Genomic DNA, 219,881 nt, shown 5'->3' on the forward strand with positions numbered 1-219,881 from the left:
ACGCCCCGCCTCCCGCGGACGGTGAGGATATCTGACCCGGTCAAGCGGTGGGATTACCGGGCTGAGTCCGAGGACCGGCCGTCTTGTCCACCGCCTTATTCGCGCATACCGGCGGCCGCCTTTTCCCGCTGCCGCTTGCGGCGCGCCAGCATGTTGAGCGCCTCGACAAGGGCCGAAAAGCCCATGGCGGCGTAGATGTAGCCCTTCGGCACATGGAAGCCGAAGCCGTCGGCGATCAGCGTCGTGCCGATCATCAACAAGAAGCCGAGCGCCAGCATGACGATGGTCGGGTTCTTGGCGATGAAGCGCGACAGCGGCTCGGCGGCGATCAGCATCACCGCCACCGCGCAGATGACGGCGATATACATGATCGCGATCTCGTCGGTCATGCCGACGGCGGTGATGATCGAATCGATCGAAAACACCAGGTCGAGCAGCAGGATCTGGAAGATCGCCGCGCCGACGCCGAGCGTGGCGGCGCGGCCGACAATATCGTCCTTGGGGTCTTCGGGGTCGACGGAATGATGGATTTCCTTGGTCGCCTTCCAGACCAGGAACAGGCCGCCCGCAATCAGGATCAGGTCACGCCAGGAAAAGCCGTGATCGAAGGCGGTGAAGACAGGTGCGGTGAGTTGGACGATGAAGGAGATCGTCGCCAACAGCAGCAGCCGCAACACCAGGGCCGCGCCGATACCGATCCGGCGTGCGTTTTTCTGATGCTCGACCGGCAGCTTATTGGTCAGGATCGAGATGAAGATCAGATTGTCGATGCCAAGAACGACCTCGAGCACGATCAGCGTGGCGAGCGCGACCCAGCCGGTCGGGTCCCCGAGCCAGACAAAATGCGGCGCCAGAAAATCGATCAGTGCCATACGAGTATCCCTCGGCGGTTCGGTTGAAAATCGTCGGCGTTGCGGCTGGGATCAGATAACGAGCCGATCCACGGCGTCAACCTCCGCTCCAGAAAGCGGGAACCGTCTCTTCCAGGCGCGGCCCAAGCCTGAGCGGTGCAATCTTCTCGGCCAGACCGGTGCGATCGGAGATTTCGACGCCCAGCCCGCAGATCGTCGCCGGCCCGGCCGCAGCCTCGAACCGGCCCTTGGGAACCTTGTAAAGGAACCGGTTGAGCGGCTCCTCCTTGTCCATGCCGAGCGAGGAATCGTAGTCGCCGCACATGCCCGCATCCGACATGAACCCGGTGCCGCCATTGAGGATCTGGTGGTCGGCTGTCGGATGATGGGTGTGGGTGCCCACGACGAGGCTTGCCCGCCCGTCGACGAAATGGGCAAAGCACATCTTTTCGCTGGTCGCCTCGGCGTGAAAGTCGATGACGATCGCGTCCGCCTGCTCGCCCAACGGACAGGCGGCGATCTCGCGCTCGGCCGCATGGAACGGGTCGTCGAGTTCGGGATGCATGAAAACCCGGCCCATGATGTTGGCGACCATCACCCGCGCGCCATTCCTGGCGACGAAAACGCCGGAACCGCGCCCCGGCGTGCCGCCGGGGAAGTTGGCCGGACGCAGGAAGCGTTCCTCGCGCGGCGCGAATTCCAGCGCCTCGCGCTGATCCCACACATGATTGCCGGTGGTCACGACATCGGCGCCGGCCTCGAGCGTCGTCTTGAAGATGTCCTCGGTAATGCCGAAGCCGCCGGCGGCGTTTTCGCCGTTGACGATCACGAAATCGAGCCGGAAATCGGAAATCAGGCCAGGCAGACGCTGCCACACCGCCGTGCGCCCGGTCCGCCCCACCATATCGCCAAGAAAAAGAAGCCTCATTAGGCCGGATACCTGCTTGCACCGCACGGTGCCGGCGGTGGTTGAAAACCCGACCGCCGACGATGAACGGCCATCTAGCGAGCAGGACCCATCGTGTGCAAGCCGGTTTCGGTCAGGATGTCGGGGATGACGACATCGTGAGGATCATCCAGTACGGTCTCGACCTTCTGGCAATCGAAGGCGATTGCGACCAGGCGCGGCGCGCCGCCGCGCGCCCGCAACCGGGCGATCGCCCGATCGTAGTGGCCTGCGCCATAGCCGATCCGCTGGCCGCGGCGATCGAAGGCGGCAAGCGGAACGAGCACGATGGTGGGTTCCAGAACCGCCGCCTCGGCAGTTGGACCGACCATACCGCCCGCCGTCTCGACGAGCGGAACGCCGCGCAGCAACTCGCGAAATACGATCGTGGTCGCGTCCACCACCACCGGCAGGCAAAGCCGTGCGTGTCTTTCACGCAAGCCGAACATCAACGGCCGCACGTCGACTTCCGAGTGCATCGGCCAGTAGCCGGCGACGACATCGTCGGCCGAGACCGGGATCGCCCTGCAAAAATCGGCAATGCGCAGCGAGGCCTCGACGCGATAGACCGGATCGAGCGCGTCGCGCCGCGCAAGCGCGGCCGATCGAAGAGCCAGCTTGTGTTCGTGCAGCGAAGCCATGCGCGTCCACCTCCCGCACAGCCAAACCGACTGCACGCCGGCGGTCAAGACCGCACGGGCGTGTCGCAATAGCCGGGACGTGTCGGGAAGGGCCGGCGGATTTTCACCGCAAACCGCCGGACCTTGCCGGCAGGGTTCGGGCATCGCGACGATCCACACACACCGGTGGAGAGGTTGATCCCGGGTGCCTACAAAGTAGGTGGGCGCCGTATGAAAGGACCCACGGGTCCAACCAGGGACAGCTCCCTTGGGATCAATAAGGCCCCGGGGAATGTTACTCCTGCCGCGAGGCGCAGACCGTCACGGGCGAATATAGGCTGCGGTCCCCTGTTCCGCCAGAGCCGCTGCGCGGCATTTCGATCATTGGCGGACCTTGCGCCAAAACCCATGTCTCCGTACGGTTTGCGCCAAAGCTGAACAATCATCCGGGAAGACACTATGCGTTTCGAAGGCACGTCGGCCTATGTCGCCGACAAGGATCTGATGGTGGCCGTCAACGCGGCGATAGCGCTCGAGCGGCCGTTGCTCGTCAAGGGCGAGCCGGGTACCGGCAAGACCGAGCTGGCGCGCCAGATGGCCGCCGCGCTCGGCCTCGACCTGATCGAGTGGCACGTCAAATCGACCACCAAGGCACAGCAGGGCCTTTACGAATACGACGCCGTCTCGCGCCTGCGCGACAGCCAGCTCGGCGATGCGCGCTTCAACGACATCGCCAACTACATCAAGCGCGGCAAGTTGTGGGAGGCCTTCGCCGCCGACAAGAAGGTCGTGCTGTTGATCGACGAAGTCGACAAGGCCGATATCGAGTTTCCGAACGACCTTCTGCAGGAACTCGATCGCATGGAGTTCTTCGTCTACGAGACCGGCGAAACCGTGCGCGCCAGGCATCGGCCGATCGTCGTCATCACCTCCAACAACGAGAAGGAGCTGCCCGACGCCTTTCTGCGCCGCTGCTTTTTCCACTATATCCGCTTCCCCGAGGCCGAGACGCTCGCCCGCATCGTCGACGTGCACTATCCCGGCATCAAGCAGAACCTGGTACGCGCCGCGCTCAATCAGTTCTACGAGATCCGCGACGTGCCCGGCCTGAAGAAAAAACCGTCGACGTCCGAGGCGCTCGACTGGATCCGGCTGCTGGTCGCCGACGACGTCGACCCGGCCGACCTGCGCGCCGATCCGAAAAACGCGCTGCCGAAGCTGCACGGCGCCCTGCTGAAGAACGAGCAGGACGTGCACCTGTTCGAACGCCTGGCCTTCATGGCGCGCCGGCAGGGTTAGGCCCGGGCGCATAGATGCAAGCATCGCCGCGATGGTGGCCCTTTCCCGCCCCGGCCGGTGACGCGAGACTGCCGCGAGACGGGCGGGGGAGAGAATTAGCCGTGACAGACATTGCCATCCGCCCGTTGCAACAATCCGACCACGCCGACTGGCGGCGTCTTTGGACCGCCTATCTCGCCTTCTACGAAACCACGGTGCCAGAGACCGTCTATGCCGCGACCTGGACGCGGCTGTTCGATCCCGGCGCCTTCGAACCCAACGGCCTGCTTGCGCTTTGCGACGGCAAACCGGTCGGGCTGGTCCATTTCATCTTCCACCGCACCTGCTGGTCCGACAGGAACAATTGCTACCTGCAGGATCTCTTCGCCGACCCGAGCATGCGCGGCAAAGGCGTCGGCCGGGCGCTGATCGAGGCGGTCTATGACGAGGCCGACAGGCGCGACGCCGCCGCCGTCTACTGGATGACGCAGGATTTCAACGAGACGGCACGCAAACTCTACGATCGCATCGCCAGGCAGACCCCGTTCATAAAATATCAGCGCTGAAACCAGCGGCCCTAATTGATCGCATCCTTCCGATCCTTGCCGGGCACGAATTTGGCAACGCTGCGAAGCTCAACCTCGACGACATCCCCGGTCTTGGGGTCGCGCCTCGTCTCAACGCCGCGGTGCGAAACGCGAAGATTGCCAAACCCCTGCAGCGTCACCGCTCCGCTGTGAGCCAGCGTGGCGGCGATCTCGCCCAGCACGGCTTCCACGGCGGCCTGGGCTTCGGCGGAGGTCAGTCGCGCGGCTTCCGCAACGGCCTTGGCGAGTTGCGCGCGTCTGACAACCTTTTGGTCGTGATCGGCACTCGAAGGCCCCGTGGAGGAGGTCGGCGTTTGCGGGAAGTCGGCCAGAAGCCGCAACACCAATTTTCCGGCATTGGACGGTTTGCGCCTGCCCTGTTCCCAGTTGCGCAGCGTTCCGATCGGCATCTTGAGCATATCGGCCATCTTGCGCTGCGTGAGGCCGAGGCTGCGGCGGATACCGCCAATGTCGGGGTCGTCGACAATTTCGACGCCTCCGCCCGCAGGACGCGCCCGCCGCCCGGTCTCGACATCCATCATTTGGCGGATCGCACGCTCGAGCCGCGCGTCACCTGCACCCGGCAGACTACCGGGCGGCTGCGGAGGCTTCGCCCTATCCTTCGTCATCCTCGTCTCCGGGAAAATCGCCACGTTTGATGCGCAGAATCCAGCCCGCGCCCTTCAACGCCGTTCTGCTCCATCGGCTGAGCCTCGACGGCGGTTCACCGACGGGGCGCACATTCAACAGCCAGATGACGGCTTCGCCCTTTTCGACACCCGGCGTCAAAACCGCATAATCCACGACATGCTGCCTGAACCGGTATCGCCGAATCGTCGGATCTGCTTTCGACGCCGTTCCAACAACCGGGTTTCGGGCAATGTTGCGTTTCAGCAGGGCAAGGGCGTCTTCCGTCAATCCATAATCGACCCATGCAAGCTGGAAGGCGTCCGCCGGTTCGAATCTGACTTTGAACGCCATGTCCTGCCACGTCATAAATATACGCCATTGGCGTAGTTTTTCAAGCCAACCCACCGGACGGTACGGGTGAAGCGCAACGCAAACAACCCTGACCTGCAGGGCCGCGCCCAGTCCACAACGGCGGCAACCGCTTGTTTTTGGCTGACAACCGGGCGAAGGCGAATTAACGTCGGCCCATGTTCATTCCCTTCTTCCTCGAACTGAAAGCCGCGCGCGTGCCGGTCTCGCTGCGCGAATATCTGACCCTTCTGGAAGGGCTGGACGCCGACCTCGTCAGCTATGACGTCGAGGGTTTTTATTATCTCGCCCGCGCCGCGCTGGTGAAGGACGAGCGCCATATAGACCGCTTCGACCAAGTGTTTTCGCATATCTTCAAGGGCGTCGAGGCGGTGTCGGGCGAAGGCGCGGTCGATGTCGCCAACATCCCGGAGGAATGGCTGCGCCGGCTTGCCGAAAAGCATCTGAGCGAGAAGGAAAAAAATCTGGTCGAGGCGATGGGCGGTTTCGACAAGCTGATGGAGACGCTGAAAAAGCGGCTGGAGGAGCAGAAGGGCCGCCATCAGGGCGGCTCGAAATGGATCGGCACCGCCGGCACCTCGCCCTTCGGCGCCTACGGATACAATCCCGAAGGTGTGAGGATCGGCCAGCACGAATCGCGCCATCGCCGCGCGGTCAAGGTCTGGGACAAGCGCGAATTCAAGAATTTCGACGACTCCGTCGAGATCGGCACACGCAACATCAAAGTGGCGCTCAAGCGGCTCAGGCGCTGGGTGCGCGAGGGCGCGCACGAGGAACTCGACCTTCCCGGCACGATCCACGCAACCGCCGAGCACGGCTATCTCGACGTCCAGACGAGGCCGGAACGCCGCAACGCGGTCAAGCTGTTGATGTTCTTCGACGCCGGCGGGTCGATGGACGATCACGTCCAGGTGGTCGAGGAGCTATTTTCGGCGGCGCGCGCCGAATTCCGCCAGCTCGAATATTTCTACTTCCACAACTGTCTTTACGAGGGCGTGTGGAAAGACAATCGCCGCCGCCACTCCCAAGTGCTGCCGACCTACGACGTGCTCAACAAATACGGCCACGACTACAAGGTGATCTTCGTCGGCGACGCCTCGATGAGTCCTTATGAAATCGCCTATCCGGGCGGCTCGGTCGAACACTGGAACGAGGAGGCCGGCATCGTGTGGCTTCAGCGCGTGCTCGCCCAGTGGCCGAACGCGGTCTGGATAAACCCTGTCACACAAAAGCACTGGGACTACACGCACTCGATCCAGATGATCCGCGAGATCTTTTCCGAGCGCATGTATCCGCTGACGCTCGCCGGGCTGGAAGCCGCGACGCGGGAACTCTCACGCAAGCATTGAGCCCCCGCCAGCCGAGGCCGCCGTGGGCTTGAGCCCCGCCCCGGCGCTCAAGCCGGTTTCTTGGCGTCGACGCTGCGCGGCATGTCCCCGCGCCCTTCGATGGTGCGGTAGAAATCGGCAAGCTGTTTGCCGCGCTCGGCCTTGAAGGTACGCCCGCTCGCCGTCAGGCTCGCGATCCGATCGATACGAAAAGCCCTGAAATCGCCGCGCATCTCGCACCAGGCGACGAGCGTCCACACCTTGCCCCAGAACCACAGGCCGAGCGGGCGCACGTCGCGCATGGTGCCGCGGCCGGCCTCGTCGCGATAATCGAGCCTCAGCACCGAACGCGCCTCGATCGCGCGCTCGACCGCGTCGATCGACTCGCGATCGCTCTGGCTCACCACGTAAAGCGGAGCGTGAATTTCCGTGCGCGCGATACGTTCGCGCTCGCTGTCGGGCAGCACCGCGCCGATCTTGACCAGCGCCTCCTCGGCCGAACGCGCCATGGCCGCGCCGCCGAAGGCACGCACCATACGCGCGCCGGCGACAAGCGCCACGATCTCGTCGCGCGTGAACATCAGCGGCGGCAATTCGTAGCCCGACCGCATGATGTAGCCGACGCCGGCTTCGCCATCGATCGGCACCCCGGTCGACTGCAGGTCGGCGATATCGCGGTAGATCGTTCGTTCGGAGACTTCAAGCCACTCTCCCAGCATGCGCGCGGTGACGAGCCGGCCTCCGCGCAAATGTTGAACGATCTGGAACAGGCGGTCGGCACGTCTCATAGGGGCAGGCCCTCTTGGCTACGCCGTCCTCCGGTGCGATCGCCCCCTAAGCAGGGCCGCCTCGCCGCGAACGGCTTCATCTCGATTACGCGCCATAACGGCGCGACCTCACCGATCGGAGCCCCCCGTTCCGGCGCGGCATGCGCGATCCCGGCAACGGCAAGCCGATGATAGCCGGGATCGGCCGGACCTGTCACCTGCGCGCCGGATGCCGGCACCGTTTGCACGGACATGGTCTCGATCCTCTTTCCCGGCCCGTCGAGACGACCTGCCCGCCGGTACGCCAGCTGGCTCTTCTCGATGGCTAGGCGCAGAAAATGCCGATGCTGTTGCCGTCGGGATCGAGACAATAGGCGAACCGGCCGGCCGGAATCTCGATAACCGGCGACACCACCGTACCGCCATTGTCGGTGACACGCTTCAGCGCGTCTTCTAGCGGTGCTGCCACCGCCAGGTGGATCGTGTTTCCGCTGCCCTGGCTGGCCGGCTTGCCGGGATAAAGATGACCGGACACGGCCTCACGCTCCTTACAGGCGAACACCGCCATCGGGTTGGGTCCGTCATTCTGGTCGGCCGGCGCATTATCCAGCACCGCACCGTAAAAGGCCTTGGCGCGCTCCATGTCGCTGACCGGGATTTCGGCCCACACCACGGCGTTTTCGGGAACGAAGCTTGTCATGAACTTTCCTTTCGGTTGGGGAAGAATGCCACGCCCCTCCTGACAACATCCTGTCAGGAGGCGAGGCCGGATGATCGTTGCAGGGCGGAGCGTGTACGCCGGCCGGTTTGGCCTGGCCTCAGGACCGGGACGGCCCCTCGCCGTCGCGGCGGACAAACTCGGAAAGTGGGGTATCCGGCCAGCCGATATCCTTGCGGATATGGGGTGGCAAGGCATCGATCAGGCGTCGGATGCGGGCACTAGCGCGCATGATGCGCCAACGGTCCGCATAATGGCCGACGCGATCGACGAACAGATGGGAAAAGGACATCGCGGCCTCCGTCGAATCGTCACTGGAGGCATGGTCGCACAGCGCTGCTGACAGCCTCGCGTCAGGAACCCGAGGCGAACGCGGCGACGGCTCAGTCCGGGGCGACCGGCACCGTATAGTTGAGCGGCAGTCGCCCGCCATCGGCGTAGAGCGTCTGGCCGGTGATGTAACTGGCATCGTCGGAGACGAGGAAGGCGGCCACCGAGGCGATCTCGGACGGTTCGCCGATACGGCCGAGAGGCGTGCGCGACAGGATCCTGTTCCTGGCCGCAGGATCGGCGTTCACACTGGAAAGCAGGTCGGTCATGATCGAGCCCGGCCCGATTGCGTTGACACGGATGCCGTAGGGGGCAAGCGACAGCGCCATCACCTTGGTAAGCTGGTTCACACCGCCCTTGGACACCGAATAAGGCACCTGGTTGGCGATCGCGAACACCGCGTTCACCGACGACATGTTGACGATCGCGCCGGGCGTCCCGCCGCTCTTGACCTTGTCGACCATATAGCGCGCGACGGCCTGTCCGACCAGGAAGGTGCCCTTCAGATTGACGTCGAGGACGCGATCGAAGTCCTCTTCGTTGAGGTCGAGGAAATCGGCGCCGTGGACGATACCGGCATTGTTGACCAGAATGTCGATATCGCCGAAGCCGTCGATCGCCGCGGCGATCAGATTGTGCACGTCGAGCCGCTTGCCGACATCCGATTTCACGAAACGAACCTCGCCAAGCGGCGACAGGTCCTTTTCCGCCTTCTCGCCCTTTTCGGGATCGATGTCGGCGATGATCACTTTCGCCTTCTCGCGCAGGAAACGCTCGGCGATGGCATAACCGATCCCGCCGGCGGCGCCGGTCACGATCGCGATTTTTCCGTCAAGCGGCATGACGCGCTCCTTGCAACTCACCAGCCGGCCTTATAGCCGTCGGCGCCGGGCCCGACCAGAGGGCCCGCGCGGCCTGAAACCGTCGATCAGACGCCAATACCGTGCTCGTTGAGCGCGGCGGTGATTTCGTCCAGGATCGCGGGATCGTCGATCGTGGCCGGCATCGCCCAAGCCTGCCTGTCGGCGATCTTCTGCATCGTGCCGCGCAGGATCTTGCCCGAACGCGTCTTCGGCAACCGCTTGACCACCACCACCGACTTGAACGCGGCGACCGGACCGATCCTGTCGCGCACCAGGCTGACGACCTCGCTTTCGACATCGCCCGCACCGCGCGCGGCACCGGCGTTGAGCACCACGAAACCGCACGGCACCTGGCCCTTCATCGCATCCGCGATGCCGATCACCGCGCATTCGGCAACGTCGGGATGCTCCGCCACCACCTCCTCCATGCCGCCTGTCGACAGCCGATGACCGGCGACATTGATGATGTCGTCGGTGCGCGCCATGATGAACAGATAGCCGTCCTCGTCGATATAACCGGCATCGGCCGTCTTGTAGTAGCCGGGAAACTCGTCGAGATAGGCGCTGCGGAACCGGTCGTCCGCGTTCCACAGCGTTGGCAGGCAACCGGGCGGCAACGGCAGCTTGACCACCACATTGCCGAGCGTGCCGGTTTCCACCTCGTGTCCGGCATCGTCGAGCACGCGCATGTCGTAGCCCGGCATCGGCACGGCCGGCGAGCCGTACTTGACCGGCAATTGCCCCAGACCGACCGGATTGTTGGAGATCGGCGCCCCGGTCTCCGTCTGCCACCAATGATCGATCACCGGAACGCCAAGCTTCTGTTCGGCCCATTTGATTGTTTCGGGATCGGCCCGTTCGCCGGCCAGGAACAGGGTGCGGAATCGGGACAGGTCGTATTTGCTGACATGTTCGCCCTTCGGATCCTGCCCCTTGATCGCCCTGAAGGCCGTCGGCGCGGTAAACAGCGCCACGACGCCGTGCTCGGCGATCACGCGCCAGAACGTTCCCGCATCCGGCGTGCCGACGGGCTTGCCCTCGAACAGGACCGTGGTGCAGCCATGCAGGAGCGGCGCGTAGACGATGTAGGAATGTCCGACCACCCAGCCGACATCCGAGGCCGCCCAGAACACTTCCCCCGGTTCGATGCCGTATTCATGGCCCATCGACCATTCCAGCATGACCATGTGGCCGCCATTGTCGCGCACCACCCCCTTGGGCTGCCCGGTCGTGCCGGACGTGTAGAGCACGTAAAGCGGATCGGTGGCCGCCAGTTCGACGCAGGGCACCGTTCGTCCCGCTGCCTTGGCCGCGGCAACCGCGTCGGCGAAATCGACATCGCGCCCTTCGACAAGCTCGCAACCCCGCTCGGATCGCTGCAGCACGATACAGCGCTCGACCTTGTGGCGCGCCATCGCGATCGCGCCGTCGAGCAGCGGCTTGTAGGCGACGATGCGCCCCGGCTCGATGCCGCACGAAGCCGAAACGATCAGCCTCGGCTTCGAATCCTCGATGCGGGTCGCCAGTTCCTTGGCCGCGAAGCCGCCGAACACCACGGAATGGACGGCGCCCAGCCGCGCGCAGGCGAGCATGGCGAAAACCGCTTCGGGGACCATCGGCATGTAGATGATGACTCGATCGCCCTTGCCCACGCCCTGGTCGGCGATGACGGCGGCAAGCGCCTCCACCTCGGTCTTCAGTTCGCCATAGGTGAAGGTTTTTTTCCGGCCCGTGATCGGGCTATCGTAGATCAGCGCCGCCTGGTCGGCGCGCCCGCCCGCGACATGTCGGTCGACGGCGTTGTAGCACGTGTTGCAGGTGGCGTCCGGGAACCACTGGCCGTAGACGCCGGCCTCGGCGTCGAAAATTCTGTCCGGCGGCGAAAACCAGTCGATCGCCGCGGCCGCCGCCGCCCAGAACCCCTCAGGGTCCCGTTGCCACGATTCGTAGACCGCCTGATAGCGCGATGCCATTGTTCACCTCCCGATCGAGCCACGCCCGTTTGCCGTCTTTTAGCCGCCCCTCGCCGCGCGCGTCCATTTGACTATGATCTAACAACGTACGGTAGCGCCACGATGGCGCGGGCTTTGACATGCTGCCTTGATGCTGGTCAAAGGTCGAGACGCGCGCCGCACCGCCAGCGCGTCGCGGAGGTCCGATGACGAAAATCCTGTCGCTGATGATCGTCTTGATGATGGTGGTTCAGCTCATCAAGCCGCTGGGCCTGCCCGGCCTGCGCCATCGCCGCGATTTCTGGAAACTGGCGCTACTGGCATTGGCCGCCATCTCGCTCACCGTCGCTCTGAGCCATGGCCGCTGAGGCCGCGGCTCCGGCCTCGTCGAGCGCGATCAGGGGCAGGAGATGGTCGGCCCAGGCCCGATATCCGGCCACCGAGGCATGAAACCCGTCATGCGAGAATCCGGCGGCCGGATCGACGACCGGCAGCCGCGCGGCCGGCAGCGCGCCGCGCTCCAGGCAAAGCCCCGTTCCCATGCGGTTGATCGCGCCGGCCCGGACTTCCAGGATACGCCCGAGCAAGGCCGGCAAGGCGGGCACCCGCGTCATGTCGATTACCGGCGACCAGACGATCCGCGCCCGCGGCCATTTCGCCCTGACGGCGTAGAGAAGTCCGCCGAACTCTTTCTTGAAGCGCGAGACGGAATGAAAATTCTTGGTATCGTTGGTGCCCACCGAGAGCACGATATGGGTCCACGGCTCGGCCGCCATATTGGGCACGACATGGTCGCGCAACTGGCCCGATGTGGCGGAATTGAAGCCGGCCGCGCGCCAGGCGACCGGTCGGCCGGTGTCGCGGTTGAGCGCGTGGGCCAGTCGCGCCGCCAGCCCCTGTTCGCTGTCGACGATGCCGACCGAAGCGGCCGAGGAATCCCCCAGCACCAGAAGCCGTACCGGCTCGCCGTGCCCGGTCAAGGTATGCAGCACGGGCCCCTCGGGCGGCAGAAGGCGGGGCGTGCGCCGCCTGACCGCCAGCCCCTGCCAGACATAGACCGGGAAGGCGAGCCAGGACAGAAGCGGAAGAAGATTTGACATGGCGCGGGCCCGATGGATCTCGCACCCCGAATAGTGCGCCGCGGCCAAAAGAAAAAGCCCGCACATCGCCGTCCGGGCTTTTGGGGCCTTTGCCCTGGGTGTCGGGAGCCTGAGACGGTTGCCCGTCGCGCCGACGGGCAAATGCCCTCGTCGAACGTCAGGCGCTGCGCGACGCCTCGAAGATACTGTCGATCGCCGAAGCCAAGGCGGCGTCGAATTCGGCGTCGCTCTGGCGCGCGGAAAGCCCCTCGGTCAGGGCGCGCGAGAAACTGGCGATCATGCCGGTATTCTGCGCCAGCTTTTCATTCGCCTCCTCGCGCGAATACCCGCCGGACAGCGCCACCACGCGCATGACGCGCGGGTCGTCGATCAGCGGCTTGTAGAGGTTCGCCTTCGTCGGCAGCGTCAGCTTGAGCATGACCTGCTTGCCCGCCTGCACGCCGTCGAGATGCTTTTGGATTTCCGACAGCAAAATCTCTTCCGCTTGCGCCTTGTCCGAGATCGAGATTGTGACCTCAGGCTCGATGATCGGCACCAGCCCGTGGTCGAGGATCTGCCTGGCGATCTCGAACTGCTGGGCGACGATCGCCGCGATACCCTTGGCATTGGCCGCGTCGATCACCGACCGCATCTTGGTGCCGAAGACGCCCTTGGCGACAGCGCGTTCCAAAAGCGCGTCGAGATCCGGCATCGGCTTCATCAGCTTGACGCCGTCCTGCGTGTCGGCAAGGCCCTTGTCGACCTTCAGGAACGGCACGACGCCGCGCTTTTCCCAGAGATATTGAGCGGTCGGCGTGCCGTCGATGTCGCGGTCCATCGTCTGTTCGAACAGGATCGCGCCCATCACCTTGTCGCCGGTGAAGGCGGGCGACTTGATGATTCTGGCGCGCATCTGGTGAATGAGGTCGAACATTTCCGCCTCGTTCGACCAAGCCCCCTCATCGATGCCGTAGAGCTTGAGCGCCTTCGGCGTGGAGCCGCCCGACTGATCAAGTGCCGCGATGAAGCCGTCCTTGTTCTCGGCCTGCGCGGCCATCGCCTTCACGTTGTCTTGGGGACGCTCACTCATTATCCGGCCTCATCCTGTCTCTTCAACTGGATTGGCGCTCTATCAGAGCGGGCGCGGAAACGGAACTGCGGCGCCAGCGCTTTGAATCGATTGAAAGAATTTCAATCGGTTTAGCCCACCGGCATTTTGCCTCAGCCTTAACGCGCCGTCGAACCGGCCGCCGCGCCCGCCCTGGCGGCGGGTCAACCGCTCTTCTTGAGCGCGTCCACCCCCGGCAGTGCTTTGCCTTCCATCCATTCCAGGAAAGCCCCGCCGGCGGTCGACACATAGGTGAAGGCGTCGGTCACGCCGGCATGGTTGAGGGCCGCGACCGTATCGCCGCCGCCGGCCACCGAGATCAGCCGACCGTCGACGGTTTGCGCCGCGGCAAACTTGGCGGCCGCCACCGTGGCGGCATCGAACGGCGCGATCTCGAACGCGCCCAGCGGCCCGTTCCAGACCAGCGTCGCGGCGCGGTCGATGCGTTCGGTCACGGTCTTGACGGTCTTCGGGCCGACATCGAGGATCATCGCGTCGGCCGGAACCGCATCGACATTGACGGTCTCGTTGTCCGCGCCCGCCTTGAACTCGCGCGCCACGACCGCGTCGACCGGCAGCACGATCGCACAGCCCGCCGAAGCCGCTTCGGTCATGATCTGCTTGGCCGTATGGGCAAGGTCGTGTTCGCACAAGGATTTGCCGACCTGCGTGCCGCGCGCGGCCAAAAACGTGTTGGCCATGCCGCCGCCGATCACCAGCACGTCGACCTTGCCGACCAGATTCATCAACAGGTCGATCTTGGTCGAGACCTTGGCCCCGCCGACGATCGCCACCACCGGCCGGGCGGGATCGCCGAGGCCCTTTTCCAGCGCCACCAGTTCGGCCTGCATGGTTCGCCCGGCATAGGCCGGCAGCATATGCGCGAGCCCTTCCGTGGAAGCGTGGGCGCGGTGCGCGGCGGAAAAGGCATCGTTGACGAAAAGATCGCCGTTTTCGGCCAACGCCGCGACAAAACCGGCCTCGTTGGCCTCCTCGCCCTTGTGGAAGCGGGTGTTCTCCAGAACCAGGATGTCGCCGGCAGCCATCGCCTTCACCGCGTCCGCGGCGAGCGGACCGATGCAGTCGGCGGCGAAATGGACCCGTCGGTCCAGCACCGCCTCGGTGGCGGCCGCGATCGGGGCGAGCGACAGGGCCGGGTCCGGACCATGTTTGGGCCGGCCGAAATGCGCCAGCAAAATCACTTTCGCGCCCCGGTCCGACAGTTCCACGATCGTCGGCGCGACGCGTTCGATGCGCGTAACGTCGCCAACCTTGCCGTCCTTCATCGGTACGTTGAGGTCGACGCGCACAAGCACCCGCTTGCCTGAAACGTCGCCGATATCATCGAGTGTCCTGAAAGCCGGCATCGCCGCAAATCTCCCGTACAGAAATCGCGCCGGACCATAACGATTGCCGGCCCGCGCGCAAGCCGCCCCCCGCCTTATTGCGGCAAAACCATTTGCGGCGGATCGTCATCCTTGTCGGACTTGTCCTGCAGCGGCTTGTCGGCGGCCCGCAGCCGCCTTTCGCGTCGCCGTTCACGCCACGAGCGCAGCGCCTCCAGCACGCGGTCGCGAATCTCGCCCGCGCTCAGGAAGACCGGGATTTTCGGCGCCTCCAGATGCGGCTCGAAGGAAAGCCCGACCTCGGCGATCCGTCCCTTGTCGTCGACATCGCGCACGATCAGTTCGACCGGACCGATCGTGACCCGGTCGGCATATTCGGCCTTGCCGCCGAGGCGTTCCGTCATCAACTCCACGATCGGCTTTGCCGCGTCGGATTCCGACAGGCCGAGCCCGTAGGCGGCGTCGAGATCGGCGGCGGGCCGCGTCGCGTCGATGGCGAAGGCACCGAAGAAGTCCGCGTCCTCAGGATCGAGTTCCGCCCGGCTCGCAAACAGCCTGTCGAGCAGCCGCGGATAACGGTCGGAGACGAAGATGTAGACGTGATCCTCGGCCTCCAGCCTGCCGGCATATTGATAGGTCATCGAGCGCCCGTCGCGCACCACCAGCGACGGCCGCGCCCAGCGCGGTATGCGCACCCCGGTCGCCACCGGGCTGCCGGCGACGACGCGATAGGCGAGCAGTTCGTGATGGGCCGCGCCCGGCAGTTCGAGCTCGACCTTGTCGAGCGGCCCGATACGCGGCGGCACCACGAGGCCGAGCCGGCGCGCCAGGGGCCCGATCGTCCAGCCCTGCACGATCAGCGACACCAACACGATGATGAAGGCGGCATTGAAGATCATGCCGCCGACGGCGAGATTCTGCAGCAGCGGCGTCAGCGCGAGCAGGATCGAGACCGCGCCGCGCAGGCCCACCCAGGACACGAAGGCCGTCTCCGCGCGGGTGAAACGGAACGGCACCAGGCACAGCCAGACCGCGATCGGGCGTGCCACGAAGATCAGGAACAGGCCGAGCGCAACCGCAGGCAGCGCGATGGCGGGGAACTGCGACGGCGTCGCGAACAGCCCGAGCACCAAAAACATGATGATCTGCGCCAGCCAGGTCAGCCCGTCCTGGAATTGCTTGAGATGCGCGGCCGAACGCACGCCGGAATTGCCGGCGATCAACCCGGCGACATAGACCGCCAGGAACCCCGAACCGCCGATCGCGCCGGCAAGACCGAACAGAAGCAGCGACAAGGTGATGGTGAAGATCGGCAGCAGGCCGCGATCGAGTTTCAGCCACTCCACCAGCCGCGCGATCAAAAAACCGCCGCTGACGCCGGCGGCAAGGCCGAGCCCCATCTGGACGGCGAACCCGGTCAAAATGTCGACCAACAGCACCTCGGCCTTCGGATCGCTGCCGGTGGCAACCAGCGAGACGAAGGTGATGGTCAGGAAGATGGCGATCGGGTCGTTCGAGCCCGATTCGACCTCCAGCGTCGAGCGGACCCGGTCGCGGATGTTGAGGTTGCCGGCCCTGAGCAGGAAGAATACGGCGGCCGCGTCGGTCGAGGCCACGGCCGCGCCGAGCAGGAAGGATTCCATCCAGCCGAGCCCGGTGAGATAGCGCGCCGCGACGCCGAAAAGCGCCATCGTCAGCGCCACGCCGAGCGTGGCCAGCGACAGGGCCGGGCCGGCGGCTTGGCGAAACGAAGCCAGCCGGGTGCCGAAACCCGAATCGAACAGGATCACCGCCAGCGCCAGCGAGCCGACGAAATAGGCGACCGGAGCGTTGTTGAAGGCGATTCCGAGACCGTCAACGCCGGCGACGAGACCGATGCCCAGGAACAAAAGCAGCAGCGGGGCACCGAAACGGAAGGCGATGAGGCTGGAAAAGGCGGCGGCGAGGATCAGCGCCGTACCGACCAGAACCACCAGATAAACGCCTTCCATACGCCCGCTCCGCTCGACCTCCCGGATAGCCTCGACGCACAGAGTGCGGCGAAGGCGGACAAGGACGCAAGCCGCAAGTCGTTTTTTTAGAGGCGCACAAACGAATTACGCAAAAAAAACGCCCGGGCAAGCCCGGGCGCCGATCGGAATGTCCGGTGCGACGATCCGCGCTCAGGCCATCGTTTTGGCCAGTGCCACGGTGGTGTCCGCCATGCGGTTGGAGAAGCCCCATTCATTGTCGTACCACGACATCACCCGCACCAGATTGCCCTCGATGACCTTGGTCTGATCGAGCGCGAAGGTGGAAGACGCCGGATCGTGGTTGAGGTCGACCGAGACCAGCGGCTCCTTGGTGTAGGCGAGAATGCCCTTCAGCGGACCGTCGGCGGCCGCGACCAGCGCCTGGTTGACCTCGTCGACGGTGACATCGCGCTTGGGAACGAACTTGAAGTCGATCACCGACACATTAGGCGTCGGCACGCGGATCGACACACCGTCGAGCTTGCCCTTGAGCTCGGGCAGCACCAGACCCACCGCCTTGGCCGCGCCGGTCGATGTCGGAATCATCGACACTGCCGCGGCGCGCGCGCGATAGAGATCCTTGTGCATCGTGTCGAGCGTCGGCTGATCGCCGGTATAGGCGTGCACCGTGGTCATGAAGCCCTTTTCGATGCCGAAGGCGTCGTTGAGCACCTTGGCCACCGGTGCCAGACAGTTGGTCGTGCACGAGGCATTGGAGATGACGATGTGGTCCTTGGTCAGCTTGTCGTGGTTGACGCCGTAGACCACGGTCAGGTCGGCGCCATCGGCGGGCGCCGAGACCACGACCCGTTTGGCACCGGCCGTCAGATGCGCCGAAGCCTTCTCCTTTGTCGCGAAGATACCGGTGCATTCGAGCACGATGTCGACACCGAGTTCCTTCCACGGCAGTTTCGAGGGATCGCGTTCCGACGTCACCTTGAAGCTGTCGCTGCCGACCGAGATCGTGTCGCCGGACACCGTCACCTCGGAGGGAAAACGTCCGTGCACGCTGTCGTAGCGCAAAAGATGGGCATTGGTCTCCACCGGACCGAGGTCGTTCACGGCCACGACGTCAATGTCCTTGCGGCCCGATTCGTAGATGGCCCGGACGATGTTCCGGCCGATGCGGCCAAATCCGTTGATGGCGACTTTTGCGGTCATCGATATTTCCTTCAGGAGCTCTTGCGCGGAGGCACGCCGGTGATCGTTCGAACGCCGCCGGCCCGGCCTGCTGGCAGCGATCGCACCCAAGGCCCGCGGACGAGGCGCTTCATAGCGGCGGTAGGGCAAAGAATCCAGCCGCAACCACGCCTGGACCGGTGGATTCGTCGATCCTGACGCGCCGACGCGGCCATCTCCGCCGCCTGCGGCTCAGTTCCGGTCGGCCAATCGCGCTTCCACGGCCTGCACCACCGCTTCGGCGGTGATGCCGAAATGGCTGTAGAGCTCCTCGTAGGGAGCGCTGGCACCGAAACCGTCCATGCCGATGAAGATGCCGTCGGGGCCGATCATCCGGTCCCAGCTCTGGCGCACGCCGGCCTCGATCGCCACCTTCACCGCCGCCGATCCGACGATCGCGGCGTGATATTCCGCGCTCTGCATGGCAAAACGCTCCATCGACGGCACCGACACGACCCGCGCGGGATGCCCCTTCGCCTCAAGCAGGCGCCGCGCCGCCAGCGCGATCTCGACTTCCGATCCGGTGGCGAACAATGTCACGACCTCGTCGTCGCTGGCCGGTGCGAGATCGTACGCACCGAAGCGGCATAGATTTTCTTCCGTGTGGTCGGTGCGCACCGCCGGCAGGTTCTGGCGCGTCAGTGCCAGAACGGAAGGCGCCTTGCCGTCCTCGAGCGCCAATTGCCAGCATTCGGCGGTTTCGATTGCGTCGGCCGGCCGATAGACGCGCAGATTGGGGATCGCCCTCAAGGCCGACAGGTGCTCGACGGGCTGATGGGTCGGCCCGTCTTCACCCAGACCGATCGAATCGTGCGTCATCACGTAGATGACGCGCTGGCCCATCAGCGCCGACAGCCGGATCGAAGGCCGGCAATAATCGGTGAACACGAGGAAGGTGCCGCCATAGGGAATGATGCCGCCATGCAGCGCCATGCCGTTCATCGCCGCCGCCATGCCATGTTCGCGGATGCCGTAATAGATATAGCGGCCCGTATAATCGCCGGGCGCGATCGGCCCGGTCTGGCTGGTCTTGGTGTTGTTCGACCCGGTCAGGTCGGCCGAGCCGCCGATCGTTTCCGGCAACGCCGCATTGATGACCTCGAGCGCCATCTCGGAGGATTTCCGGGTCGCCACCTTCGGTTTGTCCTTGGCGAGCGCCATCTTGTAATCGGCGATCGCCGCCTCGAACCCGCCCGGCAGCTCGCCGCGCATGCGGCGCTCGAACTCGCTGCGGATCTCGGCCTCGGTCTCGGCCAGCCGGCCTTCCCACTCCTTGCGCTCCTTGACCGAACGCAGGCCGGCCAGACGCCACATGTCGAGAATGTCGGACGGCACCTCGAAGGGCGCGGCGTCCCATCCAAGCGCGGCGCGCGCGCCGGCGATCTCCTCGTCGCCAAGCGGCGAGCCGTGCGCCTTGCTGGTACCGGCCCGGTTCGGCGCGCCGAAGCCGATCGTCGTCTTGCAGGCGATCATGCTGGGCCGGTCGGAGGCACGCGCCGCCTCGATCGCCTCGGCGATCGCGTCCGGATCATGGCCGTCGCAACGCTGCGTGTGCCAGCCCGACGCCTCGAAGCGGGCGCATTGATCGGTCGAATCCGAAAGCGACACCGCACCGTCGATCGAAATGCCGTTATCGTCGAAAAAGACGATCAGCTTGCCGAGCTCGAGATGGCCGGCCAGCGAGATCGCCTCCTGGCTGATGCCTTCCATCAGACAGCCGTCGCCGGCTAGCACATAGGTATGGTGGTCGACCAGCGCATCGCCGAAGCGCGCATTGAGGATGCGTTCGGCCAGCGCCATGCCGACCGCATTGGCCAACCCCTGGCCGAGCGGACCGGTTGTGGTCTCGATGCCGGCGGCATGGCCGAACTCGGGATGTCCCGCCGTCCTGGACCCGAGCTGGCGGAAATTCTTGATCTCGTCGATGGTGATGTCTTCGTAGCCGGTCAGATAGAGCAGCGAATAAAGCAACATCGAGCCATGGCCGGCCGACAGCACGAAGCGGTCGCGGTCGGGCCAGTCGGGACGATGCGGGTCGTGCTTGAGAAACTTCTTGTATAGGACCGTCGCGATATCGGCCGCGCCCATCGGCAGGCCCGGATGACCGGATTTCGCTTTCTCGACCGCATCGGCGGACAGGAACCGGATCGCGTTCGCCATACGGTCGTGTTTATCGCGTGAAGACATGTTTGCTCTCTAGGTCGTGAAGCCGCCGTGCAGTGGAGCGGAAAAAATCCCCGAAAACCGCCCCTCGTGAAAGGCAGGCTCCACATAGCAGGTGGCGACCGGGAGTCAACAAACCCGCCGGCGGCCCCTCGGCGAAACCGGATTCGACACTGTTGCGACCAATAGCTGGGGAGGCCGGGCGCTGCGTGTTGACGCACCATTCACGCGCCGTCTAATCTTTCGCCGATAAGGCGTTAGGAATGCGCCTTGATTCGGGATTACCCCAAGGGAATGACCGGCGAAGCCACATTAAAAGAGGTTCTGGCGCGTCTCGCGAAGGCGATGGACGCGCTCGAAAACGCTGCCGCGGCCCGCCTTGAACAGGACCAGGACTATGCCGAGGCCGAAGCCGAGGTTCAGCGCATGAATGCCGACCGCGCGCGCCTGGCCCAGGAGCTGGACGCGTCCGAAGCGCGCGCCGAGCGCCTGGCGGACGCCAACAAGGAGGTGTCGCGGCGCCTCGTCACGGCGATGGAAACGATCCGCGCCGTGCTTGACCGATAATGGATGGCGAAAGATGGCGCAGGTCACCGTCACGATCGATGGAAAATCCTACCGGATGGCCTGCGACGAAGGCCAGGAGGAGCACCTTGTCGAACTCGCCGGCCGCTTCGATCGCTATATCGGCCATCTCAGGGGCTCGTTCGGCGAAATCGGCGATCACCGGCTCGCCGTCATGGCCGGCATCATGGTGATGGACGAGCTGTCCGAGCTGCAGCGCCGCATGAAAGGGCTGGAAAGCGAGGTCGGCACCTTGCGCAAGACGCGTGACGACGCCCTGGTCAAGGCCGACAAGAATGACGCCGCACTGATCGGAACGCTCGCCGAGATGGCCGAACGTATCGAGGCGCTGGCGGCGCGGCTATCCGTCAAGACCAAGGCCGAGGGCTAACGCCCATCCTGCTTTGAACGGCCGGTCATGACCTCGGGGTTTTCGCGATGCCCGCGCGATACCGGTTTCGCGGGCGGTGTGGCGGCAGTGTCGCGACAGACTGCTTGACCCGCGTCCCGGGCTGGGGCATCCACGCGCCCGACCCGTGCCGGCATCCCGACCGGCACGTTTGCGAATCGTTGCGGAGATCGACATGGCCGACGACATCACCGAGCCCACCACCGAAACCGTCGCAGCCGGCCAGTTGCGGGCCTTCATCGAGCGCATCGAGCGCCTGGAGGAGGAAAAGAAGACGATCGCCGACGATATCAAGGAAGTCTATGCCGAGATGAAGGGCACGGGGTTCGATACCAAGGCGGTGCGCACGCTGGTGCGGCTGCGCAAGCAGGATCAGGCCGAGCGTCAGGAGGCCGAGGCGATCCTCGATCTCTACAAGGCCGCTCTCGGCATGGCCTGAGGCGCCGGCCCGCTCACATCCAAAACGTCGCCGCTGACTGGGCGGCGACGGCCCTTGAACCGGCCATCCGCATCGTGACGGCGTTTCGTCGAAGCACCGTCACCGATGTTCGGTGGATCGCGGTCCGATATTTTCCGAAAACCGGGTTTCCCGTTCGAGATCGTGCGCTATTCGACGTCGAGCACGATCTTGCCGATGTGCTGGCCCTCCTCCATCCGCTCATGCGCGCGCCAGGCATCGCGCAGCGGAAAAATCATGTCCATGACCGGCGCGACCCGCCTTTCGGCCAGAAGCGGCCAAACCTGGCGTTCCAGCGCCGCCGCGATCGCGCCTTTGAAGTCGGCCGTTCTCGGCCGCAGGGTCGATCCGGTATGAACCAGGCGCTTGAGCATCAGCTTGGAGAAATCCGCGCTGGCGACCGCGCCGTTCAGGAAGGCGATCTGGACGATGCGGCCGTCGACCGCTGCCGCCTGGTAGTTGCGCCCGATATAGTCGCCGCCGACCATGTCGAGAATCACATCGACCCCCCTGGTCTGCGTCGCCTCGGCGACGACGGCGACGAAATCCTCGTTGCGATAATTGACGGCGCGGTCGGCGCCCAGTTCCAGGCAGGCTGCGCATTTTTCGTCCGACCCGGCCGTGGTGATGACATAGGCGCCGAAGGCCGAGGCGAGCTGGATCGCGGTGGTGCCGATTCCCGACGAGCCGCCATGGACAAGAAACCGTTCGCCCTCCTTCAACCCGCCGCGCTCGAAGACGTTGTGCCAGACGGTAAAGAAGGTTTCCGGCAGGGCCGCCGCTTCTGTCAGCGTGAAGCCGTGCGGCACCGGCAAGGCATTGCTGGCCGGTACGACGCAATATTGCGCATAGCCGCCGCCGGGCGCCAGCGCGCAGACCGGATCGCCCACCGACCAGCGGCGCGCGCCCTCGCCGAGCGCGACGACCTCGCCGGCGATTTCCAGCCCCGGCAGATCGGACGCGCCGGGCGGCGGCGGATAAGCGCCTTTGCGTTGCAGCACGTCGGGCCGGTTGACGCCGGCAGCGCGGACCCTGACCAGGATCTCGCCGGCGCCGGGCAGCGGCACGGCGCGTTTTTCCGGTTTCAGCACCATCGGCCCGCCGGGCTCGGTGATGGCGATCGCCGTCATGGATTCGGGAATTTTAACCGTCATATCCGATTTCGCCTCCTGCCAGCATGCGCGGCACGAATTGATTCTCCAGCGCCCGCGAATGTATCCTTCAATCGCCGCCCGGCCAATCAGGAGGGGACGATGATCTTCGCGGACGACCAACCGAAAAAGGCACGCGCACACGAGATCGGGCAGGATGTGTCGCTGCTGTCGGAGCACGAACTGGCCGAGCGTGTGGAGATGTTGCGTGCCGAAATCGCCCGGCTCGAAGCCGAGATGGCGGCACGGGGCACGACCAAGGCGGCGGCCGAGGCGCTTTTTCGGCGCGGCTGAGGCCGGCTGAACCCAAACCTGCGCGGGAGCGCAAAGACCGCCGAGGCGGGCCGCGCGGCACCTGGGCTCCAGGTCGCAAATCCGCCGCAATCATCGGTGCTCAAGCGGCACCCGCCATCCCGTCGTGGAGCCCGCCATGTTTGCCAGTTTCGGACCGATCCTCGCCCTGCTCGGCGGCACCGCCTTTCTGCTGATCGGCTCGGGCTTGCACGGCCTGCTTCTGCCGCTGCGCGGCCAGATGGAGGGGTTTTCAACCGCATCGCTCGGCCTGCTCGGCACCGCCTGGGCGGGGGGCTTCGTCGCCGGCTGCATCATTGCCCCGCATCTGGTGCGCCGTGTCGGCCATGTGCGCTCCTTCGGCGCCTTCGCCGCCACCGGCGCCATCATCGCGCTTCTGACCGGATTGGTGGTGCAGGAATATTTCTGGATTTTCCTGCGCATCTTCACCGGTTTTGCGATGGCCGGCGCCTTCATGGTCATCGAAAGCTGGCTCAACGAGCGCGCCACCAACGAAAATCGTGGCACGGTGTTCGGCCTTTACATGATGGTCACATACGCCTCGCTGATGGCCGGCCAGATGATGCTGGCGAGCGGAACCGTCGCCACGCCGACCTTTTTCATGATCACCGGCATCTTTTTCTGCCTCGCCCTGATCCCCACGACCGTGTCGGCACAGGCAAGCCCGCGCCCCCTGCACAATGTCTCGCTCGACCTGAAAGGGCTCTATCGCAATTCGCCGGTCGCCTTCGCCGGCTGCCTGCTGATCGGCGTCGCCAACGGCGCCTGGGGCACGCTCGGCGCGGTCTACGGCGCGCGCATCGGCATCTCCACCGCCGAGATCGCACTGATGATGAGCATCGCCGTGATCGCCGGCGCCGTCCTTCAGATGCCCGCCGGTCGCCTGTCGGACCGCACCGACCGTCGCTTCGTGCTGGCCGGCGCCGCCGGCGGAGCGGCCGTGATCGGCCTCATGATCTTTCTCTTGGCCGCACGGGCCGGCACCGCCGTGATCGCGCTCACCGCCGCCTACGGCGCGCTCGCCTACACGCTCTATTCGATCGCCGTCGCTCACGCCAACGACCACGCCGACCCCGAGGATTTCGTCAAGGTCTCCGGAGGCTTGCTGCTTCTATACGGCTTCGGCACCATGATCGGCCCGCTGCTGGGCGCCGTTTTGATGGCCGCTTGGCGACCCGAAAGCCTGTTTCTGGCAACCGGGCTCGCCCATCTGGCGCTCGCCGGCTATACGATGCTGCGCGTCAGCCGCCGCGCGCCGGTCCCCGTCGAGGAGCGCGAAACCTTCACGTCGCATCCCTCCGAGCGCGCGCTGACCCCGGAAGGCCTGCATCTCGATCCGCGCAGCGAGGCGGTCGCGGAAGCGGAAGCGACCCAGGAACCGGCGCGCGTGTCAAACCCATAGGCCCGGCACGCCAAATCGCGGTGCGGACCGTAACGCGCTTCGGCGCGCCGCCGTTCCTCCGCCCGTTCGGCCGAAAACCGGTTCCCACTTTTTTGCCGGATGCTCTACCATGGCAGCGATGAGCACGCCCGATGCCTTTGCCGCAATCGCCGACCCAAATCGGCGCCATCTGCTGGAAGAGCTGCGCCGCGGCCCCAGAACGGTCGGCGAACTGGCCGCCGGGCTGCCGATCTCACGTCCCGCCGTTTCGCAGCATCTGAAAATCCTGCTCGACGCCGGGCTGGTCGTTGCCCGGGCGGCAGGAACCAAGCGCCTTTACGCCGTCGACAATGACGGCTTCCTCGGGCTGAACCTGTGGCTCGATCAGTTCTGGGAAGGATAGAAAGGCCCGCAAGGGGCCACGGGCTCTGGCCTATGCCGGCCCGTGGCGCCTTGATCAGTGCCTGGTCGGCGGGGATTCCATCTTTTCGATTTCGTCCTTCAGCGCCAGTTTCCTGCGCTTCAGCCGATTGATTTCAAGGTCGTCGACCGACGGATGGGCCAGGGCCTCGTCGATCTCGCGTTCGAGTTCTCCATGCTTGCGCCGCAATTCCTCAAGATGGGATGCTAGAGACATGTGTGTCGTTCCCTTTCATCTGGTCCTCGAAGCGTGTGCCGAGCCGCGTTTTTAGCGACTCGTGACACTGCCATGACAGTGTGCCACCTGTTTGCCGACAAGTCGAACGCCGGGTAGTAGCATTTTCCGGACGGGCGAAATGTGCTATGGCCGAAAGGCGATGCGGCGCCCGTCGGGCTCGCCGGAAAGGCGGGAATTCAGCGCCGGGGAATCTTTGATGCAAGACCAGGAACAAGCCGAAATTCGTCTCGAATTTGCGCGCTTGAAGCAAGAACATGCGGATTTCGACGCCGCCATCCAGGCCATGATCTCCACGGGCTGCGATCCCCTGCAGGTGCAGCGCATGAAGAAGAAGAAGCTGGCGCTCAAGGACCGCCTGCGCGAGCTCGAAGACAGCATCATTCCCGACATCATCGCCTGATCCGCACGCACGAACGGCCCGCGCCGCGCCGGCGGCCCGTCGCTTGCGACAACGGGTGGTTTCGGCTAAGGCGCCTGTTGCCTCCTTCACATGGGATCAGCCCTTGCAAAGCCCTGCTCGCGACGTCGCCATCATCATGGGAAGCCAATCGGACTGGCCGACCATGCGCCATGCCGCCGACACATTGGCAAAGCTCGATATCGGCCACGACGCGCTGATCGTCTCGGCGCACCGCACGCCGGAACGGCTTTACGAATTCGCCCGCACGGCGCGCGACAAGGGCTACCGTGTCATCATCGCCGGCGCCGGCGGCGCGGCCCATCTGCCCGGTATGACGGCATCGATGACGCCGCTGCCGGTTTTTGGCGTACCGATCGAATCCAAGGCGCTTTCGGGCCAGGATTCGCTGCTGTCGATTGTCCAGATGCCGGCCGGCATCCCGGTCGGCACGCTGGCGATCGGTCGCGCCGGCGCCGTCAACGCGGCGCTGCTGGCGGCTGCCGTGCTGGCGCTTGGCGATGCCGACCTCGCGACCAGGCTCGACCATTACCGCGAACGCCAAAGCGAGCAGGTGGCGGCACGTCCCGCCGACGACGCATGACGGCGCCGCTTTGCCCGGGCGCGACCATCGGCATTATCGGGGGCGGCCAACTCGGCCGCATGCTTGCCGGCGCCGCCGCCCGACTGGGTTACAAGACGGTGATCCTCGACCCGCAACCCGACTGCCCGGCCGCACAACTGGCATCAAGCCAGATCGTCGGTGCCTATGACGACCCCACCGCCCTCGCCACCCTCGCCGGCAGCGCCGACGTCGTGACCTACGAGTTCGAAAACGTCCCCGTCGCGGCCGCGAGGTCGCTCGCCGAGCGGCTTGGCGTATTGCCGCCACCCAAGGCACTCGACATCGCCCAGGATCGCCTGACGGAAAAAACCTTTCTCAACGACGCCGGCATATCCACAGCCCGCCATTTCGCTGTGGACAGCGACGCCGACCTCGCCGCCGCGCTCGACGCGCTTGGCGGAAGCGGCGTGCTCAAGACGCGCCGTCTCGGTTATGACGGCAAGGGCCAGCGGGTGCTGCGCGGCCTCGCCGCTGGCGCGTGCCGGGGCGTGGTCGCGGCTATGGGCGACGTTCCTCTGATCCTCGAGGAACTCGTCGATTTCAGTTTTGAATTTTCCGTCATCGCGGCGCGCGCCGCCGACGGAACGGTGCAGGCATACGACCCCGCCCGCAACGAACATCGCGAGGGCATTCTGCGCCGCTCCCTGGTGCCGGCCGGCATCGAGCCGGCAACTCTTGCTGGCGCGCGTGCAAGCACTTTTGCACTTATGGAGGCTCTCGGCTACGTCGGCGTCATCGGCGTCGAGTTCTTTGCGCTCGCCGACGGCGGCTTCCTCGTCAACGAATTTGCGCCGCGCGTTCACAATTCCGGCCACTGGACAGACGCCGCCTGTGCGGTCTCGCAATTCGAACAACACATCCGCGCCGTTGCCGGCCTGCCGCTCGGCGATCCCCGGCGCCATTCAAACGCGGTGATGGAAAACCTGATCGGAGCCGAGATCGACGAGGCTGCCGACCTCATGCGCCAGCCGGACACGGTATTGACGCTCTACGGCAAGGCCGAAACGCGGCCCGGCCGCAAGATGGGCCATGTCACGCGGATCGCGCCGCTTTCGGCGAAAGGTTGACACCCCGCCGCCGGATCGTTTAAGGACCGCGCGAGCTTACGGCGCGCCTCCCCGGCGCGCCTTTCACGTTGGGCCCTTTCGGGTCGGCATGACGGACCGGAACAATGAAGATCAAGAATTCGCTTAAGGCGTTGAAATCCCGTCACCGCGACAACCGGATGGTTCGCCGCAAGGGCCGGATTTACATCATCAACAAGGCCAATCCGCGCTTCAAGGCCCGCCAGGGCTGAAGCTGGAAATCGCACCGAAAGGCGCGAGCCGGCTTTCCCACGACTGCCGATCGCACCATGCCGACTCGGCATGCGGCGCGCCGAGCATCGATCACGGTTTTTTCAGTTTGACGTTCCGCGGACGGGGACTAGATTCCCGGCCATGCGGAGCGTTTTGCGATTCTCTAGATTAGTTTCTTGCGTCCTGGGCATTGCGCTCCTGTCCGTCGGTGCGGCCGTGGCTGCTGAGCCCGCGGCGCGTGAGGAAGCCGAAACTTCACGCCTGGACACGCTGTTCATGGACCTGAAGCGCGAACGCAACGAAAAGGCGGCCGAACGCATCGCCCAGCGCATCTGGGACGAATGGATGAAATCAGGCAGCGCCACGATCGACCTCCTGCTGCAATGGTCGAGTGAGGCGACGCGCAAGAAGGAATTCGCCGTCGCGCTCGATTTCCTCGACCAGATCGTCATGCTCGAGCCCGACTACGCCGAAGGCTGGAACCGGCGCGCGACCGTCCATTACATGATGGACAGCTATTCCAAGTCCATGGCCGACATCGAACGCACGCTCAATCTGGAGCCGCGCCATTTCGGCGCCCTGTCCGGCATGGGCGCGATCCTCAAGGCGACCGGGCGCAAGGAACTGGCCTTACGCGCCTATGAACGCGTGCTGGCGATCTACCCGATGATGCGCAACGCCCAGAACGAGGTCGTTACCTTGACCGAAGAGCTGGCTGGCGAAGGCATTTGAGCGAAACCCGATCTCACACGGTCTCAACGACAGTCCGTCCGATCCACGTCACCGGCAAGCCACTCCCGCGATGAATCTCGTCTACGCATTCTGCGCTTTCCTGCTTGCCCTGATCCTGGTCGCCGCCGGCGTCACCCGCGTCGGCGTATGGATGGCGGAGAGAAAAAACCCGCCATCGGGAAGCTTCGCCACCGTCAACGACACCCGCATGCATTTCGTGCGCGTGCCGGCGGCCGCCGACGCGCCGCTTCCCCCGATCGTCTTCATCCACGGCGCCAGCGGCAATCTGCGCGATGCGATGCTGCCGCTGCGCAAAACCCTGGAAGGGCGCGCCGACATGCTGTTCGTCGACCGTCCCGGTCACGGATGGTCGGCGCGCGGCCCGGCCGACAACGCCACGCCGGCCGGCCAGGCAAAAACCATCGCCGCGTTGATGGATCATCTCGAGATTGGCCCGGCAATCGTGGTCGGTCATTCCTTCGGCGGTGCCATTGCCGCCACCTTCGCCCTCGATCACCCGCAAAAGACCGCCGGCCTGGTTTTCCTGGCGGCCGTATCGCACCCGTGGCCGGGCGCCGGCACCGCCTGGTATTATGAACTGACCGCCACCCCGCTGATCGGACGATTGTTTTCCGAAACGCTCGCGCTTCCGGGCGGCGCCCTGCGCATGGCGGCCGCGACCGCCTGCGTCTTCGCCCCCAACCGCCTTCCGGAGGGTTATGCCCAAGAGGCCGGTATCGGGCTTGTTTTGCGGCCCGGAACCTTTCGCGCCAATGCGCAGGACGTCACCGGCCTCTACGACTATGTCACCCAGGTGGCCCCCCGCTACGGTGAAATCGACACCCCGACCGTGGTGATCTCGGGCAGGCGCGACACCGTGGTCTACGAGGAGATCCATTCGACCGGGCTTGCGCGCGACATTCCCGGCGCGCGCGCGGTATGGATCGACAATCTCGGCCACAAGCCGGACTGGACCGCGCCCGATCTCACCGTGGCGGCGATCGAAACGGTCGCCGGCCTCGACCGTGATCTTGCCGCCGCCGCGCGCGAGGTCGAAGTCCGGATCGCCGACGATGCGTTCGGTCCGATCGAGAATTGCCCCGACGAGAAGCCGCCTTTAAACGCTGCATCCCGGTAGCACGCGAACCGCCTTGCCCCGTGCGGGTCAGATGCCGCTCAGCCCGTCCGAGCCAATATAGGCGATCCTGAGCATGTTGGTGGCGCCAGGCGTCCTGAGCGGCACGCCCGCCGTCACGATGATACGGTCGCCGGGGCGGCAGAAGCCTTCGGAAAAGGCGATACGGCAAGCCCGATCGACCATATCGTCGAGATCGGTCGCATCCGGCGTGACCACGCAGTGCGTGCCCCACACGAGCGACAGGCGACGCGCCGTCTCAACCACCGGCGACAAGGCGATGATCGGCACTTGCGGCCGCTCGCGCGCCGCGCGCAGACCCGTCGTACCCGATGAGGTGTAGCACACGATCGCCGACAGCTTCAGCGTCTCGGCGATCTGGCGCGCGGCCAGCGAGATCGCATCCGCGCCGGTCGCTTCAGGCTCGGCGCGCTGGGCATGGACGATGCCGGCATAGGTCGGATCCTTTTCGACCTGCTCGGCGATCGCGTTCATCATCCCCACCGCCTCGACCGGATAGTCGCCGGCCGCCGATTCGGCCGACAGCATGATGGCGTCCGCGCCCTCGAAAACCGCAGTGGCAACGTCCGACACCTCCGCCCGGGTCGGCGCCGGGGCGGAGATCATCGATTCCAGCATCTGCGTGGCGACCACCACCGGCTTGCCGGCGCGCCGCGCGGCGCGGGTAAGCTGTTTCTGGATGCCCGGAACGGCCTCGATCGGCATTTCCACCCCGAGATCGCCGCGCGCCACCATCAACGCGTCCGAAAGCTCGATGATTTCGGCAAGCCGCGCCACCGCCTGGGGTTTTTCGATCTTCGACATCAGCGCCGCGCGTCCCCGCGCCACCTTGCGCACCTCGGCGAGATCCTCGGGCCGCTGGATGAAGGACAGCGCGATCCAGTCGACGCCCGCCTGCAGCACCGCGTCGAGGTCGCGGCGATCCTTGTCGGTCAGCGCCCCGACGGGCAGGTCGGTGTCGGGCAGGCTCACGCCCTTGCGATCGGATATTGTCGTGCCCGCGACAACTTCGGCCTCGATCGCGGTTCCCGTCGTCCCGACGGCCTTGAGCTGCAACCGGCCGTCATCGATCAGCAGCCGGTCGCCCTTCTTGACCGAACGCAGGATTTCGGGATGCGGCAACTCGACACGGCTCGAATCGCCCGGTTCCGGATTGTCGTCGAAGGTGAAGGTCTGGCCGACCTCCAGTTCGACCGCGCCGTCGGCGAACTTGCCGACCCGCAATTTCGGTCCCTGCAGATCCGCCAGAATGCCGATCGGCCGACCGACGGCCTTTTCGACCTTGCGGATACGCTCGACAAGCGTACGCATCAGCGGATGGTCGGCATGGCTCATATTGATGCGGAAGACGTCCGCGCCGGCTTCGTAGAGCCTGCGGATCATGGCCTCCTCGGACGAGGCCGGCCCGAGTGTCGCCAGGATCCGGACCTTGCGGCTGCGTTTCATTGATTTCCCGTTCCCGTGACGGCGGCGGTCCCGTCGGTTGCCGGCTCGTCCGTGAGCTGGACCATCCAGCTCGCCTGCTGACCGGTATCATATTCCTGGAACCCGGCTCGCTGGAAGCCGCGCGGGATGCAGTCGCGCACGCCGACGATTTTGAATTCCTTGTCGGCGATGCACATGTTGATCGGCCCGTCCCAGCGTCCGCCCCGTTCGGCATCTTCCGCATAAAGATAATAGTAGCGTGACGACAGCCGTCCCTCGATCAAGGTTTTGCAGGTCGAGCCCTCGATATGCCACCACCCCTCGGTAATCCAGCCCGCGCTGGCGCGATAGCCGATGGCCACGCCGACGAGGTTCTGCGTGGCGTTGCAAACGCGGAAATCGGCCCTCGCCGATTGCGTGGTGCCTGCGAGAACGAGGAAAACCAGAACGGGAAGCGACACGCCGACGCAGCGGACTGCAGATCGAACGCCTGCAAAATCCATAACGCTGTCCCTCACCCGTGAACGAAACATGGTCCGTTCCTCCTTTTCGGAAAACTGCAGGCCCGTGTCAACGCGGCCTCGCCGCCATTGCCCGACCCGTGGCGGCACGATCGCCTTTGGCATCTGCCACAACAGTGTCGAAACAACGGCATTGCCATCCGCCATCGGTCGTGAAAGGACATGCACCGCCTCTTCCATTCGGTCAATCGGACAGGTTCCCGCTTTTCGGTTTGCTACGCTTATGACCCGCACCGCCCTCTTTTCACCCGTCGAGATCGTGGACGGCGCCCGCGAGCGCGGTATCGTCCTGATCGGCGACCATGCCCGCAACGCCGTGCCTGACGAATACGGCGATCTCGGTATTCCGGCCGCCGAGTTCGACCGCCACATCGCCTACGATATCGGCGTGGAATGGGTGGTGCGGCGCCTTGCCGCCCTGATCGGCGCTCCGGCCGTTCTGGCCGGCTTCTCGCGGCTGCTGATCGACCCCAATCGCGGCGAGGACGACCCGACACTGATTCGCCAGCTCTATGACGGCACGGTCGTAAGCGGCAACTATCCGATCACCGCACATGAACGCGAGCGCCGGCTCGACCGGTTCTACCGTCCCTACCACGACGCCGTCGCGGCCATGACCGCCTCGGTCGCCGCGGCGAGCCGGCGCGCGCCCTTCATCGTTTCGATCCACTCCTTCACCCCCGCCATGCAGGGTCGGCGCCGGCCCTGGCATGTCGGCATTCTGTGGGACAGCGACGACCGCGCGGTGAAGCCGGTGCTGGAGGCGCTGCGCGCAGATCCCGACCTCGTGGTGGGCGACAACGAACCCTATGACGGCGCGTTGCGCGGCGACACGATGTTCCGCCATGCCACCGTCAACGGCTACCCGCATCTATTGATCGAGCTGCGCCAGGACCTGATCGCGACCGAAGCCGGCGCAACGCGCTGGGCCCAGCGGCTGGCACCGATCCTTGACGCGGTCGACCGCCGGGACGATATGCATCGGGTGGAGCAGTTCGGTTCGCGAACCGGCCCGGTCTGACAGGGAGCGATCGCATGACGAAATTGACGCCAGAACAGCAGCGCGACTTCGAGGCTGCCGCATTCCGCGCCTTGCGCGATCATCTGCGGGCGCGGCCCGACGTACAGAATATCGACCTGATGAACCTGGCCGGCTTTTGCCGCAACTGCCTGTCCAACTGGTACCGCGACGCGGCCGAGGCCGAAGGCGTCACGCTGTCGAAGGAGGACGCACGCGAGATCGTCTACGGCATGCCCTACGAGGAATGGCGCGCAAGGCACCAGACCGAGGCCTCAGCCGACCAGAAGGCCGCTTTCGAGAAAAGCCATCCGCGGCACGATTAGAGATCGAGCACCAGGCGCGGCAGGAACCGGCCGGGGATAGAGCCGGAGGGCGACTGGCCATCGTCCCGCGCGCCGTATTTGCGGTAAAAGGCCACCGCATCGGGGTCGGCCTCGATGATCATGCGCCGGGCGCCGCCTTGCCGGCACGCCGCCACCGCCCATGTGAACAGCATGCCTCCCACACCGCAGCCCATCGCCTCGGGAGCGACAAACAGTTTTTCCAGATCCGCCTCGTCATCGGCAAGCGCGATCTCGGCAACGCCGACGATCGCGCCGTCGCGCAGGGCAACCTGCAGCCGGGCCCGGTCGAGTTCGGGCTCCGTCAACGTGAGTTCCTCGCGGCAGGCCTCCATGAACGCCCGGTCATAACCCCAATGGGCCTTGGATTGCAGGCACACGGCCGTCAGCAAGCCGGCTTCGCCCGGTCGCGGCGGCCGCAATGTCACGGCAGAGGCCGTCCCGCGCACCGGCCCTACCCTTGCTCGACCGTCTCGCGCAGCATCTCCAGTTCCAGCCATTCCTCCTCCATGGCGGCCAGTTCCATCTTCTTATCGTCGAGCTTTGCGGCAATCTTCGCAAATCCTTCCGGATCGCGCACGTAAAACTCCGGATCGGCGAGCCGGACTTCCAGTTTTTCGATCTCGCCTTCAGCCTGATCGATCTTGCCCGGCAAGGTCTCGAGCGCGAATTTTTGCTTGTAGGACAGTTTCCGGGCCGGCTGTCTGGCCGGTTGCGGTCGCGCGGCCGATGACGACAGGGCGCCGTCCGGCTTGGCCCCGCCTTTCTTGTCGCCGCCGCCAAGCGCAAAGCGCGCGCTGCCGCGCTGGGCAAGCATGTCGCTATAGCCTCCGGCATAGTCGACCCAACGGCCGCCTCCCTCCGGGGCGATCGTGCTGGTCACCGTGCGGTCGAGGAAGTCGCGATCGTGGGAGACCAGGATCACCGTGCCGGAAAAGCCGGCGACGAGTTCCTGCAACAGGTCGAGCGTTTCCATGTCGAGATCATTGGTGGGCTCGTCGAGCACCAGAAGATTGGCCGGCCGCGCCAGAAGCCGGGCCAGGATCAGCCGCGCCTTCTCGCCGCCCGACAATTCCCGTACCGGCGTACGCGCCTGCTCCGGCTTGAACAGGAAATCCTTCATATAGGAGACGACGTGGCGTTCCTCGCCATTGACGGAGACCGTCTCGCCGCGGCCATCGGTCAGGAAATGCGCCAGGGTCTCGTCAGGGTCGAGTGCGTCTCGCCGCTGGTCGAGCGTGGCGATCTCAAGGTTCACGCCGAGCCGAACCGTGCCGCTGTCCGGCTCAAGCGCGCCGATAAGCATTTTCAAAAGCGTGGTCTTGCCGGCTCCGTTCGGGCCGACAAGACCGACCCGGTCGCCGCGCTGGATACGGATCGAGAAATTGTCGACCACCGGCGGACCGTCGAAGCGTTTGGCGATCGCCTTGGCCTCGATGACGAGCTTGCCCGAGTCCGTCGCGTCGCTTGCCACCAGTTTCGCCGCGCCCTCCGCGCCGCGATGATTGCGAAACCGCTCGCGCAGCGTGGTCAATTCGCCGAGACGGCGCACATTGCGCTTGCGCCGCGCGGTCACCCCATAGCGCAGCCAGTGCTCCTCGCGCGCGATCTGGCGGCCGAGTTTGTGCTGTTCGCGCTCCTCTTCCTCCAGAAGCGTGTCGCGCCAGGCCTCGAAATGGGCGAACCCCTTGTCGAGACGCCGCGCCACGCCACGGTCGAGCCACACCGTCGCGCGTGTCACGGTCTCCAGGAACCGCCGGTCGTGCGAGATCACCACCACGGCGGAGGCGGTACGCGAAAGCTCGTCCTCCAGCCATTCGATCGTCGAAAGGTCAAGATGGTTGGTCGGCTCGTCGAGCAGCAGGATGTCCGGTGCGGGCGCGAGAACCCGGGCAAGCGCGGCCCGGCGCGCCTCGCCGCCCGAAAGCAGCTGCGGATCCGCGCCGGCCTCGAGCCCCAGGCTTTCGATCAGATAAGCCGCGCGATACGGATCGTCCGCCGGGCCGAGCCCAGCCTCGACATAGTCCTCGACAGTGGAAAACCCTTCGAAATCCGGCGCCTGCGGCAGATAGCGAACCGTCACGGCGGGGTGACGAAACACCTCGCCATCCTGCGGTTCGACCAGCCCGGCCGCGATCTTCAGCAAGGTCGACTTGCCCGAACCGTTGCGCCCGACAAGAGCGATCTTTTCGCCCGGCGCGACCGAAAGCGTTACCTCATCGAGCAGCGGCGTGCCGCCGAAGGTGAGCCGGATGGCGTCGAGGCGCAGAAGCGGTGGAGCCATGGTCGGTCAGCCCGCCTTTTTCGGTTGCGGATGGGCAAGCAGCACGGCGCGGCCCGTCTCGAGGGAAAGGTGCAGCGGACCGGCCACTTCGTTCGACAGGGTGAGCGAGGATCCGAAAGCGATCTCGACATTGTCGAGCGGCCATTTCGCGCCCTTGACGCTCAGGCCCGACAGTGCCGAAAAGGCAAGAATGCTGAACAGCGTGCCCGGCGCATAGTCGTATCCTGCCTCCGTCCCGGCCAGGAGCGGATGGCCCTCCTCCACGCCGCTTGAAAGCATGGTCGCCACACCGCGTTCGGCCAGTCTGATCGCCACAGACATATGCAAAAAGGCGTGGTCGGCGCGCGGACCGCCGAACGCGCCCACCAGAACGAGCCCGCTCGCCCCCCTGGCCAAGGCCGCGTCGATGGCGAGTTCGCCGTCGGTCTGGTCCTTGTCCGGCGGAAAGACCTCGCGCGCGACCGCGCCGTGGCGGGCGATCTCGGATTGCGAGACCGAATCGAAATCGCCGACCCACAATTCCGGCGCGATCCCGAGCGAGGCCGCGTGGCGCATGCCGGAATCGGCCGCGATTACCCGCGTGCCGGCGAGCATGGCGTCGAGGCGCGGCGTGCGCACCACGTCGCCGCCGAGAAGAATGGCAAATCTGCTCATGCCGAGCCCAGTATCAAGGACCGGTGCCGAGAGGAAGCCCACCCGGGCCGGCCAGGTCGTTCGCCAGGCCACATTCGACGGCACGGTGTCGTCGACCGGCTTGCATGGGCCCGCGCGACGTCCTATGAAACCGGTGCTCTAACGGGGTGCCACGGCAGCTTTGCCGCGGCTGAGAGGCATTCGGGTCCGTCCCGGCCAACCCGCCGAACCTGATCCGGTTTGTACCGGCGGAGGGATTAGACGCTCCTTGCAAAGCGCCTGATTTCCCTTTCAACACGAACGAGAGGAGCCGCTCATGCGCGCACGGGGACCAACGACGATTTTAACGACCGGCCTGGCGGCCATGCTGCTCGTGCAGCCGGCGGCCGCACAAGACGCCAAGGACAAGGTCACCGTCTACACTTATGACAGCTTCACCGCCGAATGGGGTCCCGGCCCGTTGGTGGAAAAGGCTTTCGAGGCTGAATGCGCCTGCGATCTCGAATTCGTCTCGGTCGCCGATGGCGTTGCGCTTCTCAACCGACTGCGCCTGGAAGGCGATGCCGGCAAGGCCGACATCGTGCTCGGCCTCGACACCAATCTCGTCGTCGACGCCAAGCAGACCGGCCTGTTCGCCCCGCACGGGATCGACACCGGCGACGTCTCGGTTCCCGGCGGCTGGGACGACGAGTTTTTCGTGCCGTATGATTACGGTTACTTCGCCGTCGTCTACGACGGCGAAGCGATCCAGGATCCGCCCGCCAGCCTAAAGGCCCTGGTCGAGGGCGACAGCGAGGACAAGATCGTCATCCAGGACCCGCGTACCTCCACGCCTGGCCTCGGCCTGCTGTTATGGGTGAAATCGGTCTATGGCGAGGACGCCGCCGCCGCCTGGGAAAAACTTGCCGAGCGCGTTCTGACCGTGACGCCGGGCTGGAGCGAGGCCTATGGCTTGTTCACCAGCGGCGAAGCGCCGATGGTATTGTCCTACACGACCTCGCCCGCCTATCACATGATCGCCGAGGACACCGACCGCTACCGGGCGGCGGCGTTCGCGGAAGGCCATTATCTGCAGATCGAGATCGCCGGCCTGACCCAGAAGGGGGCCGAAAACCCGCTCGCGCGCGCGTTTCTTTCCTTCATGACCGGGCCGGCCTTCCAGGATGTGATCCCGGAGACCAACTGGATGTTTCCGGCCGGAAAAACCGATAAACCGCTCGATCCGGCCTTCGACAAGCTGGTTCAGCCGCAAGAAAGCCTGCTGTTCAGCCCCGAGGAGGTCGCCGAAAACCGCGACGCGTGGGTCGATGAGTGGCTGGCCGTCATGAGCCGCTGATGAGCGCCGGCCCTCCGCGGGCCGGCTTCGCCGCGCTCGCCTGCATCGCGCTGCTCGTGGCGGGTGCGGGCGCCGGCCTGCTTTTGGAAGCCATGCGTGCGCCGCAGGCGCTGCTCGCCGCGCCCGATGCCTATCTGCTGCGCATCGTGCGCTTCACGCTGTGGCAAGCCATGGTGTCGACCGTATTGTCGGTCGTGCCGGCGATCTTCGTGGCGCGTGCGCTGGCGAGTCATCCGACCTTTCCCGGGCGGGCGCTGGTGCTGCGGCTGTTTGCACTGCCGCTCGCCCTGCCGCCACTGGTCGCCGCTCTCGGCATTCTCGCGCTGCTCGGCCGGTCGGGCCTGATCGCCGATCTGTATGCCGCGCTGGGCGGCGGCCGCTGGCCGGGCATCTACGGCCTGGCCGGGATCCTGGTCGCCCACACCTTCTTCAACCTGCCGCTCGCCACACGTTTCCTGTTGCAGGCGCTCGACACCGTGCCGGCCGATCAGTGGCGCCTGGCCAGCCAGCTCGGCATGAACGCCCGCGCCCGGTTCCGCTTCGTCGAATGGCCGGCGATCCGTGCCAGCCTCGGCGGCGTCGCCGGCATCGTCTTCATGCTGTGCGTCACCTCCTTCACGATCGTCCTCGTGCTCGGCGGCGGGCCGGCCGCGACCACGCTCGAAGTGGCGATCTACCAGGCGCTGCGCTTCGATTTCGATCCCGCGCGCGCGCTGGTCCTGACCGCGTTGCAACTCGTCCTGACCGGATTTGCCCTCTATTTGCTTTTTCGCCTCGGCGCGGACCTGACCGCCGAGGCCAATCCCTCCGTGTCGGCGCGGCGCTTTTCGGCGCCCGGAACCGGCGAACGCCTTGCCAATCTATGCCTGATCGCGCTCGCCGCCACCTATGTCGCCGCGCCGCTGGCGGCGGTTCTGATCGCCGGGCTGCAGGCCGACTTGCCGCGCCTGGCCGGCGAGGCCGCCGTTCATCGCGCCGCCGCGACCAGCCTCGTCCTGGCGGTCTGCGCGGCAACCTTGTGCCTGATGCTGACCTACGCGCTCGTCAGGACGCGCCACGCGCTGGCGCGCGCGCGCGGGGCACGGCCGGCCTCGCCCGCCGAACGCGCCATGGACCAAGGCGCCAGCCTGGTGCTCGTCGTGCCGCCGATCGTTCTGGGCGCGGGCTGGTTCATCCTGTTGCGCCATTTCGCCGACGCCTTCGCCATTGCGCCGATCATGGTGATCACCGTCAATGCGGTGATGGCGATGCCGTTTGCGCTCAGGGCGCTGCGCCCGGCCCACGATGCGGCGGCCGAGCGCCACGACCGCCTCTGCGCCAGTCTCGGCATCACCGGCTTCACCCGGTTGCGGCTGATCGATTGGCCGGCGCTCAGGCGTCCTTTTCTAACCGCCTTCGCCTTCGCCATGGCCCTGTCGCTCGGCGATCTCGGCGTGATCGCGCTGTTCGGCAGCGACCAGGTGCAGACATTGCCCTATCTGCTGTTCGCGCGGCTCGGCAGTTACCGCACCGCCGACGCGGCCGGCCTCGCGCTGGTGCTGGCAGTCTTGTGTTTTGCTCTGATGCTGCTGGCCGACCAGCGCGGAAGGACCTCGTCATGACCGGCTCCGCCACCGGACCGTCCGCCGACATCGTTCTCGACCGGGTCGGGTTCGCCTATCCCGGCGGTAGCGAGATGATGTTCGATCTGACCGTGCCCGCCGGGCAGGTTTTGGCCCTGATGGGCCCCAGCGGATCGGGCAAATCGACGCTTTTGTCGCTGATTGCCGGCTTCGAGACGCCGCGATCGGGCCGCATCCTGATCGGCGGCCGCGATGTAACGGCATTGTCGCCGGCCGCGCGGCCGGTCACGATGGTGTTTCAGGAAAACAACCTGTTCGCCCATCTCGACGTCGCCGCGAATGTCGGACTCGGTCGCGCGCCCAATCTGCGCCTTACCGCATCCGACCGCGCCGACGTGGCCGCCGCCCTGGCCCTGGTTGGCCTCGCCGGCAAGGAAAAGCGCCTGCCGCGCGAATTGTCGGGCGGCGAACGGCAGCGCGTCGCGCTCGCCCGGGTATTCGTGCGCAATCGCCCGGTGCTGCTGCTCGACGAGCCCTTCGCGTCGCTGGGGCCGGCCCTGCGTCAGGACATGCTGGCCATCGTGGCCGATCTTCAGCAAAAAACCGGCATGACGGTGGTCATGGTAACCCACAATCCCGACGATGCGCGTGCCATCGCACCGCACCTCGCCTTCCTCGAAAATGGACAGGTGGTTGAAACCGGAGCGACGGACCACATGTTTTCTCGGAAAGGCGGCGCCGCGCTGGGCCGATATCTCGGCGACGCACGGTCATAGCCGGCGAATTTCGGCCCCGGTAACGGAAAGTTGCCCGCAAGCCGCCAAAATTGTACGCCACATTTATGGCGTTGCAATAAAAGCGTGCGTGATATCGTTCATCATGGCGCATGGCCAAACAGGTGGCGATCGGACGCGCCGCACCTCGCCAGGCCAGGAAAGGAAACGTTCTGTCCACGACAAGCCAGCCAACCCTTGCGGGGCACGAATCGGTGTTTCCCGCCCGCGTGGCGCGCCGCCTTGCCGGCGTGCTTGCGCTCGCGCTGTGGGTTGGCGCGTGCCAGAGCCTGGACGGCGCCATAAGCGAACAGGCCTTCGTGCCGTCCACCAATCCGGTGACCGTCGACACGGTGACGCGCAACGACCGCATGGTCGAACTGGCGCGCGCCCAGCATCCGCGCATCCTGGCAACCTATGGCGGCGAATATTCCGATCCCAAGCTGGAGCGCATGGTCGCCAAGGTGGTCGGCAGCCTCACTCTGGTGTCCGACAGTCCCGAGCAGACCTACCAGATCACCATCCTGAATTCGCCCAACGTCAATGCCTTCGCCCTGCCCGGAGGGTTCCTTTACGTGACCCGTGGCCTGCTGGCGCTCGCCAATGATTCAGCCGAGCTGGCCGCCGTCATCGCCCACGAGATGGGTCACGTCACCGCCAATCACGGCCTCCAGCGCCAGCAAAAGGAAGCCGAGGAACTGCTGGCATCCAAGGTGGTCAGCGACGTACTCGGCGGCAGCCAGGTGGCCAAGGCCGCGCTGGTGCGCGGCAAGCTGCGCCTGGCGCAATTTTCGCGCAACCAGGAATTGGAGGCGGACAAGATCGGCATCGGCATGATCGCGGAGGCCGGTTACGACCCTTACGCGGCCGCGCGCTTTCTGCAGTCGATGGCCTCTTATGCCGATTTCCGCAGCATAAGCGGCGCCACGGACGCCAGCCTCGACTTCCTCGCCTCGCACCCCAACGCGCCCCAGCGGATCGACCTGGCACGCGGCCATGCGCAGCGCCACGCACAGGCCGGCGCCGACGGCCGCGATCGCGATTCCTTCCTCGACGGGATCGACGGCATGCTGTTCGGCGACACGCCCGAAGAAGGCTTCGTGCGCGGCAACAATTTCCTGCACCCGCGGCTCGGCATCGCCTTCGCCGTTCCCGATGGATTCGTGATCGACAATTCGGCCACCGCCGTCACCGCCGCCGGCCCCGGCGACGTCGCCATCCGTTTCGACGGCGTCGCGCTCAAGCGCAATGTTTCGCTGGAAGACTATCTGCAATCGGGCTGGGTTACCGGCCTCGATCCCAACAGCATTCGCACGACCACAATCAATGGTAGCCAGGCTGCGACCGCGCTGGCGCGCGCCGAGGGCTGGCAGTTCCACATCGCCGTGTTCCGCGCCGGCGGCCAGGCCTACCGACTGCTGACCGCCGCGCCGCAGGCAAGCAACGCGCTCATGCCGACGGCAAACACCGTCGCCGGCAGTTTCCGGATACTCAGTGAGTCCGAACGGCGCAACCTCAAGCCGCTACGCGTGCGCGTGGTGACGGTCAAGCCCGGCGAAACGGCGGGCACGCTGGCCGCGCGCATGAGCGGCGTAGGTCGGGCCTTGGAAATGTTCAGGCTGTTGAACGCCATGCCGCCCGGCGCCGGCGTTTCGGCCGGCGAACGGGTCAAGATCGTCACCGATCGCTGAGCCCTGCCGTACCAGCCCCGGAGCAGACCGCGCGCCGCCGCGCTTAGGTCACGAACGGCGATGCATCCGGATGGCGCTCAAGCAGCACGGTTCTCAGCTTCGCCAGGGCCCGGTTTTCGATCTGGCGCACACGCTCCTTGGATACGCCGAGACTGTCGCCCAGGCTTTCCAGCGTCGCGCCGCTCTCGCGCAGGCGGCGCCGTTCGATGATCTCGCGCTCGCGCGGATCCAGAGCCTCCATCGCCTCGCGCAGCCAGCGGCTGCGGCGCTCGCCGTCGATCATGCCGCCGACCGTCTGATCCTGCAAAGGCGCGTCCGAAACCAGAAGGTCCTGGCGTCCCGCGCCCGGCCCGTCCTCCCGGTCGCCAATCGGGGCGTTGAGCGACTGATCCGGTGCCGAAAGCCGCGCGTCCATCAGCGCGACATCCGCCGCAGAAACCCCGATCGTGCTGGCGATCCGGTCGAACAGAACCCCGTCGGGCACGCCCGGATGCGCCCGCGCGAGCTTGGCACGCAATCGCCTGAGACCGAAGAAAAGGGCTTTCTGCGAGGAACTGGTGCCGCCGCGCACGATCGACCAGTTGCGCAGGATGTAATCCTGGATCGAGGCGCGGATCCACCACGCGGCATAGGTCGAAAAGCGCACGCCGCGCTCGGGATCGAACCGTGCGGCCGCCTCGAGCAGCCCGACATGGCCTTCCTGAACGAGTTCGTTCACCGGCAAGCCGTAGCGGCGGAACTTGGCGGCCATCGAGACGGCCAGACGCATATGCGCCAGGACAACCTGGTGCAGAGCCTCTTGATCCTGCCGTTCCTTCCAGCGCACGGTAAGGGCGTGTTCCTGGTCGCGCTGGAGGTAGGGCGCCTTCATCGCCGCCCGCATCATGCTGTCACTCGCGGTCTGTCTGCTCATGCGGCCCTCTGCTTGCGATGGCATGCACCACGTTCTACGCTTCGGCGACCGGTCTGGATCAGCCGAACGCGGTGCGTCGGAGACATTCCTTTGTGGGGATGGGCCGATCGGTTGAAGGCGAAACGCAAAATGACGGCATTCGTTGCATGATCACCATCGACCGGGCCGATCTCGCCTTTCAACTGCACGACCTGCTCGACACCGCGCGGCTTGCCGAATATCCGCGTTTCGCCGACTATGACGCCGCCGCGATCGACGGCGTCCTCGACACGGCCGAGCGGATCGCCCTCGACCATTTCCTGCCGCATGCGGCCCTGCTCGACGAAAACGAACCCGCCTTTGTCGACGGCAAGGTGGTGATGGACGAGGCCGTCGGCGAAGCGTTGCGGCATTATCGCGAGGCCGGCTTCTTCGGCGCCGCCTTCGACAACGAATGGGGCGGCATGCAGATGCCGGAAACGGTCCGGCAGGCGGCAGCGTTCATGTTCATGATGGCCAATGTCGGCACGTCGGGCTATCCCTTCCTGACCGCCGGCGCCGCCAATCTTGTCGCCAGTTTCGGTAGCCCAACGCACAAGGAACTGTTCCTGCGCCCGCTGGTCGAGGGCCGCTTCTTCGGCACGATGTGCCTGTCCGAACCGCAGGCCGGCTCCTCGCTCAGCGATATCACCACCAGTGCTGTGCCGGCGGGCGACGGCGAGTACCGAATTAGCGGCCGCAAGATGTGGATTTCGGGCGGCGACCACGAGCTCTCCGACAATATCGTCCACATGGTCCTGGCTCGCATCAAGGGCGCGCCGCCCGGCGTTAAAGGCATATCCTTGTTCATCGTGCCCAAATACCGTCTCGGCCCCGACGGCGCGCCCGGAGAGCGCAACGGCGTGGTCTTGGCCGGTTTGAACCACAAGATGGGGTATCGCGGCACCACCAACACGCTGCTTCATTTCGGCGAAGACGAGCCCGCGATCGGCCAACTTCTCGGCGAGCCGCATCGCGGCCTCGCCTATATGTTCCAGATGATGAACGAGGCGCGCATCGGCGTCGGCCTCGGTGCGGTGGCCTTGGCTGCGGCGGGATACCGGGCCTCGCTCGCCTACGCCCGCGAGCGCCCGCAGGGACGCCATCCCGACAGCAAGGATCCGGCGAGCCCGCCGGTGGCCATCATCGAGCACGCCGACGTCAAGCGCCTGCTTCTGGCCCAGAAAGCGGCCGTCGAAGGGGCGCTCGCGCTGGTGCTTTATGCCGCCGACCTCGTCGACCGTATCCGCGTGGCCGAGGACAGCCAGGCCCGTCGCGACGACGAACTGCTGCTCGACCTGTTGACGCCGCTGGTAAAATCCTGGCCGTCCGAATACTGCCTGGAGGCCAACAAGCATGCCATCCAGGTGCTGGGCGGCTATGGCTATACCCGCGACTATCCTGTCGAGCGGCTTTATCGCGACAATCGGCTCAACCCGATCCATGAGGGCACCCACGGCATCCAGGGCATGGATCTGCTCGGCCGCAAGGTTTCGCAAGCCGGCGGTGCCGGCGTCAGGACGCTGGCCGAACGCATTATGGAAGACGTCAAGGCCGCGCACGGGCTGGATGGGCTCGCCGGTTTCGCCGAAACGCTCGCGACCCATCTTTCCGAGACGGTCACAACCACCGGCACACTTGCGCGAACGGTCGCGGAAAACCCGCGTCTTGGGCTCGCCAACGCAACGATCTATCTCGACATGCTCGGCCATGTCGTGATCGCCTGGATGTGGTTGAGGCAGGCGATGACCGCGGCAAGCCAACGCGCGAACGGCGACGGCGATCCGGACTTCCTCGACGGCAAGCTCGCCGCCTGCCGCTATTTCTTCGTGCATGAGCTGCCGGTCGCGCGCGTCAAGCGCGAACTGCTCGACAGTCTCGACGATGCGACGCTGACGATGCGACCCGCCTGGTTCTGAGCGGGCCGGCGGGACGCCCGCAATTGCCTGAGCCCTCTCGGCGTCATGCCCGGCGCGGGAAATCCACAACGAACCGAGCGCCGCCGCCCTGCGGGGTTTCGAGCCGGACGCTTGCGCCATGGTGATGGGCGATCTGGCGCACCAGCGACAAGCCGAGCCCCCAACCGCCCGCCGTCTCGCTGCGCCCGGCCGGCCGGTAGAACGGCTCGAACACCCGCTCGCTTTCACCCTCGGGAACGCCCTTGCCGCGGTCCTCGACGCTCAATCGGACGAAATCGGGCGTCAGCGCCACGTTGGCCCTCATCGGCTCGGCGCCGTGGCGCAGCGCGTTCTGCATCAGATTGCGCACCAGCCGGGTGATCAGCCGCGGATCGCCCGTGATCTGTGCCGGCATACCGCTAACCGGAATTTTCAGGCGCGCGCCCTCTTCCGTAACGAGCGCGAGGAGATCGAGCGTCTGGGGATTGTCGAGTCGCTCGAGATGGTCGAGCCGGCTTGCCAGCAGGATCTCGTCGACCAGTTCGTTGATCTCGGCCAGATTGCGGACGATTTCCCGCTTGGTCGCCTCCGCCGGCGCACGCTCGTAGAGGTCGATCGCCATGCGCAGCCGGGCAAGCGGCGAGCGCAGTTCGTGACTGGCATTGGCCAGCAGGCTGCGGTGGGCGGTAATCAGATGCTCGATCTGGGCTGCGGCCCGATTGAAGCTCTTCGCCACCGCCGCCACCTCGTCGCGACCGCGATCGTCGACGCGCGTCACCAGCGCGCCTTCGCCCCAGGCGTCGACCCCGCGCCGCAGCCGTTCCAGGCGCCGCGTCAACTGCCGCACCACCGGATAGGCGGCCAGGCCGATAACACCGGCGATCAGCGCCAGATAGGCGATCGGATTGCGGCCGGGAGGCCCGAACGGCCGCTCCCTGCGCGCGGCCAGCGCGCGTCCGTCGGGAAGCCGCATGACGAAGACATGCCCGCCGCCGTTTCGCGCGTGCCGCCCGGAACGCCCCAGCACAGCGGCATCGATCGGCGCGCCGGCGCGCGCCAGCACAAGACCGTCCCGGTCGAACAGGGTGAGATCGGTGTCGAACGTCTCGGACAGGCGCGTCAGGGTCGCCGCGATTTCCGCCGGCCTGCCGTCGGCCGGCAGGATCGCCGCCACGAACAGATCGCGCTGGGCGCGCCAGCCGGTGTCGCGCTCGTCCAAGCCGATACGCACGACAACGGCGCCGACGAGCGCGACCACGGCGAGACTGGCCAGCAGAGTCAGATACATCTTGAGAAAAAGACTGCCGCGCATGAGCCGGTCCCGGTCCAGACAAGGAGAAAGCTAGAGATCGTCCTGGTAGCGCGCGAACACATAGCCCGCGCCACGCACCGTGATCAGCCGCCGCGGATGTTTCGGGTCGGTCTCGATCGCAGCGCGGATGCGCGAAACATGCACGTCGATCGATCGGTCGAACGCCTCGAGTTCCTCGCCGCGCGTCATGTCCATGAGCTGGTCGCGCGACAGGGTCCGTCCGGCATTCCTGGCCAGCGCCAGAAGAAGGTCGAACTGATGACTGGTCAGCCTGCACTCGGTCCCGTCGAGCCGCGCCGCGCGCGAGCCCGGATCGATCTCCAGCCGCCCGAAGCGCAACACACGCTCGCCGCCCGTGCCGCGACGCCGGCGCAGGATCGCCTTGAGCCGGGCGAGCAATTCGCGCGGGTTGAACGGTTTCGGCAAATAATCGTCCGCGCCGAGTTCGAGCCCGACGATGCGGTCGGTCTCTTCTCCCTTCGCCGTCAACATCAGCACCGGAACGTCGGAGACCGCGCGGATGCGCCGGCAGGTCTCGAACCCGTCAATATCCGGCAGCATGATGTCGAGAATGACGGCGTCCGGCGCCTGCTTCTGCAATTCCGACAACCCGTCCGCCGCGCTCGCCGCGCTTCGCACGGCAAATCCGTTCCCCGTCAGATAGTCGGCCAGCATGGCGGACAGGCGGGTATCGTCGTCGACGATCAGCACCTGTTCCGCCATGCCCAGCCTCCTTTCATGACCACCGGCCCGAAAGCCGTTTGTCAGCGGCGATGATGCCTGCCGCGCTTTCCGATATGCTCGGCGAGCTTGGCGCGCTGCTCCGGCGTCAGCACCTCGGCCGCGTCGAGCAGCGCCTCCGTCATCTTGCGCGAGACCTCGTCCATTGCCTGCACCCGCTCGCCCCGCAGCTTTTCGGCCGCCTCGCGGTCGACGGTCGGTGCGCTGATGATATTGACGATATCCTTGCGCGTGTCACGGAATTCGCGGATCATCGGCCGCATTTCGGCGCGCGCGGCATCGATGATTTCCCACAATTTGTCCTGCTGCTCGTCCGTGGCGCCAATCTCGTCCAGCATATGGCCCATCCGCCGCTCCATCATGAAACCGCCCATGCCGCCCATGCGAGCCTTAAGGAACTGGCCGCCCATATGTGCGTCTGCCCCCCCGAAGCCGCCGCCGGCCGCAGCCACAAGGCCGGTTCCGGCGATCGCCGCCAGGGCCAGCCCGCCCACGACCGCACCGCGCATCCAGCCGCGCGAGCGCGACGACCCGGTGTTGATCGAATCGTCGAAATGATGCTTGTCGTCCTGCATGGTCTTGATCCTCTGTTCGGCAGCACCGTCGCTGCGATGGGATCACACTAAGCGGCCAACGTTTCCCGCCTTACCGGTCAATGTAAAGAAGTGTGAAGCGGTATCGGACCCAAGCGACACCGCGCCTGCGCACGAAAAAAGCCCGGTCGGTGTCCGACCGGGCGTCCTTTCGTCGACCGGAGTTCGGTCGAACTACATATGGATCGGTTTGGCGAAAGTGGCGAGCGCCGCTTCCTTGACCGATTCCGACATGGTCGGATGACCGTGACATGTGCGGGCCAGATCCTCGGACGAGCCGCCGAACTCCATCAGAACCGCGACTTCCTGGATCAGTTCGCCGGCTCCGAAGCCAACAATATGCGCACCGAGCACGCGGTCGGTCTTCTTGTCGGCGAGGATCTTGACGAATCCGTCGGTTTTCAGCATCGCGCGCGCACGCCCATTGGCGGAGAACGGGAACTTTCCGGCCCGGTAGTCGACGCCGGCCTTTTTCAGCTCTTCCTCGGTCTTGCCGATCGAAGCGACTTCGGGACTGGTGTAGACGACGCTCGGAATGACGTCGTAATTCACGTGGCCGGCCTGGCCGGCGATGATCTCGGCAACCGCAACGCCTTCGTCCTCGGCCTTGTGCGCCAGCATCGGGCCGGCGATCACGTCACCGATCGCGTAGATACCCGGGATCGAGGTGCGGAAATGACTGTCCGTGCGCACCCGTCCGCGCTCGTCGAGCACGATGCCGGCCTGTTCGCAACCGAGACCCTCGATGAACGGCTTGCGCCCGGTCGCCACCAGCACGACATCGGCGTCGAGCGTTTCGGCCTCGCCGCCCCTGACGGGCTCGAAGCTGACGGTCGCTCCCTTCTTGGCCTTTTTCACCCCGGTCACCTTCTGGCCGAGCTTGAAATCGAAGCCCTGCTTGCCGAGCATGCGCTGGAACTGCTTGGCGACCTCGCCGTCCATGCCGCCGAGAATCGTGTCGAGAAACTCCACCACCGTGACCTTTGCGCCGAGGCGCGCCCAAACCGAACCCAGCTCGAGCCCGATCACGCCGCCGCCGACCACCACCATCGAGGACGGCACCTTTTCCAGCGCCAGCGCACCCGTCGACGACACGACCGTCTTTTCGTCGAACTCCAGCTCGACACCGGGAATGCCGGCGACGTCGGAACCGGTGGCGATCACGATGTTCTTGGCCTCAACCTCCTTGGTCGCGCCATCGGCGTCGGTCACTTCCAGCTTGCCTTCGCCGATGATCCGGCCGGTGCCGCGCAAGCCGTCGATCTTGTTCTTCTTGAACAGGAAATCGAGACCCTTGGTGTTCTGGTCCACCGTTTGGGTCTTGTGCGCCATCATCGCCTTGAGATTGAGCTTCGGCTTGCCGACCTCGACGCCCAGCGCCTCCAGGCCGTGCCCGGCCTCCATGAAGGCTTCAGAGGCGTGCAGCAACGCCTTGGAGGGAATGCAACCGACATTGACGCAGGTCCCGCCATAGGTCGGGCGCTTTTCCACCACCGCCGTCTTCAGCCCCAGCTGTGCGGCCTTGATGGCGCAGACATATCCGCCCGGCCCGCCCCCGATCACGACAACGTCATATGTCATGGCTGCTTCCTTTCATTCGGTTCTTTCAGCGGCCGCCGCCCAGTTTTGGGATCGCGCCCGTGGTATAGGACGCCTCGTCGGACAAATGCCAGAGCGCGGCCGATGCAATTTCGTCTGGTCTGCCTTCCCGCTTCATCACCACGGTGCAGCCCAGGCGTCCGGGGCAGAGTTCTCGGTTGCCGCGCCGCCGGAACTGACGGGCTGGGCACAAGCACGCTGCCGTCGCTCATTCCTGGCACCCACTGAGCGCGAACACGTCCCACGGAAGCACGCTGACGCCGTCGGCGCCGTAAATGCGCGAATGGCGGACCGCCGCGCCGAAACCGGGTAGAAGCAACTGTGCGGCCGCCGGCTTGCCGCGCTCCGGCATCGTCGTGACAGTGCCGCCGGCGTCGATGCCGTAGATCGGCCCTTCCCAGATCGTGCAGGCCGCCAGCTCCTCGCCGGTGACGTCGCCGTCCGGACATTGGTGCATCGCCAGACCGTAAGGTCGCGCGCCCGGATCGGTTTGCATCACGATGCCGTCGAGCACGACGCCGTTCTGCGCGAAGGCCAGCTTGAATTCGATCGCGTGCAGAGCCGCGCCCGGCAGCGCAGGACGAAAATCGATCCCCGTCGACCCTTCACGTTCGGAATAGACGGCCAGTTCCTGCGGACAAGCCGCGCGGGCCTCGGCGTACGGAAAGGCCAGCACCGCGAGCGCGGCGACAGCCGCGCGCACCCCGTACCCGTATCGGCCGCGCGCGGGAGCGGGCCGGGCCTGCGCGGCACCCTTCATCGCTACCCGCCTTGTTCCAGTGGCGCGTTGAACGACCACACATGGCCGAACGGATCGCGGATCTTGCCGTAGCGGGCGCCCCAGAACTGGTCGTCGACCGGCAAAACGACCTGCGCGCCCGCCGCCACGGCACGCGCGACAGCGGCGTCGACTTCATCCGGCTTGGCGAGGTTGATGTTGACGGTCGCGCTCGCCCCGCCGCGCGAGGTCGGCCCCAGCACATCCTTGGAGATTTCGGGAAACTCGTCCTGCAGCATGACTTCCGAGCCGAACATCGACAGGTTGGCATGCAGCACGCGTTCCCCGTCTTCGGCCATCTGCTCGAACGTCTCCACGGCGCCGAACGCCGCCTCGTAGAAGGCGATCGCTGCCTTGCCGTCCTTGACGCATAAATGAACCTGGATCGGGGGAATCTCCGGCTCGAAGCCCATATCAGTTCAGTCCTGTTTGTTGGTCAGCGCCTGCCCCGGACACGCCGGCATCCCGTCCTAGCGCTGCGCGAGCGCAAGCCGCAGGCCGAACCCCGCGAAAGCCAGGGCAACCGTACGCCGCATCCAGCGCAGCGCCGTTTCACTCGTCAGCAGCCTCGCGCCGATCATCGCCGCGAAACTGCCATAGATGACGAAGACTGCGAAGGTCATCGCCATGAACACCACGCCCAACCCCAGCATTCGGCCGACGGGTGCGGCCGCCGCCGGATCGATAAACTGCGGCAGGAAGGCGAGAAAAAACACCGACAATTTCGGGTTGAGGATGTTGATCACAAACCCCGTGCGTACCGTCGCCAGCAGGCCCGGGGCCGGCCGGCGGCCGCCGTCGAGCCGCATCGGACCGCTTTCCTGGAGCGTGCGCCAGGCCAAATAGAGGAGATAGGCGGCGCCGGCATATTTGAGCACCTGGAACAAAACCGCGCTGGTGTGCAGGACCGCGGCCAGACCGAGCACCGAGGCGAGGATGGCGGGAACGATGCCGAGCGTGCAGCCGAAGGCGGCGGCGATACTGGCCCGCCGCCCGGCCGAAAGCCCGGTCGCGATCGTATAGACCACGCCGGTGCCCGGCACGAGAATGACGATCAGCGCGGTGATCAGGTACTCGATGCTCATCGCCACACCTCCCGGCGTTTAGAGGTCCAGCACCAGCCTTTCCGGATCTTCCAGGCTTTCCTTGACCCGGACCAGGAAGGTGACCGCCTCCTTGCCGTCGACGATACGATGATCGTAGGACAGCGCAAGATACATCATCGGCCGAATCTTGATTTCGCCGCCCACCACCATCGGCCGTTCCTGGATCTTGTGCATGCCCAGAATGCCCGATTGCGGCGCGTTGAGGATCGGCGTCGACATCAGCGATCCGTAGACGCCGCCGTTGGAAATAGTGAAGGTACCGCCCTGCATGTCGGCGAGCGCCAGCTTGCCGTCCCGGGCCGCCGCGCCCAGCCGGCCGATCTCCTTCTCGACCTCGGCAATTCCCATCTGGTCGGCATCGCGCACCACCGGCACCACAAGCCCCTTGTCGGTGCCGACGGCGACGCCGACGTGACAGAAATTCTTGTAGATGATGTCGGTGCCGTCGATCTCGGCATTCACGGCCGGGATTTCCTTCAGCGCGTGACAGACCGCCTTGGTGAAGAAACCCATGAAGCCGAGCTTCACGCCATGCTTCTTTTCGAACAAATCCTTGTAGCGCTTGCGCAGCTCCATCACCGCGCCCAGATCGACCTCGTTGAAGGTCGTCAGCATGGCCGCGGTATCCTGCGCTTCCTTCAGGCGCCGCGCGATCGTCTGGCGCAGGCGCGTCATCTTCACGCGTTCCTCGCGCGGTTCATCGGCGTCCGAGGACGGCGCGCGCGCCACTTTCGGCGTCTCCGTTGCCGCGCTCGCCGCCCCGCGGGCCGGTTCGCCGGCACCCTTGGTGGCCGCGCCGGCGTCCTTGCCGCGCTCAAGCGCCGCCAAAACGTCGGATTTCAGGATCTGGCCTTCCTTGCCCGATCCGGCGATGTCGCCGGCCTCGAGCTTGTTTTCTTCCATCAGCTTCTGGGCGGCCGGCGCCGGCGGGCGCGAAGATTCCGTGCCGCCACCGCCGTGGCGCGCATCGCGCGCCGCCGTCGATGCGGACTCGCCGGTCGTCGCCGCGGCGCCTGCCTCGATGCGCGCCAGCAATGCCCCCACCTCGACCTCGTCGCCCTTTTTGACCGCGAGTTCGCGCAGCACCCCGTCGACCGGCGCCATCACTTCCTGGGCCGCCTTGTCGGTCTCCAGCTCCAGGATCGGCTCATCCGCTTTCACCGCATCGCCGACGGCCTTGTAGACCTCGCCGACCTGGGCCTCGGTTACGGATTCGCCGGCCGACGGCACGTTGACGTCGACCAGCTTGCCGCTGCTCGGCGAGGGGGCCGCCTCGCCCCCGCCCTCAGCCGCCTTCGGGCTCTGCTTCTTGTCGTCGTTCTTGGCCGCGGCCGATGCGCCCGCCTCGCCGAGCGTGCCCAAAAGCGCGCCCACCTCGACGGTCTCGCCTTCCTGAACGGCGATTTCGCTAAGCGTGCCGGCGGCGGGAGCCGGCACCTCCAGGGTCACCTTGTCGGTCTCCAGTTCAACGATCGGCTCGTCGGCGGCGACTGATTCGCCCACCTTCTTGAACCAGCGGCCGACGGTGGCTTCGGTGACCGATTCACCGAGCGTGGGAACGCGAATTTCGCTTGCCATGATATATGCTTCCGTTGCCTTCAATTGGACCCGGACGGGTTCATTCGCCGAGCGCGTCTTCGAGGAACGCCTCGAGCTGCGCAAGATGTTTGGACATCAGCCCGGTCGCCGGCGAGGCCGCGGCCGGACGGCCGGCATAACGCACGCGCTGATGTTTGGCGTCGATATGGGCAAGCACCCATTCCAGATAGGGATCGATGAACGACCAGGCACCCATATTCTTGGGCTCCTCCTGACACCACACCATTTCCGCGTTGCGGAACCGTGACAGCTCGTTGATCAGCGCCTTGGCCGGGAACGGGTAGAGTTGCTCGACCCTGAGCAGGTAGACATCGTCGATGCCGCGATTCTCTCGGTCCTCGTAGAGATCGTAATAGACCTTGCCCGAGCACAAAACGACACGCCGGATCTTGGAATCCTTGACCAGCTTGATCTTCTGGTCCGGCAACATCTGCGCGTCGTCCCACAACAGCCTGTGAAACGTGCTTTCGCCCGCCATTTCCGCCAGCGTCGACACCGCGCGCTTGTGGCGCAGCAGCGATTTCGGCGTCATCAGGATCAGCGGTTTGCGGAAATCGCGTTTCAGCTGCCGCCGCAGGATGTGGAAATAGTTGGCCGGCGTGGTGACGTTGGCGACCTGCATATTGTCCTCGGCGCACAATTGCAGGAATCGTTCCAGCCGCGCGGACGAATGCTCGGGGCCCTGGCCCTCGTAGCCGTGCGGCAACAGGCAGACCAGCCCGGACATGCGCAGCCATTTGCGCTCGCCCGACGAGATGAACTGGTCGAACACCACCTGGGCGCCGTTGACGAAATCGCCGAACTGGGCCTCCCACAGCACCAAGGCCCGCGGATCGGCCAGCGAATAGCCGTATTCGAAGCCGAGCACGGCCTCTTCCGACAGCATCGAGTTGATGACCTCGTAATGGGCCTGCGCAGGACCAAGATTGTTGAGCGGGATGAAGCGTCGCTCGTCCCTTTGGTCGTAGAGCACGGAGTGCCGCTGCGAAAAGGTGCCGCGCTCCGAATCCTGCCCCGACAAGCGCACCGGCGTGCCGTCCTGAAGGATCGCGCCGAACGCCAGCGCTTCCGCCAGCGCCCAGTCGATGCCCTCGCCGGCGTCCAGTGCCTTGCGGCGGTTTTCCAGGAAGCGGTTGATCGTGCGGTGCGCCTCGAAATCCTTGGGCACCTCGGTCAGCTTCTTGCCGATCTCCTTCAGCGTCTTCAGCGGCACAGCCGTCTTGCCGCGACGCTGTTCGTCCTGATTGTCGGCCGTCCTCAGCCCCGACCAGGCGCCGTCCAGCCAGTCCGCCTTGTTGGGCTTGTAGGTTTGGCCGGCCTCGAACTCCTCTTCCAGCCGGGCGCGCCAGTCCGCCTTGAGCTTTTCGAACTCGCCCTCGGTGATCAGGCCTTCCGCGATCAGCTTCTTGCCGTAGATCTGGGCGGTCGTGGGATGCGTCCGGATCTTCTTGTACATCATCGGCTGGGTGAAGGCCGGCTCGTCGCCCTCGTTATGGCCGAAGCGCCGGTAGCAGAACATGTCGATGACCACCGGCTTGTGAAACTTCATCCGGAACTCGGTCGCCACCTTGGCGGCGTAGACCACGGCCTCGGGATCGTCGCCGTTGACGTGGAAGATCGGCGCCTCGATCATCTTGGCGACGTCGGACGGATAGGGCGAGGAGCGCGAGAAGCGTGGATTCGTGGTAAAGCCGATCTGGTTGTTGATGATGAAGTGAAGCGTTCCCGCCACGCGGTGCCCGCGCAGGCCCGACAGGCCCAGACACTCCGCGACCACGCCCTGGCCGGCAAAGGCGGCATCGCCGTGCAGGAGCAACGGCAGCACCTTCACGCGTTCGGGCAGCGGCACGATCTCCTCGCGCTTACGCCCGAAAATCTGGTCCTGCTTGGCGCGCGCCTTACCCATCACCACCGGATTGACGATTTCCAGATGGGACGGGTTGGCGGTCAGCGACAGATGCACCGTGTTGCCGTCGAATTCGCGGTCCGACGAGGCACCGAGATGGTACTTGACATCGCCAGACCCTTCGACGTCGTCGGGCGCGAAGGAGCCGCCCTTGAATTCGTGGAAGATCGCCCGGTGCGGCTTGCCCATCACCTGCGACAGCACGTTGAGCCGGCCGCGATGAGCCATGCCAAGCACGACTTCCTTCATCCCGAGCGCACCGCCGCGCTTCAATATCTGTTCCAGCGCCGGTATCAAAGCCTCGGCGCCGTCGAGGCCGAACCGCTTTGTGCCCTTGTACTTGACGTCGATGAACTGTTCGAAGCCTTCCGATTCGACGAGCTTCTGCAGGATGGCCAGCTTGCCGTTGGTGGTGAAGGCAATACCCTTGTCCGGGCCTTCGATCCGCTCCTGGATCCACGCTTTCTCCTCCGGATTGGAGATGTGCATGAACTCCACGCCGAGCGTCGAGCAGTAGGTGCGCCTGAGAATGTCGAGCATTTCGCGGATGGTCGCGAATTCCAGCCCCAGCACATGATCGATGAAGATCGGCTTGTCGTAGTCGGCCTCGGTGAAGCCATAGGCTTCCGGCGACAGTTCGTTATAGTCCTCGAGCGGATTTGCCAGGCCGAGCGGATCGAGATTGGCATGCAGATGGCCGCGCATGCGATAGGCGCGGATCATCATGATCGCGCGCACGGAATTGCGCGTCGAGCGCAGCATTTCCTCGTCGCTGAGCGTAACACCGCCCTTGGCGGCCTTCTCCTTTATCTTGCCGGAGAGGCGGGTTTCGACCTGTGCCCAGTCGCCGTCGAAAGCCGACACCAGTTCGCCATTGGCCGTGATCGGCCAGTTCGCACGCTCCCAGGAGGCCCCCTGCGCGTTCTTGCGCACATCGTCGGCGTCGTCCTTGAGTTGAGCGAAATAATCGCGCCAATCCGCATCGACGGACGCCGGATCGTCCTGATAGGCGGCGTAGAGCTCCTCGATATAGTGGGCGTTGCCGCCGTAGAGGAAGGAGGTGATCGAGAACCGGTCGTTGGCCTGATCCTGCCGTGACATTACCCTGTCGGAGCCTGTGCGCCCCGTCCCTAGTTTTAAGTCCGCCCGCCGCCGCGCGGTCGAGCATTGTTCTTGTTCGTCAGCCCCATGCGTCGCCATCGTGGCCAACACATGGCAGCGATCAGCCCTTGATCGCTTCGAGCAGTGTCTGGCCCAGCCGCGCCGGCGACGGCGACACCTTGATGCCGGCTGCCTCCATCGCCGCGATCTTGTCTTCCGCGCCGCCCTTGCCGCCGGAGATCACCGCGCCGGCATGGCCCATGGTGCGTCCGGGAGGCGCCGTGCGCCCGGCGATGAAGCCGGCCATCGGCTTGCTACGGCCCTTCCTGGCCTCGTCTCGGAGGAACTGCGCGGCGTCCTCTTCGGCCGAGCCGCCGATCTCGCCGATCATGATGATGGATTCGGTTTCCGGATCGGCCAGGAACATCTCCAGGACGTCGATGAACTCGGTGCCTTTGACCGGATCGCCGCCAATGCCGACCGCCGTCGTCTGGCCGAGCCCGGCATTGGTGGTCTGGAACACCGCCTCGTAGGTGAGCGTGCCCGAGCGCGAGACGACGCCGACCGAACCCTTCTTGAAGATATTGCCCGGCATGATGCCGATCTTGCATTCGTTCGGCGTCAACACGCCCGGGCAGTTCGGGCCGATCAGACGCGAATTCGACCGGTCGAGCCTGGCCTTGACCTTGACCATGTCCATGACCGGAATGCCTTCGGTGATGCACACGATCAGCGGGATCTCTGCCTCGATCGCCTCGATGATGGCGGCCGCCGCGCCCGCCGGCGGCACATAGACCACCGAGGCGTTGGCGCCGGTCTTCTCCTTGCCCTCGGCGACCGTGGCGAAGATCGGCAATTGCGCGCCGCTTTCGACCGAACCCCAGGTCTCGCCGCCCTTCTTCGGGTGGACGCCGCCGACCATCTTGGTGCCGTGATAGGCCAGCGCCTGCTCGGTGTGGAAGGTGCCGGTCTTGCCGGTCAGACCCTGGACGAGAACTTTGGTGTCTTTGTTGACGAGAATGGACATGCGAACGGTAACTCCAGAGCCTGTCAGGGTTCGAATGGGAAAGCCGCGCCGGCGCGTGCGGCCGGCAGGGTAATGGGGGCGGAAACGCAGGCAGCGTTGAAACGGATCACTTCCCGTCCTCCCGCGGCTGCGAGGTCGAGAATTTCAGCATTTGGCCGTCGAAGCCGGCCTGCTCGGCATAGGGGCTGCCGGGCGGAATGAAGGTCAGATAGGTGTCGAGGGTGCGCGGCATCGACGGCGGCGGTCCCCACAGATGGGAAACCACGGTCTCGTCGCTGTGCGACTGCGCCGGCTTGCTGCCCAGAATATCGGACACCGCCGCGGCCGCGACGGGCTCCGTCGCCTCGAAATCATAGAGATAGCAGCCGATCGCATCGAGAGGCTCCGACACTGTCAGCGACACGACGAGATGCAGCACGCGCTCTTCGACGTCCCGCGCGAAAGTCTGCGCGCGAAACGACATGCCGGGCATGTCGGTTTTGGCCTCCTCAAGCGCGGCCGCCGACTTCGCCATCAGCGCGCCGAACTCGCTCTGGCCGGCGGGCGTGAAAACCTCCCAGCCCGCCTCCCTGGCCTGAGCGAGCGTGCCCTCGTAGCTCAGGCGCTGCGGCACGCAGCTTTCTTGGAAGGTTGTCGCAAAACGCGTCGACCAGTCCTCGCCCGCCTGAACGCCTGACGGCGCCGACAGCGCCGCCACGAGCACGACAATGGATGCGGCGCGTCGCACGCGACTAACCCTCTTTCACCGCCTCGACGATCTTGCGGGCGGCATCATCGAGATCGTCGGCCGCGATCACGTTGAGGCCGCTCTCATTGATGATTTTCTTGCCGAGTTCGACATTGGTGCCTTCCAGGCGTACGACCAGCGGAACCTTCAGACCGACCTCCTTGACCGCGGCGACCACGCCTTCCGCGATCACGTCGCAGCGCATGATACCGCCGAAAATATTGACCAGAATGCCCTTCACGGCCGGATCGGCGGTGATGATCTTGAAGGCGGCCGTAACCTTTTCCTTCGAGGCGCCGCCGCCGACGTCGAGAAAGTTGGCCGGTTCGGCGCCGTAGAGCTTAATGATGTCCATCGTCGCCATGGCGAGGCCGGCGCCGTTGACCATGCAGCCGATATTGCCGTCGAGGGCGACATAGGCGAGATCGTGCTTGGAGGCCTCGATTTCCTTTTCGTCCTCCTCGGTCTCGTCGCGCAGCTCGACAATGTCGGGATGGCGGTAGAGCGCGTTGGTGTCGAACGACACCTTGGCGTCGAGCACGCGCAGTCTTCCGTTGGTCATGACGATCAGCGGATTGACCTCGAGCAGGCTCATGTCCTTCTCGACGAAAGCCTTGTAGAGGATCGGAAACAGCGTCTCGCCGTCCGTCGCCGCATCGCCCGAAAGCTCCAGCGCCGCATTCAGCCTGGCGATGTCGGCCGCCGTCACGCCGGCCTCGGGGTCGATCGCCACGGTGATGATCTTGTCGGGCGTTTCCTCGGCCACGGCCTCGATGTCCATGCCGCCCTCGGTCGAAACCACAAAGGCGACCCGGCCGACGGTGCGGTCGACCAGGATCGACAGATAGAGCTCGCGGTCGATGTCGGCGCCATCCTCGATATAGAGCCGGTTGACCTGCTTGCCGCCCGGTCCGGTCTGCTTGGTGACCAGCGTGTTGCCGAGCATCTCGCCGACATTGGCAACCACGTCCTCGACCGATTTCGCCAGCCGGACCCCGCCTTTGGCGTCGGCGCCGAGTTCCTTGAACTTGCCCTTGCCGCGGCCGCCGGCGTGGATCTGGCTCTTGACCACGTAGAGCGGCCCGGGAAGCGATTTCACCGCCTTTTCCGCCTCGGCGGCCGACAGGATCGCCACGCCCTCGGCGACCGGCGCGCCGAAGCCTTTCAGGACCTTTTTGGCCTGATATTCATGAATGTTCATTGGCCGCGCTCGCTTATTTCTTCAGGTTCGGGGCGATGGTCATGCAGGCTTCGCACAGGCCGGTGACGGCAGCCACCGACTTGTCGAACATCTTCTGCTCGGCCTTGTTCAGGCTGATCTCGATGACCCGCTCGATGCCGCCCGAGCCGATCACGGTCGGCACGCCGACATAAAGGTCCTTGACCCCGTACTGGCCGGACAGGTGGGCGGCGCAGGGCAGGACGCGCTTCTTGTCCTTGAGATAACTCTCCGCCATCGCCACCGCCGAGGCGGCCGGGGCATAATAGGCCGAGCCGGACTTCAGCAGCCCGACGATCTCCGCGCCGCCGTCCCGCGTGCGCTGGACGATTTCGTCGAGCTTTTCCTTGGAGGTCCAGCCCATCTTGACGAGATCGGGCAGCGGAATGCCGGCCACCGTCGAATAGCGCGTCAGCGGCACCATCGTGTCGCCATGGCCGCCGAGCACGAAAGCGGTGACGTCCTCGATCGAAACCTTGAATTCCTCGGCGAGAAAATAGCGGAACCGCGAGGAATCGAGCACGCCGGCCATGCCGACCACGTGCGTCTTCGGCAGGCCGGAGAATTTCTGCAGCGCCCACACCATCGCGTCGAGCGGATTGGTGATGCAGATCACGAACGCCTTGGGGGCGTATTTCTTGATGCCGGCGCCGACCTGCTCCATCACCTTCAGATTGATGCCGAGCAGATCGTCGCGGCTCATGCCCGGCTTGCGCGGCACGCCGGCGGTGACGATGCACACATCCGCGTCCTTGATCGCGGAATAGTCGTTGGCACCCGAGAAACTGGCATCGAAGCCCTCGACCGGCGAGGATTGCGCGATATCGAGGCCCTTGCCCTGGGGGATGCCTTCGGCAATGTCGAACAGGACGACGTCGCCAAGTTCCTTCAGGCCGATCAGATGGGCGAGCGTTCCGCCAATCATGCCGGAACCGATAAGCGCGATCTTTCTGCGTGCCATTTCGAGAGCTACCCCCGCAATGTGTGGGCTACCATGGCCCAGTCAGGTTGAGATTGAAAGGCATCGGCTGGTGTTCAATGCCGTTAGACGAGGCGAAATTCGGGCGTGGCCTTAGACTCGCCCGCAGAAAAAAACAACCGATTCCTCGAGCATAAATAAATTCAATCGTTTAGAAATAAGCGGAATTACGTAAACGTCAAAATTATTGCGTCGTTTTACATCCACACAATCCCGTGACATGCCAAATGAACGGGCCCGCGGCGCTCAGGCCTGGCCGGCGGCGCTGGCCGGTTCGGCCGCCCCCTCGCCGGGCCAGTCGCGGCTTTGCATTTCGATCAGCCGCGAGGCGGTCCGATCGAATTCGAAGGATTCCGTCGTGCCGGTTCGGCCGCGATAAAGCCCCTGAGGCTGCGCAGCCGCGCTGGCGACGAGACGCAGCCGCTTGTCGTAGAGGGTGTCGACCAGCAGGATGAAGCGTTTGGCCTCGTTGCGGCTGCGGTCGTCGAAAACCGGGATGCCCTCGACGAACAGGGTCTTGAAGCGGGCCGCGATCGCCAGATAGTCGCGCGCGCCGAGCGGGCGGGCGCATAAATCCTCGAAGGTGAAGCGGGCGGCATCGCGCACGCAACGCTCGGCATGGATGGTCCGGCCCTTGACCTTGATGGTCTCGGCCTCCTCGCCCGCCCCGTCGGCATAGTTCGACCACGCCGTCTCGAACGCGGCCCGGCTGTCGGCGTCGAGCGGGGTCAGATAGACCGGCAGACGATTCAGCTTTTCCAGCCGATAATCGGTGTCGCTGTCGAGACTCATGACGTCGGCATGGCGCTCGAGGATGGCGATGAAGGGTTCGAACAGCGGCCGGTTCAGGCCATCGCGATAAAGGTCCCGCGGCGCCACGTTCGAGGTCGCCACAAGCACGACTCCCTCGTCGAACAGGGCCGAAAACAGCCGCGACAGGATCATCGCATCGGCGATGTCGGTGACGGCGAATTCGTCGAAACACAGCACCCAGGCTTCGTTGGCCAGCGCCCGCGCCACCGGCGGAATCGGGTCGTCGCCCTTGACCTCGCCGGTCTTGACGGCGGTGCGGTGGCGTCCGATCCGGTCGTGCACGTCGGCCATGAAATCGTTGAAATGAACCCGTCTTTTGCGGTTGACCGGCGCCAGATCGTAAAACAGATCCATCAGCATGGTCTTGCCGCGGCCGACGGCACCATGAATGTAGAGCCCCTTGACCGGCGCCTTCGGCTCGCGCCGGCGCGCAAAAAGCCAGCCGAGCGCGCTCGACTTGGCGGCAAGCCGCTTGGTCGCCAGGTCCTCGATCAGGCGGTCGAACCGGTCGGCGATCTTTTCCTGCGCGCGATCGCGCGTCACCGCGCCGCGCTCGATCAGGCGGCCATAGGCCTGCCGCACCGAGGCGAAGGGCTTGAGTCCGTCGCGCAAAGACATGGGCCGGCCCCGGTACCGCGATCAGCCAGGAAGACGCAAGGCCGCGCTCACCGCGACAGCGAGATCGGCTGACCGGATGTCATCTGGCCGTCGAAACGCTCGGCGCCGGACGAGTAGAGACGGGCGAGCACGCCGCCGCTGGCGTCATAGAGCGAGAGCTGCTTGCCGGCGACGTTCCAGGATTTCACACCGTCGAGCGGCGGCGGGCAGCGCAGCGGTCCCGCGCGAAAGCCTTGGCCGAACTTGGTCTGCGGCGTCGCGACCCGGCAGGACTGGCCCGACACGGACGCGTTCCAGACGCCGGCCACGCTGCCCACGGTCAACTCGGTCGCGGTCGCCGGCGCTCCCGGCAGTTCGACCGGCGCGTTGGGGTCGAGCGCGGCAACGTCCGTCTCGCCGGTTTCGGTCGCGGTGACGGGCGGTTTTGGAAAGCTCGACGGATCCGTCGGCCCGGTCGGGGCGGGCGGCGGCAACTGCCCTGCCGTCACCGTGCCGGCCGGGGCCGGATTGAGCGGTTCGGGCCGGCCGCCGAGCGAACCGAGCCGGGAACTCTGGCATCCGGCGAGCGCGACCGCGAACAGCGTCAGCACCAGCGGGCCGGAAATCGAAAAACGCATCATAGTCCTCCGTGGGAACTCACGACGGGGCGCACCCCGCAGTCGCGAGTTGAATCGCGACAATCATGGCAATGTTGGGGTTAATTGCACGATGGCATGGTTAAATTTGGGTTTCCGCCGCCGAATCTTCTCGCGATATAGCCCGGCTGGGGACGAATATATAGCCCGAAGGTCCGACGATGTGGCATTCGCGCAGACCGTGCGGCTTGTCGAGCGCGCCCGACAGGACGGTCGATCCCGCGCTGCGGGCGCGGTGCTCGATACGATCGGGATCGACGCCGTAGAGCCGGATTTCCATGCCCACGCCACGCAATTCGGCATCGGCCACGACCCCGGCCATCTCGTGATCGGCATAGGTGTGATCGGCATGCAGCATCAAAACCGACCCGGCGATTTCGATGACCGCGAAATCTTCGTCCGCATAGACCGTGTTGGCGCCGATCACCTCGCGGCAGAACCGTTCCATCGGTTCGATCTCGGGCACCAGAAGGTTTATCCCGATCCCGCGCGGCAGCGACCGGCCGAAATCGTCCGCCGGCATCCACGGCTCCTTGCTGCGTTTCTTCAAGGTCGCCTCCCCTGCGCCGTGCCGGCCCACAACTGCCGCGAGCGCATCGCCAAGCCCATATCCCGTTTGCCGTCAAACGTCGAGCCTGGCACGAGCGGCCGCACGCGGTGCGGGGTCGCGCGTTGGCGCGGCTTGACGATACCGATTGCCGATAGCGTAAGATGGGGCGGAGTATTCGCGGGGGGATTGGACAATGCGCGGTTTACGGGCGATCTTGATACTCATGACAACAGCAGCATTTTGCGGAGCCGTTGCCGCCGGCTCGATTGCCGAAAAAGGCGCTGAGGCCGAAAACCAGGTCGCCGCCGGCGATCCGGCCGCCGCGATCGAAACCCTCGACGCCGCCATCGCCGAGATCTGGGACGCCATGCCGCTGACGATCCGCAAGGCGGTGCCCGTCGACAGCGCCACCGGCTACGGTGTCTACGCCCAGCGCGACAATACGCTCTACAAGAGCGGCGAGAAGGTTCTCGTTTATGTCGAACCGATCGGCTTCGCCTACGGGCGCGGCCCGCTCGGCGACCGGCTGATCTCGCTCGGCGTCGATCTCGCCATCCTCGATGCCAACGGCGACAAGGTCTTCGGCAAGGAAGACCTGATGCGGCTCGAACTGCCGGTGCGCTACCGCAACCGCGAGTTCTACCTCACGCTCAACATCAATCTGGAAACCCCGCCACCCGGCAAATATACCGGCCGGTTCCTGCTCAAGGACAACCACTCCGACAAGACCGCCGAATTCGAGATCCCCTTCGAGGTCGCGGGCTGATCCGCGGTGATTTCGGTTCCGTGACGGGAACGCGACGCGGTCTGCCGCGTTTTCTCTGGTGTTGCCTTCGGGGTCGATCCCGCGGGCCAAGCCGGAGAAGACCAAATGCTCAAATGGATTGTCATCCTTCTCGTCGTCGCGGCCGTCGCGGGCCTGCTCGGCATGAACTCGCTCGCCGGCGCCGCCATGACCGGCGCGAAGGTGCTGATCGCGATCGTGCTGATCCTGTTCCTGCTGGTGCTGTTCGGTCTGGTGGCGATCGCCTGACGCGTCCATCGCTTCCCTGCCGGCCGCGCGTCTGGTAATTGCGGCCCCGTTCCGCCATATAGGGGCCGGATCGACAGGCATGACCGGCATGGACGAACGCCCACCCTTTGCGAAGATGAACGGGCTCGGCAACGAGATCATCGTGGCCGACATGCGCGGGCGCGCCGATCGGGTCGCCCCGGCCGCCGCACGCGCTCTGGCCGCCGATCCGGCGACCCGCTTCGACCAGATCATGGCGGTCCACGACGCAAAAACGCCGGGCACGGCGAATTTTGTCGAGATCCTCAATGCCGACGGCTCGTCGGCCCAGGCCTGCGGCAACGGCATGCGCTGCGTGGTCCAGGCGCTGGCGGCCGAAACCGGCATACGCCGCTTCACCTTCGAGACCGTCGCCGGCATCCTCAATGCCGAAGAGCACCCCGACGGGTCGATTTCCGTCGACATGGGCCGACCGCGCTTCGACTGGCGGGAAATTCCGCTCGCCGAAGAGTTCCGCGACACGCGTATGATCGAGTTGCAGATCGGCCCGATCGACGCACCCGTGCTGCATTCGCCCTCCGTGGCCTCGATGGGCAATCCGCACGCGATCTTCTGGGTCGACGAGGATGTGTGGCGCTACGACCTCGAACGGTTCGGGCCGCTCCTGGAAAACCACCCAATCTTCCCCGAGCGCGCCAACATCACCATCGCGAGAGTGACCGCGCCCGACGCCATCACGATCCGCACCTGGGAGCGTGGCGCCGGCCTGACGCGCGCCTGCGGTTCGGCCGCCTGCGCGACCGCGGTCTCGGCCGCCCGCACGCGCCGGACCGGCCGCTTCGTCACGGTGACGGTTCCGGGCGGGCCGCTGGCGATCGAATGGCGCGACGACGACCACGTCATCATGACCGGCCCGGCCGAATGGGAATTTTCCGGCCGGTTCGACCCCGCGACCGGGGCCTGGAGCCGCGACGTGGAGGACGTGATCTGATGGCGGTCGACATCGTCACGTTCGGATGCCGCCTCAACACCTATGAATCGGAGGTCATGCGCCGCGAGGCCGACACCGCCGGCCTCGGCGCGCTCGAGGGCGGCGCGGTCGTCTTCAACACCTGCGCCGTCACCGGCGAGGCGGTGCGCCAGGCCCGGCAGGCGATCCGCAAGGCCCGGCGCGAGAACCCGCGGGCGCGCATTGTCGTTACCGGCTGCGCCGCCCAGACCGACCCCGACGCGTTCGCGGCGATGGACGAGGTCGACCTGGTGCTCGGCAACGAGGAAAAGTTGCACAGCCACAGCTACCGCGCCCTGCCCGATTTCGGCGTCAACGACACCGAGAAGCTGCGCGTCAACGACATCATGTCGGTCACCGAGACCGCCGCCCACATGGTCGACGCCATCGACGGCCGCGCCCGCGCCTTCGTCCAGGTGCAGAACGGCTGCGACCACCGCTGCACCTTCTGCATCATCCCCTATGGCCGCGGCAATTCGCGCTCCGTGCCGATGGGCGCCGTCGTCGAACAGGTGAAGCGGCTGGCCGGCAACGGCTATCGCGAAGTCGTCGTCACCGGCGTCGATATCACCAGCTACGGCGCCGACCTGCCGGGCGCGCCCCGGCTTGGCCGGCTGGTGCGCACCGTGCTGAAACAGGTACCCGACCTGGAACGTCTGCGACTGTCCTCGATCGATTCGATCGAGGCCGACGACGATCTGATGGAGGCGCTCGCCACCGAGCCCCGGCTGATGCCGCATTTGCATCTGTCGCTGCAATCGGGCGACGACATGATCCTCAAGCGCATGAAGCGACGCCATTTGCGCGACCATTCGATCCGCTTCTGCCACGAGGTCCGCGCTCTGCGTCCCGACGCCGTCTTCGGCGCCGACCTTATCGCCGGCTTCCCCACCGAGACCGAAGCGATGTTCGACAACTCGCTGAAGATCGTCGCCGAATGCGGCCTGACCCATTTGCACGTCTTCCCCTTCAGTCCGCGCGAGGGTACGCCGGCCGCCCGCATGCCGCAGCTCGACCGCCGCACCGTCAAGGACCGCGCCGCCAGGCTGCGCGCGGCGGGCGAGACCGCCTATCGCGCCCATCTCGATTCACTCGTGGGCTCCACGCAGAAGCTTTTGATCGAACGCGACGGGATCGGTCGCACGGAAGGCTTCGCCCTCGCCGCGATCGCCGCCGGCGCGCCGGGCGCGATCGTCCCGGCGCGCATCACCGGCCACGACGGCGCTCTGCTGAAGGCCCAATTCCTGGCCGAGGCGGCCTGACGGACGAAAGCATGGCATTCGGATTCATCAAGAAGGTCTTTTCCTTCGGCCGCAAGAAGGTCGAGGACCGCGACGAGGACGGTGCGCCGCTGCCCGAGACGGCGCCGCCGGACGATGCGGCAATTGCGGCCCAAGACGCCGCGGTCACGCCGGCCGGGACGACCGAAAGCCGAGCGCCGGCAGCCCCCGAACCCACGCATGAAGAGCCAGTCCGGCCCGAGCCGGCCGACGAAGCAGGAACCGCGCACCGCCGGGACGATGGGCCGGAGGCCCGACCGTCGGACATCGAGAGAATCACGGCCAGGACGTCGGATCAGGACGGCGAAAAACCCGATGCTCCCTCATCGGCACCGGAACACCCGCACGCCAAGCCGGCCGCCCCGCGCGCGCCGCAGACCCCGGAAGTCGAACTCGCCGAAGAGACCGTTGAAGCGGAGCCGCTGCCCCCCACGACCGCCGACGACACGAGCGATACGCGGGAGACGACCGCACCCTCGCAAAGCGACGGCTCCGAACCGATTGCCCCGCAACCGGCGACCACCGCGCCAGCAAGGCCCACGGCCTCGACCAAGCAGGCTGACCGGCCCGTCTCGACCGAAAAGCCGCAAGACGACCCCTTCGCTCCCCGACCGGCCGAGCGGCTGGCCGGCGACCAGCCCGTCACGCCATCCGAGCCGGAGCCTGCGGCGGCCGCCCCGGAGGCGACGACGCCACCGGAACCGGTTACGCCCGACATCGCGCCTGACGCGTCGCCCGGCCAGCCCGAGCCGACGCAAACCGAGCCGGATGCCGATCAACCGGCCGCGCCGCAATCCCCGCCGAGCCCCAAACCTGCCGCGCCGGCTGGCAAGGTCACGGTAGCGAAATCTGTCGAGGCCAAGCGCGCGGACGAACCGGCGGCGCCCGAGGCGACGGCGCGGCAGAGCTGGTTCCAGCGTCTGCGCCAGGGGCTGGCGCGATCCTCGCGCGAACTCACCGGCAACATCGCCGGCGTCTTCACCAAGCGCAAGCTCGACGAGGACGCGCTGCAGGATCTCGAGGACGTGCTGATCCAGGCCGATCTCGGCATGGAAACGGCGATCCGCATTACCGATACGCTGGCTTCGGGCCGGTACGGACGCGACATTTCGGAGGAGGAGGTGCGCGCGGTGATGGCGAGCGAGATCGAAAGTGTGCTCGCCCCGGTGGCGCTGCCGCTCGAACTCGACCTGTCGCACAAGCCGCATGTGGTGCTGGTCGTCGGGGTCAACGGCACCGGCAAGACGACCACGATCGGCAAGCTCGCCGCCAAGCTGACCGCCGGCGGGCTCGACGTGATGCTGGCGGCCGGCGACACGTTCCGCGCCGCCGCGATCGAGCAGCTCAAGATCTGGGGCGAGCGCACCCATTCGCCGGTCGTCGCCTCCAGGCTTGGCGCCGACGCGGCCGGGCTGGCTTACGAGGCCTTCGAGAAGGCCAAGGAGGCCGGCTCCGACGTGCTGATCATCGACACGGCTGGCCGGTTGCAGAACAAGGCCGAGCTGATGGCCGAGCTGGAAAAGATCGTGCGCGTGCTCGGCAAGCTCGATCCCGACGCCCCGCATACCGTGCTTCAGACCGTCGACGCGACCACCGGCCAGAACGCGCTCAACCAGGTCGAGATCTTTCGCAATATCGCCGGGGTCAACGGTCTGGTGATGACCAAGCTCGACGGCACGGCACGCGGCGGTATCCTGGTCGGCATCGCGGCAAAGCACAAATTGCCGGTCTATTTCATCGGCGTCGGCGAACAGGTCGACGACCTCGAACCCTTCTCGGCCGGTGATTTCGCCAAGGCGATCGCGGGCGTGGCGTGAGCGACATGAACCAGCAAATCTTCGAACGCGAACCCGACGATCCCAAGCGCAAGCCGATGAACCCGCTTTTGAAGCTGCTGCTGGAACTGGGTCCGCTGGTGGTGTTTTTCTTCGCCAATGCACGCGGCGAATGGCTGGCCGAGCTCTTTCCGGCCCTGGTCGCGTTCGGCGGACCGATCTTCATCGCCACCGGGCTTTTCATGGTGGCCACGGCATTGTCTCTGGGCGTGTCCTGGCTTCTGGTGCGCACGCTGCCGATCATGCCGCTGATCTCGGGCGTGATCGTGTTCGTGTTCGGCGCGTTGACGCTGTGGCTGCAGGACGAAACCTTCATCAAGATGAAGCCGACCATCGTCAATTCGCTGTTCGCCGCCGTCCTGCTCGGCGGTTTGCTGTTCGGTCGTTCCCTGCTCGGTTATGTCTTCGATCAGGCCTTCAAGCTCGATGCGGAGGGCTGGCGCAAGCTCACCTTCCGCTGGGGCCTGTTTTTCGTCTTCCTGGCCCTTGTCAACGAGATCGTCTGGCGGTCCTTTTCCACCGACATATGGGTGGCCTTCAAGGTCTGGGGCATCATGCCGATCACGCTGGTCTTCACATTCAGCCAGATGCCGCTGATCATGCGCCACTCGCTCGACGACCAGTTCCGCAAGGAGTAGGCGATGCGTTTCATCGAAAGCCGCGAAGAACTGCGCGACCACTACAAGGCGCCGGGCGAGCGAGCGGTCCGCAAGGAGCTGGGCGCGCTCGACAAGCATTGCCGCGCCTTCATAGAAAAAAGCCCGTTCGTGCTGATCGGCTCGTCCGACGGGGCAGGCAACGGCGACGTCACGCCCAAGGGCGACCGGCCGGGTTTCGTCGCCGTCCTCGACGACACCACACTTGCCATTCCCGACCGCCCCGGCAACAACCGGCTCGACACGCTGGAAAACGTGATCGCCAACCCCGCCGTCGGCCTGCTGTTTTTGATTCCCGGCATGAACGAGACGTTGCGGGTCAACGGCAGCGCGCGTGTCACCGCCGACGAGGCGCTTCGAGAGCGGCTAGCCGTCGACGGCAAGAAGCCGGCCACGGCGATGATCGTATCGGTCAGGGCCTGTTACATGCATTGCGCCAAGGCGTTCTTGCGCTCCGCGCTATGGGACCCGCAATCCTGGCCCGCACGCAGCGCCATGCCGACGCTCGGCCAGATCCTGACGGATCAGCTCGCCATGGCCACGCCGGCCGACCATACCGACCGGGCCCTGGAGGAGGGTTACCGCAAGTCGATGTGGTAAGCTGCGGCCGGCGCGTTCACAGCCATTCGATCCAGCGGCCATGATAATCGCAATGGGCGAGATGGCGCGTCTCGCCGCCCGGCCAGACCGTCAGGCTCAGCGTCGCGTGCGGATCGCTGGTCTCGATCGGCTCCATCGCCACCCGGGCGATCGGTGTGTCGGGCCCGGCTTCGGCGCCCGCCGCCGCCAGCGCGGCCTCGATCGTCGTCTTGGTCGCGACCGGCAGATATTGCCACATGATGGTGTGAAACAGCATCAGCGCCGTTCCCGGTTCCCGCGCTGCGAGCTGGCGCCGCACGAAATCGGCCGCGTCGACCCGCTCCATCGAAAACGGCGTTGTTTCGGCAAGACCGATCGCCGCATCGAGGCGTTGCAGCCGCGCCTGCTGGTCGGGCCATAAATACGAGCGCAGCCGCAGCCTTTGCAGCGGATCGCGCCAGTCGATCGGGCGGATGTCATTGCCGGTGCGCGCCACGATCTCGAGCGCCGCATCGAGCCGCGGCACCTCGCCGCGCACCTCCGGCACGAGCCTCACGGGCGACGTCGGCTCGCCCCAGCGCGCGGCGCCGTAGTCGTAGTGGAATCGGTCGAACAGCAGATTGAGCCCGGCACTGGCGCCGATCTCGATCAGGGCGACCGGGCGGTCGAGTTCCCGCGCTGCAGCCAGAAGACCCGGGAGGATCATGCCGGCGCGCGCGATCTCGTTGGTCTGCGGAGCGGTATCGAGCGCACGCACCAGCGCCTCGTCATTGCGCCGGATCGCGGCGTCGAGCTCGGCGCGGAATGTCGACTCGGCCACCTGCGCCGGCGGGTACAGCCCCGCCAGCACGTCGTCCTCGCCTGCCAGAACCAGTGCGTGCAGCCCGCCGCACAGCCTGAGCGCGAGCGCGTCCGCGCGCGGATCGCCATCCCATTCCAGAACCGCCAGACCGGTCACGCTGGAGCGATCGAGGATTGCGGCCAGGGCCCGGCACAGCCGCGCGGTAAACGGCGAGCCGAGCGCAGAGCATCCCGCCGCCTGGCGTTCGAAAGCGGCTCGGATATCGTTGTTTGTCATTGTCCGCTCCCCCGCTCCGGGCCCGATAAAAGTCACGCGTCGCCGGGATTGGAAAACGGCGCGCCGCCGGCGCCGTCCTGCACCTGCCGTTCGTGCGCCAGCATCCAGTGCACGCTCGGAAACGCAATGTCGTCCCAGGGAATCTCGTCCCAGGAGAAAAGCCCGACCTCCAGGCTCTCCTCGCCGGCCGAAAAGCCCGGCCGGGCAAGACGTGCCCGGTAGATGAGCTGCACCTGCGACAGCCTCGGCACGGAATAGATCGCCAGCAGGCTCTCGATCGAAAGCCGGGCATTGGCTTCTTCCAGCGCCTCGCGGCGCGCACCGTCCTCGGGCGTCTCGTGCAGTTCCAGGAAGCCGGCCGGCACGGTCCAGAAACCGCGGCGCGGCTCGATCGCCCTTCGGCACAACAACAGCTTGCCGTCGTGGCGGACCACCGAGCCGACGACGATCTTCGGGTTTTCGTAATTGACGAAGCCGCAAGTCTCGCAAACGGCGCGCTCATGCGTGTCACCGTCGGGTACGGTGCGGGTGAAAACGGGCGACAGCGGATAGGTCATGCCGACAGGCTAAAACCTTTCCAGTCCGGATTGAAGCAAATCCGTTCCGTCCTCCCAGGCAAAGCGCGATGCGAACGCTCTTGAAGCGCACACGCCTTGCGTGCCGACACCCTGACGTTAAACTGCCCCCGAACCGGCCGCGACGGCCGGGACGCTGCCCCCAGGAGCTCCAGATGTCGAAAATGCTGTCAACGTTCGCGGCGCTTGCCGCCCTCGTCTTCGTCCCGCTTGCCGCCCAGGCGCAGGACGTGCCCGATCTCGGCGGCCGCACGGTCGTGGTGGTGACGGAAAATGCCTACCCGCCGCTGCAATTCATCGATCCAAAGACCGGCGAGCAGATCGGCTGGGAATATGACGCCATGGCCGAGATGGCCAAGCGGCTGAATGTTTCGGTCGAGTATCAGAACACGAGCTGGGACGCGATGATCCAGGCCGTGTCCGACAGCCAGTACGATCTCGGCATGACCGGCATCACGATCCGCGACGACCGCAAGGAGAAGGTCGATTTCTCTGCCCCCTACATGCATTCGGAAATGCGCATGTTGGTGCGTGCCGACGAGGAGCGGTTCGCCGACGAGAAGGAATTCGCGGCCAAGGACGACCTCTTGATCGCCGCCCAGCCAGGCACCACGCCGTTTTACGTCTCCGTCTACGACGTTCTCGACGGCGACGAGGCCAATCCGCGCATCAAGCTGTTCGAGACGTTCGGCGCGACCGTGCAGGCGCTGCGCGCCGGCGATGTCGACCTCGTGCTCACCGACGGCGTCGCCGCCAACGGCTATGTTGCCGCGTCGGACGGCAAGCTGAAGGTGATCGGCGGCCCGCTCGGCTCGGAGGATTTCGGCTTCATCTTCCCCAAAGGGTCCGATCTGGTCGAGCCGTTCAACGCCGCGATCGCGGCGATGAAGGCCGACGGCACGATCGACGCGCTCAACAAGAAATGGTTCCTCGACTACAAGCTGGGACAGTAATGTCCAGCCACGGCCGCCGCCAGGGCGGCCGTGGCCGCTTGCCCGAAAGCACCAGAGCCCGATGAACCATCCCTCCGCTTCGCCCACCAGGGAGTTTCCCTGGTGGCTGGTCGCCGCCGCCGCGATCGCCGCGACGATCGCCGTCCTCATCGCCGCCAGCGACCTCTACTCCCAGGTCTTTGCCACCGTGTCGAAGGGCGTCGCGATCACCGTTTTCGTAACCGGTGTCGCCTTCGCGCTCGCCTCGCTGATCGGGCTCGGCACGGCGCTGATGGCGCTGTCCGGCTCCGTGGTTTTGCGCCAGATCGCCCGCTTCTATGTCGAGATCATTCGCGGCGTGCCGGTGCTGGTGCTCTTGTTCTGGATCGCCTTCGCCGGCGTGCCCGCCTTCGTGGGGTTGTGGAACCTGGCGACCGCGCCGCTGCAGGATGCGGGCATGCTGGAACCGCTTCTGGTGCGCGACGTCTCGCTGTTGTGGCGCGCCATCATCGCGCTCACCATCGGCTATTCCGCCTTCATCTCGGAAGTGTTCCGCGCCGGTATCCAGTCCGTCGACGGTGGCCAGATCGAGGCGGCCAAGGCGCTGGGCCTGTCGCGCTTCCAGCGCTTTCGGCTGATCATCCTGCCGCAGGCGATCCGCATCATCCTGCCGCCGCTCGGCAACGATTTCGTCGCCATGGTCAAGGATTCCTCGCTGGTCTCGGTGCTCGGCGTCGCCGACATCACCCAGATGGGCAAGATCTACGCCTCCGGCTCGTTCCGCTTTTTCGAGACCTATTCGATCGTCGCCTATATCTATCTGATCCTAACCGTCAGCCTGTCACTGGCGCTGCGCGCACTGGAAAAACGCCTGCGCCAAGGCGAGACGCAGCGATCGCGCTGACGCGCACCACACGACGGCATCGGTCAAAGACCGGTTTCGATCGCCCTGGACGCGCCACGCCGCCGACGAGGCACGCCTGGCATCGAGTCGCGCATGACGCTACCATAGTGTCATGTCCGAACGTTCCGCCTCCGCCCCGCGCCCGCTCGACCAGGTCTATGCGGCCACGACCGAAACCGAACTCGCCGACGCCTACGCGGCCTGGGCGGCCGGCTACGATCGCGAGACGGCCGAGCTCGGCTATTGCCTGCCCTTCCTGATCACCAGCTGGCTTGCTCGCCACGTTCCGGCCGGCGAAGGGCCGATCCTCGACGCCGGCTGCGGCACCGGTCTGTCCGGCCCGTTTTTGAAGGCGCTCGGCTACGATCGACTGGAGGGCCTCGACCTGTCCGACGAGATGCTGGCGATCGCCAGGTCGCGGCAGGTCTACGGCACGCTGAAAAAGGCCGCGCTCGGCGAGGCCCTACCGTGGCCGGACGGCCATTTCCGCGCGGTGATCGCCGCCGGCGTCTTCACCGCCGGTCACGCGCCGGCAAGCGGGCTGGACGAGATGGCCCGCATCACGAAGTCCGGCGGGCATATTATGTTCACCGTGCGCGACAGGCTGATCGCCGAGGCCGGTTTCCAGGAGCGCTTCGACCGGCTCGAACAGGCCGGCATCTGGCATCCGGTCGAGGAGAGCCCGCCCTTCCGCGCCTTCGCGGTGGCCGAGCCGGACGTATTCGTCAAGACCTTCGTCTTCCAGTGCGCCTGAGCCCGGCGTGCGCGCCGGCAACCTTTCCACGGGCCACGCGTTTCCCGCACGAGGCACGCCATGGAACCCTTCTTTTCCGATTTCGGCCGCGCGAGCTGGCTGCCCTTCGAGGTGATCGCCGCCCGGCTGCTGCTGGCCGCTGTGCTCGGCGGCATCGTCGGCTTCGAGCGCGAATGGCGCGAGCGGCAAGCCGGTTTGCGCACCCACATCCTGGTCTGCCTGTCAGCGGCGACCATCGCCATCCTCACCATCGAGATCACCCACCTGCCCGCCTTCGAGGACGACGCCATCCGCATCGACCCCATCAGGCTGGTTGAGGCCGTCACGGCCGGCGTCGCCTTCCTCGCCGCCGGGCTGATCGTGTTCGCCCGCGGCGAGGTCCATGGCCTGACGACGGGCGCCGGCATGTGGCTGGCCGGCGCCGTCGGCCTCGCCTGCGGCCTCGGCTTCTGGCAGATCGCGCTTGTCGCGACCTTGCTCGCCGTCATCGTCCTGGCCGCGCTGCGGCTTGTGGAGCGGCGCGCGAAAACCGACACCGGCGGCGGCGAATGACCGGCGGCCTGCCTCCCCGCTGCGCCGACTGCCACCTCACTCCTTGCGCATGATGACGCCCGGCTGCGAGAGGTCGCCGGATGCGACGTCGTAGACCCCGGTCACACACAGAAGCGGCGCCTCGCCGCTCTCGTTGACGGTCAATTCGGACGTCACCGCGTCGAACGAGACAGCTTCGCCCTCGACGACCGGCACGGTGATCTCCACCCGCTTGCCATCGAGCCGCGGCGACATGCCTGGACTGTCGAGAGCGAGCGGCAACATCGGCGCGGTTGCCGGCAACACGTCGACGCCGGGCGAGACGTCGCGCACCTTCAGCCCCGCGCCGCAGGCCTTGTCCTCGGCGAGCACCACCCAATGCGAATGCCAGTCCGCGCCGTCGTTTGCGGGATCGCCGTCGCCATTTTCGTCAAACAAAGGCGTGTCGTCGAAATCGGGATGCGCGGTGACGGCAAGAGCAAGAAGACCTGACCCGGCCGCGAAACCGACAAGGGCGGGGTCGAGGCCGGTCGGCCACACATAGGCGGCAACCTTGGCGCCCTTCAATTGTCCGATCGCCTCGGGTTTTTGCGACCCCGCCTCGCCGGCGAGTTCCATCATGAAGGTCGCCAGCCGGCCGTCGGTGGTGGCCGACGACACAACGATGTCGAAAGCGGGTGGCACCGCGTTGTCGACCGGGCTTTTGATGTCATGCGCAAGGGCTGGCAGGGCCGTGCCAGCCGCAAGCAGGGCCGCGCAAACGAACTTGGTCATCTGATCCTCCTAATTAGTATCGTAACGATACCAATAAATCGCTAGCACGGCTTTGGCCGGCTTGCAATAGTGGTTTCGTTACGATACCATTTAACGATGACAGAACCGCATCGCGCCCTGGAACTGATGGAACGGCTCGTCCGGCTGGTCGGCCAGACCGGCCATGCGCACGGCATGAAACCGGCGCAATGGGATGGCCTGCGTTATCTCGCCAGGGCCAACCGTTTCTCGCGCACGCCGGGCGCGCTGACCGCCTATCTCGGCGCGACCAAGGGCACGGTCTCGCAGACCGTGATCGCGCTCGAGCGTGCCGGCCTGGTTGAAAAATCGCCGCATCCCGGCGATCGGCGTTCGGTGCGGCTGGAGCTGACACCGGCCGGCCGCGCCATGCTGAAGGACGACCGGATCGAGGCCGTGCGCCGCGCGCTCGCCCGTCTGACGCCCGCGCGCGCGGCGGCGCTCGAGGACGGCCTCCAGGCTCTGCTTTCCGGCCTGATCGTCGAAGGCGGCGGGCGCCCCTTCGGGCTTTGTCGCGCCTGTCGCCATTTCGGCAAGGACGCGCACGGACCCGGTCGCCATCTGTGCCGCTTGCTCGGCGAACCCCTGACGGATGCCGAATCCGACCAGATTTGCGTCGAACAGGAAGCGGCCTGATACCGGAGCCCGGCGCAGGTTAAACGCCGCCGCGCCAAGCCCCGATGTTGCGCCGCAGCACGCCACGGTCTAGGAAAGGGCATTCATTCGGACCCGGTGCAATCCCGGGTGGCTCTTCCGGCCGCCGATCCGCCGGACAACTTGCATCCATGCCGTCTTTCTTTGCGGTCCTGCCCCGTTGGGCCGCGGTTTGGTTTTGACTTCCTGGACCCCGATGCCATCACTTTATGCCTATCGCGCGCAATGGTTTTCCAACATCCGCGCCGACCTTCTCGCCGGTCTCGTCGTTGCGCTGGCGTTGATCCCCGAAGCCATCGCCTTCTCCATCATCGCCGGCGTCGATCCCAAAATCGGCCTCTACGCCTCGTTCTCGATCGCGGTTCTGATCGCGTTCGTTGGCGGTCGGCCGGGCATGATATCGGCCGCGACCGCCGCGACCGCTGTGTTGATGGTCACGCTGGTGCGCGACCACGGCCTGCAATATCTGCTCGCCGCGACAGTGCTTGCCGGACTGCTGCAGATCGGCGCCGGACTGTTGAAGCTCGGCCAGGTCATGCGCTTCGTCTCGCGCTCGGTGATGACCGGCTTCGTCAACGCGCTCGCCATTTTGATCTTCATGGCCCAGCTCCCCGAACTGATCGGGGTTCCCTGGCTGACCTATGTGATGGTCGCCGCCGGTCTCGCCATCATCTACCTGTTTCCCTATCTCACCAGGGCCGTGCCCTCGCCGTTGGTCTGCATCGTCGTCCTGACGACGATCGCGATCGTCTTCGGCCTCGACGTACGCACGGTCGGCGACATGGGCGAACTGCCGTCGACCCTGCCGGTCTTCCTGATTCCCGACATCCCGCTCACTCTCGAGACGCTGTTGATCATCCTGCCCTATTCGGCCGCGGTCGCGGTGGTCGGGCTTCTGGAATCGCTGATGACGGCGCAGATCGTCGACGATCTGACCGACACCACCTCGAATCGCGACCAGGAATGCATCGGCCAGGGCATCGCCAACACCGCCACCGGCTTCATCGGCGGCATGGCCGGCTGCGCCATGATCGGCCAGTCGATCATCAACGTGAAGTCGGGTGGACGCGGCAGGCTGTCCACCTTCGCCGCCGGCGTGTTGTTGCTGTTCATGATCCTGGTGCTTGGCGACCTCGTCAGCCGGATCCCGATGCCGGCGCTGGTCGCGATCATGATCATGGTGTCGATCGGCACGTTCTCGTGGTCGTCGGTGAAGAACCTCAGGGACCATCCGCGCTCGTCCTCGATCGTCATGCTGGCGACGGTGATCTGCGTGGTGTTCACCCACAATCTCGCGATCGGCGTGCTGGTCGGCGTGCTGTTGTCGGGCATCTTCTTTGCCTGGAAGATCGCCCAGCTCTTCCGCGTATCCTCGACCTTGAGCACGGACGGCCGCCACCGCACCTATGTGGTGGAAGGCCAGCTCTTCTTCGCCTCGGCCGAGGATTTCATGGCCGCCTTCGACTTCAAGGAAACGCTGGAAAAGGTAACGATCGACGTATCGCGCGCCCATATCTGGGACATTTCCAGCGTCGGCGCCCTCGACATGGCCGTGCTGAAATTCCGCCGCGACGGCGCCGATGTCGAGATCGTCGGCATGAACGAGGCCAGCGAGACGCTGGTCGACCGCCTCGCCGTCCACGACAAGCCGGGCGGGCTTGACAAACTCATGGCGCATTAGCCCCGACTGCGGCTAGGTTTTGGTCAGGAGAGAATAATGACGACGAGAATCATCGCGCTCATCGACGGCTCGACCTACTCGAAAAGCGTATGCGAAAACGCCGCCTGGATCGCCGGGCGCACCGGCGCGACGGTGGAACTGGTCCATGTGCTCGGCCGGCGCGAAACCGCCTCATCCGACCTTTCGGGCACGATCGCGCTCGGAGCCCGGTCGAGCCTTCTGGCCGAACTCAGCAGCCTCGACGAGGAGCGTGCCCGGCTGGCCCAGAAGCGCGGCCGCGCCATACTCGAGGACGCGCAGACGATGCTGGTTGAGGCGGGCGTCGAGGCGAGCATGCGCCTGCGCAACGGCGACCTTCTGGAAACGGTGGCCGAGGCCGAAAAACAGGCCGACCTGATCGTGATCGGCAAGCGCGGCGAGGGCGCCGACTTCGCCAAGCTGCATCTCGGGTCCAACCTGGAACGCATCGTCCGCTCCGCCACGCGTCCGGTCTATGTCGCCGCGCGCGCCTGGCGTCCGGTCGAAAAGGTGCTGATCGCCCACGACGGCGGGCCCAGCATCGGCCGCGCGGTGGATCATATCGCCCGCTCGGCGCTGTTTTCGGCGCTCGACATCCGCCTCCTCGCCGTCGGCGCCGACACCGCAGAACATCGCCGTAGGCTTGCCGACGCCGAGGCCGTGCTGAAAGCAGGCGGCCACCGGGCCGCCTCCCGGTTGGTCCAGGGCCAGCCGGACAAGGCGATCGCCGAGGCGGTCGAAAAAGACGGCATCGATCTTCTGGTGATGGGCGCCTACGGCCATTCGCGCATCCGCTCGATGATCATCGGCTCGACCACCACGGAAATGATCCGCGCCTGCAAGATCCCGATCCTGTTGTTCCGGTAGGCAACCAAAACGACAGTATGCCGGCCGGTATCCAGCGGCAAGAACTCGGCGCGGACGCGCGCCGGGGCGTCGTTTCGTTCGCCAGATTGCCGCCCCGCGTCTTTGCTGGTATGAGCCACGCCATGGAAGAATTGTTCGGCAATCCGGCCTATAAGCGCTTTGCGCTGCAGGACAGAAAGCGCCTGCCGGCGCGCTTTTTTGCGCGGATTTCGGGCGCCAAGGCGACCCGGCTCGCCTGAATGCCGCCCGCCCGGCACGCCGCCGGCCCATCCAGCTCCCTTATCGACGGACGCAAGACAATGACCGCTCCCCGCACCCTCTACGACAAGATCTTCGACGACCATCTGGTCGACCGTCAGGACGACGGCACCTGCCTGCTCTATATCGACCGCCATCTCGTTCACGAGGTCACCAGCCCGCAGGCATTCGAGGGCCTCAGACTGGCCGGGCGCCAGGTACGCCATCCCGAAAAGACGCTCGCCGTGGTCGATCACAACGTGCCGACCACCGACCGCTCGCGCGGCATCGCCAATCCCGAAAGCCGCATCCAGGTCGAGGCGCTGGCCAAGAACGCCGCCGATTTCGGGATCGATTATTACAACGAGGTCGACCTGCGCCAGGGCATCGTCCACATCGTCGGCCCCGAACAGGGTTTCACCCTGCCCGGCATGACGATCGTGTGCGGCGACAGCCACACCTCCACCCACGGCGCATTTGGCGCCTTGGCGCACGGCATCGGCACCTCCGAGGTCGAGCACGTGCTCGCAACCCAGACGCTGATCCAGAACAAGGCCAAGAACATGCTGGTGCGCGTCGACGGGCAGTTGCCCGAAGGCGTCACCGCCAAGGACATCATTTTGGCCATTATCGGCGAGATCGGCACGGCCGGCGGCACCGGTCATGTCATCGAATATGCCGGCGAGGCGATCCGCGCGCTGTCGATGGAAGGCCGCATGACGGTCTGCAACATGTCGATCGAGGGCGGCGCCCGCGCCGGCCTGATCGCGCCCGACGAGACCACGTTCGCCTATGTCAAGGACAAGCCGCGTGCGCCGAAGGGCAAGGCCTGGGACATGGCCATGGAATACTGGAAAACGCTGCGCTCCGACGAGGGCGCCCATTTTGACCAGACCGTGGTGCTCGACGCGGCCAATCTGCCGCCGATCGTAACCTGGGGCTCCTCGCCCGAAGACGTCGTCTCCGTCACCGGGATCGTGCCCGACCCCGACGCGATCGCCGACGAGAACAAGCGCAATTCCAAGAAGCGCGCGCTCGATTATATGGGCCTGACGCCGGGTACCCGCATCACCGATATCGCGCTCGACCGCGTCTTCATCGGCTCGTGTACCAATGGCCGCATCGAGGACCTGCGTGCCGTGGCCAAGGTGGTCGAGGGCCGCACGGTCAGCGAGCGCGTCGACGCCATGATCGTGCCGGGCTCCGGCCTGGTCAAGGCGCAGGCCGAGGCCGAGGGTCTGGACGCGATCTTCAAGGCCGCCGGCTTCGACTGGCGCGAGCCGGGCTGTTCGATGTGCCTGGCCATGAACGAGGACCGCCTCAAACCGCAGGAGCGCTGCGCCTCGACCTCGAACCGCAATTTCGAGGGCCGGCAGGGTTTCAAGGGCCGCACCCATCTGGTCTCGCCGGCCATGGCGGCGGCGGCGGCGATCGCCGGCCATTTCGTCGACATCCGCGACTGGCGCTGAACGCCCAAACGACCGATCGCGAGGTCGCCCGCCTCATCAGGCGGCCTCGCAGAGCGTGATCGCCGTCATGCCGACCGGCCCGTAGGGTTTCGTTATTCTCGCCGCGGTCTCGTGAATCTGGCTCCTGTTTGACGCATTCGGACAGGGCGAGCCGCAAGCTGATAGGCTGAATTGATTGCGCATATGAAGCGGCCGTGAACGGCGGCGTCAGGCTCGTTCCAGGCGCGTCCCTCCATCATCACTGCATTCCGGCGCGCAAACAGCCGGTTTTTGTGGAGGAACCGCCATGCTCGTCAAAACCGCGGCAACCGCCCTCACCGCGATCCTGCTCGCGACATCGGTCGCTCCGTCCTTCGCGGAAATGAAGATCAAGAAACTGAAGCCGCCCGCGAGCAGGTCCGCACAGCCTGCGAAAAGAACGACGACAATATCGGCTACGGCGCCCACGCCAAGAAGGGCGGTTATGGCTGCGTGACCGACAACGGCTTCATCGACTGCAAGGAAAACGGCGCGTGCACCGGAGGCATTGCCGAGCGCCGCACGGCGCGCCATCTGCCGCGCCTGACCGGCTCGGGCAAGCTCGTCCGCCGCTGATTCTTTGGCGGCTCATCAGCCGGGTCGCTCGGGCGCCTATTGTCTCACCTGCCCGTCTCCTCGGTGCCAGCCGCATCCCAGAATGCAGCGGGCGCCGTCACGTCTGGATGCCGGCTTTTACACCGCCCACATTAACCTCTTTTTCGAACCCTTGCGCTAATGTCGCCCGGCACGCGAACAGGAGCCGGATATGAGCGCTGCCGGATATATTCTGGCGATCAACCTCCTTGTTGCCGGCCTGTTCGCCGGCGCATTCGCATGGGTCAGCATTTACAGCAAGGTCCGCGTTCCTGCACGCTGGATCGCCGCGAGTTTCGTTCTCGGAATGGCGAATTTCGGCGTGGAATGGATGATTTCCGCTGTCGAAAATCCGCGTTTCGTCGTGTTTTCGGCCTTTGTCGTCTCGATTGCGGCCCAGATCGCCTTCAATATCGGCGTGCTGAAAAAATACGACATCCGCATCCCCTGGCGGTTTCTTGCACTGCTGGTGTTTGTCTCGCTGCCGCTCAATGTCGCCATCTACGACATGCCGCGCGATTCGTTCACGCGCGTCCTGCTCTACCAACTGCCCTATTTTGTCATACAGGCCACCGCCGTGCTGCTTCTGATACGCGCGCCGGGCAAGCGTTATCTCGATATCGCGCTGACCGGCGTGCTGGGCGCGGGCGCGGTTCACTTCCTGGCAAAGCCTTTCTTTGCCGCCGCCTTCGGGCCCGGCGACCGGCCCCAGACCTATGTCGACAGCATCTATGCGCTGATCTCGCAATCCATGGGCTCAGTGCTGATCGTGGCGACCGGCCTTTTGGTGGCGGTGGTCCTGGTGCGCGACCTGTTGACCGACGCCACCACCAAATCCGAAACCGATTCCCTGACCGGCCTGCTCAACCGCCGCGGTTTCGAGGAGCGCGTGCCGCAGGTCACCCGCCTCCTTGCCGAAACCCGGGTTCCGGCCTCGATCGTCATCTGCGACCTCGATCATTTCAAGGCGGTGAACGACAGTTATGGGCACCCCGGCGGCGATCTCGTCATCCGCGCCTTCGCCACGCAGCTGATCGAGGCGAAGGCCAACGACCACGTCGTCGGCAGGATCGGCGGCGAGGAATTCGCCATCCTGCTGCCGGGCGCAAACGCGGCGGCCGCGCGCCTGTTTGCCGAGGCGATCCGCAGCGCCTTCGCCGGGCTCGAGATCCAGGGCATGCCCGAAACCGCCCGCTTCACCGCCAGTTTCGGCGTCGCCGAATTGAAGGCCGGCGACACGCTCTCCGATATGCTGCGGCGCGCCGATCTGGCGCTCTACGAGGCCAAAAACAGCGGCCGCAACTGCGTGCGCGTCGCGCCGCTGATCGTGCACGACAACAGCGATCGCCGCACCCATCGCGCCGCACGCTGACAAAGAAGCCGGATTTATTGCGCGGCGATCGGCCCTGTGCCGGTCGCGAGACGATAGCCGCGCATCTCGTCCATGCTGAGATAATAGAGCGCGCGCGGCGGAGTATCGAGCGCGTGCAGCCACAAGGCCGGATCCACGCCCATTTCGCTCAGATGGCGCGAGATGCGGGCCGTGGTCGCCTGCGCGTCCGACATCGCCTGGGCCGGTTCGACGGGCATGTCGCCGACGGCGTAGAACTGGTGCAGCCCGATCGCCGATTTGGCCCCGACCGAGCGGGTCACCCCACCGGCCAGCATCAGCGGGCAGGACGAGGCGCAAAAGGCGCCATCCACGACCCCCGTTGCCAGGCCGCGCGCACGGATCTGGCGGGCGATCGCGATCGCGTCGTCGAGCGAGCCGCCCGATGAATTGAACAGCACCGCGCGGACATATTCGCCACGCATTTCAATCTCGGTGGCGAAACGCGCGGCCGCGCCGATGTCGACAAAGCCCTCCGCCGCCAGAATGCCGCCGGGCTTGAGCGTGAAGCCGATCGGCCGACGCAGTCTGTCCTCATCGACGGTGACCTGATCGCGCGGATCGACCGTGGCCGCGCCGCCTTCGCCGTCCCGCGTCGCCACCGCCGGCGGCAGGACGGGGGTGGCGATGTCGGCGGGCGGCGACACGGCGGGGCGCCTGGCCTCGATCAGATCGTGCAGATCCATCGCCAGCACGCCGACGGCGCCGATCAGCAGCCCGCGAAACGCCCAGCGGATCACCTCGCCCTCGTCGAAACGGGCAAAATAACGCGCGATCGCCGCCCGCGCACCACCACGCCCGCGCCCGGCCTGGCCGCGCGCAGGCAAAACATCGCCGGCGCGACTCACGGGTCGCTCCTCTTGCGTTCCGACAGAGAGAGCGGCGTCACGTTTTCGGCCGCCGGTGCTTCATGGCCCCGGTGGTGTTCGTCGTCCGCTTGCTCCGGCCCGTCCGCCTCACGCGTTTCCGCCGCGTCCGGCTCCTCCGAGGCGCCACCCGCGGCCGCGACGCGACGCGCCAGCAGAGCGTCGTGGATTTCCAGCGAGCGCAGCAAATCGGCCGCGGTGATGCGATCCGTGTCGGCCATCTGTTCCTCGCCGCGTCGCACCGCCGCCTGCACCACCGCCATGATCGCCACCAGCACGCCGGGAAGCAGGTCGATCGAGATCGCGCCCGCCCAGCTCGGAACGAAGTCGCCGCCGTAAAGCAGCACCGCTTCGGCCGACGACAGCGGCACGTAGCGCCGGTCGGGCACCCTGGGCTGGGCGAGGATCTGTTGGGCGGCCTTGGAAAGCGCCTTCGACTGCGCCTCGACGGAGGAACGGATCGTGGCCATGACGACGTCCTGCCGCCCGGCGAGGTCGGCGGTCGACCCGTCGGCCACCGGCGCGATGAAGCCGACCGAGAGGTCCTCCGCCGCGCGCATCACCGAGGGCGCGACCGAGGTCTGCTCGAGTGCGGCGATCACGCCGGCGAGCGCGACGGCCTGTTCGGCGAACCGGTCCGAGCGCGGCGCAATCGGACCCGATCCGGAAACCAGCCCGCGCATCGCCGCCAGATGGGTCTGTCCCTCCTCGAAAAGGGTCGCAACTGTCTCCCGCGAAGCGAGGATATTGGCCTCGAGCTCGCGCATCTGCGCGGCCATCTGGGTCAGAAGCTGCACCACGCTGCCCGAACCCGACGTGCCCGTCAGCGCGCCCGAATCGCGCTCGTCGTCGGCCAGCCTGGCAAACCGCTCTCCGGCGCGCTGGATATCGGGCAGCAGCGACAGCGCCCCGAGCGCATTGGTGTTGGCTTGGTCGAGGTCGCCGGTATAGTCCTCCAGCGTCTCGGCCAGGTGCTGCTCGACCGCGGCCGAGCCGGCGAGTGCGGCCGCGTTGAGCCAGGACGACATCGCCACGATCATCACAGACCCGACCGCCATGACGGCGACCAGCACCAGCCGCGAGGCACCGTCGCGCATTTCGGGCAGGAACCGCAGCAGATAGGTCCAGAAGCCGTAAATGCCGACCGACACGGCGGCCGAATAGATGATGGCGGCGAAAAACACGATCGTCGCAGAGCCGTCGAGAAGGCTACGCACGCCGAGATAGGTGTAAACGCCCGAGGCCAGCGCCAGCGTGGCGAGCACGAACCGCGTCATCGTCGTCAGCGACGCGGCGTGATCCTTCAGTCTGCGGGCCGTCGCGGCTTCGCTCATCTCATCTCCCGTCCCGTCACGGCACCGCCATGCTCCGGCGTCGGAGCCGAAGCTGGCGGTGCAAACGTGACCAAATCAGGGCCGCCGGGCTCGTTTCGGACGAAACGCTCAGCGGCAGGGCCCGACCAGCACCGGCACGGTGTTGTCCGGCAGGCCGTACATATAGCTGCGTCCCTTGAGCAGCACGCCGTGGCGCCGGCAATCGCGCCGCACCCGCACCGCCTCGTCGGAATAGACGATTTCGGGGCCTGCGCCGGCGCGGCTGTATTCGCCCAGCTCTTCGGCCAGATGCCCCTGGCCGACGACGATGCGTTTATAGCCAGATGGGCTGCGGATAACGAGATTGCCGAAACTGTCGGCATAGACCCTGTCATAAAGGCCGCCCGCCGTCGCCGGCGCGGCGGCAAGCACGAAAAGCGGAGCGGCGAGCGCGGCCGTCGCGCATGCTCCCACCCAGGATTTCCAGTTCAGGCGCATGGTGCGTCCTTTCGTTGAGGTCGAAGCCTCCTCGCCCTCGACTTTAACGGTTTCTTAACCTCTGTCACCCGGGACGGGGAAATCCGCACCCGGCAATTGACAGACATGGTTAATATCTCCGATGGAGAGAACATGACCGACCAGCCCGCAATCGACATCGCCCTGCTTCGCCTCAAGGACGCGCCCGACCTGGCGCCCCTGCTTGCCGCCTACGCCCAGGCGCTCAAGCGCGGCGCGCCGCGCCGGCCCGACCAATATTACGCCGAAGCACTGCTGCAGGACCGCACCGCCGAGGTGCTGGGCGCGCGCATCGACGGCAGGCTGGTCGGATTCGCGATCTTCGCCGATCTGCCGGAGCCGGTTTCCGGCATGCGCTGCGGCGCCTGCGATCACATTTTTGTTCATCACGAACACCGTTCGAAGGGCATCGCCAAGGCGATGGTCGACGTGCTCGCCGACCGGGCCGAGGAGCGCGGCTGGACCAAGCTGATGCTGAACGCGCCGCGCCAGCCCGAGGACGGCAAAAAGCTCTACGAACAGATCGCCGGCCCCGCCGACTGGTCGAGCTACGTCATCCGGTTCGACGGAAAATAGTCCGCGCCCGCGCCCGACTTGATCTCCCGTGGCCAAAATTTGTAATTTTCGCGCGGCCCGTCCGCGAATCGCGAGGAACAGCCCTGAAAAACCGCCTGATCCTGTTGCCGGTCATTCTTCTCGCCGCGTGCGTGGCGGACGGACCGGGCGCCGAGCCCGGCGTCGCTTCGGCGCCGCGCGGCAAGACCACCTATCGCTGCGACGACGGCGCCCGCATGGTGGTCGAAAACCGCGGCGCCAGCGTGATCCTGACCCTCGACGACAACGCGCCGGTCACCTTGCCCGCTTCGCCTGCCGATTCGCGCATCCGCTACGGTGCGCCGCCCTATGCGCTGCTTCTGGATCGCAACGAGGCCCTGCTGATGAAGTCCGGCGCCGCACCCAATACCTGCCGCCGCTGACGGCGGGATGCCTGTGCCGGCACCCGGTTCGGCTTTAATCGATTGAAGCGGGACGCCGCCGCGATGCCGTCCAAGCCACGACCCTAAATGCCCGGCGCGGCGTCTTTTTCCGACTTTGACGCGGTGCAAAAAGACCATTAGAAACGGGCAACCGGACCCGGCCGGCAACCGTTGCGCCGCATCCGGAGCCTTCATCTGGGGGAGCCATGAGCAATTCCACAGCCACCCGACCTGGCATGAGACAAAGACCGCTTTCACCGCATCTTCAGGTCTACCGCCTGATCCCCACCATGGTGATGTCGATCGTGCACCGCATCACCGGCGCAGCACTTTATGTCGGCACGCTGCTGGTCGCCTGGTGGCTGATCGCGGCGGCCACGTCGGAGAGCTATTTCGAGTTCGTCAACGGGCTCTACGGCTCCTGGTTCGGACGGCTGGTTCTGTTCGGTTACACCTGGGCGCTGCTGCACCACATGCTGGGCGGTCTGCGCCATCTGGTCTGGGACACGGGCGCGGCGATGGACAAACACACCGCCACCAAGCTGGCCTGGGCGACGATCGCCGGCTCGATCACGCTGACCGTGCTGGTGTGGATAGCCGGCTACATGGCACGCGGAGGCTGACGATGACCGACATGCGCACCCCGCTCGGCAAGGTCCGCGGCCTCGGCTCGGCCAAGGACGGCACCGACACCTTTTGGCGCCAGCGCCTGACGGCGATCGCCAACATCCCGCTGCTCTTGTTTTTCGTCGGCCTGCTGGTCGCGCTCAATGGCGCCGGCTACGACGAGGTCCGCGCCACGCTGGGCAACCCCTTCGTGACGCTTGTCCTGATCCTCGTGCTGGTTTCCGGCCTCGTGCACATGCGCATCGGCATGAAGGAAATCATCGAGGACTATATCCATGACGAGGGCGTCAAGATCGCCCTTGTCGTGCTCAATACGTTCTTCGTGTTCACGATAGGCGCGGCCTGCGTGTTCGCGCTGTTGAAGATCGCGTTCGGAGGGTAATGGCGCCGATGGCTGAGGCAAGCAAGGCAGGCGGCAAAGCCTACGAGTTCGTCGATCACAAATTCGACGTGGTGGTGGTGGGCGCCGGCGGCGCCGGCCTGCGGGCCACGCTCGGCATGGCCGAGCAGGGTCTCAGGACCGCCTGCATCACCAAAGTGTTTCCGACCCGGTCCCACACCGTGGCGGCCCAGGGCGGCATCGCCGCCTCGCTGCAGAACATGGGCCCCGACAACTGGCAGTGGCATCTCTACGACACGGTCAAGGGATCCGACTGGCTCGGCGATGTCGACGCGATGGAGTATCTCGCCCGCGAGGCGCCGGCCGCCGTCTACGAGCTCGAGCATTACGGCGTGCCGTTCTCGCGCACCGAGGAAGGCAAGATCTATCAGCGCCCGTTCGGCGGCCACATGCAGAATTTCGGCGAAGGCCCGCCCGTGCAGCGCACCTGCGCGGCCGCCGACCGCACCGGCCACGCCATCCTGCACACGCTCTACGGCCAGTCGGTCAGGAACAACGCCCAGTTCTTCATCGAGTATTTCGCCCTCGACCTGATCATGGACGACGACGGCACCTGCACCGGCGTCGTCGCCTGGAATCTCGACGACGGCACCATCCACCGCTTCGCCGCCAAGATGGTGGTGCTGGCCACCGGCGGCTACGGCCGCGCCTATCTGTCGGCGACCTCGGCGCATACCTGCACCGGCGACGGCAACGGCATGATCGCGCGCGCCGGCCTGCCGCTGCAGGACATGGAGTTCGTGCAGTTCCACCCGACCGGCATTTACGGCGCCGGCTGCCTGATCACCGAGGGCGCGCGCGGCGAAGGCGGTTACCTGGTCAATTCCGAGGGTGAGCGTTTCATGGAGCGCTACGCGCCTTCGGCCAAGGATCTGGCCTCGCGCGACGTGGTTTCGCGCTGCATGACGATGGAAATCCGCGAGGGTCGCGGCGTCGGCAAGGAAAAGGATCACATTTTCCTGCATCTCGACCATCTCGACCCGGCCGTGCTCGCCGAGCGCCTGCCCGGCATTTCCGAGTCGGCCAAGATCTTCGCCGGCGTCGACGTCACCCGCGAGCCGATCCCGGTGCTGCCGACCGTGCACTACAATATGGGCGGCATCCCCACCAATTATTGGGGCGAGGTGCTGAACCCGACCAAGGACGATCCGGACCGTGTCACGCCCGGCCTGATGGCGGTCGGCGAGGCCGGCTGCGCGTCCGTGCACGGCGCCAACCGGCTCGGCTCCAACTCGCTGATCGACCTCGTCGTCTTCGGCCGCGCCGCCGCGATCCGCGCCGGCGAGGTGATCGACCGGGCGGCCGCGATCCCGGCGATCAACGAAAAGGCGGTCGACAAGATCATGGACCGCTTCGACCGCACCCGCCACGCCGACGGCGCCAGCCCGACCGCCGCCCTGCGCGACAAGATGCAGCGCGCCATGCAGGAGGACGCGGCGGTGTTTCGCACCCAGGAATCGCTGGGACAGGGCTGCAAGCGGATTTCGGCGATCTGGGACGAGCTTCCCGACATCAAGGTGTTCGACCGCTCGATGATCTGGAATTCCGATCTGGTCGAGACGCTGGAACTGCAAAACCTGATGGCCTGTGCCATCACCACCGTCCACGGCGCCGAGGCGCGCAAGGAAAGCCGCGGCGCGCACGCCCGCGAGGATTTTTCCGAGCGCGACGACAAGAACTGGCGCCAGCACACGCTCGCCCGGCTGAACGACAAGGGCAAGGTGACGCTCTCCTATCGCCCGGTCCACACCGAGCCGCTGCTGGAGGAAAAGGACGGCGGCATCGCGCTGAAAAAGATCGCGCCCAAGGCGCGGGTGTATTGACGATGGACATTGCCGGGAGAGGCCGGGCCCGCGGCCGTCCGACCATGATGCGGGCCACGCGAAAGGATTGCCGAGACGATGGTTGAACTCGCTCTTCCCAAGAACTCGAAGATCAACGAAGGCAAGACCTGGCCGAAGCCGGACGGCGCGACCAACATCCGCGAATTCCGCATCTATCGCTGGTCGCCGGACGATGACGACAATCCCCGCGTCGACACCTATTACGTCGACATGGACGATTGCGGGCCGATGGTGCTCGACGCGCTGTTGTGGATCAAGAACCGGGTCGACCCGACGCTGACGTTGCGTCGCTCCTGCCGCGAGGGCATCTGCGGCTCCTGCGCCATGAATATCGACGGCACCAACACGCTCGCCTGCACCAAGGGCATGGACGAGATCGACGGCGGGGTGAAGGTCTACCCGCTGCCGCATATGCCGGTGGTCAAGGATCTGGTACCCGACCTGACCGTGCCCTACGCCCAGCTCTCCTCGATCGAGCCCTGGCTCAAGACAGTCTCGCCCGAGCCCGCCAAGGAATGGCGCCAGAGCCACGACGACCGCACCAAGCTCGACGGGCTCTACGAGTGCATCCTGTGCTTCTGCTGCCAGACCTCGTGCCCGTCTTATTGGTGGAACGGCGATCGCTATCTCGGCCCGGCGGTGCTGCTGCAGGCCTATCGCTGGCTGATCGACAGCCGCGATGAGGCGACCGGCGAGCGGCTCGACAATCTGGAAGACCCGTTCCGTCTCTATCGTTGCCACACGATCATGAACTGTACCCAGGCCTGCCCCAAGGGCCTCAACCCGGCCAAGGCGATTGCCGAGATCAAGAAGATGATGGTGGAACGGCGGGTCTAGTAGAGATATTGGAACGAACTCAGTGAAAAGGTCGGATATTGTCACGCTGGCTTCGGAGGCAATATTCGGCAAATCATTGATTATGAACGTCTATCGATCGATCGTCGTTGAAGCGATCATCTCAAGAGCGCTGCCAGATTGGACCTGGTGCTCATCAGACTACGCATCGCATGATTTCGAAAGAAACGGCATCCGCCTTGAAGTCAAACAGACTGCCATTCGCCAAACTTGGTCGACCACGCGTCTTTCGCGGCCTTCCTGGGATATTGCGCCGAGAAAGGGATATTGGCTCGACGGCAAGACGTGGATCCCCTCACCGGGGCGAAACGCAGAACTATATCTGCTCGGACTTCATCCGATTGCTGACGATACCGCTGACCATCGTGATCCTGAGCAATGGCGGTTTTTCGTGATCGCTACGGTTGACCTTCCGCCAACCAACCGGATTGGACTTCGAAAGGTAGAGCAGCTTGCATCCTTCAGTTCCGTGAAGGGCTTGGCGGCAAAGATCGATGAGATTCTTTCGCAACAACGTGTCACTCCGACACGAGAGCCCTTTTGAAGACAGTCGCACCATGTCCACCACCAACCTCCCCCTTCTCAACCCGCTCGAGACGCGCGTTCTCGGCTGTCTGGCCGAAAAGAAAACGCTGACGCCCGATGTCTATCCGATGAGCCTCAACGGCGTGCACGGCGCGGCCAACCAGAAGACGGCGCGCGATCCGGTCATGACACCGGAAATCGTCGAGGTGCGCCGGGCCCTTGCCCAGTTGCAGGACAAGGGCCTGGTGCGCCAGGCCTTCGCCTCGCGCGTGGAGCGCTACGAGCACCTGATGGCGCAGCGCTTTTCGCTGACCCAGGGCCAGACCGCGCTGATCGCGCTGATGATGTTGCGCGGCCCGCAGACCGCGCGCGAGCTCCTGACCCGCTCCGAGCGCATGGCAAGCTACGCCGCGCTCGACGACCTGCACGCCGATCTCGACCTTCTGATCGGCCGCAAGCCGGCCCTGGTTCAGCTCGTCGAGCGCGGCCCCGGACAGCGCGAGGACCGTTACATGCATCTTCTGTCCGGGCCAGTGGCGGCGGTCGCCCATAGCTCGCGTGCCCAGCCGCTGCCGGCACCGACGCCGAGCGCGCTGGAAAACCGCGTCGCGGCTCTCGAGCAGGAGTTGGCGGCGCTGCGCGCCGAAATCGCCGCCCTGCTCGCCGACCGCACCCCGTAGAGCCGGACGACCGTCTCCCCTCACGCAGTCGTGTTGCGCCGTGAGTTGCTCCCGAACGACCGGGGCCTAGCTTGAGGAAGGTTCGTGCCACGGAGATCGTCATGGTTCGTATTCTGACCGCCCTCGCCCTTCTTGCCGCATCGGCGTCGACGCCGCTGGCCGCGCAGGAGACCCAGACCGCGATCTTCGCCGGCGGCTGCTTCTGGTGCGTGGAATCGGATTTCGATCGTGTCCCGGGCGTGACGGCGACGGTCTCGGGTTATTCGGGTGGCGAACTGGAAAACCCGACCTACCGCAACCATACCGGCCATCGCGAAGTGGTCAGGATCGAGTTCGATCCGTCGAAGACCAGCTATCGTGCACTGGTCGACATCTTCTTCCGCTCCGTCGACCCGACCGACGCCGGCGGGCAGTTCTGCGACCGGGGCCATGCCTACACCACCGCCGTCTACGCCCTTGACGACCAACAGAAGACCGCCGCCGAAAACGCGAAAGCCGACGCCCAGGCCGAACTCGGCAGGCCGATCGTCACCCCGGTGGAGCCGGCCGGCGCGTTCTGGGAGGCGGAAGCCTACCACCAGGATTATTACCGCAAGAATCCGCTGCGCTATAAATATTACCGCTATGCGTGCGGTCGCGACGACCGCATCGAAGAATTGTGGGGCAAGGCCGCCCATCGCGGCATCCCGGCGCATTAGGTCCAATCGACATTCAGGATTCAGTTTGCCGTTGATGTGTGCTTCATGGGGTTCCAGATACGCCGATCTGGAGCCTGATGATGTCGAGACCGAAGCGCTACGAACTGACGCCTGAGCAGTGGAACAAGATCAAGGACGTGTTGCCCGGCAAACTCGGCGATCCTGGCCGTTCCGGGACTGACAACCTCGCCTCGTCAACGGTGTGCTTTGGGTCTTGCGCTCGGGTGCGCACTGGCACGACTTGCCCGGGCGCTATGGCAAGTGGAAGACGATCCACAAGCGCTTCACCCGCTGGGCGAAGGCCGGGGTCTGGGAACGCGTCTTCGAGCACCTGATCCATGACCCGGACAATGACTATGTCAGCATCGATTCCAGCCTTGTGCGCGCCCACCAGCAGGCCGCTACCGGCAAGGGTGGTGGCCAAAAAGGGGGGAGCAGGCTCTGGGGCGCTCCCGAGGAGGATTGACGACCAAGATCCACATGGCCGTGGATGCGCTCGGCCGCCCGCTGAAGATGATCCTCACACCCGGCCAGCGTGGCGACGCACCGTTGGCCCCAGCTCTGCTCAATGGCCTTACGCCGCGTCGGGTACTTGCCGACAAGGCCTATGACTCCAATGCCTTGCGCGACCTGATCGCGACCATGGGAGCCGAAGCGGTCATCCCGTGCAATCCGACCCGCAAGAAGCCGATCCCCTATGATTTCGCAGCCTACAAAGTCCGAAATACCGTCGAGCGCTGCTTCAAAAAGCTCAAACACTTCAGGCGCATAGCAACACGATATGACAGGCGCGCTGCCTACTTCCTCGCATTCTTACAAATCGCTGCCGCTCTCATATGGATGCGATGAATGTCGATTCTGCCTAGCACCGAAACTCAAGCCGGTTTCTGAAATTCGCGCGCGGCGCCGCGGCCGGCCAGACCGGCGCCGGGCTCGGGCTCGCCATCAGCCGGCAGATCGTGACCGGTTTCGGCGGCACGCTGACGGTGGCCGAGAGCCCCCAGGGCGGCGCCGNAGCGTTTACAGGCGAAATGGAAGCCGGTTCGCCGTTCGCAAACGCGTTAAAACAATGAGTTGGAGCCGGTCTGCCAATCCGAGAAAAGCAGAACGGTCCTTGCATAGTTCGCCCCGCTCCTCCGCGAAAGGATATCGTGATCGCGTCCTGGAACACGGGGCCGGGGCGTTTGGGGCGGCGCTTGGCCTATCGGGCGGTCTTCGTCCGCCGTGCCTTTTTCGCCCGCGCGCTTTCGATATGTTCGAGCGCAATCGTTTCGGCAACCGCGTCGGTGGTGCGGCCCTCCGCCTCCGCGCGCCGGAAGATCGCGGCGAGCGTGCGCGGGATCACCCCCACCCGTTTGATCGCCGCCTCCGCATCGTAGCCCGGCGGCGTCAGTTCCTCGGCAACGTTGATCAGCCCGCCCGCATTGATGACGTAGTCGGGCGCGTAGAGGATGCCCCGCGCGCGCAGTCTTTCGGCATCCTGCGGGGTGGCAAGCTGGTTGTTGGCCGAGCCGGCGACGATGCCGGCCTTCAGGAGCGGAATTGTCGTTTCGGACAGCACCGCGCCCAGAGCGCAGGGCGCGAAGACGTCGACATCGGCCGTCACGATCGCATCGCCTTCCAGGGCGACAGCGTCGAGATGCGCGACCGCCTTCTCGGCCCGGGCGGGGTCGATATCGCTCACGAAGAGCCGCGCCCCTTCGTTTCGCAGCCGTTTGGCCAGCGACCAGCCGACCGCGCCCAGCCCCTGCACCGCAACACGCACGCCGTCGAGCTTTTCCGAGCCGGTCTTATGTTTCAGGGCCGCTTTGATGCCCAAAAAAACGCCTTGCGCGGTGACCGGCGAGGGATTGCCGCTTCCGCCGCGTGTCGTTCCGCTCACGTTCGGCGCGCGCGCCCGCAGATAATCGGCATCGGCCAGCGACAGGCCGACATCCTCGGCGGTGATGTACTGGCCCTCGAGCGCGGCCAGCATTTCGGCATAGGCGTCGAGAAGCTCGGGCGTCTTGTCCGCCTTGGCATCGGCCACGATCACCGCCTTGCCGCCGCCGAGCGCCAGGCCCGCCACCGCCGCCTTCAGCGTCATGCCGTGCGACAGTCTGAGCGCGTCGGTGAGCGCCGCCTCGAAACTCTCGTGCGGCCATACGCGCGTGCCGCCGAGGGCGGGCCCGAGCGTGGTGTCGTGCACGGCGACGATGGCGGTCAGCCCGCGCGCCTCGTCGCGCCCGAGCCAGACCTGTTCGTGATCGGCGAAATCCGCGAGCCGGCTGGCTTCTTCGGTAATGTCGCTGAGTTTCAGGCTCGATTTTCCGCCCGGCACCTTGACCGTGCGCGGCTCAGCCGCATGCAGCATGACGTCTCCTCCCGCTTCGAGGCCGCGAAACCATCGCTGACGGGTATCGGGCGGCCTTTGATGCATTATAGGCCGGTCGGGGCGACTTTTGGTTACGAACTGCCGGCCTTCGGCGATCCGACCTTGCGCGGCGACCGCCGAAACCGGTCACAATCGTTCGGCAGCCCGGCTGGCGAACACGCTGGCCCGCCGGCTTGGCTCAGATCGCCTCGCCGCGCAGAAGCCGCGGCGCCTCGCCGGCCAGGCCCGCCGCCTGACGGATGAAGAACTCCTTCAGCCGCGGCATCCGGTCGACCATGCCGAGCCCGAGATCGCGCACCGCGCGCAAGGGTCCGAAATCGTCGGAGAACATGCGGTTGAGCACATCGGTGGTAATGCCCATCTGCACCGTGTCGAAGCGGCGCCAGCGCGCGTAGCGCTCCAGCACGTCGAGCGCGCCGATATCCTCGCCGAGCCGATCGGCCTCCACCACCACTTCGGCCAGAGCGGCGGCATCCTTGAAGCCGAGATTGAGCCCCTGGCCGGCGATCGGATGAATCCCGTGTGCCGCATCGCCCGCCAGTGCGAAGCGAGGCGCGACGAATTCGCGCGCCAATGTCAGTCCGAGAGGCCAGGCCCGGCGCGGCCCCTCGACACTGATCTCGCCGAGCTTCAGCCCGAAGCGGAGCTCCAGTTCCGTCTCGAAGACGATATCGTCCTCGGCGACGAGACGCTCGGCCTCCTCGGTGCGTTCCGTCCACACGATCGACGAACGGTTTCCCGTCAGCGGCAGCGTCGCGAACGGACCGGCCGGCAGAAAATGCTCCTCCGCGCGGCCGTTGTGCGGGCGTTCGTGCTTGACCGTGCACACGATACCCGATTGGCCGTAATCCCAATGCACCGTCTTGATGCCGGCCATGTCGCGCAGGCGCGACTTCACCCCGTCGGCGGCAACCAGCAGAGACGCCTCGATCGCAGCCCCATCGGCCAGCGCGACGGTGACGCCTGCCGGTCCGACGTCGAAGCGCTCGACCGCCACCCCTTCCAGGAGATCAATGCCGAGTTCGGCCGCACGCCGCCGCAAGGCGCCATTCAACACCTTGTTGGGCGTCATGTGCGCGAACGGCTCGCCGGCCGAGACCTCGCCGTCGAACGTCAAGAACACCGGGCGCACCGGGTCGGACGTGCGCGAATCGGTGACGACCATATCGGTGATCGCCTGCGCCTGCGGCGCGATCTCGTCCCAGCAGCCGAGCTGCGACAGCATCCGGCAGGCTGCCGCCGCGATCGCCGAGGCCCGGCCGTCGCGTTGCCACACGCCCGCGGGCGCGGCGTCGACCACCACGATCTTCAGTGCGGGCCGCGCCTGCGCGATCGATACCGCCGTCGCCAGTCCGACATATCCCGCACCCGCGATCACGACGTCGACACGTCCGCGTTTTGCCATTTTCGCCATCACCAACTCCTCTGTGTGCAGGCCGGATCGTCGCGCACAGCCCCTCGATCCGGTTGACTTCGCCCTTGCCTTTCTGCTCGAAAACCCGCCAAGTCTGAACAATCGGACATGTCGACGAAAGCGGGGCCGTGACGATGTCGCCAGCCATGCAGGAACTTCTGGCCATTCTCGACCTCGAGCGGCTGGAACACAATCTGTTTCGTGGTCGCAGCCCGCAAACGGCCTGGCAACGCGTGTTCGGCGGCCAGACCATCGGTCAGGCCCTCGTCGCCGCCCAGCGCACCGTCGACGCCGACCGGCAGGTGCATTCGCTCCACGGCTATTTCATGCGTCCCGGCGACACCAAGGTGCCGATCGTCTACGAGGTCGACCGCATCCGCGACGGCGGCTCCTTCACCACGCGCCGGGTTGTCGCCGTCCAGCATGGCAAGGCGATCTTTTCGCTCGAGGCCTCCTTCCAGCTCGCCGAACCGGGGCTCGATCATCAATTCCCCATGCCGCTCGACGTGCCGCCGCCCGAAAAACTCAAAACCCAGCGCGAACTGCTCGAGCATATGGACAACGTGCCCGACACGATTCGCCGCTTCTGGGCCCGTGAACGGCCGCTGGAGATCAAACCGGTCAATCTCGAGCACTACACGAGCCGCGACAAGCTGCCGCCGCGCCAGAATATCTGGCTGCGGACCACCGGCCCGGTGCCCGACCAATGGCCGTTGCGCGCCGCGGTCCTTGCCTATCTCTCCGACATGACCCTTCTCGACACCTCGACCTTCGCGCATGGGCGTGCCGTTTTCGATCCCGACCTCCAGGTCGCCAGCCTCGACCATGCGATGTGGTTCCACCGTGAGCACCCGCTCGACGACTGGTTGCTCTACACCCAGGACAGCCCCTCCACCTCTGGCGCCCGCGGCTTCACCCGCGGTGCCATCTATGGCCGCGACGGGGTGCTGATCGCTTCGGTCGCCCAGGAAGGGCTGATTCGGCTCCGCAGCGAGCCCAGGGTCAAAGCCTAAATTTTAGGCACAGATTCCGTTCTGCACGATATTTTTGCAGAAACGCCATTCGCAAATGCCGGGCTGCGCGACGCCCGATCCGATTTCCCGAAACATTTCAGGCTATTGTTCGTAGGCCATCGAAACTGGCACGGAGCTTGAATCACCCTTGTCACGCTCCGGTCGCCCGCGGGCCGCCGGCGGTGTGATGGAACGCGGGACCCCGCACAAACAAGGGTGAAGCCTGATGAAAATCGTGATGGCTATCATAAAGCCGTTCAAGCTCGACGAGGTCAGGGAGGCGCTGACCGCCGTCGGCATCCAGGGCCTGACCGTCACCGAGGTGAAGGGATACGGGCGCCAGAAGGGACATACCGAAATCTATCGCGGCGCCGAATACGCCGTCAGCTTCCTGCCGAAGGTCAAGATCGAGATCGTCGTCGCAGACGATCTCGCCGACCGGGCCGTCGAGGCGATCGGCGCGGCCGCCCGCACCGGACAGATCGGCGACGGCAAGATCTTCGTCCACGGGATCGATCAGGCGGTGCGCATTCGCACCGGAGAAACCGACGTCGATGCGATCTGACCGTCATTCCGATTTCAAGGAGACCAAGATGACCATTCCAACGCTTATCCGGCGCGGCCTTCGGCCCGCCCTGGCCGGCGGCCTGAGCGCCGGTGCTCTTGCCCCTTTCGCCGCCTATGCTCAGGACACGGCCGAGGCGGCCGCACCCATCATGGACAAGGGCGACACCGCGTTCATGATGATCGCCACCGTGCTGGTGCTGTTCATGATCCTGCCGGGCCTGGCGCTGTTTTACGGCGGGCTGGTTCGCGCCAAGAACATGCTGTCGGTGCTGATGCAATGCACGATGATCACCGCCGTCGTCATCGTGATCTGGACCGTGTGGGGCTATTCCTTCGCCTTCGGCGGCAGCACCAGCCCGTTCTGGGGCGGGTTCGGCAAGCTGTTCCTGTCCGGCGTGACGATGGACAGCACCGCGGCGACCTTCACCGACGGGGTCGTCATTCCCGAACTGGTCTTCATCTGCTTTCAGATGACCTTCGCCTGCATCACGCCGGCGCTGATCGTCGGCGCCTTCGCCGAACGGGTGAAGTTTTCGGCCGTGGTGCTGTTCGTCGTCCTGTGGGTCACCTTCGTCTATTTCCCAATCGCTCACATGGTCTGGGACGGCAGCGGGCTGCTGTTCGGCTGGGGCGCGCTCGACTTCGCCGGCGGCACCGTGGTGCATATCAATGCCGGCATCGCCGGTCTCGTCGGGTGCATGATGATCGGCAAGCGCATCGGCTACGGCAAGGACAACATGGCCCCGCATTCCATGACCCTGACCATGGTCGGCGCCTCGATGCTGTGGGTGGGCTGGTTCGGCTTCAATGCCGGCTCCAATCTCGAGGCGACCGGCGGCGCGGCACTTGCCATGATCAACACCTTCACCGCGACCGCCGGCGCGATCATCGCCTGGGTAGTGATCGAGGCGCTTGCGCGCGGCAAGGCCTCCATGCTGGGCGCGGCTTCCGGCGTCATCGCCGGCCTGGTCGCGGTGACGCCGGCCGCCGGGCTGGTCGGCCCGGTCGGCGCCATCGTGCTCGGCGCCATCGCCAGCGCGGTGTGTTATTATTTCGTCGCCGTCGTGAAGATCAAACTCGGTTACGACGATTCGCTGGACGTGTTCGGCATTCACGGCATTGGCGGCATCGTCGGCGCGATCGGCACCGGCATCTTCGCCTCCTCCGCGCTGGGCGGCGTCGGCTATGCCGAGGGCGTGTCGATGGCCGGGCAGGTCTGGACGCAGATCCTGGCCGTCCTCGTCACCATCGTGTGGTGCGGCATCGGCTCGGCGATCTTCTACAAGCTCACCGATGTGTTGATCGGACTCAGGCCGGCCGAGGACGCCGAACGTCAAGGCCTCGACCTGACCTCGCACGGCGAGGCCGCCTACCACTCGTAAACGCCAATTCCGGCCGGCAGCCTCCTGCCGGCCGGAACGTTCAGAGCGCCTGCTGACAAAAAAGGACCCGGTTCCGCGGTTCCGCTTATACGAAGCGAGACTTGAATCGGGCTCCATTCTCTCCTCATATCCTAGTCGCCGCGTGGGGGCGCCGGGGGAGGGGAGAGCATTGTCTCTGGAAGATCAATATCGCATCGTCCAAGCGATCAGCCGTCAGTTCGAAATCGAACAGGGCCTGATCGCCAGCCGGCTCAACTGGAACCTGACTTTTCAGGGCTTTATGATCGCCAGCTATGCGCTGGTCGCGACGGCCACGACGTCCGATCCAGCGCGCTTTTGGATACACGGCGTGATCACCCTGGTCGGGATCCTCGTTGCCGCCTCGACCTGGGCGGGCATCGAGGCATCGTCGCGCCGAACCAGCGCGCTGCGCAAACACTGGTTCAGGGTCGTGGGCGACGACTCGCCATTCCCCCGTCCGTTTTCGGAACGCGCCGGATCGCTGATGGGCAGGCTGCCACCGCGCTTCATATGCGGATCGCTCATTTTGATGTGGACAGCGCTGGGCGCCGTGGGTTCGGGTCTGTCCTTCTAGCAGGCTACCGGAGCCACCATCCCGTTTTTAAAAACGCGATATCCCCTGGCTCGCAAATACGCATGGTTAATGGGGCTTTAACCCTCGCTTTCTAGGGTGGGTCGCGGCCTGCCGTCCGGATCGATCGGCTGGACGGCGGCACGCGTACGAGGAAGGCGAGATGAGATCAGGCAATTCGGCGGCACTGGCCCTGGGTGGAATCGGACAGGGAATCCAGAGTTTCGTGCAGCGGCTGCTGGCCCGCGCGCTCGGGCTGGCGCTGCTGGCGTTCGGCGCCTTCGCCATCGCCGCGCTCGCGACCTGGAACGTCGCCGACCCCAGCTTCAGCCATGCCACCGGCAACACGCTCACCAACGCGATGGGATATCCCGGCGCGGTCGTTGCCGATCTCGCCATGCAGTTCCTGGGGCTCGCCTCCGTCGCCGCGCTGGTGCCGGTTTTCGCATGGAGCCTGTTCCTGCTCGCCGGCCGGACACCGGATCGCCTGCCGCGCCGCGGCGCCGCCTGGGCCGGCGCCGCCCTGCTGAGCGCGGCCGTGGCCGGCTGCATCGCCGCGCCGCCGACCTGGCCGCTGCCGTCCGGCCTCGGCGGAGTGTTCGGCGACATGGTGCTCAAACTGCCCGCCTTGTTGTCGGGCGGCTATCCGCAAGGCTTGCTGGCGGCAGTGCTGATGCTGCTGTTCGGCCTGCCCGGCCTGTGGCTGATGCTGTTCGCCACCGGTCTGATCGGCCGCAGCGCTCTGCCCGTCGACGAGTTCGCGGCCGCCGGCGACGACGAGGACGACGATCGCGATTTTGACGAGGCCGACGACGATGACGGCGTTCCAGCGCTCGGCGCGCTGGTCCATTGGTGGCTGTCGGCCCGCGCCTTCGTACGCCGGCTTTCGGGGCCGCGCGATGCCGGCATCGACTATGACGAAGTGCCGGACGAGGCCGACGAGGTCTCGCAGATGCGGCCCGGACGGGCCGACCGGCTGCGCGTCGAGCCCGAATTCGAAAGCCTCGACGGTCTGGTGCCCGAACCGGTCGAAGGCTCGGCTTTCGACGATGCCGGTTTCGAGGATACGGGCGATTTCGAGCCGGCGCCCCGGCAGAACGCGCCCCAGCCCGTGCGGGCGGCCGCGCGGGTTGAAAACCCGGCGCCCAAACCCAGGCCCGGCGCCCGGGTCCAGCGCGAGGCGCAAACCTCCTTCATCGACGCCAGCGACTTCGAGATGCCGACGCTGCACTTCCTGGCCGAACCGAAAAATGTCGCGCGCGACCCCAGCCTGTCGACGGACGCGCTGGAACAGAACGCGCGCCTGCTCGAGGGCGTCCTGGAGGATTTCGGCGTCAAGGGCGAAATCATCCATGTCCGCCCCGGCCCGGTCGTCACCCTTTACGAGCTCGAGCCCGCACCCGGCATCAAGTCGTCTCGGGTCATCGGCCTTGCCGACGACATCGCCCGCTCGATGAGCGCGATCGCCTGCCGCGTCGCCGTGGTGCCGGGCCGCAACGCCATCGGCATCGAGCTTCCCAATGCGCGCCGCGAAACGGTTTTCCTGCGCGAGATCCTGGCCTCGCGCGACTACGAGCAGACCAAGGCGAAGCTCGGCCTGGCGCTCGGCAAGACCATCAATGGCGAGGTGGTGATCGCTGATCTCGCCAAGATGCCGCACGTGCTCGTCGCCGGCACGACCGGCTCGGGCAAGTCGGTCGCCATCAACACCATGATCCTGTCGATCCTCTATCGCATGCGGCCCGAACAATGTCGGCTGATCATGATCGACCCGAAAATGCTCGAACTGTCGGTCTATGACGGCATCCCGCATCTTCTGACCCCCGTCGTCACCGACCCGAAAAAGGCCGTGGTCGCGCTGAAATGGACCGTGCGCGAGATGGAGGACCGCTATCGCAAGATGTCCAAGGTCGGCGTGCGCAACATTGACGGCTTCAACCAGCGCGTCACCCAGGCCACCAAGAAGGGCGAGGCGATCTCGCGCACCGTCCAGACCGGCTTCGACCGCGAAACCGGCGAGGCGATCTACGAGACCGAGACGCTCGACCTGGCGCCGCTGCCTTACATCGTCGTCATCATCGACGAAATGGCCGATCTGATGATGGTCGCCGGCAAGGACATCGAGGGCGCGGTGCAGCGCCTGGCGCAGATGGCGCGCGCGGCCGGCATCCATGTCATCATGGCCACCCAGCGTCCGTCCGTCGACGTCATCACCGGCACCATCAAGGCCAATTTCCCGACCCGGATCTCCTTCCAGGTCACCTCCAAGATCGATAGCCGCACCATTCTGGGCGAACAGGGCGCCGAACAGCTTCTCGGCATGGGCGACATGCTCTACATGGCCGGCGGCGGGCGCATCCAGCGCGTCCACGGCCCGTTTGTCTCCGACGACGAGGTGGAGAAGGTCGTTGCCCATCTCAAGCTCCAGGGCGTGCCGGAATATCTCGACGCCATCACCGAGGACGACGAGGACGACGACGCCTCCGGCCCGTCGGGTTCCGGCGGCGGCAATGTCGATAATTCCGACGACCCCTACGACCAGGCCGTCGCCGTGGTCTTGCGGGACGGCAAAGCCTCCACCAGCTATATCCAGAGACGCCTGGGCATCGGCTACAATCGCGCCGCCTCGATCATCGAGCGCATGGAGCAGGAAGGCGTCGTCGGCCCAGCCAACCACGCCGGCAAGCGCGAGATCCTGGTGCCGACCGAGGACGAGACTTTTTGACCGGTCGGCCGCATGAGAGCCAAACTAATGCCGCACTCGGTGCCTAGACCTCTCGCAACGCTTAGGAGAGCTGCCATCATGAATTCTTCCCCGCACATGGCAGGACGATTGTCGCGCCGCGCCGCGCTCGCCGGCTTCGCCGCGCTCGGCGCGACCTGTCTCATGCCGCTTGCGCCTGCCACGGCGGCGGCCGCGGCCAGCCCCGAAGCGCAGAAAATCGCCAATCATTTCACCCAGATCCGCACCATGATGGGCGAGTTCGTGCAATTCGGTCCGCGCGGCGAACAGACCGGCGGCAAATTCTACATCGAACGGCCCGGCAAGATCCGCTTCAATTACGAGGCCCCGGCCGGCGTACAGGTGATCGCCGACGGCAAGTCGGTCGTCATCAACAACAAGAAGCTGAAGACGTGGGATCTCTACCCGCTGTCGAAGACGCCGCTGAAGCTGCTGCTCGACGACAGCATCGATCTGTCGGCCGAAAAGGTCAGCCAGGTCAGCCAGGAAAAGGACCTGACCACGATCAGGCTGCAGGACCGCTCGGTTTTCGGCGACGCCACCATCACCATGATGTTCGACCCCGAATCCTACGAATTGCGACAGTGGACCATCACCGATTCGCAGGGCAAGGACACGACGGTGATGATCTTCAACGTCAAGCAGGGCGTGACCTTCGATCCGAGCGTGTTCGCGATCGATTATCAGTATATCTCCCGGCACGGCGCGCGCGGTCGCGGACCAACGCGGTAGCCCGTTCGCCCTGCGCCCGCAATCAGCGCCCGTTGCCTGCCGCGGCCGCGTCGTTCCGTTGGCGCCCCCTTCCCCGCCAATCGCCTGTGGATGAAGCCCATCAGCCGGCTCCGGCGCCGGCCTGCGCTTGCCACCACCGCCCGCGGCTGGCAGTTTCGCGCCCTCACGCCAGCCGGAACCGACCATGCCCTTCACCCTCGCCACCTGGAACATCAATTCCGTTCGCCTGCGCCTGCCGCTGGTGGAGCAGTTCTTGAAGGACTACGCGCCCGACGTCCTGTGTCTGCAGGAAACGAAATGTCCCGACGACCTGTTTCCGGCCGCCGCCTTCGAGGCGCTCGGCTACGGCCACATCGCGATCAGCGGCCAGAAGGGCTATCATGGCGTCGCCACGCTATCGCGGCGTCCGCTCGACATCGTCGAAAAACGCGATTTCTGCGGCATGGGCGACCGGCGACATGTTTCGACACGGCTTTCGGCCGGCGGCCGGTCGCTGCTGCTGCACAATTTCTACGTCCCGGCCGGCGGCGACGAGCCCGACCCCGAGATCAACCCGAAATTCCGCCACAAGCTCGATTTCATCGAGGAAATGCGCTCGGTGCGCGCCGGTTTCGACGGCGAATCGGCTGCGATCCTGGTCGGCGACCTGAACATCGCGCCGCTCGAGACCGATGTCTGGTCGCACAAGCAGCTTCTTAAAGTCGTCAGCCACACTCCGATCGAGACCGAAGGGCTGGAATCGATGCGCACCGAAGGCGGCTGGGTCGACCTGATGCGCGCCCATATCCCGCCGCATGAGCGGCTTTACACGTGGTGGAGCTATCGCAACCGCGACTGGGCCGCCTCCGATCGCGGCCGCAGGCTCGACCATGTGTGGACCTCGCCGAACCTCGTCGACGACATGCGTGAGGTGGAGGTTCTGCGCGACGCCCGCGGCTGGGAACGCCCGTCCGACCACGTCCCGGTCATCACGCGTTTCGGGTTCGACTGAAGCGTTTCCAGGCGAAGTGGAAGCCGGTTCGCCGTTCGCAAACGCGTTAAAACAAGAAGGTGGAGCCGGTCTGCGAATCCGTGAAAAGCAGAGCGGCTCTGGTAAAGTCCGGCAAACCCGCCTCGATCGTGGGCGCGGTCCGCTCCCGCGACGGGCATCGCCCCATCGACATCGCTAGGAAAACTTCGGCGCCAGGCGCTCGATCCGTTCCAGCATGCCGGTGAGATCGGCCGACAGCCGCCGGTGCAGCTTGGCGGCCGCGTCGGGATATTCGACCAGGATGCGCTGGAAAAGGCTCCGATTGAGCCGCATCAGTTCGACTTCGGTCTCGGCCAGCGCCCCGGTCAGCCGGTATCCGCTGGAAATCAACGCCAGTTCGCCCATCACCGAGCCCGGCCCCAGCCGGCCGACAATCGCACGCTCGCCCTCGCGCTCGCGAAAAAGCGCGACCGTGCCCTCGACCACGACGAAGGCGCAGTCGGCCGCCGCCCCTTCGCGATAGATCTCTTTGCCGGCGGGCCGGCGCAGGCGCTCCGTCCCGAACGCGAGAAGACGAAGCTGGTCCTGCGTGAATTCGCGAAATATGCCCACGCCGGCGAGAATGCCGATATCGTCGTCAAGCGCCATGAAGGTGTCCCGGCCTTCCAGCCCGGCCCAACCGGTGCCTTTCGACTCAGGGGACGAGCTTGTAACCCCCGCTTTCTGTCACAAGAATTTCCGCATTGGAAGGATCACGCTCGATCTTCTGGCGCAAGCGGTAGACGTGGGTCTCGAGCGTATGGGTGGTGACGCCGGAATTGTAGCCCCACACTTCCTCCAGAAGCACGTCGCGCGTGATCACCTTCTGGCCGGCCCGGTAGAGATATTTGATGATCGAGGCTTCCTTCTCGGTCAGCCGCACCTTGCCGCCGCGCTGGTCGATCAAAAGCTTCTGACTCGGCTTGAACGTATAGGGTCCGACGACGAAGGTGGCGTCCTCGCTCTGCTCGTGCTGGCGCAACTGCGCTCGCAGCCGTGCCAGCAGAACGGCGAAGCGGAACGGCTTGGTCACGTAATCGTTGGCGCCCGCCTCCAGGCCCAAAATCGTGTCGGAATCGGTATCGTGGCCGGTCAGCATGATGATCGGCGCCTTGAAGCCGCCCTTGCGCAGCAATTTCACCGCCTCGCGCCCATCCATGTCCGGCAGTCCGACATCCATGATCAAAAGATCGATCAGCCCGCCGCGCGCGGTCTGGATGCCCTTGCCGGCCGTGGGTTCCTGGATGACCCTGAATTCCTCGTAGAGCGACAGCTGCTCGACCAGCGTGGTGCGCAGATCGTCATCGTCGTCGACAATCAATATGGTGCGTGAAGTCATGTTTCGTTCCATAAGCAATCGTGAAAGGGTCGATGATTCCACATCTATGGGGCACGCGCGAATCGTGAAAGACGCTCACCGTGATTTGTAAAGCCGCGTCATCATACTCCAAAAATCGTGAGCGCAATGCGGCAGGCGGCAATTCCGGTCCGCCGCGGCTGGTGGTGCGGGCGCGGCCCGGACGCCCGACGCAAGGCCTGCTGCAGTGCGGGCACCATGTATTTTGCTGCGCACTCGGCCGCGCCGGCATCACAACGCGCAAGCGCGAAGGCGACGGCGCCACGCCGCGCGGCCGGCTCACGCTGCTATGGGGCTATCGACGCGCCGACCGGGGCCGCGTCGACCCCACGCGCCTGCCGCTGCGGCCGACCCCGCCCCGGCTCGGCTGGTGCGACGCGCCCGGCGACCGCAACTACAACCGTCCGGTGCACCTCCCCTACCCGGCCAGCCACGAGACCATGCGTCGCGCCGACCATCTCTACGATGTCGTGATCGTGCTCGACTGGAACATGCGCCCCGCCGTGCGGGGACGCGGCAGCGCGATCTTCCTGCATCTGGCGCGGCCTGGCTATACGCCGACCGAGGGCTGCGTGGCCGTCTCGCGCCGTACGATGCTGCGGCTCCTGCCGATCCTGCGGCGCGGTTCGGTGATCGAGGTCGTCGGCTGACTCAGACACCCCACCAGCCGATAATCCCGCCCATGATCAGCGCCACGCCAAGCCAGTGGCCGGCATCGATCAGCGTCAGGTCCCAGCCAAACCCCTGATAGCGCTGGTTGACGGCGGTGATTGTCGCCATGAAGCCGAGCCAGAGGAAGAAACCCGAGACGACGCCGTTCCACAGCGTTACCTGGCCGGCGCCGAGATGGCCGATCACGCCGGCCATCACCCAGGCCATCACCAGTTCGCACCCGAAACTGGTCGCGAACAGCATCGGCTCCATACGGGCGTCTTCCGGCTTGATTTTCGCCGCCTTCATCCAGGGCTTGCCGAGCCCGCCATAATAGACGGCGCCGAACAGGAAAGCCGCGACCGCGGCGACCGGCACCGCCAGATAGTTCACGCCTCCGAAATCCATGCCACCCCCTCTTGCACGCGAAAAAGCCCCGGTCGCATAGAACGCCGCTGCTGAGAGTTCGTCAATCGAACCGCCACACCGTGGTGTGCTTGACCTCCGCGTCCTCCAGCGCCCGCGTCACCGGCACCTGGTAGGTAGCGATTTCCGTGAGCAGTGCGCGCGGCAGATAGGATCGGCCGGGATCGCCGACTAGCACGAGCGCACCGCGCGCCGAAAGACGGCCGAGCCAGCCCGAAAGTCGCTCGGCGAGCGCGCGATCGTAAAAGACGTCGCCGGCGAGCACGACCTGCCAGCCTTCGTCATGGCCGATCAGATCGCGGCCGTCGAAGGCGATCTCGACATCGTTCGCCGTGGCGTTGAGCGCCACCGCTGCTGGGCAGAACGGATCGGTATCGGCCGCGATCACCGTGGCCGCTCCCGCCTTGCGCGCGGCGATCGCGACCAGGCCGGATCCGGTCGCGAAATCCAAGACCGTCTTACCGGCGACGATCTCTGGATGGTCGAGGATATGGCGCGCCAGCCCCTGTCCGCCCGCCCAGGCAAACGCCCAGAAGGGCGGCGGCAGTCCGATCGCCTCCAGTTCCGCCTCGGTCCTGAGCCACAACGCATGTGCCTCGTCGGCGAGATGCAACACGATCTCGGGCACGTGCGGCGGCGCGATCAACCCGGTATTGGCCGTGACGAAGGCGCTGGCCTCGCCCGACGAAAGCGTCTTTGCGGACGTGCCGACCACCGGCAGGACGTCAGGTCGACGCGGGATCGAGCCCGCCCATGCGGCAGATTTCGGCCCATTCCTCGTCGCGGACCGGTTGCACGGACAGCCGCGAGTTCTTCACCAGCACCATCTCTGCCAGAGCCGGATTGGCCTTGATGTCGGTGAGGCTGACCGGCTTCGGCATGTCGCGCACCGCGCGGATATCGACGCATTCCCAGCGCGGATCGTCTGAGGTGCTGTCTGGATGGGCGGGCGCGCTCACCTCCACGATCCCGACGATCTCCAGCCCCTCCTGAGAGTGGTAGAAAAAACCCTTATCGCCGACCGTCATCGCCCGCATATTGTTGCGGGCCTGGTAGTTGCGCACGCCGTCCCATTGCTCGCCCGCCTTGCCCTTGGCCTTCTGCTTGTCCCACGACCAGGTCGAGGGTTCCGATTTGAACAGCCAATATGCCATCTAGGCCTCCTGCGGCGGGTTGAAGACCCAGTTCCAGGCCTTGACCTCGACGGCCGCAAACAAGCCGGCACGCGCGTAGGGATCGGCCTCGGCGATCAGCTCTGCCGCCGCCCGGTCAGCCGCCTCCACGACCACCAGGCTGCCGGTCGGCTTGCCGGTGTCGTCGAGAAACGGGCCGGCAAATTTCAGCGTACCGCCGGCGTTCAGCCCCTCCAGATAGGTGACATGATCAGGCCTCGTATCCAGCCGCACCTGGAGATGGTCGGGCTTGTCGGTGCAAATCAGGGCAAACAGCATCGGTCCTCCACTTGCCTGTCGGGTCAGACTTCGCTTTTCAGCGGCCGCGACAGCAGCGCCGTCATGGCTTCGCGCACGGTGATCGCGCGGTCAAGCAAAAGCGCGACATTTCTGGTGATCGGCGCGTCGATACCGCCTTCGCGCGCGAGACGGTCGGCGATCGCGGCCGTGGCCACGCCTTCCGCCAGCGGCAGGCCGTCGAGCGGGTCGCCGCGCCCCAGCGCCAGCCCATAGGTGAAGTTGCGCGACTTGCCGGATCCACAGGTGAGGAAGAGATCGCCGAAACCCGAAAGCCCCATCAGCGTTTCGCTGCGGGCGCCGAAAAACCCGGCGATGCGCCGTAATTCCACGAACCCACGCGTGACCGTGGCCGCCTGCGCGCTCGCGCCCAGCCCGGCACCGGCCACCGCGCCAGCCGCGATCGCCATCACGTTTTTCAGCGCTCCGCCCGCTTCGACGCCTGCAAGATCGTCGCTGGAATAGCACCGCAGCGCCGGTGTCGACAAAAGCGTCGACAGGACGCCGGCAAGTTCCGCGTCATCGGCTGCGATCGTCACCGCCGTCGGCAGGCCGGCCGCGACATCGACGGCGAAGCTCGGACCCGACAGCGCCGCGATCGGATTCCGCGGCAGGTTGCGCGCCGCGACGGCCGACAAAAGCGTGCCGGAAGCCGCGTCGATCCCCTTTGCGCACAACACGACCGGAACGCCCGGGACCAGCACTTGGGCAAGCATGCGGCTCACCGGCGCCATCGTTTGCGCCGGCGTTACCAGGAGCACCGAAGCCGCGCCGGCGACCGCATCGGCCAGATCGGCGGTGGCGCGAATACGCCGGTCGAGCGTGATATCGGACAGGAAACGCGGGTTGCGGCGCGCGCCGTTGATGGTTTCCACGGTTGCCGGATCGCGCGCCCAAAGCCGGACCTCATGACCGGCGAGCGCCTCGGCCTGGGCAAGCGCCGTGCCCCATGCGCCGCCGCCGAGCACGGCGATCGCGGCCGCCTTCGCCTCGGGCGCGCTCACGCTTTGGCCCCCCGCTTGCCGGCCCCGATCAGCGGGGCGGCGGACATGTCGAGCGGCCAGCGCGAGCGGGGCGCCTGGATCATCGCATCGTCCTGCGGCGGCAATCCTGCCCGCAGGCGCTCAATGCCCGCCCAGGCGATCATCGCCGCGTTGTCGGTGCACAACTCGGCCGGCGGCGCCAGAAATCCGAACCCGTGATCGCGACACAGCCTTTCCAGCGCGGCGCGGATCGCCCGGTTGGCGGCCACCCCGCCGGCCACCACCAGCACCGGCGCCGCCAGGTCGGCAAAATCGGCGCGAAAACGCAAAAGGCTGCGCGCAACGCGGTCCTCCAGCGTCTCCACGATCGCGCTTTGGAAGGAGGCGGCGATGTCGGCGATGTCCTGCCGGCTCAGCGGTGCGATCGCGCCAGCCGCCTGGCGCACGGCCGTCTTCAGCCCGGAGAAGGAAAAATCGAGCCGCGCCTCGCCTTTGAGCGGGCGCGGCAGATCGAAGCGGGCGGGATCGCCGCCTGCGGCGACACGTTCCACGCTCGGTCCGCCCGGATAGGGCAGGCCCAACAGCTTCGCCGTCTTGTCGAACGCCTCGCCGAGCGCGTCGTCGATGGTCGAGGCCCATCGCTCGTAGGATCCCGGCCCCTTGACCAGCACGATCTGGGTGTGGCCGCCCGAAACCAGCAACATTAGATAGGGAAAGGCGACCGGCGCCATCAGCCGCGCCGACAGCGCATGCCCCTCCAGATGGTTGATGGCGATCAGCGGCTTGCTTGTCGCAGCCGCCAGCGCCTTGGCCGTCATCAGCCCGACCAGAAGCCCGCCGATCAGGCCAGGTCCGGCGGTCACCGCGATCGCGTCGACGTCCGACAGGCGCGTATCAGCTTCGGCAAGCGCCGCCGCAACAACACCGTCTAGTCCCTCGACATGGGCGCGCGCCGCGATCTCGGGCACCACGCCGCCGAACGCGGCATGTTCGGCGATCTGGCTGAGTACGACGTTCGAGCAAATCCGGGGCGGCCGCCCCGGCTGCGATTCCACCACCGCCGCCGCCGTTTCGTCGCAACTTGTCTCGATGCCGAGAACGCGAATGTCGGCGTGATCGGGCCGCATGATTGCCGTATGGTCCTTTCCTCGGGTAGGAAGGCCGCCAATCACAACCCTCCGTCACGGGCGGGGGTTAGCACGGACTTTGAGACATGCAAACTGGCCAGATCAGGATCGGAACTCGGGGAAGCGCGCTCGCCTTGGCGCAGGCGCGCGAGACACGCGCCCGGCTGATGGCCGCGCACGGCCTTCCCGAGGACGCCTTCGCCATCGAGGTGATCACCACCAGCGGCGACCGCATCCAGGATCGGCCGTTGTCGGAAGCCGGCGGCAAGGGGCTGTTCACCAAGGAAATCGAGCAAGCGCTGCTGAACGGCGCCATCGATCTGGCCGTGCATTCGTCCAAGGACATGCCCACCCTGCTGCCCGATGGCCTGATTCTCGGCGCGTTCCTGGAACGCGAGGATGTGCGCGATGCCCTGATCGGCGGCACCGCGCCGACCCTCGAAGCGTTGAGCGACGGCGCGACGGTCGGCTCGTCCTCGCTGCGGCGCCAGGCGCTGATCCGCAGGTTGCGGCCCGACATTTCCGTCGTGATGTTTCGCGGCAACGTCCAGACCCGGCTGAAGAAACTCGCCGACGGCCAGGTCGACGCCACCCTGCTCGCCTATGCCGGCCTGCGCCGGCTCGGCATGGCCGATATCGTCACCGAGCTGTTGCCGGTCGACAGGTTTCCGCCCGCACCGGGTCAGGGCGCAATCTGCATAGAACACCGTCAGGACGACCGGCGCATCGAGGCCCTGCTGCAGCCGATCCATCATCAGGAAACCGGCCAGGCGCTCACCTGCGAACGCGCTTTCCTGGCCGCGCTCGACGGTTCCTGCCGCACACCGATCGCCGGTCACGCCGTGATCGAAGCCGGCGCGGTGCGGTTTCACGGGCTCATTCTGACGCCGGACGGCACCGAAGCCCACGAGGTTTCCGGCGCCGGTCCGCTCGCGCGGGCTGCCGATATCGGTCGCGACGCCGGCGAACGGGTGCGCGCCCGCGCCGGCACGCGCTTTTTCGAAAGCTGGAGCTGACCCAATGGCCCGCGTGCTGGTGACGCGGCCCGAGCCGGACGCAAGCACGACTGCCGCCACCCTTCGTCGGCGCGGCCATGTGCCGCTCGTCCTGCCGCTGAGCGCGGTTGGCGGGATCGAGGCCGACTGGCCCCAGGCCGACACTGTCGACGTGGTCGCCGTGACCAGCGCCAACGCGTTGCGCCACGCATCCCCGGCCCGGCTCGAAGCGCTGCTCGACCTGCCGTGCCATTGCGTCGGCGAACGCACGGCCGCGGCCGCGCGCCGGGCCGGGTTTTCGCATGTCGACACCGCCAACGGCTACGGGCAAAACATGGCCCGGCGCATGGCCGCGCGATACGTATCCGGCACGCGGGTGCTTTATCTGTGCGGCCGGGTCCGCCATGGCGCCTTCGAACAGGGGCTCGCCGCCGCCGGCCTGGAATGCACGCCCGTGGAGACCTATGAGACGGTTTTTCCGGCACCCGACACGGCCGCTGTGCAAAGAGTCTGCGCCGACGGCCCACCCGACGTCGCGCTCGCCTATTCCGCGCGCGGCGCCGATACGCTCGCCGCCCTGGCGGAACGGCCCGGGATAGCGCCTTTGTTGAGCGCCATGCGGGTGGCGTGCCTGTCGCCGGCGGTAGCCGAGCGGCTGGCCGGCAAAGGCGCCTGGCCGATCCTCGTCAGCCCCACGCCCGAGGAAGCGAGCCTGCTGGACCTGCTGGACAGCCTGCCCTAGGTCCGATCGACGCAAAAGGACTACACAAGGTCATGCTGCACGTGCGAATGTAGCGGATGATCACGGTCAACCCGACCGGAAACGCAAAGCTTGCGGAGCAAGGAATGGTGAAACCGCCCAAAATCCGGCATTCGAAGGGGCGTCGCGATCCCGTGACAATCGACCTGGAGCCGGACGACGTGAAGCGCGACGGCCAGGGCGCGGCCAAGGACACCAAGGCCGGTGCGACGGCGTCAGCCGGAAAAACCGCCGCCGACAAAACCGGCAACGACGCCGCGTCGAAGGGCGCCGCGACGCCCGTGGGGAGCGAAAGCGCCAAAACCGCCGATGACAAGACCGCCCCTCTCAAGCCCGACGACGCCAGCAAGAGCGCCGCACAGGAAAAGACGGCCGCCAAAAGCGGCGAGGGCGTAACGCGCGACTCTAAATCCATCACGCCCGACAAGGGCGCAGCCGGTGCCACGTCCGCCGGCAAGACCGACGAGGCACGCGCGTTCGGCCGCGACGGCACCGCCACGGCGAAACCGGCATCGAACGGCGATGCGAAGCCCCCGCCATCGAAATCCGGCGAGAAATCGAAAGGGCGCGGCAGCCTGTCCCTGATCGCCGCCGGGCTGATCGGCGGTGTGGTCGTCCTCGCCGGCGCCGGCGGCCTGCAATATGCCGGCTTGCTGCCGGCACCGGGCGCGGCCCAGCCCGAAGATGGCGGCCTCGACACGATCCGCGCCGAGCTCGCAGCCTTGCGGGAAAAGGTCGAAGCCGGCACCGGGCAAGATCAGGGCGCGTCCGCCGAAGCGGTCGCAGCGGCCGAAGCGCGGATCGATGAGCTTTCCGGACGGTTGCAGACACTTGGCGAACAGGTCGCCACCATCCAGTCCTCGATCGCCGCAGGCGGCGCCGGCGAGGAGGCCGCCCTGCAGACGCTCGACACGCGGCTGAAGGCGCTGGAGGAAACCGTGGCCGGCTTGGCGCAAGGGGCCGGCACGGACCAACCGCCGCAACTCGATGCGCTGAACGATCGGATCGCGGCCCTCGATGCCGCATTGGCGAAAGCGAACGAGGCCGTGGCCAGCGCGGCGGCGGGCGGAGTCGCGAACGCCGAAAAGCTCGCCGCCATCGAAACCGAGATCGCGGCGCTAGCGGAACAGGTCGACGCGCAGGCGGCCAACCCGAAGATCGCGCTGGCGATCGCCGCTGCCGGGCTCAAATCGGCCATCGACCGCGGCGTGCCGTTCATGACCGAATTGGAAACCTACGCCGCCATCGCCCCCGACACACCCGAAATCGCCGCGCTGCGCGCGCTGGCCGCCACCGGCGTGCCGACGCGCGCCCAGATCGAGCGGGAACTGGGCGACGCCGCCAATCGCATGGTCGCGGCCGCCGCGCCGGCCGATGCCGATGCGGGGTTTTTCGAGCGGCTTCTGGCGAGCCTGCAATCGCTGGTCAAGGTACGGCCGATCGGCGAGGTTGAAGGCGAGGGCGCCGGCCCGACGGTCGCGCGCCTGGAAAGCGCGATCCGTGCCGGCGACTATGAAAAGGCGCTCGCCGAATTCGCCACCCTGCCCGATCCGGTCAAGGCCGCGGGCGCGGACTTCATCGCCAAGGTCGAAGCGCGGCAGACCGCCGACACCTTGGTCGAAAAGGCGCTGTCGGGCGCGCTCAGGGCCTGAGCGGAGGCATAGTCGATGATCCGTATTCTCCTCTTCCTGCTCGTCGTCTTCGCGCTCGGCCTCGGCTTCTCGTGGCTGGCCGAGCGTCCCGGCGAGCTTGTGGTGACATTCGCCGGTTATCAATATGAAGTCTCGCTGATGGTCGCCGCGATCATCGTCACCGCGCTGGTGGCCGCGGTGATGATCCTGTGGTGGCTCCTGAAGGCAATCTGGACCAGCCCGCAGACGGTGGCGCGCTATTTTCGCGTCCGGCGCCGCGACCGCGGCTATCAGGCCCTGTCGACCGGCATGATCGCCGCCGGCGCGGGCGATGCCGGGCTGGCGCGCACGAAGAAGCGCGAGGCGATGAAACTGATCAGCGCCGACCAGGAGCCGCTGATACACCTGCTCGACGCCCAGGCCTCGCTGCTGGAAGGCAATCACGAGGATGCGCGCCGCAAGTTCGAGGCCATGCTGGACGATCCCGAGATGCGCATACTCGGTTTGCGCGGGCTTTATCTGGAGGCGCAGCGGCTCGGCGACCGGGAGGCCGCGAAGCATTATGCCGGCCGCGCGGCCGAGATCGCTCCGCAGCTCGGCTGGGCTTCCAATGCCGCGCTCGAGGCGCGCACGGCGGCCGGCGACTGGGACGGCGCGCTGGGGATCCTGGAAGCGCGCCGGTCGACGAAGCAGATCGAGGCCGACGAGGCCAAGCGTAAACGCGCCGTGCTTTTGACCGCCAAGGCAATGGACGTGCTCGACCGCGACCCGCTCGCGGCCAAGAACGCCGCCCTCGAGGCCAACCGGCTCGCGCCCGACCTGGTGCCGGCGGCCGTCATCGCCGCCAAGGCGCTGTTTCGCCAGGACGATCTGCGCAAGGGCTCCAAGGTGCTGGAAACCGCTTGGCGCAAAACCGCCCATCCCGACATCGCCGCGACCTATGTCTACGCCCGACACGGCGATTCGGTCATGGACCGGCTCGTGCGGGCCAAGAAACTGCGTTCACAGCGCCAGAACAATGCCGAATCCTCTCTGACCGTCGCCCGCGCCGCCCTGGAGGCGGGCGAACTCGACCTCGCCCGAGAGACGGCCGAGGAAGCCATGCGCATCGAACCGCGCGAGGCCGTGTTCCTGCTGCTCGCCGATATCGAGGAAGCCCAGACCGGCGACGAGGGCCGTATTCGCCAATGGCTGGCGCGCGCGGTGCGTGCGCCGCGCGATCCCGCCTGGGTGGCCGACGGGGTGGTCTCGGAACGCTGGGCGCCGGTTTCGCCGGTCACCGGAAAGCTCGACATGTTCGAATGGCGGCCGCCGGTGGAAAAGACCTCCGACCTGCTGGAACAGGAAAGACAGGCCGAAGACGAGCTACGCAAGCCTTTGTTGACCGCCCCGGTCGCGCCGGCGCCGGTCGCGGAACCAGAAAACGCCGCCGCCGGGAATGGCGAGGCGATCGAGGAGGCTGAGCTGGTGGCCGCGACACCGGCAAGCGAAGCGCCGCCACGGGCCGACAAGACCGACAACGAGGCCGACGAAACCGCGAAAGCCGACCCGTCCGAAGTAGCACCCGCGCCGCCCCCGCCGCACGCCGCCGCCAATGACGACGCCTGGTCGCAGGAACCCGACGGCGACGGCAGGCCGCAGCCCGACGACCCCGGCGTCGATCCCGAGGACGCCGACGAGGATGCGCGCTCGAAGCGGTTCAAGCTGTTTTGACCGTGCCCGATCGAAACGTCTCGACCGCCGTCGCGGCAAGGCCGCCACGTCTTTTGGCCCCGCATCGCGGACGCCTGCGCCAAGCGGGAGCTGCGGTCGGCCGGGCCGGCGCGGCTTGTGCCGCACCCACCCTGTTCGCGAACCGGAGATTTATATGTTCGACCGGCTGATTTCATTTCTGCAGCAATTGCCCGGTGCGACCGCGGACGAGACCGATGCGGATCGCGACGATCCGCGTATGGCCGCGACCGCGCTCCTCATTCACCTGATGGATGCCGACGGGGTGCGTCTCGATGCCGAACGCGCCAAGCTCTCCGAGGCGCTGAACCGGGCCTACGGCCTCACCGGTCGCGACCGCGACGCCTTCATCGCCCGTGCGGAAAAGGTCGAGCGCGAATCGGTCGACCTCTACGCCTTCACCAGCGTCTTGAAACGCAATCTGGACGAACAGGCCCGCATCGAATTCATCGGCATCATGTGGGAGATGGTGTTCGCCGACGGCGAACTCAGCGAACTGGAGGACAATATCGTCTGGCGCGTCGCCGAGCTGATCGGCGTCGAGCGCCGTGACCGGATCGCGATGCGCCAGCGCGCCGATCCGCAAAAATCCGTGGATCAGGCCGACAATGACTGACGGCACGGCGCGACACCGGCGCACGGACGCGGACAGGCCAAGAATCCTGATCGTGATGCATCAGGAAATGTCGAGCCCGGGCCGTGTCGGCCACCTGCTTCTGGAAGCCGGTTTCGAGCTCGACGAGCGCCGTCCTCCGCTTGGCGATCCGCTGCCCGAAACGCTCGCCGATCATGCCGGCGCGGTGATATTCGGCGGACCGATGAGCGCCAACGATACCGACGAGTTCGTGCGCCGCGAGACCGAGTGGCTGAAAGTGCCGCTGAAGGAGAACAAGCCGTTTCTCGGCATCTGTCTCGGGGCGCAGATGCTGGTCAACCATCTCGGCGGTCGGGTCGAGGGCCACCAGGCGGGACTGGTCGAGATCGGCTGGTATCCGCTGCAGCCCACCGAGGCCGGCCGCGAACTGATGGCGTGGCCGGAGATGGTCTATCAGTTTCACCGCGAGGGGTTTTCGCTGCCGCGCGACGCGACCCTGCTGGCGACGGCCGAAACCTACCCCAACCAGGCCTTTCGCTATGGCGAAAACGCCTGGGGCGTCCAGTTCCACGCCGAACTGACCCGCATCATGATGCAGCGCTGGGTGGTGCGCGGCGCGCATCGGTTTTCCCTGCCCGGTGCCCAGCAGGGCCGCGACCATCTCGGCGGCCGGCTGATCTGGGACATGCATCTCAAGCGTTGGCTGATCGAGTTCCTTGATCTGATCTTCCACAGTCCACGACTCCATCCCAACGATCGGCTCGACTGAAGCGCGGCACCGTCCCGATGGACCTGATGCCCACCACGGCACCCCGCGCGCCGGCGGAAACCTGATCGATCATTGCGGATTCGGGAAAAATTCGCCGCTGGTGGAGCTGAGGGGAATCGAACCCCTGACCTCGTCATTGCGAACGACGCGCTCTCCCATCTGAGCTACAGCCCCGTCCAGCGGATGGCGGCATTTACTGGCCATGGACCGGCGCTGTCAAGCAGCACGAGGGGCGGGCTTGCCCGATCGCGCCGGCATCGCGGAAAAGGCCTTGCCCCGCGCCACACCATCGGCGGACTTGCCGCCGGGCCGGTCAATGGCTACATCTCGCGAAACCGATTGGAGACCGGCATGCTCGCGCTTATCCAGACCATCGTGCTCGCCATCGACATCTACTGGTGGCTGATCATCGCGTCGGCGATCTTTTCCTGGCTGTTCGCCTTCAACGTGATCAACGGGCGCAACCAGTTCGTCGCGACCATCGGCGATTTCCTCTACCGGGTCACCGAACCCGCGCTGCGACCGATCCGACGCGTCATGCCCGATCTCGGCGGCATCGACATTTCGCCGATCATCCTGCTTCTGGCGCTGTTTTTCCTGCGCCAGTTCATCCTCACCACCATAGCACCGGCGCTGATCTAACCCGGTGGCCCCGGACTTTTTCCGCGCGAGCGGCGAAACGATCGAGCTTGTTGTCCGGCTGACGCCGCGCGGCGGCATGGATGCGCTCGACGGTATCGGCCGCGACGACGCCGGCCGCGCTTTCCTGAAGGCGCGCGTCCGTGCCGTGCCGGAAAAGGGTGCCGCCAACGCGGCGCTGGAAAGACTGCTCGCCAAACGGCTCGGTGTCGCGCCCAGCCGCATCGACATCGTCGCAGGCGCGACCGCGCGGCTGAAGACCGTGCGTATCGCCGGAGCTGGCGCCGACCTGCTTGACGCGCTGCGCGCCCTCGGCTGAGCGTCGGGGCACGGCTTGGCGAAAGCCGGTTTTGCTTCCGCGGCAATATGTTTAGATTGCTTCACCACAGGCGGAGGAACCAAGAATGCGCCTACCCGCAAGCCCCCTATTATTGCCGGCGGTCGCCAGCGCGGCCTTGGCGATCGCCTCGCAGGCCGGCGCGCAGGACATAACCAGCGCCTATACCGACCTTGCCGCCGACAAGACCTGCACGACCTACGCCGCCGCCGATCCGAACGAAGGCGGCGACTGGGCCAATCTGGTCTGCGACGGTTATCGCGGCTACCCGGTTTTCCTGTTTTACGGCGACGCGCGCGAATCGCTGTTTTACGGTTTTCCGCCGGCCGGCGACCTGGCGCCGGTCTGGGAAAGTTTTGGCCCCTTCAATTCCACCGGGCCGAAGATCGAATGGCGGCTGGAGCGCAAGGGCGAACGCACCGTGCCGTTCGCCACCATTCATCGCTGGTTTGTCAGCGATCCCTATGACGAGACCCAGAACATCGAGGTGCTGGTGGTCGAGAAGGTCGGCCAGCCGCATGAGCGCGACGGCTGCGCCGTGGGTTACGTCGTGGCGAGCGGCAATCCAAATGCCAACGAAAAGGCGCGCACCATCGCCGACATGCAGGCGCGGGAGTTCGCCTGCGGCGCCGACCAGCCGGTTATCGACCAGGGCAGCGTCCCGGTACCGCCCTTCCGCCGGGCGGAGAACTGAGCGGTCGCAGGAGACGAGTTTATAGCGTTTCCAGGCGGAGTGGAAGCCGGTTCGCCGCTCAAAAACGCGTTAAAACAATAAGTTAGAGCCGGTCTGCGAATCCGTGAAAAGCAGAACGGCTCTAGACTTTTTGCGAACGGTCAACCGCGCGCCCGCTCGATCGCTTCCATGATCATCTTCTTGGCGAATGCCGCATCGTGCCAGCCGCCGATCTTGACCCATTTGCCGGGTTCCAGATCCTTGTAGTGCTCGAAGAAATGCTCGACCTGCTTCAGCGTGATGTCCGGCAGGTCGGTATAGTCGGTCACGTCTTCGTAACGGCGCGTCAGGTGCGGCGAAGGCACCGCGATCACCTTTTCGTCGAGGCCGGCATTGTCTTCCATGATCAGGACGCCGATCGGGCGCACATTGATCAGGCAGCCGGGGATGAGCTGGCGCGTGTTGCAAACCAAGACGTCGATCGGGTCGCCGTCGCCCGACAGCGTATGCGGCACGAAGCCGTAATTGCCCGGATAGGTCATTGGCGTGTAGAGGAATCGGTCGACGACGAGCGTGCCGGCCTCCTTGTCGAGCTCGTATTTGATCGGCTGGCCGCCGACGGGGACCTCGATCACGACATTCACGTCGTCGGGTGGGTTGTTTCCAATCGAGATGGCATCGATACGCATAAGGCGGCTCCTTCAAGTCGCCGATGCGCATAAACACTTGTGCACTGCAACACAAGCCGCCCGGTCGACGAAACGGCCATCGACCGGCGTCCGCGACGAAACGCAGCGCCGTCGCCTACTCCCACACGAAAGCGATCTTGCGAATTGCCTTCTGGTCGAACACCTCGACGCCTTCGGCAACGTCGCGACCGCCGGCCCCACGATAAAAGGACATGGCGTTGTGATTTTCTTCGAGCGCCCAAACCACCAGCCCGTCCAGACCGTGATCGGCCAGTTTTTCACGCGCCGCCACAAACAACCGCGAACCGAGGCCGATGCCCTGATATTCAGGCCTCAAATAAAGTTCGTAGATTTCACCCTGCTGCGGCAGTTCCTGCGCCCGGTTGCGCCCCATCGTCGCATAACCGGCGATCGCGCCGCCGCATTCCACCACCAGCACGCAGGCCGAGCGGCGAATCGCGCTTTGCCACCAGCGGCAATCGCGCCGATTGATCATCTTGGCCAGGGCGCGATGGGGAATGATGCCCGCATAGGCGCCCTGCCAGGCGTCCATATGCACGGCGGCAATCGCCAGGGCATCGTTTTCCTGGGCACGGCGGATGTCGATGGTAAGCGCGGTCTTCATGATTTGTTAACCTTAACGCCACCGCCGGGTCTCCGGCAAGGTGTCGCTGAACTTGTCCGCAGCACGATTGGGCTGGACGATCAGAGTTCGACCAGATGGTCGTCGAGCTCGTTGGGGTTGTCGGCACCCTTCGGGAAATGGTGCGCCAGGAGATCGGCGGCCTGCTCGACGGCGTCCACGAACCCGTCTGCGATGCGCGCCTCGGCCGCGCATGCGGTCAGCTGCGCGACGGCGTCGTCCCAGTTTTTCTGCGCGACCTTGTTGGCGATGCCGGCATCGGCGACGATCTCGCCATAACGTTCGGCGAGCGACAGAAACACCAGCACGCCCGTGCGTCCTTCCGTGCGATGGACGTTGTGGGCCAGGAACTGCTTGACGGCATTGTCGTGCGCGCGCCGGTAGCGCAGCCCGCGCGGCACCAGGTGCAGGCGCAGTGCCGGGAACAGCCAGATCACCGCCAGCGCGGCCGCAAACGCCGTCGCCTGCGACAACGCCAAGGCCGCCAGGCCGATATCGATCCAAAGCCGTTCCAGCGCCACGGCGGCGAGCACGCCGGTGATCAGGATACCGGTCGCCAACATGAAGGCCGCGGGGAAGAAATAGTCGTCGCTGCGGCGCGCGAGCACGCAGAAGATTTCGCCCGAGGTGCGCGCCTCCGCCGCGGCGATCGCCTGGTGGACGCGCTGGCGTTCGATTGGCGAGAGAACCGGCTTTTCCATCATCGTCTCCTACCAGCTCCCCGAGGCGCCGCCGCCGCCGGACGAGCCGCCACCGCCGGAAAATCCGCCGCTGCTTCCCGACGACCAGCCCGAACCGGACGAGCCGCTGCCGGAGCGTCCGGAGGAACCGTAGGTGATGTCCATGCCCAGCCAGCGATAGCGCCCCGGGCCGATTTTCTTGCCGAACAGCCGTGCAAACAGCGCGAATCCGAAGGCGCCGAAGAACAGAACGAACCACACCAGGACGAAAAGATGCTCGAAACCCAGCCCCGAGCCCGAAGGCTGGTTGCGCTCCGCCCGCGCCTCCAACTCCGCCCCATTGCCCTCCAGTACCAGGATGATGTCGTCGACGGCCCGGCTGATGCCGCCGGAAAAATCGCCGGCCCGGAACGCCGGTACCATGGTGTTTTCGATGATCAGCTTGGCGTGCAGGTCGGTCAGCGTGCCTTCCAGCCCGTAGCCGACCTCGATGCGCATGCGCCGGTCGGCCTTGGCGACCAGCAACAGGATGCCGTTGTCCTCGCCCGCCTGCCCCAGTCCCCAGGCGCGGAACAGTCGGTTGGCGAACGGTTCGATCGCCTCGCCATCGAGACTGTCGATGGTCGCGACCACGATCTGGTCCGACGATTTTTGCTCGAAATCGGCAAGCCGGACCACGAGCGCGGCTTCGGTTTCGGCATCGAGCAGGCCGGCATTGTCGACGACGCGGCCGGTAAGCGCCGGCAGTTCGGCCGCCCCGGCCGCCGGCGACAGGCAAAGCGCGGCCAGGTTCCAGAAAGCCAGGGCGACTGCAAGGCGCACCATCGGCGCGACTGGACCGGATACATGCCGCAGGACGTTCACAGCCTCCTCCCCGGCACGGTCAGTCGGCTTGCCCGGCTCCGAAATCGACCTTCGGCACGTCGATCTTGTCTTCGGCCACTGAGAAATTCTCGTAGGGTTCGTTGCCGGTGAACCACAGCCAGGCCCAGATCATCGAGGGCAGGGTCTTCAGCGCGGTGTTGTAGACGCGTACGGCCTCGATATAGTCGCGCCGCGCCACCGCGATCCGGTTTTCCGTGCCCTCGAGCTGCGCCTGGAGGGCGAGGAAATTCTGGCTGGCTTTCAGGTCGGGATAGTTTTCCACCACGGCCAGCAGCCGCGACAGCGCGCCGGTCAGGGCGGACTGGCCTTCCTGGAAGGCCTTGAATGCCTCGGGGTCGGTGAGCGCGTCCGCCGACACGCTGACCTGGGTCGCCTTGGCACGCGCCTCCACCACCGCTTCCAGCACCTCGCGCTCGTGCGCGGCATAGGCCTTCACCGTCTCGACCAGATTGGGGATCAGGTCGGCGCGGCGCTGATACTGGTTCAAAACCTCGCTCCAAGCCGCCTTGGCCCGCTCCTCGGCCGTCGGTATGGTGTTGAAGCCGCAAGCCGACAGCAACGGCGCCAACAAGAAAATGACCGCGAGAACGCGCGCGCGGCGCATTCCGCTGGCCGGTTCGAGATCAAAAGCCGCCATGAACCCTCTCCACTGCCGATCGCGCCTAAACTAGCCACCCGCCGCCGACTTGCAAGCGGGACGATACCGCACGTCCCCCCTGTGATGCGCCAGCCAAATCCGCTAGCATTCCGGTCCGGAGACGAACATCATGGCCGAGCCCAACAATCACGGCGATCGCGAAGCGCAGCGGATCCTGAATCGCGTCCAGCAAGAATCGGACCCGTCCGGCTCGCTTGCCGCGCGCGCGACCAAGAAAATGCGCGATCACGTCGCCGCCGGGGACGCCGACCAGGGCGACTGGATCGAACTGTGGGGCACGCGAATCGGCCGCGTTCTGGGGCTGGGTTTGCTGGTCATCTTACTGGTATCGCTGGCGCGGCTTTTTATCGGCGCATGACCGTGTCGCCTGCCGATCCGTCCGCCAAACCGGCCGTCATCGTCATTTCCAGCCATGTCGCCCGCGGCTCGGTCGGCAATCGCGCCGCCGTGTTTGCGCTGGAAAGCCTAGGTTACCCGGTCTGGGCGGTACCGACGGTGATTTTGCCGTGGCATCCGGGCCACGGGCCGGCCACCCGTATCGTACCGGACGACGAGGCCTTTACGGCGCTGCTGCGCGACCTTGCCGGCTCGCCCTGGCTCGGTGAGGTGGACGCGGTGCTGTCTGGCTATCTCGCAAGCCCGGCCCAGACACGGGCCGTGGCCGCCCTGGTCGAGACCGCCAGGCAACGCAATCCGGGCCTGCTTTATGTCTGCGATCCGGTGATGGGCGATTTCGGCGGCCTTTATGTCGCCGAGGCGCTGGCCGGCGCCATTCGCGACCGGCTGATCCCGCTTGCCGACATCGCCACACCCAACCGTTACGAACTGGAATGGATGGCGCAAAGGCCCTTCAACGATATCGCAGCGGTGGTGGACGCGGCGCGCGCACTCGGCCCCGCGACTGTGCTCGTGACTTCGGCGCAGGCGCGCGAAGCGGGCGCGACGGCCAATCTTCTGGTGCGCGAGGGCGCAACCCTGCTTGCCGAACACGGTCTGATCGACAACCCGCCCAACGGGCTCGGCGACCTGACGGCGGCGGTGTTTCTGGCCCGCGTGCTTGCCGGCGCGAGCGCGGCGGACGCGCTCGAAAGCACCACGGCGTCGGTCTACGCGATCCTGGCCGGCACGGCCGCGCGCGGCGGCGACGAGCTCGAGATCGAAACCGACGCCCACCATCTCGTCGATCCGGCAGTGTCGGTGCGCATACAGGCCGTCAGCGCGGACGAACGCGGCGGCACGCGGTGAGCCTGGTCCTGCCGGCCGGGCGCACGGTCGCCGGCGTGGACGGCTGCAAGGCGGGCTGGATTGCAATCGTCCAGTCCGGGCGGCAGCGACCGGCCGTCGCCGTGTTTTCCCGTTTCGCGGCGCTGGCCCAGAGCCTGCCCGGCGACGCGGTGATCGCCGTGGACATGCCGATCGGCCTGCCGGAGCGCGTTGGTCGGGCTGGGCGCGGGCCGGAAAAGCTGGTGCGTGCCGAGCTCGGCGAGCGGCAATCGGCAGTGTTTTCGATCCCCGCCCGCGCCGCCGTCTATGCCGAAACCGAGCCCTTCACCACGCTTGAGGCCTGGTATGCCGCCCATCGCCGCGCCAGCGCGGTGGCACGCGCGACCTCCGATCCGCCGCGCGCCGTCTCCATCCAGGCTTTTGCCCTGTTCGCCAAGATCCGCGAGCTGGACATGCTGCTGCGCAGCGATCCCGGCCTTGCCGAACGGGTGATCGAATCCCACCCCGAGGCCGCGTTCTGGCGGCTCGCCGGAGGCTCGCCGATGCGCTTGCCGAAAAAGATCAAGGGGCGCGTGAACCCGGCAGGCATGGCCGAGCGCCGAGCCCTTCTCGCCCGCCACGGCCTGCCGGTCGCGATCCTGGAGGCCGCGCCGCCGGCGGGAGCGGGCGCGGACGATCTGCTCGACGCCGCCGCGGTGCTGATCGTTGCGGCGCGTTTCGCGCGCGGCGAGGCGGTGCCGTTTCCCGATCCGCCGGCCCGCGACCGCTACGGGCTGCCGATCGCCATCTGGACCTGAACGTCGCTTTACAATTGACCCGGACCAAAGACTGTGGCTATCGAACATCCATGAACGATTTGCCCGATCGCCTTCTCGCCGGATACCGGCAATTCATGGGCGGCCGCTACGCCGCCGAAACCGCACGCTATCGCGACCTTGCCGCCAAGGGCCAGTCGCCGGAGACGATGGTGATCGCGTGTTGCGATTCGCGCGCCGCGCCCGAGACCATTTTCGATTCCGGCCCGGGCGAGCTTTTCGTCGTGCGCAACGTCGCCAATCTGGTCCCGCCCTACGAGCCCGACGACCGCCATCACTCGACCTCGGCGGCGCTGGAATTCGCGGTCCAGAGCCTCAAGGTCAAGCACATCGTCGTGCTCGGCCACGGCCGCTGCGGCGGCATCCGCGCCGCCCTCGACCCGTCCGCCGAACCCTTGTCCCCGGGCGATTTCATCGGCCGCTGGATGGGGCTGGTCGCGCCGGCAGCCGAAGCCGTGAGCGGCAACAGCTTGATGACCGCGGGCGAACGCCAGACCGCGCTCGAGCGCATCTCGATCCGCTATTCGATCGCCAATCTGCGCTCGTTTCCCTGCGTCAAGATTCTCGAGGACAAGGGACGGCTTTCCCTGCACGGCGCCTGGTTCGACATCGGCTCGGGGGAACTGTGGGTGATGAACCGCAAAACCGGCGATTTCTTCAGGCCCGATAGCGAGTGAGCTGCCGGGCCGGACCGCGCCCGCGGTCTCAGCTTACCGGACCGCCATGGCGCGGCGGCGTCGCCGTCATCGGCGGCGGCTCCGGCAGCAGGCGCCAGATCGCCCAACTCGCAATCGCGATCAGGCCGAGCGCCGGCACCACGATCGCCAGCGCCGTCACCGGTTCGCCGATCAACGCGGCCACCAGCCCGCCGACCAGCCCGGTCCCCATCTGCAGGAAACCGGTCATCGACGAGGCCGAACCGGCAATGCGCGGAAAGGGCGCCATGGCGGCGACCGACATGGCGGGCATGACGAAGGCGATGCCGAACGCGTAAAGACTGACCGGCGCCATCACGATCAGAAAGGTCGGCTCCCACACGCGCAGAAAGACCGCCATCGCCAGGCTTCCGGCGGCGACGAAGGCCAGACCGATCGGCACGAGCCGCGCCGGTGCCAATATGCGCAACGTCCACCGCGCGACGAGCGATCCCGCAAAGAACAGGCCCGACTGCATCAGCATGCCGACGCCGAACTGCGCCGGCGTCAGCCCGACGCGGTCCATCAGGATGAAGGGAAGCACGGTGGCCTGGGCGTAAATGGCGCCCATCGTGCCTGCGATCACCAGGCTCGACAGCATGAAATATCCGTTGCCGAGCAAGGTCGCGTAGGCGCGGATCAGCGCGGCCGGCCGGATGCGCGACAGGTCCCGCGTCACGGTCTCGCGCAGGCACAGGATCGTCACGAAAACGACCACGACGCTCATCAACGCCATCAGCACGAAGACCGAATGCCAGCCGGCAAGCTCGATCGCGATTCCGCCGAGCGTCGGCGAGATCGCCGGTCCGAGCGCGAGGATAATGCCGATCAGATTGGTGATCCGCACCGCGCGTTCGTCGTTGAACAGGTCCCGCACGACCGCGCGCGCGATGGCGATCCCGACGGCGGCCCCGATCCCCTGCAGCAACCGCGCCACGATCAGCACCTCGATCGTCGGCGCGAACATGGCCAGGACGCTGGCGGCGAAAAAGATGCCCATGAAGCCGATGGTCACAGGCTTGCGGCCAAACCCGTCCGACAGCGGCCCACAGACGAGCTGCGCCAGGGCGAAGCCGGCGAAATAGAGCGAAAGCGTGAGTTTTACCGCCGCTTCGGTGGTGTCGTAGACCCGCACCAATTCTGGCATTGCCGGGGTGAACAATGCCAGCGAGATCGGCCCCACCGCCGCCAGCAGCGCGCCGATCACGCCCACACGCCGTTCCGACATGCGCGCGGCTGCGGCCGGACCGGGCGCGACGACGTTCATGCCGGCCTGTCGCCAGCCTGGCTGCGCATGGCGGCCAGATCGGCGCGGATCTGCTTCAATTCCTCGAGGAGTTGGCCCCAGCGGGCCTGCGGCATGCCGCGCGACAAGTCGGCGCGCAATTGTTCGCTGATGCGCCGGACATGATCGAGAACCGCGTCGGCGGCCGGTGTCAGGTCCACCAGCTTGGCGCGACGATCCGCCGGGTCGGGTTTTCGGCTGACGAGCCCACGCGCCTCCAGCCGGTCGAGATAGGTCGACAGGGTCATGGCTTCGAGCCCCATCCGTTCGGCAAGCACGTTCTGGCGCACGCAGCCGATGCGCGCGATATTGGCGAGCGTGCGCCCTTCGGCCGGCGTGACCGACAGGCCGGCCTGCGCGATGCGGCGCTCCATTTCCGCGCGCATCAACCGCGAAAGGTCGCCGATGATGAACCCGAACGTATCGGGGTCCAGATGACGTGGCAATTTACTAAGCATCCCTTATAGTAAGGTATACTTATGATTTCGCTTGTTGCGAGTCAAGCCGTTGCAAGCCGGCCTTGGCGGGCCTAAATCCAGACGGCCCAACAATCGGAAATACCATGCCCGACACAAACGCCGCCTTCGCGCTCGAGACCCATCCGTTGGTCGATTGGACCGCACCGTGCGGCCTGCCGGATTTCGCCCGCATCCGCGACGAGGACTTCGCCGAGGCCTTCGATGCCGCGCTCCTGGCCCATCGCCGCGAGATCGACGCGATCGCCGCCAATCCGGAGTCCGCGACGATCGACAACACGCTGGCCGCGCTCGAACTCGCCGGCCAGCCCTTGTCGCGCATCGCCGCCATCTTCTGGTGCAAGGCCGGCGCCCATACCAACGACGTGCTCCAGGCGCTCGAACGTGAAATCGCGCCCGCCATGGCGCGTCATTTCTCGGCCATTGCGATGAACGCGGCGCTGTTTGCCCGTATCGACGATCTGTATCGACGCCGCGACGCACTCGGCCTCGATCCCGAAACGGCCCACGTGCTGGAAAAGACCTGGAAGGGGTTTGTTCGTTCCGGCGCACGACTCGGCGAGGCCGACAAGGCGCGCCTTGCCGAAATCAACGAGGAACTGGCCGGGCTCGGGGCGCAATTCGGCCAGAACGTGCTCGCCGATGAAAGCGACTGGGCGCTGTTTCTCGACGAGGCCGATCTCGACGGCCTGCCCGAGCCGCTGCGCGCGGCGATGGCCGAAGCAGCCGACGGGCGCGGCCGGAAGGGGTGTTTCGCCGTGACGCTGTCGCGGTCGATCATCGAACCGTTTCTCGCCCATGCCGAACGTCGCGACCTGCGCGAAGCGGCGTTCAAGGCCTTCGTCGGCCGTGGCGACAATCGCGGCAAGACCGACAACGCGCCGATCGTGGCGCGCACGCTCGCCCTGCGCGCCGAAAAGGCCCGGCTTCTCGGTTATGCCTCCTACGCGGCGCTGAAGCTCGACGACACCATGGCGAAAACGCCCGAAGCGGTGTTCGGCCTGCTCGATCCGGTCTGGCGGGAAGCCAAGCGCAAGGCGGCGGAGGACCAGGCCGAACTACAGCGGCTCGCCGCCGCCGAGGGTCTGAACGCACCGATCGCCGCCTGGGACTGGCGCTACTTTCAGGAAAAGCTGCGCCAGGAGAAGTTCGCCTTCGACGACGGCGCGCTCAAACCCTTTTTCCGGCTGGAAAACGTCATCGCCGCCTGTTTCGATGTCGCCGGGCGCCTGTTCGGCCTGATCTTCGAGGAGAAGAAGGAACTTGCCACCTGGCATCGGGATGTGCGCGTGTTCGAGGTGAAAAACGCCGACGGCGCGCACCGCGCCATGTTCTTAGCCGACTATTTCAACCGCCCATCGAAGCGGTCGGGCGCGTGGATGAGCCGGCTGCAGGCGGCCTGGTCGCTTGGCGAAGGCGCGACGCCGATCGTCTTCAACGTGATGAATTTCGCCAAGCCGCCGGCCGGGAAACCGGCGCTGCTGTCGCTCGACGAGGCCCGCACGCTGTTTCATGAATTTGGCCATGCGCTGCATGGCATGCTGAGCGAGGTGACCTGGCCGTCCGTCTCCGGCACTTCGGTCGCGCGCGATTTCGTCGAGCTGCCCTCGCAGCTATACGAACACTGGCTGACCGTGCCGCAAATTCTGGAAAAACACGCCCGCCACTACGAGACCGGCGCGCCGATGCCGGCCGAGCTGGCCGCGCGCATGGAGGCGGCGCGTAATTTCGACGCCGGCTTCGCCACTGTCGAGTTTGCCGCCTCCGCGCTTGTCGACATGGCCTTTCATGCCCGCTCGGAAGCGCCTGAGGATCCGCTTCGTTTCGAAGCCGAAACGCTTTCTGGCCTCGGCATGCCGGACGCGATCGCCATGCGCCACCGCACACCGCATTTCCTGCACGTGTTTTCCGGGGACGGCTATTCGGCCGGTTATTATTCCTACATGTGGTCGGAAGTGCTCGACGCCGACGCGTTCAGCGCCTTCGAGGAGAGCGGCGACCCGTTCGACCCGGCGCTGGCGGAGAAACTGCGCCGCCACATCTACGCCGCCGGCGGCACGGCCGACCCGGAAGCGCTTTATCAAGCCTTCCGCGGCCAGATGCCTTCGCCCGAGGCGATGATGAAAAAGCGCGGCCTCGCCTGATTGTCTACCGCCCGCTACGCGTAGGGATCCTTGGGCGCGCGATCGTCCGACAGCGAGGGCCGGGCGCGCTCTACCAGCGCCTCGATCGCGTCGGCAAGATGCACGGCGGCGATGTTGTAGTTGCCGCGCGCGACCCGGATTTCATGCGCGGCCATCAGCACGTCGGCATGGCAGAAACCCTGCGGCGGCTCGAAGCGATAGCAGGCCAGTTCGATCAACAGGCCGAGTGGGTCCTTGAAATAGATCGAGTCCATGAAGCCGCGATCCTTGACCCCGCTATGGTCGATCTTGCGTTCGTCGAGCCGATCCACCGCTTGCAGAAAGGTGGCGCGCGACACCGAAAAGGCGATGTGGTGCACGCAGCCGGGCTCGGTCGGCGTGCGCGCGGGGTCGGGTTTGCGGCTCTCGTCGGTAAAGATGGTGATCAGCCGGCCGTCGCCCGGATCGAAATAGAGATGGCTCTCGCTCGCCCTGTCGAGATTCGGCTGCTCGAAAACGAACGGCATGCCGAGCACGCCCTCCCAAAAGTCGATCGAGGTTTGCCGGTCCGCACCCACCAGCGTGATGTGGTGCACGCCCTGCGACTGGAGTTTCTGCATCCGCGCCTCCCTTTCCGGTCATCGCCCTGCGGCGTTCTTGCGGGCACAGACGCTGCCCCACGCCGCTTCTCGCCGCGTCCCTAACACAGCCGGCGAACCGTGCCGGACTGTCGCACAGGATATAAAAACCGGTCTATATTGAGCACGCGCCCCGTCAGGCCACAACCACCGCAGGAGCACCCCATGCAATGGTCCTTCCCGATCGGCCGGCTGGCCGGCAGCGAGATTCGAATCCACCTCACCTTCTTCCTGCTGCTTTTGTGGATCGGGATTGCGCATTTCCAGCACGGAGGCTCGGCCGCCGCCGTGGAGGGCATCGCCTTCGTGATCGCGATCTTCGCCTGCGTGGTTCTGCACGAGCTCGGCCACGCGGTCGCGGCGCGGCGCTACGGCATCGCGACGCCGCGCATCACCCTGTTGCCGATCGGCGGCGTTGCCGAACTGGAGCGGATGCCGGAAAAGCCGTCTGAAGAGATCGTCGTGGCGCTCGCCGGACCGCTGGTCAACGTTGTGATCGCGGCAGTCCTGTTCCTCATACTCGGCGCCCAGGTCGATACCGGCACGCTGACGGCGATGGAAGACCCCGCCGGCGGCTTCGTGGCGAGACTGGCGGCGGTCAATGTCGTGCTTGTGCTGTTCAACCTGATTCCCGCCTTCCCGATGGATGGCGGCCGGGTGCTGCGGGCCTTGCTGGCCACGCGCTATCCGCGTGTGCGCGCCACCCAGATCGCGGGCACGGTCGGCCAGTTCGCGGCCTTCGCCTTCGGTTTTCTCGGGCTTGTCGGGGGCAATCCGCTTTTGATCTTCGTCGCGATCTTCGTCTATCTCGCCGCGACTGCGGAAACCCAGGTCGTTGGATTGCAGGACGCCGCGCGCTCGGTCGCGATCCGCGACGCCATGATCACCTCATACGAGGCACTCGGTCCGACCTCGACCCTATCGCATGCCGCAGATCTGCTGTTGCACACCACCCAGCACGAATTCCCGGTCGTGGACGGCGGCGGCAGGCTGCGCGGCGTGCTCACCCGCGCCGGGCTGGTCGAGGGCATGCGCGAAAACGGCGCCGACGCCCCGGCGGTCGAGGCGATGGTGCACGACATCCCCTCCGTCCGCGAGCAGGACGGGCTCGACGATGCCCTCGCGGCCCTGCAGAAAAGCGGGGCGCCGGCTGTGGCGATCGTCGACGGCGACGATCGTTTCCTCGGCTATGTCACGATGGAGAATATCGGCGAACTGATGATGCTGCGCGCCGCGACGGCGTAGACGGAGGTCGACGACATCGCTCAGTCGGGAAAACACGCTTTCGGAATGTCGGGCCACACCGCCTCGTCACAACCCAATGCCGCGCGGCGACGCTTAAACTCGTCGGAAATCGGCCCGGTGACGACCGGATCGACCCAGGCGACCGACGCCTCCATCTCCTCCGGCAGAACGCCTTGCCGGTCCGGCGCGCTCACGCCGTCCCGCTCGTGCGGGGCCGGCGGACTGGCTACCAGCATGCCCGGAACGCCGAGCGCGACGGCCAGCGCCGTCATCATGGCCACGGTCCACCGCCTTCCGGCGCGAGTTTGCACGGCTGGTTGGTCATTCATGCAGGCATGACGCGCGAAATTCGTAAATGTTCCGTAAATTTCTCCGCCTGCCCGCCACGACCGGCATTTGGCCGCCGGGCGGAAGCCGATGCGGGAAGCCCCTTTCGCAGATGCGAAAAAGCCTGTAAGAGCGCCGCACTGAAACGGGCGCGGCAAAAGGAAGCGCCCCCGAAGCTTCCGAGAGACACATGAACCTCCGCAATATCGCGATCATCGCGCACGTCGACCATGGCAAGACCACGCTGGTCGACGCGTTGTTGAAACAGTCCGGCGCCGTGCGCGAACATCAACGCGTGAGCGAACGCGTGATGGACTCCAACGATCTGGAGAAGGAGCGCGGCATCACCATTCTCGCCAAGGCGACGTCGGTGGAGTGGAAGGACACGCGCATCAACATCGTCGACACACCCGGCCACGCCGATTTCGGCGGCGAGGTGGAGCGCATCCTGTCGATGGTCGACGGCGCCATCGTGCTCGTCGATGCGGCCGAGGGGCCGATGCCGCAGACCAAATTCGTGGTGGGCAAGGCGCTGAAGGTCGGGCTGCGCCCAATCGTGGCCGTCAACAAGATCGACCGGCCGGATGCGCGCGCCGACGAGGTCATCAACGAGGTATTCGATCTGTTCGCCGCGCTGGACGCCACCGACGAGCAGCTCGATTTTCCAATTCTCTACGGCTCCGGCCGCGACGGCTGGATGGCCGAACAGCCCGAAGGTCCCAAACAGGACGGGCTGGCACCGTTGTTCGATCTGGTGCTGAACCACGTGCCCGCGCCGACCGTCGCCGAGGGCCCGTTCCGCATGATCGGCACGATCCTGGAAGCCAACCCGTTTCTCGGCCGCATCATCACCGGGCGCATCGAGGCCGGGTCGCTGAAGCCGAATCAGGCCGTCAAGGTTCTGCATCACGACGGCTCGCTGCTGGAAACCGGCCGCGTGTCGAAAATTCTCGCCTTTCGCGGCCTCGAGCGCCAGCCGATCGAGGCCGCGCAGGCCGGCGACATCGTCGCCATTGCCGGATTGTCGAAGGGCACCGTCGCCGACACGTTCTGCGATCCGGCCCTGGCCGAGCCGATGCCGGCCCAGCCGATCGATCCGCCGACCGTGACCATGTCCTTCATCGTCAACGATTCCCCGCTCGCCGGCACCGAGGGCGACAAGGTCACGAGCCGCGTCATCCGCGACCGGCTCTTGCGCGAGGCCGAGGGCAATGTCGCGCTGAAGATCGAGGAATCGAACGACAAGGACTCCTTCTACGTCTCCGGTCGCGGCGAGTTGCAGCTCGCCGTTCTGATCGAGACCATGCGCCGCGAGGGTTTCGAGCTTGCCGTCTCGCGCCCGCGCGTGGTCATGCAAAAGGACGAGACCGGCCAATTGCTCGAGCCGGTCGAGGAGGTCGTGATCGACGTCGACGAGGAGCATTCCGGCGTCGTCGTGCAGAAGATGTCGGAGCGCAAGGCCGAGATGATCGAACTCAAGCCGTCGGGCGGCGCCCGCCAGCGGCTGGTTTTCCACGCGCCCACACGCGGCCTGATCGGCTATCAGTCGGAACTGCTGACCGACACGCGGGGGACCGCGGTGATGAACCGGCTGTTTTACGAATACCAGCCCTACAAGGGCGAATTGCCCGGCCGCACCAACGGCGTCCTGATCGCCAACGAACCGGGCGAGGCCGTCGCTTATGCGCTGTGGAACCTCGAGGATCGCGGCCCGATGGTCATCGATCCGGGCGTCAAGGTCTATCAGGGCATGATCATCGGCATCCATTCCCGCGACAACGACCTCGAGGTCAACGTCCTCAAGGGCAAGAAACTCACCAATGTGCGCGCCGCCGGCAAGGACGACGCCGTCAAGCTGACGCCGCCGGTGCGCATGACGCTTGAGCGCGCGCTGGCCTGGATCGAGGACGACGAGCTGGTCGAGGTGACGCCGAAATCGATCCGGTTGAGAAAGCTCTATCTCGATCCGCACGAGCGCAAACGCTTCGAAAAGCAGAAGGCGGCCGGAGCGGCCTGACCATCGTCAGACGAACAGCGCCCGCGCCTTTTCGACCTCCGCGCCGATAAAGGCCGACACCGTCTGCACCCGTTTCAGCGGCCGGACGGTCTCGTGGTAGACCAGCCAGTAGGCGCGGCGGATCGGCGGGACTGCCGGCACAGGAACCAGCTCGGCGTGGCTGCGGGCGATGAAGGTGTGCAAAATGCCGATGCCGGCTCCGGCGCGCACCGCCTCCGCCTGGCCGAGCGCCGAGGAGATCTGGAACCGCGCCTGCCAGCCCGGCGAGAACTCGGCCGCATAGTCGAGGCTCGGACTGATGGCGAGATCCGCGACATAACCGACCAGCCGGTGCGCGGCCAGTTGCTGCGGGGTCTGCGGCAAGCCGTATTGCGCGGCATAGGCGCGCGAGGCGTAAAGACCGAGCGTGTAGTCGACCAGCTTGGCCGCGACCAGCCGTCCCTCGCTGGGGCGTTCGACGGTGATGGCGATATCGGCCTCGCGCCTGGACAGCGAAAACGAGCGCGGCACCGGCACGAGCTGGACCGACAGATCCGGGTGTCGCGCCGTCAGCGTGCCGAGTCGCGGCGCCAGAAAGGCGACACCGAAACCGTCCGGCGCGCCGATCCGGACCGTGCCGGCGATCTCGTCGCCTTCGCCGGCGATCTCCGCCCGCGCCGCGATCATGTCCGCCTCGATGCGCTCGGCGACGGCGAGAAACCGCTCGCCGGCTTCCGTCATGTCGCTGCCGGAGGTGGTGCGACGAAACAGGCGCGCCTTCAGGCTGGCCTCGAGCGCGGCGATGCGCCTGGAGACCGTGGCATGGTTGAGCCCGAGCCGGCGTGCGGCGCCCAGGATCTGTCCGGCGCGCGCAACCGCCAGGAATATCCGAACATCGTCCCAGTTCACCACCTTGCCCGCACAGCCGCCTTGTTTGCAAGGAATAATGAACCGATCATGTCCGTTCGTCAAATTTTGCACAACGGGTGCGTCGCCGCTCGCGTTGCTTTCCGCGTGGGGAAGCGGGACAATGTTGCCGACATCCGATCCAAGGGAGCGAAACGATGCAGGAACTCGGACATTTTATCGGTGGTGAGCACGTCGCCGCAACGGGCGGCCGCAGCCAGGATGTGATGCAGCCCATGGACGGCTCGGTGCGCGGCAAGGTCGCGCTCGGCTCCAAGGACGATCTGCGCAAGGCGGTCGAAAACGCCAAGGCGGCGCAGCCGGCCTGGGCCGCGACCAACCCGCAGCGGCGCGTGCGCGTGCTGATGAAGTTCCTCGACCTGGTCCAGCAGGAAATGGAGTCTTTGGCCGAACTGCTCGCCCGCGAGCATGGCAAGACGATTCCCGACGCCAAGGGCGACATCCAGCGCGGCCTCGAGGTCGTCGAAGTCTCCATCGGCGCGCCGCACATGATGAAGGGCGAGTTCACCGACGGCGCCGGCCCCGGCATCGATGTCTATTCCATGCGCCAGCCGCTCGGCGTCGTCGCCGGCATCACGCCCTTCAACTTTCCCGCCATGATCCCGTTGTGGAAGATCGGCCCGGCGATCGCGGCCGGCAACGCCTTCATCCTCAAGCCGTCCGAGCGCGATCCGGGCGTGCCGATGCGCCTCGCCGAACTGTTCATCGAGGCCGGTCTGCCGAAGGGCATCTTGAACGTCGTCAACGGCGACAAGGAGGTGGTCGACGCCATCCTCGACGATCCGGACATCAAGGCCGTCGGTTTCGTCGGCTCGACGCCGATCGCGCAGTATATTTACGGCCGCGCCACCGCCAACGGCAAGCGCGCCCAGTGCTTCGGCGGCGCCAAGAACCACATGATCATCATGCCCGACGCCGACATGGACCAGACCGTCGACGCGCTGATCGGCGCCGGTTACGGATCGGCCGGCGAACGCTGCATGGCGGTCTCGGTCGCCGTGCCGGTCGGCAAGGAGACCGCCGACCGCCTGGTCGAACGGCTGATTCCGCGCGTGGAGGGGCTCAAGGTCGGCCCGTCGACCGACGTCTCGGCCGATTTCGGCCCGCTGGTCACCAAGCAGGCGCTGGAGCGCGTCAAGGGTTACGTCGATCTCGGCATCGAGGAAGGCGCCAAGCTCGTCGTCGACGGCCGCGGCTTCACCATGCAGGGTTACGAGGACGGCTATTACATGGGCGGCTGCCTGTTCGACCACGTCACCTCCGACATGCGCATCTACAAGGAGGAGATCTTTGGGCCCGTCCTGTCGGTGGTTCGCGCCAACACCTATGAAGAAGCGTTGAAGCTGCCCAACGAGCATGAATACGGCAACGGCGTCGCCATCTTCACCCGCGACGGCGACGCCGCGCGCGATTTCGCCGCCCGCGTCGAGGTCGGCATGGTCGGCGTCAACGTGCCGATCCCGGTGCCGATCGCCTACTATACGTTCGGCGGCTGGAAGGGTTCTGCCTTCGGCGACCTGAACCAGCACGGCCCGGACGCGTTCCGCTTCTACACCAAGACCAAGACCGTCACCTCGCGCTGGCCGTCCGGCGTCAAGGACGGCGCGGAATTCGTCATCCCGACCATGAACTGATCGTCGCGGACCGCTTCGATCGGCAAGCTGCGGCCCCAGCGCCGCAGCGTCGCCCCACCGACAAGCCCCGTCGATTTCCGGCGGGGTTTTGTCATTTGGCTGGCGCGCTGAAGTTCCCGACTGCTGGCAGTCGGTTCGCCGTTCGCACACGCGTTAAAACAAGAAGCTGGAGCCGGTCTGCGAATCCGTGAAAAGCAGAACGGCCCTAACGGCGCGCCGCCGCGTCGGCGTGGGCGTACAAAAGATCCATCAGTCGCCCGGCCTCGGCCGCAGCGGCCGCCTCGTCGCGGTCGAGAATGGCACGGATCAGGGCGACATGGTGCTCTGCCGCCTCGGTCAGGCCGGTATCGCTTTTGTAGCGAAACCAGAAGCGGCGGCTATGCGTCTGCAACGGCGCCGCCAGACGCGAGGCGAACGGGTTTTCGGCCGCCAGCGCCATCGCCTCGTCGAGCGCCTTGTCCGCCTCGAGAAAGAAGATCACGTTGCCGGAGATCACCGCCCGCTGCATCGCCATGGCGGCATCGCGGAACTGGCTGCTGGCGGCGTTGGCAACGTTGCGCGCCGCCTCGCGGGCAAGCACGATCTCGACGCCGCGACGCGCGTCGATCACCTTGCGCCAATCGCCGGCGTGAAGCGCGGCAATGGCGATCCCCGCCCGGGGCCGAATTTCGAGAAGACCTTCCCAGGCGAGCCGCTGGATCGCCTCGCGCACCGGCGTGCGTCCGAGCCCGACCTGGTCGATCAGTCCAGCCTCGGTCGTAACGCTGGACGGCGCCAGTTCCAGCGTCACGATCATCCGTTCGAGCGCGTGATAGGCGCGCGCCGCCGCCGGCTCGGCTGGTTTTGTTTCCGTCACACGGGCTCTCCTTGATATATCGTTGATATATCATAAGGCGTCGCCGCTTGACAAACGCTGCTGTAGTCAGATATATCATAGATATATCAGAATGGGAGCCGGAACGATGTGGGCAGGCGTCTACCCTGCGGTCACGACCAAATTCACCGAGGACGACCGCCTCGACCATGCAGAGATGGAGCGCTGCTTCGGGCTGCAGATGGACGCCGGCTGCGACGGGCTGATCGTTGCCGGATCGTTGGGCGAAGGGCCGATGCTGTCGACGGCCGAAAAGCTCGAAGTGCTGGCGACCGCGCGCGCGGCCGCCGCCGGCAAACCCGTCCTGCTGACCATCAACGAGCCCGGCACCCGCGAGGCCTGCGCTACGGCCAGGGCCGCGGCCAAGGCCGGCGCCGACGGCCTGATGGTTGTGCCGAGCCCGATCTACCACACCGACCCGCGCGAGACCGCCGACGCGCTCAAGGCGGTCGCGGCCGCCGGCGATCTGCCGGTGATGATCTATTCCAACCGGGTCGCCTATCGCGTCGACGTCACCGTGCCGGTCATGCAGGAACTGGCGGACGATGAGCGTTTCGTCGCCGTCAAGGAATCCTCCGACGACATCCGCCGTTCGACCGAGATCATCAACGCCTTTGGCACACGGTTCGACCTGTTCACCGGCGTCGACAATCTTGTCTTCGAGGCGCTCGCCGTCGGCGCCGTCGGATGGGTCGCCGGCATCGTCGTCGCCTTCCCGCGCGAGTCGGTGGCGATCTATCGGCTGATGAAGCAGGGCCGCCGCGACGAGGCGCTGGCGATCTATCGCTGGCTGCGTCCGCTGGCCGATCTCGATGTCTCGACCTATCTGGTCCAAAACCTCAAACTGGCCGAGGCGCTGGCGATCGGGTCCAACGACCGCGTGCGCATGCCGCGCCAGCCGCTCGCCGGCACCCGCCGCGCCGAGGTCGAAAAGATCGTCCGCGACGCGATTGCCGTCCGGCCCGATATCCCGGCCTTTTGACCGCCCCGATGGCCGCTCCGTCGCAAAGCCCGGTCGATGTCGCCATTATCGGCGGCGGCATTATCGGCATCTGCGCGGCCGCGGCACTGGCCGCTGCCGGCCGCAAGCCGCTGGTCATCGACCGTACCGGCATCTGCGAGGAAACCAGCGCCGGCAATGCCGGCGCGCTCGCCTTTTCCGACGTTTTGCCGCTCGCCCAGAAAGGCATGCTGCGCAACCTGCCCAAATGGCTTACCGATCCGCTCGGCCCGCTTTCGGTTCCCCCCGCCTACGCGCCGCGGCTGTTGCCGTGGTTTTTGCGCTTTCTGGCCGCCGCGCGCCCCGCACGCTACGGCAATGCGCTCGCCGCGCAGGCGGCGATGATGGGCCTCGCCGAAATCGAATGGGCCGCGCTCATGGCGCGTACGGGTACCGAACCGATGCTGCGCGAGGACGGCTCGCTCGAGCTTTACCAGAACGACGCCGAATTTCAGGCCTCGCTCGACGGCTGGCGCGCGCGCGAGCGCTTCAACATCGCATTCCGTCACCTCGACCGCGCCGGCATCGAGGCGCTGCAGCCTGGCCTGGCGCCGCAGTTTTCGCGGGCCACCTTCGTGCCGGGCTGGAAGACGGTGTCCGACCCGCAGCATCTCGGCAAGGCGATCTGGCGCAGGGCCGAAACCGATGGCGCCGCCTGGATGCACAGCGAGGTGGTGGTGATGACCCCGGCCGAAAAACGCGTCGCGATCCAGTTGCGCGAGGGGCGCACCATCCTCGCGCGCAGCCTGGTCGTCGCCGCCGGCGCCTGGTCGCACCGCTTCACCCGCGCCTTCGGCGATGCCGTGCCGCTCGAAACAGAACGCGGCTACAACACCACCTTGCCGGCCGACGCGTTCGATCTCAGGCGTCAGCTCATCTTCTCCGCGCACGGATTTGTCGTCACCCCGCTTGAAACCGGCATTCGTGTCGGCGGCGCCGTCGAGCTCGGTGGACTGAAGCGTCCGCCAGACTACCGTCGCGCCAGGGCGATGCTCGAAAAGGCCAGGCGCTTCATGCCCGCGCTTCAAACCGGCAATGGACGCGAATGGATGGGCTACCGGCCTTCATTGCCCGATTCGCTGCCGGTGATCGGCCGCGCGCGCACTGCCGAAAACGTCTATTATGCCTTCGGCCACGGCCATCTCGGCCTCACCCAGGCCGCGGCGACCGGGCGCCTGATCCGCGATCTGGTTTCGGGCGAGGCCCCGCCGATCGATCTTGCCCCTTTCAGCCCGCAGCGATTTTGAACGAAAGCCCGACCATGGCCCGCCATTCCTTTCACTGCATCGACGGACATACATGCGGCAATCCGGTGCGGCTTGTGGCTGGCGGCGGACCGCTTCTCGACGGTGCCACGATGATGGAAAGGCGGGCGCATTTCCTGGCGGAATTCGACTGGATCCGAACCGGACTGATGTTCGAACCGCGCGGCCACGACATGATGTCGGGCTCGATCCTCTACCCGCCGACGCGCGCGGATTGCGATATCGGCATTCTTTTCATCGAGACCTCGGGCTGCCTGCCGATGTGCGGCCACGGCACCATCGGCACGGTCACCTTCGCCCTCGAAAACGGGCTGGTGCGCCCAAAGACACCGGGCATGCTGCGCCTCGACACGCCGGCGGGACGCGTTGTCGCCACCTATGAGGAAAAGGACGGGCGGGTGGAGGAAGTGCGCATCACCAACGTCGCCTCATATCTGCATGCGCGCGATCTCGCCGTCGACTGCCCGGAGTTGGGACCGCTGACCGTCGACGTCGCCTATGGCGGCAATTTCTACGCCATCGTCGAGCCGCAGCGAAACTATCGCGACATGGCCGATTTCTCCGCCAACCAGCTGATCGCCTGGAGCCCCGTTCTGCGCGAGCGTCTCAACCGGGCATACCGCTTCGAACACCCGCAAGACCCCTCGATCAGCGGCCTGTCTCATATTTTGTGGACCGGTGCGCCGACAGTCGACGGCGCCCATGCCCGCAACGCCGTCTTTTACGGCGACAAGGCCATCGACCGGTCGCCCTGCGGAACCGGAACCTCGGCGCGCATGGCGCAACTCGCCGCCCGGGGCAGGCTGCGGCCCGGCGACGATTTCGTGCATCAATCGATCATCGGCTCGCTGTTTCGCGGGCGGGTCGAGGAAGAAACCACGCTGGCCGATCGCCCCGCCATCATTCCCTCGGTCGGCGGCTGGGCGCTTATGACCGGCTACAACACCATCTTTATCGATGATCGCGACCCGTTCGCGCATGGATTCGTCGTGCGCTGACAGGCCCGTGCCAGACATATCAGCCGAAACGAACGGTCGGCTGCAAATACACGGAATATGCGATTATTCACGCTTGAATGCAAAATTCGAGCAAAAATACCCGCAAAACGGGAAGACAAGGCAAGGACATTGCGTTGGCCCAGTGCTAGCTTCCGCGCTGGTCCAGGCACTCGAAGCCCCCACAGACAAAGAAGGGGGGCGGGGTCTTGGATGCGGCTGCCACGCACAATTTTGTCGTTGCAATCCCGTTTTGAAGGACTACGACTAGGGGAAATACAATAAGGGGTGCGCCGGCCTTGGCGACATTCCGCGGGGGGAGCCGCAGGCATGCTCGAATATTTCGTTCAGCAGCTCATTAACGGGCTGACTCTTGGATCGATCTACGGCCTGATCGCGATTGGCTATACGATGGTCTATGGGATCATCGGCATGATCAATTTCGCCCATGGCGACATCTTCATGGTCGGGTCGTTCATCGCCCTGGCGACGTTTTTGATCCTGACATCGGTGTTCGGCTTCGTCTTCCTACCGGTGGTCCTATTGATCGTGCTGATCATCGCCATGCTGTTCACCTCGGCCTGGGGCTGGACGGTCGAGCGGTTCGCCTACCGGCCGCTGCGCGGTTCGTTCCGGCTCGCTCCGCTGATCACCGCCATCGGCATGTCGATCGTGCTGCAGAACTTCGTCCAGGTCACGCAGGGCGCGCGCGTCAAGCCGCTGCCGCCGCAGATCCAGGGCGGCGTCACGCTGATGGAAGGGTCGACCGAAAACGGCACCATCCTCGTCCAGCTTTCCTACATGCAGATGATCATCATCTTCACGACCCTGGTCCTGATGGCCGGCTTCACGCTCTTGATCTCGCGCACCTCGCTGGGGCGCGCCCAGCGGGCTTGCGAGCAGGACCGCAAGATGGCGGCGCTGCTTGGCGTCAATGTCGACCGCACCATATCGCTGACCTTCGTCATGGGCGCCGCGCTGGCCGCCGTCGCCGGTCTGATGTTCTTGCTGCTCTACGGTGTGATCGACTTCTATATCGGCTTTCTGGCCGGGGTTAAGGCCTTCACCGCCGCCGTGCTCGGCGGCATCGGCTCACTGCCCGGCGCGATGCTCGGCGGCCTGGCGATCGGCCTGATCGAGGTTTTCTGGTCCGCCTATTTCACGGTCGAATACAAGGACGTCGCCGCGTTCTCGATCCTTGCCATCGTGCTGATCTTCCTGCCTTCGGGCCTGCTCGGCAAGCCGGAAGTGGAGAAGGTCTGATGGCCACCCGTTCCGTGCCGCTTTCGTCCGCCAGGGACGACGACCGCCTCGCCAATTCGCTGCGCGACGCTGCGATCGCAGCCCTCATGGTCTTCGCGCTCGGCTTCTTCTTTCTCGGCGTGCGCACCGACATCGCGCCCGGCGGGCTGGCGCTGACCTTTCGCTGGGGCCTGCTGTTTTCGGCCGTGGCGATCGTGTTTGCCGGCCGCCTACTGCTCAACCTGTTCGTGTTCAAGACATCGACGCCCGTCACTTCCCGCCTTGCCGATACGTTCTCGGGAACCGGAAGCAGTTTTGCCGGCCTCGGCAAATGGCTCGCCCGGGCGCTTTTGATATTCGCGATCGTGCTGCCCTTCTTCTTCACCTATTTCTTCCCCAGCAAGGACCGGCAATATATCGATCTCGCCATCCTGATCATGACCTACATCATGCTCGGCTGGGGCCTGAACATCGTCGTCGGCCTCGCCGGGCTGCTGGATCTGGGTTATGTCGCCTTTTATGCGGTGGGCGCCTATTCCTTCGCCCTGCTCGCCCAGAATTTCGGCTTCGGCTTCTGGATGGCCCTGCCGCTGGCTGGCCTTCTGGCCGCCTTCTGGGGCGTGATCCTGGGCTTTCCGGTGCTGCGTCTGCGCGGCGACTATCTCGCCATCGTCACGCTCGCCTTCGGCGAGATCATCCGCGTCGTGCTGCTCAACTGGTACGAATTCACCAACGGCCCGGACGGCATTTCCGGCATCCCGCGGCCGACCCTGTTCGGCCTCGAATTCTCGCGCGGCGAAGGCGGGTTCGCCGATTTCTTCGGCATTCCCTACGACAGCATCCACCGTTTCATCTATCTCTATTACATCATCTTCGTGCTGGCGATCATCACCAACCTGGTCACCATCCGGCTGCGCAAACTGCCGGTCGGACGGGCCTGGGAGGCTCTGCGCGAGGACGAGATCGCCTGCCGTTCGCTCGGCATCAACACCACCAACACCAAGCTCACCGCCTTTTCGATCGGGGCCATGTTCGGCGGCTTCGCCGGTTCCTTCTTCGCCACGCGTCAGGGTTTCATATCGCCGGAAAGCTTCACCTTCCTGGAATCGGCGATCATCCTCGCCATCGTCGTTCTCGGCGGCCTCGGATCGCAGATCGGCGTCGTCATCGCCTCCGTCGTCATGATCGGCGGCATCGAGATGCTGCGTAATCTGGGCTTCCTGCAGCATGTCTTCGGCGACGGGTTCGACCCGACCCAATACCGCATGCTGATCTTCGGCCTTGCCATGGTGCTGATCATGGTGTGGCGGCCGCGCGGCCTCATCACCACCCGCGAGCCGACGGCGGTGCTGAAGGAAAAGAAGCGCATCGGCGCCGACATGGTCGCACAGGGTGAAGGTCACTGATGGGGTCCGTGGTGCAAAACGAAATCGAAAGCGCCGCCCCGGCGCGCTGGGACCAGACCCCGATTCTGTCGGTCGAGCATCTGACCATGCGCTTCGGCGGCCTGGTCGCGGTCAATGATCTGTCCTTCAATGTCGGCCGCGGCGACATCACCGCGCTGATCGGCCCCAACGGCGCCGGCAAGACCACCGTGTTCAATTGCGTCACCGGTTTCTACAAACCCACCGAGGGCCGCACCGCGATGCGGCACGGCGCCGGATTGCAGGCCGGCGCCATCGAGGAGGTCACCCGTTCCGACCTGCGCTACAAGGAATCGTCGCAAGGCAGCGTCTATCTGCTCGAGCGCATGCCCGATTTCGAGATCTCGCAGCGCGCCAAGGTCGCCCGCACCTTCCAGAACATCCGCCTTTTCGGTGGCATGACCGCGCTGGAAAACCTGCTGGTGGCCCAGCACAATCCGCTGATGATCGCCTCGCTGTTCACCATTGGCGGCATTTTCGGGGTCCCCGGTTACAAGAAGGCGGAAAAACAGGCGATCGAAAAAGCCAAATACTGGCTGGAGCAGGTGCGCCTGACCGACCGTGCCGACGACCCGGCCGCCGACCTGCCCTACGGCGCCCAGCGCCGGCTGGAGATCGCCCGCGCGATGTGCACCGACCCGCTGCTGTTGTGCCTGGACGAACCCGCCGCCGGCCTCAATCCGCGCGAATCCCATGAACTCAACGAGCTTCTGCAATTCATCCGTGAGACGCACGGAACCTCGATCCTACTGATCGAGCACGATATGGGCGTGGTGATGGAGATTTCCGATCATGTCATCGTTCTCGACTACGGCGTGAAAATCTCCGACGGCGACGCACTGCATGTCAAAAGCGATCCGCGCGTCATCGCCGCCTATCTCGGCGTCGACGACGAGGCCGAGATCGACGTGCCGGAAATCAAGCACGATCTGGAAGAGGTGGTCGAGGAAGCCGAGGAACTGGCCGCGGCCGACAGGCCCAAGGCAAAGCCGAAAAAGACACGGCCGGCCGCCAAGGCGAGCGCCGACAAGCCGGTCGCCAAAAAGGCGGAGGCGCCGGCGGCCAGCGAGATCAAGATCAAGAACGCCGCCGATTTTCCCGGCCGCCAGCCGCACGGCACCAAGAAACCCGGCCCGGCCGGCCCGGACAGCCTCACCCGCATCAAGGGCATCGGACCGGCCAACGAAAAGAAACTCAACACCCTCGGCATCTGGCGGTTCGACCAGATCGCGGCCTGGAAGGCTCCGGAGGTCGACTGGGTCGGCGCCTGGCTCGCCTTTCCCGGCCGGATTCAGCGCGAGCAATGGGTGAAACAGGCCAAGACGCTGGCCAAGGGTCGCGAGACCGCCTTTTCCAAACGCGTCGACAAAGGCGAGGTCCCAACCAGCAAGACACGAATACCCCGCTCGGGCGGCAAGGGAGGCAAGCCATGAGCGAGGCCGGGCAACCCCTTTTGCGCATTCGCAATGTCGAGACCTATTACGGAAAGATCATCGCCTTGCGCGGTGTCGACGTCGATGTGTTTCCCGGCGAGATCGTCACCCTGATCGGCGCCAATGGCGCCGGCAAGTCGACGCTGATGATGACGATCTGCGGCAGCCCGCAGGCGCGCACCGGCGAGATCGTCTATGACGGCAACGACATCACCCAGGCTCCGACCCACGAGATCATGCGCCGCGGCATTGCCCAGTCGCCCGAGGGCCGGCGCATCTTCCCGCGCATGACGGTGATGGAAAACCTGCAAATGGGCGCGCTGCTCGTCGACGACGAGCATTTCGACGGCGATCTGGAGCGGATCTTCACCCTGTTCCCGCGCCTTAAGGAACGCGCCTCGCAGCGTGGCGGCACCTTGTCGGGCGGCGAGCAGCAGATGCTGGCGATCGCCCGCGCGCTGATGGGCCGGCCGAAGCTGCTCTTGCTGGACGAGCCCTCGCTTGGACTTGCACCGCTGATCGTCAAGCAGATCTTCGAGGTGATCGGCGAACTCAACAAGCGCGACGGTCTCACCGTCTTCCTGGTCGAACAGAACGCCTTTCATGCGCTCAAGCTGGCGCATCGCGGCTATGTCATGGTCAACGGCAAGATCACCATGAGCGGATCGGGCGCGGACCTGCTCAAGCGCGAGGAGGTTCGCGCAGCCTATCTCGAAGGCGGACGACACTGATGTGCCGACACCGGAGCCCGTCTGCGCGCTCGTCGCGCGCCGCGCGGATTGCCCGGCTGGCCGGTACGGAAAAAGCGCGGCCGTCTCGCCTGCGAAACCGGGACCGGACAACCCCTGACGGAAGCGGGAGATAGGAGCGGTTTCCCGGGTTCGGGGAGCCGAACCGCTCCCCCATCAATCGCCGCGGAGGCTTGGAAAGCGATATGGAAAACGAGAATTCGCTGCTTTGGGAAGTGACCTTCTGGGAATTCCTTTTCGTCACCGTCCTGTTGGCCGGGAGCGCGGCCTATCTGACCGGGCGCGCGGCCGCGCGCAGCTGGCTGCCGAAAGCGCAGCTTGCCTTTTACGTCCTGCTTTTGACGGCGGCGACCCGCTTCATCCATTTCGCCCTGTTCAACGGCACCCTTTTGTCCCTGCACTATTTCGTCGTCGACCTGATCGTGCTTATGGCGATCGCCTTCGCCGGCATGCGCATCACCCGCGCCTACCAGATGTCGACGCAATACAGCTTCGCCTTCCTGCGCTCCGGCCCGTTCGGTTGGAAGCCGCGGTGAAGCGGGGACATGGCGGTCCCGACCGCCGACCAGGCACGGCGGAAAGCCTTTATTTCCCCGCGAAATTGGGCTTTTATGTCGAGAGGCGGGAAGGGAACCCCGCATGCAACCGGACCGGAGAAAAAACACCATCGCCGCCGGTTTTTCCAATTGTCAGGTGTTTAAGGGAGTCACCATGAAAAAGGCATTATTGGCGAGCGTTGCGCTGACCTTCGCAATGTCGACCGCAGCGTATGCGGACATCGTAATCGCGACCGCCGGCCCGATGACCGGCCAGTATGCGTCCTTCGGTGCGCAGATGAAAGCCGGCGCCGAGCAGGCCGTGGAAGACATCAACGCTGCCGGTGGCGTCAACGGCGAAATGCTGAAGCTGGAAGTCGGCGACGACGCCTGCGATCCTAAGCAGGCCGTGGCGGTTGCCAACCAGTTCGCCGGCTCGGGTGTCGTCTTCGTGGCCGGGCATTTCTGCTCGGGATCGTCGATCCCGGCCTCGTCGGTCTATGCCGATGAGGGCATCGTGCAGATTTCGCCGGCCTCGACCAATCCGAAATTCACCGACGAGCGTCCGGGCGAAGGCGTGTTCCGCGTCTGCGGCCGCGACGATCAGCAGGGCGACGTCGCCGGCGCCTATCTGGCCGAGAACTTCGCCGACAAGAAGGTTGCCTTCGTTCACGACAAGACCGCCTATGGCAAGGGTCTCGCGGACGCCACCATGTCGGCCTACGAAAAGGCGGGCGGCAAGCCGGCCCTCTACGAGGCCTATACCGCCGGTGAAAAGGACTACACCGCGCTGGTCTCGAAGCTGAAGCAGGAAGGCGTCGGCGTGCTTTATGTCGGCGGCTATCACACCGAAGCCGGACTGATGGCGCGTCAGATGCGCGAACAGGGCATGGATACGATCCTGGTATCGGGCGACGCGCTCGTCACCGACGAGTATTGGGCCATTACCGGCGACGCCGGTGAGGGCACGCTGATGACCTTCTCGCCGGATCCGCGCAAGAATCCCGACGCAGCTCCGCTGGTCGAGAAATTCCGCGCCAAGGGCATCGAGCCGGAAGGCTACGTGCTTTACACCTATGCCGCGATCCAGGCCTGGGCCAACGCGGTCGAGGCAGGTGGGTCCACCGATTTCGAACCGGTGGTCAAGGCGCTGAACGAAGGCAAGTTCAACACCGTTCTGGGCGAACTCGAATTCAACGAGACCGGCGACGTGACGCTGCCCGGCTACGTCTTCTACGAGTGGAAGGACGGCAAGTACGACTATCTCTGATCCCGGCACCGGCCAGGATCCTGTCGGACACAAAGAGCCCGGGCGCGTTCCGGGCCTGCCAACGGAAACCCCCGTCGATCGTCGGCGGGGGTTTCGCATGTGTGGAGCCCTGGTTTTTTCAGCCTGCCGGCCGTCGACGCCGGAACGGGAGCCGGCCTCTGTGCGCTGTCGAGAGTGGTCCAAAAAAAAGCGCGCGGGTAAGTTAAGTAAAAGCCTGTCGCCCCGTTACCGCTGCGTCACGGGCAATCCCCGAAAGTCCGCACCGGCTGCGGCGCGCGTCACACAAACGGCCCGTTTTCGCGCCGAGCGCCCTTTCGCCGGGTCCCCGCAATTCGACCTCGCAAATACCGGCGATCCGACGCAGCAAAAAGCCCGATCGGAGACCGACCGGGCTTTTTCGCCAATGCTGAAGCAGAAGGGCTTATGCGGCCTCTTCCTGCTCGGAATCCTCGTTGTCGGCCTTGGCGCCGCGACGCGGACCCTTGGCTAGGTTCGCCTCGATCAGGCGCACCGACTCGGTTTCCGACATCTTGTTGACGGCCGCGATCTCGCGCGCCATGCGGTCGAGAGCCGCCTCGTAGAGCTGGCGTTCCGAATAGGACTGTTCCGGCTGGTTCTCGGCGCGATAGAGGTCGCGCACCACTTCCGAAATCGAGATCAGATCGCCGGAATTGATCTTGGCGTCATATTCCTGCGCGCGGCGCGACCACATGGTGCGCTTCACCCGGGCGCGGCCCTGCACCACCTTCAGCGCGCGTTCGACATAATCGGTTTCGGCGAGCTTGCGCATGCCAACCGACGTGGCCTTGGCGACCGGCACTTTCAGCCGCATCTTGTCCTTCTGAAAGTCGATCACGAACAGTTCCAGCTTGTGTCCGGCAACTTCCTGCTCCTCGATCGCGACAATCTGTCCCACGCCGTGCGCGGGATAGACGATGAATTCCGCGGTCTTGAAGCCCTGGCGGGTTGCGTTTTTCTTCTGCTGGGATGCCATACGCCCTAAACTCCTTGTTTGCGGCTCCGGCTTTTGTGCCGGATTCCTGCTTCGAACGACGAAATGACGTCCGAAACCCTGGTAGGGGCGCAAAACGAACCGTTTCCGGCACACGGGCATTTGCTGGCGCGCAGGCAATGAACCTGGCCAAGTCGCCTCGGACCGGAAACTGTAAGCACCTTTCGATGATTAAGGTTTTTGCGCCATCAAAAGACGAGGTAACGCCTAAAGGATGATCATTTCTATCACAATTATGCGAAAGAATCAACAACTTGCCGCAACAGCGAACGGCTCCGCGGGCTTATGCTTAAGGCCGCGAAACGTTAAGTCGGCAAATTCGTCGCCCCGGCAGCCGCGGGCTCAGTCGCCCTCGCCGGGTTCTGGAGAAAAATACTTCTCGAATTTATTGTCGACGCCGTCGAACTCCTTGCCGTCGGCCGGTGGCTCCTTCTTGGCGGTGATGTTGGGCCATTTCTCGGCATAGTCGGCATTGATCTTCAGCCAGGAATCGAGACCCGGCTCGGTATCCGGCTTGATCGCGTCGGCCGGGCACTCGGGTTCACACACGCCACAGTCGATGCACTCGTCAGGATGGATGACGAGCATGTTTTCGCCTTCGTAGAAACAATCGACGGGACAGACCTCGATACAGTCCATGTATTTGCACTTGATGCAATTGTCGATGACGACATAGGTCATGAAGGCACTCCGGGCACATGCGGCCTGCAACGTTTTCCGGTGAGGTAGCGCCTTTGCAATAGGCGTGCAAGAGGTGCTTTGTCGCCGGTCGGGGGGCATGGGGAATGGTTTTTCGCCGGCGGCCGAGGCTAGGGTTCGCCGCGCCACTTGTCCATGACGCGCCGCTCCTTCTTGGTCGGCCGACCGGCGCCGGCGTCGCGAAGACCAACCACGACGGACTTTTCGGCCGCCACGGGTTTTGGCGTCAGGTCCTCGTAAAGGGTGCGGGCTTCCACGGCCGGGCCCCGCCGCGTACCCGTGTCGAGGATCCGGTAGACCAGCACGTCACGGGCGCGCGCGATGGTCAACACGTCGTCGACGCGCACCTGATACGCCGCCTGGGCGATCTTCTCGCGATTGACCCGGACACTGCCCGCCTGCACCAGCTTGGCTGCCAGGGAGCGCGACTTGGCCACACGCGCGTAGAACAGCCATTTGTCGATGCGTTGGCGCTCGGGCCCGGCCATGGTCTATTTCTTGAGTTGCTCCTTGAGGGCGGCCAGCTTGGCGAACGGCGAATCGGGATCGATGCGGTCCCGCTTCTCCTCGCGCCGGGGGGCGAATTGCGGCTTGTCCTTGCCGCCCCCGCGCCGATTGCCGCCGCCCTTGAAGCGGCCGGCCTTGGCCTGTTCGCCCTTGTCCCTGCCGTCCCCGTCCTTGCCGCTCTTGCCATGCTTGTCGAAACGCGGCTTGCCGCCTTCCTCGCCCGCCGCGCGGCGCGGCCTGCGCCCGGCGCCGTCGCGGCCGGAGCGGTTGCGATTGCCGCCCATGCGGCCGGGACGCCAGAGGGTGACCAGTTTCGGTTCGCCCGCCTCCGCGTCGGCCTCCGGCTGGGCGGCCGGGGCGCCTTCGTCGCCAACCGTTTTCTCGACGGCCTCGGCGGCTGCCGTGGTTTGCCCCTCGCCTGCCGCAATCTCGTCTGAAGCGGGCTGCCCGGCCGGATCGTCCTTGGCCGGAACCGGGCTTTCGCCGGCAGCGGCTTTTGCCTCATCCGGCGCGACCGGGAGGGCGCTCGCAGCCGGCTCGGCGTCGCCCGCAGCCGTAGACGCCGCATCCGCGGTCCCGGCATCCGTCTCGCTTGCGGTAACGGGGGCTGCCTCTGGCGTATCGGCGCCGGCGGCCGCATCCGACCTGCCTTCGCCGGCAACGGCGCCGGCCTCCATGGCGCCCGCATCGGGCGCCGGCACGGCCTGCGCTTCGTCTTTTGCCGCAGCGGCCTGGGCGGCCGCGGCCGCCTTCGCGGCGGCTTCGGCATCGAGCGCGTCGAGCCGCCCCTTGATCTCTTCGGCCGGCTTGGGTTCGCCGCGATAGCCCAGGCCCTTGAGGATTTCATCCATGTCCTCGGCGGTCGCGCCGAGGATCGACATCATCGCCGGCGTGACCAAAAAGCCATTGCCGTCGAAGGCGCCGTCGGGCCGCGATCCGCTGCCCGGTCGCCATGCCAGCGCGGGGCGGATCAGGTCGGCCAGCCGCTCGAGAATGTCGATGCGTACCGCGCGCCGTCCGAGCCGGCGAAAACCGGCAAGGCGATAGAATTCCTTTTCGAATTCCGGCTCGATCACCAGCGAGGTGCGGCCGGAGGCGAGCCCGTGAACGACATCGCCGAAACCGGGCTTGTCCTTGCCGTCGTTCTGCAGCGCCCACAACAAGGTCACCAGTCCCGCCGGGCCGGGCTTCAGCAGCGCCGGAACGAAGATGTGGTAGGCGCCGAAGCGCACGCCGAGCCGCCGCAGCGCGCCGCGCGCCTCCTGATCGAGCCCGCGCACTTCGTCGGCCACCTCGCGGCGACCGATCATGCCGAGATTTTCCACCAGCCGGAAAGCGATGCCGCGGGCGATGCCGGAAAGCTGTTCGGCGTCACGCAGATCGGCCAGCGGCTTGAGCAGGCTGTCGATCTGGAAGGCGACGAAACGCTCGATGCGCGCCGCGACCTTGTCGCGCGCCGGCCCGGTCACCTGTTCGTCGGCAAGCAGCACCGCGCGCGGACGCAGAAGGTCCTCGCTCGCTACCAGCGTGGCCACCGGCGCGCCGATCCAGCGCACGACACCGTCCGACCCGAGCGCGAGGTCGCCGTTGCCGGTCGCAGCGAAGCGCTCGGCTCGGGCCTCGAACTCCTGCGCCAGCGCCTTTTGCGCGGCCGTTTTCACCGCGCGCGCATCCTCGCCGCCTGCCGACTGGTCGGCGGTAAAGCGGAACCCCTGCAATTCGCCGACATGATGTCCTTCCACGAGGACCTGTCCGGACGGATTGATTTCAGCGTCAAGCATCGTGTTTTCTCTCAGCCGCTTCATGAGCACGGAAGTCCTGCGGTCAACGAAGCGTTTCGTCAACCGCTCATGTAACGCATCGGACAGCCGGTCCTCGATCTCGCGCGTTTTTTCCTGCCAGTGTGCCGGATCGGCAAGCCAGCCCGGACGGTGGGAGACGAAGGTCCAGGTGCGGATCTGCGCGATGCGCTGCGACAGCGCGTCGATTTCGCCCTGGGTGGTGTCGGCGCGACGCACCTGCTCGGCCATGTAGTTTTCGTCGACATGACCGCGGCGCACGAGGTCGGTATAGATGGCGCCGATCAGATCGGCGTGCTGGGCCGGCGCGATCCGTCGATAGTCCGGCAGCGCGCACACATCCCACAAGGTCGCCACCCGCTCCCGCGTCGTCGCCAGATCGCGTATGTCGGCGTCGCGGATCACCGTCTCCAGCGCTTGCTGGTCGACCGCCGGCGGCGCCCGGGTCAGCCCCTCGACCGGCGCCGGGGTTTCGATCGACCGGCGCAACGCGTCCAGACTGCCAAAGTCGAATTCGGCCGTGCGCCATTGCAGCACCCGCACCGGCTCGAAATCGTGCGCTTCGATCTTTTCGACGAGCTCGTCGTCGAACGGATCGACCTGGCCGGTGACCCCGAACGTGCCATCGCGCATGTGCCGGCCGGCGCGGCCGGCGATCTGGCCGAGTTCGGCGGCGGTGAGCTGGCGGTACTGATAGCCGTCGAACTTGCGGTTCTGCGCAAACGCGACGTGGTCGACATCGAGATTCAGCCCCATGCCGATCGCATCGGTGGCGACCAGATAGTCGACGTCGCCCGACTGGTAGAGCGCGACCTGGGCATTGCGGGTGCGCGGACTGAGCGCGCCGAGCACCACGGCAGCACCGCCGCGCTGACGACGGATCAGCTCGGCGATCGCGTAGACCTCGTCGGCCGAGAACGCGACGATCGCCGTGCGCGGCGGCAGGCGCGTGATCTTCTTGGAGCCCGAATAGGCAAGATGCGACATGCGTGGCCGGGTGACGACCGACAGGCCCTTGAGCAGCCGTTCCAGGATGCCGCGCATCGTCGCCGCACCGAGAAGCAAAGTCTCCTGCCGGCCGCGCAGATGCAGGATACGGTCGGTGAAGATGTGGCCGCGCTCCAGGTCGCCGGCGAGCTGGACCTCGTCAATCGCCACGAAGGCGGCATCTGTCTGGCGCGGCATCGCCTCCACGGTGCAGACCGAAAACCGAGCGCCCGGCGGCTGGATCTTCTCCTCGCCGGTGATCAGCGCGACATTGTCGGCGCCCACCTTGTCGGCGACCCGACCGTAGACCTCGCGCGCCAGAAGCCGCAGCGGCAGGCCGATCACGCCGGTTTCGTGCGCGACCATGCGTTCGATGGCGAGATGGGTCTTGCCGGTATTGGTCGGCCCGAGAATCGCGGTCACGTCGCGCCCGGACAGAATCAGCGGCCCCTGCTGTTTCGGCTGAATATTCATGGAATGGCAATCAGGCCCTTTGCGCCAATGCCCTTTTGTCGCCGTCTGATCGTTCCGGCGCTAGGCGCTGAGGGCGAAGTGAGGGCGGATTTCGCCAGGAAGACATAGGAGCTTTCCCGCCCGAACACAATCGGCAAGCGCCGCCGGGCGGGCTGGCGCCGCAATTGGAACGGGACTGGAACGAATCGGCGACGAATCGCTGACTCGGCCTGATTCAGGGTTTGTTCCATGCGCCTATCTGGTGTTCGTCCGGGCGCGGGACACCAGATGGTGAATCGGCATATGTGGTCGGCAACACCCACCGGCAGCCGCGAGACTTGGCCTCAGGGCGCGGCCGGTGCAGGATACACCCTGTCGGCCAAAAGGCTGCGGCGCGGATGCGGGGTGGAACCGGGAATGCGCGGGCATCGTCTTGAAACGGCAATATCTGGCATCCGGCGATGGCTGTTGGCGGCGGCCTTGCTTTTGGGCGCAGTGCTACCGAGTCAAGGCTGGGCCGACGAGGGCACCGAGATCACCCGGCGTTATTATGCCATCAGCGGCCGCTCCCGCGCCGAACTGCTCGCCTCCGTGCGGCGCAATGCACCCCGCGCCGGGTCGGCCTACGGTATCGGTTTCATCGATTTTCATCCGCGCTACACGCTCGCGCCGATCGCCGAGGGCTGCCGCGTCGACACGGCCACGGTCGGCTTGCGGATCGTGTTGCGCCTGCCGCGCTGGAACGGAGCCAAGGACGCGCCGCGGGCGGTAAAGCGGCTCGCCGCCCGTTTCGAGCGCGCGATCACAGCGCATGAAATGCAACATGTGCGCATCGCCAAACACCATGCACGGCGCATGGCGCGCCAGATCGCGCGTCTCAAACCGGCCGAGAACTGCTGGAGGTTGCGGCGTGCGGCCCAAGCCGTGATCGCACGACACAAAAAGGCCCATCGCGCGAGCCAAGCCGCCTTCGATCGGCGCACCCGCAAGGCCATCAAGCGGCTCTTGTGAAGGCGCCGCGGCCGCGCCGGATTTCATCCGTCAGGTGAAATATTGCCCGCCATTGGCCGTGATCGTCGAGCCGGTGATGAAGCCGGCGTCGTCGGAGGCGAGAAAGACCACGCAGCGCGCGATCTCGTCCGCTTCGCCGAGACGGCCGACCGGAATCTGGGCGATGATCGCCTCGCGCACTTTCTCCGGCACGGCCATGACCATGTCGGTTCCGATATAGCCCGGGCAGATCGCGTTGACGGTGATGCCGTTGCGCGCGCCCTCCTGGGCCAGCGCCTTGGTGAAGCCGAGATCGCCGGCCTTCGACGCGGAATAGTTGGCCTGGGCAAACTGTCCCTTCTGACCGTTGATGGAGGAGATGGTGATGACCCGGCCGAACTTGCGCTCGCGCATGCCATTCCAGACCGGATGGGTCATGTTGAAGACGCCGTTGAGATTGGTGTTGATGACGTCGGTCCACTGTTCCCTGGTCATCTTGTGAAAGGGGGCGTCGCGGGTGATGCCGGCATTGTTGACCAGAATATCGACCGGTCCGAGATCGGCTTCGACCTGGGCGATGCCGCCGGCGCAGGCGTCGTAATCGGCCACGGACCATTTGTAGACCGGAATGCCGGTTTCGGCGTTGAAGCCCTGCGCCGCCTCGTCATTGCCGGCATAGTTGGCCGCTACGTTGCAGCCCGCCTGTTTGAGCGCGACGGCGATTGCCGCCCCGATGCCGCGCGTTCCCCCGGTGACGATCGCGGTTCTGGCCATTTGGTTCTCCTCCCTGTCTGCGGAGAGGCTGACGGTTCACGACGGCTGGCGAAGTGCGGGGTCGGAAGCCGCTTCGCTCTTTTTCCGCCGCTCCCGCGCGCCGCCCCCCTCTTTTCTGCCGTTTGCTCAGTTCATCGCTTCCACGCACATGGCGACCCCCATGCCGCCGCCGATGCACAAGGTGGCAAGGCCCTTCTTCGCACCGCGCCGCTGCATCTCGTGCACCAGCGTGTTGAAGATGCGCGCGCCCGAGGCGCCGATCGGATGGCCGATCGCGATCGCGCCGCCGTTGACGTTCACGATGTCCGGATCCCAGCCCATATCCTTGTTAACCGCGCAGGCCTGTGCGGCGAAGGCCTCGTTGGCCTCGACCAGGTCGAGATCCGCTGCCTTCCAGCCGGCCCGTTCGAGCGCCTTGCGCGAGGCCGGGATCGGTCCCGTCCCCATCACCTTGGGATCGACGCCGGCGGTCGCCCACGACACGATGCGCGCCAGCGGCTTGACGCCGCGGCGGGTCGCCTCGTCCTCGCTCATCAGCAGCGCCGCGGCTGCGCCGTCGTTGATACCCGACGCGTTCGCGGCCGTCACGGAGCCCTCCTTGTCGAAGGCCGGCCGCAGCTTCTGCATGGCCTCGATGGTCGCGCCGTGGCGAATATATTCGTCGGCGTCGACCACGATGTCGCCCTTGCGCGTCTTGATCGTCACGGCGACGATCTCGTCCTTGAACTTGCCGGCCTTTTGGGCGGCTTCCGCCTTGTTTTGCGAGGCGAGCGCGAACTGGTCCTGGTCGTCGCGGGAAATCTGGAACTGGCGCGCCACGTTCTCCGCCGTCACGCCCATGTGATAGCCGTTGAACGCATCCCACAACCCGTCCCGGATCATGGTGTCGATCATGGCGTAGTCGCCCATCTTCACGCCGGCGCGCAGATGCTGGCAATGCGGCGACAGCGACATCGATTCCTGGCCGCCCGCCACGATGATCCGGGCATCGCCGCTGGCGATCTGCTGCATGCCCACGGCAATCGCCCGCAGACCCGATCCACACACCTGGTTGAGCCCCCAGGCGCTGGTTTCCTTGGGCATGCCGGCCGCCATCGAGGCCTGGCGCGCGGGGTTCTGGCCCTGGCCGGCCGTAAGCACCTGCCCCAGGATCACCTCGTCGACTTCGGCCGGCTCGACACCGGCCCGCGCCAGCACTTCCTTGAGCACGACCGCGCCCAGATCGTGCGCGGGCGTGGTGGCGAACGCGCCGTTGAAGGAACCGACCGCGGTGCGCGCGGCACTGGCGATGACGATGGAGGGCGAAGCGGACATCCTGGTCTCCCTGTGTGCGGGCATATCGCAACTTTGTTGCCCGTAGCTTGGCGCGAGTCAAATTCGAAATGCGCGGCACGGCGCCTCGCCCTGGCGAAAGCCCGGGCTGGCCGCGCGCTCTTTCCTGCGGTGCACAAATCGCTTTTCATTGATGCGGCTTTGCGCATATCCTGAAATATGCGACATGTCGTAACCGCTGACGAAGCATCGTTTCGGCAATCTGGGAGGTTCGCGTGCCTGGCAAGGACGATCCGGTGATCATCAAGAAATACGCCAACCGCCGCCTCTACAATACGGGCACGTCCACCTATGTAACGCTCGAGGACCTGGCCGAAATGGTCAAGCGCGGCGAGGATTTCACCGTCCAGGACGCCAAGTCCGGCGAGGATATCACCCATCCCGTGCTGACACAGATCATTTTCGAACTGGAAAACAAGGACGGGCAGAACATGCTGCCCGTGTCCTTCCTGCGGCAGCTGATCTCGTTCTACGGCGACCAGATGCAGATGATCGTGCCCAGTTTTCTCGAACAGTCGATGTACGCCTTCGCCAAGGAGCAGGAGCGCTTTCGCGAGCAGATGAAGGATGCCATCGGCAAGACCCCGATGGACATGATGGGCATGTCGACGCCGATGAAGGCGATCGAGGAGCAGACCCGCCGCAACATGGAAATCTTCCAGAACGCGATGCGCATGTTCACGCCCTTTCCCACGGGCATGTCGCCGGAGGCTGGCGAAACCGTCGAGCAGACATCGCCCGAAACCGAGGGAACGTCCGACGATCTGCGCGATTTGAAGGAGCAGATCGCCGCCATGCAGCGCAAGATCGATTCGATGGACAAAAGCTGAGCCGCGCCGCCCGCCACGACGACGATATCCGGGCGATCATCGCCAATCCCGGCACCATCCCCTTCCGATCGGTGAAACTATTTCGACCGAACGCGCCGTATGGAAGCGGCTGCGGGTCGAATAGACCGGTCGACGTGGAAACGGGAGAATCCGATGAGCGACCTCAGACTTGAAACCGCCAACACCGTCATCGCGACCGCCTTTGCCAAGGGCGCCGAAAACGGCCTGAAACCGCTCGCGGTCGCCGTGCTCGACGCCGGCGGGCACCTCGTCGCCTTCCAGCGTCAGGATCTCTCCTCGCTGATGCGTTTCCAGATCGCGTTCGGCAAGGCCTGGGGCGCGCTTGCGCTCGGCATGGGGTCGCGCGGCATCGACGCCATGGCGCGCGAACGCCCTCATTTCATGGCCGCACTGTCGGACGCTGCCGGTGGCCGCCTCGTTCCGGTACCCGGCGGCGTTCTGATGCGCGACGCGGCCGGCCGCGTGCTCGGCGCCGTGGGCGTTACCGGCGATACGTCCGACAATGACGAAGCCGCCGCGATCGTCGGCATCGAGGCCGCCGGCCTCGTCGCGGACGGCGGCTGAGAGGTCTGGTCGCCGGCCATTGGAAAGCCGTGGCAGCGCGCGTATCGCCCACCGCCACGGCAGGCCAGCTTCGATGGACTGCGGCGAAATCGTGCCGTGATCGCGGCCTTCGCCGGAGACTGGCGTGCGCCTCCGGGCAAATCGCGACCGGCCGCCAAACTGTAACAAAATGTCCGCGAGGCCGTCTCCTTAACCGAGGCGGGACGATTTCGGACGGCCGCGAATGGCGAAGCCGCTGCCGAAGATCCGCCGTGCAAACCGACAAACCGGAGCAAGACACGGAGGCTGCCAGATGCAAACGCTCCAGGATGAACGCACAAATCGTCAAATCATCACGATCTACGCGCCGATCTTCATGGAGAAGCTGGAAAGGCTCGAAAGACGCGGACAAGGCCATTGCCTGGAAGCGGTCGAGCTTCGAAAAACCCTCGCGCTGATAGACCGCGCGCAGGCCCGATCCCACCTTGAACACGACGCCCGCCGTTTCTCGTCGCAACGTGACGGGGGCGCACCGACCCGACCAAGTTGACGATGGCGAGCGCTCCATGTCGGTGAACCGCGAAATCGAATTGAAAGGGGCGATCCGATCCGAGTATCTCGACCGGGTCGAGACCCTTCCGGCAATCGAGCGACGCACGGTCGGGCGGACGACAACGAGAAAGCTCGTAACCGTCTATTTCGACACGCCAAATTATGCGCTGCGTCGGCTGGGTCTGTCGCTGCGGGTGCGCAAGGTCGGGCGCGCCTATGTGCAGTGCGTCAAGCAGGCGCACAAGAAACTGGGTGGCATTCTGGTGCGGACGGAGTGGGAAGGCCCGGTCCCGAGCCAGGCCCCTGCCATTTCGGTTATCGAGAACAAGGGCCTTCGGCGCCGGATAAAGCGCGTCGGAATCGAGCATTTGCAGCCCGTCTTTCGCACGGACGTTCTGCGCCGCTCGCGAACCCTCAAATTCGAAGACGGCAGCACGGCCTCGATCGATATCGACGTTGGCGACATCCTGGCTGGCGACGCCTCCGAACCGATCGGCGAATTCGAGTTGGAGCTCGAAACCGGTGCCCCCGAACGGATATTCGAACTCGCTTCCGAAATCGGCAAGGCGATCCCCTTTCGGCTTGCGGCGCCGAGCAAAGCCTCGCGCGGCTACGCGCTTTTGACCGGGGACGGGCCTCGACCGCGCAAATATGTCAAGGTCAAACTCGCCAGGGATGCGACCGTCGAGCAGGTCCTGACCGAGCTGGTTCAGCACTGCCTCGATCATTTGCAGGCCAACGAAGCCGCCACGCTGGCTACCGACGACACCGAGGGCGTACACCAGATGCGTGTTGCGCTCAGGCGGATGCGCGCCGCGCTGCGGCTTTTCAAATCTACCCTTCCGGAGGATCAGTATGGCTGGGCCGCCCGCGAAGCGAAGTGGCTGACGGGCGAACTGTCTGAGGCGCGTGCCTGGGATGTCTTCAGCAATGAATTCCTGGCGCCCGTGGCGCGGCTTTACGGTGCGGAATGCGGCTTCGATACGCTGACGGCGGCCGTCGAGCAGGCAAGGCGGCGCAGCCGCCGGCGCGCGCGCGATGCCATCGGAACCGAGAGGTACACCGAGTTCTTGTTGCACCTCAGCGCCTGGCTCTCCGGCCAGGCCTGGCGCGACCAGCCGGTTACGGAACGCACGACGCGCCTTCTCGATCCGATCGGCGCCCATTGCGTGCAACTGCTGCAGAAGCGGGACCGGAGCGTGCGAAGGCGGGGGCGGGATATCGCAAACCTATCCGGCGCCGCGCTTCACGAACTGCGCCTCGCGGTCAAGAAACTGCGCTATGCGGTGGACTTTTTCGAGGGTCTCTATTCGAAAAAGCAGGTGAAGGCCTATCGCAAGCATCTTGCCGGCCTCCAGGACGGGCTTGGATATCTGAACGATGTCGCGGCTGCGGACACGCTCCTTCGCGACCTGGCTCTCACCGGCGGCGATCGAACGCCTCCGGCCTGGGTTCACGCAGGCGGCCTGACCGTCGGCTGGCATCGCCATGCCGCGATCGCGGCCAAGGAACGCCTGGTCGAGACCATGACGGGCTTCCTGCGCACCGAACCGTTCTGGCATGGCGGATGAGGGCGTGAAGATGGTCGGTCGAGGCACAGCATTCCAGGCTTACGCGAAAAAACCGCTCGCCGACCGATGAGCGCGGTCGTGGCCCTGATGATCGTCGGCGTGCTTATCGTGCTCGTGTACGACTATACGAACGGTTTGCAGGACGCCGCCAACATGTTGGCGACAATCGTGGCGTCGCGGGCCACAACGCCCATCCAGGCGGCGATACTCGTCTGCGCGTTCACCTTTCTCGGACCCCTCCTCGGCGGCACGGCCGTCGCCAACACAATCGGCAATTTCGTCGACGTGACCGACCTGGAGACCGCCGCCTCGCTGACGGTCGTGCTTGCCGGGCTTGCGGGCGCCGTCGCGTGGAACCTGGTCACCTGGTGGTTCGGCCTGCCGGCATCGTCGTCGCAGGCGCTCGTCGGCGGTCTCGTCGGCGCCGTCGTCGTCGCGGCCGGGCCGGACTACGTCGTCTGGGGGTTTTCCGCCATGGCGCGCGGGCAACTGACCGGTGTCACCAAGGTTTTGGGCGCCCTCCTCGTCTCGCCGGTCCTCGGCTTCCTCCTTGGCTGGGTGACCCATTGGATCATGAGTTTCGCCTTGCGCGGCGCGCGCCCTGGCGTCAACCGGTTTCTCCGTGGCATTCAATGGCTGACCACGGCCGCGCTGGCCTTTTCCCACGGCACCAACGACGCGCAAAAAGGCATGGGCATCATCGCCATGCTGCTGGTGCTCGGCGGCGTCAATGCCGAATTCCGCGTGCCTTTGTGGGTTATCCTGGTCAGCGCGACGGCGATCGCGCTGGGCACGCTCGCGGGGGGATGGCGGATCGTGCGCACGCTGGGTTTCGGCATCTACAAGGTGCGGCCGATCCATGCGCTCGATGCCCAGCTGGCGTCGAGCGGCGTGATCCTGGCCGCTTCCGCCATCGGCGGGCCGGTATCGACCACGCAGGTGGTCAGCACCGCCATCATGGGCATCGGCGTCTCGGAACGGCCGAAATCCGTACGCTGGGGCACGGCCCAGCACATCGTCGGCACTTGGCTTGTCACCATGCCGGGGGCGGCCGCCGTATCGATCGGATTCTACGTCCTGATCCAGTTTTTCGCGCGAAATTTCTAGAAAAACGAAGCCGCGCATGGCCTGGAGAGGCAAAATTTGATGGAAAATGACACAAAAGCGAAGCCCGCCACATCGACATCGCGATTTTCGCGGCTCTTGAACGCGATGTTTCCCCGCATGCCAGATTTTTACGGTCTGCTCGATGATCAGTCCGCTCTCGCCGTGCGCGCAACCGCCGAGCTCGTCGCCTTCATGGAGACCGGCGACGAGGTCAGGGCGACAGAAGTGCGCCGGCTCGAGCACGAAGGCGACAAACTCAAGGCACGAAACATCGACGTGCTTCATCGTTCCTTTTCGACCCCGTTCGACCGTGAGGATATCCACCGGGCGATCACCGCCATCGACGACGGGCTCAACTACGCCAAGACCACGGTGCGCGAGATGGAGATCCTCGGGATCGAGCCGGACGCGCGCATGCTCGAGATGGCGCGGTTTCTGCACCAGGGCGCCACGGCGTTGCAATCGGGATTCGGCAGGTTGAAATCGCGCCCCTCCGAGGCGGAACGCGACGCCGACGCCGTCCGAAAGACCGAACGCCGGGCCGAAAAAATCTATCGCAGGGCCATCGCCGAACTGTTCGATCCGCAACAATATGCGCGAGAACTGGCGGAACGGCGCAAGCAACCGGGAGAAGACTTGGGGCTTTTGCTCGAACCGATGGATCGGGTGGCGTGCGGCGCGGTCGTCCAGGGACTGTCCTTTGTCTTGGAAGCGTTGAAGCGTCGCGAGGTCTACCGGCACCTCTCCAACGCGTCCGACCACATGGCGCATGCCGGCGATGTCTTGCACGACATCGTCGTCAAGTCAGGCTGAGAGACGCGGCGCAGCTACATAGCAAGGGGTTCGACGGATGAGCGAGAAAGCCAGGAAAAACGAAAATCCCGACGCCGGCCGCTACAAGGAGACCCTGAGACGGCTTCAGGTCGAACTGGTCAAGCTGCAGCGACATCTGATCAAGAACGACCTTCAGATCCTCATCTTGTTCGAGGGTCGCGATGCGGCAGGCAAGGACGGCGTCATCAAGCGCATCACCCAGCATCTAAGCCCGCGGGAAACACGGGTCGTTGCGCTCGGCAAGCCGTCCGACCGAGACCGCCATTCCTGGTACTTCCAGCGCTACGTGCCGCATTTGCCGTCAACCCAGGAAATGGTGCTGATGAACCGCAGCTGGTACAACCGCGCCGGCGTCGAGCGCGTCATGGGCTATTGCAGCGACGACCAGGTTCAGGATTTCCTGAAATCCGTACTGCCCTTCGAGCAGATGCTGGTGGATGACGGCGTCCAGCTGTTCAAATATTACCTGGATATCTCAAAAAAGGAGCAGAAGCGCCGGCTCAGGGACCGTCGCGTCGATCCACTCAAGCAGTGGAAGATCAGTCCGATCGACAAAGTCGCGATCAAGCACTGGGACGATTACAGCGCCGCCCGCGACGAGATGTTCGAGCGCACCCACAACGAGATCACGCCCTGGTATGTGGTGCAGGCCGATGACAAGAAACGCGCACGCCTCAATGTGATCCGTCATCTCATGTCGCTGGCCGAATGTCCCGACCGGGACGAGCACGCAGCCAGACCGGATCCGGAAATCGTCTTCGCCTATGACGCAAGGCACCTCCAAAGCGGCGCGATTGCCCGGTAATGATCGAGGCCGTACCGACCCTCGGTGTTCGCTGAAACAGCGACGCATGCCGTGCGCGGCAAACGCAAGCCGATTGGCCGGCGTGCCGCTATAGCGTTCCCAGGCGAAGTGGAAGCCGGTTCGCCGTTCAAAAACGCGTTGGGACAATAAGGTGGAGCCGGTCTGCGTATCCGCGAAAAGCAGAACGGATCTAGTGAAAGCTGACGTCGCGGCCGGCCGAGCGGATCGACACCGAAAACCCGGCGATCAGATCGACCAGCGTAATCACCATCAGGATGAAGAACACCGAGTGCGCGGCGCCGCGCACCAGCAGGAATTCGACCAGAAAGGCGACGAAGACGAAGGTGGACAAGAGATGGTCGACCACCGACGCGTTCGAGGTGCGGGTCGACTTCATGATCTCCAGGAACAAGAACACCAAGCCGATCACGATCATCAGGTCGCCGAGCGTCATGGCAAAGACGCCGCCCGACATCATGGCGAGCGAGAAGATTTCCTGCGCCCAGGGATCGGCGCCGCCGCCGAACATGCCGGCAAGGCCGAGATTGTAGAGAATGAAGGGAATGATCAGCAGGGGGACGATGCCCAGCATGGCGCGGCTCCGTTGCGGCAAGGAACTTCTGGTTTCACCAAGAAGCGCGCCACGTCAAGACGATGGTGCCGCAACGTTACCCGCCTGCACCCGCATAAACGCAAAAAGACCGGCCGGAGCCGGTCTTCGACATGCGGTGCGAAAGAAAAGCCTCAGCTTTCCTTGGGCTCCAGCACCTGACGACCGCGATACATGCCGGTCTTCAGGTCGATATGATGCGGGCGCCGCAGTTCGCCGGAATTGCGATCCTCGACATAGGTCGGCGCCTTGAGCGCGTCGGCGGCGCGACGCATGCCGCGCTTCGACGGCGACGTTTTTCGTTTCGGTACAGCCATGGACCTGCTCCATCACTCAAATCAATGCCCGCCGCGCCCTTCAGGAAAGGACCGTGTCTCGACAGGTCAACATCTGGAAAGTCGCGTGCCTATACACGCTGCCGGGGCGTTTGACCAGTCGAGACTGTCACTTTTTTTCACGCCCGGCGTCACGACCCGCCCGCGCCCTAGCGCACGCATCCGACATAATCGCCGGCGCCGGCCGCACGCTTTTCGATGATCCCGGCGAGTCGGTTCAGCCCCTTGCCGGGCTTGGCTGGGTTCCGCTTGGCCGGATTGGGCAGGGTGACGGCGAGAAGGGCCGACTGTCGACGCGTCAGCGTGGCGGCCGAGCGGTTGAAATGGTGTTGGGCGGCCGCCTCGGCGCCGTAGATGCCCGGGCCCCATTCGACGATGTTGAGATAGATCTCCATGATGCGCTTCTTCGGCACGATGGCATCAAAGACCAGCGCCAGCGGCGCCTCGATCGCCTTTCTCAGCAGTGAGCGTCCGTGCCACAAGAACAGGTTCTTCACCGTCTGCATGGGGATCGTGGACGCCCCGCGCGTCGGTTCGCCCGACAAGGCATCGTCGATGACCACGTTGAGTTCGCCCCAGTCGATACCCCGATGCGAGCAGAACTGCCCGTCCTCCGACATCATCACCGAGTGGACCAGAACCGGTGCCATCTCGCCGATCCGCACCCAGCGCCGCTGATAGGGTGTGCCCGTCACCAGGTCCCGCACCATCAGGGTCGAAACCGGATGGACGGCGGGCCAGACATAAAACACCGACAGCGCCAGCGGCAGCAGCGCGACCGCCACACAGGCCGCGACCACGCGCCGCAGCCACTTCGCCCCTCCCGATTTGCGCCTTTTGCGCCGTGTCATGCGCGTCTCCGCCAGCGGCCGCTTGCCCGGATACGGGCCGGACCCATGTTCTCTAGCGCACATAAATCGGCGCTACCATCCATGCAACGCGTGTCCGCCGGCCGGGTTGCCACGGCCGGCGGACTTGACCGCAGGCGAAATTGTCGCCATCGCAACACCATGACGACCGAGCTTTCCGCCCTTTTCGAACAGACGCTGGCCATGCGTGCCGAGACCGTCGAGGCTGTCTTGCGCGGGCTTTTCGACGATCGTGTCCGCACCGGCGAAATCGTGCGGCCGCCACGGCTGATGGCCGCGATCCGGCACGGCGTCTTCAATGGCGGCAAGCGCCTGCGCCCCTTTCTGGTCATGGAAAGCGCGGCCCTGTTCGGCGCCGCGCCAGAGGCGGCAAGCCATGTCGGCGCCGCGCTCGAATGCGTGCACTGCTATTCGCTGATCCACGACGACCTGCCGGCGATGGACGACGACGATCTGCGGCGGGGCCAACCGACCGTGCATCGGGCTTTTGACGAAGCGACCGCCATCCTGGCCGGCGACGCGCTGCTGACAGTTGCCTTCGACATTCTGGCAAGCGGCGATTTCGCGCTGGCTCCTCCGGCGCGCCTGGCTCTGGTGCAGGGGCTGGCCCGGGCCGCCGGCATAGGCGGCATGGTCGGCGGACAGATGCTCGACCTGGCCGCCGCCGCCAACCCGCCCGACGAGCAAGGGGTAATCACGCTGCAGGCGATGAAGACCGGCGCGCTGCTGCGTTATGCCTGCGAGGCGGGCGCCGTCGTTGCCGGCGCGAGTGCAACCGAGCGCGAGCGCCTGTCCGAGTTCGGCGCGGCCATCGGCCTCGCCTTCCAGCTCGCCGACGACCTGCTCGATCTGACCTCCGACGCGGCAACCTTGGGCAAGGCCGCCGGCAAGGACGCCGGCGCCGGCAAGGCGACGCTTGTCGGCCTCAACGGGCCGGCCTGGGCGCGCCGCCAGCTCGACGGGTTGATCGCGCAGGCCGAGGCGCTGCTGGAGCCGTTCGGCGCCGACGCCGCGATGCTGAAGGCGGCCGCGCGCTTCGTCGCCGAGCGCACATCCTAGTCCGCCTCCGGCAAAGACGGTTCGCACGGTCCGGCGCAGCAAGCCGATGACGCCAGCCGCAGTCGTCCACATGTCCACCCGGGGTTGCAGTGGCCCTGCGGCACAGCGTTAAGCTGAATTTAATTCAACGCATTCAATTTGACACATCTGTTCGAGTACGAGGTTGGATGCGTCAATGTCCTCGATGATAACGCGCGCCTATATGCGCGGGCGCCTCTATATGGTCTTGATCAGCTTCGTCCTGGCAGTTGCAACCGGGACCGGCTTCATCTTGTGGAAGCTCGAAAACGCCAAGATCGACGTCAAGTTCGGCGCCGTGATCAGCTATATGGCCGAAGCGACCAGCGACGTCATCTACCAGTCGCTGCGTCTGGAACATCTGAGCGCCAATCAGCGGTCGCAGACGGCCGATCGCGCCACCGCCTCCACGACATCCCTCGCCGGCCCGGCACCGCTCGGGGCGGCCGGACCGGCCGACGTCAACGCCGTTCATGCCGAGTTGACGGCGGCCCTCGCGCGGCTCGAGCAGGCCTACGACACCTTGGAAAAATCGTCCGGCGCCGAGCGCGGGATGCTCGAAAGCCGGCGCATCGCCATCGCCGAAGGCGACGGCGCGGACCAGGTGGCACTGGAACACATCAACACCGTGTTCGACGCGATTTCGGGCCTGCGGGCTCCGCTGGCCGTGCGCCAGGTCTGGGACGACAGGGGCACCGGCATCTCATTGAAAGCGGAAATCCGCCAGGTGCTGACGTTGGCCAACCGTCTGGAGATTTTCGCCGACTACACGACACCGAGCGCGCAGCGCGTCTTCCGCGAGCTGCAGCAACTCGCCAATCGCACCATCAAGCCGCATCTGGCGCTGATCCAGGACGATCTGAGCGAGGATATGGCCTACAGCTACACCACCTTGCAGTGGTTCATGGTGCTGGTCGGGCTCACCATCGTTCTGGCGAGCGCGCTGGTCGGCCTTCGCGTGCTCGATCCGATGATGCTCAAGGTGGCCACCACGCACGAAAATCTGCAAGAAGCCCACGAATCGATTGAGGCCGCGCTCGAACGGGCCGAATCCGCCGACCGGGCCAAGTCCGAATTCCTGGCCAATATGAGTCACGAGATCCGCACGCCGATGAACGGCGTGCTGGGCATGGCGGAACTGTTGTCGCGCTCGGAACTCGACAAGCGCCAGGCGATGTTCGTCGACGTGATCTTGAAATCGGGCGGCGCGCTTCTGACGATCATCAACGACATCCTCGATTTCTCCAAGATCGACGCGGGCCAGCTCGAGCTCGACCCGGCGCCCTTCCGCCTCGGCGAGGCGATCGAGGACGTCGCCACGCTGGTTTCGGCCCGGGTCGCGGAAAAGGATCTCGAATTGATCGTGCGGGTCGATCCGCATTTGCCGGCCTCCGTCACCGGCGATGTCGGCCGCTTCCGCCAGATCGTCACCAATCTCGTCGGCAACGCGGTGAAATTCACCGAAAAGGGCCACGTGCTGATCGACGTGTCGGGTACCGTCGAAAAGGGGATCGCGACGGTCACCGTGCGCGTGGAGGATACCGGTATCGGCATTCCCGAGGCCAAGCTCGCCAGCGTCTTCGACAAATTCGCCCAGGTCGACGCCTCCTCGACGCGCAAGCACGAGGGCACCGGCCTCGGCCTCGCAATCGCCTCGCGCCTCGTCGAGCTGATGGATGGCGACATCGCGGCCGAAAGCGTGCTCGGCAAGGGATCGGTCTTCCGCTTCACCGTCCACCTGCCGGTCGACGAGACCGACACCGGCAGCAAACCCGTGCCCTACGACGTCTCGGGAGCTCGTGTCCTGATCGTCGACGACAACCCGATCAATCGGGACATTCTGTCCGAGCAGATGCACAGTTGGGGTTTCGAATGCGCGGCCGTCGAAAACGGCGAAACCGGACTCGTCTTCCTCAAGCGGGCGGCGGAACTCGGCGCGCGGGTCGACTGCGTTGTCCTCGACTACCAGATGCCGGGCATGAACGGCGTCGAGACCGCGCGCGCGGTCTCGGCCGATCCGGCCACCGCCGCGATCCCGATGCTGCTCCTGACCTCGGTCGATCAGTCCGATGTCAGCCGACTCGCCACCGAATGCGGCATCGCCGCGCAATTGCCGAAGCCGGCCCGCTCCTCCGCGCTGCTGGAAGCGATCGTGGCCGTGCTGCAATCCGCACGCGCGGCCGCCGCCGCATCCGATCACGCGCCGGACGCGCCGACCTCTCGCGAACGCGCCGCGCCCGGGCAGACGCTCGAACGCCGCATCTCGGCGGCCTCGTTGCGCAAACCTCCGCATCTGGACGTGCTGGTGGCCGAGGACAACGAAGTCAACCAGCTGGTTTTCCGGCAGATACTCGACGGTCTCGACCTGTCCTACCGCATCGCCTCCAATGGTCGAATGGCCGTCGAGATGCACCGGTCGTTGCGGCCCAGGATCGTGCTGATGGACGTCTCGATGCCGGAGGTGAACGGCCTGGAGGCGACGCGAACCATTCGCAGGGCCGAGGCCGAAACGGGAGAGCATACGCCGATCATCGGCATCACCGCCCATGCGCTGAAGGGCGATCGCGACAAATGCCTGGATGCCGGCATGGACGATTATCTGTCCAAGCCGGTGTCGCCGAACAAGCTTTCGATCAAGATCGAGACCTGGCTGCGCGGCGGCGACATGGCCCGCACCGCCTGACGCGACGGGCCGGTCGCCTCATTCGGCCGCGTCCGCGCCGGCGCGCCCGAACCGGCGTTCGACATAGTCGGCGACCATCTTTTCGAACTCGGCCGCGATCGCCGGGCCGCGCAGGGTCGCCGCCTTGCGGCCGTCGATGAACACGGGCGCCGCCGGCATCTCGCCCGTCCCCGGAAGCGAGATGCCGATATCGGCGTGTTTGGACTCGCCGGGTCCGTTGACGATGCATCCCATCACCGCCACCTTCAGCTCTTCGACGCCGGGATATTTGTCGCGCCACACCGGCATGTTGCGGCGCAGGTCGCCCTCGATCTTCTGCGCCAGTTCCTGAAACACGGTCGACGTCGTGCGGCCGCAGCCCGGACAGGCCGCCACCACCGGCACGAACTGCCTGAAGCCCATCGTCTGCAGGAGTTCCTGCGCCACCTGAACCTCGCGCGTGCGGTCGCCGCCCGGCTCCGGGGTCAGCGAAATGCGGATCGTGTCGCCGATCCCCTGCTGCAAAAGCAGGCCCATGGCGGCCGACGAGGCCACCACTCCCTTGGTGCCCATGCCGGCCTCGGTCAGGCCCAGATGCAGCGCGTGGTCCGAGCGCCGCGCCAGCTCCGCGTAGACGGCGACGAGATCCTGGACCTGGCTCACCTTGGCGGACAGAATGATCCTGTCGCGCCCGAGCCCGATCTCCTCGGCCAGTTCGGCCGACAGCAGCGCCGACTGCACGATGGCCTCGCGCGTGACTTCGGCCGCCGTCCGCGGCGAGCCGGCTTGCTGGTTTTCGTCCATCAGCCGGGTCAGCAATTCCTGGTCCAGCGAGCCCCAATTGACGCCGATCCGCACCGGCTTGTCGAACCGGATCGCCATTTCGACGATATCGGCGAACTGGCGGTCCCGCTTCTCCTTGAAGCCGACATTGCCGGGATTGATGCGGTACTTCGCCAGCGCCTCGGCGCAGCCCGGATGATCCGCGAGCAGCTTGTGGCCGATATAGTGGAAGTCGCCGATCAGCGGCACCTCGATGCCCAGGCGCGCGAGCCGGTCGCGGATTTTCGGGACCGCGGCAGCACTTTCGTCGCGGTCGACGGTGATGCGCACCAGCTCCGAACCGGCGCGGTGCAGCGCGGCCACCTGGGCGACGGTCGCGTCGACGTCGGCGGTGTCTGTATTGGTCATCGACTGGACCACGACCGGCGCCTCGCCGCCGACCAGGACGGATCCGACCGTGACGCCGACCGATCGGCGGCGCGGCAGCGGGGCGGAAAGATAGCCGGTCATGGCCGGGCTCCCATGTGGAATTACCGTTGGTGCCGAGTTGGCGAAGCGGCACGGCGATGTCAACCGCGTCCTCAAAACATCCTTATCACGAAAATCGTGATGCCTGGCGACTGGAAATGCCATCGGAAGCTTGCCATTTGTGCATTGCACAAAGTTTGCTAATGCATCGCAGCATGACGCACGAGAAGATGATCTCGATCGAGCACGCAAGGAGATTTCGCCCATGAGCCAGCGCAAGACCGCCCTCGTCACCGGCTCCACGTCCGGCATCGGCCTCGCCATCGCCGAACGGTTCGCCGCCGACGGCCTCAACGTGGTGCTGAATTCCTACACCGACGACAGTCGCGATCACGCACTCGCCGCCGAGCTGTCGCAAAACCATGCGGGCGAGGTGGTGTACATCCAGGCCGACATGTCGAAGCCGGACCGGTGCCGGGCGCTGATCGCGGCCGCCGCCGAGCGCTTCGGCACGGTCGACGTCCTCGTCAACAATGCCGGCATCCAGCATGTGGCTCCGGTCGAGGATTTCGCGCCGGAAAAATGGGACGCGATCATCGCCATCAACCTGTCCTCGGCCTTCCACACCATCGCCGCCGCCGTGCCGCTGATGAAGAGGGCCGGCACCGGGCGCATCGTCAATATCGCCTCCGCGCACGGCCTCGTCGCCTCGCCCTTCAAATCGGCCTATGTGTCGGCCAAGCACGGGATCATGGGCCTGACCAAGACGGTGGCGCTCGAACTCGCCACGCACAAGATCACCTGCAACGCGATCTGTCCCGGCTATGTTCTGACCCCGCTGGTCGAGGCGCAGATTCCCGATCAGATGAAGGCGCACGCCATGGACCGCGAGACCGTCGTGCGCGAGGTCATGCTCGACAGGCAGCCGACCAAGGAATTCGCCACGGTCGAGCAGATCGCCGCGACCGCCGCCTTCCTCGCCTCCGACGCCGCGGCCCAGATTACCGGCACGCATATTTCGGTCGACGGCGGCTGGACGGCCGCGTGAGGCCGGCCCTGCGCTGGCGCTAACGAGAGTTGCAATGATGGCTGGAAAAGGCGGCGGAGCAAACCGCAAGACGGTCAATGTCGCGCTTCAGGGCGGCGGCTCGCACGGCGCGTTCAGCTGGGGCGTGCTCGACTGCCTGCTCGAAGACGGCCGGCTCGACATCGCCGCGATCTCCGGTACCAGCGCGGGCGCGATGAACGCCGTCGCGCTCGCCGACGGTTGGGTCAGGGGCGGTGCCGACGGCGCGCGCGCCAAGCTGCACGACTTTTGGCGTTCGGTCGCCCGCAAGGGCCGCTTCAGCCCTGTCCAGCGCATGCCCTGGGACGTGGCGCTCGGCAATTGGTCGGTGGAAAACACGCCCGGCTATCTCTGGTTCGAAGCCATGTCGCGCACCCTGTCGCCCTATGCCGCCAACCCGCTCAACATCAACCCGCTGCGCGACGTGGTCGAACACGAAATCGATTTCGACCGCGTGCGCGCCTGCGACGCGATTCAACTCTTCGTATCCGCCACCAATGTCCATACCGGCAAGCTGAAAGTGTTTTCCACCGCCGATCTGTCACTCGACGTGGTGATGGCCTCGGCCTGCCTGCCGCAGATGTTCCAGGCGGTGACCATCGACGGCACACCCTATTGGGACGGCGGTTACGGCGGCAATCCGGCCCTTTATCCCTTCTTCGAGGCGAATCGGGTCGAAGACCTGCTTCTTGTTCAGATCAATCCGGTCGCCCGCGAGACCACCCCCGTCACCGCGACCGAAATCCAGAACCGGATCGACGAGATTACCTTCAATGCCGCGCTGTTGAGCGAGTTCCGCGCGATCGCGTTCGTCAAAAAGCTGATCGCCGCCGGCAGGCTCGGCCATGGCGACTATCGCGACATCCGCATGCACCGCATCGACGCCGACGAGGCGCTGAAGGGCCTGACGGCCGCCTCCAAGGTCAATGCCGAATGGGCGTTCCTGGAATATCTACGCGATCTCGGCCGCTCCGCCGCCCAGGACTGGCTGGACGAGAATTTCGACGCCGTCGGCGTGCGCCAGACCCTGCCGATCGAGGAGGAACTCGACAAGCGGCCGCACGGGCGCCCACACGCCCTCGGCCGGCGGGTCCGCGAGTTTCTGGCCGGACGCCCGAAACCGGCGACCATGCGCGATCAGGGCTGAAGGGCGAGACCGACCAGCCGCACCAGCCGGCGCGCCGCCGGTTCCCATTCCTGCGGCCCCGCCGCGCGCGCCTTCATGCCTTCGATCCCATCGAGAAGGAGCGCGGCCAGCGTCTCCGGCGAAAAGCCGCGCGCGCCGAGATCGACCGCGCGCGCGGCCGCCTCCGCGGCAAGCGCAGCGGCCACGATGGCGAGGAAGCGGTCGCGCCATGCGGCCATTTCATCGGCTGCCAGACTGTTCTTGGCGTCGAGGATTTCCGCACCGTGCGGCGCTTCGAAAAACACCCGCATCATCGAAAACAGGCTCTTGTCCAGACCGTCCATCAGCCTGGCCTCGATATCGCCGCCGCCGGCCAGAGCCTGTTCCAGCGCGCGGGTCGATTCGGCGAATTTGCGCGCGGCGATCGCCCGGTAGATGTCGCCCTTGTTCTTGAAGTCGAGATAAAGCGCCGGCCGCGACAGATCCGCCGCGCGCGCGATGTCGTCCATGGTGGTGCGCTGGAAACCATAGGCCAGAAACACCTTGATCGCGCCCTCGACGATACGGTCGCGACGCGCCTCGTCCGCCCCCGGCGCGACGGTCTTCAAATCCTGCTTCACGGCAATGCTCAAAAGCCCCTGCATTCAAGTTGATTGACAAAATAACAGAAAATGTCAGTATGTCCAACGACGGCCTCGCCCCGGCGAGACCCGAAAGGCACTGGATGACAACGAAGGGTATCCCCATGCGCCTCACCGTCAACGGAAACCCGATCGATATCGACGCCGACCCGGACATGCCGCTGCTGTGGGCGTTGCGCGACCTCGCCGGTATCACGGGCCCTAAATTCGGCTGCGGCATCGCCGCCTGCGGCGCCTGCACCGTGCTTGTCGACGGCACGCCGGTGCGTTCCTGCGCGCTGCCGGTCGGCATGGTGGAAGGCGACGTGGTGACGATCGAGGGGCTGGCCGGAGCGGACGGGCTTTCCGTCGTGCAACAGGCATGGCTCGACGAACAGGTGCCGCAATGCGGTTATTGTCAGGCCGGGCAAATCGTCAGCGCCCATGCGCTTCTGGAGGAGATACCGGACCCGACCGACGACGACATCGACAACGCGATGGCCGGCAATCTGTGCCGGTGCGGCACCTATCCGCGCATTCGTGCCGCGATCAAGCGCGCGGCCGCCGAAAAAGCCAGAACGGGAGCCTGAGCCATGGCCTCTCTCGGAAAGATCGCCCGGCGCACCTTCCTGATCGGCGCGGCCGCCGTCGCCGGCGGGGTGGCCGTCGGGTATTATGTCTATCGCCGCCCCTATCCCAACCCGCTGGAGGACGAACTCGCCGAAGGCGAGACAACGTTCAATCCCTATGTGATGATCGGCGCCGACAATGCCATCACGGTGATCGCGCCGCGCGCCGAGATGGGCCAGGGCGTGGCCACGACGCTGGCCGCTTTGGTGGCCGAAGAGCTCGACGTCGATCTCGACGCCGTCACCGTCGAACACGGCCCGGCCTCTTACGCCTATTACAATTCCGAGATGCTGGCCGAGGGCGGACCGTTTCCGTTTTTCGAAGAGGGCGTGGTCGCCGAGCTGATGCGCGGCGGCATGGGTGCATTCGGCAAGTTTCTCGGCCTCCAGGGCACTGGAGGCTCGACGTCGGTGCGCGACGGGTTCGACAAAATGCGCACCGCCGGCGCCGCCGCCCGGCAGATGCTGCTGGCCGCCGCCGCCGCGAGGCTGGACGTGGAAATCGGCACGCTTGCGACCGCCGATGCCACGATCACCCACGAGGCGACGGGCCGCACGCTTTCCTATGGCGAGGTCGCGGCCGATGCCGCGCGCCTGGACCCGCCTTCCGATGTGCGCCTCAAACAGCCGGCCGACTGGCGCCTGCTCGGCAAGGCGCAGCAACGCACCGACATGCGCGCCAAGGTAACCGGCGCGCCGATCTTCGGCGTCGATGTCAGCCTGCCCGACATGCTCTACGGCACGGTCAGGATGAGCCCGCGTTTCTGGGCCGAGCCGGCCAAGGCCGATTTTTCCGAGGCCGAAAAAATGCCCGGAATCGTCAAGATCGTGCCGATCGACACCAGCTACGGCCATGGTTTCGGCGTCATCGCCGAAAACACCTGGGCCGCCTTCCGCGCCGCCGAGGCGATCGAGGTCGAATGGGGCGAAGCCGACTATCCGCAAGACAGCGCCGCGATGTCGGCCTTTCTGCGCGAGGCGCTGGCGGCCGAGGCCGGCGATGCGCTGCGCGACGACGGCGATGTCGACACCGCCTTTGCCGATGCGCCCCAGGACAGGGTGGTGGAGGCCGAATACGAGGTGCCCTTCCTGGCCCATGCCTGCATGGAGCCGATGAACGCGACCGCGCGGCTGAAGGACGGGTTGCTGGAGGTCTGGTCGCCGAACCAGATGCCGACCCTTACCCGCCAGCTCTGCGCCGCCATGGCCGGCGTCGACACCGAAAACACCCGCGTCCACACCACCTTCATGGGCGGTGGCTTCGGCAGGCGCGGCGAGATGGACTATTCCATGTTCGCCGCCCTGCTCGCCAAGGAAACCGGCGGCCGGCCGGTCAAGGTCATCTGGACGCGCGAGGAGGACATCCGCCACGACACCTACCGCCCGGCGGCGATGGGACGGTTCCGCGCCCGCCTCGGCGCCGACGGCCTGCCCGAAGCGGTCGACATGAAGATCGCCTCGCCGTCGACGATCGCCAGCACTTTGCGACGGACCTTCCCCTCGCTCTCGCCGCTCGGACCGGACAAGACGATCGCCGAAGGCGCGTTCGACCAGCCCTACACCATCCCCGACTACCGGGTGGCGGCGGTCAAGGCCGATACCGGCGTGCCGGTCGGTTTCTGGCGTTCGGTCGGCAATTCCTTCAACGGCTATTTCCACGAATCCTTCCTCGACGAGCTGGCGGCTGCCGGCGGGCTCGACCCGGTCGAGATGCGGCTGAAGCTGATGGCCGACCATCCGGCCGCCGTCAAAGTGGTCGAGAAGGCGGCAGAGCTGTCCAAGTGGAGCGAAACGCTTCCCGCCGGTCGCGCCAAGGGTTTCGCCTTCACGCTTTCCTTCGGCAGTTGGGTGGCGGAGGTCGTCGAGGTCGCGGAAACCGACGCCGGCATCCGCATCGAAAAGGTTTGGATCGTCGCCGATGTCGGCACCGCGCTCGATCCCGGCATCATCGAGGCGCAATTGACCTCCGGCGCGATCTTCGGCCTATCCTCGGCGATCGGCCAGGAAATCACCTTTGCCGACGGCATGGCCGAACAGTCGAATTTTCACGATTACGACGCCATGCGCATCCACCAGTGCCCGGCTTTCGAGGTCGCGATCCTGCAGAATTACCACAAGATGGGCGGCGTCGGCGAAATCGGCACGCCGCCGGCCGTGCCGGCGCTCGCCAACGCCGTCTTCGCCCTGACCGGCAAGCGCATTCGCTCGCTGCCGCTTTCCCGCGAGGTCGATTTCGCATGACCGTTTTGGCGAGATTGCTGACAGCAGCTGTCATCGCGGTGCTGGCGGCAAGCCCCGTCCACGCGCAGGATGCGCCGGCCGTCGACGACGATGCGATCGCCGTCGATCGCGAAAAGGGCCTGGCCGAATGGGACGGGATCGTCGCCGTCCTGTCGCATCCGCGCTGCGCCAATTGCCATGTCGAGGATGCCTATCCGCGCTGGTCCGGTCCGCATTACGGCGCCACCCGCCTCCACGCCTTCAACATCACGCGAGGCGAGGACGGCTCCGGTTTCGGCAATGCCGCCCTGCGCTGCAACTCGTGTCATTTCTCAAGCAATTCCAGCAAGTTGCATGGGCCACCCGGCGCACCCCTATGGCCTCTCGCGCCGGCGGAGATGGCCTGGTGGCAAAAATCCTCGGCCGAGATCTGCGCCCAGATCAAGGATCCCGAGCGCAATGGCGCACGCACGCTCGAGGACATTGCGGCCCATGTTCGCGACGACCCGCTGGTCGGCTGGGGCTGGAACCCGGGACCGGGGCGCGAACCGGCGCCGGGGTCGGCCGAAGACACGTTCAGGGCCATCGAACGCTGGGCGGCGGCCGGCGCGCCCTGCCCGGCCGGGTGACCGGCCATACCCGCCTGTGGCCGGACCTGACGACAAAGTGTCTTTTTTCGAGGGAACAATTGCGGTACACAACCGCCGCCGGGAGAAGGTGGATATCCCTCGCCGATTGAACCTGGCCGCTTCAAGGACCACATGAGCCCAGCGCCACAACGCCCGGCGCGCCAATGGCGGAACGTTTGCGCGGGAACCACGCATGCCGAGAATTAAATACCACAAGCTGGCTGCTGTCATCGTGCTCGCCGCGACGGCGGGCTGGATTCTGACGGGTGAATTCAGCTCGGTCGGCAGCGCGATCCCCGAACGCGAGAGCCAGCCGGCCGAGGACAACAAGCCCGCCGTCGAGACGCCTTTGCGCACGGTGGCCGTTGTCGTGCCGCCACGCACCATGCACGCCCGCACCATCCGCGTCTCCGGAACGACGGAAGCCAACAAGCGCACAAGGCTCGCCGCCCGCGTCGGCGGCATCGTTTCCGAACTGCCGGTCGAAAAGGGCAGTCCCGTCGACGCGGGCGACCTGATCATGCGTCTCGACGCCGAGGGCAAGGTCGCCGCCGTCGACATGGCCAAGGCCATGCTTGCCCAGCGCGAGGCCGAGGCCGAGGCCGCCGAGCGGCTGGCCAAGTCCGGCAACATGGCAAAGCTCCGTCTCGACGGCGCGCAAACCGCGTTGGCGCAGGCCCGCTCGCAATTGGAAGGGGCGGAAGCCGAACTCGCCCGCAATACGGTCCGCGCCCCGTTCGCCGGCCTTGTCGACCGCGTCGCGGTGGAAAAGGGCAGCGCCATCCTGCAGGGGGCTGAGATCGCGACCGTGCTCAGCCTCGATCCGATCCTGGCCGTCGGCCAAGTCAGCGAACACGACCTCGCCGAACTCGAGATCGGCAACACCGCCACGGTGAGGCTGGTCAACGGCCGGAGCCTGGAAGGCACGCTGCGCTATATCAGCCGCGAGGCCTCGCCCCAGACGCGCACCTTTCGCGTCGAGATCGCGATCGCCAACCCGCAATTGGAGATTCCGGCCGGCATGACCGCCGAGATCAGCCTGCGCGCCGACAAGGTGCAATCGGTGTTCCTGCCGCGCTCCGTCGTCACCCTGTCGGAAACCGGCGATCTCGGCGTGCGCACCGTCACGCCGCAGAATATCGTCGATTTCGTGCCGATCGATCTGATCGACGACACGCCGCAGGGCCTGGTTCTGGGCGGCATTCCCGACGACGCGCGCATCATCGTCGCCGGTCAGGATCTGGTGAAGACGGGCGACGAGGTCAACGCCGTCGAAGCCGACGCCGAAACGGTCAAGCGCCTGGTCGGCCAGCTGGCCGGCTCGGTCAACTGACGGCTGCGCCATGGGCATCGTCGACTACGCCATCCGCAATGCGCGACTGACGATATCGATCCTGCTGTTCTTCCTGGTGGCCGGCACCATGGCCTATCAGGCCATTCCCAAGGAAGCCGAGCCGGACGTCCAGATCCCGATCATCTATGTCAGCATGACCTACCAGGGCATCTCGCCGGAGGATGCCGAACGCCTGCTTTTGCGCCCCGTGGAAACGCGGCTGAAATCGATCAGCGGCATCAAGGAGATGCGGTCCAGCGCCTATCAGGGCGGCGGCAATGTGGTGGTCGAGTTTCAGGCCGGCGCCGACCTCGACAAGGCGCTCGAGGACGTGCGCAACAAGGTCTCCGACGCCGAACAGGACCTGCCGCAGGGGGTCGACGAACCGAGCGTCAACGAGGTCAACGTCTCCGAGTTTCCCGTCCTCGTCGTGACCTTGTCGGGCGACGTGCCCGAACGGGCGCTGACGGCGGCCGCGCGCGAACTGCGCGACCGCATTGAGGAAGTCACCGGCGTGCTCGACGCGGCCTTGCGCGGCGCGCGCGACGATTTGGTCGAGGTCATCATCGACCCGGTCAAGCTGTCGTCCTACGGGCTGCGGCTCGACCAGCTGATCGCCGCCGTCAACGCCAACAACTCGCTGGTCGCCGCCGGTGCGCTGCAGGGCGACGAGGGCCGATACGCCGTCAAGGTGCCGTCGCTGATCGAGACGGTGGAGGATGTGGCCAATCTGCCGATCGTCGCCGATCGCGATGCGGTCGTGCGCGCCCGCGATCTCGCCACCATCCGCTCCACCTTCAAGGACGCCGAGACGATCACCCGGCTCGACGGGCGCCCGGCGATCGCCATCGAGGTGTCCAAGCGCACCGGCGCCAATCTGGTCGAGACGGTCGACAAGGTTAAGGCGGTCGCCACCCAGTTCCAGGAGATCCTGCCCGAAGGCGCGACGGTGTCCTTCAGCCAGGACAAATCGACCGTCATCCGCCAGCTTCTCGGCGACCTCGAAAACAGCGTCCTGACCGCCGTCATCCTGGTCTTCGTGGTCATATTGTACGCGCTGTCGGGCCGCGCCTCGATGCTGATCGGCCTGGCCATCCCGGCCTCCTTCCTGATGGGCATCATGTGGCTGTCGCTGGCCGGCTACACCGTCAACATCGTCGTGCTGTTCTCGCTGATCCTGGCCGTCGGCATGCTGGTCGACGACGCCATCATCGTGACCGAGTTCGCCGAGCGGCGCATGACCGAGGGCATGCCCAAGACCGAGGCGTTCTCGCTCGCCGCCAAGCGCATGGCCGGCCCGGTCGTGGCGGCGACGTCGACGCGCGTGGCCGCCTTCTCGCCGCTTTTGTTCTGGCCCGGCATCGTCGGCGAATTCATGAAATTCATGCCGATCACGCTGATCGTCACGCTGTCGTCGTCGCTGATCTACGCGCTGGTCTTCACGCCCGCGCTCGGCGCGCTGTTCGCCAAGCCGGTGATCGAGGAGGAGCATCGCGACGGCTGGTACATGCGCTTCGTGCGGCGTGCCGTGCGCCACCCGTTCATCGTCACCTTCGTCTCGCTCGCCGCGCTGGTCGCCGTGCCCTACGCCTACGCCACCTATGGCAAGGGGGTCGAGTTCTTCCCCAATGTCGAACCGGAATACGGCCTTCTCTACGTGCATGCACGCGGCAATCTCTCGCTCGAGGAGCAGGACGCGCTGGTGCGCCAGGCCGAGGAGCGCATCCTCGGCTGGCCCGGCATCGAGACCGTCTATACCCGTGTCGGCAGCGTGCGCGGCGGCGGTGCGGAGATCGACGAGGACGTGGTCGGCGTCATCCAGTATGAATTCCTCGACTGGCGCGAGCGCAAGCCGGCAAGCGCCATCCTGGAAGATTTGCGCGTCGCCATGACCGGCATACCCGGCGCCGAGATCGAGGTCTCCGTGCCCGACGCCGGACCGCCGACCGGCAAGGCGATCCAGATCCAGCTTTCCGCCAACGATCCCTCCGGGCTCGACGAGGTCGCGCGCGAGACGGCCGCCATGCTGACGACCGTGCCCGACGTGATCGACATCGGCGACGGCTTGCCGCCGCCGGGCATCGACTGGGAGATTCAGGTCGACCGCACCAAGGCGGCGCAATACGGCATCGGTCCGGGCTCGGTCGGCACCGTGGTCCAGCTCGTCACCACCGGCTTGAAATTGTCGGACTACCGGCCGGCCGGCGCCGACGATGCCGTCGACATCCGCCTGAGGCTGCCGGAGGACCGGCGCACGCTCGCCACGCTCGACCAGTTGCGGGTGGAGACAGCCCAGGGCTCGGTCCCGATCTCCAATTTCGTCAAACGCGAGCCGGCATTGCGCACCGGCATCCTGACCCGCATCGACGGCGTGCGCACCGCCATCGTCGACGCCGGCATCCGCGAGGGCGTTCAGGCCGACGCCGTGCGCCAGAAAGTGATCGCCAATCTCGAGGCGGCCGATCTCGAAGCCAGCGGCATCCGCTGGAAACTCGCCGGCGAGGACGAGGAGCAGAAGGCGGCCGGCGAATTCCTGTCGAAGGCGTTCGGCGCCGCCGTGTTCCTGATCTTCGTGGTGCTGCTGGCGCTGCTCAACAAATTCACCTCCGTCGGCCTGGTTCTGTCGGCGGTAGTGATGTCGACCATCGGCGTTCTGCTCGGGCTTTTGATCATGGGCCAGCCCTTCGGCGTGGTCATGACCGGCATCGGCATCATCGCGCTCGCCGGTGTGGTGGTGAACAACAACATCGTTTTGATCGACACTTATGACCGCCTGCGCCACGAGGGCTGGGACAAGCTCGACGCGGTGCTGCAGACCTGCCGCGAACGCGCGCGGCCGGTCGTGCTGACGGCGGTGACGGCGATCCTCGGCGTGCTGCCGATCGCCTTCGGCGTCAATCTGGAACTGATGAACCACGAGACCACCTACGGCGCGCCGTCGACGCAATGGTGGATCGCGCTGTCGAGTTCGATCGTCTTCGGCCTCGCCTTTTCCACCGTGCTGACGCTGGTGGTCACCCCGTCGCTGCTGATGATCTTCACCCGCAGCAACGAGTCCCGGGTCTCGGCTTTCCTCAACCGGCTCTTCCGCCGCCGTGGAAACGGCAAGGATACGCAGACGGCCGAAAAGCCCGATGTCGACCTGTCGTCGGGCTATCCCAAGGCGGCGGAATAGGCGCCACGACCGGCTGCGGCAGCGCAGCCGGCTCCGAACTAAAGGGGGGCGGTCTCCGCCTGCCGTGCCGCCTGCTCGTAGAGCCCGGACAAGACCCGCAACATGTCGGCCATCTCGCCCAGATCGAGATCCTTGCCGGCGAAGCGCGACAGGGTCCGGACGAGGCAGCGATCTCGGATGCGTCCGTACTCGTCGACCAGACCCTTGCCCGTTGCCGTGCAGGAAAAGAACGTATCTTTGCCGACCTTGCGGCTGACGACCAGATCGGCCTTGGTCAGCTTCTTCAGTGCGTAGGAGACGAGGTGCGTGTCCTCGATTTTCAGCGCAAAACAGATATCGGCAATGCGCTTCGTCCCGTTGCCGTAATTGATCATGTGCAGGACGAGCAGTTCGAGCGATGAAAAGCCGGCCGCGCCGGCGGCCACGCCACAACGTGAAACCCATTGCTGGAACGCGTTGTGGGTAACGATCAAGCTGATCTCAAGCTGAGTTAGGGCCGGCGAAAAATCCTCCGCCAGTTTCTTCAGTTCCATGTCCGTGGACGGCGCTGCCAAGCGAAAACCTCACATTCTGTTGGCGCCCGCTCGACGAGCGGCACACGGGATAGCTACCACCGGCACCCATGTCTCACAACAAAAATAGGGGTATCGGGAATTTCTTAGAACCAAATTGCCGACAGATTATCGTAAGATTATCGTTGATACGCTGGCAAAAGAATGTCAGTTTCCATCTTCAACGCGCTGGCCCTGCTGAGGGAAGGTGCCTGCAACCAGGAGATGGATATGAATTTTTCCCCGAATGCCGACGCCTTGAGAGCGCTGCCGAAGTTGGCGGGACTCGACGCCGTAATCGCGATGAGCCCTGAAAACTTCACCTATGCATCCGGTGCCTACATTCTCACGGTGAAGCAGATCCGCCCGCGCCAGGCCTATGCCGTTCTGCCCGCTGCCTCGAACCCCTTCGCCGTGGTGTGCAGCATCGAGGAAAGCCTGACCCGCTCCGAATCTTGGATCGAGGACATCCGCACCTATACCGAGTTTGTTGACGAGCCGATCGACGCGCTGGTCGACGCGCTCAAGCAGGCAGGTCTGGCCAAGGGGCGCATCGGCATCGATCTCGACTATCTTCCGGTAACCTCGCACGCGCGCCTGACCGCCGCCCTGCCCGACGTCACGTTCGTCAACAGCTCGCACCTGGTCGGCGCGATCCGGGTGGTCAAGGGCGAGAGCGAGATAGCGCTGCTGGAAAGGACGACCAAGCAGACGCATCGCGCAGTTCTGGACGCGATGGAGGCCAGCAAGCTCGGCGACACCGAACATATGATGGCGAACAAGATCGCCAACAACATCATCAATTACGGCGCCGACGGCACCTTGTTCATCTGCTTCGCCAGCGGCGAACGGACGCCGCATCCGCACGCGATCGCGCGCGAGGACATCGTGCCCAGGCCGGGAGATCTGATCCGGTTCGACGTCGGCGGCACCTATGGCGCTTTCGCGAGCGATTTCGCCCGGACCTATTCGGCCGGCGACCCATCCGAGATGCAGAAGCAGGTCTATGCGGCGCTGATCGCGTGTGAGACCGCCGCCATCAACGCCGTGGCGCCCGGCGTCCTGGCCGAAGACCTGTTCTATCTGTGCAAGGAAGAGTTCGCCAAGCAGGGCCTGCCCTTCCACATGCCGCATATCGGCCACAGCTTCGGCGTCGAGCTCCACGAAAACCCGATGCTGCGCCCAGGCGACAAGACGCCGCTGAAGCCCGGTATGGTTCTCAATATCGAGCCAGGGGTCAAGGACGAGGTCGGTTCGCTCTACCACAGCGAAGACCTGGTCGTCGTCACCGAAACCGGTTTCCGCCTGCTGACGCTCGGCATCGCTCCCAGCGAACTGCCGGTCATCGGCCAGCGGGTCGCCTAAACATAAGCGTCCGCCGTTCCGCTTCTTCAAGCAAAAAGGATCTGACCCATGCGCATATCCAAAATACTATCGCTCGCCGGCGCCGCGTTGGTGACCCTGGGATTGTGGGCTTCCGCGGCACAAGCCGAGACCCTGCGCTTTGCCCACCACCACGCCGTCGGCGGAACGGTCGACAAGGCCGCCAACCGTTTTGCCCAGTTGGTCAAGGAAAAATCCGACGGACGCATCAACGTGCTCGTCTTTCCAGGGGGCCAGCTCGGACAGGAACGGGAAGCCTATGATCTCGTCAATCAGGGTGGGATCGACATTTCCCTAACCTCGACCCCGTTGCTGAGCGGTGCGTATCCACCCATGGCCGTCACCTCGCTGCCTTTTGCCTTCAAGGGCTGGGACCACGCACGAGAACTCTATCAGGGCGAGTTCGGCCAGAAGCTTGCCGAGGGCATCGCCGACAACAGCAAGACGGTCGTCCTTGCCTATATGCATCTCGGCTTCCGCGACCTGCTTTTCGTCGACGAAGCGCCAACCACCCTGGCCGGGATCAACGGCATGCGGATGCGCTCCCCGGAAAACATCGTCTGGATACGCATGTTCGAGTTGTTGGGAACCAACCCCACGCCGGTAACCTGGGGCGAGGTCTACTCTGCCATGCAGACAGGCATTGCACAGGGCCTCGACAGCCCGCCCGCCACGGCGCTGGATATGAAGTTCAACGAAATCTCGAAATCGCTGCTCAAGACCAACCACATGTTCGGCACGATGGTTTTTGCCATGAACCAGGATCGCTTGGCAGCCTTCTCCGCCGATGACCGGACCCTTTTGCGCGAAGCGGCGGTCGAGGCGGGCGATTGGTCCGACAGGGAAGTCGCAATCCCGGAAGAAAAGGCCGCCTACGACCGTTTGCTTGCGTTGGGCGTCTCGATTGTCGAGCCCGCCGATCCGCAGGAATGGCGTGATGCCATGGCGCCGCTGAACGGCGAGATCGCCGAGCGCTATGAGGATGCGCAGCAGTTCATCGACATGGTGACTGCCGAGGACTAGGAACCGAAGCTGATACCACGCCGGGCGGGGGGGGCAATGAGCGATACTGCCAACGATAATCGTCAACAGACTGGATCGAGACTGTTTTTCTTTCTGGTCAAGCTCTCCGCCCTGCTGGTGTTCCTGGCCATCTTTCTCACCTTCCTGCAGGTCACGCTGCGCTATTTCTTCAACGCACCGCTAGCCTGGATCGAAGAGGTGTCACGATACCTGTTCGTGTGGATTGTGATGCTGGGCGCGGCGATCGCCTTCAGGCTCGACGCGCATATCCGCGTCGACCTGATCGACAATCTTCTCGGCAGCGGTTCGGCGCGCCTGATCGCCATCATACGCAACCTGCTATCGCTCCTTGCGACCGGCCTGATCCTGTACTCCGGGCTTCTCGTGGCCTGGCGCAACAGATCCGCTGCTGCCTTTACCCTTCCGGATTTCCCAGCCGTCGTCTTCTACGCCTCAGTCCCCGTCGGGGCGGCGTTGATGAGTTTTTTCATCGTCCGGACCCTGCTGCGCAGCCGGCACTAACAGGCAAGGTTCCCTTTCATCCTCCCACCGAGCGGAGACGGTCACCGTGGAAACGATTGTTCTTTTCTCCTTGCTTGTGGGCATCCTGCTTTTGGGAGCCCCGGTCTCCGTGGCGATGATCCTGTCTTCCGCCGCCTCGCTCGCACTCTCCAATCTGCCGATCAACGTCCTCGCCGAGCGCCTTCTCGGCGCCATCAACTCCTATACGCTGATGGCTGTCCCCTTCTTCATCGCCGCAGCCGTCATCATGAACCGAAGCGGCGTGACACGTCACATTCTGGACTTTGCCGCCTGCCTGATCGGCCATCGCCGGGGCGGGACCGCGCAGGTAAACGTGCTGGCAAGCCTGTTCTTTTCCGGCATGTCCGGCTCGGCAACGGCCGACGTTGCCTCGCAGGGCCGCATGTTGATCCCCCGCATGAAGCAGGAAGGCTACGACGCCCCCTTTGCCGCCGGAGTGACCGCCGCCGCCTCGATAATCAGCTCGATCGTACCGCCTTCGATCATCATGATCATCTATGGCTCGGTCACAAACACCTCGATCGGCGGCCTGTTCTTTGGCGGCATCATTCCCGGCATTATCCTGTTCGTCTTTCTGATCGTGATCGTTCACGTCCTGTCCGTACGGCGCGGCTATCCGAAGGGCGAACGGCAAAGTTGGAAACAGACACTGCCGGTGATGCTGCGCGCCCTGCCTGCCCTGTTCGCGCCCGTCCTCATCCTCGGCGGCATCCGGTTCGGCATGGTGACGCCAACCGAAGCGGGCGTCATCGCCTGTGTTTACGGGCTTTTCCTCGGAACGGTCGTTTATCGTGAGATCACGCCGCGAAGCTTCGTTTCCATCATGGAGGAATCCGTCGTGGCGACCGCCGTCCCGATGTTCATCATCGCGTCCAGCGCCTCCTTCGGTTTCGCCCTGACCGTCACGGGTTTCGGCTTCATGATGAACGAAATCATGACCGGCATGACGGAAAACCCGGTACTTTTCATGATCATCACGTTGCTGGCCCTGTTCGCGGTAGGACTGTTTCTGGAAAGCACCTCCGCGCTTCTGATCTTCGTGCCGCTATTCGCGCCTCTGGCGCAAAGTTACGGCATTCCCGACATCCAGTACGGGCTGCTGATGATCGTCGCGCTGATGCTCGGCACGTTGACGCCGCCGGTGGGCCTGCAATCCTTCATCGCTTCTGATATCGCCGACATCAGCATCGTGAAGATCGACATCTGGTACTTCATCGCAGCGATCCTGGCGGTCGGTCTGCTGATCGCGCTGTTTCCCTTGCTCACCATGTTTTTGCCGTCGACCTTCATCTGACGATCCCACGCCTCGATGGGAACCGCAGCGGCCTCTCGCGCATTGATGGGGATCAGTCACGCATTGGAGGGAGCGTCATGACGCTCGGCACACTTCTCATCATCATCCTGATTCTGATCCTGATCGGCGCCGTCCCCGCCTGGCCGCATTCGCGCGCCTGGGGTTACGGCCCGTCCGGGCTCGTCGGCGCGATCCTGCTCGTGATCCTGATCCTGGCCCTGCTCGGCCGGATCTGACCGGGCCGACCGGGCTGGCCGACCGCCCCGCGGCTCAGGCGGCCCGCCGCCGCGGGGCATCGAGGCCGAGATCGGCGATCGCCTGGCCGATCGCCGTGGCCGGATCGGTGGTCGGCTCCGGCCCGATCTGGCGGGCGAACCGCCCGCCATCCAGCGAATGCGGCGTGCGCCACAGGTAGGACATCGCCGCCACCTCGCGCAAAAGCGGCACGACGAGCCCGCCGGCGCGCAGCAGGGTCCACGGCACGCCGCGTCGCGTCAGCGGACGTCCGAGCGCCTGTTCCGTCGCCGCCTTGAACTGGGTGCCGGTCAGCGTATGGCCGGCAAAATGAAACCGCTCGAAGGTCGCCAGACCGCCGCGGTTTTCCGCCACCATGACAAAGGCCCGCGCCAGATCCGGCAGGTAAGCAAAAGCATGCGGCACATCCATCGGGCCCGGCCAGGTGAAGATATTCTTGCGCAGCTTGGCGAGGATGAAGATGTCGAGCCAGCTTTCAGGCTTCTGTCCGCCGTAGAAATCGCCGGCGCGCAGCACGATCGTGCGCACGCCGCGCTCGCGCGCCCGCGCCGCGAACAGCTCTTCCATGGCAATCCGGATGCGCGCCTTCGATGTCGAGGCGACCTGGGGCGCGTCCTCCGTCGTGTCGAGCCCGATCCCGTAGCCGAAATTATAGACATTGCCCGGCACCATGTGCGTCGCGCCGGCCCGTTCCGCGGCGAAGATGACGTTTTCGGCCATCGGCAACACCTTTTCCTGCCACTGCGTATAGGCCGGATTGAGCGCGTTGAGGACAATGTCGGCGCCAAGACAGGCCGCCGCCAGCGCCTCGCGGTCGAACGCATCCGCCTGCACGGCTTCGACGCCCGGCGCCAGCGCCGCCGCCTTGGCAGCCCGTGCCACGCCCTTGACCCGCCAGCCCGCATCCAGGAAAGCGCGCGCGGCCGCATCGCCGATACGTCCCGCCGCGCCGAGAATGATGATTGTGTGCATGTGAAGCTCCCTTGCCATGTCGGGAGCACGATGCTTTATTCCTCCTTGAATTGAAATTGCTGCTACATGCAGGTTTGATATTCAAAATCGAATAGTAGCGTGGCCGGATGGTCGACGATCTCGACTGGAACCTGATCAAGAGTTTCGTGGCGGTGGCCGAGGCCGGCAGCCTGTCGGCGGCCGCCCGCACCCTGCGGGCCAGCCAGCCCACGCTCGGCCGGCACGTGGCGGAACTGGAGCGCGCGCTCGGCGTGACGCTGTTCCGGCGCGGCCGTGGCGGTTATGTGCTGAGCGAGGATGGTGCCGCGCTCCTCGACCGGGCCCGCGTCGTTCGCGAGCACGCCGCGGCCTTGTCCCGGCTCGCGCTGGGCACGAGCGAACAGGTCTCGGGAACGGTGCGGATCGCCGCCAGCGAGGTGATGGCCGCCTACGCCCTGCCGCCGCTCGCCGCCGCGCTGGCGCTCGAGGAGCCCGGCATCGAGATCGAGATCGTCGCCTCGAACCAGGTCGAAAACCTGCTGCGCCGCGACGCCGATATCGCGATCCGCATGGTCAAACCCGCCCAGCTCGACCTGGTCGCGCGCAAGATCGCCGACATCCCGCTCGTCGCCTGCGCCGCCACGGCCTATCTGGAGCGTCGCGGCCGGCCGCGACAACCCGACGAGCTCGTCGCCCACGACCTTGTCGGCTTCGACCGCGACGCAAGCATTATCGAGGGTTTTGCCCGTTTCGGCGTCGAGGCCGACCGTCATGCCTTCCGCTTCCGCTGCGACAGCCAGATCGTCTATTGGCAGGCGATCCGCGCCGGCAACGGCGTCGGGTTCTTTCAACGCCCGCTGATCGTCCGCGACGACAGCGTCGAGACGCTGTTGCCCGAAATGCGCTTACCCGTCCTGCCGATGTGGCTGGCCATGCATGGTGACGTGCGCACGAGCCCGCGCATCCGCCGGGTCGCCGATTTTCTGCATGAAGGGCTCACGCGCTATGCGGCCGAGTGAGACGGTCCGCCGCGCGCGAATTCGGCCTTTCTGGCCAAGCCCGCCATCAGTACGACGAGCACCAGCAGTCCCGACAGCACCGCAAAGATCGGCGCAAAGCCGGTGTGCTCGCCGATGAAGCCGATCAACGACGGCGCCACCAGCAGCCCGGCATATCCCATGCTCGTCACCGTGCTCAGCCCGGCGCCGGCGGAGATGTCGTCCTGATTGCCGGCGGCGGAAAAGGCGATAGGCACCATATTGGCGATACCCAGTCCGGACAGGGCAAAGGCGACGATCGCCAGCGCGGGATCGGGCGACCAGGCCGCCACCATCATGCCGGCGGCGGCGACCAGGCCGGAAACCCGCAAGGTCGTCACCGCGCCGAGCCGGTCGCGCACCGCATCGCCGGCAAAGCGCATCAGCGCCATCGTTCCCGAGAAACCGGCAAAGGCGAGCCCGGCCGTGGCAAGGTCCGCGCCGCGTTCCTGGCGCAGATAAAGCGCGGCCCAGTCGAGCACCGCGCCCTCCGGCACCATGGAAAACAGCGCGATCACCCCGACCAGGTAGACCAGCGGGTTGCGCGGCAATGAAAAGCGCCGGCCGGGCACCGCGGCCGGCACGGGTTCGCCCGACAGATGGCGGGTCGCCAGCACCGTTGCCAAAAGCGCGATCGCAGTCACGGCGAGGCCGTGGCCCACGGCGCCAAGCGCCACGATGGCGAAACCGCCGAGCCCGCCGCCGACAAAGCCGCCGAGGCTCCAAAATCCGTGCGAGGACGACATGATGGCGCGCCCGAGCCGGCGTTCCACCCCCACCGCGTTGGCGTTCATCGACACGTCCGTGCCGCCGATCAGCCCGCCGAATACCACCAGCGCCAGCGCCACGCTGGCAATTCCGGGCGCCAGTACCACACCTAACAGGCCGAACGAACAGGCAAGCGCCAGCACGCGCACCACCGGCGCCGAGCCGTGCCGGGCGATCAGGTAGCCGGCCGTCGGCATGGCGATCAGCGCGCCGGCGCCGAAGCCCAGGATCAGGAGGCCGAGCGTGAATTCGCTGATCTGCAGGCGGTCGAGCGTGACCGGGATCTGCGGCGCCCAGGATCCGACCAGAAACCCGTTGACAAGGAAGATCGCGGCGACGGCCCAGCGCCCGCGCTTCAGCTCCGTGGATGACGTTCCGGTTGCCGGCACCGCCAGGCCTCCTGTTGCGCGATGTCTTCTAAATCGATTTAGAAAAACGTGAACCGACACGGCCCGCCAATGGTTGCGCCAGACCCGGCCAGGGCGGCGCGCGCGGCGATCGCCGCGCGCGCTTTGCGTTACCGTTGCCGGTCGCGCGCCGCCAGCGTGCGCAAACGCAGCGCGTTGAGGCGGATGAAGCCTTCGGCGTCCTTCTGGTCGTAGGCGCCGCGGTCGTCCTCGAACGTGACCAGCGCGTCGGAATAGAGCGATTTCGGCGAGCGCCGGCCGGTGACGATGACATTGCCCTTGTAGAGCTTCAGCCGCACCTCGCCCTCGACGTCTTCCTGGCTCTTGTCGATCAACGCCTGCAGCATCTCGCGCTCCGGCGAGAACCAGAAACCGTTATAGATCAGCTCGGCGTAGCGCGGCATCAACTCGTCCTTCAGATGCGCCGCGTCGCGGTCGAGCGTCAGCGATTCCATCGCCCGGTGCGCCGCAAGCAGGATCGTACCGCCCGGCGTTTCGTAGACGCCGCGCGATTTCATGCCGACGAAGCGGTTTTCCACCAGGTCGATGCGGCCGATGCCGTTGTCGCGGCCGAGATCGTTGAGCGCCGTCAGGATGGCGGCCGGCGACATCGCCTTGCCGTCGATGGCGACGGCGTCGCCCTTGACGAAGGAAATCGTGATCTCGGTTGCCGTGTCGGGCGCCTCCATCGGCGAGATGGTGCGCTGATAGACATATTCGGGCGCCTCCGACCACGGGTCTTCCAGCACCTTGCCCTCCGAGGAGGAGTGCAGAAGATTGGCGTCGACCGAGAACGGCGCCTCGCCCTGCTTGTCCTTGGCGATCGGGATCTGGTGGGCCTGGGCGAAATCCAGCAGCGCCGTGCGCGACTTGAACTCCCAGTCGCGCCACGGCGCGATCACCTTGATGTCGGGATTGAGCGCGTAGGCCGACAACTCGAAGCGCACCTGATCGTTGCCCTTGCCGGTCGCGCCATGCGCGATCGCGTCCGCGCCGGTCTCCTCGGCGATCTCGACCAGCCGCTTGGAGATCAGCGGCCTGGCGATCGAGGTGCCGAGCAGATAGACGCCCTCGTAGAGCGCGTTGGCCCGGAACATCGGAAAGACGAAATCCGAAACGAACTCTTCGCGCAGGTCCTCGACATAGATCTGCCGGATACCCAGCATCTCGGCCTTCTGGCGCGCAGGCTCCAATTCGCCGCCCTGGCCGAGATCGGCCGTGAAGGTCACCACCTCGGCGCCGAGCTCGGTCTGCAGCCACTTCAGGATGATGGAAGTATCGAGACCGCCGGAATAGGCGAGCACGACCTTCTTGACGTCGTTCCACTTGCTCATGGGATATCTCGTCTTTCGATTTGCCGGCGCCGGGCGCGCCCTTGAAGTCGCTGCCCTTTTATCAGGAAAGCACGGCCGGGCAAGGCTGTCGCCGCGCCTCCGATCGACGTCTCGGGCGCGTCGAAAAGGCCGGCTCGACCGCTTGCCGCGGCCCGGTTTGCGCCCCTTTCGCGATCGGCTAATCTGCCGGGGGGCTCGAATCGGGAAGCGGGGACGAAACCTTGCCATCACGTCACACGCACGCCACGCGGCGCGGCCGTATTGGCGGCCTTGCGGCCTCCGGTGCCGCGCTTTTCGCCCTGTTGGCGCTCGCCGGCCCGGTATCGGCCGCCGAACGCTGGACGGTCGCGCCTTTCGGCGCCATCGCATACGCCCCGCCGCCGGTCGCCGCCCGCGGCGTCGAGGCCGTGCAGCTCGACTGCCGCGAACAGCGCTGGACGCTGCTCCTGCGCGTCGCCGCCGACACCGACGCCCAGGCCCTGCCCGACACCGCCCGGTTGCGGATCGACCGGTCCGATTTCGAACTTGAACGCGTCTCCAGCGGGAGAGGCGTGGCGCTGAAGGTGCCGCGCGAATTGCTCGATCCGCTGAAGAGCGGCGGCGAAATGTCGGTTGAACTCGCAGAAGGCGCGGCCGCCGTGCGGGCGCGCCTGTCGCTGCGCGGCTCGCGCAAGGCCATCGAAGCGGTCGCGCCGAAATGCTCGCCGCGCGACATGTCCGCCTACGAGACGATCGCGCTCGAAGAGATCGGCGAGGCCGTCGACACCGCGACAAAGCTGCTTGCCGACGAGATCGCGCGTTTCCGCGCCGCCGCCGGCTTTGCCCCCCAGGTCCAGGCGCGGCGCGTCGATCTCGATGCGCAGCGCGCGCTTTTGATCGCCAGCCTGTGTGGGGCGAGCTCCTATTTCGGCGATACCGGCTGCAACGTCACCGTTCACGCCCGCCTGAACGCCGCGGCCGACTGGCACGAGGTGTTCAACAGCGAGGGCATGGCGCTGCATTGGGATCCGGGCGCGGCAACCGACGGCTGGCCCGACCTGGTGGCGCTGCCGCCGGGCGAGGACGACGAATTCGTCTGGTTCTGGGACGGCGGCGGTTATTCGTTGCGCGTTCCCGCCAGCCAGTCCGCGCGCGACTGACCAGCGCCCTGTCCTATCGGTTGCCGCGAAACAGCGAGCGCCACATGTCGTAACCGGCCAGCCCGAGGCCGATCAGACAGGCGACGTAGAGGTCGACCCGATGGACCTTGACGGCGATGATGCCGAGAAACCCGGCCAGAAGCGCAAAGGCCAGCAGGGCGAACAGGCGGTCAACGAGCATGGTGGGACCTCTCCGAAATGCGGTCGATCGCGTGCCTGACCATCATCACCGCCCGTAGAACAGCTTCGGCAGCGCGTGCACGATGTCGGGCAGCACGTAAAGCACGACCATGGTGATGAACACCATGAAGACATAGGGCAGCGAGCCGGCGAAGATCTGCGTCAGGCGCACATGCGGCGGCGCGATCCCCTTGAGATAATAGGCCGACATCGCCATTGGCGGCGTTAGGAAGGACGTCTGCAGGTTCAGCGCGATCAGAATGCCGAAAAACAGCGGATCGATGTCGAAAAGCGGCAGCAAGGGCAGGAAGATCGGCACGAAGATGATGATGATTTCCGACCATTCCAGCGGCCAGCCGAGCAGGAAGATGATGATCTGAGCCAGGATCAGGAACTGCAGCGGCGTCAGATCCATGCCGACCACGAATTCGCGCACGACCTGCTCGCCGCCGAGATAGGAAAACACCGAGGCGAACGTCCACGAGCCGACGAACAGCCAGCACACCATGGCGGTCGTGCGTACCGTTAGATAGACCGACTCGCGCAACCTGTCCCAGGTCAGCGCGCGATAGGCGGCGGCCAGCACGAGCCCGCCGATCGCCCCGATCGCCGCCGCCTCCGAGGGTGTGGCCAGACCGAACAGGATCGCGCCGAGCACCGACAGGATGAGGATCGCCAGCGGAAAGAACGACGTCAGCAACATCACTATCAGCCGCGCCGTCGGTATCGGATCGTCGGATTTGTCCGGGCGCGGAGCGAGCGAAGGCTGCAGCGTGGCACGACCGACGATGTAGATCAGATACATGCCGGCCAGCAGGAAACCCGGCAGCAGCGCCCCGGCATAAAGCCGTACGATCGACACGCCCGAAGCCGCGGCATAGACGATCAGCATGATCGAGGGCGGGATCAGGATGCCCAGCGTCCCGCCGGCGCAGATCACGCCCGACGCGAAACGCTCGTCGTAGCGCGCCCTGAGCATGGCCGGAAAGGCAAGCAGCCCCATCAGCGTCACGACGGCGCCGACAATGCCGGTGGCGGTGGCGAACAGCGCGCAGGTGATCAGCGCCGCGACCGCCATCGACCCTGGCAACCGGCGGCTCGCCACGCTCAGGGTCTCGAACAGCCGGTCGACGATATTGGCCCGCTCGACGATGTAGCCCATGAACAAAAATAGCGGGATCGCGGTCAGCACGTCGTTGGCCATCACCGAATAGGTCTGGTTGACGAACAGATCGAAGATGCGATTGTCGAACAGGGTGCGCATGCGCTCCGCGTCGAAATAGGCGTAATAGCCGAAGCCGATACCCATCGCCATCAGGGTGAAGGCGATCGGGAAGCCGAGCATGATGACGAAAATGAACAGGCCCAGCATCAGGATCGCGATTTGCGGATCGGTCATGGACGCCTTTCCTTCGGGGTGACGATGTCGATCGCTTCGGAGCCGTGCGCCAGCACCGAACGGCCGGCCTTCTGCAGCCTCGTCTCGAGCTCCTCGACGTCTTCTTCGGGAAGCGGCCACGCGCCGGTGCGGATCGTGAGCACGCAACGGAAAACCTGGGCCACGCCCTGGAAGACCAGCAGGATGCCGGCGGCGATGATCACCGATTTGAACTGGAAGATCGGCACGTTGGCCGGGCTCATGCTGGAGACTTCGAAATAGCGCCAGGAGCGTCCGGCGTATTTCCAGCCGGAAATGACCAGCGCCAGCACGCCGGGAAAGAAAAACAGCAGATACAGGATGAGCTCGACCTTGGCCTGCGTCGCCGGCTTCCAGAGCCGGTAGACGAAGTCGCCGCGCACATGACCGTCGCGGGACAAGGTATAGGCGCCCGCCATCATGAACATCGTCCCGTACATCATGTAGGACAGGTCGAACGCCCACGGCGTCGGCGCGTTGAGCGCGTAACGCACGAAAACCTCGTAACCGACCCCCAGGGTCATCACGAGCACGCACCACGCGAACACCTTGCCGAACCAGGCCGACAATTTGTCGGCAAACCTTATATAGCTTCGCATCACCCTTTGCCCCCGCATTGTCTCGACCAGGCTCAACCGCAAGCCGTGAGCGGGGGACGCGGCCGCCTATCGGCCGCATCCCGCCACGCCAGGGCCGGTCGTCGTCCGGAGTGCGCGCGGCGCACGGCGGGTCTCGGGTCCGAAACCCGCCGCTTGCGACTATACCACGCCTCCGGAGCCGGACGCAGATCGGCCCTGGCTGGGCCCTGCGAGACGATCAGAGCTTGCCCGGATAATAGTGCTGATAGGCCAGACGGTAGTCCGGTGCGTTCTGCAGGCTGTAGAACACCACCCGCTCGCACCATTCCTTCTGGCTTTCCACCACCTTGGCGAAGAACGGATCCTCCATCAGCGGCGGCAGGATCTCGTCCCAGGCGTCGAGCTGGGTCTTCAGGACGTCGTCGGGCGTGCGCTTGACGTTGACGCCGGCCTCCGTCTGCAGCTTTTCCAGATCGGCCGAATATTGATGGAGCGCCAGCGCCGTATTGGCCAGATGCACGGCCTCCACGCCGTATTTCAGGATCGCCTGCAGATCGGGCGGCAGGCTTTCATACTTGTCCTTGTTGAAGATGAACTCAAACGATTCGGAGGCTTGGTGATAGGAGGCCAGCATGTAGTTCTTGGCAACGTCCTGCGCCCCGAAGCGGCTGTCGGAGGTCGGGTTGTTGAACTCGAACGCATCGATCACGCCCCGCTCCATCGCCGGCACGATCTCGCCGCCGGGAAGCTGTGCCACCGCCGCTCCCATCGCCTGGAACAGGTCGGCCGCCAGGCCGACCGTGCGGTATTTCAGGCCTGCTACCTGGTCGGCGCTGGTGATTTCGTCCTTGAACCATCCGAAGGGCTGCGCCGGCATGCCGAAGGCGAAGAAGCCGACGATGTTCAGGCCCAGAACGTCCTGGGTCAGTTCGCGGTAAAGCTCGTTGCCGCCGCCGTGATACATCCACGCGATCATCTCGGTCGCATTGGCGCCGAAGACGGGGCCGGTGCCGAAGAGCGACGCGGCCTTGTTCTTGCCGTACCAGTAGACCGGAACCGTGTGCGCGGCATCGATGATGCCGTCGTGACAGGCATCCTGCACCTGGAAGGCGCCGACGACGGCGCCGGCCGGCAACAGGTCGATTTTCAGCCGACCGCCGGCCATCTCCTCGACGCGTTCGACATATTGCTGCGCCATTTCCTGGAAGACGTCCGAGGACGGCCAGGACGATTGCATTTTCAACGTGATCGGGGCCTGCGCGAGAACCGCCGGCGTCGCCAGCGTGGTCGTCGCCACCGCGCCGGCCCCGGCGATCGAGCTGTTTTTCAGAAAGTGTCGCCGCGAAATTTTATCGGTCGTCATTTTTTCCTCCCTGATATGCCTATCGCGTGTTTCAGCACATCAAGAATAATCTATACGAACATTTGTGCAATCCGGTGATTGGCAAGGGTTTTGCTGCAGCCGCTTCTAATACGAAAGTTTTATTTCTCATGTTGTTCGTAATCAAACCATAAATTCTATATTGAATTTATATCTTTTGCATTCTTGTTCATATTTGCACTGCAGCAAAATTTGTGATTTTGAGAATATTACTTAGAATCAAACACTTGTATCTGAATGATCCGACACGGCTCGAATTTCTGCGAAGCGTCATCGGCAAACGCTACCAGCTTGGACCTTCGCCTTGGCGCGCAGTCTGGCGGGGATGGCTCGGCGGCGAGCTTTTCGCAGTGCCGTCGATGCTGTAAAGCGAAGCCTCGACACTGCAACAATGGTCCGGTGCCAGGTTCCCATGTTCGTACCCGAATTTTCAGTCCTTTTGCAGTTCGCCGTCGCGACCTTCATCATCGCCATCACGCCGGGCCCCGACATGACCCTGTTCGTGGGACGCGCCCTGTCGGAAGGGCGCGCGGCGGGGCTTGCCTGCATGGTGGGCGCCATGACCGGTATCGTCATCCACACCTGCATGGTGGCGCTTGGGCTCTCGGCGCTGATCGTCGCCTCGCCGCAGGCCTTTCTGGCGCTGAAAATCGCCGGCGCCGGCTATCTGGTCTGGCTTGCCTGGCAGGCGATCCGAAACGGCTCGGCCTTTTCGCCGGAAACCCGCGCCGGCAAATCGCGGTCGCTTTACCGCAACTGGGCGACGGGGCTGGGGATCAACCTGCTCAATCCGAAGATCATTTTGTTCTTCATGACCTTCCTGCCGCAGTTCGTCTCGGTTTCCGACCCGCACGCGTCGGGGAAGTTGTTCTTTCTCGGCCTGCTGTTCATCCCGCTCTCTTTGCCGCTGACCATCCCGATGGTGCTCGCGGCGGACGGTTTTGCCGGGTTCTTGAAGAAAAGTCCGCGGGTGACGCGCCTGATCGACTATCTGTTCGCGGGCGTGTTTTCCGCCTTCGCGATCAAGATCCTGACCGCTCAGGCGCGTTGAGTTCGGCCCGGTCGCGCCAGCGTCCGGCGCTGCGGCCGCAAACGGCCCAATAGACGACGCCGCCCACGATGCCGGCCCCCAGCAGCGGCAGGATCGGCCTGTCGGCCGGCGACGCCGCCGCGCCTTGGTCGACGCCGTAGAGCAGGGCGGCGACCGCGGCCGCGATCGCCCCGCCGCAGACGGCATAGTAGAGCCATTCCCGTCTGCGCGAGAATTCGCCGAACAAGATCGCAGCAATCGATGGAATGAAGGCGTAGTAGGAAACCAAGAGCGCCACGAACAGCGTCGAGACCGTCCAGGCACCGAGACCGTCGGGGCCCGATCCCAATTCGGCCTGGGCCCTGCCAAGCAGGATGGCGTGCAGAAACCCGCTCGCCGCCAGCGCGGCGGCCGCATATCCGACGATGATGATTGCGAAGCGGACCAGAAGAACGAGAAGCTGGGTCAAGCCTCGCCGTGCCCGGCGATCATCATCGCCTCGAGCGCAAGCCGTTCGGATTTCTTCAGCCGCTCGGATTCCGATTTGAGCTGGCCGCAGGCCGCCAGAATATCGCGCCCGCGCGGCGTGCGGATCGGCGAAGCGTAGCCGGCCTGATTGACATAATCGGCGAAGGTCTCGATCGTTTCCCAGTCCGAGCACTGATAGTTGGAACCGGGCCAGGGATTGAACGGGATCAGGTTGATCTTGGCCGGAATGCCCCGGAGCAGCCGAACCAATTCCTTGGCGTCGGCAAGCGAATCGTTGACGTCGCGCAGCATGACATATTCGAAGGTGATGCGCCGGGCGTTGGAAAGGCCCGGATAGCGCCGGCACGCCTCCAGAAGCTCCTTCAGCGGATATTTTTTATTGATCGGCACCAGCATGTCGCGCAGGTCGTCGCGCACCGCGTGCAGCGAGATCGCCAGCATGACGCCGATTTCCTCGCCGGTGCGGTAGATTTCCGGCACCACGCCCGATGTCGACAGGGTGATGCGGCGCTTCGACAAGGACAATCCGTCGCCGTCCGAGGCGATCAACAGCGCCTTCTTCACGTGGTCGAAATTGTAGAGCGGTTCGCCCATGCCCATCATGACGATGTTGGAGACCTTGCGCCCCTCGGCCGGAACGATCGCCCCCATCGGCGTTTCCCGCTGCGGGAAATCGCCGAGCCGGTCGCGTGCGGTCAAGAGCTGCGACAGGATCTCTTCCGCCGTCAGATTGCGCACCAGCTTCTGGGTGCCGGTATGGCAGAACGAGCAGGTCAGCGTGCAGCCGACCTGCGAGGAGATGCAGAGCGTGCCGCGCCCCTCCTCGGGAATGTAGACGGTTTCGACCTCGACGGGACGCCCGGCGCCGCGCGGCGGAAAGCGGAACAACCATTTGCGGGTGCCGTCGGCCGAGATCTGCTCCTCGACGATTTGCGGCCGCGCCACGGTGAAATGACGGTCGAGCGCGCCGCGCAGGTCACGCGAAATATTGGACATCGCGTCGAAGTCGGACACGCCGCGCACATAAAGCCAGTGCCAGAGCTGCTGCGCGCGCATTCTGGCCTGGCGTTCGGGCACGAGCCCGCTTTCCACCAGGGCGACGGCAAGCTCCTCCCGGGTCAGGCCGATCAGGGTCGGCTTGTCCGGTTTCGCGGTTTTGGCGGCGAGAGCGCTGCGGCTCTCGGCGGAAGTCAGATCGATCGTCAGGGCCATGGGCTTCGAAATATGGTCGGCCGCAGCCGGTTTCCAGTTTCAGCGGCTTTACCAGAACCGAGCGCCTGCGTCATCCGCCTTGCGACCATTCAAAAATGAAAATTGATGAATATCATATTTTATTATAAAATCATCTGGTATGAATTGAGCGATCCTCGCTGGCGTTGGAGAGATGCGATGAAATGGCTGATACCGCCCATCCTGCTTGTGCTGACCGCCGTTGCCATGATCGCGGCCTATCGCGGCCTGCCCGGCGGCGGAATGATACCGCCGCCGGTCAATTATTATCTCGGCTTGCCCCTGGTCGCTCTGGGTCTGGCGCTGGCCTTTGCCGGTGCGCGGCGGTTTCGTCATGCCGGGACGAATATCCACACCTTTCACCGGCCGGATAGGCTGATAACCGACGGACTTTATTCCATGAGCCGAAATCCGATGTATCTCGGTTTCGCGCTGGCGTTGTTGGGCTTTGCGATCAAGCTGAACACGCCGATCAATTTCGCGCTGGTGGCCGCCTTCGTTCTCGTCACCGACCTCTGGTATATCCGTTACGAAGAACGGATCGCCCAGTCGGTCTTCGGCGAGGCCTATCGCGATTACCGGCGTCGGACCCGCAGATGGATCTGATATTTGCCGAGACCGAAAACCGACATCGCCGCCGTCCGAAAAAAACTGCTCGAGGCAGCCGAGCATCACATCAGGGCGCACGGACCGAAAAAGCTCACCGTGTCGGATATCGCCGCCGAATGCGGCATGTCGCAATCCAATGCCTACCGCTTCTTTCGTAGCAAGCGCGATCTGCTCGAAGCCGTCGGCGAGCGCTGGTTCGCGGAAATCGAGCGGGAACTCGCCGACATCGCCGCCTCGCGGCAGCCGCCGGCCGAGCAGTTGCTGCGCTTCATCGTACGCCAATACGAGTTGAAGCGCGCCCGCTATGCCGAGGACCCGGACCTGTTTCGCGCCTATCTCGCGCTCGGCAAGGCCAATATGTCGATCGTCGAGCGCCATTTGAACCGCATGCACGCCCAGCTTGAGGCGATTATGCAGCGTTGTGGCGAAAACGGGCTTTTGGGCGGCCGCGAACCGGGCGAAGCGGCAAATCTCGTCGAGGCGATGACGGCGCGCTTTCGCGATCCCGGCCAGATCATGCGGTTTTACGATACCGACACGCCCGGCCGCGTCGCCGAGATCGCCGGGTTGATCCTGGCCGGCATGGCCCATCTGCACAGGAAGGCCGACTGAATCGTCGCGCCGTGGTCCGGACCGGTCGAAGCGATCCGTTTCACGAGAACCCGCGTTCGAGCGACGCCCTTATTTGCAGCTCGAGATCGATTGCAGCGCCGCGGTGATACCGCGCAGCGAAAAGGCGTAATTGGTGTCGTTTCCGCGTCCGGACACCGCCTGCACCGACATTTCGGCACCGGCCTTCATCGCGGCCACGAGCTGCGGTTCTTCCGCGGCGTTTTCCAGCCAGGCCGACTTGCCCTTGGTGAACAGCGAGAAGGAGCGGTCGCCCACCTTCACCAACACTTTCGAGTTTTCCTTGAAATTATAGGACGCGATGAATTGCGGTTCGTAGGCGATGTTCTGCCCCGGCTTCTGGCTCACGAAAAAGAAGATGTCGCCATGATCGAGCGAGGAGGGCTGCTTGTCGGTCGGCACGGACAGCACATAGCAGACCTTTCCGCTTCCCGACTGGTAGGAGTAGGTCCCCCAGGCATTGTGCTGTCCCACCTTCGTCGCGGTCTGCGCTCCGGCCGGTCCTGCCACCATCACAATGGCGGCTGCTCCCGCGAGGAACGAAATCAGTGCACGCATGTCGATACCATTTTCCTGTGTTTGGCCTGTTCAACCCGTTGCCGGGCGCCCTTTCCGGGCCGCACTCGCCTTAATTTTAATTAATCGGAGTTACCAAAGAGTGAATCCGACCGACGATAATGCGTCCGCTTCCGCCGGTTCCGGCACAGCCGCGCTCACGGCATATTTTGCGCCGAAACACTATGATTGAGGCAAAGAGCGCAGGAAAACGGCAACAGTTTGTCAGCCAGCAGCGTCCGCCGGGGCGCATCCCGCAACACGCGCCCAAGGCCGTATTGCGCCGCAGCAGCCGCGCCCGTAGGGTCATGGCGGGCGGCCGTCGCCCGAAGGGCGTAAACGGGGAGCAGCTTGCGCGAAAACCAACCTGCGCCGCAATTACGGCATGCGCACCTGATGGCGCGCGTGGTGTCCGGCCGCGACCGGGACGCCTTCGCGGCCCTGTTCGATCATTTTGCTCCGCGCATCAACGGCTTTTTGCAAAAACAGGGCATGGAAGCCGGCGCCGCCGAGGACCTGACCCAGGAAGTGATGGCGGTGATGTGGCACAAGGCGCATCTTTTCGATCCGGCCAAATCGTCGCTGGCGACCTGGCTGTTTCGCGTCGCCCGCAATCGCCGCATCGACGGGCTGCGCCGCGACCGCTCACACCTGATCGACCCGCACGACCCGTTCTTCTGGCCCGACGCCGCCGAGGCGCCCGATGACGGGCTCGACGCGCGCCAGCGCGACGAGCGCGTCCGCCTCGCTTTGGCCGACCTGCCCGACGAGCAGGCCGACCTGGTCAGGCTGGCGTTTTTCAACGGGCTCACCCACAGCCAGATCGCCGACAGTACCGGGCTTCCGCTCGGCACGGTGAAATCGCGCATCCGTCTGGCTTTCGCGCGCTTGCGACGGGCGCTGGAAGCAGATCCGAGGGTCGACGCCGACGGCTGAAAAGCCGACCGGTCAGTCCTGTTCGTCGAGAAAGTCCCGTGCCGCCTTGCGGTGGGCCGGCGTGATATGGCCGCGGATCGCCGTCAACGCGGCCGTCAGCACAGCGATATCATCGGTAAAGCCGAACCCGACCAGGAAATCGGGGATCGTGTCGAGCGGCAGCACGAAATAGGCGAGCGCGGCAAGAAGCACCCCGCGCACGCGTGTCGGGGTCTTGTCGTCGAGCGCGCAATAATAGGCCGCGATCACCTCGTCCATGAACGGGATCTGTCGGGCTGCGCGCCGCACGGTGCGGCGCAGATTGTCGCGCACGCGCTGCCTGCGCCTGGCGTTCTCGGCCTCGCTCACGGGGTCCAGCACTTCGGCGATGCGGTCGTCGTCCATCATCTTGTCCATGGTCGCAAATGTGGTGCCGTTCGCGTTCCCATGCAAGTCGGCCCGCTGTCCGGAAACCGGCCAACCGCCTGCACGATGATGATTTCAGGCGCGTTTGCCCGCGCAGGCCTCGATCGCCTTGGCAAGCGCCACGTCGAGCGCGGTCAGCCCGCCCGCATCGTGCGTCGACAGCGCGATATCGACCGTCTTGTAGACGTTCGACCAGTCGGGATGGTGGTCCATCTTTTCCGCCGCCAGCGCGACCCGCGCCATGAAGCCGAAGGCTTCGTTGAAATTCCCGAACACGAAGCGTTTGGTGATCGCCTCTCGGTCCGCGGCCCGTTGCCAGCCGTCCAGGCCGGCAAGCGCCTCGGCCACGGCCGTCTCGTCGAGTTTTTCACGCTTCATCGCCAAATCCCATTCTCCAGGCCGCCGGTTTTCATGATAACGCACATGTCATGACTTCGCAGCCCCGCCAGTCCGTCCTCTTCGTCTGTCTCGGCAATATCTGCCGTTCGCCGCTGGCCGAAGGCGTCTTCCGCCATGTGCTTCAAAACCGCGGGGCGGCCGGGCGTTTTCTGGTCGATTCGGCCGGCACGGGCGGCTGGCATGCCGGTTCGCCGCCCGATCCGCGCTCGGTCGAGATCGCCGCGCGGCACGGCATCGACCTGACGGCGCAGCGCGCCCGGCGGATCGCGGACGGGGATTTCGCACGCTTCGACCTTGTGCTTGCCATGGACCGGAGCAACCGGGCCGAGCTGAAGGCGCGGGCGGGTGGCGGCCGGTTAGACCGGATCCACCTTTTGATGGACTTCGCGCTCGGCGAGGCCCGCGACGTGCCCGATCCCTATTACGGCGGCGCCGACGGTTTCGAAACGGTCTACCGCATGATCCGCGCGGCATCCGAGGCCCTGGCCGAAAAGCTCGCCGCCCCCTGGGATGGGCCGGACAGGGGCCAGGCCTCCTCCACCAGATAAGGCCCCCCGCCGACCGAATCGCGCGACGACATCAGCACGAAACGGGCGACCCTGAACGGTGCGGTGGCGAAGTTCCCGCGCCCCGAAAGATAGGCCGCAAGTTCGTGCGGGGCCGCGTTGCGCAGCCGCGCCAGTGTCACGTGCGGGGTGAATTTGCGCGGATCGGGCGCTGCCCCGTGGCGCAGGCATATGCGATCGATCTCCGACTGTAGCGCGAAAAGTTCGGGCGAGGGCGCCACGCCGGCCCACAACGCGTGCGGTTTCTTCGAGCCGAACGTCCCCACGCCGGATAGGTTGATCTGGAATCCCGGCCGCCGTACCCGGTCGAGGCCGTTGACGATGTCGTCCGCGACCCGTCCAGGCACGTCGCCGATGAAGCGCAGGGTGATGTGGTAGTTTTCGACGTCGATCCAGCGCGCGCCGGGCAGGCCGCCGCGCAGCAGGGAGAGCGACAGGCTCGCATCGCGCGGTATCTCGAGGGCGGTGAAAAGTCGCGGCATGGCTACCTCCTCGAATCGCTCTTCGACCCTCAGCGAATCATCGTTTTGCCGCGCCGGCAAGCCCCGCGCCGGCGCAGGACCGATTTCGCGTCAGTCGTGATCGGCAGCGCCGGCCTTCAGCGTGCCGAGCGTCTCCTCGACCACCGGCAGGGCGTTTTCCACCATCCGCTCCACCCCTTCGGCGTTGGGGTGCATGCCGTCGGCCAAAAGCAGCCCGCCATCAGCCGCCACCCCGTCCATGAAGAACGGGATCAGCGCGATGTCGTGCTTTTCGGCCAGACGGGGAAAGATGGCGTTGAACGCGTCGGAGAAGTCCGCCCCCAGATTGGGCGCGGCCAGCATGCCGGCCAGCACGACCTCGACGCCGCGCTCCTTGAGGCGGGCGATCATCGTGTCGAGATTGTCCTCGGTGGTGGCCGGCGGCAGGCCGCGCAGCATGTCGTTTGCGCCGAGCTCGAGAACCACCAGATCGGTGTCGTCGGGAACCGACCAGTCGAGCCGCGCCAGGCCGCCGCTGGTCGTGTCGCCGGAAACCCCGGCATTCGTCACCGCTACATTGTAACCCTTTTCGCGGAGCGCGGCTTCGAGCCGTTCGGGAAAGGATTCTCCCGGCGCCAGCTCATAGCCCGCCATCAGGCTATCGCCGAGGCCGACAATGCTTGTGGAGGCCGCCGCAACGCCAAACTGGACAAGCACGGCCAATCCACCGAACATGAATGCGCGTAAGCTTGCTTTGAAACCCATACCGTATTTCCCATATGAGCCGGACGCGACCTGTCGGGCGCGCCTTGGGATTTCACCTCGTCGCTTCACCATATAGGATGGTTTTTCCGTGACCAAAGCGGTTATCGAACTGAAGAACGTGTCGCTCACGCTGGGGCGCGGCGCGTCGTCCGTTCACGTGCTCAAGGGCGTGGACCTGGAGATCGCGGCCGGCGAGCGCGCCGGCATCGTCGGGCCGTCGGGGTCGGGCAAGTCGACCCTTTTGATGGTCATCGCCGGGCTCGAAAGCGTCGATGCGGGCGCCGTCACGATCGCCGGCGAAGCGCTGGTAGGCCGCAGCGAGGACGATATCGCCGCCTTTCGCGGCCGCAATATCGGCATCGTCTTCCAGTCCTTTCACCTGATCCCCAACATGACCGCGCTCGAAAACGTCGCCGTGCCGCTCGAACTTGCCGGCCATGACGACCCGTTCGACCGCGCCGCGGCGGAACTCGAAGCGGTCGGACTGAAGGACCGCGTTACGCATTATCCGGGCGAATTGTCGGGCGGCGAACAGCAGCGCGTGGCGATCGCCCGCGCCCTGGCGCCGCATCCAAAGATCCTGATCGCCGACGAGCCGACCGGCAATCTCGACCAGGCGACCGGCCGCCAGATCGCCGATCTCCTGTTCGCCGAGGCGGCCGAGCGCGGCATGACCCTTCTCCTGGTCACGCACGACCCCGCGCTCGCCGGGCGCTGCGACAGGCAGGTGGCCATGCGCTCCGGCCGCATCGAGCCGGCGCCCGCCCACGCCGTCTCCGCCTGAGGTGGTCCCGATGAGCCTTGCCCGCACCCTGCGCCTCGCCACCCGCTTTTCGTTGCGCGAGATGCGCGGCGGCCTGTCCGGTTTCATGATCTTTCTCGCCTGCATCGCGCTCGGCGTCGCCGCGATCGGCGGTGTCAACTCGCTGGCGCGGGCCATCACCGCGGGCGTCGCCAATGAAGGCCAGGTGCTTCTGGGCGGCGACATCCGCTTCGAGCTGGTTCATCGCCAGACGACGCCGCAGGAGCGCGCATTCCTCGAAGGACGCGGCACCCTTGCCGCCAGCGCCAAGATGCGGTCGATGGCACGCCTGCCCGACGGCTCCGACCAGACGCTGGTCGAGGTCAAGGCGGTCGATGACCTCTACCCGCTCTACGGTGCGCTGGAGACCAGCCCGCAGCGCGACCACGAGGCGCTGTTTTCGCCTCGTGACGGTGTCTACGGCGCCGCCGCTCCGTCGCTGTTGTTCGAACGGCTGGCGCTTGAACCGGGGGCGCGGCTGAAGCTCGGCAACATAGAATTCGAGCTGCGCGCCATCATCGACACCGAACCCGACCTGGTCTCAGACGGCTTCGGCTTCGCGCCGCGGCTGATGATCTCGCTCGAGGGCCTGGCGGCCTCGGGGCTGATGCAGCCCGGCAGCCTGGTCGAGCACGCCTACAAGCTGCGCCTGCCGGCCGCGACCGACGAGGCCGGCATCCAGGCGCTGGCCGCGCAGGCGCGCGAGACCTTCCCCGAAGCCGGCTGGAGCATCCGCTCGCGGGCCAACGCCGCGCCGGCGCTATCGTCCAACATCACCCGGTTTTCGCAGTTCCTGACCCTTGTCGGCCTGACCGCGCTTGTGGTCGGCGGGGTCGGCGTGGCCAATGCGGTGCGCGCCTATCTCGACGGCAAGCGCGGCGTGATCGCGACGCTGAAAAGCCTCGGCGCGTCGGGCGGCCTCGTGTTTTCCGTCTATCTCGTGCAGATCATGATCATCGCCGCGCTCGGCATCGCCGTCGGCCTGGTCCTCGCCGCCGCGGTACCGTTCGTCGCCGGCGCCGCGCTCGCCACCGTGCTGCCGGTTCCCACCGAGGCGGCGGTCTATCCGGACGCTTTGGCGATCGCGGCGCTGTTCGGCCTGCTGGTCACACTCGCTTTCGCGCTGCTGCCGCTCGGGCGCGCCCGCGCCGTGCCGGCCACGGCGCTGTTCCGCGAGATGGGATTCGAGGCACGCGGACTGCCGGCCCCGGCCTATCTGGCCGCCACGCTGACGATAAGCGCCGTCCTGGCGGGTCTGGCCGTGTGGTATTCGACCGACCGTTTCCTCGCCGCCTTGTTCGTCGGCGCCACGATCGTCACCTTCATCGTTCTGCGTCTCGTCGCCATGCTGGTACAGGCGCTCGCCCGGCGCAGCCCGCGCGTGCGCTCGACGGCGCTGCGGCTGGCGATCGGAAACATCCATCGCCCCGGCGCCCTGACGCCGTCGGTCGTGCTGGCGCTCGGCCTCGGACTCACGCTTCTGGTCGCGCTGGCGCTGATCGACGGCAATCTGCGCCGCCAGATCGCCGGCAATCTTCCCGAAAGGGCGCCGAATTTCTTCTTCGTCGACATTCAGAACACCGAGGTCGACGCCTTCGCCGAGCTGGTGCAGACCCAGGCCGGCGACGGCAAGCTGGTCCGCGTGCCGATGCTGCGCGGCCGTATCATGGAGTTCAACGGCGTCGACGTGCAGAAGATCGAGGTGCCGCCGGAAGGCCGCTGGGTGCTGCGCGGCGACCGCGGCATTACCTATGCCAGGAACATTCCCGAGAACTCGACACTCGCCGAAGGCGACTGGTGGGGCCCCGACCACGCCGGCGAACCGCTTGTGTCGTTTGCGGCCGAAGAGGGGCGCGAGCTCGGCCTGAAACTGGGTGACACCGTCACCGTCAACGTGCTCGGCCGCAACATCACCGCCAGGATCGCCAATTTCCGCAATGTCGAATGGGAATCGCTGGCGATCAACTTCGTCATGGTGTTTTCGCCCAACACGTTCGCCGGCGCCCCGCACGCATGGCTGGCGACGCTGACAACCCCGGATACCACCGCCGAGGACGAGGCCCGCATCCTCAACGCCGTCACCCGGGCCTTTCCCACCGTCACCACCGTGCGGGTGAAGGACGCGCTCGACATCGTCAACCGTCTGGTCGGCCAGCTCGCCACCGCGATCCGGGGCGCGGCCGCCGTGGCGCTGATCGCTTCGGTGCTGGTGCTTTCGGGCGCGCTCGCCGCCGGCAACCGCGCGCGCATCCACGACGCGGTGGTGCTGAAGACGCTCGGCGCCACCCGCGGCACCCTGATGACCGCCTTTTCGCTGGAATACGGGCTGATCGGCCTGTCGACGGCGGCCTTCGCGCTCGCCGCCGGCGGCTCGGCGGCCTGGTACGTGTTGTCGCAGATCATGGATCTGCCGGCCGCCTTCATGCCCGAGATCGCATTGTCGACGGTCTTGATCGCGCTCGTGCTGACGGTCGGTTTCGGCCTGATCGGCACTTGGCGGGTGCTCGGCCACAAGGCCGCGCCGGTATTGAGAAACCTCTAGGGGGCGGCAGCCGGCGCTAACCATTGGTGAACCGTGTCGCCCGACAGGCGCCAAAAGTTGCAAAACCGCGCCCGTGCGACGCCCGGGCGCGGCGAACGGGGCTTGTTCTTGGCCTCAAGAATTATCATATTCCCCCCAGGCATGCTGGAGTCTCGCCAGCGGCGCCTGGGCGTATGGCCATAGGGCCCCGCCCGACACCGGACGAGACATGAGCAGTTAAGAGGAAAACATGGCTGACCTTCGCAACTACAATGCGCATGTCGCATCGGCGCCCGCCCGCGCCGGCGCGGACATAGACGAGGGGCTGCGCGCCTATATGTTGAAGGTGTACAACCTGATGGCGCTCGGCCTTGCGATCACCGGGCTCGCCGCCTGGGGATTTTTTGGCCTTGCCACGACTGGCGATCCGTCCGCCGGCGTCGCTCAGGTCAAGGACGGTCTTTATCTGACCCAACTCGGAGCCACCGTCTGGGCATCGCCGCTGAAATGGGTGGTCATGCTGGCCCCGCTTGGGCTCGTCTTCTTTCTAAGCTTCCGCATTCACAAGATGAGCGTCGCCGCGGCACAGACCACCTTCTGGGTCTATGCGGCCCTTGTCGGCTTGTCGCTGTCGACGGTGTTCTTGGTGTTCACGTCCGAGAGCATCGTGCGCACCTTCTTCATCACCGCCACCGCCTTCGGCGGGCTGTCGCTCTACGGGTACACGACCAAGCGCGACCTGTCGGCGATGGGTTCGTTCCTGGTGATGGGCCTGTTCGGCCTGATCATCGCCATGATCGTCAACATCTTCCTGGGCTCGTCCGCGTTGCAGTTCGCCATCTCGGTGATCGGCGTGCTGATCTTCTCCGGGCTGACCGCCTACGACACCCAGCAGATCAAGGAGATGTACTACGAGGGCGATGGCGCCGAAGTGGCCGGCCGCAAGTCGATCATGGGTGCGCTGCGGCTTTACCTCGACTTCATCAACCTGTTCATGTTCCTGCTTCAGTTCCTGGGCAACCGCGAATAGTCCGGGCCGAACAGGCACCAGAGCGAGGGCGGCCCGGCGGCCGCCCTTTTCTTTTGCCCGGGCGTCTGCTTCATTTTCCGACCCTTCGTCCGACAGCGCGTGATCCATGCCCGACATCGCCATCAGACCCGCCACCGTCGCCGATATCCCCGCCATAACCGCAATCTATGCCGACGCGGTGGTGAACGGCACGGCGAGCTACGAGCTCGAGCCACCGGGCGAAGCGGAAATGACGGCCCGCTTCAAAGCCGTCAGCGAACTCGGATACCCCTATCTCGTCGCCCGCACCGGCGACGGTTCCATCGTCGGCTACGCCTATGCCGGACCGTTTCGCCCGCGGCGCGCCTACCGCTTCATGGTCGAGGATTCGATCTATCTCGCCCCGTCCGCGCAGGGGCGCGGGCTCGGCCGCCTGCTGCTTGCGCGCCTGATCGAGGAGGCGACCGCATGCGGCTTTCGCCAAATGGCGGCGGTGATCGGAGACGGCGCCCGCAATCTCGGTTCGGTCAAGCTGCACGAGGCGCTCGGCTTTCGCCATGTCGGACAGCTCTTAGGCTCCGGCTTCAAGCACGAGCGCTGGCTCGACACCATCTTCATGCAATTGGCGCTCAACGAGGACACCGACGCGCCGCCCGATCCGGCCTCGCTGCCCGAGCGCAATTTCCGCCACGGGCTGTGAAGCGACCACGACGGTCCCTGCCCGGCAGGCGCGCTCAGGCTTCGACCAGGCTGAGTTGCTTGTCGAAAACGCCGAGCACGCGCGTCAGCTCGTGGCCCCGTTTCATGATCAGCCCGGTCGCGGCGACCACCGAGTAGGCGCCCTGCTTGCGCGCCAGTTTCGGATTTTTCACGATCTGGAAAAGCGGCACCTCGCTGGCGCGCCGAAAGACCGAAAACACCGCCCGGTCGGCAAGGTGATCGATCGCGTAGTCGCGCCACTCATTGGCTGCGACCATGCGGCCGTACAATTTCAGGATCTGGTCGAGTTCGCGTCGCTCGAAAGTGACGGGGCCTTCCTTCTTGCGATCCCGCCTCGCCTCGTGAAGCGGGATCAGGATAGCGGAACCGTCCGTATCCTCCGCGGAACCGGCGCGTTCGACCATCGCGACATCCCTCCATGACAGTTTCGCGACAAAAGGGTCGCCCTTTCATGGGGGAATTGCAAGCCTTCGGGCAAAATCGCGCATCATCAAGCACTTGCTCGGCCCGGCGGCCAGGCGCGCGACAATCGGCGAGGCGGCTGCGGTCACGTTCGGGAACACGGTGTCTAAATTGGTGATTGGCCGCCACATTCCTGCCGCGAATTGTCCCGTTTCCGGCCCCAATAGATGACGAACATCTCCTCGTTGCCTGAGACGGTTCGGTCTGGCGCTGCCACTGTAACCCCAAGCCCCCCGCCCACGGTGTCTTCGCTGGGCCGAACCAACCTCAGGCGGCAATCTCTTCAAAAACCATCCCCGCCGAAGCCAGCCGCCAGGACCGCGGCGGCAGGCGAGCGAGCGTCAGCCTTGCGGCGTGTCGAGGATCGCCGCGCCGAGGATCGCTCCGGGATTGCCGTCCTTGTCGAGCGCCTGTAGCAGCACCGCGCAACCCGCCGCACCGCGTTTCTTGAGTTCGCTCGCCGGGATCTCGACGCGGATTTCCTGCCCGCTCCACATGCCGACGGACTGGATGCCGGAAACCGCGTTCCAGTAGGTGACCGTCTTGCCGGCGTTTTCGCCTTGTTTGATCTCGACCGGAGTGACCGGGTCGAAGAAAACGAGCAGCAGGTTTGCCTTCTGCGCGGGGCCCGGCGCGGCACCCGCCTCGATGATCACGCTTTCGGGCCCTTCGGACAGGGTCAGGTCGACCGTCAGTCCCTTGCCGGCAACCTCGAGCGCGGCCAGCGCCTTCTCGACCTTGCCCCGACTGGCGCCGTTCATGTGGACCCGGCCGTTGACGACCGCCTGGGGCGTATAGACCGAACGTTCGCCGAGCGCGCGCGCATATTCGCTTTGGCGCCCGGTATTTTCCGCCGTCGCCATCGTGTCGCGCCAACCGAGATAATCCCAGTAATCGACATGATAGGCCAGCGCCACGACGTCCCCGCGGCGCGCCAGTTCGCCGAGATAGGCATCGGCCTTGGGGCAGGAATTGCAGCCCTGGCTGGTGAAAAGCTCGACGACGCCGCGCGGCCGTGCCTGGTCCCCGCTGCCGGCCGCCACGGCCGAGCCGAGAAGCGCGGCGGCGGCAAACGCCACCCTCAACCCGCGATAGAGATCCATTCCGGTATCCGATCGTCTTGCGTCGGCACGAAAGCGCGACTACCCAACTGTTGAAGACTAGGCCGGCGGCAAGTTCAACAGGAAGTCACGTTGCGGTGACCCTTTGCCGCTGTCGATGCGGTGAAAAGGCTGGGGCATGACCAACACGTTTTTCGATCCGATCGACATCTATTGCGAACGCACCGGGCCGCATCTGTGGGCCGAACCGCTGAACGCGCTGACCAATCTCGCTTTCGTCGCGGCCGGCATTTGGGGCCTGCGCGAGGCGCGCCGGCACGACGCCGGCCGCTTCGCGACCGTCCTGTGCTGGTGGGTCATCGCGATCGGCATCGGCTCTGGCCTGTTTCACAGCTTCGCCAACCGCCTCACCATCTGGGCCGACATCGTGCCGATCGCCACTTTCGTGCTCGCCTACACGCTCTACAATCTGCGCCGCTTCCTGCGCCTGCCGCTGGCATGGTCGCTTTTGGCCCTGGTCGCGTTCTATGCCGTAGCCGGCCTCGTCACCTGGTTGGTGCCCGATCGTCTGAACGCGGCCACCAACGGCACGCTGGGTTATCTGCCGGCACTGCTGGCGCTCGTGTTCTTCGGCGCGCTGCTTGTCGCCCGCGGCCATCCCGCCGGGCGCTACAATCTCGCCGCCGCGGCACTTTTCGTCGTCTCGGCGACGTTTCGCGCCATCGATCCCGATATCTGTTCGGCCCTGCCGATCGGCACGCATTTCCTGTGGCACACGCTGAACGGCCTGATGCTGGGTGTGCTTCTGGCCGCGACGACGCGTTTTGCCGGAAACCGGCGCTGACGACAGCCGCCCTCAGCGGTGGGCCAGGATGTTGACGAGGCGCCCGAACGGATCGCGCACATAAAATCGGCGCACGCCCCAGGGCTCGTCGACCGGTCCGTATTCGGGCTCGAACCCGGCGGCGGTCAGCCGTTCGAGCGCCGCCTCGACATCGTCGACCTCGATCGACAGATCGGGCACCGGCGTGCCGGAACCGCCCTCCGACGCGAAGCTCACCTGCACGCGCGCCTCCTGCGGCGCGCCATAGGTCGCGATCCAGCCGTGATCCATCAAAAGCGCGAGACCCAGCGCGTCGCGGTAGAAGCGGCCGGCGGCGGCGACGTCCGGCGTGGCGATATTGGCGACGATCCGTTTCACCTTCATGGCAGGCTCCCGGCCGGTCTGTTCGTGAAAACGCCTCCCCGGCGCGAGGCGGGGGAGGCGTTTGGTCTTCTTCGGATTGCCTGCGGCGTCAGGCCGCCAGGTCCCGCAGCACATATTGCAGGATGCCGCCGTTCTTGAAGTAGTCGAGCTCGTCCAGCGTATCGATCCGGCACAGGATCGGCACGTCCTTCTGCGAACCGTCGGCATAGGTCACCTTGGCGGTCACCTTCTGGCGCGGCTTGATCGTCTCCAGTCCCTCGATGGTGACGGTCTCGTCGCCCTTCAGGCCGAGCGAGGCCCAGGAGACGCCGTCCTCCAGCACGAACGGAATCACGCCCATCCCGACCAGGTTCGAACGGTGGATGCGCTCGAAGGATTGGGCGATCACCGCGCGCACGCCGAGCAGGTTGGTGCCCTTGGCCGCCCAGTCGCGCGACGAGCCGTTGCCGTATTCGACGCCTGCGAAGATCACCAGCGGCACGCCTTCCTGCTTGTAGCGCATCGCCGCGTCGTAGATCGACATCTCCTCCTTGGAGGGATAGTGGATCGTGTAACCGCCCTCGCGGCCGTTTTCGCCCAGCATGAAGTTGCGGATGCGGATATTGGCGAAGGTGCCGCGCATCATCACCTCGTGATTGCCGCGCCGGGTGCCGTACTGGTTGAAGTCCATCACCTCGACGCCGTTATCCATCAGATATTTGCCGGCCGGCGACTGGGCCTTGATGGAGCCGGCGGGCGAGATGTGGTCGGTGGTGATCTTGTCGCCGAACAGGCCGAGCACGCGCGCACCCTTGATGTCGCTGATATCGCCGATCGTCTTCGACATGCCGGCGAAATAAGGCGGGTTCTGCACATAGGTCGAGTTCTCGTCCCAGGCATAGGTTTCGGACTGCGGCGCCTCGACGGCGCGCCAATTGTCGTCGCCGGTAAAGACCTCCGCATATTTCTGCTCGAACAGGTCGCGCGTGACGTGCTTCTGGATGAAGCTCTGGATCTCCTGGTTGGACGGCCAAATATCCTTCAGGAACACGTCCTTGCCGTCCTTGTCCTGGCCGATCGGCTCCTTGGTCAGGTCGATGGTCACGGACCCGGCGAGCGCGTAGGCGACCACCAGCGGCGGCGAGGCCAGATAGTTGGCCTGGACGTCGGGCGAAATCCGACCCTCGAAATTGCGGTTGCCCGACAGCACGCCGGCCGCGATCAGCCCCTTGTCGTTGATGGTCTTGGAGACCGGGCCGGGCAGCGGGCCCGAATTGCCGATACAGGTGGTGCAGCCGAAGCCGACCAGATTGAAACCGATCTGGTCGAGCTCGGTCTGCAGGCCGGATTTTTCCAGATATTCGGCCACCACCTGGCTGCCGGGCGCCAGCGAGGTCTTCACCCACGGCTTCTGCTTGAGACCGAGCCGGTTGGCGTTGCGCGCCAGGAGGCCGGCTCCGATCAGCACCGACGGGTTCGACGTGTTGGTGCACGAGGTGATCGCCGCAATCGCGACGTCGCCGTGGCCGAGATCGTAGTCCTGGCCCTCGACCTGCCAGCGCTTGTCCTTCTCGGAAGCGTCCTTCTTGTACTCCGAAACCAACGCTTCCTCGAAGCCCGCGGCGATGCCCTCGAGGGGAATGCGGCCCTCCGGACGCTTCGGTCCGGCCATCGATGGCACGACCGCGCCGAGGTCGAGCTCCAGCGTATCGGTGAAGACCGGATCCGCGCTGCCGGTCTCGCGGAACATGCCCTGCGCCTTGCTGTAGGCTTCGACCAGCGCGATGCGTTCCTTGGTGCGGCCGGATACGTTGAGATAGTTCAGCGTTTCCGAATCGACCGGGAAGAAACCGCAGGTCGCGCCGTATTCGGGACCCATATTGCCGATCGTCGCCGCGTCGGCGAGCGTGAGATCGTCGAGGCCGTCGCCGAAGAATTCGACGAACTTGCCAACCACGCCCTTCTTGCGCAGCATCTGCACGACGGTCAGCACCAGGTCGGTGGCCGTCACGCCTTCCTTCAGCTTGCCGGTCAGTTTGAAGCCGACGACTTCCGGCAGCAGCATGGAGATCGGCTGGCCGAGCATGGCCGCCTCGGCCTCGATGCCGCCCACACCCCAGCCGAGCACGCCCAGACCGTTGATCATCGTGGTGTGCGAATCCGTGCCCACGCAGGTGTCGGGATAGGCCACCGTCTCGCCGTTCTCGTCCTTGGTCCACACGGTCTGGCCGAGATATTCGAGATTGACCTGATGGCAGATGCCGGTGCCGGGCGGCACGACGCGGAAGTTCTCGAACGCCTGCTGACCCCATTTCAAGAAGCGATAGCGCTCGCCGTTGCGCTTGTATTCCAGCTCAACATTGCGCGCGAACGCGTTCGGGTTGCCGAACTCGTCGACGATCACCGAATGGTCGATGACGAGATCGACCGGCACCAGCGGATTGATCTTCTGCGGGTCGCCGCCGAGCGCCTTGATACCGTCGCGCATGGCGGCAAGGTCGACCACCGCCGGCACGCCGGTGAAATCCTGCATCAGAACGCGCGCCGGGCGATAGGCGATCTCGTGACCGGCCCCGCCCTTGTCGTCGAGCCAGGACTTCACGGCTTCGATATCTGCCTTGGTGACGGAACGGCCGTCCTCGTTGCGCAACAGGTTTTCCAAAAGCACCTTCATCGAGAAGGGCAGACGCGAAATACCGTCAAGTCCGTTTTTCTCGGCCTCGGTCAGGCTGAAATAGACATAGTCCTTGTCGCCGACCTTGAGCGTGCGGCGGCAATTGAAACTGTCGAGAGATTTAGACACGTGCGATCCCATCCTGGTCTGTTCGGCCAAAGCGGGAACGGACTCCTGTGGCATGCTGCGCAAAGGTGCGGGTACGGCCATTTCCGCTGTCCGCTCCCAGGCGTCACGTCCGTTCAAGGCGGCGGACGCCGGTTCGGCGCAAATTGGTTACCGTGTCGACCGCTGGCACGGTTGCCGATCTCTTAGAGAATTTCTAAACAGGTTTCCAGTCTGGGGGCGGGGAATTTTGCCGCACCGCGTTACCGGCCGGGCACCGGGGAAATGGCAGGGAAAAATGCGTCTGGTCGCCGAAGACCTTGCCGGAGAACGCGGTGGCGAAACCGTTTTTTCCGGCATCGGATTCACGCTCGAGGTCGGCGAGACACTGGTCGTCACCGGGCCGAACGGCATCGGCAAGTCGACCCTGCTGCGCACCGTGGCCGGCCTGCTGCCGCTGGCGGCGGGCCGCCTGGCGCTGGAGGGCGGCGGCGACAAATGGTCGGATATCGCCTCGGCATGTCATTATCTCGGCCACCAGAACGCGATGAAGACGGCGTTGACGGTCACCGAGAACCTTGCCTTCTGGCGCGACTTCCTCGGCGAGGCGCATCTGCCGCTCGCCGACGCACTCGACATGGTCGGCCTTGCCGATATCGGCCATCTGCCGTTCGGTTATCTGTCGACCGGCCAGCGCCGGCGCATCGCCATCGCCCGCCTGCTGGTCGCCTACCGCCCGGTCTGGCTGCTCGACGAGCCGACGGCCGGTCTCGACCGTGCCTCGGAGGCCCAGTTCGCCGAATTGATGGCCGCCCATTGCGAGGATGGCGGCATGATCGTCGCCGCGACCCACCTGCCGCTCGCGTTGGAAAAGGCGCAGCAACTGCGGATGGGGGGCGCGTAACCCGGATGCGGCACCTCGTTTGGCCGGCGCGAGGGGAAGGCGCGTCATGCTAGCCCTTTATCTCCGCGATCTCAGGCTCGGCATCCGCGCCGGCGGCGGCGCGCTGGTCGGCATTTTGTTCTTCCTCGCCGTCGTCGCCGTCATTCCTTTCGGCGTCGGCCCGGATTTGAATCTGCTCGCCCGCATCGGCCCGGCGATCCTGTGGATCGGCGCGCTTTTGGCCGGCCTGCTCGGCCTCGACCGGCTTTTCCAGGCCGACCGCGACGACGGCGCGCTCGATCTGATGGTGCTCAACCGCGACCGGCAAATGCTGGCCCTGGCCGTGTTCGTCAAATGCCTGGCCCACTGGACCGCGAGCATCCTGCCGCTGGTCGTGGCCGCGCCTTTGCTCGGCCTGTTCATGAACATGTCCACGACCGGCATCGGCGCGACCACGCTGACGCTTCTCTTCGGCACGCCGGCGATCGCCTTCATCGGCGCCACCGGCGCCGCCGTCGCCATCAGCCTGCCGCGCGGCGGGCTGCTGGTTTCCGTGCTGGTGCTGCCGCTGATGATCCCCGTCCTGATCTTCGGCGTCTCGGCCAGCTACGCCGCCGTCGCCGATCCCGACCCGTTTTTGCCGCCTTTCCTGCTCATGCTGGCACTAACGCTGTTTTTCGCGGTGATCGGCCCCGTTGCGGCCGCCACCGCCTTGCGATGGGCGACGGATTGACGCGCCATGCCGGGCGAAACCGACCTTCAAACGCTGCTCGCCACGATGGCGCCAAGGCTGCATGACGCGCTTCTCGCCTTCGTAACGATCGCGCCGGGAAAACCGGAGCCGGCCGGCCTCAAGCCGGTTCTGCGTTTCGATGAAGCCGAGGGCGTCACGCTGATCCTGCCCCGCAACCAGGCGCTCGAATGCGGCCTCGAGCCGGTTTTTGCCTGCAAAATGATTACGCTGGAGATCCATTCCGCGCTCGAGGCGGTCGGCTTTTTACGTGCTCTGCTGCCGCCTCTGGCCGCCGCCGGCATCGGCGTGAACACGGTTTCGGCCTATTTTCACGATCATCTCTTCGTGCCCGCCGACCGCGCCGACGAGGCGATGGCGATCTTGCACGCGATCGCCGCGAAGGCGCGCGGCGGCCCGGATTGATGGCAGATCGGCCCGGCGCGATCACGCCGCCTTGATCGCCGTCGATTGCAGAGGCCGCCGAGTGGAGGTATTGACAAGACCATGAGCCAAACCGCGATCTCTCCCGCGCGCTGGATGGATCTGGCCAATCCGACGCGTTTTCTCGCCTTTGCCGGCGCCGTCATCCCGTGGCTGGCCGGCCTGGCGGCGCTCACGATCGCGCTCGGGCTTTATCTCGGGTTCACCGCGCCGGAAGACTACCAGCAGGGCAGCACGGTCAGGATCATGTACATCCATGTGCCCTTCGCCTGGCTGGCCATGATGTGCTACTCGGTGATGGCCATTTCCGCGCTCGGCACGCTTGTGTGGCGCCATCCGCTCGCCGATGTCGCCTTGAAGGCGGCCGCGCCGATCGGCGCCGTCTTCACAGCCTTGGCGCTTTTGACCGGCTCGATCTGGGGCAAGCCGATGTGGGGCACCTGGTGGGTCTGGGACGCGCGGCTGACCTCGGTCTTCGTGCTGTTTTTGATGTATCTCGGCCTGATCGCGCTTACCCGCGCGCTCGACGATCCGACCCGCTCGGCGCGCGCCGCCGCGATCGTCACGCTTGTCGGCGCCATCAACATCCCGATCATCAAATTCTCCGTCGACTGGTGGAACACGCTGCACCAGCCGGCCTCCGTCTTCCGGCTCGACGGGCCGACCATCCATGCCAGCCTGCTGTGGCCGCTCCTGGTATCCGCCGCCGGCTTCACCCTGCTGTTCTTCACCCTGCATCTGATGGCCATGCGCGTCGAGGTCTGGCGCCGTCGTGTCGTTGCCATGCGCCGCGTCAGCGCCCGCCGCGCCGACCGCGCGCAAGGGGGCAAAGCATGACCCACGCGCTCTACGTCGCCGCCGCCTACGGGCTGTCCGCGCTTGCGATCGGCGGTCTGGTCGTCTGGACGCTGTTCGACCAGCGCGCCCGCAAGGCCGAATTGGCCGCGCTGGAGGCACAAGGCGTGCGCCGCCGGTCCGACGCCAAGATCAAGGACACGGCCTCATGAGCACCGGTTCCGTCACGCCGCCACGCAGCAATCGGCGCTGGATGGTGTTCGTGCCCTTGGCGCTGTTCGCCGCGCTGGCCGGGCTTTTTCTGCTCCAGCTTCTGTCGGGCCGCGACGGCGCGACCATCCCTTCCGCACTGATCGGCGCGCCGGCGCCCGAGACCGACCTGCCGCCGATCGAGGGAACCGACATGCCCGGCCTGTCGAGCGCGGATTTCCCCGGCCGCGTGACGGTGGTCAATGTGTGGGCGTCCTGGTGCGCGCCCTGCCGCCAGGAACATCCGCTGCTGATGCAGCTCTCCCGCGACGACCGGATCACCGTCGCCGGGCTGAATTATAAGGACGAGGCGGAGAACGCGCGCCGCTTCCTCGGCGAGCTTGGCAACCCCTATGCCGCCGTGGGCGCCGACAGCACCGGCCGCACGGCGATCAACTGGGGCGTCTACGGCGTTCCCGAGACCTTCGTGGTCGGACCGGACGGCACCATCCGCTTCAAACATGTCGGCCCGCTCAGCCCGCAAAGCCTGACCGGCGATCTCATCCCCGCGATCGAGAAGGCACTCGCCGCGCAATAGCCGCGCTGCGTCGCAACACCGCCGCAACCGGCTGATCCGCAGGCGCCATCGCCATCAAAAAAGGCGGCCCGAGGCCGCCTTTCCGATCAGGAGCGATGCTCCGTTTCTATTCGCCGCTCTTTTCGGCAGCTTCGGCGGCGGCCTTCTCGGCGGCAAGCGCCTCGGCGGCGGCGACCTTTTCAGCCTCGATCCGCGCCTTTTCGGCCAGCATGGCCTGGCGATCGTTTTCGTTCAGCTTGCGCGCGCGCACGCTGGTGTTTTCCGTGATGCGGGCCGACTTGCCGCGACGCTCGCGCAGATAATAGAGCTTGGCGCGGCGCACCTTGCCGCGGCGTACGATCTCCACACCCTCGACCATCGGCGAATAGACCGGGAAGACACGCTCCACGCCTTCGCCGTAGGAGATTTTGCGGACGGTGAAATTCTCCTGCAGCCCCGATCCCGAACGCGCGATGCACACGCCTTCATAGGCCTGCACGCGGGTGCGGGTGCCCTCGGTGACGCGCACCTGGACGCGCACCGTGTCGCCGGGCTCGAATTGCGGCAGTGTGCGCTTTTCTTCGATCTTCGCGGCCTGCTCGGCCTCGAGCTGACGGATGATGTCCATCGTCTCAAACCTCTTCCTTGTTCTCGACAGCCAGAGCGCCCGGCGCTTGCCCCGCAGTCCTGTGACCGGGCGGCAATGCTTTCGCGCCGAAAGGCGCGGCGGCAGGGGCGAATTCACCGTTCTTGTTGACGGGTCCGGAAGATCGTTCCTCCGGTCGGCGGGCACATACACGCTTCCCGCCGGTTTGTCACCTGCCGAAGCGCGTTTTCTCGCCGGATCGGCGCGGCAACGCGGTTCGCCCGTCGCCAGGCCGGTGCACACTCTTGCCTCGCGAGGCATCACCGCCTAACACCGCCACACCGTACTCCAACCTTCCCGGACCGCATCTTGGACATTTTCTCCGCCCTTCTGCTCTTCCTGGCCGGCTTCCTGTCGGGTGCGATCAACGCCGTCGCCGGCGGCGGCACCTTCCTGACCTTCGGCGCGCTGACGCTTGCCGGGGTCGCCCCGATCTCGGCCAACGCCACCTCCTCGATCGCCCAGTTTCCGGGCTACGTCACCTCCACGCTCGCCTATTGGAGCGATATCCGCCGAATGTGGCGCGGCGCGTTGGTCTTCTGCGCCGTTTCGGCCGTCGGCGGCCTGGCCGGCGCGCTGATCCTGTTGTCGCTGGACAACCCCTCCTTCCGTGCCCTCGTGCCGTGGCTGCTGATCGCCGCCACCGCGCTGTTCGCCGCCGGACCGTGGCTGAAGCCGAAACCGCGCGGCGACGGCGCTGAGGCGCGCGCCGGCTCGCCGAAAGGCTGGCTGGTCCAGTTCGTCACCGCGATCTATGGCGGGTTCTTCGGCGCCGGCATGGGCATCATGATGCTTGCCACGCTCGGCCTGACCGAAAACGGCGACTACCACCGCCTCAACGCGCTGAAGAACATGCTGTCGATCATCATCGCCATCGTGGCGATCGCGGTTTTCGTCTCCGGCGGCGTGGTCTCCTGGCTCGAGGTCGCCTTCATGGTGCCCGGCGTGGCGCTGGGCGGCTATGGCGGCGTCTGGGCGGCCAGGCGCGTGCCGCTATGGAGCGTGCGCGCCTTCGTGATCGCGGTCGGTCTGTTCCTGGCCGGCTATTATTTCGTCACCGGCTGAGGCCCCGCCAGCAGATCCGGCCGGCGTTCGCGCGTCAGCCTTTCGGCCTCGCCGCGGCGCCAAGCGGCGATCTTGGCGTGATTGCCCGAAGTCAACACCTGCGGAATCGGCCGCCCTTCGAAGACTTGCGGCCGGGTGTAGTGCGGATGTTCGAGCAGCCCGTTCTCGAAACTTTCCTCCGTGCCCGAGGCCGCGTTGCCCATCACGCCGGGCAACAGCCGCACCACGGCGTCGAGCAGCACCAGCGCCGCCGGCTCGCCGCCCGACAAGATGTAGTCGCCGATCGACACCTCCTCCAGGCCGCGCGCCTCGATCACGCGCTGGTCGACGCCCTCGAAGCGCCCGCACAGGATCATCGCGCCGGGACCGGCCGCCAGCGCGCGCACCCGCCGCTGGGTGAGCGGTCGGCCGCGCGGGCTCATCAACAGTTTCGGACGTGCGTCGGGCGACGGCGCGACGGCATCGATCGCCTTGGCCAGTATGTCGGGCCGCATCACCATGCCGGCGCCGCCGCCGGCCGGCGTGTCGTCGATCGTGCGGTGGCGGTCGCTGGCGAAATCGCGGATCTGCACCGCCTCCAGCGCCCAGTCGCCGCGCTCGAGCGCCTTGCCCGCCAGCGACAGGCCGAGCGCGCCGGGAAACATTTCCGGATAGAGCGTGAGAACCGTGGCGCGGAACATCAGCGATTGCCTCCCGACGCTTTCGGCCCGCGCGGCCGTCCGGTCCGGCCGTCGGGCGCGTCCCCGCCCGCGTCGGCGTCGTCGAGCCCGGCCGCGACCGGGTCGAGCACCACGGCCCGCCCGCCAAGATCGACCGACGGCACCGCCGCCTTGGTGAACGGCACCAGCACGCTGCCGCCGCCGGGCGCGGTGATGTCGAGAATGTCGCCGCCGCCATAGTTGAGCACCGCCTTGACGATGCCGACCGTCGCGCCCTCGCGATCGACCGCGGCAAGGCCCACGAGGTCGGCGTGGTAGAATTCCTCCTCCTCCAGATCGTCGGGCAGCGCCGCGCGATCCACGAACAAGGCCGTGCCGTTGAGCGCCTCGGCCGCGGTCCGGTCCGAGACCCCCTTGAAGCGCGCCACCAGCATCGTATTGTGCGGGCGTAGATCGAGAATCTCGAAACGCCGGCCGGCCTCGTCGTAAAGCGGGCCGTAATCGGCGAGCGCCATCGGATCGCCGGTGAAGGTCTTGACCCGCACCGCGCCCTTGATGCCCTGCGCCGCCCCGATCACGGCCAATTGCACGGGTGTGTCGGGTTTTGCCATCGCGCCTGTTCCAGAACCGTTGGAGGAGGCCGCGCCGGCGGCCCGGCCACTTCCCTATCGGCTAGCGCCCGGCAATTCAATTCGCATCGCCTTCACCTGGCGCTAACCCGCACAGGCGACACTCGGCCCCCATGATCAACCCCGCTTCGCTCGCATGACCGGCTATCTCGTCATCGCCCGGCCCGATCTCGTCGCCGCCCGCACGGAATGGCTGGACACGCTTGGACATGAAAGGCGGCTGGCGCCGCTGACGCTGGAGGCCTATGAGCGCGACACGCGCCAGTTCCTGCAGTTTTTGACCGGCCATTGCGGCGGCGCGCCGGGCCTTGCCGATATCGCCGATCTGCGCCCGGCCGATCTGCGCGCCTTTCTGGCCTGGCGGCGCCGCGAGGGCGCGGGCTCCCGCTCCCTCGGCCGCGGCCTGGCCGGCATTCGCTCGCTGCTCAGGCATCTGGAACGGCGCGGCCTGGTCAGCGCCGCCGGCGCCGGCGCACTCAGGGCGCCGAAACAGCCGCGCTCGCTGCCCCGACCGCTGAGGGCCGACGAGGCCCGCCGGCTGACGGCGGCCGACGGCCAGCTTGCCGAAGAACCCTGGATCGCGGCGCGCGACGCCGCGGTGATGGCGCTTCTTTACGGCTGCGGCCTGCGCATCTCCGAAGCCCTCGGCCTGATGGGCGGCGAGTTCGGTGCGCGGCCGCCGACCAGCCTGCGCATCACCGGCAAGGGCGGCAAGCAGCGGCTCGTACCGGTCTTGCCGGTGGTCGCCGAGGCGGTGGCCGCCTATCGTCGGCTCTGCCCCTACGCGCTCGACGACGATCGGCCGCTATTTCGCGGCGCGCGCGGCGGTCCGCTGGCCGCCGCGATCGTGCAGCGCGCCATGCGCCGGCTGCGCGGCGCGCTCGACCTGCCCGATGACGCGACCCCGCACGCGCTGCGTCATTCCTTCGCCACCCATCTGCTCGGCCGCGGCGGCGATCTGCGGACCATTCAGGAACTGCTCGGCCACGCCAGCCTGTCGACCACCCAGATCTATACCGGCGTCGACACCGAACGCCTGCTCGAGGTCTACGGCAAGGCCCATCCGCGCGCCTGAACGGGGCGCAAACTCCGCATATTTGTGGCTCCGCCTTAACGGTTTCGCCGCTTTTTGCCGCTAGGCTTCGGCCATGACCCGTTCAATCGCCACCACCGAGCGCATCGCAGGACTGTCGCTGAAGCTGATCGCGGCCGCCAACCTCCTGTTCTTGCTGTCCTTCCTGCTTGTGACCGCGCTGGCCATGACGCGGGCCCAGGCGCAGGAGAGCCCCTGCACCGGGCAAAACCTTCTCGAAGACCTGGCCATGGAAGATCCCGCCGCGCTCGAAAGGCTGGAGGCGGAGGCGCGACGAACGCCGAACGGCCGGGGCCTGCTGTGGAAAATCGAAAAGGAGGGCGCCGTGCCCTCCTTTCTCTTCGGCACCATGCACCTGACCGATCCGCGCGTGATCGACCTGACCTCCGCCGCCGACGCCGCCTTCGAAAGCGCGTCCACCATCGTCATCGAGACCACCGAAGTGGTCGACCAGGCCGCGGCGATGACGGCGATGATGGAGCGTCCGGATCTGATGATGTTCACGGACGACAAGACGATCTTTTCCTTTATGAGCGATGAGGAGGAAAAGGCGGTCCGTGCGGCGCTGGAAAGGCGCGGCATCCCGCCGGTAAGCATTCAGAAGATGAAACCCTGGATGCTCGCTTCCGCAATCGCCCTGCCGGCCTGCGAGATGGCCCGCAAGGCGACCGGCGCGCCGTTCCTCGACATCAAGCTCGCCGAGCGCGCCAAGGAGGCGGGCAAGACGCTCGGCGGCCTCGAAACCCTGGTCGGCCAGCTCGACGCGATGGCGTCGCTGCCGATGGAATTCCACGTCCAGGGCCTGATCGAAACCCTCAAGCTCGGTCCGCGCATGGACGATATTTTCGAGACCATGATCGAGCTCTACGAGCAGGAGCGTATCGACATGATCTGGCCGCTGTTCAAGGCGGTGCTCCCGGCGGGCGACGACGGCGACGAAACCGGCTATGCCGCCTTCGAGGAAGCGATGATCACCACCCGCAACCGCACCATGGCCGACAACGCTGTCGCCTATCTCGACGAGGGCAGCGCCTTCATTGCCGTCGGCGCGCTCCACCTGCCGGGAGAAAAGGGGCTGGTGGCGCTGCTGCGCGCGCGCGGCTACCGCATGACGCAAATACCCTGAGAGGCCCGGCGCCGACGCCGTTCAAGGCGCGCCGGACAAGACGGCGCACTGCAGGGATCGATCACGAAAAGCGTGATTTGGCGCGGTGGCCGCTTCTTGGTACCGTATCCTCGTCCGATTTGACGATCAGGGAGACTTTGCATGAAAACCGCTCTCCTCCTCGCTGCCGCGCTGGGTTTTTCGACCGCCGTCGCGCAAGCCTGCCCGGCGCACAACGATCACAAATCGGCCAGCGCCGGAAAGATGACGGTTGCCAGCATCGAGGCCGAGAAGGCGCCGATGACGACGATCGATGAGGGCGCCAAGACCGCCGCGATCGAAAAACCGGCGGAAAAAGCCGCCACGGTCGACCTGGCCGAATAAACCCGCCAAAAGATCGGCCGACGTTGTACCGACGCCCGCCGGCGGAATCGCGCGCGACCATGCGACGGCATTCCGTAGCGTTCCTGCCTGTGGCCTTGCCGCTCGTCACGGGAAAGCGGCGTCCACGGCGAAAGAGTGCTCATTTCGACAAGTCTGTGAACCGCGCCTTTCACGATCTGTGATCGCGCGCGCCTCTTCGTGATGAAACCGCTCGGATCGGGATTCGTTGACCCGCAGAGCAATGCACGAAGGAGGTGTGTCATGAACGCTCCAGGCAGACGCCCCGAAGATCATTCCCTCGATCCGTACGGTCCCGGCGGCATCGACCGCGATATTGCCGATCCGTCTCGGCCTTACGACCCGCGCCTGCAGCGCGAGATCAACCCCGGCCCACGCGGTCTGATGGCGGCAACCATCGCCGTCGTCGTGGTTCTTCTGGCCATCGTGGCCTACAGCCTTGTCGGGGGCGGCACCGAACGGCAGACCGCCGACACGATCGGCAGCACGCCGGCGGCCGAGCGCGTCGATGACACGACGACCAGCGCGGTCGGCACCGAGGCCGAGCAGCCGCGCGAGGAGATACCGCCGATCGAACCGCGGGACGGTGCGCCGGTCGAGACCGCACCGGCCGACTGATCTTTTCTCCGATACCCTGCCGGTCGGCCTGTTTGCCGGCAAACCCCGCCGTCGCCTCGGCGGGGTTTCTTTTGTGTTGCGATGGGCCGCATTCGGGCCGCCGTCAAGGCGGCGTACGGCGGCCAGGGTGCGCGGGTATTTTCCGCCCGACACCGGGACGCGATCCCGCTTGTTCCGATGCGGTCCAACGAACCTTCAATCGACGCCGTCCTGGACGACAGGGCCGGCGCGGATTGGCCCATCCCGCCAGCACGGCCGTGAAGACGGTTATTTGCACTGCAGCATTTTCCCGTTATGGATGGCGCGACCTTCTGCCGCTTCGAATATAGGGGTTCCCGCATTGCCGATATCCAAGATCCTCGTTGCCAACCGGTCCGAAATCGCCATTCGGGTCTTTCGCGCCGCCAACGAACTCGGTCTGCGCACCGTCGCGATCTGGGCCGAGGAGGACAAATATTCGCTCCATCGCTTCAAGGCCGATGAATCCTACCAGGTCGGCCGCGGCCCCCATCTGGCCAAGGAGCTCGGTCCGATCGAAAGCTATCTGTCGGTCGACGAGGTCATCCGCGTGGCCAAGCTGTCGGGCGCCGACGCCATTCATCCCGGCTACGGCCTGTTGTCGGAAAGTCCCGAATTCGCCGAGGCCTGCGCCGAAAACGGCATCATCTTCATCGGGCCGAAACCCGAAACCATGCGTCGGCTCGGCAACAAGGTCGCCGCGCGCAATCTGGCCATCGAGGTCGGCGTGCCGGTCGTGCCCGCCACCGAACCGCTGCCCGACGATATGGACGAGGTCGCCCGGATGGCCGAGGCGATCGGCTACCCGGTCATGCTCAAGGCTTCGTGGGGCGGCGGCGGCCGCGGCATGCGCGCCATCCGCGCGCCCGAGGACCTCGCCCGCGAGGTGACGGAAGCCAAGCGCGAGGCCCGCGCCGCTTTCGGCAAGGACGAGGTCTATCTGGAAAAGCTGGTCGAGCGCGCGCGCCATGTCGAGGTCCAGGTGCTGGGCGACACGCATGGCAATGTCGTGCATCTGTTCGAGCGCGATTGCTCCATCCAGCGCCGCAACCAGAAGGTCGTGGAGCGCGCGCCCGCACCCTACCTCGACGCCGCGCAACGCCGGGAACTGGCCGACCACGCGCTCAAGATCGCGCGGGCCACCGACTATATTGGCGCTGGAACGGTCGAATTCCTGATGGATGCCGATACCGGCGCGTTTTATTTCATCGAGGTCAACCCGCGCATCCAGGTCGAGCACACCGTCACCGAGGAGGTGACGGGCATCGACATCGTCAAGGCCCAGGTCCACATTCTCGACGGCGCGGCGATCGGCACGCCGGCCTCCGGCGTGCCGGCGCAGGACCAGATTCGCCTCAACGGCCACGCCATGCAGTGCCGGATCACCACCGAGGATCCCGAGCAGAACTTCATTCCCGACTACGGCCGCATCACCGCCTATCGCGGCGCCACCGGCTTCGGCATCCGGCTCGACGGCGGCACCGCCTATTCGGGCGCCGTCATCACCCGCTTCTACGATCCGCTTCTGGAGAAGGTGACGGCGTGGGCGCCGTCGGCGGAAGAGGCGATCCTGCGCATGGACCGGGCGCTGCGCGAATTCCGTATTCGCGGCGTGGCGACCAACCTGACCTTCCTCGAGGCGATCGTCGCGCATCCGCGCTTCCGCGACAACTCCTACACGACCCGTTTCATCGACGAGACGCCGGAGCTGTTCGCCCAGGTCAAGCGGCGCGACCGGGCGACCAAGCTTCTCAACTACATCGCCGACGTGTCGGTCAACGGCCACCCCGAAACGCGCGGCCGGCCGCGGCCGTCGGCGGAAGCCGCCGCGCCGGTCCTGCCCTTTGTCGGCGGCGACGTGCCCGACGGCGCCAAGCAGCATTTCGATCGGCTCGGGCCGGAGAAA

The 219,881-nt window shown here is 65.6% G+C and carries 231 protein-coding genes, 1 tRNA gene, 1 other RNA gene, 1 pseudogene, 1 riboswitch and 1 other annotated feature (2 of these 236 only partly in view); of the genes and pseudogenes, 132 read left to right on the forward strand and 102 right to left on the reverse strand.

Going from position 1 to position 219,881, the window contains the following annotated elements; genetic code table 11:
- Positions 1-35, forward strand: partial view of a tetratricopeptide repeat protein gene (locus tag C7T96_RS04955; RefSeq protein ID WP_106570089.1) — the 3' end only. The gene continues 535 nt to the left of window position 1, outside the view; only the last 35 of its 570 coding nucleotides appear in the window; the start codon falls outside the window, past its left edge; it ends in the stop codon at positions 33-35.
- A gap of 60 nt (positions 36-95) precedes the next feature.
- Here the strand turns inward: C7T96_RS04955 and C7T96_RS04960 are convergent, their stop codons facing one another.
- From C7T96_RS04960 to ssrS, 4 genes are all read right to left on the reverse strand, one after another.
- A complete protein-coding gene (locus C7T96_RS04960) occupies positions 96-872 on the reverse strand; it encodes a TerC family protein (protein WP_106570090.1) in 777 nt (258 codons plus the stop codon).
- Between the two features lie 76 nt (positions 873-948).
- Entirely contained in the window at positions 949-1,779 is an 831-nt protein-coding gene (locus C7T96_RS04965) for a YmdB family metallophosphoesterase (RefSeq protein ID WP_106570091.1), read from the reverse strand.
- A gap of 74 nt (positions 1,780-1,853) precedes the next feature.
- Positions 1,854-2,438 (reverse strand): 5-formyltetrahydrofolate cyclo-ligase, encoded by a 585-nt coding sequence (locus C7T96_RS04970; protein ID WP_106570092.1) that lies wholly within the window; start codon positions 2,436-2,438, stop codon positions 1,854-1,856.
- Positions 2,439-2,584: 146 nt separating this feature from the next.
- A non-coding RNA gene (ssrS, locus tag C7T96_RS04975) (6S RNA) lies at positions 2,585-2,740 on the reverse strand.
- Positions 2,741-2,876: 136 nt separating this feature from the next.
- Here ssrS and C7T96_RS04980 point away from each other — a divergent pair.
- Together C7T96_RS04980 and C7T96_RS04985 are read left to right on the forward strand one after the other, a co-directional pair.
- Positions 2,877-3,716 carry a MoxR family ATPase gene (locus tag C7T96_RS04980; protein WP_106570093.1) on the forward strand — a complete coding sequence of 280 codons (840 nt, stop codon included), beginning with the start codon at positions 2,877-2,879 and terminating at the stop codon, positions 3,714-3,716.
- A 101-nt stretch (positions 3,717-3,817) separates the two neighbouring features.
- Positions 3,818-4,261, forward strand: a complete 444-nt coding sequence (locus C7T96_RS04985) for a GNAT family N-acetyltransferase (RefSeq protein WP_106570094.1) — start codon at positions 3,818-3,820, stop codon at positions 4,259-4,261.
- A gap of 11 nt (positions 4,262-4,272) precedes the next feature.
- Here the strand turns inward: C7T96_RS04985 and C7T96_RS04990 are convergent, their stop codons facing one another.
- Both C7T96_RS04990 and C7T96_RS04995 read right to left on the reverse strand, forming a co-directional pair.
- Positions 4,273-4,821, reverse strand: coding sequence for an HU family DNA-binding protein (locus C7T96_RS04990; RefSeq protein ID WP_158264310.1), 549 nt, complete (start codon positions 4,819-4,821; stop codon positions 4,273-4,275).
- A gap of 76 nt (positions 4,822-4,897) precedes the next feature.
- Positions 4,898-5,263, reverse strand: a complete 366-nt coding sequence (locus tag C7T96_RS04995) for a hypothetical protein (RefSeq protein ID WP_146149141.1) — start codon at positions 5,261-5,263, stop codon at positions 4,898-4,900.
- Positions 5,264-5,439: 176 nt separating this feature from the next.
- Between C7T96_RS04995 and C7T96_RS05000 the strand changes: the two genes are divergently transcribed.
- Positions 5,440-6,630 carry a VWA domain-containing protein gene (locus C7T96_RS05000; RefSeq protein WP_106570097.1) on the forward strand — a complete coding sequence of 397 codons (1,191 nt, stop codon included), beginning with the start codon at positions 5,440-5,442 and terminating at the stop codon, positions 6,628-6,630.
- Between the two features lie 47 nt (positions 6,631-6,677).
- On the opposite strand, the gene C7T96_RS05005 is transcribed toward C7T96_RS05000, so the two are convergent.
- The 5 genes from C7T96_RS05005 to C7T96_RS05025 form a co-directional block, all read right to left on the reverse strand.
- Positions 6,678-7,397, reverse strand: coding sequence for a YafY family protein (locus tag C7T96_RS05005; RefSeq protein ID WP_106570098.1), 720 nt, complete (start codon positions 7,395-7,397; stop codon positions 6,678-6,680).
- 304 nt (positions 7,398-7,701) lie between these two features.
- Complete coding sequence (locus tag C7T96_RS05010; RefSeq protein ID WP_106570099.1) at positions 7,702-8,076, reverse strand: VOC family protein; 375 nt, start codon at positions 8,074-8,076, stop codon at positions 7,702-7,704.
- Positions 8,077-8,194: 118 nt separating this feature from the next.
- On the reverse strand, positions 8,195-8,386 hold the full coding sequence (locus tag C7T96_RS05015; RefSeq protein WP_106570100.1) for a hypothetical protein: 192 nt from the start codon (positions 8,384-8,386) through the stop codon (positions 8,195-8,197).
- 91 nt (positions 8,387-8,477) lie between these two features.
- Entirely contained in the window at positions 8,478-9,266 is a 789-nt protein-coding gene (locus tag C7T96_RS05020) for an SDR family oxidoreductase (RefSeq protein ID WP_106570101.1), read from the reverse strand.
- A gap of 86 nt (positions 9,267-9,352) precedes the next feature.
- Positions 9,353-11,260 carry a propionyl-CoA synthetase gene (locus tag C7T96_RS05025; RefSeq protein WP_106570102.1) on the reverse strand — a complete coding sequence of 636 codons (1,908 nt, stop codon included), beginning with the start codon at positions 11,258-11,260 and terminating at the stop codon, positions 9,353-9,355.
- Between the two features lie 185 nt (positions 11,261-11,445).
- Between C7T96_RS05025 and C7T96_RS24145 the strand changes: the two genes are divergently transcribed.
- Positions 11,446-11,607, forward strand: a complete 162-nt coding sequence (locus C7T96_RS24145; RefSeq protein WP_164749798.1) for a hypothetical protein — start codon at positions 11,446-11,448, stop codon at positions 11,605-11,607.
- Here the strand turns inward: C7T96_RS24145 and C7T96_RS05030 are convergent.
- From C7T96_RS05030 to tkt, 6 genes are all read right to left on the reverse strand, one after another.
- Positions 11,554-12,339 (reverse strand): SGNH/GDSL hydrolase family protein, encoded by a 786-nt coding sequence (locus C7T96_RS05030; protein WP_106570493.1) that lies wholly within the window; start codon positions 12,337-12,339, stop codon positions 11,554-11,556. The two genes, C7T96_RS24145 and C7T96_RS05030, sit on opposite strands and share 54 nt — an antisense overlap.
- Before the next feature lie 157 nt (positions 12,340-12,496).
- Positions 12,497-13,408, reverse strand: coding sequence for a fructose bisphosphate aldolase (locus tag C7T96_RS05035; protein ID WP_106570103.1), 912 nt, complete (start codon positions 13,406-13,408; stop codon positions 12,497-12,499).
- Between the two features lie 182 nt (positions 13,409-13,590).
- Entirely contained in the window at positions 13,591-14,793 is a 1,203-nt protein-coding gene (locus C7T96_RS05040) for a phosphoglycerate kinase (protein WP_106570104.1), read from the reverse strand.
- A gap of 74 nt (positions 14,794-14,867) precedes the next feature.
- A complete protein-coding gene (locus C7T96_RS05045; RefSeq protein WP_106570105.1) occupies positions 14,868-16,763 on the reverse strand; it encodes a potassium/proton antiporter in 1,896 nt (631 codons plus the stop codon).
- Positions 16,764-16,934: 171 nt separating this feature from the next.
- Positions 16,935-17,945, reverse strand: coding sequence for a type I glyceraldehyde-3-phosphate dehydrogenase (gene gap / locus C7T96_RS05050; protein WP_106570106.1), 1,011 nt, complete (start codon positions 17,943-17,945; stop codon positions 16,935-16,937).
- Between the two features lie 210 nt (positions 17,946-18,155).
- Positions 18,156-20,150 (reverse strand): transketolase, encoded by a 1,995-nt coding sequence (tkt, locus tag C7T96_RS05055; RefSeq protein WP_106570107.1) that lies wholly within the window; start codon positions 20,148-20,150, stop codon positions 18,156-18,158.
- A 270-nt stretch (positions 20,151-20,420) separates the two neighbouring features.
- Here tkt and C7T96_RS05060 point away from each other — a divergent pair, with 270 nt between their 5' ends.
- From C7T96_RS05060 to C7T96_RS05070, 3 genes are all read left to right on the forward strand, one after another.
- Positions 20,421-20,693 (forward strand): DUF4164 domain-containing protein, encoded by a 273-nt coding sequence (locus C7T96_RS05060; protein WP_106570108.1) that lies wholly within the window; start codon positions 20,421-20,423, stop codon positions 20,691-20,693.
- Positions 20,694-20,706: 13 nt separating this feature from the next.
- Positions 20,707-21,081 carry a cell division protein ZapA gene (locus C7T96_RS05065; RefSeq protein ID WP_106570109.1) on the forward strand — a complete coding sequence of 125 codons (375 nt, stop codon included), beginning with the start codon at positions 20,707-20,709 and terminating at the stop codon, positions 21,079-21,081.
- Positions 21,082-21,274: 193 nt separating this feature from the next.
- Positions 21,275-21,538, forward strand: coding sequence for a DUF2312 domain-containing protein (locus C7T96_RS05070; protein ID WP_106570110.1), 264 nt, complete (start codon positions 21,275-21,277; stop codon positions 21,536-21,538).
- A gap of 167 nt (positions 21,539-21,705) precedes the next feature.
- Here C7T96_RS05070 and C7T96_RS05075 read toward each other — a convergent pair whose 3' ends face one another.
- Entirely contained in the window at positions 21,706-22,710 is a 1,005-nt protein-coding gene (locus tag C7T96_RS05075; RefSeq protein ID WP_199190417.1) for an NAD(P)H-quinone oxidoreductase, read from the reverse strand.
- 99 nt (positions 22,711-22,809) lie between these two features.
- On the opposite strand from C7T96_RS05075, the gene C7T96_RS05080 reads away from it, so the two are divergent.
- The 3 genes from C7T96_RS05080 to C7T96_RS05090 all read left to right on the forward strand — a co-directional run bounded on the left by C7T96_RS05080 (position 22,810) and on the right by C7T96_RS05090 (position 24,803).
- Positions 22,810-23,001 carry a DUF1192 domain-containing protein gene (locus C7T96_RS05080; RefSeq protein ID WP_106570111.1) on the forward strand — a complete coding sequence of 64 codons (192 nt, stop codon included), beginning with the start codon at positions 22,810-22,812 and terminating at the stop codon, positions 22,999-23,001.
- A 136-nt stretch (positions 23,002-23,137) separates the two neighbouring features.
- The gene (locus C7T96_RS05085) at positions 23,138-24,421 is read left to right on the forward strand and encodes an MFS transporter (RefSeq protein ID WP_106570112.1); all 1,284 of its coding nucleotides are present in this window, start codon (positions 23,138-23,140) and stop codon (positions 24,419-24,421) included.
- Positions 24,422-24,539: 118 nt separating this feature from the next.
- Positions 24,540-24,803 (forward strand): metalloregulator ArsR/SmtB family transcription factor, encoded by a 264-nt coding sequence (locus C7T96_RS05090; RefSeq protein WP_106570495.1) that lies wholly within the window; start codon positions 24,540-24,542, stop codon positions 24,801-24,803.
- Between the two features lie 54 nt (positions 24,804-24,857).
- Here the strand turns inward: C7T96_RS05090 and C7T96_RS05095 are convergent, their stop codons facing one another.
- On the reverse strand, positions 24,858-25,037 hold the full coding sequence (locus C7T96_RS05095) for a DUF465 domain-containing protein (protein WP_106570113.1): 180 nt from the start codon (positions 25,035-25,037) through the stop codon (positions 24,858-24,860).
- A 217-nt stretch (positions 25,038-25,254) separates the two neighbouring features.
- Between C7T96_RS05095 and C7T96_RS05100 the strand changes: the two genes are divergently transcribed.
- From C7T96_RS05100 to C7T96_RS05125, 6 genes are all read left to right on the forward strand, one after another.
- Positions 25,255-25,458 carry a YdcH family protein gene (locus C7T96_RS05100; protein WP_106570496.1) on the forward strand — a complete coding sequence of 68 codons (204 nt, stop codon included), beginning with the start codon at positions 25,255-25,257 and terminating at the stop codon, positions 25,456-25,458.
- Positions 25,459-25,594: 136 nt separating this feature from the next.
- The gene (gene purE, locus C7T96_RS05105; protein ID WP_106570114.1) at positions 25,595-26,059 is read left to right on the forward strand and encodes a 5-(carboxyamino)imidazole ribonucleotide mutase; all 465 of its coding nucleotides are present in this window, start codon (positions 25,595-25,597) and stop codon (positions 26,057-26,059) included.
- Positions 26,056-27,147 (forward strand): 5-(carboxyamino)imidazole ribonucleotide synthase, encoded by a 1,092-nt coding sequence (locus tag C7T96_RS05110; protein WP_106570115.1) that lies wholly within the window; start codon positions 26,056-26,058, stop codon positions 27,145-27,147. Before purE ends, C7T96_RS05110 begins: the two co-directional genes overlap by 4 nt.
- A 104-nt stretch (positions 27,148-27,251) precedes the next feature.
- Entirely contained in the window at positions 27,252-27,377 is a 126-nt protein-coding gene (ykgO, locus tag C7T96_RS05115) for a type B 50S ribosomal protein L36 (protein WP_106570116.1), read from the forward strand.
- A gap of 142 nt (positions 27,378-27,519) precedes the next feature.
- Positions 27,520-28,110 carry a hypothetical protein gene (locus tag C7T96_RS05120; RefSeq protein WP_106570117.1) on the forward strand — a complete coding sequence of 197 codons (591 nt, stop codon included), beginning with the start codon at positions 27,520-27,522 and terminating at the stop codon, positions 28,108-28,110.
- A 70-nt stretch (positions 28,111-28,180) separates the two neighbouring features.
- The gene (locus tag C7T96_RS05125; protein ID WP_106570118.1) at positions 28,181-29,248 is read left to right on the forward strand and encodes an alpha/beta hydrolase; all 1,068 of its coding nucleotides are present in this window, start codon (positions 28,181-28,183) and stop codon (positions 29,246-29,248) included.
- 27 nt (positions 29,249-29,275) lie between these two features.
- On the opposite strand, the gene pyk is transcribed toward C7T96_RS05125, so the two are convergent.
- The gene (gene pyk / locus C7T96_RS05130) at positions 29,276-30,712 is read right to left on the reverse strand and encodes a pyruvate kinase (protein ID WP_106570119.1); all 1,437 of its coding nucleotides are present in this window, start codon (positions 30,710-30,712) and stop codon (positions 29,276-29,278) included.
- On the reverse strand, positions 30,709-31,194 hold the full coding sequence (locus tag C7T96_RS05135) for a DUF1036 domain-containing protein (protein ID WP_106570497.1): 486 nt from the start codon (positions 31,192-31,194) through the stop codon (positions 30,709-30,711). The genes pyk and C7T96_RS05135 overlap by 4 nt, the downstream gene beginning before the upstream one ends.
- Positions 31,195-31,435: 241 nt before the next feature.
- On the opposite strand from C7T96_RS05135, the gene C7T96_RS05140 reads away from it, so the two are divergent.
- Both C7T96_RS05140 and C7T96_RS05145 read left to right on the forward strand, forming a co-directional pair.
- Positions 31,436-32,233, forward strand: coding sequence for an N-formylglutamate amidohydrolase (locus C7T96_RS05140; RefSeq protein ID WP_106570120.1), 798 nt, complete (start codon positions 31,436-31,438; stop codon positions 32,231-32,233).
- Positions 32,234-32,247: 14 nt separating this feature from the next.
- Positions 32,248-32,556 carry a DUF1244 domain-containing protein gene (locus tag C7T96_RS05145; protein WP_106570121.1) on the forward strand — a complete coding sequence of 103 codons (309 nt, stop codon included), beginning with the start codon at positions 32,248-32,250 and terminating at the stop codon, positions 32,554-32,556.
- On the opposite strand, the gene C7T96_RS05150 is transcribed toward C7T96_RS05145, so the two are convergent.
- Genes C7T96_RS05150 through C7T96_RS05160 form a run of 3 tightly spaced genes read right to left on the reverse strand, consistent with a single transcriptional unit; the run spans position 32,553 to position 35,512 of the window.
- Positions 32,553-33,002, reverse strand: coding sequence for a GNAT family N-acetyltransferase (locus tag C7T96_RS05150; protein ID WP_245414066.1), 450 nt, complete (start codon positions 33,000-33,002; stop codon positions 32,553-32,555). The genes C7T96_RS05145 and C7T96_RS05150 overlap by 4 nt on opposite strands.
- A gap of 26 nt (positions 33,003-33,028) precedes the next feature.
- A complete protein-coding gene (locus C7T96_RS05155; RefSeq protein WP_106570123.1) occupies positions 33,029-34,858 on the reverse strand; it encodes an ABC-F family ATP-binding cassette domain-containing protein in 1,830 nt (609 codons plus the stop codon).
- 6 nt (positions 34,859-34,864) lie between these two features.
- On the reverse strand, positions 34,865-35,512 hold the full coding sequence (locus C7T96_RS05160; RefSeq protein ID WP_106570124.1) for a thiamine diphosphokinase: 648 nt from the start codon (positions 35,510-35,512) through the stop codon (positions 34,865-34,867).
- Between the two features lie 132 nt (positions 35,513-35,644).
- Positions 35,645-35,765: riboswitch (TPP riboswitch) on the forward strand.
- A 90-nt stretch (positions 35,766-35,855) separates the two neighbouring features.
- Between C7T96_RS05160 and thiB the strand changes: the two genes are divergently transcribed.
- From thiB to C7T96_RS05180, 4 genes are all read left to right on the forward strand, one after another.
- Positions 35,856-36,827, forward strand: a complete 972-nt coding sequence (gene thiB, locus C7T96_RS05165) for a thiamine ABC transporter substrate binding subunit (RefSeq protein ID WP_238719803.1) — start codon at positions 35,856-35,858, stop codon at positions 36,825-36,827.
- Positions 36,827-38,428 (forward strand): thiamine/thiamine pyrophosphate ABC transporter permease, encoded by a 1,602-nt coding sequence (thiP, locus tag C7T96_RS05170; RefSeq protein ID WP_106570498.1) that lies wholly within the window; start codon positions 36,827-36,829, stop codon positions 38,426-38,428. Before thiB ends, thiP begins: the two co-directional genes overlap by 1 nt.
- Positions 38,425-39,165: a thiamine ABC transporter ATP-binding protein gene (gene thiQ / locus C7T96_RS05175; protein WP_106570126.1), complete on the forward strand. Its 741-nt coding sequence runs from the start codon at positions 38,425-38,427 to the stop codon at positions 39,163-39,165. Before thiP ends, thiQ begins: the two co-directional genes overlap by 4 nt.
- A gap of 212 nt (positions 39,166-39,377) precedes the next feature.
- Entirely contained in the window at positions 39,378-40,853 is a 1,476-nt protein-coding gene (locus C7T96_RS05180) for a M48 family metalloprotease (RefSeq protein ID WP_245414067.1), read from the forward strand.
- Positions 40,854-40,896: 43 nt separating this feature from the next.
- Here the strand turns inward: C7T96_RS05180 and C7T96_RS05185 are convergent, their stop codons facing one another.
- A complete protein-coding gene (locus C7T96_RS05185; protein WP_106570128.1) occupies positions 40,897-41,766 on the reverse strand; it encodes an RNA polymerase factor sigma-32 in 870 nt (289 codons plus the stop codon).
- A gap of 146 nt (positions 41,767-41,912) precedes the next feature.
- On the opposite strand from C7T96_RS05185, the gene C7T96_RS05190 reads away from it, so the two are divergent.
- Positions 41,913-43,703 carry an acyl-CoA dehydrogenase gene (locus C7T96_RS05190; RefSeq protein ID WP_106570499.1) on the forward strand — a complete coding sequence of 597 codons (1,791 nt, stop codon included), beginning with the start codon at positions 41,913-41,915 and terminating at the stop codon, positions 43,701-43,703.
- 43 nt (positions 43,704-43,746) lie between these two features.
- Here C7T96_RS05190 and C7T96_RS05195 read toward each other — a convergent pair whose 3' ends face one another.
- The 16 genes from C7T96_RS05195 to C7T96_RS05275 form a co-directional block, all read right to left on the reverse strand.
- On the reverse strand, positions 43,747-44,994 hold the full coding sequence (locus tag C7T96_RS05195) for an ATP-binding protein (protein ID WP_106570129.1): 1,248 nt from the start codon (positions 44,992-44,994) through the stop codon (positions 43,747-43,749).
- Between the two features lie 30 nt (positions 44,995-45,024).
- Positions 45,025-45,717 (reverse strand): response regulator transcription factor, encoded by a 693-nt coding sequence (locus tag C7T96_RS05200; protein ID WP_106570130.1) that lies wholly within the window; start codon positions 45,715-45,717, stop codon positions 45,025-45,027.
- Positions 45,718-45,758: 41 nt separating this feature from the next.
- Complete coding sequence (locus C7T96_RS05205; RefSeq protein WP_106570131.1) at positions 45,759-46,310, reverse strand: Spy/CpxP family protein refolding chaperone; 552 nt, start codon at positions 46,308-46,310, stop codon at positions 45,759-45,761.
- Positions 46,311-46,502: 192 nt separating this feature from the next.
- Positions 46,503-47,909 carry a dihydrolipoyl dehydrogenase gene (gene lpdA, locus C7T96_RS05210; RefSeq protein ID WP_106570132.1) on the reverse strand — a complete coding sequence of 469 codons (1,407 nt, stop codon included), beginning with the start codon at positions 47,907-47,909 and terminating at the stop codon, positions 46,503-46,505.
- A 226-nt stretch (positions 47,910-48,135) separates the two neighbouring features.
- Positions 48,136-48,687, reverse strand: a complete 552-nt coding sequence (locus C7T96_RS05220; protein WP_245414068.1) for a hypothetical protein — start codon at positions 48,685-48,687, stop codon at positions 48,136-48,138.
- A 2-nt stretch (positions 48,688-48,689) separates the two neighbouring features.
- Positions 48,690-49,118, reverse strand: coding sequence for a VOC family protein (locus C7T96_RS05225; protein WP_106570133.1), 429 nt, complete (start codon positions 49,116-49,118; stop codon positions 48,690-48,692).
- A 57-nt stretch (positions 49,119-49,175) separates the two neighbouring features.
- Positions 49,176-49,790: a LysE family translocator gene (locus tag C7T96_RS05230; RefSeq protein ID WP_106570134.1), complete on the reverse strand. Its 615-nt coding sequence runs from the start codon at positions 49,788-49,790 to the stop codon at positions 49,176-49,178.
- Positions 49,791-49,808: 18 nt separating this feature from the next.
- A complete protein-coding gene (odhB, locus tag C7T96_RS05235) occupies positions 49,809-51,389 on the reverse strand; it encodes a 2-oxoglutarate dehydrogenase complex dihydrolipoyllysine-residue succinyltransferase (RefSeq protein WP_106570135.1) in 1,581 nt (526 codons plus the stop codon).
- 40 nt (positions 51,390-51,429) lie between these two features.
- Positions 51,430-54,417 carry a 2-oxoglutarate dehydrogenase E1 component gene (locus C7T96_RS05240; RefSeq protein WP_106570136.1) on the reverse strand — a complete coding sequence of 996 codons (2,988 nt, stop codon included), beginning with the start codon at positions 54,415-54,417 and terminating at the stop codon, positions 51,430-51,432.
- 121 nt (positions 54,418-54,538) lie between these two features.
- Entirely contained in the window at positions 54,539-55,444 is a 906-nt protein-coding gene (gene sucD, locus C7T96_RS05245) for a succinate--CoA ligase subunit alpha (RefSeq protein ID WP_106570137.1), read from the reverse strand.
- A gap of 106 nt (positions 55,445-55,550) precedes the next feature.
- On the reverse strand, positions 55,551-56,171 hold the full coding sequence (locus C7T96_RS05250; RefSeq protein ID WP_106570138.1) for a hypothetical protein: 621 nt from the start codon (positions 56,169-56,171) through the stop codon (positions 55,551-55,553).
- Between the two features lie 4 nt (positions 56,172-56,175).
- Complete coding sequence (gene sucC / locus C7T96_RS05255; protein WP_106570139.1) at positions 56,176-57,372, reverse strand: ADP-forming succinate--CoA ligase subunit beta; 1,197 nt, start codon at positions 57,370-57,372, stop codon at positions 56,176-56,178.
- A gap of 13 nt (positions 57,373-57,385) precedes the next feature.
- Complete coding sequence (mdh, locus tag C7T96_RS05260) at positions 57,386-58,351, reverse strand: malate dehydrogenase (RefSeq protein ID WP_106570140.1); 966 nt, start codon at positions 58,349-58,351, stop codon at positions 57,386-57,388.
- Between the two features lie 264 nt (positions 58,352-58,615).
- Positions 58,616-59,800: a cell division protein ZapE gene (zapE, locus tag C7T96_RS05265; RefSeq protein WP_106570141.1), complete on the reverse strand. Its 1,185-nt coding sequence runs from the start codon at positions 59,798-59,800 to the stop codon at positions 58,616-58,618.
- Positions 59,801-59,847: 47 nt separating this feature from the next.
- Positions 59,848-60,417 carry an AprI/Inh family metalloprotease inhibitor gene (locus C7T96_RS05270; protein WP_106570501.1) on the reverse strand — a complete coding sequence of 190 codons (570 nt, stop codon included), beginning with the start codon at positions 60,415-60,417 and terminating at the stop codon, positions 59,848-59,850.
- A gap of 100 nt (positions 60,418-60,517) precedes the next feature.
- Complete coding sequence (locus tag C7T96_RS05275) at positions 60,518-60,985, reverse strand: hypothetical protein (protein WP_238719779.1); 468 nt, start codon at positions 60,983-60,985, stop codon at positions 60,518-60,520.
- A gap of 223 nt (positions 60,986-61,208) precedes the next feature.
- Between C7T96_RS05275 and C7T96_RS05280 the strand changes: the two genes are divergently transcribed.
- The 7 genes from C7T96_RS05280 (at position 61,209) to C7T96_RS05310 (ending at position 67,377) form a co-directional block, all read left to right on the forward strand.
- A complete protein-coding gene (locus tag C7T96_RS05280) occupies positions 61,209-61,751 on the forward strand; it encodes a hypothetical protein (protein ID WP_106570142.1) in 543 nt (180 codons plus the stop codon).
- A 105-nt stretch (positions 61,752-61,856) separates the two neighbouring features.
- Entirely contained in the window at positions 61,857-62,018 is a 162-nt protein-coding gene (locus C7T96_RS05285; protein WP_106570143.1) for a DUF1328 family protein, read from the forward strand.
- A gap of 88 nt (positions 62,019-62,106) precedes the next feature.
- Positions 62,107-62,988, forward strand: coding sequence for a diaminopimelate epimerase (gene dapF / locus C7T96_RS05290; protein WP_106570503.1), 882 nt, complete (start codon positions 62,107-62,109; stop codon positions 62,986-62,988).
- Positions 62,988-64,268 carry a tRNA (N(6)-L-threonylcarbamoyladenosine(37)-C(2))-methylthiotransferase MtaB gene (gene mtaB / locus C7T96_RS05295; RefSeq protein ID WP_106570144.1) on the forward strand — a complete coding sequence of 427 codons (1,281 nt, stop codon included), beginning with the start codon at positions 62,988-62,990 and terminating at the stop codon, positions 64,266-64,268. The genes dapF and mtaB overlap by 1 nt, the downstream gene beginning before the upstream one ends.
- Before the next feature lie 11 nt (positions 64,269-64,279).
- On the forward strand, positions 64,280-66,103 hold the full coding sequence (ftsY, locus tag C7T96_RS05300; RefSeq protein ID WP_106570145.1) for a signal recognition particle-docking protein FtsY: 1,824 nt from the start codon (positions 64,280-64,282) through the stop codon (positions 66,101-66,103).
- Between the two features lie 5 nt (positions 66,104-66,108).
- Positions 66,109-66,759, forward strand: coding sequence for a septation protein A (locus C7T96_RS05305; protein WP_106570146.1), 651 nt, complete (start codon positions 66,109-66,111; stop codon positions 66,757-66,759).
- Positions 66,760-66,762: 3 nt separating this feature from the next.
- Positions 66,763-67,377 carry a pyridoxamine 5'-phosphate oxidase family protein gene (locus C7T96_RS05310; RefSeq protein WP_106570147.1) on the forward strand — a complete coding sequence of 205 codons (615 nt, stop codon included), beginning with the start codon at positions 66,763-66,765 and terminating at the stop codon, positions 67,375-67,377.
- A 16-nt stretch (positions 67,378-67,393) separates the two neighbouring features.
- Here the strand turns inward: C7T96_RS05310 and C7T96_RS05315 are convergent, their stop codons facing one another.
- A complete protein-coding gene (locus C7T96_RS05315; protein WP_106570148.1) occupies positions 67,394-68,434 on the reverse strand; it encodes a DUF2332 family protein in 1,041 nt (346 codons plus the stop codon).
- Positions 68,435-68,466: 32 nt separating this feature from the next.
- Positions 68,467-68,991, reverse strand: coding sequence for an NUDIX hydrolase (locus tag C7T96_RS05320; RefSeq protein WP_106570149.1), 525 nt, complete (start codon positions 68,989-68,991; stop codon positions 68,467-68,469).
- Between the two features lie 173 nt (positions 68,992-69,164).
- On the opposite strand from C7T96_RS05320, the gene C7T96_RS05325 reads away from it, so the two are divergent.
- The 4 genes from C7T96_RS05325 to C7T96_RS05340 all read left to right on the forward strand — a co-directional run bounded on the left by C7T96_RS05325 (position 69,165) and on the right by C7T96_RS05340 (position 72,151).
- The gene (locus C7T96_RS05325; protein WP_106570150.1) at positions 69,165-69,962 is read left to right on the forward strand and encodes a transporter substrate-binding domain-containing protein; all 798 of its coding nucleotides are present in this window, start codon (positions 69,165-69,167) and stop codon (positions 69,960-69,962) included.
- A 61-nt stretch (positions 69,963-70,023) separates the two neighbouring features.
- Complete coding sequence (locus C7T96_RS05330; protein WP_106570151.1) at positions 70,024-70,845, forward strand: amino acid ABC transporter permease; 822 nt, start codon at positions 70,024-70,026, stop codon at positions 70,843-70,845.
- 112 nt (positions 70,846-70,957) lie between these two features.
- The gene (locus C7T96_RS05335; RefSeq protein ID WP_106570152.1) at positions 70,958-71,599 is read left to right on the forward strand and encodes a class I SAM-dependent methyltransferase; all 642 of its coding nucleotides are present in this window, start codon (positions 70,958-70,960) and stop codon (positions 71,597-71,599) included.
- A 60-nt stretch (positions 71,600-71,659) separates the two neighbouring features.
- A complete protein-coding gene (locus C7T96_RS05340; protein WP_106570153.1) occupies positions 71,660-72,151 on the forward strand; it encodes an MgtC/SapB family protein in 492 nt (163 codons plus the stop codon).
- Positions 72,152-72,187: 36 nt separating this feature from the next.
- Here the strand turns inward: C7T96_RS05340 and C7T96_RS05345 are convergent, their stop codons facing one another.
- The gene (locus C7T96_RS05345; RefSeq protein ID WP_106570154.1) at positions 72,188-72,904 is read right to left on the reverse strand and encodes a hypothetical protein; all 717 of its coding nucleotides are present in this window, start codon (positions 72,902-72,904) and stop codon (positions 72,188-72,190) included.
- A gap of 96 nt (positions 72,905-73,000) precedes the next feature.
- Here C7T96_RS05345 and C7T96_RS05350 point away from each other — a divergent pair, with 96 nt between their 5' ends.
- The 6 genes from C7T96_RS05350 (at position 73,001) to C7T96_RS05380 (ending at position 79,832) form a co-directional block, all read left to right on the forward strand.
- Positions 73,001-73,558, forward strand: a complete 558-nt coding sequence (locus C7T96_RS05350) for a MarR family transcriptional regulator (RefSeq protein WP_106570155.1) — start codon at positions 73,001-73,003, stop codon at positions 73,556-73,558.
- Positions 73,559-73,644: 86 nt separating this feature from the next.
- Positions 73,645-73,700 (forward strand) — a sequence feature (sul1 is cis-regulatory element that is thought to sense ions involved in sulfur or methionine metabolism; They are found in Alphaproteobacteria).
- A gap of 72 nt (positions 73,701-73,772) precedes the next feature.
- Positions 73,773-75,257 carry a SulP family inorganic anion transporter gene (locus C7T96_RS05355; RefSeq protein WP_106570156.1) on the forward strand — a complete coding sequence of 495 codons (1,485 nt, stop codon included), beginning with the start codon at positions 73,773-73,775 and terminating at the stop codon, positions 75,255-75,257.
- 36 nt (positions 75,258-75,293) lie between these two features.
- Positions 75,294-76,142 carry a universal stress protein gene (locus C7T96_RS05360; protein ID WP_106570157.1) on the forward strand — a complete coding sequence of 283 codons (849 nt, stop codon included), beginning with the start codon at positions 75,294-75,296 and terminating at the stop codon, positions 76,140-76,142.
- Between the two features lie 299 nt (positions 76,143-76,441).
- Positions 76,442-77,848 carry a 3-isopropylmalate dehydratase large subunit gene (leuC, locus tag C7T96_RS05370; protein ID WP_106570158.1) on the forward strand — a complete coding sequence of 469 codons (1,407 nt, stop codon included), beginning with the start codon at positions 76,442-76,444 and terminating at the stop codon, positions 77,846-77,848.
- 270 nt (positions 77,849-78,118) lie between these two features.
- Positions 78,119-78,442 carry a hypothetical protein gene (locus C7T96_RS05375; protein WP_106570159.1) on the forward strand — a complete coding sequence of 108 codons (324 nt, stop codon included), beginning with the start codon at positions 78,119-78,121 and terminating at the stop codon, positions 78,440-78,442.
- A 190-nt stretch (positions 78,443-78,632) separates the two neighbouring features.
- Complete coding sequence (locus tag C7T96_RS05380; RefSeq protein ID WP_106570160.1) at positions 78,633-79,832, forward strand: GGDEF domain-containing protein; 1,200 nt, start codon at positions 78,633-78,635, stop codon at positions 79,830-79,832.
- A gap of 14 nt (positions 79,833-79,846) precedes the next feature.
- Here the strand turns inward: C7T96_RS05380 and C7T96_RS05385 are convergent, their stop codons facing one another.
- The 3 genes from C7T96_RS05385 to C7T96_RS05395 all read right to left on the reverse strand — a co-directional run bounded on the left by C7T96_RS05385 (position 79,847) and on the right by C7T96_RS05395 (position 82,527).
- Positions 79,847-80,698: a hypothetical protein gene (locus C7T96_RS05385; protein WP_245414069.1), complete on the reverse strand. Its 852-nt coding sequence runs from the start codon at positions 80,696-80,698 to the stop codon at positions 79,847-79,849.
- Positions 80,695-82,050, reverse strand: coding sequence for a hypothetical protein (locus C7T96_RS05390; RefSeq protein ID WP_106570161.1), 1,356 nt, complete (start codon positions 82,048-82,050; stop codon positions 80,695-80,697). The genes C7T96_RS05385 and C7T96_RS05390 overlap by 4 nt, the downstream gene beginning before the upstream one ends.
- 108 nt (positions 82,051-82,158) lie before the next feature.
- The gene (locus tag C7T96_RS05395; RefSeq protein ID WP_106570162.1) at positions 82,159-82,527 is read right to left on the reverse strand and encodes a hypothetical protein; all 369 of its coding nucleotides are present in this window, start codon (positions 82,525-82,527) and stop codon (positions 82,159-82,161) included.
- Between the two features lie 132 nt (positions 82,528-82,659).
- Between C7T96_RS05395 and C7T96_RS05400 the strand changes: the two genes are divergently transcribed.
- The 11 genes and pseudogenes from C7T96_RS05400 to C7T96_RS24530 all read left to right on the forward strand — a co-directional run bounded on the left by C7T96_RS05400 (position 82,660) and on the right by C7T96_RS24530 (position 90,224).
- On the forward strand, positions 82,660-83,121 hold the full coding sequence (locus C7T96_RS05400; protein WP_106570163.1) for a GNAT family N-acetyltransferase: 462 nt from the start codon (positions 82,660-82,662) through the stop codon (positions 83,119-83,121).
- 104 nt (positions 83,122-83,225) lie between these two features.
- Entirely contained in the window at positions 83,226-83,522 is a 297-nt protein-coding gene (locus tag C7T96_RS05405; RefSeq protein ID WP_106570164.1) for an MliC family protein, read from the forward strand.
- A gap of 206 nt (positions 83,523-83,728) precedes the next feature.
- A complete protein-coding gene (sdhC, locus tag C7T96_RS05410) occupies positions 83,729-84,145 on the forward strand; it encodes a succinate dehydrogenase, cytochrome b556 subunit (RefSeq protein WP_106570165.1) in 417 nt (138 codons plus the stop codon).
- Positions 84,146-84,147: 2 nt separating this feature from the next.
- On the forward strand, positions 84,148-84,531 hold the full coding sequence (sdhD, locus tag C7T96_RS05415; protein WP_106570166.1) for a succinate dehydrogenase, hydrophobic membrane anchor protein: 384 nt from the start codon (positions 84,148-84,150) through the stop codon (positions 84,529-84,531).
- Between the two features lie 8 nt (positions 84,532-84,539).
- A complete protein-coding gene (sdhA, locus tag C7T96_RS05420) occupies positions 84,540-86,372 on the forward strand; it encodes a succinate dehydrogenase flavoprotein subunit (RefSeq protein ID WP_106570506.1) in 1,833 nt (610 codons plus the stop codon).
- Between the two features lie 78 nt (positions 86,373-86,450).
- On the forward strand, positions 86,451-87,230 hold the full coding sequence (locus C7T96_RS05425) for a succinate dehydrogenase iron-sulfur subunit (protein ID WP_106570167.1): 780 nt from the start codon (positions 86,451-86,453) through the stop codon (positions 87,228-87,230).
- Positions 87,231-87,252: 22 nt separating this feature from the next.
- Positions 87,253-87,792 (forward strand): hypothetical protein, encoded by a 540-nt coding sequence (locus C7T96_RS23820; protein ID WP_146149142.1) that lies wholly within the window; start codon positions 87,253-87,255, stop codon positions 87,790-87,792.
- Between the two features lie 13 nt (positions 87,793-87,805).
- Positions 87,806-88,453, forward strand: a complete 648-nt coding sequence (locus tag C7T96_RS05430; RefSeq protein ID WP_106570168.1) for a DUF480 domain-containing protein — start codon at positions 87,806-87,808, stop codon at positions 88,451-88,453.
- Between the two features lie 101 nt (positions 88,454-88,554).
- Positions 88,555-89,151 (forward strand): peptide-methionine (S)-S-oxide reductase MsrA, encoded by a 597-nt coding sequence (msrA, locus tag C7T96_RS05435; RefSeq protein WP_106570169.1) that lies wholly within the window; start codon positions 88,555-88,557, stop codon positions 89,149-89,151.
- Positions 89,152-89,231: 80 nt separating this feature from the next.
- Positions 89,232-90,000: pseudogene (locus C7T96_RS05440) on the forward strand (IS5 family transposase).
- A gap of 38 nt (positions 90,001-90,038) precedes the next feature.
- Positions 90,039-90,224 (forward strand): ATP-binding protein, encoded by a 186-nt coding sequence (locus C7T96_RS24530; RefSeq protein WP_106570170.1) that lies wholly within the window; start codon positions 90,039-90,041, stop codon positions 90,222-90,224.
- A 128-nt stretch (positions 90,225-90,352) separates the two neighbouring features.
- Here the strand turns inward: C7T96_RS24530 and C7T96_RS05450 are convergent, their stop codons facing one another.
- Both C7T96_RS05450 and C7T96_RS05455 read right to left on the reverse strand, forming a co-directional pair.
- Positions 90,353-91,504 carry a Glu/Leu/Phe/Val dehydrogenase dimerization domain-containing protein gene (locus C7T96_RS05450; protein ID WP_106570171.1) on the reverse strand — a complete coding sequence of 384 codons (1,152 nt, stop codon included), beginning with the start codon at positions 91,502-91,504 and terminating at the stop codon, positions 90,353-90,355.
- 199 nt (positions 91,505-91,703) lie between these two features.
- The gene (locus C7T96_RS05455; protein WP_106570172.1) at positions 91,704-92,939 is read right to left on the reverse strand and encodes a ubiquinone biosynthesis hydroxylase; all 1,236 of its coding nucleotides are present in this window, start codon (positions 92,937-92,939) and stop codon (positions 91,704-91,706) included.
- Between the two features lie 134 nt (positions 92,940-93,073).
- Here C7T96_RS05455 and C7T96_RS05460 point away from each other — a divergent pair, with 134 nt between their 5' ends.
- The 7 genes from C7T96_RS05460 to C7T96_RS05490 all read left to right on the forward strand — a co-directional run bounded on the left by C7T96_RS05460 (position 93,074) and on the right by C7T96_RS05490 (position 100,959).
- Positions 93,074-93,952 carry an acyl-CoA thioesterase II gene (locus tag C7T96_RS05460; protein WP_106570173.1) on the forward strand — a complete coding sequence of 293 codons (879 nt, stop codon included), beginning with the start codon at positions 93,074-93,076 and terminating at the stop codon, positions 93,950-93,952.
- Between the two features lie 226 nt (positions 93,953-94,178).
- Positions 94,179-94,517: a P-II family nitrogen regulator gene (locus C7T96_RS05465; RefSeq protein WP_106570174.1), complete on the forward strand. Its 339-nt coding sequence runs from the start codon at positions 94,179-94,181 to the stop codon at positions 94,515-94,517.
- A 28-nt stretch (positions 94,518-94,545) separates the two neighbouring features.
- Positions 94,546-95,901: an ammonium transporter gene (locus C7T96_RS05470; RefSeq protein WP_106570507.1), complete on the forward strand. Its 1,356-nt coding sequence runs from the start codon at positions 94,546-94,548 to the stop codon at positions 95,899-95,901.
- 169 nt (positions 95,902-96,070) lie between these two features.
- Positions 96,071-96,496, forward strand: coding sequence for a hypothetical protein (locus C7T96_RS05475; RefSeq protein ID WP_106570175.1), 426 nt, complete (start codon positions 96,071-96,073; stop codon positions 96,494-96,496).
- Positions 96,497-96,656: 160 nt separating this feature from the next.
- Complete coding sequence (locus tag C7T96_RS05480; RefSeq protein ID WP_106570176.1) at positions 96,657-99,218, forward strand: DNA translocase FtsK; 2,562 nt, start codon at positions 96,657-96,659, stop codon at positions 99,216-99,218.
- A gap of 162 nt (positions 99,219-99,380) precedes the next feature.
- Positions 99,381-99,968, forward strand: a complete 588-nt coding sequence (locus C7T96_RS05485) for an outer membrane lipoprotein carrier protein LolA (RefSeq protein WP_245414086.1) — start codon at positions 99,381-99,383, stop codon at positions 99,966-99,968.
- Positions 99,969-100,152: 184 nt separating this feature from the next.
- Positions 100,153-100,959 (forward strand): exodeoxyribonuclease III, encoded by an 807-nt coding sequence (locus C7T96_RS05490; protein ID WP_106570178.1) that lies wholly within the window; start codon positions 100,153-100,155, stop codon positions 100,957-100,959.
- A gap of 174 nt (positions 100,960-101,133) precedes the next feature.
- Here C7T96_RS05490 and C7T96_RS05495 read toward each other — a convergent pair whose 3' ends face one another.
- Both C7T96_RS05495 and C7T96_RS05500 read right to left on the reverse strand, forming a co-directional pair.
- Complete coding sequence (locus C7T96_RS05495) at positions 101,134-101,586, reverse strand: cyclic nucleotide-binding domain-containing protein (protein WP_106570179.1); 453 nt, start codon at positions 101,584-101,586, stop codon at positions 101,134-101,136.
- A 46-nt stretch (positions 101,587-101,632) separates the two neighbouring features.
- The gene (locus tag C7T96_RS05500; protein WP_106570180.1) at positions 101,633-102,316 is read right to left on the reverse strand and encodes a response regulator transcription factor; all 684 of its coding nucleotides are present in this window, start codon (positions 102,314-102,316) and stop codon (positions 101,633-101,635) included.
- 80 nt (positions 102,317-102,396) lie between these two features.
- Between C7T96_RS05500 and C7T96_RS05505 the strand changes: the two genes are divergently transcribed.
- Positions 102,397-102,984 (forward strand): L,D-transpeptidase family protein, encoded by a 588-nt coding sequence (locus tag C7T96_RS05505; RefSeq protein ID WP_106570181.1) that lies wholly within the window; start codon positions 102,397-102,399, stop codon positions 102,982-102,984.
- 1 nt (position 102,985) lies between these two features.
- On the opposite strand, the gene C7T96_RS05510 is transcribed toward C7T96_RS05505, so the two are convergent.
- The 6 genes from C7T96_RS05510 to tsaD all read right to left on the reverse strand — a co-directional run bounded on the left by C7T96_RS05510 (position 102,986) and on the right by tsaD (position 106,969).
- Positions 102,986-103,393 carry a DUF1761 domain-containing protein gene (locus C7T96_RS05510; RefSeq protein WP_106570182.1) on the reverse strand — a complete coding sequence of 136 codons (408 nt, stop codon included), beginning with the start codon at positions 103,391-103,393 and terminating at the stop codon, positions 102,986-102,988.
- A 61-nt stretch (positions 103,394-103,454) separates the two neighbouring features.
- Positions 103,455-104,126 (reverse strand): methyltransferase, encoded by a 672-nt coding sequence (locus C7T96_RS05515; RefSeq protein ID WP_106570183.1) that lies wholly within the window; start codon positions 104,124-104,126, stop codon positions 103,455-103,457.
- 10 nt (positions 104,127-104,136) lie between these two features.
- The gene (locus C7T96_RS05520; protein ID WP_106570184.1) at positions 104,137-104,565 is read right to left on the reverse strand and encodes an EVE domain-containing protein; all 429 of its coding nucleotides are present in this window, start codon (positions 104,563-104,565) and stop codon (positions 104,137-104,139) included.
- Complete coding sequence (locus C7T96_RS05525; RefSeq protein WP_106570185.1) at positions 104,566-104,862, reverse strand: YciI-like protein; 297 nt, start codon at positions 104,860-104,862, stop codon at positions 104,566-104,568.
- 23 nt (positions 104,863-104,885) lie between these two features.
- The gene (locus C7T96_RS05530; protein WP_106570186.1) at positions 104,886-105,884 is read right to left on the reverse strand and encodes an NAD(P)H-dependent glycerol-3-phosphate dehydrogenase; all 999 of its coding nucleotides are present in this window, start codon (positions 105,882-105,884) and stop codon (positions 104,886-104,888) included.
- Positions 105,881-106,969: a tRNA (adenosine(37)-N6)-threonylcarbamoyltransferase complex transferase subunit TsaD gene (tsaD, locus tag C7T96_RS05535; protein ID WP_199190427.1), complete on the reverse strand. Its 1,089-nt coding sequence runs from the start codon at positions 106,967-106,969 to the stop codon at positions 105,881-105,883. Before tsaD ends, C7T96_RS05530 begins: the two co-directional genes overlap by 4 nt.
- A gap of 107 nt (positions 106,970-107,076) precedes the next feature.
- Here tsaD and hemC point away from each other — a divergent pair, with 107 nt between their 5' ends.
- The 6 genes from hemC (at position 107,077) to C7T96_RS05565 (ending at position 113,471) form a co-directional block, all read left to right on the forward strand.
- On the forward strand, positions 107,077-108,006 hold the full coding sequence (gene hemC, locus C7T96_RS05540) for a hydroxymethylbilane synthase (protein WP_106570188.1): 930 nt from the start codon (positions 107,077-107,079) through the stop codon (positions 108,004-108,006).
- A 4-nt stretch (positions 108,007-108,010) separates the two neighbouring features.
- Positions 108,011-108,727 (forward strand): uroporphyrinogen-III synthase, encoded by a 717-nt coding sequence (locus tag C7T96_RS05545; protein WP_106570189.1) that lies wholly within the window; start codon positions 108,011-108,013, stop codon positions 108,725-108,727.
- 104 nt (positions 108,728-108,831) lie between these two features.
- Complete coding sequence (locus C7T96_RS05550; protein ID WP_146149143.1) at positions 108,832-110,397, forward strand: phage tail protein; 1,566 nt, start codon at positions 108,832-108,834, stop codon at positions 110,395-110,397.
- A 15-nt stretch (positions 110,398-110,412) separates the two neighbouring features.
- Positions 110,413-112,089: a heme biosynthesis protein HemY gene (locus tag C7T96_RS05555; protein WP_106570191.1), complete on the forward strand. Its 1,677-nt coding sequence runs from the start codon at positions 110,413-110,415 to the stop codon at positions 112,087-112,089.
- Between the two features lie 154 nt (positions 112,090-112,243).
- The gene (locus C7T96_RS05560; RefSeq protein WP_106570192.1) at positions 112,244-112,723 is read left to right on the forward strand and encodes a TerB family tellurite resistance protein; all 480 of its coding nucleotides are present in this window, start codon (positions 112,244-112,246) and stop codon (positions 112,721-112,723) included.
- A complete protein-coding gene (locus C7T96_RS05565; RefSeq protein WP_106570193.1) occupies positions 112,716-113,471 on the forward strand; it encodes a glutamine amidotransferase in 756 nt (251 codons plus the stop codon). The genes C7T96_RS05560 and C7T96_RS05565 overlap by 8 nt, the downstream gene beginning before the upstream one ends.
- Positions 113,472-113,569: 98 nt before the next feature.
- On the opposite strand, the gene C7T96_RS05570 is transcribed toward C7T96_RS05565, so the two are convergent.
- A tRNA-Ala gene (locus C7T96_RS05570) sits at positions 113,570-113,645 on the reverse strand.
- A gap of 177 nt (positions 113,646-113,822) precedes the next feature.
- On the opposite strand from C7T96_RS05570, the gene C7T96_RS05575 reads away from it, so the two are divergent.
- From C7T96_RS05575 to C7T96_RS05585, 3 genes are all read left to right on the forward strand, one after another.
- The gene (locus C7T96_RS05575) at positions 113,823-114,113 is read left to right on the forward strand and encodes a YggT family protein (protein ID WP_106570508.1); all 291 of its coding nucleotides are present in this window, start codon (positions 113,823-113,825) and stop codon (positions 114,111-114,113) included.
- Between the two features lie 4 nt (positions 114,114-114,117).
- On the forward strand, positions 114,118-114,429 hold the full coding sequence (locus C7T96_RS05580) for a DUF167 family protein (RefSeq protein ID WP_106570194.1): 312 nt from the start codon (positions 114,118-114,120) through the stop codon (positions 114,427-114,429).
- Between the two features lie 85 nt (positions 114,430-114,514).
- Complete coding sequence (locus C7T96_RS05585; protein WP_106570195.1) at positions 114,515-115,141, forward strand: hypothetical protein; 627 nt, start codon at positions 114,515-114,517, stop codon at positions 115,139-115,141.
- Positions 115,142-115,281: 140 nt separating this feature from the next.
- Here C7T96_RS05585 and ppa read toward each other — a convergent pair whose 3' ends face one another.
- The 5 genes from ppa to C7T96_RS05610 form a co-directional block, all read right to left on the reverse strand.
- Positions 115,282-115,809 (reverse strand): inorganic diphosphatase, encoded by a 528-nt coding sequence (ppa, locus tag C7T96_RS05590; protein ID WP_106570196.1) that lies wholly within the window; start codon positions 115,807-115,809, stop codon positions 115,282-115,284.
- A 115-nt stretch (positions 115,810-115,924) separates the two neighbouring features.
- Entirely contained in the window at positions 115,925-116,434 is a 510-nt protein-coding gene (locus C7T96_RS05595; RefSeq protein ID WP_106570197.1) for a GNAT family N-acetyltransferase, read from the reverse strand.
- A gap of 80 nt (positions 116,435-116,514) precedes the next feature.
- Positions 116,515-117,156: a TPM domain-containing protein gene (locus C7T96_RS05600; protein WP_106570198.1), complete on the reverse strand. Its 642-nt coding sequence runs from the start codon at positions 117,154-117,156 to the stop codon at positions 116,515-116,517.
- Between the two features lie 6 nt (positions 117,157-117,162).
- Positions 117,163-117,957 (reverse strand): YgcG family protein, encoded by a 795-nt coding sequence (locus tag C7T96_RS05605; protein ID WP_106570509.1) that lies wholly within the window; start codon positions 117,955-117,957, stop codon positions 117,163-117,165.
- A gap of 58 nt (positions 117,958-118,015) precedes the next feature.
- Positions 118,016-118,621 carry a LemA family protein gene (locus C7T96_RS05610; RefSeq protein ID WP_245414088.1) on the reverse strand — a complete coding sequence of 202 codons (606 nt, stop codon included), beginning with the start codon at positions 118,619-118,621 and terminating at the stop codon, positions 118,016-118,018.
- A 163-nt stretch (positions 118,622-118,784) separates the two neighbouring features.
- Between C7T96_RS05610 and C7T96_RS05615 the strand changes: the two genes are divergently transcribed.
- The 4 genes from C7T96_RS05615 to C7T96_RS05630 are packed head-to-tail and all read left to right on the forward strand — an operon-like array spanning position 118,785 to position 121,391.
- Entirely contained in the window at positions 118,785-119,033 is a 249-nt protein-coding gene (locus tag C7T96_RS05615; protein ID WP_106570200.1) for a hypothetical protein, read from the forward strand.
- Entirely contained in the window at positions 119,030-119,920 is an 891-nt protein-coding gene (pdxY, locus tag C7T96_RS05620; protein ID WP_106570201.1) for a pyridoxal kinase PdxY, read from the forward strand. Before C7T96_RS05615 ends, pdxY begins: the two co-directional genes overlap by 4 nt.
- Positions 119,917-120,696, forward strand: a complete 780-nt coding sequence (locus tag C7T96_RS05625; protein WP_164749799.1) for a DUF429 domain-containing protein — start codon at positions 119,917-119,919, stop codon at positions 120,694-120,696. Before pdxY ends, C7T96_RS05625 begins: the two co-directional genes overlap by 4 nt.
- Before the next feature lie 50 nt (positions 120,697-120,746).
- Complete coding sequence (locus C7T96_RS05630; protein ID WP_106570202.1) at positions 120,747-121,391, forward strand: carbonic anhydrase; 645 nt, start codon at positions 120,747-120,749, stop codon at positions 121,389-121,391.
- A gap of 28 nt (positions 121,392-121,419) precedes the next feature.
- Here the strand turns inward: C7T96_RS05630 and C7T96_RS05635 are convergent, their stop codons facing one another.
- Together C7T96_RS05635 and C7T96_RS05640 are read right to left on the reverse strand one after the other, a co-directional pair.
- Positions 121,420-122,676 (reverse strand): multidrug effflux MFS transporter, encoded by a 1,257-nt coding sequence (locus C7T96_RS05635; RefSeq protein ID WP_106570203.1) that lies wholly within the window; start codon positions 122,674-122,676, stop codon positions 121,420-121,422.
- Positions 122,673-123,140, reverse strand: coding sequence for a MarR family transcriptional regulator (locus C7T96_RS05640; RefSeq protein ID WP_106570511.1), 468 nt, complete (start codon positions 123,138-123,140; stop codon positions 122,673-122,675). Before C7T96_RS05640 ends, C7T96_RS05635 begins: the two co-directional genes overlap by 4 nt.
- Positions 123,141-123,256: 116 nt before the next feature.
- On the opposite strand from C7T96_RS05640, the gene C7T96_RS05645 reads away from it, so the two are divergent.
- Positions 123,257-125,314 (forward strand): M3 family metallopeptidase, encoded by a 2,058-nt coding sequence (locus C7T96_RS05645; RefSeq protein WP_106570204.1) that lies wholly within the window; start codon positions 123,257-123,259, stop codon positions 125,312-125,314.
- 14 nt (positions 125,315-125,328) lie between these two features.
- Here C7T96_RS05645 and C7T96_RS05650 read toward each other — a convergent pair whose 3' ends face one another.
- Positions 125,329-125,913 carry a VOC family protein gene (locus C7T96_RS05650; RefSeq protein ID WP_106570205.1) on the reverse strand — a complete coding sequence of 195 codons (585 nt, stop codon included), beginning with the start codon at positions 125,911-125,913 and terminating at the stop codon, positions 125,329-125,331.
- 183 nt (positions 125,914-126,096) lie between these two features.
- Here C7T96_RS05650 and C7T96_RS05655 point away from each other — a divergent pair, with 183 nt between their 5' ends.
- A complete protein-coding gene (locus C7T96_RS05655; protein WP_106570206.1) occupies positions 126,097-127,176 on the forward strand; it encodes a site-2 protease family protein in 1,080 nt (359 codons plus the stop codon).
- Between the two features lie 20 nt (positions 127,177-127,196).
- Here C7T96_RS05655 and C7T96_RS05660 read toward each other — a convergent pair whose 3' ends face one another.
- Entirely contained in the window at positions 127,197-127,451 is a 255-nt protein-coding gene (locus C7T96_RS05660) for a hypothetical protein (protein WP_106570207.1), read from the reverse strand.
- A gap of 242 nt (positions 127,452-127,693) precedes the next feature.
- Between C7T96_RS05660 and typA the strand changes: the two genes are divergently transcribed.
- Positions 127,694-129,520 (forward strand): translational GTPase TypA, encoded by a 1,827-nt coding sequence (gene typA / locus C7T96_RS05665; protein WP_106570208.1) that lies wholly within the window; start codon positions 127,694-127,696, stop codon positions 129,518-129,520.
- Positions 129,521-129,526: 6 nt separating this feature from the next.
- On the opposite strand, the gene C7T96_RS05670 is transcribed toward typA, so the two are convergent.
- Complete coding sequence (locus tag C7T96_RS05670; protein ID WP_106570512.1) at positions 129,527-130,408, reverse strand: LysR family transcriptional regulator; 882 nt, start codon at positions 130,406-130,408, stop codon at positions 129,527-129,529.
- A 155-nt stretch (positions 130,409-130,563) separates the two neighbouring features.
- Here C7T96_RS05670 and C7T96_RS05675 point away from each other — a divergent pair, with 155 nt between their 5' ends.
- The gene (locus tag C7T96_RS05675; protein ID WP_106570209.1) at positions 130,564-132,060 is read left to right on the forward strand and encodes a CoA-acylating methylmalonate-semialdehyde dehydrogenase; all 1,497 of its coding nucleotides are present in this window, start codon (positions 130,564-130,566) and stop codon (positions 132,058-132,060) included.
- A gap of 205 nt (positions 132,061-132,265) precedes the next feature.
- Here the strand turns inward: C7T96_RS05675 and C7T96_RS05680 are convergent, their stop codons facing one another.
- Positions 132,266-132,856, reverse strand: coding sequence for a GntR family transcriptional regulator (locus C7T96_RS05680; protein ID WP_106570513.1), 591 nt, complete (start codon positions 132,854-132,856; stop codon positions 132,266-132,268).
- A gap of 166 nt (positions 132,857-133,022) precedes the next feature.
- On the opposite strand from C7T96_RS05680, the gene C7T96_RS05685 reads away from it, so the two are divergent.
- The 9 genes from C7T96_RS05685 (at position 133,023) to C7T96_RS05725 (ending at position 142,848) form a co-directional block, all read left to right on the forward strand.
- A complete protein-coding gene (locus C7T96_RS05685) occupies positions 133,023-133,916 on the forward strand; it encodes a dihydrodipicolinate synthase family protein (RefSeq protein WP_106570210.1) in 894 nt (297 codons plus the stop codon).
- 8 nt (positions 133,917-133,924) lie between these two features.
- Positions 133,925-135,181, forward strand: coding sequence for an FAD-dependent oxidoreductase (locus C7T96_RS05690; RefSeq protein ID WP_106570211.1), 1,257 nt, complete (start codon positions 133,925-133,927; stop codon positions 135,179-135,181).
- Between the two features lie 14 nt (positions 135,182-135,195).
- A complete protein-coding gene (locus tag C7T96_RS05695) occupies positions 135,196-136,197 on the forward strand; it encodes a 4-hydroxyproline epimerase (protein WP_106570212.1) in 1,002 nt (333 codons plus the stop codon).
- A gap of 327 nt (positions 136,198-136,524) precedes the next feature.
- Positions 136,525-137,457, forward strand: a complete 933-nt coding sequence (locus C7T96_RS05700; protein WP_106570213.1) for a branched-chain amino acid ABC transporter permease LivH — start codon at positions 136,525-136,527, stop codon at positions 137,455-137,457.
- Positions 137,457-138,842 (forward strand): high-affinity branched-chain amino acid ABC transporter permease LivM, encoded by a 1,386-nt coding sequence (gene livM, locus C7T96_RS05705; RefSeq protein ID WP_106570214.1) that lies wholly within the window; start codon positions 137,457-137,459, stop codon positions 138,840-138,842. Before C7T96_RS05700 ends, livM begins: the two co-directional genes overlap by 1 nt.
- An 86-nt stretch (positions 138,843-138,928) precedes the next feature.
- Complete coding sequence (locus tag C7T96_RS05710) at positions 138,929-140,293, forward strand: ATP-binding cassette domain-containing protein (RefSeq protein WP_245414090.1); 1,365 nt, start codon at positions 138,929-138,931, stop codon at positions 140,291-140,293.
- Complete coding sequence (locus C7T96_RS05715) at positions 140,290-141,024, forward strand: ABC transporter ATP-binding protein (RefSeq protein ID WP_106570216.1); 735 nt, start codon at positions 140,290-140,292, stop codon at positions 141,022-141,024. Before C7T96_RS05710 ends, C7T96_RS05715 begins: the two co-directional genes overlap by 4 nt.
- A 203-nt stretch (positions 141,025-141,227) precedes the next feature.
- The gene (locus C7T96_RS05720) at positions 141,228-141,578 is read left to right on the forward strand and encodes a DUF6867 family protein (protein ID WP_106570217.1); all 351 of its coding nucleotides are present in this window, start codon (positions 141,228-141,230) and stop codon (positions 141,576-141,578) included.
- 175 nt (positions 141,579-141,753) lie between these two features.
- The gene (locus tag C7T96_RS05725) at positions 141,754-142,848 is read left to right on the forward strand and encodes a branched-chain amino acid ABC transporter substrate-binding protein (protein WP_106570514.1); all 1,095 of its coding nucleotides are present in this window, start codon (positions 141,754-141,756) and stop codon (positions 142,846-142,848) included.
- 421 nt (positions 142,849-143,269) lie between these two features.
- Here the strand turns inward: C7T96_RS05725 and C7T96_RS05730 are convergent, their stop codons facing one another.
- From C7T96_RS05730 to C7T96_RS05745, 4 genes are all read right to left on the reverse strand, one after another.
- The gene (locus tag C7T96_RS05730; protein WP_106570218.1) at positions 143,270-143,842 is read right to left on the reverse strand and encodes a CarD family transcriptional regulator; all 573 of its coding nucleotides are present in this window, start codon (positions 143,840-143,842) and stop codon (positions 143,270-143,272) included.
- A gap of 360 nt (positions 143,843-144,202) precedes the next feature.
- Entirely contained in the window at positions 144,203-144,541 is a 339-nt protein-coding gene (gene fdxA, locus C7T96_RS05735; RefSeq protein WP_106570219.1) for a ferredoxin FdxA, read from the reverse strand.
- 128 nt (positions 144,542-144,669) lie between these two features.
- Positions 144,670-145,047 carry an RNA-binding S4 domain-containing protein gene (locus C7T96_RS05740; protein WP_106570220.1) on the reverse strand — a complete coding sequence of 126 codons (378 nt, stop codon included), beginning with the start codon at positions 145,045-145,047 and terminating at the stop codon, positions 144,670-144,672.
- Positions 145,048-145,050: 3 nt separating this feature from the next.
- On the reverse strand, positions 145,051-148,326 hold the full coding sequence (locus C7T96_RS05745) for a helicase-related protein (protein ID WP_106570221.1): 3,276 nt from the start codon (positions 148,324-148,326) through the stop codon (positions 145,051-145,053).
- Between the two features lie 474 nt (positions 148,327-148,800).
- On the opposite strand from C7T96_RS05745, the gene C7T96_RS05750 reads away from it, so the two are divergent.
- The gene (locus C7T96_RS05750) at positions 148,801-149,316 is read left to right on the forward strand and encodes a DUF922 domain-containing protein (RefSeq protein ID WP_158264311.1); all 516 of its coding nucleotides are present in this window, start codon (positions 148,801-148,803) and stop codon (positions 149,314-149,316) included.
- A 30-nt stretch (positions 149,317-149,346) separates the two neighbouring features.
- Here the strand turns inward: C7T96_RS05750 and phbB are convergent, their stop codons facing one another.
- Positions 149,347-150,069, reverse strand: a complete 723-nt coding sequence (gene phbB / locus C7T96_RS05755) for an acetoacetyl-CoA reductase (RefSeq protein ID WP_106570223.1) — start codon at positions 150,067-150,069, stop codon at positions 149,347-149,349.
- A gap of 126 nt (positions 150,070-150,195) precedes the next feature.
- A complete protein-coding gene (locus C7T96_RS05760; RefSeq protein WP_106570224.1) occupies positions 150,196-151,383 on the reverse strand; it encodes an acetyl-CoA C-acetyltransferase in 1,188 nt (395 codons plus the stop codon).
- A 233-nt stretch (positions 151,384-151,616) separates the two neighbouring features.
- Here C7T96_RS05760 and phaR point away from each other — a divergent pair, with 233 nt between their 5' ends.
- The 7 genes from phaR (at position 151,617) to ppk2 (ending at position 157,664) form a co-directional block, all read left to right on the forward strand.
- The gene (gene phaR, locus C7T96_RS05765; RefSeq protein ID WP_106570225.1) at positions 151,617-152,231 is read left to right on the forward strand and encodes a polyhydroxyalkanoate synthesis repressor PhaR; all 615 of its coding nucleotides are present in this window, start codon (positions 151,617-151,619) and stop codon (positions 152,229-152,231) included.
- Between the two features lie 153 nt (positions 152,232-152,384).
- Entirely contained in the window at positions 152,385-152,816 is a 432-nt protein-coding gene (locus C7T96_RS05770) for a heme-binding protein (RefSeq protein WP_106570226.1), read from the forward strand.
- 223 nt (positions 152,817-153,039) lie between these two features.
- On the forward strand, positions 153,040-153,345 hold the full coding sequence (locus tag C7T96_RS23825; RefSeq protein WP_146149144.1) for a hypothetical protein: 306 nt from the start codon (positions 153,040-153,042) through the stop codon (positions 153,343-153,345).
- 16 nt (positions 153,346-153,361) lie between these two features.
- Positions 153,362-154,918: a CYTH and CHAD domain-containing protein gene (locus tag C7T96_RS05775; RefSeq protein WP_106570227.1), complete on the forward strand. Its 1,557-nt coding sequence runs from the start codon at positions 153,362-153,364 to the stop codon at positions 154,916-154,918.
- Between the two features lie 66 nt (positions 154,919-154,984).
- Entirely contained in the window at positions 154,985-156,025 is a 1,041-nt protein-coding gene (locus tag C7T96_RS05780) for an inorganic phosphate transporter (RefSeq protein WP_106570228.1), read from the forward strand.
- Positions 156,026-156,142: 117 nt separating this feature from the next.
- Complete coding sequence (locus C7T96_RS05785; protein ID WP_106570515.1) at positions 156,143-156,838, forward strand: DUF47 family protein; 696 nt, start codon at positions 156,143-156,145, stop codon at positions 156,836-156,838.
- Between the two features lie 37 nt (positions 156,839-156,875).
- A complete protein-coding gene (gene ppk2 / locus C7T96_RS05790) occupies positions 156,876-157,664 on the forward strand; it encodes a polyphosphate kinase 2 (protein ID WP_106570229.1) in 789 nt (262 codons plus the stop codon).
- A 190-nt stretch (positions 157,665-157,854) separates the two neighbouring features.
- Here the strand turns inward: ppk2 and C7T96_RS05795 are convergent, their stop codons facing one another.
- From C7T96_RS05795 to mtgA, 3 genes are all read right to left on the reverse strand, one after another.
- Complete coding sequence (locus tag C7T96_RS05795; protein ID WP_106570230.1) at positions 157,855-158,256, reverse strand: hypothetical protein; 402 nt, start codon at positions 158,254-158,256, stop codon at positions 157,855-157,857.
- A gap of 152 nt (positions 158,257-158,408) precedes the next feature.
- On the reverse strand, positions 158,409-158,591 hold the full coding sequence (gene rpmF / locus C7T96_RS05800; RefSeq protein WP_106570231.1) for a 50S ribosomal protein L32: 183 nt from the start codon (positions 158,589-158,591) through the stop codon (positions 158,409-158,411).
- Positions 158,592-158,758: 167 nt separating this feature from the next.
- Entirely contained in the window at positions 158,759-159,460 is a 702-nt protein-coding gene (mtgA, locus tag C7T96_RS05805) for a monofunctional biosynthetic peptidoglycan transglycosylase (RefSeq protein ID WP_106570232.1), read from the reverse strand.
- A 159-nt stretch (positions 159,461-159,619) separates the two neighbouring features.
- Between mtgA and C7T96_RS05810 the strand changes: the two genes are divergently transcribed.
- Entirely contained in the window at positions 159,620-160,537 is a 918-nt protein-coding gene (locus tag C7T96_RS05810; protein WP_106570233.1) for a polyprenyl synthetase family protein, read from the forward strand.
- A gap of 175 nt (positions 160,538-160,712) precedes the next feature.
- Positions 160,713-163,238 carry a response regulator gene (locus C7T96_RS05815; protein WP_245414070.1) on the forward strand — a complete coding sequence of 842 codons (2,526 nt, stop codon included), beginning with the start codon at positions 160,713-160,715 and terminating at the stop codon, positions 163,236-163,238.
- 18 nt (positions 163,239-163,256) lie between these two features.
- On the opposite strand, the gene ispG is transcribed toward C7T96_RS05815, so the two are convergent.
- On the reverse strand, positions 163,257-164,510 hold the full coding sequence (gene ispG / locus C7T96_RS05820) for a flavodoxin-dependent (E)-4-hydroxy-3-methylbut-2-enyl-diphosphate synthase (protein WP_106570234.1): 1,254 nt from the start codon (positions 164,508-164,510) through the stop codon (positions 163,257-163,259).
- A gap of 214 nt (positions 164,511-164,724) precedes the next feature.
- On the opposite strand from ispG, the gene C7T96_RS05825 reads away from it, so the two are divergent.
- Both C7T96_RS05825 and C7T96_RS05830 read left to right on the forward strand, forming a co-directional pair.
- On the forward strand, positions 164,725-165,516 hold the full coding sequence (locus tag C7T96_RS05825) for a 3-hydroxybutyrate dehydrogenase (protein WP_280951717.1): 792 nt from the start codon (positions 164,725-164,727) through the stop codon (positions 165,514-165,516).
- Between the two features lie 37 nt (positions 165,517-165,553).
- The gene (locus C7T96_RS05830; protein ID WP_106570517.1) at positions 165,554-166,681 is read left to right on the forward strand and encodes a patatin-like phospholipase family protein; all 1,128 of its coding nucleotides are present in this window, start codon (positions 165,554-165,556) and stop codon (positions 166,679-166,681) included.
- Here C7T96_RS05830 and C7T96_RS05835 read toward each other — a convergent pair.
- The gene (locus C7T96_RS05835; protein ID WP_245414071.1) at positions 166,672-167,280 is read right to left on the reverse strand and encodes a TetR/AcrR family transcriptional regulator; all 609 of its coding nucleotides are present in this window, start codon (positions 167,278-167,280) and stop codon (positions 166,672-166,674) included. The two genes, C7T96_RS05830 and C7T96_RS05835, sit on opposite strands and share 10 nt — an antisense overlap.
- 125 nt (positions 167,281-167,405) lie before the next feature.
- Between C7T96_RS05835 and C7T96_RS05840 the strand changes: the two genes are divergently transcribed.
- The 5 genes from C7T96_RS05840 to C7T96_RS05860 all read left to right on the forward strand — a co-directional run bounded on the left by C7T96_RS05840 (position 167,406) and on the right by C7T96_RS05860 (position 175,266).
- Positions 167,406-167,870, forward strand: coding sequence for a (2Fe-2S)-binding protein (locus tag C7T96_RS05840; RefSeq protein ID WP_106570237.1), 465 nt, complete (start codon positions 167,406-167,408; stop codon positions 167,868-167,870).
- A 3-nt stretch (positions 167,871-167,873) separates the two neighbouring features.
- Complete coding sequence (locus C7T96_RS05845; RefSeq protein WP_106570238.1) at positions 167,874-170,150, forward strand: molybdopterin cofactor-binding domain-containing protein; 2,277 nt, start codon at positions 167,874-167,876, stop codon at positions 170,148-170,150.
- Positions 170,151-170,164: 14 nt separating this feature from the next.
- Positions 170,165-170,758, forward strand: a complete 594-nt coding sequence (locus tag C7T96_RS05850) for a hypothetical protein (protein WP_245414072.1) — start codon at positions 170,165-170,167, stop codon at positions 170,756-170,758.
- A gap of 193 nt (positions 170,759-170,951) precedes the next feature.
- The gene (locus tag C7T96_RS05855; protein WP_106570240.1) at positions 170,952-172,091 is read left to right on the forward strand and encodes an efflux RND transporter periplasmic adaptor subunit; all 1,140 of its coding nucleotides are present in this window, start codon (positions 170,952-170,954) and stop codon (positions 172,089-172,091) included.
- A 10-nt stretch (positions 172,092-172,101) separates the two neighbouring features.
- Complete coding sequence (locus tag C7T96_RS05860; protein ID WP_106570241.1) at positions 172,102-175,266, forward strand: efflux RND transporter permease subunit; 3,165 nt, start codon at positions 172,102-172,104, stop codon at positions 175,264-175,266.
- Between the two features lie 38 nt (positions 175,267-175,304).
- Here C7T96_RS05860 and C7T96_RS05865 read toward each other — a convergent pair whose 3' ends face one another.
- Entirely contained in the window at positions 175,305-175,820 is a 516-nt protein-coding gene (locus C7T96_RS05865) for a winged helix DNA-binding protein (protein WP_146149145.1), read from the reverse strand.
- Between the two features lie 162 nt (positions 175,821-175,982).
- On the opposite strand from C7T96_RS05865, the gene C7T96_RS05870 reads away from it, so the two are divergent.
- From C7T96_RS05870 to C7T96_RS05890, 5 genes are all read left to right on the forward strand, one after another.
- Positions 175,983-177,182, forward strand: a complete 1,200-nt coding sequence (locus C7T96_RS05870) for a Xaa-Pro peptidase family protein (protein ID WP_106570243.1) — start codon at positions 175,983-175,985, stop codon at positions 177,180-177,182.
- A 48-nt stretch (positions 177,183-177,230) separates the two neighbouring features.
- Positions 177,231-178,223, forward strand: a complete 993-nt coding sequence (locus C7T96_RS05875; protein ID WP_106570244.1) for a TRAP transporter substrate-binding protein — start codon at positions 177,231-177,233, stop codon at positions 178,221-178,223.
- A 36-nt stretch (positions 178,224-178,259) separates the two neighbouring features.
- Positions 178,260-178,745: a TRAP transporter small permease gene (locus tag C7T96_RS05880; RefSeq protein ID WP_106570245.1), complete on the forward strand. Its 486-nt coding sequence runs from the start codon at positions 178,260-178,262 to the stop codon at positions 178,743-178,745.
- Between the two features lie 46 nt (positions 178,746-178,791).
- Positions 178,792-180,060: a TRAP transporter large permease gene (locus tag C7T96_RS05885; protein ID WP_106570246.1), complete on the forward strand. Its 1,269-nt coding sequence runs from the start codon at positions 178,792-178,794 to the stop codon at positions 180,058-180,060.
- Positions 180,061-180,137: 77 nt separating this feature from the next.
- Positions 180,138-180,296 carry a DUF3309 family protein gene (locus C7T96_RS05890; RefSeq protein WP_106570247.1) on the forward strand — a complete coding sequence of 53 codons (159 nt, stop codon included), beginning with the start codon at positions 180,138-180,140 and terminating at the stop codon, positions 180,294-180,296.
- 34 nt (positions 180,297-180,330) lie between these two features.
- Here the strand turns inward: C7T96_RS05890 and C7T96_RS05895 are convergent, their stop codons facing one another.
- The gene (locus tag C7T96_RS05895; protein WP_158264312.1) at positions 180,331-181,287 is read right to left on the reverse strand and encodes an NAD(P)H-binding protein; all 957 of its coding nucleotides are present in this window, start codon (positions 181,285-181,287) and stop codon (positions 180,331-180,333) included.
- Positions 181,288-181,394: 107 nt separating this feature from the next.
- Between C7T96_RS05895 and C7T96_RS05900 the strand changes: the two genes are divergently transcribed.
- The gene (locus C7T96_RS05900) at positions 181,395-182,285 is read left to right on the forward strand and encodes a LysR family transcriptional regulator (protein WP_106570249.1); all 891 of its coding nucleotides are present in this window, start codon (positions 181,395-181,397) and stop codon (positions 182,283-182,285) included.
- On the opposite strand, the gene C7T96_RS05905 is transcribed toward C7T96_RS05900, so the two are convergent.
- Positions 182,270-183,460 carry an MFS transporter gene (locus C7T96_RS05905; RefSeq protein ID WP_106570250.1) on the reverse strand — a complete coding sequence of 397 codons (1,191 nt, stop codon included), beginning with the start codon at positions 183,458-183,460 and terminating at the stop codon, positions 182,270-182,272. The two genes, C7T96_RS05900 and C7T96_RS05905, sit on opposite strands and share 16 nt — an antisense overlap.
- 128 nt (positions 183,461-183,588) lie before the next feature.
- Positions 183,589-184,812: an argininosuccinate synthase gene (locus C7T96_RS05910; RefSeq protein ID WP_106570251.1), complete on the reverse strand. Its 1,224-nt coding sequence runs from the start codon at positions 184,810-184,812 to the stop codon at positions 183,589-183,591.
- A gap of 221 nt (positions 184,813-185,033) precedes the next feature.
- On the opposite strand from C7T96_RS05910, the gene C7T96_RS05915 reads away from it, so the two are divergent.
- Positions 185,034-185,951 carry a hypothetical protein gene (locus C7T96_RS05915; RefSeq protein ID WP_106570252.1) on the forward strand — a complete coding sequence of 306 codons (918 nt, stop codon included), beginning with the start codon at positions 185,034-185,036 and terminating at the stop codon, positions 185,949-185,951.
- Positions 185,952-185,964: 13 nt separating this feature from the next.
- Here C7T96_RS05915 and C7T96_RS24150 read toward each other — a convergent pair whose 3' ends face one another.
- The 4 genes from C7T96_RS24150 to dctP all read right to left on the reverse strand — a co-directional run bounded on the left by C7T96_RS24150 (position 185,965) and on the right by dctP (position 189,489).
- Positions 185,965-186,132 (reverse strand): hypothetical protein, encoded by a 168-nt coding sequence (locus C7T96_RS24150; protein WP_164749803.1) that lies wholly within the window; start codon positions 186,130-186,132, stop codon positions 185,965-185,967.
- Positions 186,133-186,177: 45 nt separating this feature from the next.
- A complete protein-coding gene (locus tag C7T96_RS05920; protein ID WP_106570253.1) occupies positions 186,178-187,530 on the reverse strand; it encodes a TRAP transporter large permease subunit in 1,353 nt (450 codons plus the stop codon).
- The gene (locus C7T96_RS05925) at positions 187,527-188,147 is read right to left on the reverse strand and encodes a TRAP transporter small permease subunit (protein ID WP_106570254.1); all 621 of its coding nucleotides are present in this window, start codon (positions 188,145-188,147) and stop codon (positions 187,527-187,529) included. The genes C7T96_RS05920 and C7T96_RS05925 overlap by 4 nt, the downstream gene beginning before the upstream one ends.
- Before the next feature lie 217 nt (positions 188,148-188,364).
- Entirely contained in the window at positions 188,365-189,489 is a 1,125-nt protein-coding gene (gene dctP / locus C7T96_RS05930) for a TRAP transporter substrate-binding protein DctP (RefSeq protein ID WP_106570255.1), read from the reverse strand.
- Positions 189,490-189,919: 430 nt separating this feature from the next.
- Between dctP and C7T96_RS05935 the strand changes: the two genes are divergently transcribed.
- Positions 189,920-190,558: a LysE family translocator gene (locus tag C7T96_RS05935; RefSeq protein WP_106570256.1), complete on the forward strand. Its 639-nt coding sequence runs from the start codon at positions 189,920-189,922 to the stop codon at positions 190,556-190,558.
- On the opposite strand, the gene C7T96_RS05940 is transcribed toward C7T96_RS05935, so the two are convergent.
- Together C7T96_RS05940 and rlmN are read right to left on the reverse strand one after the other, a co-directional pair.
- Positions 190,530-191,006, reverse strand: coding sequence for a hypothetical protein (locus C7T96_RS05940; protein WP_106570257.1), 477 nt, complete (start codon positions 191,004-191,006; stop codon positions 190,530-190,532). The genes C7T96_RS05935 and C7T96_RS05940 overlap by 29 nt on opposite strands.
- Positions 191,003-192,238: a 23S rRNA (adenine(2503)-C(2))-methyltransferase RlmN gene (gene rlmN, locus C7T96_RS05945; protein WP_106570258.1), complete on the reverse strand. Its 1,236-nt coding sequence runs from the start codon at positions 192,236-192,238 to the stop codon at positions 191,003-191,005. Before rlmN ends, C7T96_RS05940 begins: the two co-directional genes overlap by 4 nt.
- Before the next feature lie 177 nt (positions 192,239-192,415).
- Here rlmN and C7T96_RS05950 point away from each other — a divergent pair, with 177 nt between their 5' ends.
- Together C7T96_RS05950 and C7T96_RS05955 are read left to right on the forward strand one after the other, a co-directional pair.
- Positions 192,416-192,862, forward strand: a complete 447-nt coding sequence (locus C7T96_RS05950) for a PEMT/PEM2 methyltransferase family protein (RefSeq protein ID WP_106570259.1) — start codon at positions 192,416-192,418, stop codon at positions 192,860-192,862.
- A 3-nt stretch (positions 192,863-192,865) separates the two neighbouring features.
- Positions 192,866-193,477, forward strand: a complete 612-nt coding sequence (locus C7T96_RS05955; RefSeq protein ID WP_106570260.1) for a TetR family transcriptional regulator — start codon at positions 192,866-192,868, stop codon at positions 193,475-193,477.
- 69 nt (positions 193,478-193,546) lie between these two features.
- On the opposite strand, the gene C7T96_RS05960 is transcribed toward C7T96_RS05955, so the two are convergent.
- On the reverse strand, positions 193,547-194,053 hold the full coding sequence (locus tag C7T96_RS05960) for an invasion associated locus B family protein (protein WP_106570261.1): 507 nt from the start codon (positions 194,051-194,053) through the stop codon (positions 193,547-193,549).
- Positions 194,054-194,446: 393 nt separating this feature from the next.
- Between C7T96_RS05960 and C7T96_RS05965 the strand changes: the two genes are divergently transcribed.
- Positions 194,447-194,986 (forward strand): sigma-70 family RNA polymerase sigma factor, encoded by a 540-nt coding sequence (locus C7T96_RS05965; protein ID WP_106570262.1) that lies wholly within the window; start codon positions 194,447-194,449, stop codon positions 194,984-194,986.
- Positions 194,987-194,998: 12 nt separating this feature from the next.
- Here the strand turns inward: C7T96_RS05965 and C7T96_RS05970 are convergent, their stop codons facing one another.
- Both C7T96_RS05970 and C7T96_RS05975 read right to left on the reverse strand, forming a co-directional pair.
- Positions 194,999-195,370 carry a YkvA family protein gene (locus tag C7T96_RS05970; RefSeq protein ID WP_106570518.1) on the reverse strand — a complete coding sequence of 124 codons (372 nt, stop codon included), beginning with the start codon at positions 195,368-195,370 and terminating at the stop codon, positions 194,999-195,001.
- Between the two features lie 96 nt (positions 195,371-195,466).
- Entirely contained in the window at positions 195,467-195,769 is a 303-nt protein-coding gene (locus C7T96_RS05975) for a 4a-hydroxytetrahydrobiopterin dehydratase (RefSeq protein WP_106570263.1), read from the reverse strand.
- 50 nt (positions 195,770-195,819) lie between these two features.
- Between C7T96_RS05975 and C7T96_RS05980 the strand changes: the two genes are divergently transcribed.
- Positions 195,820-196,338 carry a low molecular weight protein-tyrosine-phosphatase gene (locus C7T96_RS05980; RefSeq protein ID WP_106570264.1) on the forward strand — a complete coding sequence of 173 codons (519 nt, stop codon included), beginning with the start codon at positions 195,820-195,822 and terminating at the stop codon, positions 196,336-196,338.
- Here the strand turns inward: C7T96_RS05980 and thpR are convergent.
- The gene (gene thpR / locus C7T96_RS05985) at positions 196,242-196,838 is read right to left on the reverse strand and encodes an RNA 2',3'-cyclic phosphodiesterase (RefSeq protein ID WP_106570519.1); all 597 of its coding nucleotides are present in this window, start codon (positions 196,836-196,838) and stop codon (positions 196,242-196,244) included. The two genes, C7T96_RS05980 and thpR, sit on opposite strands and share 97 nt — an antisense overlap.
- Before the next feature lie 90 nt (positions 196,839-196,928).
- Entirely contained in the window at positions 196,929-197,552 is a 624-nt protein-coding gene (locus C7T96_RS05990; protein ID WP_238719808.1) for an arylesterase, read from the reverse strand.
- A 118-nt stretch (positions 197,553-197,670) separates the two neighbouring features.
- Here C7T96_RS05990 and C7T96_RS05995 point away from each other — a divergent pair, with 118 nt between their 5' ends.
- The 4 genes from C7T96_RS05995 (at position 197,671) to C7T96_RS06010 (ending at position 202,614) form a co-directional block, all read left to right on the forward strand.
- Complete coding sequence (locus C7T96_RS05995) at positions 197,671-198,366, forward strand: ABC transporter ATP-binding protein (RefSeq protein WP_106570266.1); 696 nt, start codon at positions 197,671-197,673, stop codon at positions 198,364-198,366.
- Between the two features lie 10 nt (positions 198,367-198,376).
- Entirely contained in the window at positions 198,377-200,926 is a 2,550-nt protein-coding gene (locus C7T96_RS06000) for an ABC transporter permease (protein WP_106570267.1), read from the forward strand.
- Between the two features lie 229 nt (positions 200,927-201,155).
- On the forward strand, positions 201,156-201,935 hold the full coding sequence (locus C7T96_RS06005; RefSeq protein WP_106570268.1) for a Bax inhibitor-1/YccA family protein: 780 nt from the start codon (positions 201,156-201,158) through the stop codon (positions 201,933-201,935).
- Positions 201,936-202,041: 106 nt separating this feature from the next.
- Positions 202,042-202,614 carry a GNAT family N-acetyltransferase gene (locus C7T96_RS06010; RefSeq protein ID WP_106570269.1) on the forward strand — a complete coding sequence of 191 codons (573 nt, stop codon included), beginning with the start codon at positions 202,042-202,044 and terminating at the stop codon, positions 202,612-202,614.
- Between the two features lie 34 nt (positions 202,615-202,648).
- On the opposite strand, the gene C7T96_RS06015 is transcribed toward C7T96_RS06010, so the two are convergent.
- Positions 202,649-203,038 (reverse strand): DUF2794 domain-containing protein, encoded by a 390-nt coding sequence (locus tag C7T96_RS06015; protein ID WP_106570270.1) that lies wholly within the window; start codon positions 203,036-203,038, stop codon positions 202,649-202,651.
- Positions 203,039-203,437: 399 nt separating this feature from the next.
- The gene (locus C7T96_RS06020; RefSeq protein WP_106570271.1) at positions 203,438-204,199 is read right to left on the reverse strand and encodes a DUF1223 domain-containing protein; all 762 of its coding nucleotides are present in this window, start codon (positions 204,197-204,199) and stop codon (positions 203,438-203,440) included.
- Between the two features lie 136 nt (positions 204,200-204,335).
- Between C7T96_RS06020 and C7T96_RS06025 the strand changes: the two genes are divergently transcribed.
- A complete protein-coding gene (locus C7T96_RS06025; protein WP_106570272.1) occupies positions 204,336-205,001 on the forward strand; it encodes a ceramidase domain-containing protein in 666 nt (221 codons plus the stop codon).
- 12 nt (positions 205,002-205,013) lie between these two features.
- On the opposite strand, the gene C7T96_RS06030 is transcribed toward C7T96_RS06025, so the two are convergent.
- Positions 205,014-205,364 carry a VOC family protein gene (locus C7T96_RS06030; RefSeq protein ID WP_106570273.1) on the reverse strand — a complete coding sequence of 117 codons (351 nt, stop codon included), beginning with the start codon at positions 205,362-205,364 and terminating at the stop codon, positions 205,014-205,016.
- Positions 205,365-205,452: 88 nt separating this feature from the next.
- Entirely contained in the window at positions 205,453-208,146 is a 2,694-nt protein-coding gene (gene acnA / locus C7T96_RS06035; RefSeq protein ID WP_106570520.1) for an aconitate hydratase AcnA, read from the reverse strand.
- Positions 208,147-208,420: 274 nt separating this feature from the next.
- On the opposite strand from acnA, the gene ccmA reads away from it, so the two are divergent.
- The 6 genes from ccmA (at position 208,421) to C7T96_RS06065 (ending at position 211,761) form a co-directional block, all read left to right on the forward strand.
- On the forward strand, positions 208,421-209,026 hold the full coding sequence (ccmA, locus tag C7T96_RS06040; RefSeq protein ID WP_106570274.1) for a heme ABC exporter ATP-binding protein CcmA: 606 nt from the start codon (positions 208,421-208,423) through the stop codon (positions 209,024-209,026).
- Positions 209,027-209,072: 46 nt separating this feature from the next.
- Entirely contained in the window at positions 209,073-209,738 is a 666-nt protein-coding gene (ccmB, locus tag C7T96_RS06045; protein ID WP_106570275.1) for a heme exporter protein CcmB, read from the forward strand.
- 6 nt (positions 209,739-209,744) lie between these two features.
- On the forward strand, positions 209,745-210,161 hold the full coding sequence (locus tag C7T96_RS06050; RefSeq protein ID WP_106570276.1) for an ACT domain-containing protein: 417 nt from the start codon (positions 209,745-209,747) through the stop codon (positions 210,159-210,161).
- A gap of 81 nt (positions 210,162-210,242) precedes the next feature.
- A complete protein-coding gene (locus tag C7T96_RS06055; RefSeq protein ID WP_106570277.1) occupies positions 210,243-211,016 on the forward strand; it encodes a heme ABC transporter permease in 774 nt (257 codons plus the stop codon).
- Positions 211,013-211,186 carry a heme exporter protein CcmD gene (gene ccmD, locus C7T96_RS06060; protein ID WP_106570278.1) on the forward strand — a complete coding sequence of 58 codons (174 nt, stop codon included), beginning with the start codon at positions 211,013-211,015 and terminating at the stop codon, positions 211,184-211,186. Before C7T96_RS06055 ends, ccmD begins: the two co-directional genes overlap by 4 nt.
- Positions 211,183-211,761, forward strand: coding sequence for a DsbE family thiol:disulfide interchange protein (locus C7T96_RS06065; protein WP_106570279.1), 579 nt, complete (start codon positions 211,183-211,185; stop codon positions 211,759-211,761). Before ccmD ends, C7T96_RS06065 begins: the two co-directional genes overlap by 4 nt.
- Positions 211,762-211,867: 106 nt before the next feature.
- Here the strand turns inward: C7T96_RS06065 and rplS are convergent, their stop codons facing one another.
- Positions 211,868-212,368, reverse strand: a complete 501-nt coding sequence (gene rplS / locus C7T96_RS06070; RefSeq protein ID WP_106570280.1) for a 50S ribosomal protein L19 — start codon at positions 212,366-212,368, stop codon at positions 211,868-211,870.
- 327 nt (positions 212,369-212,695) lie between these two features.
- Between rplS and C7T96_RS06075 the strand changes: the two genes are divergently transcribed.
- Entirely contained in the window at positions 212,696-213,451 is a 756-nt protein-coding gene (locus C7T96_RS06075) for a sulfite exporter TauE/SafE family protein (RefSeq protein WP_106570281.1), read from the forward strand.
- On the opposite strand, the gene trmD is transcribed toward C7T96_RS06075, so the two are convergent.
- Positions 213,433-214,134 carry a tRNA (guanosine(37)-N1)-methyltransferase TrmD gene (gene trmD, locus C7T96_RS06080; RefSeq protein ID WP_106570282.1) on the reverse strand — a complete coding sequence of 234 codons (702 nt, stop codon included), beginning with the start codon at positions 214,132-214,134 and terminating at the stop codon, positions 213,433-213,435. The two genes, C7T96_RS06075 and trmD, sit on opposite strands and share 19 nt — an antisense overlap.
- Positions 214,131-214,721: a ribosome maturation factor RimM gene (gene rimM, locus C7T96_RS06085; RefSeq protein WP_106570283.1), complete on the reverse strand. Its 591-nt coding sequence runs from the start codon at positions 214,719-214,721 to the stop codon at positions 214,131-214,133. The genes trmD and rimM overlap by 4 nt, the downstream gene beginning before the upstream one ends.
- 154 nt (positions 214,722-214,875) lie before the next feature.
- Between rimM and C7T96_RS06090 the strand changes: the two genes are divergently transcribed.
- From C7T96_RS06090 to pyc, 5 genes are all read left to right on the forward strand, one after another.
- The gene (locus C7T96_RS06090) at positions 214,876-215,814 is read left to right on the forward strand and encodes a tyrosine recombinase XerC (protein ID WP_106570284.1); all 939 of its coding nucleotides are present in this window, start codon (positions 214,876-214,878) and stop codon (positions 215,812-215,814) included.
- A gap of 73 nt (positions 215,815-215,887) precedes the next feature.
- Complete coding sequence (locus C7T96_RS06095) at positions 215,888-216,958, forward strand: TraB/GumN family protein (protein ID WP_106570285.1); 1,071 nt, start codon at positions 215,888-215,890, stop codon at positions 216,956-216,958.
- A 141-nt stretch (positions 216,959-217,099) separates the two neighbouring features.
- On the forward strand, positions 217,100-217,321 hold the full coding sequence (locus tag C7T96_RS06100; protein ID WP_106570286.1) for a hypothetical protein: 222 nt from the start codon (positions 217,100-217,102) through the stop codon (positions 217,319-217,321).
- 261 nt (positions 217,322-217,582) lie between these two features.
- Positions 217,583-217,957 (forward strand): hypothetical protein, encoded by a 375-nt coding sequence (locus C7T96_RS06105; RefSeq protein ID WP_106570287.1) that lies wholly within the window; start codon positions 217,583-217,585, stop codon positions 217,955-217,957.
- Positions 217,958-218,297: 340 nt separating this feature from the next.
- Positions 218,298-219,881, forward strand: partial view of a pyruvate carboxylase gene (gene pyc, locus C7T96_RS06110; protein WP_106570288.1) — the 5' portion only. It continues 1,881 nt past the right edge of the window; only the first 1,584 of its 3,465 coding nucleotides appear in the window; the start codon lies at positions 218,298-218,300; its stop codon lies off the right edge, out of view.

Source organism: Nitratireductor sp. StC3, from assembly GCF_003015025.1.
Classification (GTDB): Bacteria; Pseudomonadota; Alphaproteobacteria; order Rhizobiales; family Rhizobiaceae; genus Mangrovimarina; species Mangrovimarina alexandrii.

What these genes read in the sequence shown, in the direction of transcription:
- C7T96_RS05655 (WP_106570206.1), top strand. Translation starts at nt 126,097, where the DNA reads ATGCAATGGTCCTTCCCGATCGGCCGGCTGGCCGGCAGCGAGATTCGA.
- C7T96_RS06025 (WP_106570272.1), top strand. Translation starts at nt 204,336, where the DNA reads ATGACCAACACGTTTTTCGATCCGATCGACATCTATTGCGAACGCACC.
- rpmF (WP_106570231.1), bottom strand. Translation starts at nt 158,591, where the DNA reads ATGGCTGTACCGAAACGAAAAACGTCGCCGTCGAAGCGCGGCATGCGT.
- C7T96_RS05035 (WP_106570103.1), bottom strand. Translation starts at nt 13,408, where the DNA reads ATGAGTGAGCGTCCCCAAGACAACGTGAAGGCGATGGCCGCGCAGGCC.
- C7T96_RS05585 (WP_106570195.1), top strand. Translation starts at nt 114,515, where the DNA reads ATGCGCCTACCCGCAAGCCCCCTATTATTGCCGGCGGTCGCCAGCGCG.
- C7T96_RS05495 (WP_106570179.1), bottom strand. Translation starts at nt 101,586, where the DNA reads ATGGCGCTTGACGACGATATCGGCATTCTCGCCGGCGTGGGCATATTT.
- C7T96_RS05685 (WP_106570210.1), top strand. Translation starts at nt 133,023, where the DNA reads ATGTGGGCAGGCGTCTACCCTGCGGTCACGACCAAATTCACCGAGGAC.
- ccmA (WP_106570274.1), top strand. Translation starts at nt 208,421, where the DNA reads ATGCGTCTGGTCGCCGAAGACCTTGCCGGAGAACGCGGTGGCGAAACC.
- msrA (WP_106570169.1), top strand. Translation starts at nt 88,555, where the DNA reads ATGGTTCGTATTCTGACCGCCCTCGCCCTTCTTGCCGCATCGGCGTCG.
- C7T96_RS06065 (WP_106570279.1), top strand. Translation starts at nt 211,183, where the DNA reads ATGAGCACCGGTTCCGTCACGCCGCCACGCAGCAATCGGCGCTGGATG.
- C7T96_RS05900 (WP_106570249.1), top strand. Translation starts at nt 181,395, where the DNA reads ATGGTCGACGATCTCGACTGGAACCTGATCAAGAGTTTCGTGGCGGTG.
- C7T96_RS04970 (WP_106570092.1), bottom strand. Translation starts at nt 2,438, where the DNA reads ATGGCTTCGCTGCACGAACACAAGCTGGCTCTTCGATCGGCCGCGCTT.
- C7T96_RS05285 (WP_106570143.1), top strand. Translation starts at nt 61,857, where the DNA reads ATGCTCAAATGGATTGTCATCCTTCTCGTCGTCGCGGCCGTCGCGGGC.
- C7T96_RS05330 (WP_106570151.1), top strand. Translation starts at nt 70,024, where the DNA reads ATGAACCATCCCTCCGCTTCGCCCACCAGGGAGTTTCCCTGGTGGCTG.
- C7T96_RS05335 (WP_106570152.1), top strand. Translation starts at nt 70,958, where the DNA reads ATGTCCGAACGTTCCGCCTCCGCCCCGCGCCCGCTCGACCAGGTCTAT.
- C7T96_RS05125 (WP_106570118.1), top strand. Translation starts at nt 28,181, where the DNA reads ATGAATCTCGTCTACGCATTCTGCGCTTTCCTGCTTGCCCTGATCCTG.
- C7T96_RS05070 (WP_106570110.1), top strand. Translation starts at nt 21,275, where the DNA reads ATGGCCGACGACATCACCGAGCCCACCACCGAAACCGTCGCAGCCGGC.
- C7T96_RS05600 (WP_106570198.1), bottom strand. Translation starts at nt 117,156, where the DNA reads ATGATGGAAAAGCCGGTTCTCTCGCCAATCGAACGCCAGCGCGTCCAC.
- C7T96_RS05970 (WP_106570518.1), bottom strand. Translation starts at nt 195,370, where the DNA reads ATGGACGACGACCGCATCGCCGAAGTGCTGGACCCCGTGAGCGAGGCC.
- C7T96_RS05425 (WP_106570167.1), top strand. Translation starts at nt 86,451, where the DNA reads ATGGTTGAACTCGCTCTTCCCAAGAACTCGAAGATCAACGAAGGCAAG.
- C7T96_RS05605 (WP_106570509.1), bottom strand. Translation starts at nt 117,957, where the DNA reads ATGGTGCGCCTTGCAGTCGCCCTGGCTTTCTGGAACCTGGCCGCGCTT.
- C7T96_RS05695 (WP_106570212.1), top strand. Translation starts at nt 135,196, where the DNA reads ATGGCCCGCCATTCCTTTCACTGCATCGACGGACATACATGCGGCAAT.
- C7T96_RS05025 (WP_106570102.1), bottom strand. Translation starts at nt 11,260, where the DNA reads ATGGCATCGCGCTATCAGGCGGTCTACGAATCGTGGCAACGGGACCCT.
- C7T96_RS05990 (WP_238719808.1), bottom strand. Translation starts at nt 197,552, where the DNA reads ATGTTCGGTGGATTGGCCGTGCTTGTCCAGTTTGGCGTTGCGGCGGCC.
- C7T96_RS05000 (WP_106570097.1), top strand. Translation starts at nt 5,440, where the DNA reads ATGTTCATTCCCTTCTTCCTCGAACTGAAAGCCGCGCGCGTGCCGGTC.
- C7T96_RS05830 (WP_106570517.1), top strand. Translation starts at nt 165,554, where the DNA reads ATGGCTGGAAAAGGCGGCGGAGCAAACCGCAAGACGGTCAATGTCGCG.
- C7T96_RS05910 (WP_106570251.1), bottom strand. Translation starts at nt 184,812, where the DNA reads ATGAGCAAGTGGAACGACGTCAAGAAGGTCGTGCTCGCCTATTCCGGC.
- sucC (WP_106570139.1), bottom strand. Translation starts at nt 57,372, where the DNA reads ATGAACATTCATGAATATCAGGCCAAAAAGGTCCTGAAAGGCTTCGGC.
- C7T96_RS05350 (WP_106570155.1), top strand. Translation starts at nt 73,001, where the DNA reads ATGACAGAACCGCATCGCGCCCTGGAACTGATGGAACGGCTCGTCCGG.
- C7T96_RS05100 (WP_106570496.1), top strand. Translation starts at nt 25,255, where the DNA reads ATGCAAGACCAGGAACAAGCCGAAATTCGTCTCGAATTTGCGCGCTTG.
- C7T96_RS05155 (WP_106570123.1), bottom strand. Translation starts at nt 34,858, where the DNA reads ATGGCTCCACCGCTTCTGCGCCTCGACGCCATCCGGCTCACCTTCGGC.
- tkt (WP_106570107.1), bottom strand. Translation starts at nt 20,150, where the DNA reads ATGTCTTCACGCGATAAACACGACCGTATGGCGAACGCGATCCGGTTC.
- C7T96_RS05205 (WP_106570131.1), bottom strand. Translation starts at nt 46,310, where the DNA reads ATGCAGGACGACAAGCATCATTTCGACGATTCGATCAACACCGGGTCG.
- C7T96_RS06050 (WP_106570276.1), top strand. Translation starts at nt 209,745, where the DNA reads ATGCCGGGCGAAACCGACCTTCAAACGCTGCTCGCCACGATGGCGCCA.
- C7T96_RS05510 (WP_106570182.1), bottom strand. Translation starts at nt 103,393, where the DNA reads ATGGATTTCGGAGGCGTGAACTATCTGGCGGTGCCGGTCGCCGCGGTC.
- C7T96_RS05065 (WP_106570109.1), top strand. Translation starts at nt 20,707, where the DNA reads ATGGCGCAGGTCACCGTCACGATCGATGGAAAATCCTACCGGATGGCC.
- C7T96_RS05890 (WP_106570247.1), top strand. Translation starts at nt 180,138, where the DNA reads ATGACGCTCGGCACACTTCTCATCATCATCCTGATTCTGATCCTGATC.
- C7T96_RS05080 (WP_106570111.1), top strand. Translation starts at nt 22,810, where the DNA reads ATGATCTTCGCGGACGACCAACCGAAAAAGGCACGCGCACACGAGATC.
- C7T96_RS05110 (WP_106570115.1), top strand. Translation starts at nt 26,056, where the DNA reads ATGACGGCGCCGCTTTGCCCGGGCGCGACCATCGGCATTATCGGGGGC.
- C7T96_RS05780 (WP_106570228.1), top strand. Translation starts at nt 154,985, where the DNA reads ATGAGCGCGGTCGTGGCCCTGATGATCGTCGGCGTGCTTATCGTGCTC.
- C7T96_RS05090 (WP_106570495.1), top strand. Translation starts at nt 24,540, where the DNA reads ATGAGCACGCCCGATGCCTTTGCCGCAATCGCCGACCCAAATCGGCGC.
- C7T96_RS24150 (WP_164749803.1), bottom strand. Translation starts at nt 186,132, where the DNA reads ATGCTCGTTGACCGCCTGTTCGCCCTGCTGGCCTTTGCGCTTCTGGCC.
- C7T96_RS05925 (WP_106570254.1), bottom strand. Translation starts at nt 188,147, where the DNA reads ATGCGAAGCTATATAAGGTTTGCCGACAAATTGTCGGCCTGGTTCGGC.
- pyk (WP_106570119.1), bottom strand. Translation starts at nt 30,712, where the DNA reads ATGAAACGCAGCCGCAAGGTCCGGATCCTGGCGACACTCGGGCCGGCC.
- livM (WP_106570214.1), top strand. Translation starts at nt 137,457, where the DNA reads ATGGCCACCCGTTCCGTGCCGCTTTCGTCCGCCAGGGACGACGACCGC.
- C7T96_RS05715 (WP_106570216.1), top strand. Translation starts at nt 140,290, where the DNA reads ATGAGCGAGGCCGGGCAACCCCTTTTGCGCATTCGCAATGTCGAGACC.
- C7T96_RS06030 (WP_106570273.1), bottom strand. Translation starts at nt 205,364, where the DNA reads ATGAAGGTGAAACGGATCGTCGCCAATATCGCCACGCCGGACGTCGCC.
- C7T96_RS05005 (WP_106570098.1), bottom strand. Translation starts at nt 7,397, where the DNA reads ATGAGACGTGCCGACCGCCTGTTCCAGATCGTTCAACATTTGCGCGGA.
- C7T96_RS05040 (WP_106570104.1), bottom strand. Translation starts at nt 14,793, where the DNA reads ATGCCGGCTTTCAGGACACTCGATGATATCGGCGACGTTTCAGGCAAG.
- C7T96_RS05770 (WP_106570226.1), top strand. Translation starts at nt 152,385, where the DNA reads ATGAGCGACCTCAGACTTGAAACCGCCAACACCGTCATCGCGACCGCC.
- C7T96_RS05730 (WP_106570218.1), bottom strand. Translation starts at nt 143,842, where the DNA reads ATGGCATCCCAGCAGAAGAAAAACGCAACCCGCCAGGGCTTCAAGACC.
- C7T96_RS05480 (WP_106570176.1), top strand. Translation starts at nt 96,657, where the DNA reads ATGAGATCAGGCAATTCGGCGGCACTGGCCCTGGGTGGAATCGGACAG.
- lpdA (WP_106570132.1), bottom strand. Translation starts at nt 47,909, where the DNA reads ATGACATATGACGTTGTCGTGATCGGGGGCGGGCCGGGCGGATATGTC.
- ykgO (WP_106570116.1), top strand. Translation starts at nt 27,252, where the DNA reads ATGAAGATCAAGAATTCGCTTAAGGCGTTGAAATCCCGTCACCGCGAC.
- C7T96_RS05595 (WP_106570197.1), bottom strand. Translation starts at nt 116,434, where the DNA reads ATGAAGACCGCGCTTACCATCGACATCCGCCGTGCCCAGGAAAACGAT.
- C7T96_RS05120 (WP_106570117.1), top strand. Translation starts at nt 27,520, where the DNA reads ATGCGGAGCGTTTTGCGATTCTCTAGATTAGTTTCTTGCGTCCTGGGC.
- C7T96_RS05545 (WP_106570189.1), top strand. Translation starts at nt 108,011, where the DNA reads ATGGCCCGCGTGCTGGTGACGCGGCCCGAGCCGGACGCAAGCACGACT.
- C7T96_RS05085 (WP_106570112.1), top strand. Translation starts at nt 23,138, where the DNA reads ATGTTTGCCAGTTTCGGACCGATCCTCGCCCTGCTCGGCGGCACCGCC.
- C7T96_RS05895 (WP_158264312.1), bottom strand. Translation starts at nt 181,287, where the DNA reads ATGCACACAATCATCATTCTCGGCGCGGCGGGACGTATCGGCGATGCG.
- hemC (WP_106570188.1), top strand. Translation starts at nt 107,077, where the DNA reads ATGCAAACTGGCCAGATCAGGATCGGAACTCGGGGAAGCGCGCTCGCC.
- C7T96_RS05565 (WP_106570193.1), top strand. Translation starts at nt 112,716, where the DNA reads ATGACTGACGGCACGGCGCGACACCGGCGCACGGACGCGGACAGGCCA.
- C7T96_RS05555 (WP_106570191.1), top strand. Translation starts at nt 110,413, where the DNA reads ATGATCCGTATTCTCCTCTTCCTGCTCGTCGTCTTCGCGCTCGGCCTC.
- C7T96_RS05920 (WP_106570253.1), bottom strand. Translation starts at nt 187,530, where the DNA reads ATGACCGATCCGCAAATCGCGATCCTGATGCTGGGCCTGTTCATTTTC.
- sucD (WP_106570137.1), bottom strand. Translation starts at nt 55,444, where the DNA reads ATGTCCATTCTCGTCAACAAAGACACCAAAGTTCTCGTCCAGGGTCTG.
- C7T96_RS05960 (WP_106570261.1), bottom strand. Translation starts at nt 194,053, where the DNA reads ATGCGTGCACTGATTTCGTTCCTCGCGGGAGCAGCCGCCATTGTGATG.
- C7T96_RS05560 (WP_106570192.1), top strand. Translation starts at nt 112,244, where the DNA reads ATGTTCGACCGGCTGATTTCATTTCTGCAGCAATTGCCCGGTGCGACC.
- C7T96_RS05610 (WP_245414088.1), bottom strand. Translation starts at nt 118,621, where the DNA reads ATGCGCCGCGCGCGCGTTCTCGCGGTCATTTTCTTGTTGGCGCCGTTG.
- C7T96_RS04995 (WP_146149141.1), bottom strand. Translation starts at nt 5,263, where the DNA reads ATGGCGTTCAAAGTCAGATTCGAACCGGCGGACGCCTTCCAGCTTGCA.
- zapE (WP_106570141.1), bottom strand. Translation starts at nt 59,800, where the DNA reads ATGTCTTTGCGCGACGGACTCAAGCCCTTCGCCTCGGTGCGGCAGGCC.
- C7T96_RS05815 (WP_245414070.1), top strand. Translation starts at nt 160,713, where the DNA reads ATGTCCTCGATGATAACGCGCGCCTATATGCGCGGGCGCCTCTATATG.
- C7T96_RS06015 (WP_106570270.1), bottom strand. Translation starts at nt 203,038, where the DNA reads ATGGTCGAACGCGCCGGTTCCGCGGAGGATACGGACGGTTCCGCTATC.
- C7T96_RS05095 (WP_106570113.1), bottom strand. Translation starts at nt 25,037, where the DNA reads ATGTCTCTAGCATCCCATCTTGAGGAATTGCGGCGCAAGCATGGAGAA.
- C7T96_RS05710 (WP_245414090.1), top strand. Translation starts at nt 138,929, where the DNA reads ATGCGCTTCGGCGGCCTGGTCGCGGTCAATGATCTGTCCTTCAATGTC.
- C7T96_RS05395 (WP_106570162.1), bottom strand. Translation starts at nt 82,527, where the DNA reads ATGCGCCTGAACTGGAAATCCTGGGTGGGAGCATGCGCGACGGCCGCG.
- C7T96_RS04965 (WP_106570091.1), bottom strand. Translation starts at nt 1,779, where the DNA reads ATGAGGCTTCTTTTTCTTGGCGATATGGTGGGGCGGACCGGGCGCACG.
- C7T96_RS05140 (WP_106570120.1), top strand. Translation starts at nt 31,436, where the DNA reads ATGACCCGCACCGCCCTCTTTTCACCCGTCGAGATCGTGGACGGCGCC.
- C7T96_RS05650 (WP_106570205.1), bottom strand. Translation starts at nt 125,913, where the DNA reads ATGCAGAAACTCCAGTCGCAGGGCGTGCACCACATCACGCTGGTGGGT.
- C7T96_RS05400 (WP_106570163.1), top strand. Translation starts at nt 82,660, where the DNA reads ATGACCGACCAGCCCGCAATCGACATCGCCCTGCTTCGCCTCAAGGAC.
- ccmD (WP_106570278.1), top strand. Translation starts at nt 211,013, where the DNA reads ATGACCCACGCGCTCTACGTCGCCGCCGCCTACGGGCTGTCCGCGCTT.
- C7T96_RS05525 (WP_106570185.1), bottom strand. Translation starts at nt 104,862, where the DNA reads ATGCTGTTTGCCCTGATTTGCACCGACAAGCCCGACCATCTCCAGGTG.
- gap (WP_106570106.1), bottom strand. Translation starts at nt 17,945, where the DNA reads ATGACCGCAAAAGTCGCCATCAACGGATTTGGCCGCATCGGCCGGAAC.
- odhB (WP_106570135.1), bottom strand. Translation starts at nt 51,389, where the DNA reads ATGGCAAGCGAAATTCGCGTTCCCACGCTCGGTGAATCGGTCACCGAA.
- C7T96_RS05980 (WP_106570264.1), top strand. Translation starts at nt 195,820, where the DNA reads ATGACTTCGCAGCCCCGCCAGTCCGTCCTCTTCGTCTGTCTCGGCAAT.
- C7T96_RS05325 (WP_106570150.1), top strand. Translation starts at nt 69,165, where the DNA reads ATGTCGAAAATGCTGTCAACGTTCGCGGCGCTTGCCGCCCTCGTCTTC.
- C7T96_RS06105 (WP_106570287.1), top strand. Translation starts at nt 217,583, where the DNA reads ATGAACGCTCCAGGCAGACGCCCCGAAGATCATTCCCTCGATCCGTAC.
- C7T96_RS05390 (WP_106570161.1), bottom strand. Translation starts at nt 82,050, where the DNA reads ATGAGCGAAGCCGCGACGGCCCGCAGACTGAAGGATCACGCCGCGTCG.
- C7T96_RS05840 (WP_106570237.1), top strand. Translation starts at nt 167,406, where the DNA reads ATGCGCCTCACCGTCAACGGAAACCCGATCGATATCGACGCCGACCCG.
- C7T96_RS05490 (WP_106570178.1), top strand. Translation starts at nt 100,153, where the DNA reads ATGCCCTTCACCCTCGCCACCTGGAACATCAATTCCGTTCGCCTGCGC.
- C7T96_RS05630 (WP_106570202.1), top strand. Translation starts at nt 120,747, where the DNA reads ATGAACGATTTGCCCGATCGCCTTCTCGCCGGATACCGGCAATTCATG.
- rimM (WP_106570283.1), bottom strand. Translation starts at nt 214,721, where the DNA reads ATGGCAAAACCCGACACACCCGTGCAATTGGCCGTGATCGGGGCGGCG.
- ftsY (WP_106570145.1), top strand. Translation starts at nt 64,280, where the DNA reads ATGGCATTCGGATTCATCAAGAAGGTCTTTTCCTTCGGCCGCAAGAAG.
- C7T96_RS05485 (WP_245414086.1), top strand. Translation starts at nt 99,381, where the DNA reads ATGCCGCTTGCGCCTGCCACGGCGGCGGCCGCGGCCAGCCCCGAAGCG.
- ppa (WP_106570196.1), bottom strand. Translation starts at nt 115,809, where the DNA reads ATGCGTATCGATGCCATCTCGATTGGAAACAACCCACCCGACGACGTG.
- typA (WP_106570208.1), top strand. Translation starts at nt 127,694, where the DNA reads ATGAACCTCCGCAATATCGCGATCATCGCGCACGTCGACCATGGCAAG.
- mtgA (WP_106570232.1), bottom strand. Translation starts at nt 159,460, where the DNA reads ATGACACGGCGCAAAAGGCGCAAATCGGGAGGGGCGAAGTGGCTGCGG.
- thiQ (WP_106570126.1), top strand. Translation starts at nt 38,425, where the DNA reads ATGACCGGCTCCGCCACCGGACCGTCCGCCGACATCGTTCTCGACCGG.
- C7T96_RS05225 (WP_106570133.1), bottom strand. Translation starts at nt 49,118, where the DNA reads ATGGGCTTCGAGCCGGAGATTCCCCCGATCCAGGTTCATTTATGCGTC.
- C7T96_RS05195 (WP_106570129.1), bottom strand. Translation starts at nt 44,994, where the DNA reads ATGCGCGGCAGTCTTTTTCTCAAGATGTATCTGACTCTGCTGGCCAGT.
- C7T96_RS05975 (WP_106570263.1), bottom strand. Translation starts at nt 195,769, where the DNA reads ATGAAGCGTGAAAAACTCGACGAGACGGCCGTGGCCGAGGCGCTTGCC.
- C7T96_RS05135 (WP_106570497.1), bottom strand. Translation starts at nt 31,194, where the DNA reads ATGGATTTTGCAGGCGTTCGATCTGCAGTCCGCTGCGTCGGCGTGTCG.
- C7T96_RS05450 (WP_106570171.1), bottom strand. Translation starts at nt 91,504, where the DNA reads ATGCTGCATGCGGCTGAGCCGCGCACGGTCAAGGTGCCGGGCGGAAAA.
- sdhC (WP_106570165.1), top strand. Translation starts at nt 83,729, where the DNA reads ATGAGCAATTCCACAGCCACCCGACCTGGCATGAGACAAAGACCGCTT.
- C7T96_RS05345 (WP_106570154.1), bottom strand. Translation starts at nt 72,904, where the DNA reads ATGACCAAGTTCGTTTGCGCGGCCCTGCTTGCGGCTGGCACGGCCCTG.
- C7T96_RS05015 (WP_106570100.1), bottom strand. Translation starts at nt 8,386, where the DNA reads ATGTCCTTTTCCCATCTGTTCGTCGATCGCGTCGGCCATTATGCGGAC.
- leuC (WP_106570158.1), top strand. Translation starts at nt 76,442, where the DNA reads ATGACCGCTCCCCGCACCCTCTACGACAAGATCTTCGACGACCATCTG.
- C7T96_RS05500 (WP_106570180.1), bottom strand. Translation starts at nt 102,316, where the DNA reads ATGACTTCACGCACCATATTGATTGTCGACGACGATGACGATCTGCGC.
- C7T96_RS05795 (WP_106570230.1), bottom strand. Translation starts at nt 158,256, where the DNA reads ATGCTGGGCATCGTCCCCCTGCTGATCATTCCCTTCATTCTCTACAAT.
- C7T96_RS05855 (WP_106570240.1), top strand. Translation starts at nt 170,952, where the DNA reads ATGCCGAGAATTAAATACCACAAGCTGGCTGCTGTCATCGTGCTCGCC.
- C7T96_RS05190 (WP_106570499.1), top strand. Translation starts at nt 41,913, where the DNA reads ATGATCACCATCGACCGGGCCGATCTCGCCTTTCAACTGCACGACCTG.
- C7T96_RS04960 (WP_106570090.1), bottom strand. Translation starts at nt 872, where the DNA reads ATGGCACTGATCGATTTTCTGGCGCCGCATTTTGTCTGGCTCGGGGAC.
- C7T96_RS05965 (WP_106570262.1), top strand. Translation starts at nt 194,447, where the DNA reads ATGGCGCGCGTGGTGTCCGGCCGCGACCGGGACGCCTTCGCGGCCCTG.
- C7T96_RS05355 (WP_106570156.1), top strand. Translation starts at nt 73,773, where the DNA reads ATGCCATCACTTTATGCCTATCGCGCGCAATGGTTTTCCAACATCCGC.
- ppk2 (WP_106570229.1), top strand. Translation starts at nt 156,876, where the DNA reads ATGAGCGAGAAAGCCAGGAAAAACGAAAATCCCGACGCCGGCCGCTAC.
- C7T96_RS05460 (WP_106570173.1), top strand. Translation starts at nt 93,074, where the DNA reads ATGTCGCCAGCCATGCAGGAACTTCTGGCCATTCTCGACCTCGAGCGG.
- C7T96_RS05615 (WP_106570200.1), top strand. Translation starts at nt 118,785, where the DNA reads ATGGCCGAGCCCAACAATCACGGCGATCGCGAAGCGCAGCGGATCCTG.
- C7T96_RS06090 (WP_106570284.1), top strand. Translation starts at nt 214,876, where the DNA reads ATGACCGGCTATCTCGTCATCGCCCGGCCCGATCTCGTCGCCGCCCGC.
- C7T96_RS05380 (WP_106570160.1), top strand. Translation starts at nt 78,633, where the DNA reads ATGAGCGCTGCCGGATATATTCTGGCGATCAACCTCCTTGTTGCCGGC.
- pdxY (WP_106570201.1), top strand. Translation starts at nt 119,030, where the DNA reads ATGACCGTGTCGCCTGCCGATCCGTCCGCCAAACCGGCCGTCATCGTC.
- C7T96_RS05860 (WP_106570241.1), top strand. Translation starts at nt 172,102, where the DNA reads ATGGGCATCGTCGACTACGCCATCCGCAATGCGCGACTGACGATATCG.
- C7T96_RS05880 (WP_106570245.1), top strand. Translation starts at nt 178,260, where the DNA reads ATGAGCGATACTGCCAACGATAATCGTCAACAGACTGGATCGAGACTG.
- C7T96_RS05340 (WP_106570153.1), top strand. Translation starts at nt 71,660, where the DNA reads ATGGAACCCTTCTTTTCCGATTTCGGCCGCGCGAGCTGGCTGCCCTTC.
- thiP (WP_106570498.1), top strand. Translation starts at nt 36,827, where the DNA reads ATGAGCGCCGGCCCTCCGCGGGCCGGCTTCGCCGCGCTCGCCTGCATC.
- C7T96_RS05745 (WP_106570221.1), bottom strand. Translation starts at nt 148,326, where the DNA reads ATGAATATTCAGCCGAAACAGCAGGGGCCGCTGATTCTGTCCGGGCGC.
- C7T96_RS05030 (WP_106570493.1), bottom strand. Translation starts at nt 12,339, where the DNA reads ATGTCAAATCTTCTTCCGCTTCTGTCCTGGCTCGCCTTCCCGGTCTAT.
- C7T96_RS05220 (WP_245414068.1), bottom strand. Translation starts at nt 48,687, where the DNA reads ATGAAGGGTGCCGCGCAGGCCCGGCCCGCTCCCGCGCGCGGCCGATAC.
- ispG (WP_106570234.1), bottom strand. Translation starts at nt 164,510, where the DNA reads ATGACCGGCTATCTTTCCGCCCCGCTGCCGCGCCGCCGATCGGTCGGC.
- C7T96_RS05455 (WP_106570172.1), bottom strand. Translation starts at nt 92,939, where the DNA reads ATGGCGAAAATGGCAAAACGCGGACGTGTCGACGTCGTGATCGCGGGT.
- sdhA (WP_106570506.1), top strand. Translation starts at nt 84,540, where the DNA reads ATGGCTGAGGCAAGCAAGGCAGGCGGCAAAGCCTACGAGTTCGTCGAT.
- C7T96_RS05760 (WP_106570224.1), bottom strand. Translation starts at nt 151,383, where the DNA reads ATGTCCGCTTCGCCCTCCATCGTCATCGCCAGTGCCGCGCGCACCGCG.
- mdh (WP_106570140.1), bottom strand. Translation starts at nt 58,351, where the DNA reads ATGGCACGCAGAAAGATCGCGCTTATCGGTTCCGGCATGATTGGCGGA.
- C7T96_RS05200 (WP_106570130.1), bottom strand. Translation starts at nt 45,717, where the DNA reads ATGGCGGAACAGGTGCTGATCGTCGACGACGATACCCGCCTGTCCGCC.
- C7T96_RS05950 (WP_106570259.1), top strand. Translation starts at nt 192,416, where the DNA reads ATGAAATGGCTGATACCGCCCATCCTGCTTGTGCTGACCGCCGTTGCC.
- C7T96_RS05465 (WP_106570174.1), top strand. Translation starts at nt 94,179, where the DNA reads ATGAAAATCGTGATGGCTATCATAAAGCCGTTCAAGCTCGACGAGGTC.
- C7T96_RS06020 (WP_106570271.1), bottom strand. Translation starts at nt 204,199, where the DNA reads ATGGATCTCTATCGCGGGTTGAGGGTGGCGTTTGCCGCCGCCGCGCTT.
- thiB (WP_238719803.1), top strand. Translation starts at nt 35,856, where the DNA reads ATGCTGCTCGTGCAGCCGGCGGCCGCACAAGACGCCAAGGACAAGGTC.
- C7T96_RS05305 (WP_106570146.1), top strand. Translation starts at nt 66,109, where the DNA reads ATGAACCAGCAAATCTTCGAACGCGAACCCGACGATCCCAAGCGCAAG.
- C7T96_RS05785 (WP_106570515.1), top strand. Translation starts at nt 156,143, where the DNA reads ATGCCAGATTTTTACGGTCTGCTCGATGATCAGTCCGCTCTCGCCGTG.
- sdhD (WP_106570166.1), top strand. Translation starts at nt 84,148, where the DNA reads ATGACCGACATGCGCACCCCGCTCGGCAAGGTCCGCGGCCTCGGCTCG.
- dapF (WP_106570503.1), top strand. Translation starts at nt 62,107, where the DNA reads ATGGACGAACGCCCACCCTTTGCGAAGATGAACGGGCTCGGCAACGAG.
- rlmN (WP_106570258.1), bottom strand. Translation starts at nt 192,238, where the DNA reads ATGGCCCTGACGATCGATCTGACTTCCGCCGAGAGCCGCAGCGCTCTC.
- C7T96_RS05075 (WP_199190417.1), bottom strand. Translation starts at nt 22,710, where the DNA reads ATGACGGTTAAAATTCCCGAATCCATGACGGCGATCGCCATCACCGAG.
- C7T96_RS06010 (WP_106570269.1), top strand. Translation starts at nt 202,042, where the DNA reads ATGCCCGACATCGCCATCAGACCCGCCACCGTCGCCGATATCCCCGCC.
- C7T96_RS05870 (WP_106570243.1), top strand. Translation starts at nt 175,983, where the DNA reads ATGTCAGTTTCCATCTTCAACGCGCTGGCCCTGCTGAGGGAAGGTGCC.
- C7T96_RS05270 (WP_106570501.1), bottom strand. Translation starts at nt 60,417, where the DNA reads ATGCGTTTTTCGATTTCCGGCCCGCTGGTGCTGACGCTGTTCGCGGTC.
- C7T96_RS05720 (WP_106570217.1), top strand. Translation starts at nt 141,228, where the DNA reads ATGGAAAACGAGAATTCGCTGCTTTGGGAAGTGACCTTCTGGGAATTC.
- mtaB (WP_106570144.1), top strand. Translation starts at nt 62,988, where the DNA reads ATGGCGGTCGACATCGTCACGTTCGGATGCCGCCTCAACACCTATGAA.
- C7T96_RS05635 (WP_106570203.1), bottom strand. Translation starts at nt 122,676, where the DNA reads ATGAACGTCGTCGCGCCCGGTCCGGCCGCAGCCGCGCGCATGTCGGAA.
- C7T96_RS06055 (WP_106570277.1), top strand. Translation starts at nt 210,243, where the DNA reads ATGAGCCAAACCGCGATCTCTCCCGCGCGCTGGATGGATCTGGCCAAT.
- C7T96_RS05875 (WP_106570244.1), top strand. Translation starts at nt 177,231, where the DNA reads ATGCGCATATCCAAAATACTATCGCTCGCCGGCGCCGCGTTGGTGACC.
- C7T96_RS05675 (WP_106570209.1), top strand. Translation starts at nt 130,564, where the DNA reads ATGCAGGAACTCGGACATTTTATCGGTGGTGAGCACGTCGCCGCAACG.
- C7T96_RS05240 (WP_106570136.1), bottom strand. Translation starts at nt 54,417, where the DNA reads ATGTCACGGCAGGATCAGGCCAACGACCGGTTCTCGATCACCTCCTTC.
- C7T96_RS05935 (WP_106570256.1), top strand. Translation starts at nt 189,920, where the DNA reads ATGTTCGTACCCGAATTTTCAGTCCTTTTGCAGTTCGCCGTCGCGACC.
- C7T96_RS05185 (WP_106570128.1), bottom strand. Translation starts at nt 41,766, where the DNA reads ATGAGCAGACAGACCGCGAGTGACAGCATGATGCGGGCGGCGATGAAG.
- C7T96_RS04990 (WP_158264310.1), bottom strand. Translation starts at nt 4,821, where the DNA reads ATGGATGTCGAGACCGGGCGGCGGGCGCGTCCTGCGGGCGGAGGCGTC.
- thpR (WP_106570519.1), bottom strand. Translation starts at nt 196,838, where the DNA reads ATGCCGCGACTTTTCACCGCCCTCGAGATACCGCGCGATGCGAGCCTG.
- fdxA (WP_106570219.1), bottom strand. Translation starts at nt 144,541, where the DNA reads ATGACCTATGTCGTCATCGACAATTGCATCAAGTGCAAATACATGGAC.
- C7T96_RS05810 (WP_106570233.1), top strand. Translation starts at nt 159,620, where the DNA reads ATGACGACCGAGCTTTCCGCCCTTTTCGAACAGACGCTGGCCATGCGT.
- phbB (WP_106570223.1), bottom strand. Translation starts at nt 150,069, where the DNA reads ATGGCCAGAACCGCGATCGTCACCGGGGGAACGCGCGGCATCGGGGCG.
- C7T96_RS05470 (WP_106570507.1), top strand. Translation starts at nt 94,546, where the DNA reads ATGACCATTCCAACGCTTATCCGGCGCGGCCTTCGGCCCGCCCTGGCC.
- rplS (WP_106570280.1), bottom strand. Translation starts at nt 212,368, where the DNA reads ATGGACATCATCCGTCAGCTCGAGGCCGAGCAGGCCGCGAAGATCGAA.
- C7T96_RS04980 (WP_106570093.1), top strand. Translation starts at nt 2,877, where the DNA reads ATGCGTTTCGAAGGCACGTCGGCCTATGTCGCCGACAAGGATCTGATG.
- C7T96_RS05660 (WP_106570207.1), bottom strand. Translation starts at nt 127,451, where the DNA reads ATGATGACGGCGCTGGCCGTCGCGCTCGGCGTTCCGGGCATGCTGGTA.
- C7T96_RS05645 (WP_106570204.1), top strand. Translation starts at nt 123,257, where the DNA reads ATGCCCGACACAAACGCCGCCTTCGCGCTCGAGACCCATCCGTTGGTC.
- C7T96_RS05575 (WP_106570508.1), top strand. Translation starts at nt 113,823, where the DNA reads ATGCTCGCGCTTATCCAGACCATCGTGCTCGCCATCGACATCTACTGG.
- C7T96_RS05045 (WP_106570105.1), bottom strand. Translation starts at nt 16,763, where the DNA reads ATGGAAGGCGTTTATCTGGTGGTTCTGGTCGGTACGGCGCTGATCCTC.
- C7T96_RS05010 (WP_106570099.1), bottom strand. Translation starts at nt 8,076, where the DNA reads ATGACAAGCTTCGTTCCCGAAAACGCCGTGGTGTGGGCCGAAATCCCG.
- C7T96_RS05230 (WP_106570134.1), bottom strand. Translation starts at nt 49,790, where the DNA reads ATGAGCATCGAGTACCTGATCACCGCGCTGATCGTCATTCTCGTGCCG.
- C7T96_RS05020 (WP_106570101.1), bottom strand. Translation starts at nt 9,266, where the DNA reads ATGCCGCTTGACGGAAAAATCGCGATCGTGACCGGCGCCGCCGGCGGG.
- C7T96_RS05680 (WP_106570513.1), bottom strand. Translation starts at nt 132,856, where the DNA reads ATGATCGTGACGCTGGAACTGGCGCCGTCCAGCGTTACGACCGAGGCT.
- C7T96_RS05740 (WP_106570220.1), bottom strand. Translation starts at nt 145,047, where the DNA reads ATGGCCGGGCCCGAGCGCCAACGCATCGACAAATGGCTGTTCTACGCG.
- C7T96_RS23825 (WP_146149144.1), top strand. Translation starts at nt 153,040, where the DNA reads ATGGCGAAGCCGCTGCCGAAGATCCGCCGTGCAAACCGACAAACCGGA.
- C7T96_RS05310 (WP_106570147.1), top strand. Translation starts at nt 66,763, where the DNA reads ATGCGTTTCATCGAAAGCCGCGAAGAACTGCGCGACCACTACAAGGCG.
- C7T96_RS05315 (WP_106570148.1), bottom strand. Translation starts at nt 68,434, where the DNA reads ATGACAAACAACGATATCCGAGCCGCTTTCGAACGCCAGGCGGCGGGA.
- C7T96_RS06005 (WP_106570268.1), top strand. Translation starts at nt 201,156, where the DNA reads ATGGCTGACCTTCGCAACTACAATGCGCATGTCGCATCGGCGCCCGCC.
- C7T96_RS05430 (WP_106570168.1), top strand. Translation starts at nt 87,806, where the DNA reads ATGTCCACCACCAACCTCCCCCTTCTCAACCCGCTCGAGACGCGCGTT.
- C7T96_RS05550 (WP_146149143.1), top strand. Translation starts at nt 108,832, where the DNA reads ATGGTGAAACCGCCCAAAATCCGGCATTCGAAGGGGCGTCGCGATCCC.
- purE (WP_106570114.1), top strand. Translation starts at nt 25,595, where the DNA reads ATGGGAAGCCAATCGGACTGGCCGACCATGCGCCATGCCGCCGACACA.
- C7T96_RS05160 (WP_106570124.1), bottom strand. Translation starts at nt 35,512, where the DNA reads ATGAGCAGATTTGCCATTCTTCTCGGCGGCGACGTGGTGCGCACGCCG.
- C7T96_RS05700 (WP_106570213.1), top strand. Translation starts at nt 136,525, where the DNA reads ATGCTCGAATATTTCGTTCAGCAGCTCATTAACGGGCTGACTCTTGGA.
- C7T96_RS05280 (WP_106570142.1), top strand. Translation starts at nt 61,209, where the DNA reads ATGACAACAGCAGCATTTTGCGGAGCCGTTGCCGCCGGCTCGATTGCC.
- C7T96_RS05725 (WP_106570514.1), top strand. Translation starts at nt 141,754, where the DNA reads ATGAAAAAGGCATTATTGGCGAGCGTTGCGCTGACCTTCGCAATGTCG.
- dctP (WP_106570255.1), bottom strand. Translation starts at nt 189,489, where the DNA reads ATGACGACCGATAAAATTTCGCGGCGACACTTTCTGAAAAACAGCTCG.
- C7T96_RS05360 (WP_106570157.1), top strand. Translation starts at nt 75,294, where the DNA reads ATGACGACGAGAATCATCGCGCTCATCGACGGCTCGACCTACTCGAAA.
- C7T96_RS05060 (WP_106570108.1), top strand. Translation starts at nt 20,421, where the DNA reads ATGACCGGCGAAGCCACATTAAAAGAGGTTCTGGCGCGTCTCGCGAAG.
- C7T96_RS05775 (WP_106570227.1), top strand. Translation starts at nt 153,362, where the DNA reads ATGTCGGTGAACCGCGAAATCGAATTGAAAGGGGCGATCCGATCCGAG.
- C7T96_RS06100 (WP_106570286.1), top strand. Translation starts at nt 217,100, where the DNA reads ATGAAAACCGCTCTCCTCCTCGCTGCCGCGCTGGGTTTTTCGACCGCC.
- C7T96_RS24145 (WP_164749798.1), top strand. Translation starts at nt 11,446, where the DNA reads ATGACGAAAATCCTGTCGCTGATGATCGTCTTGATGATGGTGGTTCAG.
- C7T96_RS06000 (WP_106570267.1), top strand. Translation starts at nt 198,377, where the DNA reads ATGAGCCTTGCCCGCACCCTGCGCCTCGCCACCCGCTTTTCGTTGCGC.
- C7T96_RS05320 (WP_106570149.1), bottom strand. Translation starts at nt 68,991, where the DNA reads ATGACCTATCCGCTGTCGCCCGTTTTCACCCGCACCGTACCCGACGGT.
- C7T96_RS05690 (WP_106570211.1), top strand. Translation starts at nt 133,925, where the DNA reads ATGGCCGCTCCGTCGCAAAGCCCGGTCGATGTCGCCATTATCGGCGGC.
- ccmB (WP_106570275.1), top strand. Translation starts at nt 209,073, where the DNA reads ATGCTAGCCCTTTATCTCCGCGATCTCAGGCTCGGCATCCGCGCCGGC.
- C7T96_RS05520 (WP_106570184.1), bottom strand. Translation starts at nt 104,565, where the DNA reads ATGGCATATTGGCTGTTCAAATCGGAACCCTCGACCTGGTCGTGGGAC.
- C7T96_RS05845 (WP_106570238.1), top strand. Translation starts at nt 167,874, where the DNA reads ATGGCCTCTCTCGGAAAGATCGCCCGGCGCACCTTCCTGATCGGCGCG.
- C7T96_RS06095 (WP_106570285.1), top strand. Translation starts at nt 215,888, where the DNA reads ATGACCCGTTCAATCGCCACCACCGAGCGCATCGCAGGACTGTCGCTG.
- C7T96_RS05145 (WP_106570121.1), top strand. Translation starts at nt 32,248, where the DNA reads ATGACGAAATTGACGCCAGAACAGCAGCGCGACTTCGAGGCTGCCGCA.